This is a genomic window from Pseudomonas sp. H3_E04, from assembly GCF_054668915.1.
This window is the reverse complement of record NZ_CP162797.1, coordinates 4,818,358-5,049,043: the sequence shown is the minus strand read 5'-3', so window position 1 is coordinate 5,049,043 and position 230,686 is coordinate 4,818,358. Positions and strand designations below refer to the sequence as shown.

At 61.0% G+C, this 230,686-nt stretch carries 188 protein-coding genes, 2 tRNA genes, 3 pseudogenes and 1 riboswitch (1 of these 194 cut by a window edge); of the genes and pseudogenes, 91 read left to right on the top strand and 102 right to left on the bottom strand.

Going from position 1 to position 230,686, the window contains the following annotated elements; all coding sequences use genetic code 11:
* From AB4N53_RS22700 to AB4N53_RS22670, 7 genes are all read left to right on the top strand, one after another.
* Positions 1 to 476: the 3' portion of a hypothetical protein gene (locus tag AB4N53_RS22700; RefSeq protein WP_460123485.1), read on the top strand. The gene continues 73 nt to the left of window position 1, outside the view; 476 of the gene's 549 nt are visible here — the last part of the coding sequence; its start codon lies beyond the left edge, outside the window; it ends in the stop codon at positions 474 to 476.
* A gap of 154 nt (positions 477 to 630) precedes the next feature.
* Positions 631 to 1,263 (top strand): TetR family transcriptional regulator, encoded by a 633-nt coding sequence (locus tag AB4N53_RS22695; RefSeq protein ID WP_039756961.1) that lies wholly within the window; start codon positions 631 to 633, stop codon positions 1,261 to 1,263.
* A gap of 300 nt (positions 1,264 to 1,563) precedes the next feature.
* On the top strand, positions 1,564 to 2,064 hold the full coding sequence (gene ureE, locus AB4N53_RS22690) for an urease accessory protein UreE (protein WP_460123482.1): 501 nt from the start codon (positions 1,564 to 1,566) through the stop codon (positions 2,062 to 2,064).
* Positions 2,061 to 2,735, top strand: coding sequence for an urease accessory protein UreF (locus tag AB4N53_RS22685; protein ID WP_460123479.1), 675 nt, complete (start codon positions 2,061 to 2,063; stop codon positions 2,733 to 2,735). The genes ureE and AB4N53_RS22685 overlap by 4 nt, the downstream gene beginning before the upstream one ends.
* Positions 2,736 to 2,759: 24 nt before the next feature.
* Positions 2,760 to 3,374, top strand: coding sequence for an urease accessory protein UreG (gene ureG / locus AB4N53_RS22680; RefSeq protein ID WP_460123476.1), 615 nt, complete (start codon positions 2,760 to 2,762; stop codon positions 3,372 to 3,374).
* A gap of 27 nt (positions 3,375 to 3,401) precedes the next feature.
* Positions 3,402 to 3,974, top strand: a complete 573-nt coding sequence (locus AB4N53_RS22675) for a HupE/UreJ family protein (RefSeq protein ID WP_460123473.1) — start codon at positions 3,402 to 3,404, stop codon at positions 3,972 to 3,974.
* A gap of 180 nt (positions 3,975 to 4,154) precedes the next feature.
* Positions 4,155 to 5,288: an AGE family epimerase/isomerase gene (locus AB4N53_RS22670; RefSeq protein WP_460123470.1), complete on the top strand. Its 1,134-nt coding sequence runs from the start codon at positions 4,155 to 4,157 to the stop codon at positions 5,286 to 5,288.
* An 81-nt stretch (positions 5,289 to 5,369) separates the two neighbouring features.
* Here AB4N53_RS22670 and AB4N53_RS22665 read toward each other — a convergent pair whose 3' ends face one another.
* The 9 genes from AB4N53_RS22665 to amaB all read right to left on the bottom strand — a co-directional run bounded on the left by AB4N53_RS22665 (position 5,370) and on the right by amaB (position 16,626).
* Entirely contained in the window at positions 5,370 to 6,275 is a 906-nt protein-coding gene (locus AB4N53_RS22665) for a cation diffusion facilitator family transporter (RefSeq protein ID WP_460123467.1), read from the bottom strand.
* 270 nt (positions 6,276 to 6,545) lie between these two features.
* Complete coding sequence (locus AB4N53_RS22660) at positions 6,546 to 7,310, bottom strand: SDR family oxidoreductase (protein ID WP_460123464.1); 765 nt, start codon at positions 7,308 to 7,310, stop codon at positions 6,546 to 6,548.
* Positions 7,311 to 8,149: 839 nt separating this feature from the next.
* Positions 8,150 to 8,866, bottom strand: coding sequence for an ABC transporter ATP-binding protein (locus tag AB4N53_RS22655; RefSeq protein WP_016771915.1), 717 nt, complete (start codon positions 8,864 to 8,866; stop codon positions 8,150 to 8,152).
* The gene (locus tag AB4N53_RS22650) at positions 8,863 to 9,735 is read right to left on the bottom strand and encodes an ABC transporter ATP-binding protein (protein ID WP_460123461.1); all 873 of its coding nucleotides are present in this window, start codon (positions 9,733 to 9,735) and stop codon (positions 8,863 to 8,865) included. The genes AB4N53_RS22655 and AB4N53_RS22650 overlap by 4 nt, the downstream gene beginning before the upstream one ends.
* The gene (livM, locus tag AB4N53_RS22645; protein ID WP_024011385.1) at positions 9,732 to 11,033 is read right to left on the bottom strand and encodes a high-affinity branched-chain amino acid ABC transporter permease LivM; all 1,302 of its coding nucleotides are present in this window, start codon (positions 11,031 to 11,033) and stop codon (positions 9,732 to 9,734) included. Before livM ends, AB4N53_RS22650 begins: the two co-directional genes overlap by 4 nt.
* 3 nt (positions 11,034 to 11,036) lie before the next feature.
* Complete coding sequence (locus tag AB4N53_RS22640) at positions 11,037 to 11,951, bottom strand: ABC transporter permease subunit (RefSeq protein ID WP_016771918.1); 915 nt, start codon at positions 11,949 to 11,951, stop codon at positions 11,037 to 11,039.
* A 245-nt stretch (positions 11,952 to 12,196) separates the two neighbouring features.
* The gene (locus tag AB4N53_RS22635; protein WP_041480713.1) at positions 12,197 to 13,330 is read right to left on the bottom strand and encodes an ABC transporter substrate-binding protein; all 1,134 of its coding nucleotides are present in this window, start codon (positions 13,328 to 13,330) and stop codon (positions 12,197 to 12,199) included.
* Positions 13,331 to 13,698: 368 nt separating this feature from the next.
* The gene (gene amaA, locus AB4N53_RS22630) at positions 13,699 to 14,982 is read right to left on the bottom strand and encodes an L-pipecolate oxidase (RefSeq protein ID WP_460123456.1); all 1,284 of its coding nucleotides are present in this window, start codon (positions 14,980 to 14,982) and stop codon (positions 13,699 to 13,701) included.
* Between the two features lie 153 nt (positions 14,983 to 15,135).
* Complete coding sequence (gene amaB, locus AB4N53_RS22625) at positions 15,136 to 16,626, bottom strand: L-piperidine-6-carboxylate dehydrogenase (protein ID WP_024011383.1); 1,491 nt, start codon at positions 16,624 to 16,626, stop codon at positions 15,136 to 15,138.
* Positions 16,627 to 16,790: 164 nt separating this feature from the next.
* On the opposite strand from amaB, the gene AB4N53_RS22620 reads away from it, so the two are divergent.
* From AB4N53_RS22620 to nadE, 3 genes are all read left to right on the top strand, one after another.
* Entirely contained in the window at positions 16,791 to 17,690 is a 900-nt protein-coding gene (locus AB4N53_RS22620; protein ID WP_460123451.1) for a LysR family transcriptional regulator, read from the top strand.
* Positions 17,691 to 17,902: 212 nt separating this feature from the next.
* On the top strand, positions 17,903 to 19,126 hold the full coding sequence (gene pncB / locus AB4N53_RS22615) for a nicotinate phosphoribosyltransferase (protein WP_460123448.1): 1,224 nt from the start codon (positions 17,903 to 17,905) through the stop codon (positions 19,124 to 19,126).
* Between the two features lie 4 nt (positions 19,127 to 19,130).
* Positions 19,131 to 19,958: an ammonia-dependent NAD(+) synthetase gene (gene nadE / locus AB4N53_RS22610; RefSeq protein WP_460123445.1), complete on the top strand. Its 828-nt coding sequence runs from the start codon at positions 19,131 to 19,133 to the stop codon at positions 19,956 to 19,958.
* Between the two features lie 159 nt (positions 19,959 to 20,117).
* Here nadE and azu read toward each other — a convergent pair whose 3' ends face one another.
* Complete coding sequence (azu, locus tag AB4N53_RS22605; protein WP_016771925.1) at positions 20,118 to 20,561, bottom strand: azurin; 444 nt, start codon at positions 20,559 to 20,561, stop codon at positions 20,118 to 20,120.
* A 341-nt stretch (positions 20,562 to 20,902) separates the two neighbouring features.
* Between azu and AB4N53_RS22600 the strand changes: the two genes are divergently transcribed.
* A complete protein-coding gene (locus AB4N53_RS22600; RefSeq protein ID WP_024011379.1) occupies positions 20,903 to 21,490 on the top strand; it encodes an LOG family protein in 588 nt (195 codons plus the stop codon).
* A gap of 68 nt (positions 21,491 to 21,558) precedes the next feature.
* Positions 21,559 to 21,747: a hypothetical protein gene (locus AB4N53_RS22595; protein WP_130910695.1), complete on the top strand. Its 189-nt coding sequence runs from the start codon at positions 21,559 to 21,561 to the stop codon at positions 21,745 to 21,747.
* A 211-nt stretch (positions 21,748 to 21,958) separates the two neighbouring features.
* On the opposite strand, the gene AB4N53_RS22590 is transcribed toward AB4N53_RS22595, so the two are convergent.
* From AB4N53_RS22590 to AB4N53_RS22575, 4 genes are all read right to left on the bottom strand, one after another.
* On the bottom strand, positions 21,959 to 22,849 hold the full coding sequence (locus tag AB4N53_RS22590; RefSeq protein ID WP_460123442.1) for a transglutaminase family protein: 891 nt from the start codon (positions 22,847 to 22,849) through the stop codon (positions 21,959 to 21,961).
* Entirely contained in the window at positions 22,849 to 25,335 is a 2,487-nt protein-coding gene (locus AB4N53_RS22585; RefSeq protein ID WP_460123439.1) for a circularly permuted type 2 ATP-grasp protein, read from the bottom strand. Before AB4N53_RS22585 ends, AB4N53_RS22590 begins: the two co-directional genes overlap by 1 nt.
* 88 nt (positions 25,336 to 25,423) lie before the next feature.
* Positions 25,424 to 28,699, bottom strand: coding sequence for a transglutaminase family protein (locus tag AB4N53_RS22580; protein WP_460123436.1), 3,276 nt, complete (start codon positions 28,697 to 28,699; stop codon positions 25,424 to 25,426).
* A gap of 337 nt (positions 28,700 to 29,036) precedes the next feature.
* Positions 29,037 to 31,340 carry a YgiQ family radical SAM protein gene (locus AB4N53_RS22575; protein ID WP_460123434.1) on the bottom strand — a complete coding sequence of 768 codons (2,304 nt, stop codon included), beginning with the start codon at positions 31,338 to 31,340 and terminating at the stop codon, positions 29,037 to 29,039.
* A gap of 230 nt (positions 31,341 to 31,570) precedes the next feature.
* Between AB4N53_RS22575 and AB4N53_RS22570 the strand changes: the two genes are divergently transcribed.
* Both AB4N53_RS22570 and AB4N53_RS22565 read left to right on the top strand, forming a co-directional pair.
* Positions 31,571 to 34,231: a hypothetical protein gene (locus AB4N53_RS22570; protein ID WP_460123431.1), complete on the top strand. Its 2,661-nt coding sequence runs from the start codon at positions 31,571 to 31,573 to the stop codon at positions 34,229 to 34,231.
* Between the two features lie 117 nt (positions 34,232 to 34,348).
* The gene (locus AB4N53_RS22565; protein ID WP_460123428.1) at positions 34,349 to 38,998 is read left to right on the top strand and encodes an NEL-type E3 ubiquitin ligase domain-containing protein; all 4,650 of its coding nucleotides are present in this window, start codon (positions 34,349 to 34,351) and stop codon (positions 38,996 to 38,998) included.
* Positions 38,999 to 39,036: 38 nt separating this feature from the next.
* Here the strand turns inward: AB4N53_RS22565 and dnaB are convergent, their stop codons facing one another.
* The 7 genes from dnaB to rnr all read right to left on the bottom strand — a co-directional run bounded on the left by dnaB (position 39,037) and on the right by rnr (position 46,328).
* Positions 39,037 to 40,434: a replicative DNA helicase gene (gene dnaB, locus AB4N53_RS22560; protein WP_016771936.1), complete on the bottom strand. Its 1,398-nt coding sequence runs from the start codon at positions 40,432 to 40,434 to the stop codon at positions 39,037 to 39,039.
* A gap of 119 nt (positions 40,435 to 40,553) precedes the next feature.
* Positions 40,554 to 41,000, bottom strand: a complete 447-nt coding sequence (rplI, locus tag AB4N53_RS22555; RefSeq protein WP_003221136.1) for a 50S ribosomal protein L9 — start codon at positions 40,998 to 41,000, stop codon at positions 40,554 to 40,556.
* Between the two features lie 18 nt (positions 41,001 to 41,018).
* Positions 41,019 to 41,912: a hypothetical protein gene (locus tag AB4N53_RS22550; RefSeq protein WP_122508589.1), complete on the bottom strand. Its 894-nt coding sequence runs from the start codon at positions 41,910 to 41,912 to the stop codon at positions 41,019 to 41,021.
* 36 nt (positions 41,913 to 41,948) lie between these two features.
* Positions 41,949 to 42,179 (bottom strand): 30S ribosomal protein S18, encoded by a 231-nt coding sequence (gene rpsR, locus AB4N53_RS22545; protein ID WP_002551829.1) that lies wholly within the window; start codon positions 42,177 to 42,179, stop codon positions 41,949 to 41,951.
* A gap of 29 nt (positions 42,180 to 42,208) precedes the next feature.
* Positions 42,209 to 42,631 carry a 30S ribosomal protein S6 gene (gene rpsF / locus AB4N53_RS22540; protein ID WP_016771938.1) on the bottom strand — a complete coding sequence of 141 codons (423 nt, stop codon included), beginning with the start codon at positions 42,629 to 42,631 and terminating at the stop codon, positions 42,209 to 42,211.
* A gap of 305 nt (positions 42,632 to 42,936) precedes the next feature.
* Positions 42,937 to 43,701, bottom strand: coding sequence for a 23S rRNA (guanosine(2251)-2'-O)-methyltransferase RlmB (gene rlmB / locus AB4N53_RS22535; protein WP_024011372.1), 765 nt, complete (start codon positions 43,699 to 43,701; stop codon positions 42,937 to 42,939).
* Positions 43,698 to 46,328 (bottom strand): ribonuclease R, encoded by a 2,631-nt coding sequence (rnr, locus tag AB4N53_RS22530; RefSeq protein WP_460123424.1) that lies wholly within the window; start codon positions 46,326 to 46,328, stop codon positions 43,698 to 43,700. The genes rlmB and rnr overlap by 4 nt, the downstream gene beginning before the upstream one ends.
* Positions 46,329 to 46,553: 225 nt before the next feature.
* On the opposite strand from rnr, the gene AB4N53_RS22525 reads away from it, so the two are divergent.
* From AB4N53_RS22525 to AB4N53_RS22510, 4 genes are all read left to right on the top strand, one after another.
* Positions 46,554 to 46,640 (top strand) — tRNA-Leu (locus AB4N53_RS22525).
* 180 nt (positions 46,641 to 46,820) lie between these two features.
* Positions 46,821 to 46,907 (top strand) — tRNA-Leu (locus tag AB4N53_RS22520).
* Positions 46,908 to 47,221: 314 nt separating this feature from the next.
* A complete protein-coding gene (locus AB4N53_RS22515) occupies positions 47,222 to 48,232 on the top strand; it encodes an extracellular solute-binding protein (protein WP_460123421.1) in 1,011 nt (336 codons plus the stop codon).
* Complete coding sequence (locus tag AB4N53_RS22510) at positions 48,232 to 49,797, top strand: ABC transporter permease (protein ID WP_460123418.1); 1,566 nt, start codon at positions 48,232 to 48,234, stop codon at positions 49,795 to 49,797. Before AB4N53_RS22515 ends, AB4N53_RS22510 begins: the two co-directional genes overlap by 1 nt.
* Positions 49,798 to 49,888: 91 nt before the next feature.
* Here AB4N53_RS22510 and AB4N53_RS22505 read toward each other — a convergent pair whose 3' ends face one another.
* From AB4N53_RS22505 to AB4N53_RS22450, 12 genes are all read right to left on the bottom strand, one after another.
* Positions 49,889 to 51,823, bottom strand: a complete 1,935-nt coding sequence (locus AB4N53_RS22505) for a methyl-accepting chemotaxis protein (protein ID WP_460123415.1) — start codon at positions 51,821 to 51,823, stop codon at positions 49,889 to 49,891.
* Between the two features lie 139 nt (positions 51,824 to 51,962).
* Positions 51,963 to 53,252, bottom strand: a complete 1,290-nt coding sequence (locus AB4N53_RS22500) for an adenylosuccinate synthase (RefSeq protein ID WP_016771943.1) — start codon at positions 53,250 to 53,252, stop codon at positions 51,963 to 51,965.
* Positions 53,253 to 53,306: 54 nt separating this feature from the next.
* On the bottom strand, positions 53,307 to 54,494 hold the full coding sequence (locus tag AB4N53_RS22495; RefSeq protein WP_016771944.1) for an ATP phosphoribosyltransferase regulatory subunit: 1,188 nt from the start codon (positions 54,492 to 54,494) through the stop codon (positions 53,307 to 53,309).
* 313 nt (positions 54,495 to 54,807) lie between these two features.
* Positions 54,808 to 55,677 (bottom strand): protease modulator HflC, encoded by an 870-nt coding sequence (hflC, locus tag AB4N53_RS22490; protein WP_016771945.1) that lies wholly within the window; start codon positions 55,675 to 55,677, stop codon positions 54,808 to 54,810.
* A complete protein-coding gene (gene hflK / locus AB4N53_RS22485) occupies positions 55,677 to 56,843 on the bottom strand; it encodes an FtsH protease activity modulator HflK (protein WP_434767539.1) in 1,167 nt (388 codons plus the stop codon). The genes hflC and hflK overlap by 1 nt, the downstream gene beginning before the upstream one ends.
* 96 nt (positions 56,844 to 56,939) lie before the next feature.
* Complete coding sequence (gene hflX, locus AB4N53_RS22480) at positions 56,940 to 58,241, bottom strand: ribosome rescue GTPase HflX (protein WP_042607805.1); 1,302 nt, start codon at positions 58,239 to 58,241, stop codon at positions 56,940 to 56,942.
* Between the two features lie 12 nt (positions 58,242 to 58,253).
* On the bottom strand, positions 58,254 to 58,520 hold the full coding sequence (hfq, locus tag AB4N53_RS22475; protein WP_016771947.1) for an RNA chaperone Hfq: 267 nt from the start codon (positions 58,518 to 58,520) through the stop codon (positions 58,254 to 58,256).
* Between the two features lie 95 nt (positions 58,521 to 58,615).
* Entirely contained in the window at positions 58,616 to 59,587 is a 972-nt protein-coding gene (miaA, locus tag AB4N53_RS22470; protein ID WP_460123409.1) for a tRNA (adenosine(37)-N6)-dimethylallyltransferase MiaA, read from the bottom strand.
* Complete coding sequence (gene mutL / locus AB4N53_RS22465; RefSeq protein WP_460123406.1) at positions 59,587 to 61,494, bottom strand: DNA mismatch repair endonuclease MutL; 1,908 nt, start codon at positions 61,492 to 61,494, stop codon at positions 59,587 to 59,589. Before mutL ends, miaA begins: the two co-directional genes overlap by 1 nt.
* On the bottom strand, positions 61,491 to 62,870 hold the full coding sequence (locus tag AB4N53_RS22460; protein WP_370593506.1) for an N-acetylmuramoyl-L-alanine amidase: 1,380 nt from the start codon (positions 62,868 to 62,870) through the stop codon (positions 61,491 to 61,493). Before AB4N53_RS22460 ends, mutL begins: the two co-directional genes overlap by 4 nt.
* Positions 62,871 to 62,921: 51 nt before the next feature.
* On the bottom strand, positions 62,922 to 63,392 hold the full coding sequence (gene tsaE / locus AB4N53_RS22455; protein ID WP_460123403.1) for a tRNA (adenosine(37)-N6)-threonylcarbamoyltransferase complex ATPase subunit type 1 TsaE: 471 nt from the start codon (positions 63,390 to 63,392) through the stop codon (positions 62,922 to 62,924).
* Entirely contained in the window at positions 63,380 to 64,879 is a 1,500-nt protein-coding gene (locus AB4N53_RS22450) for an NAD(P)H-hydrate dehydratase (RefSeq protein WP_460123400.1), read from the bottom strand. Before AB4N53_RS22450 ends, tsaE begins: the two co-directional genes overlap by 13 nt.
* Before the next feature lie 63 nt (positions 64,880 to 64,942).
* On the opposite strand from AB4N53_RS22450, the gene queG reads away from it, so the two are divergent.
* Positions 64,943 to 66,007, top strand: coding sequence for a tRNA epoxyqueuosine(34) reductase QueG (gene queG / locus AB4N53_RS22445; RefSeq protein WP_460123397.1), 1,065 nt, complete (start codon positions 64,943 to 64,945; stop codon positions 66,005 to 66,007).
* Positions 66,008 to 66,040: 33 nt separating this feature from the next.
* Here the strand turns inward: queG and AB4N53_RS22440 are convergent, their stop codons facing one another.
* Complete coding sequence (locus AB4N53_RS22440; protein WP_186531741.1) at positions 66,041 to 66,652, bottom strand: trimeric intracellular cation channel family protein; 612 nt, start codon at positions 66,650 to 66,652, stop codon at positions 66,041 to 66,043.
* Between the two features lie 133 nt (positions 66,653 to 66,785).
* On the bottom strand, positions 66,786 to 67,328 hold the full coding sequence (orn, locus tag AB4N53_RS22435; protein ID WP_016771957.1) for an oligoribonuclease: 543 nt from the start codon (positions 67,326 to 67,328) through the stop codon (positions 66,786 to 66,788).
* Between the two features lie 107 nt (positions 67,329 to 67,435).
* Here orn and rsgA point away from each other — a divergent pair, with 107 nt between their 5' ends.
* The 3 genes and pseudogenes from rsgA to AB4N53_RS22420 all read left to right on the top strand — a co-directional run bounded on the left by rsgA (position 67,436) and on the right by AB4N53_RS22420 (position 70,225).
* The gene (gene rsgA, locus AB4N53_RS22430; RefSeq protein WP_024011360.1) at positions 67,436 to 68,467 is read left to right on the top strand and encodes a small ribosomal subunit biogenesis GTPase RsgA; all 1,032 of its coding nucleotides are present in this window, start codon (positions 67,436 to 67,438) and stop codon (positions 68,465 to 68,467) included.
* Between the two features lie 313 nt (positions 68,468 to 68,780).
* Complete coding sequence (locus AB4N53_RS22425) at positions 68,781 to 69,740, top strand: caspase family protein (RefSeq protein WP_460123394.1); 960 nt, start codon at positions 68,781 to 68,783, stop codon at positions 69,738 to 69,740.
* Positions 69,740 to 70,225: pseudogene (locus tag AB4N53_RS22420) on the top strand (toll/interleukin-1 receptor domain-containing protein). Before AB4N53_RS22425 ends, AB4N53_RS22420 begins: the two are co-directional and overlap by 1 nt.
* 107 nt (positions 70,226 to 70,332) lie before the next feature.
* Here AB4N53_RS22420 and motB read toward each other — a convergent pair.
* Entirely contained in the window at positions 70,333 to 71,379 is a 1,047-nt protein-coding gene (motB, locus tag AB4N53_RS22415) for a flagellar motor protein MotB (RefSeq protein WP_460123391.1), read from the bottom strand.
* A gap of 3 nt (positions 71,380 to 71,382) precedes the next feature.
* On the bottom strand, positions 71,383 to 72,234 hold the full coding sequence (gene motA, locus AB4N53_RS22410; RefSeq protein ID WP_024011357.1) for a flagellar motor stator protein MotA: 852 nt from the start codon (positions 72,232 to 72,234) through the stop codon (positions 71,383 to 71,385).
* Positions 72,235 to 72,399: 165 nt separating this feature from the next.
* Here motA and AB4N53_RS22405 point away from each other — a divergent pair, with 165 nt between their 5' ends.
* The 4 genes from AB4N53_RS22405 to AB4N53_RS22390 all read left to right on the top strand — a co-directional run bounded on the left by AB4N53_RS22405 (position 72,400) and on the right by AB4N53_RS22390 (position 77,489).
* On the top strand, positions 72,400 to 73,938 hold the full coding sequence (locus tag AB4N53_RS22405) for an HDOD domain-containing protein (RefSeq protein ID WP_460123388.1): 1,539 nt from the start codon (positions 72,400 to 72,402) through the stop codon (positions 73,936 to 73,938).
* Between the two features lie 42 nt (positions 73,939 to 73,980).
* Positions 73,981 to 74,814, top strand: coding sequence for a thiosulfate sulfurtransferase (gene rhdA / locus AB4N53_RS22400; protein WP_460123385.1), 834 nt, complete (start codon positions 73,981 to 73,983; stop codon positions 74,812 to 74,814).
* Positions 74,814 to 75,674, top strand: coding sequence for an archaetidylserine decarboxylase (gene asd, locus AB4N53_RS22395; RefSeq protein WP_024011354.1), 861 nt, complete (start codon positions 74,814 to 74,816; stop codon positions 75,672 to 75,674). The genes rhdA and asd overlap by 1 nt, the downstream gene beginning before the upstream one ends.
* A gap of 66 nt (positions 75,675 to 75,740) precedes the next feature.
* Positions 75,741 to 77,489 (top strand): molecular chaperone, encoded by a 1,749-nt coding sequence (locus AB4N53_RS22390; RefSeq protein ID WP_460123382.1) that lies wholly within the window; start codon positions 75,741 to 75,743, stop codon positions 77,487 to 77,489.
* Positions 77,490 to 77,592: 103 nt separating this feature from the next.
* On the opposite strand, the gene serB is transcribed toward AB4N53_RS22390, so the two are convergent.
* Positions 77,593 to 78,807 (bottom strand): phosphoserine phosphatase SerB, encoded by a 1,215-nt coding sequence (gene serB / locus AB4N53_RS22385; RefSeq protein WP_460123379.1) that lies wholly within the window; start codon positions 78,805 to 78,807, stop codon positions 77,593 to 77,595.
* 134 nt (positions 78,808 to 78,941) lie between these two features.
* Here serB and AB4N53_RS22380 point away from each other — a divergent pair, with 134 nt between their 5' ends.
* On the top strand, positions 78,942 to 80,453 hold the full coding sequence (locus AB4N53_RS22380) for an AhpA/YtjB family protein (RefSeq protein ID WP_460123376.1): 1,512 nt from the start codon (positions 78,942 to 78,944) through the stop codon (positions 80,451 to 80,453).
* 231 nt (positions 80,454 to 80,684) lie between these two features.
* Here the strand turns inward: AB4N53_RS22380 and AB4N53_RS22375 are convergent, their stop codons facing one another.
* The 9 genes from AB4N53_RS22375 to AB4N53_RS22335 all read right to left on the bottom strand — a co-directional run bounded on the left by AB4N53_RS22375 (position 80,685) and on the right by AB4N53_RS22335 (position 90,051).
* A complete protein-coding gene (locus AB4N53_RS22375; RefSeq protein ID WP_039756820.1) occupies positions 80,685 to 81,395 on the bottom strand; it encodes a PqiC family protein in 711 nt (236 codons plus the stop codon).
* Positions 81,396 to 81,580: 185 nt separating this feature from the next.
* Positions 81,581 to 83,845: a DNA topoisomerase IV subunit A gene (gene parC / locus AB4N53_RS22370; protein WP_460123372.1), complete on the bottom strand. Its 2,265-nt coding sequence runs from the start codon at positions 83,843 to 83,845 to the stop codon at positions 81,581 to 81,583.
* A gap of 7 nt (positions 83,846 to 83,852) precedes the next feature.
* On the bottom strand, positions 83,853 to 84,377 hold the full coding sequence (locus AB4N53_RS22365) for a retropepsin-like aspartic protease family protein (RefSeq protein ID WP_151552195.1): 525 nt from the start codon (positions 84,375 to 84,377) through the stop codon (positions 83,853 to 83,855).
* Entirely contained in the window at positions 84,374 to 85,363 is a 990-nt protein-coding gene (locus AB4N53_RS22360; protein ID WP_460123368.1) for an esterase-like activity of phytase family protein, read from the bottom strand. The genes AB4N53_RS22365 and AB4N53_RS22360 overlap by 4 nt, the downstream gene beginning before the upstream one ends.
* Positions 85,363 to 87,270, bottom strand: a complete 1,908-nt coding sequence (parE, locus tag AB4N53_RS22355; protein ID WP_024011346.1) for a DNA topoisomerase IV subunit B — start codon at positions 87,268 to 87,270, stop codon at positions 85,363 to 85,365. Before parE ends, AB4N53_RS22360 begins: the two co-directional genes overlap by 1 nt.
* Positions 87,271 to 87,311: 41 nt before the next feature.
* Positions 87,312 to 87,920 carry a YqiA/YcfP family alpha/beta fold hydrolase gene (locus AB4N53_RS22350; RefSeq protein ID WP_460123363.1) on the bottom strand — a complete coding sequence of 203 codons (609 nt, stop codon included), beginning with the start codon at positions 87,918 to 87,920 and terminating at the stop codon, positions 87,312 to 87,314.
* Between the two features lie 157 nt (positions 87,921 to 88,077).
* Positions 88,078 to 88,893: a 3',5'-cyclic-AMP phosphodiesterase gene (gene cpdA, locus AB4N53_RS22345; protein ID WP_460123359.1), complete on the bottom strand. Its 816-nt coding sequence runs from the start codon at positions 88,891 to 88,893 to the stop codon at positions 88,078 to 88,080.
* 97 nt (positions 88,894 to 88,990) lie between these two features.
* Positions 88,991 to 89,443, bottom strand: coding sequence for a DUF1249 domain-containing protein (locus tag AB4N53_RS22340; protein ID WP_039756811.1), 453 nt, complete (start codon positions 89,441 to 89,443; stop codon positions 88,991 to 88,993).
* On the bottom strand, positions 89,434 to 90,051 hold the full coding sequence (locus tag AB4N53_RS22335) for an NUDIX domain-containing protein (RefSeq protein ID WP_460123355.1): 618 nt from the start codon (positions 90,049 to 90,051) through the stop codon (positions 89,434 to 89,436). The genes AB4N53_RS22340 and AB4N53_RS22335 overlap by 10 nt, the downstream gene beginning before the upstream one ends.
* 227 nt (positions 90,052 to 90,278) lie before the next feature.
* Between AB4N53_RS22335 and AB4N53_RS22330 the strand changes: the two genes are divergently transcribed.
* Complete coding sequence (locus AB4N53_RS22330) at positions 90,279 to 91,025, top strand: RsiV family protein (protein WP_071174221.1); 747 nt, start codon at positions 90,279 to 90,281, stop codon at positions 91,023 to 91,025.
* Here the strand turns inward: AB4N53_RS22330 and cytX are convergent.
* Together cytX and thiC are read right to left on the bottom strand one after the other, a co-directional pair.
* Positions 90,994 to 92,286 (bottom strand): putative hydroxymethylpyrimidine transporter CytX, encoded by a 1,293-nt coding sequence (gene cytX, locus AB4N53_RS22325; protein WP_460123350.1) that lies wholly within the window; start codon positions 92,284 to 92,286, stop codon positions 90,994 to 90,996. The genes AB4N53_RS22330 and cytX overlap by 32 nt on opposite strands.
* A gap of 110 nt (positions 92,287 to 92,396) precedes the next feature.
* The gene (gene thiC / locus AB4N53_RS22320) at positions 92,397 to 94,286 is read right to left on the bottom strand and encodes a phosphomethylpyrimidine synthase ThiC (RefSeq protein WP_460123347.1); all 1,890 of its coding nucleotides are present in this window, start codon (positions 94,284 to 94,286) and stop codon (positions 92,397 to 92,399) included.
* Between the two features lie 145 nt (positions 94,287 to 94,431).
* Positions 94,432 to 94,537: riboswitch (TPP riboswitch) on the bottom strand.
* A gap of 204 nt (positions 94,538 to 94,741) precedes the next feature.
* Here thiC and AB4N53_RS22315 point away from each other — a divergent pair.
* Positions 94,742 to 96,175 (top strand): TolC family outer membrane protein, encoded by a 1,434-nt coding sequence (locus AB4N53_RS22315; RefSeq protein ID WP_016771977.1) that lies wholly within the window; start codon positions 94,742 to 94,744, stop codon positions 96,173 to 96,175.
* Between the two features lie 91 nt (positions 96,176 to 96,266).
* On the opposite strand, the gene waaA is transcribed toward AB4N53_RS22315, so the two are convergent.
* Together waaA and AB4N53_RS22305 are read right to left on the bottom strand one after the other, a co-directional pair.
* Entirely contained in the window at positions 96,267 to 97,541 is a 1,275-nt protein-coding gene (waaA, locus tag AB4N53_RS22310; protein ID WP_460123344.1) for a lipid IV(A) 3-deoxy-D-manno-octulosonic acid transferase, read from the bottom strand.
* 11 nt (positions 97,542 to 97,552) lie between these two features.
* Positions 97,553 to 98,449 (bottom strand): LysR family transcriptional regulator, encoded by an 897-nt coding sequence (locus tag AB4N53_RS22305; RefSeq protein ID WP_460123341.1) that lies wholly within the window; start codon positions 98,447 to 98,449, stop codon positions 97,553 to 97,555.
* 108 nt (positions 98,450 to 98,557) lie between these two features.
* On the opposite strand from AB4N53_RS22305, the gene AB4N53_RS22300 reads away from it, so the two are divergent.
* The 4 genes from AB4N53_RS22300 to AB4N53_RS22285 all read left to right on the top strand — a co-directional run bounded on the left by AB4N53_RS22300 (position 98,558) and on the right by AB4N53_RS22285 (position 101,989).
* A complete protein-coding gene (locus AB4N53_RS22300) occupies positions 98,558 to 98,890 on the top strand; it encodes a DMT family transporter (protein ID WP_460123338.1) in 333 nt (110 codons plus the stop codon).
* Between the two features lie 116 nt (positions 98,891 to 99,006).
* Positions 99,007 to 100,182 carry an NAD(P)/FAD-dependent oxidoreductase gene (locus tag AB4N53_RS22295; protein ID WP_460123335.1) on the top strand — a complete coding sequence of 392 codons (1,176 nt, stop codon included), beginning with the start codon at positions 99,007 to 99,009 and terminating at the stop codon, positions 100,180 to 100,182.
* On the top strand, positions 100,179 to 100,991 hold the full coding sequence (locus AB4N53_RS22290; protein WP_122601460.1) for an aldo/keto reductase: 813 nt from the start codon (positions 100,179 to 100,181) through the stop codon (positions 100,989 to 100,991). Before AB4N53_RS22295 ends, AB4N53_RS22290 begins: the two co-directional genes overlap by 4 nt.
* Positions 100,992 to 101,023: 32 nt before the next feature.
* Positions 101,024 to 101,989 carry a metal ABC transporter ATPase gene (locus AB4N53_RS22285; RefSeq protein ID WP_460123332.1) on the top strand — a complete coding sequence of 322 codons (966 nt, stop codon included), beginning with the start codon at positions 101,024 to 101,026 and terminating at the stop codon, positions 101,987 to 101,989.
* On the opposite strand, the gene AB4N53_RS22280 is transcribed toward AB4N53_RS22285, so the two are convergent.
* From AB4N53_RS22280 to msbA, 7 genes are all read right to left on the bottom strand, one after another.
* A complete protein-coding gene (locus AB4N53_RS22280; protein ID WP_460123329.1) occupies positions 101,986 to 102,786 on the bottom strand; it encodes a hypothetical protein in 801 nt (266 codons plus the stop codon). The genes AB4N53_RS22285 and AB4N53_RS22280 overlap by 4 nt on opposite strands.
* Positions 102,787 to 102,843: 57 nt before the next feature.
* Positions 102,844 to 103,530 (bottom strand): hypothetical protein, encoded by a 687-nt coding sequence (locus tag AB4N53_RS22275; RefSeq protein WP_460123326.1) that lies wholly within the window; start codon positions 103,528 to 103,530, stop codon positions 102,844 to 102,846.
* A complete protein-coding gene (locus tag AB4N53_RS22270) occupies positions 103,531 to 104,505 on the bottom strand; it encodes a glycosyltransferase family protein (RefSeq protein ID WP_460123322.1) in 975 nt (324 codons plus the stop codon).
* Positions 104,506 to 104,635: 130 nt separating this feature from the next.
* Positions 104,636 to 106,057, bottom strand: coding sequence for a bifunctional D-glycero-beta-D-manno-heptose-7-phosphate kinase/D-glycero-beta-D-manno-heptose 1-phosphate adenylyltransferase HldE (gene hldE / locus AB4N53_RS22265; RefSeq protein WP_039756793.1), 1,422 nt, complete (start codon positions 106,055 to 106,057; stop codon positions 104,636 to 104,638).
* Between the two features lie 64 nt (positions 106,058 to 106,121).
* Positions 106,122 to 107,522 (bottom strand): PIG-L deacetylase family protein, encoded by a 1,401-nt coding sequence (locus AB4N53_RS22260; protein WP_460123319.1) that lies wholly within the window; start codon positions 107,520 to 107,522, stop codon positions 106,122 to 106,124.
* Between the two features lie 4 nt (positions 107,523 to 107,526).
* Entirely contained in the window at positions 107,527 to 108,423 is an 897-nt protein-coding gene (locus AB4N53_RS22255) for a GNAT family N-acetyltransferase (RefSeq protein ID WP_460123316.1), read from the bottom strand.
* Complete coding sequence (gene msbA / locus AB4N53_RS22250) at positions 108,417 to 110,237, bottom strand: lipid A export permease/ATP-binding protein MsbA (RefSeq protein WP_460123313.1); 1,821 nt, start codon at positions 110,235 to 110,237, stop codon at positions 108,417 to 108,419. Before msbA ends, AB4N53_RS22255 begins: the two co-directional genes overlap by 7 nt.
* A 125-nt stretch (positions 110,238 to 110,362) precedes the next feature.
* Here msbA and AB4N53_RS22245 point away from each other — a divergent pair, with 125 nt between their 5' ends.
* The gene (locus AB4N53_RS22245; RefSeq protein ID WP_460123310.1) at positions 110,363 to 111,016 is read left to right on the top strand and encodes a lipopolysaccharide kinase InaA family protein; all 654 of its coding nucleotides are present in this window, start codon (positions 110,363 to 110,365) and stop codon (positions 111,014 to 111,016) included.
* 3 nt (positions 111,017 to 111,019) lie between these two features.
* Here AB4N53_RS22245 and AB4N53_RS22240 read toward each other — a convergent pair whose 3' ends face one another.
* The 13 genes from AB4N53_RS22240 to AB4N53_RS22180 form a co-directional block, all read right to left on the bottom strand.
* The gene (locus AB4N53_RS22240) at positions 111,020 to 112,480 is read right to left on the bottom strand and encodes a hypothetical protein (RefSeq protein ID WP_460123307.1); all 1,461 of its coding nucleotides are present in this window, start codon (positions 112,478 to 112,480) and stop codon (positions 111,020 to 111,022) included.
* A 52-nt stretch (positions 112,481 to 112,532) separates the two neighbouring features.
* Complete coding sequence (locus tag AB4N53_RS22235) at positions 112,533 to 113,441, bottom strand: glycosyltransferase family 2 protein (RefSeq protein ID WP_460123304.1); 909 nt, start codon at positions 113,439 to 113,441, stop codon at positions 112,533 to 112,535.
* Positions 113,434 to 115,188 carry a carbamoyltransferase family protein gene (locus tag AB4N53_RS22230; RefSeq protein WP_460123301.1) on the bottom strand — a complete coding sequence of 585 codons (1,755 nt, stop codon included), beginning with the start codon at positions 115,186 to 115,188 and terminating at the stop codon, positions 113,434 to 113,436. The genes AB4N53_RS22235 and AB4N53_RS22230 overlap by 8 nt, the downstream gene beginning before the upstream one ends.
* A gap of 172 nt (positions 115,189 to 115,360) precedes the next feature.
* Positions 115,361 to 115,663, bottom strand: a complete 303-nt coding sequence (locus AB4N53_RS22225) for a YceK/YidQ family lipoprotein (protein WP_460125234.1) — start codon at positions 115,661 to 115,663, stop codon at positions 115,361 to 115,363.
* 207 nt (positions 115,664 to 115,870) lie between these two features.
* Complete coding sequence (locus AB4N53_RS22220) at positions 115,871 to 117,322, bottom strand: lipopolysaccharide kinase InaA family protein (protein WP_460123298.1); 1,452 nt, start codon at positions 117,320 to 117,322, stop codon at positions 115,871 to 115,873.
* Entirely contained in the window at positions 117,322 to 118,074 is a 753-nt protein-coding gene (locus AB4N53_RS22215; protein ID WP_460123295.1) for a lipopolysaccharide kinase InaA family protein, read from the bottom strand. The genes AB4N53_RS22220 and AB4N53_RS22215 overlap by 1 nt, the downstream gene beginning before the upstream one ends.
* Complete coding sequence (locus AB4N53_RS22210) at positions 118,071 to 118,805, bottom strand: lipopolysaccharide kinase InaA family protein (protein WP_460123293.1); 735 nt, start codon at positions 118,803 to 118,805, stop codon at positions 118,071 to 118,073. The genes AB4N53_RS22215 and AB4N53_RS22210 overlap by 4 nt, the downstream gene beginning before the upstream one ends.
* Complete coding sequence (gene rfaP / locus AB4N53_RS22205) at positions 118,805 to 119,611, bottom strand: lipopolysaccharide core heptose(I) kinase RfaP (protein ID WP_460123291.1); 807 nt, start codon at positions 119,609 to 119,611, stop codon at positions 118,805 to 118,807. Before rfaP ends, AB4N53_RS22210 begins: the two co-directional genes overlap by 1 nt.
* Positions 119,611 to 120,732: a glycosyltransferase family 4 protein gene (locus AB4N53_RS22200; protein WP_460123289.1), complete on the bottom strand. Its 1,122-nt coding sequence runs from the start codon at positions 120,730 to 120,732 to the stop codon at positions 119,611 to 119,613. Before AB4N53_RS22200 ends, rfaP begins: the two co-directional genes overlap by 1 nt.
* Complete coding sequence (gene waaC / locus AB4N53_RS22195) at positions 120,732 to 121,793, bottom strand: lipopolysaccharide heptosyltransferase I (protein WP_460123287.1); 1,062 nt, start codon at positions 121,791 to 121,793, stop codon at positions 120,732 to 120,734. Before waaC ends, AB4N53_RS22200 begins: the two co-directional genes overlap by 1 nt.
* 1 nt (position 121,794) lies before the next feature.
* Positions 121,795 to 122,829 carry a lipopolysaccharide heptosyltransferase II gene (waaF, locus tag AB4N53_RS22190; protein ID WP_460123284.1) on the bottom strand — a complete coding sequence of 345 codons (1,035 nt, stop codon included), beginning with the start codon at positions 122,827 to 122,829 and terminating at the stop codon, positions 121,795 to 121,797.
* Between the two features lie 330 nt (positions 122,830 to 123,159).
* Positions 123,160 to 126,099, bottom strand: a complete 2,940-nt coding sequence (gene glnE, locus AB4N53_RS22185; protein WP_460123281.1) for a bifunctional [glutamate--ammonia ligase]-adenylyl-L-tyrosine phosphorylase/[glutamate--ammonia-ligase] adenylyltransferase — start codon at positions 126,097 to 126,099, stop codon at positions 123,160 to 123,162.
* The gene (locus AB4N53_RS22180; protein WP_301291621.1) at positions 126,096 to 126,221 is read right to left on the bottom strand and encodes a hypothetical protein; all 126 of its coding nucleotides are present in this window, start codon (positions 126,219 to 126,221) and stop codon (positions 126,096 to 126,098) included. Before AB4N53_RS22180 ends, glnE begins: the two co-directional genes overlap by 4 nt.
* 262 nt (positions 126,222 to 126,483) lie before the next feature.
* On the opposite strand from AB4N53_RS22180, the gene aceE reads away from it, so the two are divergent.
* The 5 genes from aceE to msrA all read left to right on the top strand — a co-directional run bounded on the left by aceE (position 126,484) and on the right by msrA (position 136,592).
* A complete protein-coding gene (aceE, locus tag AB4N53_RS22175) occupies positions 126,484 to 129,129 on the top strand; it encodes a pyruvate dehydrogenase (acetyl-transferring), homodimeric type (protein WP_460123278.1) in 2,646 nt (881 codons plus the stop codon).
* A gap of 11 nt (positions 129,130 to 129,140) precedes the next feature.
* Positions 129,141 to 131,105 carry a dihydrolipoyllysine-residue acetyltransferase gene (aceF, locus tag AB4N53_RS22170; RefSeq protein WP_460123275.1) on the top strand — a complete coding sequence of 655 codons (1,965 nt, stop codon included), beginning with the start codon at positions 129,141 to 129,143 and terminating at the stop codon, positions 131,103 to 131,105.
* Between the two features lie 277 nt (positions 131,106 to 131,382).
* The gene (locus AB4N53_RS22165) at positions 131,383 to 132,780 is read left to right on the top strand and encodes an alkaline phosphatase D family protein (RefSeq protein WP_460125230.1); all 1,398 of its coding nucleotides are present in this window, start codon (positions 131,383 to 131,385) and stop codon (positions 132,778 to 132,780) included.
* Positions 132,781 to 133,034: 254 nt separating this feature from the next.
* Positions 133,035 to 135,731 (top strand): putative bifunctional diguanylate cyclase/phosphodiesterase, encoded by a 2,697-nt coding sequence (locus AB4N53_RS22160; protein ID WP_460123272.1) that lies wholly within the window; start codon positions 133,035 to 133,037, stop codon positions 135,729 to 135,731.
* A 195-nt stretch (positions 135,732 to 135,926) separates the two neighbouring features.
* Entirely contained in the window at positions 135,927 to 136,592 is a 666-nt protein-coding gene (gene msrA, locus AB4N53_RS22155) for a peptide-methionine (S)-S-oxide reductase MsrA (protein ID WP_460123269.1), read from the top strand.
* 129 nt (positions 136,593 to 136,721) lie between these two features.
* Here the strand turns inward: msrA and AB4N53_RS22150 are convergent, their stop codons facing one another.
* The 5 genes from AB4N53_RS22150 to putP form a co-directional block, all read right to left on the bottom strand.
* Positions 136,722 to 137,561, bottom strand: coding sequence for a 23S rRNA (adenine(2030)-N(6))-methyltransferase RlmJ (locus AB4N53_RS22150; protein WP_460123267.1), 840 nt, complete (start codon positions 137,559 to 137,561; stop codon positions 136,722 to 136,724).
* Positions 137,562 to 137,716: 155 nt separating this feature from the next.
* Positions 137,717 to 138,037 (bottom strand): hypothetical protein, encoded by a 321-nt coding sequence (locus AB4N53_RS22145; protein ID WP_460123264.1) that lies wholly within the window; start codon positions 138,035 to 138,037, stop codon positions 137,717 to 137,719.
* Positions 138,038 to 138,368: 331 nt separating this feature from the next.
* Positions 138,369 to 139,082, bottom strand: a complete 714-nt coding sequence (locus AB4N53_RS22140; protein ID WP_460123261.1) for a DUF4123 domain-containing protein — start codon at positions 139,080 to 139,082, stop codon at positions 138,369 to 138,371.
* Positions 139,072 to 141,087, bottom strand: coding sequence for a type VI secretion system Vgr family protein (locus AB4N53_RS22135; RefSeq protein WP_460123258.1), 2,016 nt, complete (start codon positions 141,085 to 141,087; stop codon positions 139,072 to 139,074). The genes AB4N53_RS22140 and AB4N53_RS22135 overlap by 11 nt, the downstream gene beginning before the upstream one ends.
* Positions 141,088 to 141,439: 352 nt before the next feature.
* Complete coding sequence (gene putP, locus AB4N53_RS22130) at positions 141,440 to 142,924, bottom strand: sodium/proline symporter PutP (RefSeq protein WP_460123255.1); 1,485 nt, start codon at positions 142,922 to 142,924, stop codon at positions 141,440 to 141,442.
* 458 nt (positions 142,925 to 143,382) lie between these two features.
* On the opposite strand from putP, the gene putA reads away from it, so the two are divergent.
* Positions 143,383 to 147,336: a trifunctional transcriptional regulator/proline dehydrogenase/L-glutamate gamma-semialdehyde dehydrogenase gene (putA, locus tag AB4N53_RS22125; protein ID WP_460123252.1), complete on the top strand. Its 3,954-nt coding sequence runs from the start codon at positions 143,383 to 143,385 to the stop codon at positions 147,334 to 147,336.
* 312 nt (positions 147,337 to 147,648) lie between these two features.
* Complete coding sequence (locus AB4N53_RS22120) at positions 147,649 to 149,451, top strand: acyl-CoA dehydrogenase (RefSeq protein WP_460123249.1); 1,803 nt, start codon at positions 147,649 to 147,651, stop codon at positions 149,449 to 149,451.
* Positions 149,452 to 149,541: 90 nt separating this feature from the next.
* On the opposite strand, the gene AB4N53_RS22115 is transcribed toward AB4N53_RS22120, so the two are convergent.
* The 4 genes and pseudogenes from AB4N53_RS22115 to AB4N53_RS22100 all read right to left on the bottom strand — a co-directional run bounded on the left by AB4N53_RS22115 (position 149,542) and on the right by AB4N53_RS22100 (position 152,108).
* Positions 149,542 to 150,249: a methyl-accepting chemotaxis protein gene (locus AB4N53_RS22115; RefSeq protein WP_460145140.1), complete on the bottom strand. Its 708-nt coding sequence runs from the start codon at positions 150,247 to 150,249 to the stop codon at positions 149,542 to 149,544.
* A gap of 207 nt (positions 150,250 to 150,456) precedes the next feature.
* Positions 150,457 to 151,434 (bottom strand): annotated as a pseudogene (locus tag AB4N53_RS22110) (cache domain-containing protein); the annotation flags it as partial.
* A gap of 144 nt (positions 151,435 to 151,578) precedes the next feature.
* The gene (locus AB4N53_RS22105) at positions 151,579 to 151,881 is read right to left on the bottom strand and encodes a cell division protein ZapA (protein ID WP_039756738.1); all 303 of its coding nucleotides are present in this window, start codon (positions 151,879 to 151,881) and stop codon (positions 151,579 to 151,581) included.
* A complete protein-coding gene (locus AB4N53_RS22100) occupies positions 151,878 to 152,108 on the bottom strand; it encodes a hypothetical protein (RefSeq protein WP_016772015.1) in 231 nt (76 codons plus the stop codon). The genes AB4N53_RS22105 and AB4N53_RS22100 overlap by 4 nt, the downstream gene beginning before the upstream one ends.
* A gap of 277 nt (positions 152,109 to 152,385) precedes the next feature.
* On the opposite strand from AB4N53_RS22100, the pseudogene AB4N53_RS22095 reads away from it, so the two are divergent.
* From AB4N53_RS22095 to selO, 5 genes and pseudogenes are all read left to right on the top strand, one after another.
* Positions 152,386 to 153,108: pseudogene (locus tag AB4N53_RS22095) on the top strand (MCP four helix bundle domain-containing protein); the annotation flags it as partial.
* Between the two features lie 30 nt (positions 153,109 to 153,138).
* Complete coding sequence (locus tag AB4N53_RS22090) at positions 153,139 to 154,011, top strand: methyl-accepting chemotaxis protein (RefSeq protein ID WP_370695130.1); 873 nt, start codon at positions 153,139 to 153,141, stop codon at positions 154,009 to 154,011.
* Positions 154,012 to 154,164: 153 nt separating this feature from the next.
* Complete coding sequence (locus AB4N53_RS22085) at positions 154,165 to 155,907, top strand: potassium/proton antiporter (protein WP_024011302.1); 1,743 nt, start codon at positions 154,165 to 154,167, stop codon at positions 155,905 to 155,907.
* A gap of 34 nt (positions 155,908 to 155,941) precedes the next feature.
* Entirely contained in the window at positions 155,942 to 159,295 is a 3,354-nt protein-coding gene (gene mscK, locus AB4N53_RS22080) for a mechanosensitive channel MscK (protein ID WP_130899561.1), read from the top strand.
* A gap of 48 nt (positions 159,296 to 159,343) precedes the next feature.
* Positions 159,344 to 160,807 (top strand): protein adenylyltransferase SelO, encoded by a 1,464-nt coding sequence (gene selO / locus AB4N53_RS22075; protein WP_460123243.1) that lies wholly within the window; start codon positions 159,344 to 159,346, stop codon positions 160,805 to 160,807.
* 6 nt (positions 160,808 to 160,813) lie between these two features.
* Here the strand turns inward: selO and AB4N53_RS22070 are convergent, their stop codons facing one another.
* Both AB4N53_RS22070 and AB4N53_RS22065 read right to left on the bottom strand, forming a co-directional pair.
* Positions 160,814 to 161,215, bottom strand: coding sequence for a helix-turn-helix domain-containing protein (locus tag AB4N53_RS22070; protein WP_123419853.1), 402 nt, complete (start codon positions 161,213 to 161,215; stop codon positions 160,814 to 160,816).
* Positions 161,212 to 161,508 carry a type II toxin-antitoxin system HigB family toxin gene (locus tag AB4N53_RS22065; protein WP_460123239.1) on the bottom strand — a complete coding sequence of 99 codons (297 nt, stop codon included), beginning with the start codon at positions 161,506 to 161,508 and terminating at the stop codon, positions 161,212 to 161,214. The genes AB4N53_RS22070 and AB4N53_RS22065 overlap by 4 nt, the downstream gene beginning before the upstream one ends.
* Positions 161,509 to 161,701: 193 nt before the next feature.
* On the opposite strand from AB4N53_RS22065, the gene trxC reads away from it, so the two are divergent.
* Positions 161,702 to 162,136, top strand: coding sequence for a thioredoxin TrxC (trxC, locus tag AB4N53_RS22060; protein ID WP_460123235.1), 435 nt, complete (start codon positions 161,702 to 161,704; stop codon positions 162,134 to 162,136).
* A 132-nt stretch (positions 162,137 to 162,268) separates the two neighbouring features.
* Here trxC and AB4N53_RS22055 read toward each other — a convergent pair whose 3' ends face one another.
* Entirely contained in the window at positions 162,269 to 163,039 is a 771-nt protein-coding gene (locus AB4N53_RS22055; RefSeq protein WP_024011296.1) for a ParA family protein, read from the bottom strand.
* Between the two features lie 357 nt (positions 163,040 to 163,396).
* Between AB4N53_RS22055 and AB4N53_RS22050 the strand changes: the two genes are divergently transcribed.
* The 22 genes from AB4N53_RS22050 to AB4N53_RS21945 all read left to right on the top strand — a co-directional run bounded on the left by AB4N53_RS22050 (position 163,397) and on the right by AB4N53_RS21945 (position 183,074).
* A complete protein-coding gene (locus tag AB4N53_RS22050; protein WP_460123231.1) occupies positions 163,397 to 164,122 on the top strand; it encodes a beta-ketoacyl synthase chain length factor in 726 nt (241 codons plus the stop codon).
* On the top strand, positions 164,098 to 164,910 hold the full coding sequence (locus tag AB4N53_RS22045; RefSeq protein ID WP_041477597.1) for a lysophospholipid acyltransferase family protein: 813 nt from the start codon (positions 164,098 to 164,100) through the stop codon (positions 164,908 to 164,910). The genes AB4N53_RS22050 and AB4N53_RS22045 overlap by 25 nt, the downstream gene beginning before the upstream one ends.
* Complete coding sequence (locus AB4N53_RS22040; protein ID WP_460123226.1) at positions 164,888 to 165,163, top strand: phosphopantetheine-binding protein; 276 nt, start codon at positions 164,888 to 164,890, stop codon at positions 165,161 to 165,163. The genes AB4N53_RS22045 and AB4N53_RS22040 overlap by 23 nt, the downstream gene beginning before the upstream one ends.
* Positions 165,164 to 165,172: 9 nt before the next feature.
* On the top strand, positions 165,173 to 165,427 hold the full coding sequence (locus tag AB4N53_RS22035; protein WP_016772026.1) for an acyl carrier protein: 255 nt from the start codon (positions 165,173 to 165,175) through the stop codon (positions 165,425 to 165,427).
* Positions 165,424 to 165,969, top strand: a complete 546-nt coding sequence (locus AB4N53_RS22030; RefSeq protein ID WP_460123223.1) for a COG4648 family protein — start codon at positions 165,424 to 165,426, stop codon at positions 165,967 to 165,969. Before AB4N53_RS22035 ends, AB4N53_RS22030 begins: the two co-directional genes overlap by 4 nt.
* Complete coding sequence (locus AB4N53_RS22025; protein ID WP_460123221.1) at positions 165,966 to 167,645, top strand: AMP-binding protein; 1,680 nt, start codon at positions 165,966 to 165,968, stop codon at positions 167,643 to 167,645. Before AB4N53_RS22030 ends, AB4N53_RS22025 begins: the two co-directional genes overlap by 4 nt.
* A 119-nt stretch (positions 167,646 to 167,764) precedes the next feature.
* On the top strand, positions 167,765 to 168,499 hold the full coding sequence (locus AB4N53_RS22020) for a glycosyltransferase family 2 protein (RefSeq protein WP_460123218.1): 735 nt from the start codon (positions 167,765 to 167,767) through the stop codon (positions 168,497 to 168,499).
* Complete coding sequence (locus AB4N53_RS22015; protein WP_460123215.1) at positions 168,496 to 169,443, top strand: LpxL/LpxP family acyltransferase; 948 nt, start codon at positions 168,496 to 168,498, stop codon at positions 169,441 to 169,443. Before AB4N53_RS22020 ends, AB4N53_RS22015 begins: the two co-directional genes overlap by 4 nt.
* A complete protein-coding gene (locus tag AB4N53_RS22010; RefSeq protein WP_460123212.1) occupies positions 169,424 to 170,968 on the top strand; it encodes an HAL/PAL/TAL family ammonia-lyase in 1,545 nt (514 codons plus the stop codon). The genes AB4N53_RS22015 and AB4N53_RS22010 overlap by 20 nt, the downstream gene beginning before the upstream one ends.
* Positions 170,961 to 171,386, top strand: coding sequence for an acyl-CoA thioesterase (locus AB4N53_RS22005; protein WP_039756713.1), 426 nt, complete (start codon positions 170,961 to 170,963; stop codon positions 171,384 to 171,386). Before AB4N53_RS22010 ends, AB4N53_RS22005 begins: the two co-directional genes overlap by 8 nt.
* Positions 171,383 to 171,985, top strand: a complete 603-nt coding sequence (locus tag AB4N53_RS22000; RefSeq protein ID WP_460123209.1) for an outer membrane lipoprotein carrier protein LolA — start codon at positions 171,383 to 171,385, stop codon at positions 171,983 to 171,985. The genes AB4N53_RS22005 and AB4N53_RS22000 overlap by 4 nt, the downstream gene beginning before the upstream one ends.
* The gene (locus tag AB4N53_RS21995; protein WP_460123206.1) at positions 171,969 to 174,299 is read left to right on the top strand and encodes an MMPL family transporter; all 2,331 of its coding nucleotides are present in this window, start codon (positions 171,969 to 171,971) and stop codon (positions 174,297 to 174,299) included. Before AB4N53_RS22000 ends, AB4N53_RS21995 begins: the two co-directional genes overlap by 17 nt.
* Complete coding sequence (locus AB4N53_RS21990) at positions 174,296 to 175,459, top strand: cation:proton antiporter (protein WP_460123202.1); 1,164 nt, start codon at positions 174,296 to 174,298, stop codon at positions 175,457 to 175,459. Before AB4N53_RS21995 ends, AB4N53_RS21990 begins: the two co-directional genes overlap by 4 nt.
* Positions 175,446 to 176,693 (top strand): NAD(P)/FAD-dependent oxidoreductase, encoded by a 1,248-nt coding sequence (locus tag AB4N53_RS21985; protein ID WP_460123199.1) that lies wholly within the window; start codon positions 175,446 to 175,448, stop codon positions 176,691 to 176,693. Before AB4N53_RS21990 ends, AB4N53_RS21985 begins: the two co-directional genes overlap by 14 nt.
* Positions 176,690 to 177,415 (top strand): class I SAM-dependent methyltransferase, encoded by a 726-nt coding sequence (locus AB4N53_RS21980; RefSeq protein WP_460123196.1) that lies wholly within the window; start codon positions 176,690 to 176,692, stop codon positions 177,413 to 177,415. The genes AB4N53_RS21985 and AB4N53_RS21980 overlap by 4 nt, the downstream gene beginning before the upstream one ends.
* Positions 177,415 to 178,026, top strand: a complete 612-nt coding sequence (locus AB4N53_RS21975; RefSeq protein WP_460123193.1) for a hypothetical protein — start codon at positions 177,415 to 177,417, stop codon at positions 178,024 to 178,026. Before AB4N53_RS21980 ends, AB4N53_RS21975 begins: the two co-directional genes overlap by 1 nt.
* Positions 178,023 to 179,219 carry a beta-ketoacyl-[acyl-carrier-protein] synthase family protein gene (locus AB4N53_RS21970; RefSeq protein ID WP_460123190.1) on the top strand — a complete coding sequence of 399 codons (1,197 nt, stop codon included), beginning with the start codon at positions 178,023 to 178,025 and terminating at the stop codon, positions 179,217 to 179,219. Before AB4N53_RS21975 ends, AB4N53_RS21970 begins: the two co-directional genes overlap by 4 nt.
* Positions 179,216 to 179,680, top strand: coding sequence for a hotdog family protein (locus tag AB4N53_RS21965; protein ID WP_460123187.1), 465 nt, complete (start codon positions 179,216 to 179,218; stop codon positions 179,678 to 179,680). Before AB4N53_RS21970 ends, AB4N53_RS21965 begins: the two co-directional genes overlap by 4 nt.
* Positions 179,673 to 180,401 (top strand): 3-ketoacyl-ACP reductase FabG2, encoded by a 729-nt coding sequence (gene fabG / locus AB4N53_RS21960; protein ID WP_073471609.1) that lies wholly within the window; start codon positions 179,673 to 179,675, stop codon positions 180,399 to 180,401. Before AB4N53_RS21965 ends, fabG begins: the two co-directional genes overlap by 8 nt.
* Positions 180,401 to 181,627, top strand: a complete 1,227-nt coding sequence (locus AB4N53_RS21955) for a beta-ketoacyl-ACP synthase (protein ID WP_460123184.1) — start codon at positions 180,401 to 180,403, stop codon at positions 181,625 to 181,627. The genes fabG and AB4N53_RS21955 overlap by 1 nt, the downstream gene beginning before the upstream one ends.
* A 29-nt stretch (positions 181,628 to 181,656) precedes the next feature.
* The gene (locus AB4N53_RS21950; RefSeq protein ID WP_252883038.1) at positions 181,657 to 182,100 is read left to right on the top strand and encodes an excinuclease; all 444 of its coding nucleotides are present in this window, start codon (positions 181,657 to 181,659) and stop codon (positions 182,098 to 182,100) included.
* Between the two features lie 536 nt (positions 182,101 to 182,636).
* Complete coding sequence (locus AB4N53_RS21945) at positions 182,637 to 183,074, top strand: excinuclease (protein ID WP_460123181.1); 438 nt, start codon at positions 182,637 to 182,639, stop codon at positions 183,072 to 183,074.
* Between the two features lie 103 nt (positions 183,075 to 183,177).
* Here the strand turns inward: AB4N53_RS21945 and AB4N53_RS21940 are convergent, their stop codons facing one another.
* Positions 183,178 to 184,080 (bottom strand): LysR family transcriptional regulator, encoded by a 903-nt coding sequence (locus AB4N53_RS21940; RefSeq protein ID WP_056787362.1) that lies wholly within the window; start codon positions 184,078 to 184,080, stop codon positions 183,178 to 183,180.
* Positions 184,081 to 184,198: 118 nt separating this feature from the next.
* Here AB4N53_RS21940 and AB4N53_RS21935 point away from each other — a divergent pair, with 118 nt between their 5' ends.
* Positions 184,199 to 185,473, top strand: a complete 1,275-nt coding sequence (locus AB4N53_RS21935) for an MFS transporter (protein WP_095181025.1) — start codon at positions 184,199 to 184,201, stop codon at positions 185,471 to 185,473.
* A 176-nt stretch (positions 185,474 to 185,649) separates the two neighbouring features.
* Here the strand turns inward: AB4N53_RS21935 and hemE are convergent, their stop codons facing one another.
* From hemE to AB4N53_RS21880, 11 genes are all read right to left on the bottom strand, one after another.
* The gene (gene hemE, locus AB4N53_RS21930) at positions 185,650 to 186,717 is read right to left on the bottom strand and encodes a uroporphyrinogen decarboxylase (RefSeq protein ID WP_056787355.1); all 1,068 of its coding nucleotides are present in this window, start codon (positions 186,715 to 186,717) and stop codon (positions 185,650 to 185,652) included.
* Positions 186,718 to 186,964: 247 nt separating this feature from the next.
* Complete coding sequence (locus AB4N53_RS21925) at positions 186,965 to 188,383, bottom strand: FAD-dependent oxidoreductase (RefSeq protein WP_460123177.1); 1,419 nt, start codon at positions 188,381 to 188,383, stop codon at positions 186,965 to 186,967.
* A 115-nt stretch (positions 188,384 to 188,498) separates the two neighbouring features.
* The gene (gene gltB / locus AB4N53_RS21920; protein WP_460123174.1) at positions 188,499 to 192,944 is read right to left on the bottom strand and encodes a glutamate synthase large subunit; all 4,446 of its coding nucleotides are present in this window, start codon (positions 192,942 to 192,944) and stop codon (positions 188,499 to 188,501) included.
* A 350-nt stretch (positions 192,945 to 193,294) separates the two neighbouring features.
* A complete protein-coding gene (locus AB4N53_RS21915; RefSeq protein ID WP_041477574.1) occupies positions 193,295 to 194,881 on the bottom strand; it encodes an AAA family ATPase in 1,587 nt (528 codons plus the stop codon).
* A gap of 10 nt (positions 194,882 to 194,891) precedes the next feature.
* On the bottom strand, positions 194,892 to 195,992 hold the full coding sequence (gene aroB / locus AB4N53_RS21910; RefSeq protein WP_041477573.1) for a 3-dehydroquinate synthase: 1,101 nt from the start codon (positions 195,990 to 195,992) through the stop codon (positions 194,892 to 194,894).
* Between the two features lie 153 nt (positions 195,993 to 196,145).
* Positions 196,146 to 196,664 carry a shikimate kinase AroK gene (aroK, locus tag AB4N53_RS21905; RefSeq protein WP_024011270.1) on the bottom strand — a complete coding sequence of 173 codons (519 nt, stop codon included), beginning with the start codon at positions 196,662 to 196,664 and terminating at the stop codon, positions 196,146 to 196,148.
* Positions 196,665 to 196,668: 4 nt separating this feature from the next.
* Positions 196,669 to 198,747 carry a type IV pilus secretin PilQ gene (gene pilQ, locus AB4N53_RS21900; protein ID WP_460123170.1) on the bottom strand — a complete coding sequence of 693 codons (2,079 nt, stop codon included), beginning with the start codon at positions 198,745 to 198,747 and terminating at the stop codon, positions 196,669 to 196,671.
* Between the two features lie 13 nt (positions 198,748 to 198,760).
* Complete coding sequence (locus AB4N53_RS21895; protein ID WP_041477571.1) at positions 198,761 to 199,285, bottom strand: pilus assembly protein PilP; 525 nt, start codon at positions 199,283 to 199,285, stop codon at positions 198,761 to 198,763.
* A complete protein-coding gene (pilO, locus tag AB4N53_RS21890) occupies positions 199,282 to 199,905 on the bottom strand; it encodes a type 4a pilus biogenesis protein PilO (RefSeq protein WP_071174143.1) in 624 nt (207 codons plus the stop codon). Before pilO ends, AB4N53_RS21895 begins: the two co-directional genes overlap by 4 nt.
* Positions 199,902 to 200,468: a PilN domain-containing protein gene (locus AB4N53_RS21885; protein ID WP_056787334.1), complete on the bottom strand. Its 567-nt coding sequence runs from the start codon at positions 200,466 to 200,468 to the stop codon at positions 199,902 to 199,904. The genes pilO and AB4N53_RS21885 overlap by 4 nt, the downstream gene beginning before the upstream one ends.
* On the bottom strand, positions 200,468 to 201,532 hold the full coding sequence (locus AB4N53_RS21880; protein WP_460123166.1) for a pilus assembly protein PilM: 1,065 nt from the start codon (positions 201,530 to 201,532) through the stop codon (positions 200,468 to 200,470). Before AB4N53_RS21880 ends, AB4N53_RS21885 begins: the two co-directional genes overlap by 1 nt.
* Positions 201,533 to 201,751: 219 nt before the next feature.
* Here AB4N53_RS21880 and AB4N53_RS21875 point away from each other — a divergent pair, with 219 nt between their 5' ends.
* Positions 201,752 to 204,196, top strand: a complete 2,445-nt coding sequence (locus tag AB4N53_RS21875) for a penicillin-binding protein 1A (protein ID WP_460125224.1) — start codon at positions 201,752 to 201,754, stop codon at positions 204,194 to 204,196.
* 128 nt (positions 204,197 to 204,324) lie between these two features.
* Here the strand turns inward: AB4N53_RS21875 and AB4N53_RS21870 are convergent, their stop codons facing one another.
* From AB4N53_RS21870 to rpmE, 3 genes are all read right to left on the bottom strand, one after another.
* Positions 204,325 to 205,593 (bottom strand): malic enzyme-like NAD(P)-binding protein, encoded by a 1,269-nt coding sequence (locus AB4N53_RS21870; RefSeq protein WP_016772053.1) that lies wholly within the window; start codon positions 205,591 to 205,593, stop codon positions 204,325 to 204,327.
* 184 nt (positions 205,594 to 205,777) lie between these two features.
* Positions 205,778 to 206,560 carry a thermonuclease family protein gene (locus AB4N53_RS21865; protein WP_460125221.1) on the bottom strand — a complete coding sequence of 261 codons (783 nt, stop codon included), beginning with the start codon at positions 206,558 to 206,560 and terminating at the stop codon, positions 205,778 to 205,780.
* 41 nt (positions 206,561 to 206,601) lie between these two features.
* Complete coding sequence (gene rpmE, locus AB4N53_RS21860) at positions 206,602 to 206,823, bottom strand: 50S ribosomal protein L31 (RefSeq protein ID WP_041477565.1); 222 nt, start codon at positions 206,821 to 206,823, stop codon at positions 206,602 to 206,604.
* A gap of 284 nt (positions 206,824 to 207,107) precedes the next feature.
* On the opposite strand from rpmE, the gene AB4N53_RS21855 reads away from it, so the two are divergent.
* Complete coding sequence (locus AB4N53_RS21855; RefSeq protein ID WP_460123163.1) at positions 207,108 to 209,327, top strand: primosomal protein N'; 2,220 nt, start codon at positions 207,108 to 207,110, stop codon at positions 209,325 to 209,327.
* Positions 209,328 to 209,417: 90 nt separating this feature from the next.
* On the opposite strand, the gene AB4N53_RS21850 is transcribed toward AB4N53_RS21855, so the two are convergent.
* Positions 209,418 to 209,540, bottom strand: coding sequence for a hypothetical protein (locus AB4N53_RS21850; protein ID WP_256674698.1), 123 nt, complete (start codon positions 209,538 to 209,540; stop codon positions 209,418 to 209,420).
* On the opposite strand from AB4N53_RS21850, the gene argS reads away from it, so the two are divergent.
* The 9 genes from argS to AB4N53_RS21805 all read left to right on the top strand — a co-directional run bounded on the left by argS (position 209,539) and on the right by AB4N53_RS21805 (position 219,940).
* Positions 209,539 to 211,275 carry an arginine--tRNA ligase gene (gene argS / locus AB4N53_RS21845; RefSeq protein WP_041477563.1) on the top strand — a complete coding sequence of 579 codons (1,737 nt, stop codon included), beginning with the start codon at positions 209,539 to 209,541 and terminating at the stop codon, positions 211,273 to 211,275. The two genes, AB4N53_RS21850 and argS, sit on opposite strands and share 2 nt — an antisense overlap.
* A 1-nt stretch (position 211,276) precedes the next feature.
* Entirely contained in the window at positions 211,277 to 211,987 is a 711-nt protein-coding gene (locus AB4N53_RS21840) for an SPOR domain-containing protein (protein WP_460139004.1), read from the top strand.
* 220 nt (positions 211,988 to 212,207) lie between these two features.
* Positions 212,208 to 212,738: an ATP-dependent protease subunit HslV gene (gene hslV, locus AB4N53_RS21835; RefSeq protein ID WP_007968352.1), complete on the top strand. Its 531-nt coding sequence runs from the start codon at positions 212,208 to 212,210 to the stop codon at positions 212,736 to 212,738.
* A gap of 55 nt (positions 212,739 to 212,793) precedes the next feature.
* A complete protein-coding gene (hslU, locus tag AB4N53_RS21830) occupies positions 212,794 to 214,131 on the top strand; it encodes an ATP-dependent protease ATPase subunit HslU (RefSeq protein ID WP_016772060.1) in 1,338 nt (445 codons plus the stop codon).
* A gap of 77 nt (positions 214,132 to 214,208) precedes the next feature.
* A complete protein-coding gene (locus AB4N53_RS21825) occupies positions 214,209 to 214,580 on the top strand; it encodes a gamma-butyrobetaine hydroxylase family protein (RefSeq protein WP_460123159.1) in 372 nt (123 codons plus the stop codon).
* A 257-nt stretch (positions 214,581 to 214,837) separates the two neighbouring features.
* Positions 214,838 to 216,517: a class II poly(R)-hydroxyalkanoic acid synthase gene (gene phaC / locus AB4N53_RS21820; RefSeq protein WP_039756663.1), complete on the top strand. Its 1,680-nt coding sequence runs from the start codon at positions 214,838 to 214,840 to the stop codon at positions 216,515 to 216,517.
* 94 nt (positions 216,518 to 216,611) lie between these two features.
* Entirely contained in the window at positions 216,612 to 217,466 is an 855-nt protein-coding gene (gene phaZ, locus AB4N53_RS21815; RefSeq protein WP_016772063.1) for a poly(3-hydroxyalkanoate) depolymerase, read from the top strand.
* 139 nt (positions 217,467 to 217,605) lie between these two features.
* The gene (gene phaC / locus AB4N53_RS21810; RefSeq protein WP_460123156.1) at positions 217,606 to 219,288 is read left to right on the top strand and encodes a class II poly(R)-hydroxyalkanoic acid synthase; all 1,683 of its coding nucleotides are present in this window, start codon (positions 217,606 to 217,608) and stop codon (positions 219,286 to 219,288) included.
* Positions 219,289 to 219,319: 31 nt separating this feature from the next.
* Entirely contained in the window at positions 219,320 to 219,940 is a 621-nt protein-coding gene (locus tag AB4N53_RS21805) for a TetR/AcrR family transcriptional regulator (RefSeq protein WP_460123154.1), read from the top strand.
* Between the two features lie 143 nt (positions 219,941 to 220,083).
* On the opposite strand, the gene AB4N53_RS21800 is transcribed toward AB4N53_RS21805, so the two are convergent.
* The 3 genes from AB4N53_RS21800 to AB4N53_RS21790 form a co-directional block, all read right to left on the bottom strand.
* Positions 220,084 to 220,989: a phasin family protein gene (locus tag AB4N53_RS21800; protein ID WP_460123151.1), complete on the bottom strand. Its 906-nt coding sequence runs from the start codon at positions 220,987 to 220,989 to the stop codon at positions 220,084 to 220,086.
* Positions 220,990 to 220,999: 10 nt separating this feature from the next.
* A complete protein-coding gene (locus tag AB4N53_RS21795) occupies positions 221,000 to 221,422 on the bottom strand; it encodes a phasin family protein (RefSeq protein ID WP_076565216.1) in 423 nt (140 codons plus the stop codon).
* Between the two features lie 230 nt (positions 221,423 to 221,652).
* Positions 221,653 to 221,928, bottom strand: coding sequence for a polyhydroxyalkanoic acid system family protein (locus AB4N53_RS21790; RefSeq protein WP_056787308.1), 276 nt, complete (start codon positions 221,926 to 221,928; stop codon positions 221,653 to 221,655).
* 154 nt (positions 221,929 to 222,082) lie between these two features.
* Between AB4N53_RS21790 and ubiE the strand changes: the two genes are divergently transcribed.
* From ubiE to AB4N53_RS21740, 10 genes are all read left to right on the top strand, one after another.
* On the top strand, positions 222,083 to 222,853 hold the full coding sequence (gene ubiE / locus AB4N53_RS21785) for a bifunctional demethylmenaquinone methyltransferase/2-methoxy-6-polyprenyl-1,4-benzoquinol methylase UbiE (protein WP_016772069.1): 771 nt from the start codon (positions 222,083 to 222,085) through the stop codon (positions 222,851 to 222,853).
* Entirely contained in the window at positions 222,853 to 223,476 is a 624-nt protein-coding gene (locus tag AB4N53_RS21780) for a ubiquinone biosynthesis accessory factor UbiJ (protein WP_016772070.1), read from the top strand. The genes ubiE and AB4N53_RS21780 overlap by 1 nt, the downstream gene beginning before the upstream one ends.
* Positions 223,473 to 225,077 (top strand): ubiquinone biosynthesis regulatory protein kinase UbiB, encoded by a 1,605-nt coding sequence (gene ubiB, locus AB4N53_RS21775; protein ID WP_460123147.1) that lies wholly within the window; start codon positions 223,473 to 223,475, stop codon positions 225,075 to 225,077. Before AB4N53_RS21780 ends, ubiB begins: the two co-directional genes overlap by 4 nt.
* A 120-nt stretch (positions 225,078 to 225,197) precedes the next feature.
* Positions 225,198 to 225,599, top strand: coding sequence for a phosphoribosyl-AMP cyclohydrolase (hisI, locus tag AB4N53_RS21770; protein WP_007909357.1), 402 nt, complete (start codon positions 225,198 to 225,200; stop codon positions 225,597 to 225,599).
* Complete coding sequence (locus AB4N53_RS21765; RefSeq protein ID WP_007909355.1) at positions 225,592 to 225,924, top strand: phosphoribosyl-ATP diphosphatase; 333 nt, start codon at positions 225,592 to 225,594, stop codon at positions 225,922 to 225,924. The genes hisI and AB4N53_RS21765 overlap by 8 nt, the downstream gene beginning before the upstream one ends.
* Positions 225,925 to 225,949: 25 nt before the next feature.
* Positions 225,950 to 226,231: a twin-arginine translocase TatA/TatE family subunit gene (locus AB4N53_RS21760; protein ID WP_016772073.1), complete on the top strand. Its 282-nt coding sequence runs from the start codon at positions 225,950 to 225,952 to the stop codon at positions 226,229 to 226,231.
* Positions 226,232 to 226,241: 10 nt separating this feature from the next.
* Positions 226,242 to 226,706 carry a Sec-independent protein translocase protein TatB gene (gene tatB, locus AB4N53_RS21755; RefSeq protein ID WP_460123143.1) on the top strand — a complete coding sequence of 155 codons (465 nt, stop codon included), beginning with the start codon at positions 226,242 to 226,244 and terminating at the stop codon, positions 226,704 to 226,706.
* The gene (gene tatC / locus AB4N53_RS21750) at positions 226,703 to 227,494 is read left to right on the top strand and encodes a twin-arginine translocase subunit TatC (protein WP_016772075.1); all 792 of its coding nucleotides are present in this window, start codon (positions 226,703 to 226,705) and stop codon (positions 227,492 to 227,494) included. The genes tatB and tatC overlap by 4 nt, the downstream gene beginning before the upstream one ends.
* The gene (locus tag AB4N53_RS21745) at positions 227,491 to 228,198 is read left to right on the top strand and encodes a 16S rRNA (uracil(1498)-N(3))-methyltransferase (RefSeq protein WP_460123140.1); all 708 of its coding nucleotides are present in this window, start codon (positions 227,491 to 227,493) and stop codon (positions 228,196 to 228,198) included. Before tatC ends, AB4N53_RS21745 begins: the two co-directional genes overlap by 4 nt.
* Positions 228,199 to 228,415: 217 nt before the next feature.
* A complete protein-coding gene (locus AB4N53_RS21740; RefSeq protein ID WP_460123137.1) occupies positions 228,416 to 230,332 on the top strand; it encodes a methyl-accepting chemotaxis protein in 1,917 nt (638 codons plus the stop codon).
* Positions 230,333 to 230,686 lie beyond the last annotated feature (354 nt).

Sequence of the window (230,686 nt, the reverse complement as noted above, 5' to 3'; positions counted from 1 at the left end):
ATCAGGCTACTCCGCAACTCAAATCGAGCCACTCGGTGCTCAGTCAGACCGTAGCTTCCGACGGTTCCGAGCGCACTCCACAAGGTCAGACCCTGGCTGAAAACGGCCGCAACCGCCTCGAAGAAAAAGGTCTGGTTCAAGACGGCTCGGATCGCACCCCACAAGGCCAGGCCCTGGCTGAAAACGGTCGCAATCGCCTCGAAGAGAAAGGCCTGGTCCAGGACGGTTCGGATCGCACACCACAAGGTCAGATCCTCGCTTCCGACGGTACCGAGCGCACCCCACAGGGCCAAACTCTCGCATCCGACGGTACCGAGCGCACCCCACAAGGCCAGACCCTCGCATCCGATGGTTCCGATCGCACTCCACAGGGCCAGACCCTGGCTGATGACGGCTTCGATAAAACTCCACTGGGTCAAGCCCTCGCTGAAGGCGGTGGTGACCGTGTGATCGAACGCAACAGCAAATTGAGCTGAGCCCATGACGGCCCGGCAAAAAAGCCCAATCAGCGGATTGGGCTTTTGACTTTTCAGCTTCTGTAAAACCCTCGCTGCACGACTCCCCGTTCGACGCCGACAAAGCCGATTTGCTAGAGTGCGGCGCTTGTCCTGCCGAAGAACACACCCTGCGATGCTGCCCCGCGCCGAACAGAAACAACAGACCCGCAACGCCCTGATGGACGCTGCCCGCCACCTGATGGAAAGCGGCCGAGGATTCGGCAGCCTGAGCCTGCGCGAAGTGAGCAAGACCGCCGGCATCGTGCCCACCGGTTTCTACCGGCACTTCGCCGATATGGACGAGTTGGGTCTGGTGCTGGTCAGCGAAGTCGGCCAGACCTTCCGCGAGACCATCCGCCTGGTGCGTCACAATGAGTTCGTCATGGGCGGCATCATCGATGCCTCGGTGCGCATCTTCCTTGATGTGGTCAACGCCAACCGCTCGCAATTCCTGTTTCTCGCCCGCGAACAATACGGCGGCTCGCTGCCGGTGCGCCAAGCGATCGGACGCCTGCGCGAGAACATCAGCGCCGACCTCGCGGCGGACCTGGCGCTGATGCCCAAGCTGCAACATCTGGACATCGCCGGGCTCAGCGTGATGGCCGACCTGATCGTCAAATCGGTGTTCGCCACCCTCCCCGACATCATCGACCCGCCCGCCGAAGCCTTGCCGGAGCATCTGACCCCGCAGGCGAAGATCACCCAGCAACTGCGCTTCATCTTCATCGGCCTCAAGCACTGGCAAGGGCTGGGCAGTACCGAGTAACTCCCTCCTCTCTCTGCTACCCCACAAATCCCCTGTGGGAGCGAGCCTGCTCGCGAAAGCGCTGGGTCAGTTGAATACATCTGTCTGACACGGCGCATTCGCGAGCAGGCTCGCTCCCACATTGAACATCCGCCATGGCCTCGCTTTGGTGCATGACAAATCCTTCATGCACCAAAACCTTTCAGAATCCCCGCACCTGTTGAAAGATCAGGCACGCGCCGACAGCTATTTCCTACACATCGCCCGATTGGCGCGGCGCTTGCTCTAGCCCAATCAACGTTCATTGCTGGAAGCTTTCCGATGCTGGTGATTCATCGCAGAATCGAACCTCAACCCGTCTGGGCCGCTGAGTTGCACCTGACCTTCGAAGCGCGCAGCAAAAGCCGTTTGCGCTGTTTCAGTGCCGAAGGCGAAGACGTCGGGTTGTTTTTGGAGCGCGGCCAGCCACCGCTGTATGACGGCGAATGTCTGCAGGCTGAAGACGGCCGTGTGGTGCGCGTCTGCGCCCGTCCCGAACAACTGCTCCACGTCACGTGCGCCAATGCGTTCGAACTGACTCGCGCGGCCTACCATCTCGGCAACCGCCATGTCGCCCTGCAAGTCGGCGACGGCTGGCTGCGCCTGCTCGACGATTACGTGCTCAAAGCGATGCTCGAACAGCTCGGCGCCCGGGTCGAGGCTATCGAAGCGCCGTTCCAGCCGGAACACGGCGCTTACGGCGGCGGCCATCATCATTCCCGCCACGGTGACGAAGACTTCAACTACGCGCCGAAACTCCATCAGTTCGGCGTGCGCCTGTGAATCCGGCCTGGGCGCTGCTGCGTCTGGCCAGTCCGCAATTGCCGATTGGCGGCTACAGCTATTCCCAGGGTCTGGAAATGGCGGTGGATAACGGCCGGGTCCACAACCCTGACGCCGCCCGCCGCTGGATCAGCGATCAACTGCTGCTCAATCTCGCCCGCTTCGAAGCGCCGCTGCTGTTGGCGCATTGCCAAGCCGCAGCCGATGAAAACTGGGCCGAACTGCGGCAACTTTGCGAAAGTCATCGTGCCAGTCGTGAAACCCGTGAGCTGCATCTGGAGAGCCGGCAGATGGGCTACTCGTTGCAGCAACTGCTCAACGGTTTACCAGAACTCGATGCGCCCGCTCGCGACTTTCTTGAACAGATCACAGAACCGCATCTGGCCCTGTGCTGGGCACTGGCCGCGCGGGCCTGGGGCATCAGCCCGCAGGACGCCCTCGCCGCATGGCTGTGGAGCTGGCTGGAAAACCAGCTCGCCGTATTGATGAAAACCCTGCCGCTGGGCCAGCAAGCCGCCCAGCGCCTGACCAGCGAACTGCTGCCGCTGCTGCAACAGGCGCAGCACGATGCGATCCGCATAAATCCCGAACACATCGGCAGCGCCGCTTTCGGCCTGTCCCTGGCGTGCATGGCCCATGAGCGCCAGTACAGCCGTCTGTTCCGTTCCTAGGGCCCGTCTACTTTGGAGAATCACATGAACACACAACCTCTGCGCGTCGGCATCGGCGGCCCGGTCGGTTCCGGCAAGACCGCGTTGACCCTGGCCCTGTGCCTGGCCCTGCGCGAGCGTTACAACCTCGCCGTGGTTACCAACGATATCTACACCCGCGAAGACGCCGATTTTCTGGTGCGCAACGAAGCCCTTGCGCCGGAACGCATCATCGGCGTGGAAACCGGTGGTTGCCCGCACACGGCGATCCGCGAAGACGCCTCGATCAACCTTGAAGCGGTCGATCAACTGAACCGGCGCTTTGCGGGGCTGGATCTGATTCTGGTCGAGTCCGGCGGCGACAACCTTTCAGCGACCTTCAGCCCCGAGCTGTCCGACCTGACCATCTACGTGATCGACGTTTCCGCCGGCGACAAGCTGCCACGCAAGGGCGGGCCGGGGATCTGCAAGTCCGACCTGCTGGTGATCAACAAGATCGACCTTGCGCCACTGGTGGGCGCTTCGCTGGAAATGATGGACAGCGACACCAAACGCATGCGCAACGGCAAGCCGTTCGTGTTCAGCAACCAGAAAAACGGTCAGGGCCTCGAAGAAATCATTGCCTTCATCGAACGCCAGGGCCTGCTGACCGCCGCCTGATCCACTTATCAACAAGGAAGCTTATCCATGACACTCAAACGTATTCTTGGCGCTCTGGCGTTGCTGCTGACACCGGCACTGGCCTTCGCTCACCCGGGGCATGGCGACAGCGGCCTCGTCGCGGGCATCAGCCACCCGATCGGCGGGCTCGACCACTTGCTGGCAATGCTCGCCGTCGGCTTATGGGCGGCGCAGCAACAAGGCGCGGCGCGCTGGGCGCTGCCGTGCACCTTTGTCGGCACCATGTTGCTGGGCGGTTTGCTCGGTTTTGAAGGGCTGCAGTTGCCGGCGCTGGAAAGCGGGATTGCCGCCTCGGTCTTGGCGCTGGGCCTGGCCGTGGCACTGGCCGTGCGTCCGCCACTGGTGATGGCGGTGGCAGCGACGGCGCTGTTTGCGCTGTTCCATGGCGTGGCGCATGGGCTGGAGTTGCCGGAAATGAGCAGCCCGTGGGCGTATGCGACCGGGTTTGTCGCGGCGACAGCTGTTTTGCATGCGCTCGGTTATGGCGTGGTCCGCGTGTTGCCGCAGGCAGCGGCGCCGCTGGTGCGGTTGGCGGGTGCGGCTTCGGCGGCGACTGGGGTGTGGTTGTTGGCAGGCTGATTTTTTATTGCCTGAACCGGCCTCTTCGCGAGCAGGCTCGCTCCCACAGGTTTTGTGTACGCTGCAAATCCACTGTGGGAGCGAGCCTGCTCGCGAAGACGGCCTGACAGACACCGCCTCTCTCAAGCAGTGCTCTCTGCTACCATGTCGCGCAATCGCCCCAGCCCGTGACGCCCGCCCATGCCCCATGCTTCCCGCTCCACCGCCTCGCCCGAATTGACCGCCCTGTTTGGCCAAGTGCAGCAGCACTTCCTCGACGTGATCGTGCCGCTGTGGCAAGGCCCGGGCTGGAATGCCGACATGGCGTTGCCGTACGAGGCGCTGGACGCTGCGCATCAACCGCTGCCAGCGCAACGCTATCGGGCGATGGCCTGCGCACGACAGCTGTATCTGTTCTCCAGCCTGATCGGGGTTGTGGATGATGCCGACGTCCGCGCCGCCGCGCTGTTTCGTTCTCTGCAACGGCATTTCCATGATGCCGAGCATGGCGGCTGGTTCTACAGCATCGATGCACAGGGCAAGCCGCTGGACCAGCGCAAGGATCTCTACACTCACGCCTTCATTCTGTTTGCCTGCGCGCATTACTGGGGCAAGTCCCGGGATTCGCTGGCCGAATCGACACTCAACGCCGCGCTTGAAATCATCGGCCGCCGGTTCGCCACCGGTGACGGTTTGTACGAAGCCTGCCTCGAGCGCGACTGGCTCACCCTGCAAACCGGCCCGCTGCAGAACCCGCTGATGCATCTGGCCGAAGCCTTTCTCGCGACTCTCGCCGTACGCGAAGACGCGCACACGCAAAAAGCCCTGCTTGAGTTATGCACAGCCATGCACAAGCAATTCGTCGACCCGCAATATGGCGTGTTGATGGAGAAGCCGCTGGGTGCTGTGGATAACTGGTACGAGCCGGGGCACCAGTTCGAATGGTATTTCCTGCTCGAATCCTCGCCGCTGTTGCGCGATTCGAAACTGCACCGGGCGCTGGATCGGGCATTTGCCTTTACCGAGCAGTACGGCGTACTGGAGTCCTGCGGCGCGGTTCGGGCGATGCTTGATCTGGAAGGCAATGGCCGTCCAAGGGACTCGACCCAGCGCATCTGGGCTCAGGCCGAATACCTGCGCGCGTTGACGTTGCGGGCGGACAGCGAAGCGGTGGTGCTGCGCCAGTTGCAGGCGCTGCAGCAGCGGTTTCTGCATGCCGGCGGCTGGCATGAGTGTCGCGATGAGAATGGAGAGGTCAGCCGCAAGGACATGCCGTCGACCACGCCTTATCATTTGGCGACCTGCTATCACGGTTTGGCTGAATATCTGCGTTGACCGAACGATTGCCTTCGCGAGCAGGCTCGCTCCCACAGCTTGAAATGCATTCACCTGCTCGCGAATGCCGTTACGCGGTCATCAGGCAATCCACTTTTTGTCCCCGGTGAAGCTGATCGTCAACCAGCGCGCCGCATCCGGCTCGCCCAACTGCGCCGATATCTGCTCACGTAAGGCATCCAGCTGTGCGACATCGCGCAGCGGATAATCGGCCGGCAACACCACATGAATTTCGATGAACCGCGCCCGACCGTGCTTTTGCACGTAGGACACGTAATCGTCGAAACCATGCTCGACCTTCGCCAACTCCATCACCTGCCGTACCTGATCATCCAGCGTATCGGGGGCAATACCCAGCACATCACGCAAGGCCGGGCCGAGGATCTTCAACGCCGGGGGCAGCATGGTCAGCGCCAGCACGATCAGGATCAGCGAGTCGACATACACCGCCCACTCGCCATAGCCCTGGGACTTGAGCAGCAGCGCGGCGAGAAAACTGATCAACAAGCCCACCGAGAGCATCGCGTCGACCAGCCAACTGATGTTGTCGAACTGGATCAGGCTGGATTTGAGCGTGCGATTACGGCGGCGTACGTAGAAGAAGTAGGCGAACTCGACGACGCTGAACACCGCCGCGTAGACGATCACCAGACCCAGCTCGATATCGCGGCCACCATTGATGATGCCGAACACGCCGTTGAGAAATGCATAGATGGCAATCAGCAGCAGGAAGCTGCCTTCAATCAGCAGCACCATCGGTTCCAGATGCCAGAAGCCGAACTGGAAACGCTGATTGCTTTGCTTGGCAATCAGCCGGGCGGTGATCAGCATCAGGATTTTGATAAATGTCGCGATCAGCGAAAAAAAGCCATCGAACAGGATGGATTGCGAACCTGAAACAAACCCGGTGACGATCCCGGCAATCGACACCGCCAGCATCAGCAGCGTCGACTGTTTGAGCAGTGCCTGCTCACCTCGGTTACTCACTTGAACGCCTCATGAAACCTTGAGCGCCGCGGGGTGCGGCCTGGTGGTTGAGTGAGGAGTTTAGCTTATCGACTTGGTTTGCCTGTGCCGCCCTCTTCGCTGGCAAGCCAGCTCCCACAGAGACCGAGTCACTCACAAGATAAGTGTCCATCGGTGATCCTGTGGGAACTGGCTTGCCAGCGATTGGCCTCAACGAGCAGGCTCGCTCTCACAGGCACCGCACTTGAAAATGTGGGAGCGAGCCTGCTCGCGAATGGCGTCAACGCGGTATCAAGCCTTGTTACGCTCGATGGCAAACCCGGCCCAGGTCTGACTCACGGGCATCAGCTCCAGGCTGTTGATGTTGATGTGTGCCGGGGTGTTCATCACCCAGAAAATCGTCTCGGCGATGTCTTGCGGCTGGATCGGTTCGGCGCCGGCATAAGTGGCGTTGTAGCGTTCCTGATCACCGGCGAAACGTACCAGCGAGAACTCGCTTTCGCACAGGCCGGGTTCGATGTTGCTGACACGCACGCCAGTGCCTTGCAAGTCGCAACGCAGGTTCAGCGAGAACTGTTTGACGAAGGCTTTGCTCGCGCCGTACACGTGGCTGCCCGGGTACGGATAGTTGCCGGCGATGGAACCGAGGTTGACGATGCCGGCGCCACGGCCGTGGGCGATCAGCCGTGGCAGCAGCAAGCGAGTGGCGTACATCAGGCCTTTGACGTTGGTATCGACCATGGTGTCCCAATCATCCAGATCGCATTTCGGCGCAGGGTCAACGCCGAGCGCCAGGCCAGCGTTGTTGATCAGGCCACGAAGTTTGGCGAACGTCGGCGGCAGGTTGGCAATCGCCTCCTCCATCGCCTTGCGATCACGCACATCGAGCACCAGACCGTGCACTTCGGTCTGCTTCGACAGTTCGGCGCACAGGGCATTGAGGCGCTCTTCACGACGGCCGGTGAGAACAAGCTTCCAGCCAGCCTCGGCAAAACGCCGGGCACAGGCTTCACCAAAACCGGACGTCGCGCCGGTGATAAACAGGGTGTCGGACATCGTGTTCTCCTTGCTTCGGCCGCCACGGCAGCCCTTGGAATAGAAAATCAGCAGGCAGCATGCCCGCCCTCGCGGATACGGGCAACACTTGCCAGCTGTACAAAAATCAACCAGACATGCCAAGGCCATAGCCCGCGTGGCCTGTAGCCATGTGCACGCATGTTATCCACAGTCTGCTCCACAGTTTCCGGGGGCAAGTGCAAACGCGCAAAGCCGCGCCATACAAGGCTTTGCGGGCGAAATGGAAAGTTTTTTGCTTGACCGTGAAGCGGAGGATGTGCGGGACAGGGCATTTTGCACGACGGACGGTGCAACCGGGTGATTGCGCGAGGCCAGCAATTACGGCCCTCAGCGAGGTATTTCCAGAGTTTAGTCACAGACTTATCCACAGGATTGCCCACATAGATTTGCTACGTCTCTGCTCCCCAGAAAAAGGTTGACAACCACGCGGTCCACTCCTGCAAAAATGCCTGATCAAAAAACAACCACACCCATACAAGCCACGGTTTACAAGGCGTGCAGCCAGATACACCCACGTTATTCACAGCCAGCTCCACAGTAACCGGGGACAAGTCAAAACTGTGGAAAAACAGCCATTTGCAGCGTCTATATGTCGCGCTTTGGCAGCTTGGGGAATTTGTTTTCCACAATTCTGAATTCCGCTTGATGTCATGCCTTGATTCCATGTAGGAGCTGCCGAAGGCTGCGATCTTTTGATTTTGTTTCTCAAGATCAAAAGATCGCAGCCTCCGGCAGCTCCTACACAGACATATGGTGAGTTTGAGGGATAAAAAAGCCCCGGGACTCTCGTCGCCAGGGCTGTGTACAACCGCGAGAAATCAGTGCCCGCCCAGATAGGCGTTACGCACCTCCTCATTCACCAACAACTCTTTACCGGTGCCGGTCAGGCGAATCTCGCCGTTGACCATCACATACGCGCGGTCCGACAGCTTCAGCGCATGGTTGGCATTCTGCTCCACCAGGAAAATGGTCATCCCGGTTTTCGCCAGTTCACGCAGGGTGGCAAAAATCTGCTTCACCACAATCGGTGCCAGGCCCAGGCTCGGTTCATCGAGCAGCAACAGCTTCGGCCGACTCATCAACGCACGGGCGATGGCGAGCATCTGCTGCTCACCGCCCGACATGGTCATCGCCCGCTGATTGCGCCGTTCTTCAAGCCGTGGGAACAGCTCGAACATGCGCTGCATGTCCTCTTTGGCGTACTTGTCGCCAATCGGGATGGTGCCCATCAGCAGGTTTTCCTCGACGGTCATGTCCGGGAACACCCGGCGCCCTTCCGGCGACTGCGCAATGCCGTTGGAGGCGATGTAGTGCGAGGACTTCTGCGTGATATCGACGCCTTGATAGAGAATCTGCCCACCCGCCGCTCTCGGCTGGCCGAAGATCGACATCAGCAAGGTCGACTTGCCGGCACCGTTGGAGCCGATCAGGCTGACGGTCTCGCCTTCGTTGATCTGCAGGGAAACGCCTTTGAGCGCCTGAATGGGGCCGTAGAACACGTCCAGATTGCGCAGTTCGAGGATCGGTTGGCTCATACCAGCTCCTCTTCGTCGGCGCCCAGGTAGGCTGCGATCACTTTCGGATCGTTGCGGATCGCTTCCGGCCCGCCTTCGGCGATGACGATGCCGTGGTCGAGAACCACGATGTGATCGGAAATGCTCATGACCATGCCCATGTCGTGTTCGATCAGCACCACGGTCAGATCGTGCTCGTCGCGCAGCAGCCGGATCATCGCGCTGAGCGCTTCGGTTTCCTGAGGATTGAGGCCGGCGGCCGGTTCGTCGAGGCAGATGATCTGCGGCCGTGTGCACATGGCCCGAGCGATCTCCAGACGGCGTTGTTGGCCGTACGAAAGTTCACCGGCCAGACGGTTGGCGCAGTCGACCAGATCGACCACTTCCAGCCAGTAGAACGCGACATCCAGCGCATCGCTCTCGGCCTTGCGATAGCCCTTGGTGTTGAGAATACCGGCGAGCATGTTGCGGTTGACCCACATGTGCTGCGCGACCAGCAGGTTTTCCAGCACCGACATTTCCTTGAACAGGCGAATGTTCTGGAACGTACGGGCGAGGCCGGCACGGTTCACCAGGTGAGTACCACCGAACATTTTGTAGTACATGCGGCTGAGGAAGGATCTCGGCGAAACGAAATCCGTCGGTTTGAACGACTCGCCCAGCAACTGAATGACGTTGGTCTGCCGGCCGCGCACGTTGAGTTCGATCTTGCCGCCCGTGGCCTTGTAGAACCCGGTCAGGCAGTTGAACACCGTGGTCTTGCCGGCGCCGTTGGGGCCGATCAGGGCAAAGATCGAATTGCGTTTGACCTTCAGGCTGACATCACTCAAAGCCTTGATGCCACCGAAATGCATCATCAGTTTTTCAACAGAGAGTACGACTTCACTCACGGCGCAGTCCTCTCGTAGTGAATGGCACCTTTGCGTGGTTTGACCCCGGTGCGGCTGATGCGAATCAGCCCGCGTGGTCGCCAGATCATCATCAACACCATCAGGATGCCGAACAGCAGCACGCGGTATTCAGCAAAGCCGCGCAGCAGTTCCGGGGCGACGGTGAGCACGAATGCGGCGATGACTACGCCAATGGTCGAGCCCATGCCGCCGAGCACGACGATGGCGAGGATCAGCGCCGATTCGAAGAAGGTAAACGAGGTCGGGTTGACGAAGCCTTGATAGGTGGCGAAGAACACCCCGGCCAGACCCGCCGTCGACGCACCGATGGTGAACGCCGAGAGCTTGACCAGGACGTGGTTGAGACCCATCGAACGGCAGGCGATTTCATCTTCACGCAGGGCTTCCCAGGCGCGACCGACCGGCATCTTCACCAGCCGATGCTTGACGTACAGCACCGCCAGCACCACAAGGAACAACACCGCGTAGATGAAGTAATACTTCACGTCCGGGTTGTAGGTCAGGCCGAAGAACTCGTGAAACGGCACCCCGCCATCCTTCGCCCGCTTGCCGAACTCCAGGCCGAAGAACGTCGGCAGTGGCGCCGGCATGCCGTTCGGGCCGCCGGTCAGGGACAGCCAGTTGTTCAGCACCAGACGAATGATTTCACCGAAACCCAGGGTCACGATCGCCAGATAGTCACCGTGCAGACGCAACACCGGGAAACCGAGAATGCAGCCGGCCAGGCCTGCGGTGATCGCCGCCAGCGGCAGCACCGTCCAGAAACCCAGCCCGAGATATTGGTAACCCAGCGCCAGACCGTAGGCACCGATGGCGTAGAACGCCACGTAACCGAGATCGAGCAGCCCGGCCAGGCCGACCACGATGTTCAGCCCCAGCCCCAACAGCACGTAGATCAACCCGAGGATGACCACGCCCAGCAGATAGGAGTTGGAAACAAACGGCACGATGATCGCCAGCACAATGATCAGCGGGATGATCCAGCGCAGCCGCGATTTGTAGTCCGCCGGCAGCACGTGCACGCCGGAACCAGTGCTCTCGAATCCGTCGAGGATCTTCAGGCCCTTGGGGGTTTGCAGGAACAGGCTGAGGGCAAAGCGACCGGCCATGACGATGGCAATGATCCACGCCACGCGTGTCGCTTCGAGGTTGAAGCTGTAGCCGTCGAGGACCACGCCGACAATCGGGCCGAACACGATCAGCGCAATCAGGCCGGCAAGAATCGCCTCGACCAGACTTTTTTTGATATCGATGGATTTTTCAGTGGTTGCAGACATCGCTTACACCTTCGACACAAGAGGACGGCCCAACAGGCCCTGCGGCCGGAAGACCAGTACGAGGACGAGCAGCGAGAAACTGAACACGTCTTTGTAGTCGGAGTTGACCAGACCGGAGAACAGCGACTCGGAGATACCGAGGATGATCCCGCCGAGCATTGCACCGGGCAGTGAACCGATGCCGCCAAGCACCGCTGCGGTGAACGCCTTGATGCCGATGATGAAGCCGGCATAGAAGTCGAACGTGCCGTAGTTCATGGTGATCAGCACACCGGCCAGTGCCGCCATGGCTGCACCGATGATGAACACATAGGAAATCACCCGGTCGGTGTTGATCCCCAGGATCGAGGCCATCTTGCGGTCTTGCTGGGTCGCGCGGCACATGCGGCCGAGCTTGGTGTATTTGATGACGTAGGTCAGCAGCCCCATGCCGACGAACGCGGCGATCAGGATGAAGACTTTGGTGTAGGTCAGTTGCACGAAGCCGGTGCCGACTTCAACACGCCAGGCACCGGTCAGCAACGTAGGCACGCCCTGTTGTTTGGCGCCCTGAGCGATCTGTGCGTAGTTCTGCAGAATCAGCGAAATACCGATAGCGCTGATCAGCGGCGCCAGGCGGGTCGAGTTACGCAGGGGTTTGTAGGCAACACGCTCGATGACCCAGCCATACACCGCCGTGACGACGATGGTGAAGATCAGCGTGCCGAGCATCAGCAGCGGGAAGGATTCGATACCGAAGTAAGCCAGCAGAGCCAGACTGATTGCCGCCAGGTAAGCGGAAATCATGTAAACCTCGCCGTGGGCGAAGTTGATCATGCCGATGATGCCATAGACCATTGTGTAGCCGATGGCGATCAGGCCATAGACCGACCCGAGGGTCAGGCCATTGACCAGTTGCTGCAGGAAAATACCATCCATAACGCAATCTCACGCAGTGAGAACCTGCGCGCCCATGGCGCGCGGCTCTTCTAGGAAAAATACAGATGTACGTCGGAGCAATGTCGGAGCGTGATCAGCCCTGACCACACGGAACCCCTTTGTGGGAGCGAGCCTGCTCGCGAAAGCGGTTGAACATTCAACGCAGAGGTTGTTTGTCAGTGCGTCTTCGCGAGCAGGCTCGCTCCCACAGGGGATCGGTGGTAATCAGATGATCGCTTCAGCCCTTACTTCTGCTTTTCCAGCTGGTGGTATTTGCCGTCCTTGTCCCACTGGTAAACCACGTAGTCGGAGACTTTCAGGTCGCCCTTGGCATCCCAGGTCTTCTCGCCCATCACGGTTTTCACAGGGTTGGCCTTCAGCCACTTGGCAGCGGCTTCGCCGTCGTTTTTCTTCGCGCCGTTGAACGCTGCCGCCAGGGTCTGAACCGAGGCGTAGGCGTACAGGGTGTAGCCTTCAGGCTCGGTGCCGGCCTTGCGGAACGCGTCCACTACGGTCTTGCTTTCCGGCAACAGGCGCGGGTCGGCGCCAAAGGTCATCAGCACGCCATCGGTGAATTGCGGGCCGCCAGCGGTGGTCACCAGTTCGTCGGTCACAATGCCGTCGTCGGACATGAACTTGACGTCTTTCAGGCCTTGCTCACGCAGCTGACGAACCAGCGGACCGGCTTCCGGGTGCAGGCCGCCGAAGTAGACGACATCGGCGCCGGCGCCACGGATCTTGGTGACGATGGTGCTGAAGTCTTTCTCGCCACGGGTCAGGCCTTCGTACAGCACAGGCTTGACGCCGCGTTTTTCCAACTGAGCCTTGGTGGCGTCCGCCAGGCCTTGGCCGTAGGTGTCCTTGTCGTGCAGCACGACAACCTTCTTGCCCTTGAGCATGTCGACGATGTAGTCGCCGGCGACGATGCCTTGCTGGTCGTCACGTCCGCACATACGGAACATGGCGCTGAGGCCACGCTCGGTCACCTGCGGGTTGGTCGAGCCCGGAGTGATCGCGATGATCCCGGCTTCGTCGTAGATCTCGGACGCTGGAATGGTCGACGAGGAGCAGAAGTGCCCGACCACACCGGCGACCTTCTGGTTGGTGAGGTCCTTGGCGACCGTCACTGCCTGCTTCGGTTCGCAGGCATCATCGCCTTTGACCAGGACGATTTTCTCCCCATTGACGCCGCCCGCCGCGTTGACCGCATCGGCCGCCGCCTGTGCACCCTTCATGTACTGCTCGCCGAATGCCGCGTTGGCACCGGTCATAGGACCCGCTACACCGATCTTGATATCAGCTTGAGCAAACGCAGAAACACCCAGCGCAGTAGCGACTGCGAGGGCCAGAAAGCCTTTCTTGTAAAACGTCTGGGACATGAGGTGGTGCTCCAAGGTTTTTTTTAGTTGGCACTGCGACTTCACTTCACTCAAAGCTCAGAGCAAGGCCCGTGCCATCGGTTTTTTATTCTTCAAAAAGTCGCTGCGTTGTTGTTATTTCGACTGTTTCGGTCCCATTTTCATTGGGCGTGCAACCGTCTAAACCGCGGAAGGTGAAACCATTTGTTTTTTCAGGCGCAACCCGCACGCGCCATCATTGCAACCGCAGCGGCAAACGACGTGCAACCAGCCTGTAACAGCCCGCGTCACCGAACTGCACACTGCTGGTGCGGGACTGCTACAACCCGCACCATTACAGGCTAGTCGCTGGATGCAAAAGCGCCGCTTGCGGCAACAATTTTCAACACTCAAATGACGATGCGCAGGCACTGGCCCGCGTGATACAGGGAAAATCCGGCCTCGTACAGGCAACTGCGCAAGCCCACACCGGCCAGGGGCTGCATCGGTGCGAAGGGAATCGGCAGCGCCTGCGCATCGCCGTTGCACAGGTAATCGGCGAAGGCTTTGCCGACCACCGTGCCGGTGGTGACGCCGCGACCGTTATAACCGGTGACGGCCACCAGCCCCGGCGCCGGTTCGAACAGACGCATCAGGTGATCAGGTGTAAACGCAATGCGCCCGGTCCAGGTGCATTCCCACTCGACCGGCTTCAGATTGGGGAAATAATGCTGCTGCACCCGATCGGCCCAGGCTTTGAGAAACCAGGTCGGTTTCTGATTGCCATTGCCGAGGCTGCCGAGCAACAGGCGCCCATCCTTATCGCGACGGATGCTGCTCAATACCTGACGGGTATCCCACGAGCCCTGCCCGCCCGGGAGGATTTCTTGCGCAGCGTCTTCGCTGAGGGGCACCGAGGCGACCTGGTAGTAATAGCCGGGAAAGAAATTGCGCTTGAGCTCGGTCCAGTCGCCTTCGGTATAGGCATTGGAGGCGATGACCACTTGTTCAGCGAGTACCGAACCCTGCGCGGTCTGCACCGACCAGTTCTGCCCGATGCGCTCAAGGCGAGTCACTGGCGAATGATCGAACATCTGCCCGCCGAGCCCGCGCACGGCAGTGGCCAGCCCGGTGACATAGGCCATCGGATTGAGCGTGCCGGCGCGGCGGTCAAGCAACGCGGCGGCGATTTTCTGCGTGCCGGTGGCTTGCTCGCAGGACTTGCCGGTCAGCAGTTCGACCGGCGCGCCACGACGTTTCCATTGCTGCTCGCGACTGCGCAGATCCGCCTCGCCCTTGGCGTTGTGCGCCATGTGCAAAGTGCCTTCGCGGCGCAATTGGCAATCGATGTTGTATTTATCCACAAGGCTGAACACCAGCGCCGGCGCCGCACCGAGCATGCGGTTCAGCTGACTGCCGACCGCCTCGCCGAAACCGGCCTCGATCTCGTCCGGAGGAATCCACATGCCGGCGTTGACCAGCCCGACGTTGCGCCCGGAACCGCCATGACCTGCACGATGAGCCTCCAGCACGCAGACGCTTTTGCCTTTTTCCAACAGATGCAGCGCCGCCGACAACCCGGTGAACCCGGCGCCGATCACGCAGACATCGACCTTGACCTCGCCCTTGAGCGCGGTGTTATCCGGGCGTTGTGGCGTGAGCGTTTCCCACAGACATTCTTCGCGTAACGGCATTGCCAGACTCCAACAGAAACCCAACAAACACAGTGCAGATCCTGTGGGAGCGAGCCTGCTCGCGAAAGCGGTAAATCAGCCAACATCAGTGTCGACTGACCTGACGCATTCGCGAGCAGGCTCGCTCCCACAGGGCAATCGCATCAAGCTTCGTCAGTCGAATGTAATGCCCTGCGCCAACGGCAATTCCAGCGAGTAGTTGACGGTGTTGGTTTGCCGGCGCATGTACGCGCGCCAGGCATCGGAGCCGGATTCACGGCCGCCGCCGGTCTCTTTCTCGCCACCAAAGGCACCGCCGATTTCCGCACCGCTCGGGCCGATGTTGACGTTGGCAATGCCGCAGTCACTGCCGACCGCCGACATGAACCGCTCGGCCTCGCGCACGTCGGTGGTGAAGATGCACGATGACAGGCCTTGCGGCACGGCGTTGTTCAGGCGCAGCGCTTCCTCGAAATCGCTGTAGCCGACCACGTAGAGAATCGGCGCGAAGGTTTCGCTGCAGACCACGTCGCTCTGCTCGGGCATTTCCACGATGGCCGGCGACACGTAGTAGGCATTGGGGAATTGCTCTTCCAGTTGGCGCTTGCCACCAAACACCCGACCGCCTTCGCTCAGCGCTTGCTCCAGCGCATCCTGCATGTTTTCGAAGCTGTGCCTGTCGATCAGCGGGCCGACCAGATTGCCTTGCAGCGGATGGCCGATGCGTACCTTCGAATAGGCCGCCTTGAGGCGGGTGACGATTTCTTCCTTGACCGACTCATGAGCAATCAACCGACGCAATGTCGTGCAGCGTTGCCCGGCGGTACCGACGGCGCTGAACAGAATCGCCCGCACCGCCATGTCCAGGTCGGCGCTCGGGCCGAGGATCATCGCGTTGTTGCCGCCCAGTTCGAGAATGCTGCGGGCAAATCGCGCGGCTACTTTCGGCGCCACTTCGCGGCCCATGCGCGTGCTGCCGGTCGCGCTGATCAGCGCAACACGCGGATCATCAACCAGCGCTTCGCCGGCATCGCGACCGCCGATCACAACCTGGCACAGACTCGGTGGGGCATCACTGAAATTTTTCACTACGCGATCAAACAGCGCCTGACAGGCCAGCGCGGTCAGCGGGGTTTTCTCCGACGGTTTCCACACCACCGGGTTGCCGCAGACCAGCGCCAGGGTGGTGTTCCACGCCCACACTGCGACCGGGAAGTTGAACGCGCTGATCACCCCGACCACACCAAGCGGATGCCAGGTTTCACGCATGTGGTGGCCCGGGCGCTCGGAGGCGATGGTCAGACCGTACAACTGGCGCGACAGGCCGACGGCGAAGTCGCAGATGTCGATCATCTCCTGCACTTCACCCAGACCTTCCTGAGTAATCTTGCCGGCCTCCCACGACACCAGCTCACCGAGGTCAGCCTTGTACTCGCGCAACACTTCGCCGAACTGGCGCACCAGTTCACCGCGACGCGGCGCCGGCACCTTGCGCCAGTGCTCGAATGCATGATCTGCGCGACTGATGTGCTGCTCGACTTCGGCAGCGCCTTCCCAGTTCACCGAGGCAATTTCGCTCCCGTCGATGGGCGAATGCACCGGCACTTTGCCGTTCTGGTACAGGGCCGGGTTGACTCCCAGACGATCAAGCAATGCGGCTACCATCGGTCTCTCCTCAAGCAAAAACAGAATGTGTGCGACCGTCGTTTCAGCGGCCGGGCAGGCCTTTAGTTGTAGCGTCACTGCGGCGATGCAACAAACGACCTTTACGCCAGATATCATTCCGTTTATTCATGCTGCGTATAGAACGACAAGAAAAAGGACTGGCCATGCTGAACAAACGCCACTTGCCCTCAATCACCGCGCTGCAATGCTTTGAGGCCGTGACTCGGCACCTGAGTTTTACCCGCGCTGCCGAAGAGCTGAACCTGACCCAGAGTGCGGTGAGCAAACAGGTCGCACAGCTTGAAGAACTGTTGCAGCATTTGTTGTTCCGCCGCGTGCGACGGCGCTTGCAGATGACACCGGCCGGGGATTTGTATCTGGTCGAGGTCAGAAAAATCCTCAGCCAAGTGGAGATGTCGACGCATTACCTGCGTTCCTACGGCGGCGAAACCGAAGTCCTGCGCGTCTCCACTCCGTCGACCTTCGGCGCCCGTTGGCTGGTGCCGCGCCTGAAAGGCTGGCGCCTGCGCCATCCGTCGATTCATCTGGATCTGTGCAACGAGCAGGAAGCCGATGATCTGTTGCAGGGGCGCAGCGATCTGGCCTTCTATTTCGGCCAGGCTTCGCGACCGGGCACCGAATGCCTGAAATTGTTCGGCGAAGAACTGGTGCCAGTCTGCGCCCCGAGCAGCCTGCCGGACACGCCATTCACTGACCCGACGCAACTCACCGACCTGGTGCTGTTGCAGAATGCCTCGCGACCGCAGGCCTGGCACGACTGGTTCGACAGCCAGGGCTACCACACCGAGCACAGCTACCACGGGCCGCGTTTCGAAACCTTTTACATGTGCATCCGTGCCGCCCAGGTCGGCTGCGGCGTGGCCCTGCTGCCACGGTTTCTGGTGGAAGAGGAATTGGCCGAAGGCAAACTGGTCATACCCTGGCAGCATGCGATGCCCAGCAGCGATGCCTATTACCTGGCCTACCCCGAACACGCGGCGGAAGTGCCGAAGGTGCGAGATTTTGTGAAATGGATGCTTGAACAAATCGATAGCCCGCTGTGAGTTCAACCGGGATCCCTGTGGGAGCGAGCCTGCTCGCGAAAGCGTCGGGTCAGCCACATCATCTTTGACTGACACACCGCATTCGCGAGCAGGCTCGCTCCCACAGGGTTTGCCGTGGCGTGAAAAATTGCTGGCAATCCTTGCACCTGATATGCGCCACTAGCGCCATCGATTTAGACCGCGCCAGGCGCGGCGCAACTGGAGACCCGTTTATGAGCGAGAGTGTGTTTGCCGATCGCATCGTGCAGAACCTGCTCGACACCGACTTCTACAAGCTGACGATGATGCAGGCGGTGCTGCACAACTACCCCAACGTCGAAGTCGAATGGGAGTTCCGCTGCCGCAACGCCGAAGATCTGCGCCCGTATCTGGCCGAGATCCGCCATCAGGTCGAGCGTCTGGCCGAGCTGAGCCTGAGTGCCGATCAGTTGAGCTTTCTCGAGCGCATCAGCTTCCTCAAACCGGACTTCCTGCGCTTCCTCGGTCTGTTCCGCTTCAACCTGCGCTACCTGCACACCGGCATCGAAAACGGCGAGTTGTTCATCCGTCTGCGCGGGCCATGGCTGCACGTGATCCTTTACGAAGTGCCGCTGCTGGCGATCGTCAGCGAAGTGCGCAATCGCTATCGCTACCGGGAGACTTCGCTGGAGCAGGCACGCGAACAGCTGTATCGCAAGTTCGACTGGCTGACCGCCAACGCCTCGGCCGATGAGCTGTCGCAACTGCAGGTCGCCGATTTCGGCACGCGCCGGCGCTTTTCCTTTGGCGTGCAGGCCGAAGTGGTCAACGTGCTCAAGCACGATTTCCCAGGGCGCTTCGTCGGCACCAGCAACGTGCATCTATCCCGCGAGCTGGACATGAAACCGCTCGGTACCATGGCTCACGAATGGATCATGGCCCATCAGCAGCTCGGCCCGCGTCTGATTGACAGCCAGATCGCCGCGCTCGACTGCTGGGTTCGCGAGTACCGTGGCCTGCTCGGCATTGCCCTTACCGACTGCATCACTACCGATGCGTTTCTTGGCGATTTCGATCTGTTCTTCGCCAAACTCTTCGACGGGCTGCGCCATGATTCCGGGGACCCGGTGGCCTGGGGCGAAAAGTGCATCGCGCACTATCACAAGCTCGGCATCGACCCGATGAGCAAGACCCTGGTGTTTTCCGACAGTCTGACCCTGCCCAAATCGTTGGAGATTTTCCGCGCGCTGCACGGTCGCATCAATGTGAGCTTCGGCATCGGTACCAATCTCACCTGTGACATCCCGGGTGTCGAACCGATGAGCATCGTGCTTAAAATGACCGCCTGCAACGGCCAGCCGGTGGCGAAGATCTCCGACGAGCCTGGCAAGACCCACTGCAAAGATCCGAATTTCGTCGCCTATTTGCGACATGTGTTTCAGGTTCCTGCCGAATCCAGTCTATCTAGCAAGGAGTGAATTCATGCAAGCCGTACAGCGTGAGATTGCTGAGCAGCTCAAGGTGCAACCACCGTTCGCCGACGATCAGGCCCTGCAGGCCGAAGTCGCCCGGCGCCTGACGTTCATTCAGGATTGTCTGGTCAATTCCGGGCTCAAGACCCTGGTGCTGGGCATCAGCGGCGGCGTCGACTCACTGACCGCCGGCCTCCTGGCCCAGCGCGCGATACGTGAACTGCGCGAAAAAACCGGCGACGACCGCTACAAATTCATTGCCGTGCGCCTGCCCTACGAAACCCAGTTCGACGAGCACGACGCCAAGGCCTCGCTCGACTGCATCGGCCCTGATGAAATCCACACCGTGAACATCGGCCCGGCGGTCAAGGCACTGGCGGCTCAGGTGTCGGCGTTCGAAGGCAAACCGGCGGCGTCGGTGGATTTCGTGCTGGGCAATACCAAGGCGCGGATGCGCATGGTGGCGCAGTACACGATTGCCGGGGTGGCAGGCGGTCTGGTGATTGGCACCGACCACGCGGCGGAAGCGGTGATGGGTTTCTTCACCAAATTCGGCGACGGCGCCTGTGACCTCGCCCCGCTCAGCGGCCTGGTGAAAAATCAGGTGCGTGCGATTGCCCGTAGTTTTGGCGCGCCGGAATCGTTGGTCGAGAAAGTGCCGACTGCTGACCTGGAAGACCTGTCACCGGGCAAGCCGGACGAAGCGGCGCACGGCGTGACCTATGCCGAGATCGATGCGTTTCTGCACGGGGAAACGGTGCGGGACGAGGCGGCGAAGATCATCGTCGATACGTACAACAAGACTCATCACAAGCGCGTGATGCCGTTTGCGCCTTGAGGTATGGAAATGCCTGTAGGAGCCGGTAGGAGCTGACGAGTGCAACGAGGCTGCGATCTTTTGATCTTCCTTTATTAAGATCAAGATCAAAAAATCGCAGCCTTCGGCAGCTCCTGCACAAAAAAAGCGTCCCCGGGGGGACGCTTTTTTGTGCCTGGTTTATTTGACGACGATGGTGCCTTTCATCATCGAGATATGGCCAGGGAACGAGCAGAAGAAGCCGTAGCCACCGTCAGCTACCTTGGCCACATCGAAGGTCACCGAGTCGGTTTCCTTGGCGCCGATGATCTTGGTGTGGGCGATGATGCGGGCGTCGCCGTCCTTCAGGTAGTTCTTGTCGATACCGGCTGCCAGGCCGTCGGTAGCAATCGGCTGCATGTCAGCTTCTTTGCTGATCACCAGGTTATGGCCCATGACGTTCTTCGGCAGGCTGCCGGAGTGGGTCAGTTCGACGGTGAAGGTCTTGCAGCTCTTGTCGATCACGATTTCCTTGGTGTTGAAGGACATCTGATCGGTGGAATCAACGGTGGTTTTGCACTCGGCAGCCATCAATTGGCTGCTGGCCAGCGCCAGCAGGGATACCGCAACAACTTTGGAAAACATGGTGAATCTCCAAGGCAGGGTTAACAAAAACACTAGTGGTGGAAAGACTGCCTGAAATCATCGCAAGTTCATATGACTTGAGTCAAAAATTGTATACAACTTTCAGGCTATGACACTCATCGACACAATCTAACGGCCATTTCGTTCGGCCAGCCCTATGATCGGCCCACCTACGAAACGGAGTACCTGTCATGTTCTTTAACGGCCTGTTGTGCAGCTTGCTCGCCGCCTACGCCTGTGGCGCCAGCGGTACTTTTGAATCACCCGAACGCGAAGTCTAGTCCTTGGAGCGCGACGTGCCAGCCGTTACCCTGTGCGACTGATCGACCCAGGAGTAACCCATGTCGCTGAAATCCGTTTGTGTGTTTTGCGGTGCCAATGCCGGTACCGTGCCGGCTTATACCGAAGCTGCCGTCGCCCTTGGCCGGGCACTGGCCGAGCGTAATCTGACGCTGGTCTACGGCGGTGGCGCCGTCGGCTTGATGGGCATTGTTGCTGATGCCGCGCTGGCCGCTGGCGGCGAAGTGATCGGCATCATTCCGCAAAGCCTGATGGACAAAGAGATCGGCCACAAGAGCCTGACGCGCCTGGAAGTGGTCGACGGCATGCATGCGCGCAAGGCGCGGATGGCCGAACTCAGCGATGCATTCATCGCCCTGCCCGGCGGCCTTGGCACGCTGGAAGAGCTGTTCGAAGTCTGGACCTGGGGCCAGCTCGGATACCACGGCAAGCCTTTGGGCCTGCTGGAAGTGAACGGTTTCTACAGCAAACTCACGGCTTTTCTCGATCATATCGTCGGCGAAGGCTTCGTTCGCGCGCCACACCGTGACATGCTGCAAGTGAGCGAATCGCCAGATTCCCTGCTCGACGCCCTCGATCAGTGGCAGCCGACCGTCACGCCCAAGTGGGTCGACCAAAAACCCGGCTAACCCCCGGACACCGATACAGGGCAGAATACGCGCCGCTCAACCTCACCTTCGACCCAAGAGGATCGCCCATGGCCAAACCCAATTACTCCTTCGCCAAACGTCAACGAGACCTGGCAAAGGAACAGAAGAAAGAGGAAAAGCTTCAGCGCAAGAAGCAAACCGCTGAAGAAGCGGCACTGAACCCTGACGGTGAAGTGGCGACCGATGATGATGTTGATGCAACCGATGCACCGAAAGATCAGACGCCCGACGCCTGAGCCCCACCGGGTTTGATGATCGAATCAGACCCTGCGGATTTGTGACGGGGCTGGCACTTTTGCTGCCGGCCCTCACAGCCCTGCTTTCTCCATGACGCACCAAAATTCCCTGTGGGAGCGAGCCTGCTCGCGAAAGCGGTGTATCTGTTACAAATCTATTGGCTGACCTGACGCTTTCGCGAGCAGGCTCGCTCCCACATCTGAAAACTCATCAATTCTGAGGCATCACCGTAACCCGCACTTCCGGGTCGTGATTACCGCCACCGAGAATCACCCCACGCAGGGGCGACACATCGGAGAAATCCCTTCCCCACGCCAACGTGATGTGTTCCAGCGCTGGCTGCACATTGTTGGTCGGATCGAAATCCACCCATCCCGATACCGGGCAGAACACCGATACCCACGCATGCGAGGCGTCGGCGCCGATCAGGCGTGGTTGCCCCGGCGGCGGCTGCGTCAGTAGGTAGCCGCTGATATAACGCGCCGCCAGACCGCGCGAGCGCAGGCAGGCCAGCATCAGATGGGCAAAGTCCTGACAGACCCCACGGCGGCGCTCCAGCACCTCCACCAGCGGCGTCGCCACTTGGGTGGCTTCGGCATCGAAGGTGAATTCGCTGAATATCTTCTGCATCAGCGCTTGCACGCCGAGCAGCAATGGTCGCCCCGGCGCAAAGCAGCTTTGCGAGAACTCGACGAAGCTGCGCTTCAAATGCACATAGGGTGACTGGAACCGGTAGCGACAGGCTTCGAGCAAGTCGGCGGACAACGGCTGACTGCTGTAGGTCAGCGCATCGCGGGTCTGCTCCCACGGCGGCGACTGATTGAAATCCAGCGCCGGCCGCGCCAGCACCTCGACCGTCAGCCGGGCGTTGACCTGCAATTGGTCATGGGGCCGCTCAAAGGCCAAGCGCGTCAGCGGATTGCCGAACACGTCCAGTTCATCGCGGCGCATGGTCGGCTCGGGACTGATCAACAGTTGCTGCTCGGTGCAGCGCTGCCAGCTGCATTCGCGCGGCCACAGGTGCGCCAGTTGCTGTGCGAGGGAAACCGGGCTGTCGTAGTGATAACAGGTGTCGTGGAAGATCTGATATTGAGCGCTCATCACACGGACACCGTTCGCTGGCTGACATCATCGACATGAGCGAAATGGCGCAGGGCCAGACGATCCGAGACCTGGCCGCTGGCCTCGGCGATTTCCTGCAACAGATCGGCCAGACCATCCAGCGCGGCACGTACGCTGGATTTGCCGAACAGCGGATTCTCCAGACAACCGAGATCAAACCGCGACAGGCGCTCGACCAGTTGCGGCAGCGCGGTTTCGCGAGGCGCGGCGAAGTCGTCGTTCAGGCGTTTCAGCGTGCGTGTGACCAGTTTCAGTTGAAACAACACCGCGTGGGGGTTCTGCTCATCCAGCAAAAGCAGATCGAGCACCGGAATCAGTTGCGCCACCGCCAGATAGCGCGAGCGATAGGTGATGCTGCTGTTACCCAACTCCAGCAACCACTCAAGCCCGGCCTGATCGAACGCACCCGCACCGCGCAGAAACGCGGCGAGGCTGCTGCTGAGAAACTGCAAGCGTTCGATGCGTCGGCCGATCATCAGAAAACGCCAACCTTCGTCGCGGGTCATGTCATCCAGGGCAAACCCCGACAGCGCCGCCAGCGACATCACCAGACGGTTGAGGAAATCCAGCAGTTCGCCGAAGTCCGGCTCATCGACTTCCAGCTCCAGCGCCTCGCGCTGCAACTCGACCAGGGCCTGCCAGTTTTCCCGGGACAGCTTGCCGCGCACTTGTGACGCCGCCCACTGCAAGCGCTGCAAGTTGGAGCGCAGGCTGAACGACCAGTCCTCGCCCAGCAGCGCAGCGAGCAGGCGCTCCGGCAGTTCGCCTTCATCCGGCAACAGCGCCAGGCGCTCACCGAGATCGACTGCCGCCTGCAACGCTTGCGGATCATCGCCATCGACGTAACGCGTGAGCATGATGCGCAGCAGCCGCGCGCTGTCGTCGCAGCGCTCGCAGTAGCGGCCGAACCAGAACAGGTTTTCCACCACCCGCGACGGCAGATATGGATCGCGCCGCACCAGATCGTGCACGCCGACATTGCGCTGCGCCTTCCATTGCTCGCCGCTCGGCGCACGGTCGCTGAGCACCCAGGTGTCCTTGCTCGCCCCGCCGCGCTGCATCGACACGACTTCGGCATCGGCTTCGGCCGCCACTCGGGTCAGACCACCCGGCAACACGCGGTAGCCGTCGTGGCTGGCAACCGCATACATGCGCATACCGATCGCGCGGGGTTGCAGATGACCGTCTTCGGCTTGCCAGACCGGCGCCTGCGACAGTTGCGCCAGCTCTTGCGCGACATAGGCATAAGGCCGCGCCTGCATACGCTGCGCCAGTTCCAGGCGCTGACTGTCGCTCAAATCACGGCCAAACACCGGGGCGAAGCTTTGCGACGGAAACGCCGGTTTGATCAACAGGCCCGGAAGTTTTTCCAGCGCCTGCGCCAGCACTGGCGCTTCACCGCACCACCAAGTGGCGATCGACGGCAGGATAAGTTCTTCGCCGAACAGGAATTGATTGATCTTCGGCAGAAACCCCAGCAGGCCCGGCGATTCCAGCACCCCGCTGCCGAGCGCATTGGCCACCAGCACCCGTCCCTGACGCACCGCTTCAAGCAGGCCGGGGACGCCAAGCGCCGAGTCGGTTCGCAGTTCCAGCGGATCGCAGAAATCATCGTCGAGGCGGCGCATGATCGCGTGCACCCGGCGCAGGCCGCTGAGGGTTTTCAGGTACACCGTGGCATTGCGCACAGTCAGATCACCGCCCTCGACCAGCGGGTAGCCGAGCTGACGGGCCAGATACAGATGCTCGAAATAACTTTCGTTGAACCGCCCCGGCGTCAGCAGTACCACCAGCGGTGCGTCATCGCCATCAGGAGCCTGACGCGCCAAAGTTTCCTGCAAGGTGCGGAAGAATCCGGCCAGATGCTGCACCTTGAGATCACGGTACAAATCAGGAAAGGCACGGGAGACGATGGTGCGGTTTTCCAGCGCATAGCCGGCACCGGACGGCGCCTGTGTGCGATCGGCAGTGACCCACCAGCGACCGTCCGGCGTGCGCGCCAGATCCACGGCGTACAAATGCAAAAAAGCTGACTCGGGCGGAGCAATGCCCTGACAGGGCCAGAGAAAATTGTTGTGCCCGAAGACCAGCTCGGCGGGCAGCAGGCCTTGGCTGATCAACCGTTGCGGACCGTACAGATCCGCCAGCACTGCATTGAGCAAGCGCGCGCGCTGAGCGATGCCGGCGGACAAGTGCTGCCATTCATCTGCCGCGATCACATGGGGCAGCAGATCCAGTTCCCACGGCCGATCAGCGCCCTTGGGATCGGCATAGACATTGTAGGTGACGCCGTTTTCCTGAATCTGCCGCGCCAGCAAGGCCTGACGCTGCACCAGTTGCGCGGGGCTGCTGCGCTGCAACTGATCGAACAGCCGCTGCCAATGCGCACGCACTGCGCCGCTGCCGTCGAGCAGTTCGTGATAGGTGCCCGCAGTCAGCGGGTAGCGGTCTAACAGGTCAGGCATGGAAAGCTCGGCAGACAGCAGGGAACGGTCAGACTAACGCAGGCACATGACGCGCGGATATACACAAAATCCGCGTGTCATGCCGGTTTCAGAAACGTCGCAGATCAAGGGTCATCGGCAACTCGTCACTGACTTCAACTTTCGGTATCGGGAGTTTGCCCGGTGTATGTCCGAGGCGGAAAAACCGCGCCATGCGCCGGCTCTCTGCTTCGTTGGCATTGACCGGCAATGTTTCGTAATTGCGCCCGCCGGGATGGGCGACGTGGTACTGGCAACCGCCCAGCGAACGCCCCATCCAGGTATCGAGCAGGTCGAACACCAACGGCGCATGCACCGGTATGGTCGGATGCAGACAATTGGCTGGTTGCCAGGCCCGAAAGCGCACCCCAGCGACAAACTCACCCACCCGCCCGGTCGGGTGCAACGGTACCGCGACGCCATTGCAGGTCAGCAGATAACGTTGTGGCGGCAGGCCGTTGAGCTTGACCTGCAAGCGCTCCAGCGATGAATCGACGTAGCGCACCGTGCCGCCCGCCGCACCCTCCTCGCCCAGCACATGCCAGGGTTCGAGCGCCTGACGCAGCTCCAGCTCGATGCCATTGACGGCGTAGTCGCCGACCTTGGGAAAACGAAACTCCAGATGCGCCGCGAACCACTCCGCACGCAACGGATAACCGGCATTGTTGAGTTCGACGATGACGTCGGCGAAATCCTCTTCGATAAAGTGCGGCAGCAGAAAGCGATCGTGCAGCTCGGTACCCCAGCGTGCCAGTTTCGCCGGCGCATAAGGCTCGCGCCAAAAGCGCGCGACCAGCGCCCGTAGCAGCAACTGCTGAGCCAGACTCATGCGCGCATGGGGCGGCATTTCAAAAGCGCGCAGCTCCAGCAAGCCAAGACGCCCGGTGGCGCCGTCCGGTGAATACAGTTTGTCGATGCAGAATTCGGCGCGATGGGTATTGCCGGTGACATCGATCAGTAGATTGCGCAACAGCCGATCGACCAGCCACGGCGCACATTCCTCGCCCGGCTCCGGCATCTGCGCGAAAGCGATTTCCAGTTCGTACAAGGCGTCATTGCGCGCCTCATCAACCCGTGGCGCCTGGGACGTCGGGCCAATGAACAGCCCGGAAAACAGGTACGACAGCGAAGGATGGTTGTGCCAGTAGCTGATCAGACTGCGCAGCAGATCCGGCCGCCGCAGAAACGGTGAGTCCGCCGGTGTCGCGCCGCCGAGGACGAAATGGTTGCCACCGCCGGTGCCGGTGTGGCGCCCGTCGATCATGAACTTCTCGGTGGTCAGGCGGGTTTGCCGCGCCTGTTCGTAGAGAAACTCGGTGCGCTCGACCAACTCGTCCCAGGTCGCCGATGGCTGCACGTTGACCTCGATCACGCCCGGGTCCGGAGTGACACGGAAATTGCTCAGGCGCGGATCACTCGGCGGCTCATAGCCCTCCAGCAACACCGGACAACGTAACTCTTCGGCAGTGGCCTCGATGGCCGACACCAGCTGCAGATAATCCTCGACACGCTCCAGCGGCGGCATGAACAGGTACAGCCGCCCTTCGCGGGCCTCGGCACAGAATGCGGTGCGGGTCAGCCAGTCGGCGGACTCATCGATTTTCGGCACGCGGTCATCCAGCGCCGCAGGTTCGCCGTGAACACCAAGCTGCGCGGCATCCGGCAGCTCGGCTAAGTCCTGATTCGGATCGTTGGGATGGATGAACGGATATTCTGCCGCTGTCACCCACGGCTGCGAGGCCAGCGGCAAGCGATAACCCAGCGGCGAATCCCCCGGCACCAAGCGACAGTGCTCATCGCGCAGATACCAACGCCCGCTCTGCCATTGATCGCCCTTGGCCGTGCGTGCCAGCGGCAGCACCTGGCCGATCACCTTGTTCAGGCCCTGACTGAAGACCTTGTGCAATCGCGCGCGCTCCAATGGCTCTTCCAGGCGCGAATCTTCGGCGCTGACGTTGCCGGGCAACGCGCCCTCGCGCCAGAGGTAATAGAGATGATCCTCGTAAGCCGGGAACACAAAGCGTGCAGGCAACTTCAGGCGCTCGGCAACACTGGCCAGAAAGCGCCCGGCCAGTTCGCCGTCGGCGCCATAGTCCTGCTGTTCGTCGGCGATCAACGCGTCGTTGTGCCAGATCGGCTGACCATCGCGGCGCCAATAACAATTGAGCGACCAGCGCGGCAACTGCTCACCGGGATACCACTTGCCCTGGCCGAAATGCACCAGCCCCTGCGGAGCGTATTGCTTGCGCATGCGCTGGAACAGTTCGGCGGACAGCCGACGCTTGTCCGGCCCCAGCGCGGCGGTGTTCCATTCGGCGCCGTCCGGGTCGTCGATGGAGACGAAGGTCGGCTCGCCGCCCATGGTCAGGCGCACATCGCCTTCGAGCAGATCGGCATCGATCTGCCGGCCCAGTGCCTGGATCGCCCGCCACTGTTCATCGGTATAGGGCTTGGTGACTCGTGGCGCTTCCCAGATTCGCTCGACCGACATTTCATGGCTGAACTGCGTCTCGCAAGGTTCGACCAGACCACTGATCGGCGCCGCCGAGGACGGATCGGGACTGCAGGCCAACGGGATGTGCCCCTCCCCGGCGAACAGCCCGGATGTGGCGTCGAGGCCGATCCAGCCGGCGCCCGGCAGATACACCTCGCACCAGGCATGCAGGTCGGTGAAGTCGACGTCGGTACCGGACGGGCCGTCGAGGCTTTTCACATCGGCGGTCAGTTGAATCAGGTAACCGGAAACAAACCGCGCCGCCAGACCGAGATTGCGCAACAGCTGCACCAACAACCATGCCGAATCACGGCAGGAACCGGAGGCATGCTGAAGCGTGTGCTCCGGGGTCTGCACGCCGGGCTCCATGCGAATCAGGTAGCCGATGTCTTCGCTGAGGCGCTGATTGAGCGCCACCAGAAAATCCACCGCAGGCAGCGGCGTGCGGTCGATGCTGTCCAGGTAAGTCTTGAAGGTCGGGGTGAGCGGCAGTGTTTCGAGGTACGGCGCCAGCTCCTTGCGCTCGTCGGCGGCGTAGTTGAAAGGGATTTTTTCCGCATACGGTTCGAGGAAGAAGTCGAACGGATTGAACACCGCCATTTCCGCTACCAGATCGACTTCGATGCGCAGCTCGGAGGTTTTTTCGGGGAACACAAGACGCGCCAGGTAATTGCCTTGGGGGTCCTGCTGCCAGTTGATGAAATGCTGCTCGGGCGAGACTTTCAGCGCATAGGACAGAATCCGCGTGCGACTGTGAGGCGCCGGGCGCAGGCGGACGATCTGCGGGCCGAGTTCGACAGCGCGGTCGTAGCGATAATGCGTGACGTGATGCAATGCGACATGAATCGACACGGCGTGCCTCCTGCGAGCCTTGGGCGTATGGGAAAGCGCGCAAGACTTATGCCATGCACAGGCTTGCGCGCTTTCGCGAAGTGCTCAAGGCAGTACAGCACCAAAACCGGGCGATGCGAGGAAATGCTTGGACTCAGTTGCACGCAAATGTTGCGAACGCTGGTCATGCGGTGTTTGATCGGACGCTTTCGCGAGCAGGCTCGCTCCCACATATGGAATGCGTTCCTGAGGGAGCGAGCCTGCTCGCGAAGAGGCCAGCGGCAACAACTCATTTCCCGAGGCCGGAAATGCAAAACGCCAACCCGAAGGTTGGCGTTCTGCTCAGCTCAAACAGTGTTTAGCGCGGCACGACTGGCTTGCGCGTCGGCTTCGGCCCTTTGCCTTTGGCCGCATCCTTGCGCTCCTTGGCCGCCTGCTGGTTGCGGGCGAACGCCGCAGCCTTGGCCTGTTCACGCTTGTCCCACGGATTACCGCCATCACTGGCACGCGGCGGCAGACCGGTGTGCTGGGTGAGAATCTTGGTGGTCTTCTCTTTGGCGACCTTGTGGCTGCCGGCCGGCGTCGAGTTCTTGCGACGGGCGCTCTGGTAGCTGTCGGTGGCTGGCTGATGCGCCGGGATCAGTTGATCCTTGCCCGGCCCGATCAGATCGGCGCGGCCCATGCGGATCAGCGCTTCACGCAGCATCGGCCAGCCTTTCGGGTCGTGATAACGCAAGAACGCCTTGTGCAGGCGACGCTGATCTTCGCTCTTGACGATGGTCACGCCGTCGCTCTTGTACGTCACCTTGCGCAGCGGGTTCTTGCCCGAGTGGTACATCGCCGTGGCGGTGGCCATCGGCGACGGGTAGAACGCCTGCACCTGGTCGGCACGGAAGCCGTTACCCTTGAGCCACAGGGCGAGGTTCATCATGTCTTCGTCGGTAGTGCCCGGGTGGGCGGCGATGAAGTACGGAATCAGGTACTGCTCCTTGCCTGCTTCCTTGGTGTACTTCTCGAACATGCGCTTGAACTTGTCATAGCTGCCGATGCCCGGCTTCATCATCTGGTTGAGCGGACCTTCCTCGGTGTGCTCCGGGGCGATCTTCAGGTAGCCACCGACGTGGTGGGTCACCAGCTCCTTGACGTACTCCGGCGACTCGACGGCGAGGTCGTAGCGCAGGCCGGAAGCGATCAGAATCTTCTTCACACCCGGCAGCGCACGAGCGCTGCGGTACAGCTGAATCAACGACGAATGGTCGGTGTTCAGGTTCGGACAAATGCCCGGGAACACACAGGACGGCTTGCGGCATGCGGATTCGATTTCCGGACTCTTGCAGGCGATGCGGTACATGTTCGCAGTCGGGCCGCCGAGGTCGGAAATGACGCCGGTGAAGCCTGGGACCTTGTCGCGGATCTCTTCGATTTCGCGAATGATCGACTCTTCGGAACGGTTCTGGATGATGCGACCTTCGTGCTCGGTGATCGAGCAGAAGGTGCAGCCACCAAAGCAGCCACGCATGATGTTCACCGAGAAACGGATCATGTCGTAGGCCGGGATCTTCTCCTTGCCGTACGCCGGGTGCGGCACACGGGCGTAAGGCATGCCGAACACGTAGTCCATTTCTTCAGTGGTCATCGGAATCGGCGGCGGGTTGAACCAGACATCCACCTCGCCATGCTTCTGCACCAGCGCGCGGGCGTTGCCCGGGTTGGTTTCCAGGTGCAACACGCGGTTGGCGTGGGCGTACAGCACCGGGTCGTTACGCACCTTCTCCATCGACGGCAAGCGGATCACGGTCTTGTCGCGGGTCATGCGCGGGCTGGCCAGGATCTGCACAACCTTGGCTTCCTGCGGATCTTCGACCGGGCCCTTTTCCTGCTCAATGGCGCAGGCCTGGGTGTCCTGGGTGTTCACGTACGGATTGATGATCTTGTCGACCCTGCCCGGACGGTCGATGCGCGTGGAGTCGACTTCGTACCAGCCCTGCGGCGTGTCACGACGGATGAACGCGGTGCCGCGCACGTCGGTGATGTCTTCGATCTTGTGGCCCCACGACAGGCGCTGGGCGACTTCAACGATCGCCCGTTCAGCGTTGCCGTAAAGCAGAATGTCGGCGCTGGCGTCGATCAGGATCGAATTGCGCACGCGATCCTGCCAGTAGTCGTAGTGGGCGATGCGGCGCAAAGAGGCTTCGATGCCGCCGAGCACGATCGGCACGTGCTTGTAGGCTTCCTTGCAGCGCTGGCTGTAGACCAGGCTCGCGCGATCCGGACGCTTGCCGGCCATGCCGCCGGGGGTGTACGCGTCATCGGAACGGATTTTCTTGTCCGCGGTGTAGCGGTTGATCATCGAGTCCATGTTGCCCGCCGCGACGCCGAAGAACAGGTTCGGCTCGCCGAGCTTCATGAAGTCGTCTTTGGACTGCCAGTTCGGCTGCGCAATGATCCCGACGCGGAAGCCTTGCGACTCCAGCAGCCGGCCAATGATTGCCATGCCGAACGACGGATGATCGACGTAGGCATCTCCGGTAACAATGATGATGTCACACGAATCCCAGCCAAGCTGATCCATCTCCTCCCTGCTCATCGGCAGGAATGGCGCTGGCCCGAAACATTCGGCCCAATATTTTGGATAGTCAAATAACGGCTTGGCTGCTTGCATGTCGACGACCGGTGTTGAAGTGAAAAATCGCGGGCGCGGAATATAGCACAAATTTTGACCAATTCCGACGGCAATGGTCGGTTTCTCCATGAACCCGCCCGCCTCGTCATGCCGGGCTGACATTACGCTTTTGAATTGAACGCACGACACACGAAACGGCAAGGAAGCCGACCGCCTGTCGCCTCCATTTGGGGAATGGCGCAGCGTGAAACGTTAAAGGATGACATCCAATGCCCATCAAACCGCCCATCAGAGGCGCAACAACGGTCTCGGTGCATGTGCCGCGACTCAGCGAACCGACGCCCCTCTCCGTTTTTCGACTACCTTTCGATGGCGAGGTGGCGCACACGCCCACCAGCCGCCTGCCTTCAGCAGCGACGCATACGTCGCCCGATACGGTGCATACCAGCATTACCTCTGTGCCGCCGCTGATATCGGTCAACCCGATTGGCCGTTCAGCATCAGCAGCGGTCACGCAACCACGCTCGCTGAAGGATTACCGGATCACGTCGCTGGCCGTGCTCCCGGCCCCCGACGCCCAGGGTATTTCCCTGTTCAAGGGACGTCAGTATGTGGACCTGCCGGATGGCGGTACGGTACAGATCGCAGCAGACCCCGTCAGCGGCCTCTATCGCGCGAAATTACCCAGCGAATTAAACCCTTCGGGGCCGGTTTTACAGCCGGACGCCGACGGCTCGCTCTGGCGCCCGGTTGAACCCGTGGCGCCATTGATCTACCCGCTATCGACCACGCGTCTGCAGGCGTTTCGTACCGACCTGGATTTCAGCACGGTCGATCCGGGCAGGGATCGACTGTACCGCCTCAATGGCAAGCTCTACGTCGTCATCGAACAACGTGCCTATCAGGTCCTGCACGACCTGGACGCGTCGACGCCGCGCAGGACAGTGATGCGCATCGTTCGCGCCGAAGACCCGGTCGCCACCCACGAGAACAATATCTACGTGGCCTCTCGTCCCGGCCGGTCGGAACCCATTGTTTTCGATAAGCACCACGGATGGCGGGGCACCAATGTCTTCGGTGCTGCGGGTATGCCGCGAAGAGTCGCCCAACCTTCCGGTGCGGCATTTGAGTACATGGAAATGAAGGCTGAACTTGCCGGCATTCACTATCACATCAACCACGACCACGTCGAACGTCAGCGGCTGCTGGACGCGTGGACGGAGGTGAAGGACCTGGTGGGTGAAAATGGCAGGGTGGGTATTGGCGAGTTAAGCCTCCAATTGACTGCCATTGTGAACCGCGAATGGCACAGTCGCGAGGAGCTGATGCGACTGGACAGAGCCCTGAAATACTATGAGCGCAACAAATCAGCCATCAGATTGGTGAGGACGAAGGATGAGTATAAAAACGACGTGATCGCCCTGCACAAAGGGCAAATGTTCGCCCACCAGCAGCTCATAGAATTTGGCCTGACTCGCCGCTCACTGCAAGGACCATTGCTTGATCTGCACCCTCAGCGGCTGCCACGGACGGTCAGTTTCCTCGGCCGATTGCTGCACCGCATGAAGAAGCGCCAGGTCATTGCCGACAACCTGATGAAAAAATGGAAGGTCTCGGCAGACGATTTGGGCCAGGACATCATTTCACCGAAGGATATACATAACGTAGTTGCCTCGTGGATCCTGACGAAAAGCGTGCTCCTGGATAACCCCCAATCGAGTGGCGATGCCCCTCAGGCTTCTGATCTCGCCGTCCAGTTCGGTCAGGTGACGTACATCTACGCGGCGCTCGACAGCATTCCCCCCGCTTCACACGCTTCTGTGCTCAGTGGCCTGTCACAACAATGTGCAGCCATCCGCGACTGGTACGACCGGCTGGAACTGCCCGTCGGGCCTGTGCACGAGACCTCACGCAATGAGATCAATGTGGAAATCAACACATTCGAGCAAACGCTGGCCACTCGCCTGACCCGCGACTACAACGAACAGTCCGAAAGGCTGGCACAGCCCTTTCATGAGCAACCGATTGACTTCGACTTCGTCCCACAGCAAGACAGAAGCGGCCCTGATGCAAGACCCTGGCGACTTTTTCGCGCGAAAAAAAACGGCATCTCCAGGATCAATGTCGGCCACCCTCGACGTACCGACCGGGGAGAAGAAGTCATTGACGTGCGCGACCCCTTCGATCCGACCCGGCCGGCACAGACTTATGAGCGCAAAGACGGAGAGTGGCGCCAGGCACCAACGGTTCAGCACAAACGCGGGGCTGCTCTCAGCGCCGAGGCCAGGCATCTTTTGCGGCAGTGCGACTCGTACGTGGATGCTGCCCTCAAGCAGGAGCGCAACAAAAACAATCCGGACAACATCGTCGAAGCGCTTGAGGCCAAAGCCAGAGTACTCGAAGGCACCGCGCTCCAGCTAAGGCAGCTTGAAACGGCCGATGCCAATGTTGCGCCGCTGATCCGGAATCTCGAGCTGCAGAGTCAGCGCCTGCAAGACGTCGGCGAAGAGATTCGCCTGCGGATCTACAAGGACAAGGATTTCCTGAGCATCGACAGGCTGATTTACCTGATCGACAAAGGGCAGATAAAAGTGCGCAAGCATGGCGATCGAAAGAAAGACGGCGAACAAGACTTTCTGGACGTCTATTCGCTCATCGACGCCATGAGTAACAAAGATCTCTGGCATGCACATTTCCATTATCCGGCCAAGGACACGGAAGATCTGAGCTTCAATGTGCGAGGCGCCCATCTGAAAACCCTTGAGCAAAGCCGCATGGGCAGCTCATCACAGCGCGCAGAAGAACGGGCGGGGCGCGAACACGTCCGCATCTGGCGCGAATATTTCGATGGACGTACTGCGCAGAGAATTTTTGCCTTGGCGAAAAATTCTCTGCGCGTCGATGCCGGGCAGTCACCCCGCTCGACGTAGCCGCCGGGCCTATACAACTGTGGCAATCAGCGACACCTCCCAGGCAATGATGCCGAACAGCGCGGGAGCACCGGCTATCGAGTGCTGCCGGGCAACCTCTACAAGGAATGTAAAGACATGCCAATCAAATCACCACCCAAAGGCACTACCACCGTGGATGTCCACCTGCGACCGGACACGTCAGTGGATTCGCCCGCGCTACACTCCGATCTGACGCTGCGACCGGGTTTTGAAATCGCAACCTCGATTGGCGCGCAGCCACGGCCAGGCAGGCTGACCGACCGCGCCGATCCTGATGTGATCGTTCCAGCGCCGAGCGTTACGGTGCACACCATTCGAACAGTAACGGACGAGGCGGATATCGTCGTCCGGCCGCTGGCGGACTATCGCCTCGCTTCGACGGACAACTTGCCCGCGGCCAATGCCGAGGGCTTGAGGCTGTTCAAGGGACGTCAGTACATCGAGGTGGCCGACGGCGGCTTCGTGCAGGTCGGCAAAGATGCGCAAAGCGGCCTGTGGCGAGCCAGACTGGCGAGCGAATCGACGCCCTCCGGCCCCGAGATGCTGCGCGACCCAGAAGGCGGACTGTGGCACGCATTGAAGGATTTGCAACCCAATACCTTCGCACTGTCAGCGACGCGTCTGGAGGCCTTTCGCACATCGCTGGATTTGAGCAACGCCCTGCGCGACAGCGATGGGCTGCATCGTCATGACGGCAAGCTTTACGCGGTGATCGACAAGCACAGCTATCAAGTGCTGCACGATCATGAAGCCTCGACACCGTGGACGCAGGTGATGCGCATCGTTCGACCCGATGATCCGGTTGCCGTTGATAGTGACAATGCCTATGTCGCAACCAGACCCGGCAGGTCGGAGCCGATTGTCTTTGATTCCGGCGCCGGCTGGCGGGGCGCCGAAGTGGGTGGCCCGGGCGGTATGAATCGCGGCGACAATGAAAGCCCGGAACAAAGAAGCCTGCGCAGCCGACTGTCGGCGCTGTTCAACCCGCGTCCCACTGCGCAATCGCGCGCGCGAAAACTTTTCCCGGGCCTTAATGACGAAGGCCTCGGCACGCTTCTGCGGCCCCAGGGTGATGACGTTCTCGCCTACCTGGCGCGGCGTGAAAGCGAATACAAAACGCTCAAGGAAGATCTGGCAGCCTGGGTCAGAACATCCACCGTGGACGGCACTGACAAAACCCGGGCGGTCGCAGCAGAACGCAGCGCTGCGGCAATCAGGCGCAGCTGGAAACGGCAGAGTGGCGACGTGCTCAGACTCGAACTGGGCAACGGTGTACTTCCTGCGTTGAGTGCTGATTTCAGTCACGTGCACGTGCTGGAGTTGGGCGCGGTGGGCTGGTCGGCTGCGGCCGACGACTTCCTCAACGGTTTTACTTCGCTCGAGCGCCTGACAGTCGCTCGCTCTACCCTGGATACGCTGCCCGCCAGCATCGTGGAAATGCAGGGGCTGACCGAGCTTACCCTGACCACCAACCGGCTGCAGCTCACGGAGCACACAGCGGCGCAGTTGAGCGGACTGAGCCAATTGCAACTCCTGAACCTGTCGCACAATCCACTGGGCAAAGCGCCGGACTTCAGCGCCATGCGCCTGCTCAGATCGGTGAGCCTGCGCGACACCCGACTCGAGCAATGGCCAAACGGGCTGCAGAATCTGCAAGCCGCGGTAAGCGTGGACTTGCGCGATAACCTTCTGCGTGAAATACCGCAGACCATCCTCTTCCCTGCAAGCGCGCAATCGCTGGCCAGCGCCCGAGTCAACAGCGTTACGCACATTGAAGGCAATCCATTCCCGGCAGGCTACTGGCGAACCCTTGAGAAGTATTGGCAGCGGGTGAGCATCGAGCATCCACAGGCGCACGTTGGCAAACAACCGAAGACCTTCAGACTCGACGGAGCCGTCGAGGACATCGCCATGGTGCAACGCATGTATCCCGATAAAGATGCAAGGGCAGCCAGGGATTATCTGCTCGGTCTGGAGGAAGGCGCGCATGGCGAGATGTCCCGGCGCTTTACGCAATTCAACGTGCTCGAGACGCAACTCGAAGCCTATATAACCGACAGTCAGAACGGATCATCCACTGCCACCGGATCGGAGGCCATCAAGGCCCGCCGAATTGCCAGACTGATTCGCGGCTGTTGGCTGCAAGAGTCGGGGGGCGTACTGAAACTGTCTGAAGTGTACGGACATCTTCCCGCTCTGACGGCGGACTTCAGCCACGTCAAATCGCTCAGTCTCGATGCTGTAACCTGGTCCGATGCTGCCGACGCATTTCTTGGCCGGTTTGCCAATCTGGAACAACTGACCCTGACGTCGTGCAATATCGGCAAGCTGCCTGCGGTCGTCGCCAGCCTGTCGCGACTTACCGAACTGCATCTGCGTGCAAACAAAATAAAACTCGATCAGCAAGATGCCGACGCGCTGAGCAAACTGCACTCACTCAAGCACATCGACCTGGGCAACAACCCGCTGGAAATCCTGCCTGATTTCGGTGCCATGCCCGGCCTGCAAACACTGAATCTGCAGAACACCGGGATCACCGAATGGCCCAAGGGACTGCTCGACAAGACGGCTTTGACCACACTTGATTTACGCGACAATCGTTTACGTGAAGTGCCGCAGGCCAATCTCGACCCGTTACCGGATGACCTGCCGCGCGTTGCCCGGATCAATAACGTCACGCGCCTGGAAGGCAATGACTTCCCTTCCAACTACTGGAGAAAATTCGATGGTTACTGGCGTCGCCTGAAAGCCGCGCACCCTGAACTGATGACCCCCGCCCACCCCGCTGCGTTCGACAGCGAAAACTCGCGAGCACAGCGTTATCACAGTCTATACCCGCACAAAACCATCGAGACCTGCCGCGAATTCATCTGGAGTCACGACAAGGCTACGGTGGCGCACCGGCTGGCGGCGCTGGAGGAGGAATTTGCCGTCCTCAAAGGCCAGCTCGATGACTGGGTTTTCTCGGGCGGTAACAACCGTCAGCGTTACATTCGAGCCAATCAGCTGCAGCACAACGTTCATACCCGAAATGACCGCAATGAAGCGCGGGATCGCATCCTCAGTTGCTGGCGCCGGGACACGCCGCAACAACACGCGAACGACGGTAGCGAAATAGGCGTTGAACTGGACCTCAGCGGCCTGACGTTGCCGACGCTGCCTGACCTGAGCATCGACTTCAGCCACGTAGGTTCGCTCAAACTGAACAACATGAACCTGACCGAGTCGCCGGAAGGCTTTCTCACGCGTTTTCGTCATGTGCGCTGGCTGAACATGGCCAACAATCGGCTCAGGGATTTGCCGCCGGCGGTTGGAGAGATGCATGGCATGACCCGCTTGTTCCTGCAGGGCAATCAACTTGAACTCAGCGCTGAAACGGCGCAGATACTGGCCGGGCGCACGACCCTCAGAGCCTTGTGGCTGCAGAACAATCCGCACCTGGGCGTGGTGCCGGATTTCAGCCTGATCACGGACATTCGCGAGGTCGATCTGGCGAACACAGGAATCGACAGCTGGCCGACAGGCCTTTTCGACCAACCGCAGCTCGCCAAGATCACCCTGAGCAACAATCAGATCAGCACGCTCCCGGACTTTGTCATTGCCCCACCAGCAGACCGGCTGGCGCACTCGGTGCAGGTCAACAGCGGCACGCGAATAACCAATAATCCCTTGAGCGATGCGACTCATGAACGCCTGCGTCTTTACAGTGAGCAGTTGGCCGCCGCCGGGACCCCGCTTCGCCACCGATTGAATCTGCTGACAACGGCTCGTCCCGTCTTTCGCATTCAAGTGCCTGTCGCCAGCCCGGTGGCGCTGAACCCGCAGTGGGTTGCCGGGATGTCGGCACAACAGGCCGCAACGAAAATCACGCAGTTGAACAACCTGAGAGCCCAGGACGGCTCGGATGGATTTTTCAACATCATCACCGGCCTTGCCCATCATCAGGATTTCCGCCGGCAGGTCTGGGATGTGATTGATGTCATCAGCGAAAACGATCCGCAATCACGTGCCCTGCGCAGGGAACTCTTCGACCGCGCCTGCGAAGCAGGTTGCACGGATCTGGCCGCCGCGACCTTCACCGACCTGCAAGTGCTTGCCATGACCCACAAGGCTCGCGCGAAAGCCCGAGAGGACGGCAACGGCGCGCCCCTGGTGGAATTGTCCAAAGGTCTGTTTCGACTCAGGCAAGTGGATGACATCGCCGCCGCGCAGGTCGCCGCAAGCAGGGCCATTGCCGATGATCCACAGGTGGCGGGGGGCGAGCGGAACCGCCATCGCTTGCGCATCCGCGACCCGCACGAGATGACCATGGCGTATCGCTTCGGTCTCAAGGATCGGTTGCAATTACCCTTTCAACCGCAGTCGCTGTCGTACATCGGCATGGCTGACGTCACAACAGAAATGCTTGAGGTGGCGTTTCGCAAAGTGATCGCGCTGAACGGCTCGCCGGAGGAGGTTCAGGCATTGGTTGCGACGGACTTCTGGCAGGATTTCATCACGCACAAATACTCATCGCAGTTCGATGCTGCCCGCCAGCCCTTTCAGGAAAAGCAGGCAGTGCTGGACGAGCAGTTTTCGAACAAGACATTGAACCAGGCCCGGTATGACACGCAAACCGATAACGTCACCGCACAGTTGGCAATCAGCGAAGCGACGCTGATTCAGGCGCTGACACACCAGGAACTGCAAGCGGAACATCCTGGCGCAGTGCCTGCTGAAGGCGAAACGGCTACACAGGCCGATTGAGGCAAGAGCTATGGCAGGCCGGGCTGACCGGTCTGCTGTCACTCGTCGTCGTCGAAGTTGTAGCTGCCCGGTGCGAGGTTTTCGAAACGCGTGTACTTGCCGATGAACGCCAGCCGAATGAAACCGATCGGGCCGTTACGCTGTTTGCCGATGATGATTTCGGCGATGCCCTTGTGCTCGGTTTCCGGGTGATACACCTCGTCGCGATAAACGAACATGATCACGTCGGCGTCCTGCTCGATCGCTCCGGATTCGCGCAAGTCGGAGTTCACCGGGCGTTTGTTCGGACGTTGCTCAAGGGAGCGGTTGAGCTGCGACAGGGCGACCACCGGGCAGTTGAATTCCTTGGCCAAGGCTTTCAGGGAGCGCGAAATCTCGGAAATTTCGTTAGTACGGTTATCACCACTGGAACCAGGGATCTGCATCAACTGCAGGTAGTCGATCATGATCAGGCCGACGTCGCCGTGCTCACGCACCAGACGCCGGGTCCGCGCGCGCATTTCCGACGGGCTGATACCGGCGGTGTCATCGATGAACAGTTTGCGATCGTTGAGCAGGTTGACCGCCGACGTCAGACGCGGCCAGTCATCGTCTTCGAGCTGGCCGGAACGCACCTTGGTCTGGTCGATCCGGCCGAGCGAGGACAGCATACGCATGATCAGCGATTCGCCTGGCATCTCGAGGGAGTAAACCAGCACCGCTTTCTCGCTGCGCAACACGGCGTTTTCCACCAGGTTCATCGCGAAGGTGGTTTTACCCATCGACGGACGGCCGGCGACGATGATCAGGTCGGACGGCTGCAAGCCACTGGTCTTCTCGTCGAGGTCGGTGTAGCCGGTGGACAGGCCGGTGATCGCGTCGGCGGTGTTGAACAGGGTATCGATGCGGTCGATGGCCTTGGTCAGCAATTCGTTGACGCCGACCGGGCCACCGGTCTTCGGCCGCGCTTCGGCGATCTGGAAGATCTGCCGTTCGGCTTCGTCGAGGATCTCTTCGGCGGTACGGCCTTCGGGGTTGAAGGCGCTGTCGGCGATCTCGGTGCTGATGCCGATAAGTTGGCGCAACGTCGCACGCTGGCGGACGATCTGCGCATAGGCCTTGATGTTGGCGACGGAAGGCGTGTTTTTCGCCAGTTCGCCAAGATAACCGAGGCCGCCCACCTGCGACGTCTGACCCTCCTTGTCCAATTGCTCGGCAAGGGTCACGACGTCGATCGGCGAGTTCTGATCGGCCAGTTTGGCGATCGCGCGGAAGATCAGGCGGTGGTCATGTCGATAGAAATCGCCGTCGGAGACTTGATCGAGCACGCGTTCCCAGGCGTTGTTGTCCAGCATCAGACCACCGAGTACGGCCTGTTCGGCCTCGATGGAATGCGGCGGCACCTTCAGGGCAGCGGTTTGCAGATCGTATTGCTCGGGAGCGGAGATATCGTTCATGGCCACTTGAGTATTAGTGAAAAGCAGGGAATTCAGAAAGACAAAGGGCACGACCTGTAAACAGGATCGTGCCCGATGTTAACCGCCTGGCGGACAAGCCGCCAGCCGATCCGTGTTGCTTAAGCTGCTACCACGACAACGCGTACGGTGGCTTCAACTTCGGCGTGCAGGTGCACGGCCACGTCGAATTCACCCACGTTGCGGATGGTGCCGTTCGGCAGACGAACTTCGCTCTTCTGCACTTCAACGCCGGAAGCGGTCAGTGCGTCAGCGATGTCGTGAGTACCGATCGAACCGAACAGCTTGCCTTCGTCGCCAGCGGTGGCAGTGATGGTCACTTCCAGCTCGGCCAGTTGGGCAGCACGGCTTTCAGCCGATGCTTTACGGTCTGCGGCAGCTTTTTCCAGCTCGGCGCGACGCTCTTCGAACGCAGCCAGGTTGGCAGCGGTCGCAGCGGTAGCCTTACCGAAAGGCAGCAGGTAGTTACGACCGTAACCGGCCTTAACGTTTACTTTGTCGCCCAGGTTGCCCAGGTTGGCGATTTTTTCCAGAAGGATCAGTTGCATGTGAAAATCCTCTAACTTTTAACCTTCACCGTTCGCGCTGTCGGTGTCTTTCGACACGTGACGACCGCGAAAATCAATCAGGCTGTCGACAATGGCCAGAACCACGAGCAACGGATAGATCAGCTGCATGAACAACAGCAGCGTGACGTACAACCCCACCAGCCAGAAACCGGCCAGTCGCTTCTGCCCGACCAGCCCGTGAATCAGGGCCAGCCCGGCGAACACCAGCGGTACACTGCACAACGGCGTCAACATGGCCATCTGTGCACCGAGATTCGGGCCCAGAAGCATCAACGCCAGCAGTAACATCGCCGGCCCCAGCGGGATGCGGATGGCGCGAAACTCGCGACCGAAACCACCCGGGTTGTACAACAACGCCTGCCAATGCCGCCCGACAATCAGGCTCAGCACGCTGACGATCTGCAACAAGGCCGCAATCAGTCCGGTCAGGACCGGTGCAATCAGGGACGCGAAACGCGCTTGCTCATCGACCGACAATTGCTTGTAGGTCTCACCGAGAAGTGCCGGCATGACCTTTATGAGGGCCTGTGCAAGCATCTCGATCTGGGCCGCAAACGCGACCCCGAGCACCACTGAAAACACCACTCCGATCACTACGCTGACCAGCAGCGTGCGGACCCAGGATTCGCTTGCGCGCAAAACCAACGCAAGCACCGCAGAGCCCAGCAGCACCAGAAGTGCCCGTGGGTCGTCGGCATACAGCCACCAGATCAATGCCGGCAGCAGTCCCAGCGACAGAACGCCAAGGGCGTCCGTCAATCCGCGCCGCAGCAGCACAAGGCTCCCGGCGGCAGCACCCAACCAATACAACAACGGCAATGTTGCACATCCGGCCACCACGAGAGTGGCCTGCATTCGGCCTCGCATGATGAACTCAGCTAAGGCGCGCATGCATTCAATCCTTTGCTACTTGTCGACTGCCCGGTCTCAGCGGCCGTGGCTGTCGGTGTAGGCCAGCAGGGCCAGGAAGCGGGCGCGCTTGATAGCGGTGGCCAGCTGACGCTGATAACGAGCTTTGGTACCGGTGATGCGGCTTGGAACGATTTTGCCGGTCTCGGATACGTAGGCTTTCAGAGTGTTGAGATCTTTGTAGTCGATCTCTTTCACGTCTTCAGCGGTGAAGCGGCAGAATTTACGACGACGGAAGAAACGTGCCATTTGATAGGCTCCTTAATAAGGTCCGTGGATTACTCGTCAGCGTTATCGCTGTTGTCGCTGTCATCACTGTCGGTGCCTTCGGCGCCTTCGTGCTCAGGACGGTCGCGACGCTCACGGCGCTCACTGCGGTTTTCTTCAGCCTTGAGCATCTCGGACTGGCCGGTAACGGCTTCGTCGCGACGGATGACCAGGTTACGGATCACTGCATCGTTGTAGCGGAAGTTGTCTTCCAGCTCGGCCAGGGCCTTGCCAGTGCACTCAACGTTCAGCATCACGTAGTGAGCCTTGTGAACATTGTTGATTGCGTAGGCCAGTTGACGACGGCCCCAGTCTTCCAGACGGTGGATTTTGCCGCCGTCTTCTTCGATCAGCTTGGTGTAACGCTCAACCATGCCGCCGACTTGCTCGCTCTGATCCGGGTGGACCAGAAAGATGATTTCGTAATGACGCATGAATGCTCCTTACGGGTTGTAGCCTGCCGCTCAAAAACGGTCAGACAAGGAGTGAATGACACTTATGGACTTGCTGGCGCGGGGCACATGCGTGCCTGCCGTCACAGCAAGGGGCGCAATTGTAGAGAAGGGACTGCGGGGGCGCAAGGCAATTGGTGATTATTTGAACAACCACCGATCTTCCAGACACCGTAAGCGAATGTGGGAGCGAGCCTGCTCGCGAATGCGGCCTGTCAGGCAACAATGACGTCGACTGACACTCCTCTTCGCGAGCAGGCTCGCTCCCACAGTTGATTGCGTGAAGCTTATTTCTTCGCGGCAGCCTTGGCTTTCGCACCGCGCTGGCGCTGGGCTTCGAACAGGCACACGCCAGTGGCGACCGAGACGTTGAGGCTGCTGACGCTACCGGCCATCGGCAGGTTCACCAGATAGTCGCAATGCTCGCGGGTCAGGCGACGCATGCCTTTGCCTTCGGCGCCCATGATCAGGATGGTCGGGCCGGTCAGGTCCTGGTCATAAATGCTGACTTCGGCTTCGCCGGCCGTGCCGACGACCCAGAGGCCGCGCTGCTGGAGTTTTTCCAGAGTGCGCGCCAGGTTGGTCACGGCCACCAGCGGAATCACTTCCGCCGCGCCGCAGGCGACTTTACGCACCACCGGAGTCAGCGTGGCCGACTTGTCCTTCGGCACGATCACCGCCAGCGCACCGGCCGCATCGGCCGAACGCAGGCAGGCGCCGAGGTTGTGCGGATCGGTCACGCCATCGAGCACCAGCAGCAACGGCGCGCCTTCGGTGCGATCGAGCAGCTCGTCAAGCATCGCCTCGCCCCAGACCTGGCTCGGGCTGACTTCAGCGACTACGCCCTGATGCACGCCTTCAACCCAGGCGTCCATTTCGCGGCGCTCGGCCTGGCCGACCTGAACACGGTTTTCGTTGGCCAGTTCGACCAGCGTCTGTACGCGCGGATCGTTGCGGCTTTCCGCCAGCCAGATCTGCTTGACGCGCTTGGGGTGATGACGCAGCAACGCTTCTACCGCGTGAACGCCGTAGATTTTTTCCAACTGACTCATGACTTCGCCTTCGGTTTACGCGCCCCGCCACTCTTGGCTGGAGCGGAACCCGCTTTTGGCGGGCCCTTACGGTGTTTGCTCGGTTTGGCTGGCTTGCCGTCGGTCGCCCTGTCAGGCGCCGACCGCCCGGTCTTTCCCCCGGACGCCGCTTTACCACCGTTTTTCGCATCGGCCAGCAAGGCCTTCTTCAATTCACGGCTTTTGCGCAGCTCGGCGTTTTTCGCCACGGCGTCGCTCGGGCGATAGGCTTCGGCAACCTTTTCCTTGGCTGGACGACGGCTGGCGGTTTTCGCTGGAGCCTTTTCTTGCGCTTCCTTGGCAGCAGGCGCAGCGGTTTCGGCGCCACGTTTCTTGCGACCGATCGGCGCGCTGATGGTTTTTTCCGCCATCTCGAAGTCGATCTTGCGTTCGTCGAGGTCGACACGCATGACCCGTACTTCAACGGTGTCGCCAAGCCGGAAGCTGCGACCAGTGCGCTCACCCGCAAGACGGTGATGCACAGGGTCGAAGTGGTAGTAATCGCCCGGCAGCGCGGTGACGTGCACCAGGCCTTCAACATAGATATCGGTCAGCTCGACGAACAGACCAAACCCGGTCACAGCGGTGATCACGCCCGGGAACGACTCGCCGACGCGATCCTTCATGAACTCGCACTTGAGCCAGTTCACCACGTCGCGGGTCGCTTCGTCGGCACGGCGCTCGCTCATCGAGCACTGCTCGCCGAGCTGCTCCAGCGCCGCTTCGTCGTACGGATAAATGCGCGCCTTCGGAATGGTCATCGCACCGGCACGACGAACGTGCGGGGTGTCTTGTTTGGAATGGATCACGCTGCGGATCGCGCGGTGCGTGAGCAGGTCCGGGTAACGACGGATCGGCGAGGTGAAGTGGGTATAGGCTTCGTAATTCAGGCCGAAGTGGCCGTCATTTTCAGCGCTGTACACCGCCTGACTCAACGAACGCAGCATGACGGTCTGGATCAGGTGGAAATCCGGACGATCCTTGATGCTCGCGAGCAACGCCTGATAATCCTTCGGCGACGGACCATCCTTGCCTTTGTGCAGGGACAGGCCGAGCTCACCAAGGAATGCGCGCAGTTTTTCCAGACGCTCTGGCGGCGGACCAGCGTGAACGCGATACAGCGCAGGGATTTCGTGCTTCTTGAGGAATTCGGCAGTGGCCACGTTGGCCGCCAGCATGCATTCCTCGATCAGCTTGTGCGCATCGTTGCGCACAGTCGGACGGATTTCGGCGATTTTGCGCTCGGAACCGAAGATGATCCGGGTTTCCTGAGTTTCGAAATCGATCGCGCCACGCACATGACGGGCAGCCAGCAATACTTTGTACAAAGCGTAGAGCTGCTTGAGGTGCGGCACGACGTCGGTGTACTCGCCGCGCAATTTGCGCGCTTCGGTAGCCTTCGGCGTTTCCAGCATCGCGCTGACCTTGTTGTAGGTCAGACGGGCGTGGGAATGGATCACCGCCTCATAGAAGCAGTAGTCGGTCATTTCGCCGGACTTGGAGATGGTCATCTCGCAAACCATGGCCAGACGATCGACTTGCGGGTTCAGCGAGCACAGGCCGTTGGACAGTTGCTCCGGCAGCATCGGAATCACGCGTTCGGGGAAGTACACCGAGTTGCCGCGAACCTGAGCTTCGTTATCCAGCGCCGAACCGATCTTCACGTAGCTGGAAACGTCGGCAATCGCCACGTAAAGCTTCCAGCCACCGGAGAACAGACGCAGCTTGCCCGGCTTGGCTTCGCAGTAGACCGCGTCGTCGAAGTCGCGGGCATCTTCGCCATCGATGGTAACGAACGGCAGATGGCGCAGGTCGATGCGCTTCTCTTTGTCTTTTTCTTCAACTTCCGGCTTGAGCTTGGCTGCTTCTTTCACAACCGCCTCAGGCCAGACGTGCGGAATATCATACGTGCGCAGGGCAACATCGATTTCCATGCCCGGCGCCATGTAGTTGCCGACCACTTCGACCACATCGCCTTGCGGCTGAAAGCGCGGCGTCGGCCAGTGAGTGATTTTCACCTCGACGAACTGCCCGATCTGCGCATTGGCGTTGCGGCCCGGCGTGACCAGCACTTCCTGCTGGATCTTCGGATTGTCGGCAACGACGAAACCGATACCGCCTTCTTCGAAGTAGCGGCCAACGATGGTTTCGTGAGCGCGGGAGACCACTTCGACGATCACGCCTTCGCGGCGACCACGACGGTCGAGACCGGACACTCGTGCCAGCGCGCGGTCGCCGTCGAACACCAGACGCATTTGCGCCGGGCTCATGAACAGGTCATCGCTGCCGTCGTCCGGCACCAGGAAGCCGAAGCCGTCGCGGTGACCGCTGATGCGGCCGAGGATCAGGTCGAGCTTGTCCACCGGCGCGTAAGTGCCACGGCGGGTGTAGATCAGTTGAGCGTCGCGCTCCATGGCGCGCAAGCGGCGGCGCAGGGCCTCGATCTGGTCTTCTGTGGTCAGACCAAACTCTTCGACCAGTTGCTCGCGGGCAGCAGGCGAACCCCGATCGGCGAGGTGCGCCAGGATCAGTTCGCGGCTGGGAATAGGGTTTTCGTATTTTTCCGCTTCACGAGCGGCCTCGGGATCGAGGGACTGCCAATCGGCCATTAGAGAGTTTTCACCTTGTCTATATGCGGGTTAGTTTGGCATAGGCGCCGGGAAACGGGAAATTTCCGCTTCTATAAGGCTTTGCATGGCCCTGTATCGACGCTCCGATACCGTTTTGAACGCCACTGGTAAAAAAATTCAGTTTTTTCTGCGGCAGGGGTTTACAGTTAAAAAGGCGCTCCGTATAGTGCGCGCCATCGACGACGCACAAGCGCTTTCGATGATGCCCAGGTGGTGAAATTGGTAGACACGCCAGCTTCAGGTGCTGGTGACCTTACGGTCGTGGAAGTTCGAGTCTTCTCCTGGGCACCAATTTCGAGTTTGAGACTAGATCAGTTTCAAGACTCACACAAAACCCGCGAAAGCGGGTTTTTTGCATTTGCGGGAAAGCTTTTGTTCACACTGATTTATTAAAACCAAATCAGGGGTTTACAGATCAAAAAGGCCTCCGTATAGTGCGCCACATCAACAGCGGCAACGCTTGCGATGATTGCCCAGATGGTGAAATTGGTAGACACGCCAGCTTCAGGTGCTGGTGACCTTACGGTCGTGGAAGTTCGAGTCTTCTTCTGGGCACCAATTCAAATTCAAGGTTCAGGCCTTGGATTTCACAAAAACCCGCGAAAGCGGGTTTTTGCGTTTCTGGCTTCCTGAATTTCCGCAGGTCTTGTAGGAGCGTGTAGGAGCTGACGAGTGCAACGAGGCTGCGATCTTTTGATCTTGCTTTTGACCCCCTACCGTTTAACAGCAAGATCAAAAAGATCGTCCGAACGCGGCCCGAGCCTTCGGCAGCTCCTACACAATCACCAGTCGCCCCATAAGGCGCACTTGAGAAACAATATCGTTTATCATTGTTGCAAGTTTTTGCAATGCGACAGTGAGGAACCCTGCGAATGACGTTTCGAAATACCCTGCGCCGAGGCCTGACCTTCACCCTCCTCGGCCTGGCGCTCGCCACTCCCCTCACCCAGGCTGCCGATGCGGTTTCCCTGACTCTCTACAACGGCCAGCACAAGGAAGTCGGCGACGCGATTGCCAAGGCCTTTGAAGCCAAGACCGGCATCCACGTCAACGTGCGCAAAGGTAGCAGCAACCAGCTCGCCAGCCAGATCATCGAAGAAGGCGATCGCTCCCCCGCCGACGTGATCTACACCGAAGAGTCGCCGCCGCTGAACAACCTCGGCGAACAGGGCCTGCTGGCCAAGGCCGATGACGCCATACTGGCGGTTCTGCCGGAAAAATACGTCGCCGCCAATGGCACGTGGATCGGCGTTACCGCCCGCGTACGCGTGGTCGCGTTCAACCCCAAACTGATCGACGAAAAAGATCTGCCGAAATCGGTGATGGAATTCTCCGAGCCGCAATGGCAAGGCAAAGTCGGTTTCGTCCCGACCAGCGGCGCCTTCCAGGAACAGGCCGTAGCGATCATCAAACTGCACGGTCGTGACGCTGCCGAAGAATGGCTCACCGGTCTGCGCGCGTTCGGCAAGACCTACAGCAACAACATGGTCGCCCTCAAAGCCGTGGAGAACGGCGAAGTCGCCACGGTGCTGGTGAACAATTACTACTGGTTTGCCCTGCAGCGCGAGAAAGGCAAGCTCGACTCCAAGTTGCATTATTTCACCGGCGGCGACGCTGGCGGCCTGATCACCGTATCCAGCGCTGCCGTGCTCAAATCCAGCAAACATCCAAAAGAAGCCCAGCAATTCCTCGCCTTCATGGCCAGCGAAGAAGGTCAGCGCGTGATCACTCAGACCACCGCCGAATACCCGCTGCACAAAGGCATGGAATCGGATCGTGGCCTCAAGCCGTTCAGCGAACTGGAAGCGCCGAATGTCACTCCGGCGGATCTGGGCAATGCTGAAGAAGCGCTGGAACTGGAACGCGAAGTTGGCCTGAACTGATGGCAGCATCGTTATCGGCCCCCGCCGCGCGCGGGGGCTATGTACCAAGGCGCAAACGTCCGTCGATCTGGCTGGTGCTGCCGGTATTGTTACTGGTGGTCATGAGCCTGCTGCCATTGGCCTATGTCGGGGTGAAAGCCTGGCAGGCGGGATGGGCCGAGGCGCTGCACCTGTTGTGGCGCCCGTATGTGTTTGGCCTACTGCGCAACACCTTGGCACTGATGGTCGGCGTGACGATCACCTGTGGCGTGATCGGCCTGTCGCTGGCGTGGTTGCTGGAACGCAGTAATCTGCCGGGCCGACGCCTGTGGGGCGTAATCCTGTGCCTGCCGTTTGCGGTGCCGGCGTTTGTCAGCAGCTTTACCTGGGTGTCGCTGAGTGCGCAATTCGAAGGCCTCGGCGGGGCGATTCTGGTGATGAGCCTGTCGAAATATCCGCTGATCTTCCTGCCGGTTGCTGCCACCCTGCGCAATCTCGATCCGTCCCTCGAAGAATCCGCCCGCACACTGGGACAGAATCGCTGGGGCGTATTTTTCCGCGTCGCCCTGCCACTGCTGTGGCCCTCGCTGCTGGCCGGTTCGCTGCTGATTGCCCTGCACATGCTGGTGGAGTTTGGTGCGCTGTCGATCATCGGCCTGCAAACCTTCACCACGGCGATTTACCAGCAATTCGAATTGGAATTCAGCAACGCCAATGCCGCGATGCTTTCGGCGGTGTTGCTGGCGCTGTGCCTGCTGTTGTTGTGGCTGGAGTTGCGCGTGCGCGGCAAGGGCCGGCATGTGCGCACCGGCCAGGGCGCGGCGCGACAGGCTGAACAGGTAAAGCTTGGACCGTGGGCGGCGTTTGGTCAGTTGTATTGCCTGTTGCTGGCGATTATTGGTAGCGGCATCCCACTGGGGATGTTGGCTTATTGGCTGGCGGTCGGCTCATCAGCAGCCTTTCCGATCGCGGCGATCAGCGAGGCGCTGCTGTCATCGCTGGCATTGTCGTTGGGCGGCGCGGCGTTGTGCCTGGTTTTGGCAGTGCCGGTCGGGCTACTGGTGGTGCGCTATAAAGGCCGGTTGGCAATCTGGGCCGAACGCTTGCCTTATCTACTGCACGCGCTACCGGGGCTGGTGATTGCGTTGACGCTGGTGTATTTCGCCCTGCATTACGTGCCGGCGCTGTATCAGACGTCGGGCTTGCTGCTGATCGCCTATGCGCTGCTGTTTCTGCCACTGGCGCAAGCGCCGATCCGTACCGCGCTGAACAAGGCTGCGCCGCAGTTGGAAGAAGCGGCGCGGACCTTGGGCGCATCGTCGTTCACGGCGTTTTGCCGGGTGACCTTGCCGATCATTTTCCCGGCATTGGGCGCGGCGTTTGCGCTGGTGTTTCTCGATGCGATGAAGGAATTGACGGCGACGTTGCTGCTCAGTCCGACTGGACTTAATACATTGGCGACCGAGGTCTGGGCGCACACGGCGAATGTCGAGTTTGCGGCAGCGGCACCTTATGCGGCGTTGTTGATCGTGGTCTCGGGTTTGCCGGTTTATCTGCTGACGACACGGATGTATCTGAGCCGCTGATACCGTTTTCGCGAGCAGGCTCGCTCCCACATTGAATCGGGTTTTCCATGTGGGAGCGAGCCTGCTCGCGAAGAGGCCAGCCCGGATAACATCAAGCCCGGAACTGCCCCAGGCTGGCTTTCAATTGCGCAGCCAGACCATCCAGCACCTTGCCACTGGCCGTGGTCTCCACCACCGCCTGAGCCGCTTTCTCGGCCTGCGCATGAATCGTCTCGACCCGCCCACGCACCGCCTGCGCGCCCTGCGCCTGATGCGCTGCTGCTTGCGTGGCCAGACCGATCGCCGCGTGCACCTGCTCAACCGAAGCCTGCACCGACTGCTGCAACCGCGCACTGTCGCGCAACACCAGCAAACCTTCGCTGGCCTGCCGTCCGGCCTGACCAATCGCTTCGACCGCCTCACGTGCGCCCTGTTGCAGCGCAACAATGTGCGCCTGAATATCGCCGGTGGAGCTTTGCGTTTTGCTTGCCAGGGCACGCACTTCATCCGCCACCACGGCGAATCCGCGCCCGGTCTCACCGGCCCGCGCCGCCTCGATCGCTGCGTTCAATGCCAGCAGGTTGGTTTGTTCGGCGATGCCGTGAATCACCGTCAGCACCACCTCAATCTGTTCGCTCTGCTGCGCCAGTCGCTCGATGACTTTCGCTCCGGTATCGACCTGCCCGGCCAGCGCTTCGATCAGCCCGCCAACCTTGGCTGAAGTACGCGTGTTTTCATCGGTGGCCTGCCGGATTTCCACGACTTGTTTGAGTGCCGCTTGCATGGCATGACTTTCCGATTGAGCTTCGTCAGCCATTTGCGAGAGCGCACGCAGGCTTTCTGCGACCTCATCACGCTGCATCCCGGCGGCCGCATCGGCGCCGGCATTGCGCAAAGTCATCGCGCCAATTTCCACGCCCGTGCGCTGAGCGACATCGCCCGCCTCGCGCACGATCGGCTGCAACTTGTCGACGAAGCGATTGACCGCCGAGGCCATGTCGCCGATTTCATCCTTGCTGTTGATCTGCACACGCTTGGTCAGATCGCCCTCGCCCGCTGCCAGATCGTCCATCGCCGCATTGAGCATTTTCAGGCGATTGACCACCCGATGACCGAGCACCACAGCCAGCAACAGCAGCACGCCGCAACCGACCAGCGCCAAGCCGAGGCCGATGCGCCAGCGCAGTGTCGCAGCCGCCTCTTGGACGGTTTGTGCGGTGTTGGCTTTCATCTCGCCAGCGGTGCCCTGCGCCGATTGCAGACGCGCCTGCATCGCTTTGGCACTGTCCGCCGCCGCGCCTTTGAGGCTGTCGCCGACCAGTTGATCGCTGCTGGCAATCAGCGCCAGAAAGCGCTTGTCGAGCTCGGCCAGATCGGTTTCCACCGAGGCCGTTGACACGCCCATCAGCACCTTGCCGATTTCCACGCCGTTAGGATTGATCGAGGCTTCAAGGTAGTAAACCGAAGGATCGTTTTTCGCCGCATCCAGCACCTTGTCCAGCGCACGCTCGCCCTGACCTTTTTCCAGCAAGGCCTTGTTGATCGGGTTTTCACGGTTGAGATAACGGGTCAGATGCTGGCCAGTGGCGTCGTCATACACCACGAACAGCACATTGGGATTGCGCTGGGCGCGACGAGCGAACTCCGAGAGCGTCGGCACGTCGCTGTCCCACATGGCACGCGGCGCTACCGAGGCAAGCAACTGCGCCATGTCGTTGGCGGAATCTTTGAGATCCTTTTCCAGCGTGGCGCGCAATTGCGCCTGCTCATCCTTAAGGCGCGCAGAAAGGCCGGTCGTCAGGCGCTGACGAGTGCTAGCGGAAAGCGCATCCAGACTGGAAGTGACTTCACGTCCGGCCTGCTCCAGTTCACCGGAGAGCTTCTGGCTGTCGGCACCCAGGCGCACAGCCAGATCGGCTTCCAGCGCCGTGACCGTGCTCCGCGTCAGGGCAACCGCCACCAACACCTGCACCAAAAGGGCGATACCAAGGGTAACGAACACCGGCCGCAACAAACGGCTTTGTAACAGTGAGAGAACGGCTGACACTTTAAATCCCTCTACTTCTGACGCCATTAATTTGTTGGCACTCTTGTAGACAGATTCACAGCAAAGGTCATGCCGTCCAACAGGCATAAACGACAAAGGCCCCGATTAAGGGGCCTTTGTTTTTTACATCAACGACTTATCAGGCAAACGGATGACGCAGAACGATGGTTTCGTTGCGGTCCGGGCCCGTCGAAATAATGTCGATCGGCGCACCGATCAATTCTTCAACGCGCTTGATGTAGGCACGAGCATTGGCCGGCAGTTCTTCCAGGGTCTTGGCACCCACGGTCGATTCGCTCCAGCCCGGCACTTCTTCGTACACCGGCTGCAGGCCGACGTAGCTATCAGCATCAGTCGGAGCAACGGCATTGCCCTGCGCGTCTTTGTAGCCAACGCAGATGTTGATGGTTTCCAGACCGTCGAGTACGTCCAGCTTGGTCAGGCAGATACCCGAGATGCTGTTCACATCGATAGCGCGACGCAGGATGACGGCGTCGAACCAGCCGCAACGACGGGCACGGCCGGTAGTAGCGCCGAACTCGTGACCCTGTTTGGCCAGGTGGGCGCCGACTTCGTCAAACAGCTCGGTCGGGAACGGGCCGGAACCCACGCGCGTGGTGTAGGCCTTGGTGATGCCCAGGATGTAATCGAGGAACATCGGGCCAACGCCCGAACCGGTCGCCACACCACCAGCGGTGGTGTTGGAGCTGGTCACGTACGGGTAGGTGCCGTGGTCGATGTCCAGCAACGAACCTTGCGCGCCTTCGAACATGATGTCTTTGCCGGCGCGACGCAGGTCGTGCAGCTCGGCAGTCACGTCGAGCATCAGCGGCTTGAGCAGCTCAGCGTATTCCTTGCACTCGGCCAGGGTCTTTTCGAATTCGATGGCTGGCTCTTTGTAGTAACCGACCAGCATGAAGTTGTGGTAATCCACCAGTTCACGCAGTTTGTCTTCGAAGCGCGGCATGTTCAGCAGGTCGCCGACACGCAGGCCACGACGGGCAACCTTGTCTTCGTAAGCCGGGCCGATGCCGCGACCGGTAGTACCGATCTTCAGCTCGCCACGGGCCTTTTCACGGGCCTGGTCCAGCGCAACGTGGAAGGACAGGATCAGCGGGCAGGACGGGCTGATACGCAGGCGCTCGCGCACCGGTACGCCTTTCTCTTCCAGCTTGGTGATCTCGCGCAGCAGGGCGTCAGGTGCAACCACCACGCCGTTGCCGATCAGGCATTGCACGCCTTCGCGCAGCACGCCCGACGGAATCAGGTGCAAGACGGTTTTCTCGCCGTCGATCACCAGTGTGTGACCCGCGTTGTGGCCACCCTGGTAGCGCACTACGGCGGCAGCATGTTCGGTCAGCAGATCAACGATCTTGCCTTTGCCCTCATCACCCCACTGGGTGCCCAGGACTACGACATTCTTACCCATAACACTTGTCCTCATTCGCGCAAACTTGGTGCCGGCGAAGGCCGGCAGGAAAACTCAAGAAGCCAGTGGCGATACTTGCCAAAGCCCGTTCTGCTGAATCAATTGCCGGTCGCAGTCCGCATCACGGGCGGCGGCCAAAGGTTGTCCAGGCAAGGCCTGAACGACACGCTGACCCTCACTGCGCAACTGGCAAACCTGCTGCCAGAGTGCCGCATCCGTACTGTCAGGCATCCAGATACCGCCAGACGGTAGCTCGATCTCAGCACGCCCCAGGGTCACCAGGGTTTTCAAATCGGTAGAGAAACCAGTCGCCGGACGGGCGCGACCGAAATCGGCGCCGATGTCGTCGTAACGACCACCCTGAGCGATGGACTGGCCAACGCCGGGCACGAACACCGCGAACACCACACCGGTGTGGTAGTGGTAGCCGCGCAGCTCGCCAAGATCGAAATACAGCGGCAACTGCGGGAAACGCACGGAAAGACGCTCGGCAATCGCCAGCAGATCTTCCAGCGCTGCCAGAACCGGCGCCGGCGCATTGGCCAGTCGCTCGCGGGCAGCACTCAACACTTCACGGCCGCCGCACAGATCAACCAGTGCGCGCAGCATGCCGGAAAGATCAGCCGGCAGGCCTTCGGTCAAAGTAATTACTTCATCGATGGCCTTGCGCTGCAGGGCATCGAACAACTGTTGCTCGACTTCACCGGACAGACCGGCGGCACGGGCCAGACCACGGTAGATGCCGACATGCCCGAGGTCCATGTGCACATCCGGCACATCGGCCAGTTGCAGCATGGCCAGCATCAGACTGATGACTTCGACGTCGCTGCTCGGGCTGGCATCGCCGTACAGCTCGGCGCCCAGCTGGATCGGACTGCGCGAGGACGACAATGCACGCGGCTGGGCGTGCAGAACACTGCCGGCGTAGCACAGACGACTCGGGCCTTCGCGACGCAGGGTGTGTGCGTCGATGCGCGCAACCTGCGGCGTGATATCGGCACGGAACCCCATCTGCCGGCCCGATTGCGGGTCGATGACCTTGAAGGTACGCAGATCCAGGTCCTGGCCCGCGCCGGTCAGCAGGGATTCCAGGTACTCGATATGGGGAGTCACGACAAACTCGTAACCCCAGCTCTGGAACAGATCCAACACCTGGCGACGCGCAACTTCAATGCGCGCAGCCTCCGGTGGCAGTACTTCTTCGATGCCATCTGGCAGCAGCCAGCGGTCTACCGTTGCCATTACGCCATTCCCCTTTGATCCGGGCGGCCAGCACGAGGGCGAGCCTTGAGTGAAGCAGAAAATGACCGAGGCGTTCAAAACGCACGCGCATGAACGACGCAGCGAAAGGCCGGCTGGCGGCTTCGCCCATCACTTTCCTCGAAAAACGCTCGGGCCGTTCAAACCCGATGCCTGCAACAAAAACAGCAATCAAACGTGCAGACGCAAAAAAGCCGGGAATTTCCCGGCTGCCGCATCATACACACGTTTTCCGAAAGGATCACCCCGCCCGAGGTTTTAGCCGCCGGGCGGAATGATTCAGGTCAACGTCGTATCAAGGTTTGGCTTTTTCCAGGTAACGGAAGAAGTCGCTGCTTGGGTCGAGGACCAGGACGTCGGATTTATTCGCGAAGCTTTCACGGTAGGCACGCAGGCTACGGTAGAAACCGTAGAACTCCTGATCCTGACCGTAGGCCTTGGAGTAGATCGCAGCAGCCTGGGCGTCACCGTCACCGCGAACCTCTTCGGATTCACGATAGGCTTCGGCCAGCAGCACGCGGCGTTGACGGTCGGCATCGGCACGGATGCCTTCGGCCAGCTCGTTACCCTTGGCGCGGTGCTCGCGAGCTTCACGCTCACGCTCGGTGCTCATACGCTCGAACACACTGCGGTTCACTTCTTTCGGCAGATCGATCGCCTTGACCCGGACATCGACCACTTCGATACCCAGCTCTTTTTCCGCCATCTTGTTCAGCGATGCAGTGATGTCAGCCATCAGCGCATCACGTTCACCCGACACCACTTCGTGCAGGGTGCGCTTGCCGAACTGGTCACGCAGACCGGATTCCAGACGACGGGACAGACGCTCGTCGGCGATCTGCTTCAGACCCGAAGTCGCGGTGTAGAAGCGCTCGGCATCTTTCACCCGCCACTTGGCGTAGGCATCGACCATCACGGCTTTCTTTTCCAGGGTCAGGAAGCGCTGCGTCGGTGCATCCAGCGTCAACAGACGCGCATCGAATTTGCGCACCTGGTTGACGTAAGGCACTTTCACATGCAAACCCGGCTGGACATCGGCCTGAACCACACGACCGAATTGCAGCAGCACCGCGCGCTCGGTCTGAGCGACGATGTAGAAGCAATTCCAGCCCACCAGTACCACGACGACGCCAACGATCAGGGCGATCAGCGATTTATTGCTCATCAGCGGGTCTCCCTTGTACGCGTCTGCGGCACGTCAGTGACATGCGGCGTGACGTCCGTGTTGTTGCTGGCGGCCGAACCGGTCACCGGTGCATTACCCGAACTGTTCTGGATCATTTTGTCCAACGGCAGGTAGAGCAGATTGCTCTGGCCGTTCTTGTTGCCGGTCACGAGAACCTTGCTGGTGTTGCTGAAGACTTCCTGCATGGTGTCTAGGTACAGACGCTCGCGGGTGACTTCAGGTGCCTTGCGATACTCGGCGACCAGCTTGGTGAAGCGATCGGCCTCACCCTTGGCGCGCGAGATGGTCTCGTCGCGGTAACCATTGGCATCTTCGATGATGCGCTGGGCCTGACCACGGGCTTCCGGCACCACGCCATTGGCGTAGGTCTCGGCCTGGTTGCGCGAACGCTGCTCGTCTTCACGTGCGCGGATCACGTCATCGAAGGCTTCCTGTACTTCACGCGGTGCCGCAGCGCTCTGTACGTTGACCTGGGTGACGGTGATACCGGTGCGATAGGTATCGAGGAAACGTTGCAGACGCTCCTTGATTTCGCTGGCCATCAATTCACGACCTTCGGTCAGCACCTGGTCCATGGCGGTGGAACCGACCACGTGACGCAGCGCACTTTCGGTCGCGTGCTGCAGGCTGATTTCCGGCTGATCGACGTTCAGCACGAAGTCCTGCAGGTTGCTGATCTTGTACTGCACGGTCAGCGGCACTTCGACGATGTTCTCGTCTTCAGTCAGCATCTGGCCCTGCTTGGTGTACGCACGCTCACGCGTCACGTTCTCCATGTACTTCTTGTCGATCGGCGGGAAGTAGATGTTCAGGCCCGGGCCGACTGTCTCGTAGTACTTGCCGAAGCGCAGCACCACGGCTTGCTCCTGCTCATCCACAACATAGACCGCGCTGTACAGCCAGACGGCCGCCAGCACCACCAGGCCGATGCCGAGCAGACCGCCGAAGCCGCCACTGCTCCTGCCCGGACCGCTGCCGTCATCACCGCGTTTCTTACCACCACCGAACAACCCGTTCAGGCTTTCCTGCAGCTTTCGGAAGGCCTCGTCGAGATCCGGTGGGCCCTTGCGGTCGCCGTTATTGCGGCGCTTGCCACCCCAGGGATCCTGATTATTCGAGTTGCCACCCGGCTCATTCCAAGCCATAGCGCTCTCCATCTGATAAAGCAAAGACGCACCCACGGCGCGCCGACCAATGCTACAGAATGCCTGCCGTTGCGGCACAACCGCTTTGTCAGGCTTTTATTGCAAAGTGTGTTGCTCGATGAATTCCATCGGCTGCAATCCTTCGCGGCTTACCAATCGATTCAGCTCGATCCGGGGCAAACGAACGGCCAGCAGGCTGACACCTTCTTCATCGTATTCTTCTTTCTGCACCGCACCGAGTTCGAAGAACTGCGCACGCAGTCGAGCGAATCGTTGCGGCAAGCGCAAGGTGCCGACGAACAGATCACTGCCGAGCAACTCGGCGATGGCCTGTTCAAGCAGTTCCAGACCGCTGCCATCACGTGCCGAGAGCCAGACCCGTTGCGGCTTGCCATCGGCATCGCGCTGGATCTGCGGCTCGACACCTTCGAGCAAATCGAGTTTGTTATAGACCTCGAGGATCGGCAAGTCCTGGGCACCAATCTCGCCCAGCACCACCATCACCTGCTCGATCTGCAACATGCGATCCGGTTCGGCCGCATCGATCACGTGCAACAACAGGTCGGAATTGCTCGACTCTTCGAGCGTAGACCGAAATGCCTCGACCAGCTTGTGTGGCAGGTGACGAATGAAGCCCACGGTGTCGGCCAGGACGATCGGACCGAGGTCGTCAAGCTCCAGCCGGCGCAGGGTCGGGTCGAGCGTGGCGAACAGTTGGTCGGCCGCATACACGTCGGATTTCGTCACGTTGTTGAAGAGTGTCGATTTGCCGGCGTTGGTGTAGCCGACCAGCGAAACGGTAGGAATGTCCGCACGGGACCGGCCGCGGCGCGACTGCTCGCGCTGACTGCGCACCTTCTCCAGCCGCCCCTTGATCTGGCGCAGGCGGACCCGCAGCAGACGGCGGTCGGTTTCCAGCTGGGTTTCACCCGGACCGCGCATACCGATACCGCCACCCTGACGCTCAAGGTGAGTCCAGCCGCGAACCAGCCGCGTGCTCATGTGGTCAAGCTGGGCCAGTTCGACCTGTAGCTTGCCCTCATGGGTACGTGCGCGCTGAGCGAAAATATCGAGAATCAGCCCTGTGCGGTCGATCACGCGACACTCGAAAACACGTTCGAGGTTGCGCTCCTGACTGGGCGTGAGGATGTGATTGAAAATCACCAGATCGGCTTCTTCAGCCTTGACCAGGTCGCGCAGTTCCTCGACCTTGCCGCTGCCGATCAGATATTTGGCGGTTGGCCGATGACGCGGCACGTTAAAAAACGCAACGGTCTCGGCGCCAGCCGAATTTGCCAACTCCTGAAACTCCTGCGGATCTTCGCGCGCCTCAGGGTCCTGTCCATCCAAGTGAACGAGGATGACTCGTTCACCACCACCGTGGCGCTCAAAGAACAAAGGAGACTCCTATCAGGCGTTACCCGGCGCTGCATCGGCATCGCCCTGTTCGTTTTCGGTTGCGCTAGGCAGACGAATTGGACGAACCGGCACGACGGTCGAGATAGCGTGTTTGTAGACCATCTGGCTTACGGTGTTTTTCAGCAGGATCACGAACTGGTCGAACGACTCGATCGTCCCTTGCAGCTTGATACCGTTGACCAGGTAGATGGAAACCCCGACTTTCTCTTTACGTAAAGTGTTCAGGTAAGGGTCTTGTAGCGAATGCCCTTTTGACATGTGCCGCACTCCTTTAAGGATTCAATAATAAAAACAGATAAATTCAGATGGCTTCGGCCGTCACACCCCCAAGGATAGACGGCAATTGCAAGGACTCAGCTCAATATGGAGATGGTCCCAAGGTATTTCAAGGCGCGTGGCAGATTGTCGCAATCAAGACTGTCCAGCCAGTGCAAATCGTCCCAGCTGCGCAGCCAGGTAAACTGGCGTTTGGCCAATTGGCGCGTGGCGATGATGCCGCGCTCCTGCATCTGGGCCAATGTCAGCTTGCCGTCCAGATAATCCCAGACTTGGCGGTAGCCTACCGCACGTATAGACGGCAACCCCGAATGCAGGTCACTTCTTTTACGCAGGGCTACGACCTCGTCGATGAACCCCTGTTCCACCATATTTGTGAATCTTTGTTCAATTCGCTGGTGCAGAACCTGCCGATTCGCCGGAGCAATGGCCAGGTTCGCGACAGTATAGGGTAATTGTTGGCGTCCCGAAGCGGCTGCTTCAGTACTTTGCGCAGATTGTTGCTCACGCAGGGCGGTCATGCTCTGTCCGCTGACTCGATAGACTTCCAGTGCCCGACTCAAGCGCTGCGGATCATTGGGATGAATGCGCGCCGCCGACACCGGATCGATCTGCGCCAACTGCTCGTGCAGCGCTTGCCAACCCAGGCGTGCAGCTTCTGCCTCGATCTGCGCACGGACCTCGGGATCGGCTGCCGGCATGTCCGCCAGACCTTCGACCAAAGCCTTGTAATACAGCATCGTGCCGCCGACCAGCAGCGGGATTTTTCCCCGCGCAGTGATTTCGGCCATGGCCTGCAGGGCGTCGCGGCGGAAATCTGCAGCGGAATACGCCTCAGCAGGATCGAGAATGTCGATCAGACGGTGCGGATATTCGGCGAGCAGTTCTTTCGAGGGTTTGGCCGTGCCGATGTCCATGCCGCGATAGACCAGCGCCGAATCGACACTGATCAATTCGCACGGCAGCACCTTGGTCAGCTCAATGGCCAGGTCGGTCTTGCCCGCAGCGGTCGGGCCCATCAGGAAAATCGCTGGTGGAAGCTGGCTCATCAACGACCGCGCAGGAACAGTTTGTCCAGATCGTCCAGGCCCAATTGGGTCCAGGTCGGTCGGCCATGGTTGCATTGACCGCTGCGCTCGGTGTTTTCCATATCACGCAGCAGGCCGTTCATTTCCGGCAGAGCCAGACGCCGGTTGGCGCGGATCGCGCCGTGGCAGGCCATGGTGCCGAGCAGTTCGTTGAGGTGCGCCTGGATACGGTCGCTAGTGCCGTATTCCATCAAATCCGAAAGCACGTCGCCGACCAGTCGATTGGCTTCGGCCTGCTTGAGCAATGCGGGAATCTGCCGGATCGCCAGGGTTTCCGGGCCAAGGCGCTGCAATTCGAAACCGAGACGCTGAAACCACGCCGCATGTTCTTCAGCGCAATCGGCCTCGCGCTGACTGACCGCCAGCGACTCCGGCACCAGCAACGGCTGGCCGCTGAGACCTTCGCTGGCCATGGCGATCTTCAGGCGCTCGTACATGATCCGCTCGTGGGCGGCATGCATGTCCACCAGCACCAGGCCATGGGCGTTCTCGGACAAGATATAGATGCCCTTGAGCTGCGCCAGTGCATAGCCGAGCGGCGGAATATCTTCCTGACCGGTCGGCAGCGCGCTGGCATTGGCTTCTGGCAGTGGCGCGAAGAACTCTTTGTAAGCAGCTTGGGCCTCGGCAGCGGGCACCGTCGATTGCGGACGCGGCGTGTATTGATACTGATAAGCGCCGCCAGCGCTGGCGCCGGATGACGTGTTGAACGCCGGTTGCGCCTGCGACTGCTCCAGCAGCGCATTGGCGGCCAGACGCATCTCCCCCTGTGGGCCGAATTCGCCCGCCTCGATCCCGCTCGGCCGAACGATCGCCGTGGTGACCGAGCCGGCCAGTTGATCTTCCGGGCGCACATCGCCCAGCGCACGGTGCAGCGTGCCATACAGGAAGTCGTGGACCATGCGCCCGTCACGGAAACGCACTTCGTGTTTGGTCGGGTGCACGTTAACGTCTACCGCTGCCGGATCGACCTCGAAAAACAGCGCGAAGGTCGGGTGCCGACCGTTGAACAGCACATCGCGGTAAGCCTGGCGTACCGCGTGGGCGACCAGTTTGTCGCGCACCGCTCGGCCGTTTACAAAGAAATACTGCAAGTCCGCCTGACTGCGGTTAAAGGTCGGCAAACCGACCCAGCCCCACAGGTGCAAGCCATTGCGTTCGATCTCGATCGGCAGAGCCTGTTCGAGGAACCCCGAACCACAGATCGCCGCCACACGCCGCGCACGAGCCGCATCATCGTGGGCCTCGTGCAGGCTGAGGATGGTCTTGCCGTTGTGGCGCAAATGAAAAGCCACATCGAAACGCGCCAGCGCCAGACGCTTGATCACTTCCTGGAGGTGATCGAACTCGGTTTTTTCAGTCTTGAGAAATTTGCGCCGGGCCGGAGTGTTGAAAAACAGGTCGCGGACTTCCACCGAAGTGCCGACCGGATGCGCCGCCGGCTGCACGCGCGGCGCCATGTCCCGGCCTTCAGTCTCGACCTGCCAGGCCTGATCGGCATCGCGGGTGCGCGAGGTCAGGGTCAATCGTGCCACGGAGCTGATCGACGCCAGCGCCTCACCACGGAAACCCAGGCTCATCACCTGCTCGAGGTCTTCGAGGTTGCGAATCTTGCTGGTGGCGTGCCGGGCCAGGGCCAGCGGCAGGTCATCGGCAGAAATACCGCTGCCGTCATCGCGCACGCGCAGCAACTTGACGCCGCCTTGCTCGACATCGACGTCGATACGCTTGGCGCCGGAGTCGAGGCTGTTTTCCAGCAGTTCCTTGATCACCGAAGCCGGGCGCTCGACCACCTCACCAGCGGCGATCTGGTTGGCCAGCCGTGGGCTGAGCAGCTCGATGCGCGCAGCGTTCAATACCTGGTTCATTCTTTCGACGCCAGTTCGGTGCCGGGAATGGTCAGGTGCTGACCGACTTTCAGCTCATCGCTTTTCAGGTTGTTGGCGGCACGCAGAGTGGCCGGCGAAACCTGATAGCGCACGCCGATCATTGCGAGGGTTTCCCCCGGACCGACACGGTGATCGCGCGGGCCTTGAGCAATCTTGCCGGAATCACGCAGCCAGGCGATGTAGGTGCCCGGTGGTGGATTCTGCTGGAAGAACTGACGCACGCCGCTGCTGATCGAACGGGCCAGCGCCTGCTGGTGGCTCGACGCAGACAGCTTGTTCGCTTCGTTGGCGTTGGAAATGAAGCCGGTTTCGACCAGGATCGACGGAATGTCCGGCGACTTCAGCACCATGAAACCGGCCTGTTCCACGCGCTGCTTGTGCAGCGGCGTGACGCGACCGATGTTGGTCAGGACCTTCTGGCCGACGTTGAGGCTGGAGGTCAGCGACGCGGTCATCGACAGGTCGAGCAACACACCGGCGAGCATGCGGTCCTTGTCGTCGAGGCTGACGTTGCCGGCACCGCCGATCAGGTCGGAACGGTTTTCACTGTCGGCCAGCCAACGGGCGGTCTCGGACGTAGCGCCACGATCGGACAGAGCGAACACCGACGCACCGAACGCGGCTGCGGACGGCGCGGCGTCGGCGTGGATCGAGACGAACAGGTCGGCGCCTTTCTTGCGGGCGATTTCGGTTCGCCCGCGCAATGGAATGAAGTAGTCGCCGGTACGGGTCAGCTCGGCGCGGAAGCCTTTCATGCCGTTGACCTGACGCTGCAATTCGCGAGCGATCTGCAGCACCACGTCTTTCTCACGCTGGCCGCGCGAGCCGGACGCGCCCGGATCTTCACCACCGTGGCCGGCGTCGATCACGACGATAATGTCACGCTTGCCGGCCGGGGCTGGCGGCAGCTTGATCGCCGGTTCGGTCGGGGTCACCGGCACTGCCGGCACGGTAGCCACCGACGGCGTCGGTGCTGGCGGCGGCGCGGCATCGGCCGGGTTGTCGAACAGATCAACCACCAGGCGGTTGCCGTACTGCGCGTTCGGCGCCAGCGAGAAGCTTTTCGGGGTGACGGCTTTTTTCAGGTCGATGACCACCCGCAGGTCGGTCGGCGTGCGCTGGGCTGAGCGCATCGCGGTGATCGGCGTGTTCGCGGTCTGCACATTCAAGGGCGCGCCGAGGGTGGCGCCATTGATGTCGATCACCAGCCGATCCGGCGCGGTCAGGGTGAAAACGCTGTGTTGCACCGGGCCGCTCAGGTCGAAAACCAGTCGCGTGTTGTCCGGCGCCCGCCACAGGCGCACGCTGTTGACCTTTGAATCGGCCACAGCGTTGACGGTTACTGCCATCAACATCAGTCCAGCGGCAGCCACCAACGCGCGAAAGCGCATACCAAACCCCATCATTTAATTGGATTCCAATGCCAAAGCGGCACACCAGGCCTCGCCACGCGAGCCCTGGGACAAAATTTTCAGCGAACGCCCGCTGTCTTGCGGGCCAATGGTAATGGTCAGGTCAGGCTTTGGCAAAAAGCCTGCACCTTTATCGGGCCACTCGATCAGGCACAGGGCATCATCTTCGAAGTAGTCGCGGATGCCGAGAAACTCCAGTTCCTCCGGATCGACCAGGCGATACAGGTCGAAGTGAAAGGCGCGAATGTCACCGATCTCGTAGGGCTCGACCAATGTGAAGGTCGGACTTTTTACCGCGCCGACATGGCCCAAACCGCGAATGATGCCCCGCGACAGGGTGGTTTTGCCCATGCCCAGGTTGCCTTCGAGAAAAATCAGGCCATGACCCTGGGTGACGCGGGCGATCCGTGCGCCAAAGTCGCTCATCGCCTGTTCATCGGCCAGGTACAGGGTTACTTCAGACACGGTGCTTGCTCCTCCAACAACTGACGAATGGCTGGAATCAGATCACTGGCCGCCAGCCCACGGCCGAATTTGCCTTGTTGCATACCCGCGTTGGCGTGCAGCCAGACGGCCAGGCATGCCGCGCCGAATGCGTCCATGCCTTGGGCCAGCAATGCGCCGATCAGACCGGCCAGCACATCACCCAACCCGCCCGTGGCCATCGCCGGATGGCCCTGATGACACAGGGCCAGACGTGCATCGGGATGGGCGATCAAACTACCGGCGCCTTTCAGAACCACTACCGCTGAATACTTTTTACTCAACGCTAATGCAGCGGCCGGGCGATCGGCCTGCACTTCGACAGTGCTGATGCCGAGCAAGCGTGCCGCTTCACCCGGATGCGGGGTAATCACGCAATCCTTGGGCAACTGGACAAAATCGCTGGCCAGCAGGTTCAACGCGTCAGCGTCCCACACCTGTGGCAACGGTGCATTGGCGGCGGCCGACAACAAGGCGCGCCCCCAACTGGCCTGACCGAGGCCCGGCCCGACCACCAGCACTGAAACCTTTTCCAGCAGCCCCATCAGTTGATTGGCTGAAGAAGTGCCGAGCGCCATCGCCTCTGGGACCCGAGTCAGCGCCGCCGGCACATGCTCTGGGCGAGTCGCCAGCGAAACCATGCCCGCTCCGCCGCGCAAGGCCATTTCCGTGCTGAGCAGAATCGCTCCGCCGAAACCATGATCGCCGCCGATCAACAGCACATGGCCAAAGCGGCCCTTGTGCGAAGTCGGCGCACGCGGCGCAAGCGCTGGAAGATTGGCGGCGCTCAAGCGGCGAGCGCAGAAGGGAATGTCAGTGAAGGTTTCGGCAGTGGCTTGCAGATCGTTGAAGACCAGCTCACCGATATGATCTGCCGCATCGCCGGTCAACAGCCCGACTTTCATACCAATGAATGTCACCGTGAGATCGGCGCGTACCGCGACACCCAGTTCACGCCCGGTATCGGCGCACAGCCCGGAAGGAATATCGACCGCCGCTACCGGCCAACCGCAGGCGTTGATAGCCTTGATCGCCGACGCATACGGCTCACGCACTTCGCCGCTCAGGCCAGTGCCGAGCAATGCATCGAGGACGACACCGCGCAGCTCGTTCTGCGCCTGCCAGCCTTGCACCACAACACCTGCGGCCACCGATTCGGCATGGGCCAATGCGGCATCACCCTGCAAACGCTGCGGATCGCCGACGGCGAGCACGCGCACCGTCCAACCGGCCCGCAGCGCCAGCCCGGCCACCAGATAACCGTCGCCGGCATTGTTGCCGTGCCCGGCGAGCACGGTCAGCTCGTTCGCGCCCGGCCATTTGCGCACCACGGCGCGCCACGTGGCGCGGGCGGCGCGCTGCATCAATTCGAAGCCCGGCGTACCGGCGGCGATCAGCCGCGCGTCGAGCTCGCGCACCTGCGCGGCGCGATACAGCGCGTCGGGTAATTCATCTTTCGTCTGCGGCATGCGTCTTCGGGCTCCGATGTCTGGCAGAATTATACGCACCTCAGCTCCGGTTTCTCTCGCCTCATGTCCGCCATCACCACAGACCTGCCCGCCCTCGCCCAATCGATCAAGGATTGGGGCCGCGAGCTGGGCTTCCAGCAAGTCGGCATCAGCGGCCTGGACCTGGCCGAGCACGAGCAGCATCTGCAACGCTGGCTTGAGGCGGGCTATCACGGCGACATGGACTACATGGGCGCCCATGGCAGCAAACGTTCACACCCGGAAGAACTGGTGCCGGGCACTTTGCGCGTGGTTTCCCTGCGCATGGACTACCTGCCGGGCGATACCGAAATGGCCAAACGCCTGGCTGAACCGGAAAAGGCTTACGTGTCGCGTTATGCCTTGGGCCGCGATTACCACAAATTGATCCGTAAACGTGTTCAACAATTGGCCGACAGGATCCAGGCGCAGATCGGACCCTTCGGTTTCCGCGCCTTCGTCGACAGCGCGCCGGTGCTGGAAAAAGCCATCGCCGAACAGGCCGGGCTGGGCTGGATCGGCAAAAACACTCTGGTGCTCAATCGCAAGGCTGGAAGTTATTTCTTCCTCAGCGAACTGTTCGTCGACCTGCCGCTGCCGGTGGACGAGCCGCACAGCACCGAACATTGCGGGCGTTGCACCGCATGCCTCGACATCTGCCCGACCAACGCCTTTGTCGGCCCATACGTGCTGGACGCTCGGCGCTGCATTTCCTATTTGACCATTGAGCTGAAAACCGCGATTCCCGAAGAGTTGCGGCCGTTGATTGGCAATCGGGTATTCGGCTGCGATGACTGCCAGATCGTCTGCCCGTGGAACCGTTTCGCCCGTCCGACCGGGGAAAGCGACTTCAAGCCTCGGCACAATCTGGATAACGCCGAACTGGCCGAGCTGTTTTTGTGGAATGAAGAAAAATTCCTCAGCAGCACCGAAGGCTCGCCGCTACGCCGGGCCGGTTATGAGCGCTGGCTGCGGAATCTGGCGGTGGGACTGGGTAACGCACCGTCGAGCATTCCCGTGCTGGAAGCCTTGAAGGCGCGCCGGGACTATCCATCAGAGTTGGTGAAAGAACACGTCGAGTGGGCTTTGAAACAACACGAAATCGGATAACCGCCCTTCGGCGGCTCCTGTACAGGGATCGCGTCAGGGCTGATCGTTATAGACAAACTTGGGCATTTCCCAATGAAAACGGATCGCCAGCAGGCGTAGCAGGAAGCCACCGAACAGCGTAATCAGAATCGCCTGCTCGCCTGGCACATTCAGATACAGGCAAAGCATGTAGCACCATGCAGCGGCAAACGAGACGCTGGCGTAAAGCTCACGACGGAAGATCAGCGGAATGTCGTTGCAGAAGATGTCTCGCAGAATTCCGCCGAACACTCCGGTAATGACGCCGCTGACCGAGGCCACCAGCATGCCGTGGCCCATTTCCAGCGCCGTCATGCAGCCAATCAAGGTGAATGCAACCAGTCCCACTGCGTCGAGCACCAGAAACAGCGAACGCAGATGGCGCATCCAGCGGGCCGTGAACACGGTAAACATCGCCGCCACAGAGGTCAGCACCAGATATTCCGGGTGTTTGACCCAGGTCAGCGGGTAGTGCCCGAGCAAGACGTCGCGCACCGAACCACCGCCCAGCGCGGTGATGCAGGCGATCAGCACCACGCCGAACCAGTCCATGCCACGTCGTCCGGCGGACAGCGCGCCAGTCATGGCTTCGGCAGTGATGGCGATCAGATAGAGCATCAGCAACATGGTGGCAGTCCAGGCAGGAAGGCGCGCAGTCTAGCCATTTCAGCGCCGCACCAGAAGAGGGCGGACTTTCGCGAGCAGGCTCGCTCTCACATGAGGTGCACTCTGTGTGGGAGCGAGCCGGCTCGCGAAACCATCAGAACTTGATGAAGTGCTTGCGGTAGTGCTGCAGCTCGGCAATCGATTCGCGGATGTCATCCAGTGCCAGGTGGGTGCTGCCCTTCTTGAAGCTGTCGCGCACGTCCGGCGCCCATCGCGCGGCCAGTTCCTTGAGCGTCGAGACGTCGAGGTTGCGATAGTGGAAGTAGCTTTCCAGCGCCTTCATGTGGGTATAAAGGAAGCGACGGTCCTGGCAGATGCTGTTGCCGCAGATCGGCGACTTGCCCTTCGGCACCCACTTTTCCAAGAAGGCGATGGTTTCAGCCTCGGCTTCGGCCATGCTGATGCGGCTGTCACGCACCCGCTGGGTCAGGCCGGAATTGCCGTGGGTGCGGGTGTTCCACTCGTCCATGCGCGCGAGCACTTCGTCGCTGTGGTGGATGGCAATCACCGGGCCTTCGGCCAAGGTGTTCAGTTCACTGTCGGTGACGATGGTGGCCATTTCGATGATCACGTCGTTGTCCGGGTCCAGACCGGTCATTTCCAGGTCGATCCAGATCAGGTTCTGCGGGTTTTGCATATTCGGGCTCCTAGGCAATGCTGCGCAGTTTAGCCTAGGCCGGTGGCCGGGCGTGCTAAACTCGCGGCCGTTTTACCTAATCGCTGCATTCTTCAGACGGAACACCCATGGCCAAACGCCAACTCAATCGTCGTCAAAACTGGCGCATCGAAAAGATTCAGGGCGAGCGCGCCGCACGCGCCGCCAAACGCGAGTCCTCGGCGGTCGAGGCCCTCGAGGGCGGCGACCTCGGCCCTGAGCAACACGGCCTGGTGATCGCCCACTTCGGTGTGCAGGTCGAAGTCGAGGCCGTTGACGGCGAACTCGCCGGTCAAGTGTTCCGCTGCCACTTGCGCGCCAACCTGCCGGCGCTGGTCACCGGCGATAAAGTCGTCTGGCGCGCCGGCAACCAAGGCATTGGCGTGATCGTCGCGCAACTGCCGCGCAGCACCGAACTGTGCCGTCCCGACAGTCGTGGCCAGCTCAAGCCGGTTGCCGCCAACGTCGACATGATCGTCATCGTGTTCGCGCCGCTGCCCGAGCCGCATGCCAACCTGATCGACCGCTACCTGGTCGCCGCCGAACACGCCGGCATCCGTCCGCTTCTGCTGCTGAACAAATTCGACCTGATCGACGAGCAGAACGCCCCGGCGCTGAACGCGTTGCTGGCGGTGTACCGCACGCTCGGTTATCCGGTACTGGAAGTCTCGGCGCATCACGGCGACGGCATGGAGCAACTGCAAAAGCAGCTCGACGGGCGCATCAGCGTATTCGTCGGCCAGTCCGGCGTCGGCAAGTCGTCGCTGGTCAACAGCTTGTTGCCGGAAGTCGAAACCCGTGTCGGGCCGTTGTCCGAGCTGTCCGGTCAGGGCACGCACACCACCACCACTGCGCGGCTGTTCCATTTCCCCGGTGGCGGTGAACTGATCGACTCCCCGGGCATCCGCGAATTCGGTCTGGGCCACGTCAGCCGCGCCGACGTCGAAGCCGGTTTCATCGAGTTCGACGATCTCCTCGGCACTTGCCGTTTCCGCGACTGCAAGCACGACCGCGAACCGGGCTGCGCCCTGCTCAAGGCGCTCGAAGATGGCCGCATCCAGCAGCAACGGATGAACAGTTACCGTTCGATCATCGCCAGCCTGCCTGAAAACGGCTATTAAACAGCCACGCCGGCAGCCCTGCGCGATGGGCTGCCGGTTGTCGGACTGCATCTGACGCACGCCTCTCCCTCTTAAACATCAGCCTTGTCTGTAGGCTTTTGCGCGCCTGCTTGCAGGACCTTTCTGTTTTATTGCGCAGAGCTTGTAGGCCTGCGCCAGCGGCCTACATTCCTTTCCTCCTTCGCTCACAGCGACCTTCGAGGAAAGCCATGCCAACCTGTGTTTTATACATCAGCCATTCGTCTCGCTACGCCCACTTGTGCAACGCCCCCAGCATCGTCGGCGCGATCCGCCTGCAAACGGCGGTGTGACCATGCGCAAGGGACTGTTCATCGGCATCAACGATTACACGCATATCGGCGGGCTGAGCGGCTGTTGCAACGACGCCATGGCCATGGCGTCGGTGCTGAAAACCAACGCCAACGGCGACCCCAACTTCAAGAATGTCCTGTTGACGTCCGCCGAGGATTATCTGAGCCGGCAAAAACTCGAAGACCAGATTCGCGAGTTGTTTTCCGGTGACTGCAACGTCGCCCTGCTGTATTTCGCCGGTCATGGTGGTTTCGACGCCGATACTGACGAAGGCATGTTGATCGCGCAGGACTACCGCAACGCCAAGGACGGCATCCGCATCAGCGACATCCTCAACTGGGCGGACAAGGCCACGCGGATCAAAAACAAAGTGATCATCCTCGACTGCTGCGAAAGCGGTGCGGCCGGCGAAGTGCGCGCCTTGCGCAGCGAGAGCAGCATGGTCGGCGAGGGCATGACCATCCTCACGGCGTGTAAAAAAGCCGAGCCGGCGCTGGAGGGCGCGCAGCATGGCGTGTTCACCGGCCTGCTCCTGCAAGCGCTGCATGGCGGCGCGGCGAATATTCTCGGCAGGATCACCCCCGGCAGCCTGTATTCCTTCGTCGACAACGCGCTCGGCGCCTGGGAGCAGCGCCCGGTGTTCAAGACCAATGTGTCGCAGTTCATTTCCCTGCGCGAAGTCTCGCCACTGATTCCCAAGGAGATCCTGCGCAAATTGCCGGACTGGTTCGCCGAAGCCGAATCGGTCCTGCCGCTCGACCCCAGCTATGAACCCACCGAAAAGGCGTTCGTGCCTGAGCACGGCGAGGTCTTCGCCCAGTTGCAGAAGTGCAATCGTCACAGCCTGATCGAACCGGTCGACGCCGAGCACATGTACTACGCCGCCATTCACTCGACCGGCTGCCGCTTGACGGCACTCGGTGCCTATTACCGCGAACTCGCCCTCAAAGGACATTTCTGATGCCAGTCTTTATCAGCTATCGCCACATGGATCGCGCCCATGCGATCGCCATCAACACCCGCCTGACCCAGGCGAAGATCAGGACTTACCTCGACGTGCTGGATCCGGAATCGCAGACCACCGACGACATCACCGGGGTCATTACCCGCAACATCACCGAGTGCACGCATCTGCTGGCGGTAGTGTCGGAGAAGACTGCACTGTCGTGGTGAGTGCCATTCGAAATTGGCGAGGCAACAATCAGCAATCGGCGGATCTGTACGTTCAAGACCGGGCCGGCGCAATTGCCGATCTACCTGGACAAGTGGCCGAAGCTGAGCACGGCCAGCGATCTGGATTTCTTTATCGATGCGTATCGTGATGAGGTGTCGAACCAGCGCTCGATCACCCTGGATTCGTTCAGCGACTCGGTGAAAGGCGCGTACAAGCGCGATGCAGAGATGTTTCATGAACAGCTGAAGAACCGGATTCGTCGGGGATTCTGAGCCCTCACAGTCCCGCCCCCGATCATTGTCGTAGCGCTACGAAAAAATCCGCGACATGAAAGCGACAGCCACAAAAAAGCCGACATCACTGTCGGCTTTTTTGTCACTTACTGCTTCGGCGCAGGCGCTGGCGTCGCCCCACCCGGCTCAGCCGGTTTCGGCGCCGCATCGTCAAACAGATTCAAGCGCTCGCGCAGCTCATGGGCCGGCACTGGCTGTTTGTCCGCCGGCAACGCATTCGGATCAACCGGGGCTACCGGAGCAGCACCGTTCTGACCCTGATCCGCCGGTTTCGCTGCCTCAGGACCCTGCGCACCTTCAATAGCGGCCTGGGCCTTTTTGGTCAGCACGACAATGTCGATCCGGCGGTTGACCGGGTTGAACGGGTTTTCCCGATCGAACAGGGCCGACGAGGCATAACCGACCACTCGCGCGACCTGCGCATCCGGGTAGCTGCCGGCGACCAGGGCCCGACGCGCGGCATTGGCGCGGTTGGCCGAGAGTTCCCAGTTGCCATAGTCGCCAGTGCCGATGTAAGGCTTGGCGTCGGTGTGGCCGCTGATGCTGATCTTGTTCGGCACCGCTTTGATGGTGTCGGCCATGGCCAGCAGGATGTCTTCGAAGTACGGCTTCAGGCGTGCGGAACCGGAGTCGAACATCGGCCGGTTCTCGGCGTCCATGATCTGGATGCGCAAGCCGTTCGGCGTGATCTCGAAAAGGATCTGATCCTTGAATTTCTGCAGTTGCGGGTTCTCGTCGACCTTGTTCTGCAATTCTTGCAGCAACAGCTCGAGACGTTCTTTCTCGACCTGCTCGGCCATGCCTTCAACCTGATCGGTATCGACCGTAACCTTGTCCGGTTGCGGCTGTGACTTCACTTCCGGGTTGAGGGTGTTCTCCGGCGCCAGGGTCGGCGTACCACCGAGATCGATGATGTACGGCGTGCCGCTTTCGGAGAAGCCGACCGGGTCCTTGAAATAACCGGCGATGGCGATCTTCTGTTCCGGTGTGGCGGTGGACAGCAGCCACAGCACCAGAAAGAACGCCATCATTGCCGTGGCGAAGTCGGCGAAAGCGATTTTCCACGCCCCGCCGTGGTGCCCGGCGGCAATGCGCTTGACGCGCTTGACGATGATCGGCTGATTATTTTCCATTTCTTAACGACCGCGAACCGCTTGTTCCAGCTCGGCGAAGCTCGGACGGTGCGCCGGGTACAGAACCTTGCGCCCGAACTCGACCGCCAGCGACGGCGGCATGCCGGACGCCGAAGCCACCAGCGAGGCCTTGATGGCTTCGTAGACGTTCAGTTCTTCCTTGGCATCGTGGGCCAGGGAGTGCGCCAGCGGACCGAAGAAACCGTACGCCGCGAGGATACCGAAGAAGGTCCCGACCAGTGCCGCACCCACGTGCAGACCGATCGACGCCTGGTCACCCTCGCCCAGCGAGGCCATGGTCACCACGATACCGAGTACCGCCGCAACGATACCGAAACCGGGCATGCCGTCGGCGATGCCGTTGACTGCGTGCGATGGGTGCTCGAGGTCTTCCTTGAGGCTGTACAGCTCCATGTCGAAGAGGCCTTCGAGTTCGTGCGGAGCCATGTTGCCGGAGGACATGATGCGCAGGTAATCACAGACGAACGCGGTCATGCGTTCATCCTTGAGCACCGCCGGGTACTTGGCGAAAATCGGGCTCGCGGCCGCATCTTCGATGTCGCCTTCAATCGCCATCATGCCTTCGCGGCGGCTCTTGTTGAGGATCTCGTAGATCAGCCCGAGCACCTCCAGATAGAAGGTGTGGGTGAAGCGCGAACCGAACATGCTCAGGGATTTCTTGAGCACGTGCATCGTCATATAACCAGGGTTGGCCTGGAGGAATGCGCCGAGGGCCGCACCGCCGATGATCATCACCTCGAAAGGCTGGATCAGGGCGGCAATCTTGCCGTGGGAGAGCACGTATCCGCCGAGCACGCTCGCGAATACGACGATGATGCCGATAATTTTAGCCATAGGTAGAAGGTACTTACTGAGTCGGGTTCAAGGTCATATTCGGAAGTTAAAAAATCTCTTCTTCTACTTATCGGCAAAACTGCGCCAGACTATAGCCAGTTCAGGCGAAAAGCCAATTTAGCCCATGCCGGGCGCGTCTACAGTCAGTGAAGATCTTGTCCAGACATGGCTAATGAAACGAACATTGCGTCGGTAAAACCGACCACCCTCCAGGCGTGGGTCAAGCTGCTCGACAGCGTCCGTCTGCCCGTGCCGCAAGAGGCTCACGACAAAGTCTGCCGGGCGATCCGCGACAATCGCAGCTCGCTGCGCGACATTGCCGATCTGATGCAGGACAGCCCGGCGCTGGCCTTGAGCATCATCCGTGAGGCGAATCGTCACACCCACGGCACCATGGCCGCGCCAGCGGAAAATCTCGAGGTTGCAATCAATCGCCTGGGCCTTGCGCGCACCGAAGAATTGCTCGCGCGCCTGCCCGCCGAACCGCACCGGCAGATCCCCAAGGCTTTGCGCCAATTGCAGTTGATCAGCCAACACGCGACACAGCAGGCCAACGGTTTTTTTGCCAGTCGCCTGGCGCGACTGTGGCAGGACATCCATTGGGGCAGCTTGCTGTTTTTGTCGCCGCTGTGGCCACTGGCACTGACCTACCCGCAACTGCTCGAAGAGTGGGAATTGCGCGTGATCCACAAGGGCGAATCGGCGCGTGTGGTCGAAAAGCAGTTGTTCGGCGTGCGCCTGTTGAGGATTGCCGAGGCACTGGTCCAGGCCTGGCACCTGCCGATCTGGGTCGAGCAAGGCTACAAATTGCTGCTCAGCGAACAACGCGAACTGGTCAAAGTGCTGCGCATCGCCCGCGACAGTGAACACCCGCTGCGCCAGCAGAATCGCCTTGACGAAGACCCGACGCTACGCCGCTGGCTCAACCAGCCGGCGAATACCGTGCTGCTCGCCAACGGCCTGGCGCTGTCGGCGCAACAGGCCTGGGACAGTCCGCACAGCAAGCGCTGGCAGTACCTGACCAGCCTCTATCTGCAGATCTCCATGGACGAAGTGCAGCAACAGTTGCACCAGCAAGCGGCGAACAGCGCGCGTCAGCATGCGATGCCTGATTTGTGGCACCCGGCGGTTTCGCTGATCTGGCCGTGGGGCACTCGCCGGTTGCCGGCCGGCATGCTCCCGGCCGCAGCGCCAAATGCGGATGATCTGAGCCAGTGGCGTCGGCAATGCGCTGAACTGCTCGCCGAGCCCAGCCGCTTCACCAACGCCATGAGCCTGACCGTCGCCGCCCGCGAGGCACTGGTGGCCAGCGGCATGCGCCGGGTGATGATTCTGATGGCCGACCGCACGCACTCGACCCTGCGTGCACACCAGACCGCCGGCTTGCCGAAGGAGGCAGCGGCGCTGAGTCTGGTCGTCAGCCAGAGCAAAGTCCTGCAGCGTCTGCTCGCTCAACAGGCGCAGGTGCGGATCACGCCGGAGAACAACGCGCAATTTTCTGCCTTGTTACCGGCGAGCCTGCGCACGCTGTTTCGTGGTGAGCATCTGTTCCTGCGTTCATTGGTCAACAACGGCCGGGTGATCATGATCGTCGTGGCCGATCAGGGCGGCGGGCCGTTCGCCGACATCACCGTGCAAGCCTTCGGCAAAACCGCGCAGTGCATTGAAAAAGCCCTGCACAGCTTTAGCAGCCGTGGCCAATGAGCCTGCGCTACAATCCTCCCCTTTGTGCTCTGGAGACCTCACATGTCTGACTTCTCTGGCTTGCCGCTTGTCATCGAGCCGAGCGACCTGCTGCCGCGTCTGGAGTCCCCGGAACTGATTCTGGTGGACCTGACCAGCCCTGCCCGGTATGCCGAAGGTCACTTGCCCGGCGCACGTTTTGTCGACCCGAAACGCACCCAGCTCGGCCAGCCACCGGCGCCGGGGCTGATGCCGGCGAAAGCCGATCTGGAGGCGTTGTTTGGTGAGCTCGGTCATCGCAAAGACGCGGTCTATGTGGTGTATGACGACGAGGGCGGTGGATGGGCCGGGCGTTTCATCTGGCTGCTCGACGTCATTGGCCACGACAAGTACCACTATATAGACGGTGGTTTGCCGGCCTGGCTGGCGGACGGTATGCCGATGTCGATCCAGGTACCACCCGTTGTCGGTGCCCCCCTTTCGCTGAGCCTGCACGACGAACCGACCGCCACCCGCGAATACCTGCAAAGCCGCCTCGGTGCAGCGGATCTGGCGATCTGGGATGCGCGCGGGCCGCTGGAATATTCCGGCGAAAAAGTCCTCGCTGCCAAGGGTGGACACATCCCCGGCGCGGTCAATTTCGAATGGACCGCCGGCATGGACCATACGCGTCAGTTGCGCATCCGCAGCGACATGCCGCAGATCCTCGAACAGCTCGGGATCACCAAGGACAAGGAAATCATTACCCACTGCCAGACCCATCACCGGTCGGGCTTCACTTATCTGGTGGCCAAAGCCCTCGGTTATCCGCGGGTCAAGGGCTACGCCGGTTCCTGGGGCGAATGGGGCAACCACCCTGACACGCCTGTCGAGATTCAAGGTTTTAAGGACAACTAATGAAAGAGCGTCTGTTTATCCTCAGTCAGTACCTGCTGCCGCATCACCTGCTGTCGCGCCTGGCCGGCTGCATCGCCGAATGCCGCGTGCGCTGGTTCAAGAATGCCTTCACCCAATGGTTCGCCAAGCGTTATCAAGTGGACATGTCGCAAGCACTGGTCGAAGACCTGACCGCTTACGAGCACTTCAACGCATTCTTCACGCGCGCCCTGAAAGACGGCGCGCGTCCACTGGACGAAACTCCGGGCGCAATCCTCAGCCCGGCCGACGGTGCGGTCAGCCAGCTCGGCCCGATCGAGCACGGTCGCGTGTTCCAGGCCAAGGGCCACAGTTTCAGTGTGCTCGAATTGCTCGGCGGTGATGCGGCCAACGCAGCGCCGTTCATGGGCGGCGACTTTGCCACCATTTACCTGTCGCCGAAGGACTACCACCGCGTGCACATGCCGCTGGCCGGCACCCTGCGCGAAATGGTCTACATCCCGGGGCGGATTTTCTCGGTGAACCAGACCACCGCCGAAAACGTCCCGGAGCTGTTCGCCCGCAACGAGCGTGTGGCGTGCATTTTCGATACAGAACGCGGGCCGATGGCCGTGGTGCTGGTGGGCGCGATGATCGTGGCTTCGATCGAAACCGTGTGGGCCGGCTTGGTCACACCACCGAAGCGCGAGCTGAAAACCTTCCGCTACGACGAAGCCGCACGCGCACCGATTCATCTGGAAAAAGGCGCGGAACTGGGACGCTTCAAGCTCGGTTCGACCGCAATCGTGCTGTTTGGCCCGGATCAGGTGAAGTGGGCCGAAGAACTGGTGGCCGGTTCGCCAGTGCAGATGGGCCAAGGGCTGGCACTGCCGAAAGCGTGACCCTGTTCGCGGAAGCAGCCGAGGCTGCTTCCGCAAACCGCGGCATTTGCTGCTATGGTTTTGCTCATGAGCCAGACCAACTTTTCTCCCACGCTGCGCGTGCCGATTCCCACGCAAACGCGTCTGTCGTTCTGCGACGCCAGCCCGCGCGACCTCAAGCGCTGGATCGCCGGCCTGCCCAAGGCCAACATCGGCGAAACCGCCCGCCTGCTCTATCAAGGCCTGGGCGAACTGAACCTGTTGCTCACCCCCAGCGATAATCGCCTGCAACTCTTGGAACTGCTGCGGCCCGAGGTGTATTTCGTCTGCCAGCATCTGGAGCGGCACTTTCTGCATCAGGCGATCATGCTCGACGAGCGTTCGCGCAAAGTCAGCAATCTGTGTCAGGCGCTGCAAGGTCAGTTGGCCATCGGCTATCAACAGATCGTTCTGCGCATCCTGCCCAAATACAGCAAGGATCGGGCGACGCTGGTCAGCACAGCAGTGCAACGCGCGGCGCATGCCCTCAAGGCGCAACTGGTGCGCGCCACGCAGCTGTACAGTTCACCGCCGGAGTACCTGTGGTTCGCATTGCATCAGCTGTATCGCAGCGCTGCGCAATTGCAGCTGCAACAACGACGGCTGCGCGATGATCTGGCCTTTTTGACCAGCGAACTGAGCGTCGAACAGACCTACATCGCCGCACTGCTATTGGGCAGCGCCCGTTGCAATCAATTGCGTCAGAGCCAGATTGCCAGACTGGCGGAGGTAATCGAGCCGTGGAGCGCCCTGCTCAAGCTGCATCCCGGAAGCGCCGACGACGGCCTGTTTGCGGTCAGCCCGGAACTCGATGTCGGCCCACGCTATCGCAAGATGTTTCGCAGCGAACAACAGAGCGGACTGCTGGGCTTCGATCCGCAACCGCTGGTCAAACAGCTCGAAACGCACTTGCTGCACCAGCCGACTTCGACACCTTTGCCCGTCTCTGCCGGTCTCAGCGTCGACACCCTGCAACATCTCCATGCCACTTGGGGCCAAGCGGCGGAACGCAGCTTTCAGCGCATCGCCGGCCAAGGCACCTTGACTGTGTGCGTCGGCATGAGCGCCCTGCACTTCTACCTCGGCGGCGAGCGCACCTTCAGCGAGTTGCTCAAACATCCCGGTGCCCGCGCGGCAAATTTCAGCAGCGTGGTGGCCAACGGCGAAAAGGACAGCTGGAGCCAAGCGTTCGACGCCGCCCCGCAAAGCAACGATGAGCTGTTGCCGTACGAGGAAATCCAGTACGACCAGTTGAGCGAGGACGACGGCCCCGGCAATGCGCCGAATTATCCGACGTACGCCTTGCCGGTGATCAATCACAGCCCCGGCGGCTATTGCCTGGCCTGGCCGAGCGAGGTGCCGGCCGAATTGCAGGCCGGGGAAATGCTCGGCATTCAGGACAGCGAGAACACAGGCTGGAGCATTGCGGTGATTCGCTGGATCCGCCAGGTGCGGGGCAGCGGCACGCAGATGGGCATCGAACTGGTCGCGCCCCACGCGCAGCCGTGCGGTCTGCAACTGGTACGGACGAAAGACGATCACAGCCAGTATTTGCGCGGCTTGCTGCTGCCGGAAATCAGTGCGATCGATGTGCCGGCCACCTTACTCGCGCCGCGTCTGCCGTTTCAGGAAGGCAACAAGGTGTTGATCAACACTCAGGGCGAGGAACACCGCGCCGGGCTGGATCGGCGGGTGGCGAGTACGCACAGCTTCAACCAGTTCGCCTATCGCTCGCTGGATCCTGCGCAGAATGGCGGGGGCGAAGAGGATTTTGATTCGTTGTGGAATTCGTTGTAGACCGAGGCGCGGCCTTCGCGAGCAGGCTCGCTCCCACACTGGAATGAGATTTCCTGTGGGAGCGAGCCTGCTCGCGAAGAGGCCAGATCAGCTTATGGAGATCTCAGAGCTGCCCGTCGCGATCCCGGAAGCCCAGCAGATACAACACACCATCGAGCCCCAGCGTCGAAATCGCCTGCTTCGCCGACTGTTTGACCAGCGGTTTGGCGCGGAACGCCACGCCCAGCCCGGCAATCGCCAGCATCGGCAAATCGTTGGCGCCGTCGCCGACGGCAATGGTCTGCTCCAGACGCAAGCCTTCCTTGTGTGCCAGTTCCTTGAGCAAGTCAGCCTTGCGCTGCGCATCGACAATCGGCTCGATCGCCACGCCGGTGCACTTGCCGTCGACCACTTCCAGCTCGTTGGCGAATACGTAATCGATGCCAAGCCTGGCCTGCAGTTGCTTGGCGAAATAAGTGAAGCCGCCAGACAGAATCGCGGTCTTGTAGCCGAGACGCTTGAGCTCGGCGAACAGGGTTTCGGCGCCTTCGGTCAAACGCAGCGAAGCGCCGATCGAGTCGAGCACGCTGACGTCGAGGCCCTTGAGCAGCGCCAGACGCTCCTTGAAGCTGGCGCGGAAATCCAGCTCGCCGGCCATGGCGCGCTCGGTGATTTCGGACACTAGATCACCCACGCCTGCTGCCTTGGCCAGCTCATCGATGACTTCTGCTTCGATGAGGGTCGAGTCCATGTCGAATACGGCCAGACGCCGATTGCGTCGGAACAGCGAGTCTTCCTGGAAGGCGATATCGACGTTCAATTCCTGGGCAACGCTGAGGAATTCGGCGCGCAGCGCCTGCGGATCGGCCGCTTCGCCGCGTACGGAAAATTCGATGCAGCCCTTGCCCTTGTCGGCCGGTGTGTCCAGCGGCATGCGCCCCGACAGACGGTCGATATGGTCGATGTTCAGCCCATATTTGGCGGTGATCGCGCTGACCGCCTGCAACTGGCCGGCAGTGACCTTGCGCGTCAGCAGGGTAACGATATGGCGTTTCTTGCCCTGATTGCCTACCCACTGCTGGTAGTCCTCTTCGGACACCGGGGTGAAACGCACCTGCTGATCCAGTTCGTAGCCCTTGAACAGGATGTCCTTGAGCACCGATTTGCCTTGTTCGGAATCGGGAATTTCAACCAGGATGCCGAACGACAGGGTGTCGTGGATCACCGCCTGACCGATGTCGAGAATGTTCACCCCACCTTGTGCCAGAACACCGGTGATGGCCGCCGTCAGACCCGGACGGTCGACTCCCGTGATGTTAATCAGGACGATTTCGCGCAACGCGCACCCCCGCAACTGGAAAAAAACCGCATTCTACCCACTTTCAGTGACCATCGGGCACCGCGAGCGCTTTGCCGGTCTGGGGCCTGTCGCTATACTGCGCGTCAACTTCACGGACAAAGAGCCGAGCTCAAGTGAACCGGCCCACGCCAGTCAAAACCGATAACTTCTTCCTGCTGATCTTCCGTGCACTGCGCCACCGCCGTGTACCGATTGCATTGCGCATTGCCAGCCACAACGTGATCCTGGTCGCTCTGGCCCTGGTGATCTATGCCGGGGTGATGGGGCTGCAATTCAAGCAGGCCATGCACGAGCAGGCCGATGCGCTGGGCGAAAGCCTGACCACGCAGACCGCCACGTCAGCCACCGAGCTGCTGGTGTCCAACGACATCCTCAGCCTCAATGTGCTGCTCAACAACCTGACCAAGAACAAACTGGTCGCCCATGCGGCGATCTACAGCGTGGACAACCGCATCCTCGCCGAGTCCGGTCAGCGTCCCAAGCACAGCCTGCTGGGCGAAGCCGAGGGCATGTACGAGAGCAAGATCACTTTCCAGGACGTGACCGCCGGGCAACTGCGCATCAGCCTCGATATGGATCAGTTCCAGCAGCCGATGACGATCAGCCTGCAGAGCATGGGCATTTTGAGCGCGATTCTGTTGGCGCTGTCGCTGGCCCTGAGCCTGCGCATGGGCCGTTATCTGTCGACGCCATTGCTGCAATTGCGCGTGTGGCTGCGCCGGATCGACGCGCACACTCCGGGCATTGATCGTCAGGATGAAATCGGCGATCTGGCGCGCCAGCTGCACGCCAGCTATGCCCCGGAGCCCGAGCCAGAGCCTGAACCCGAGCCGGAATTCGCCGAGGAGGAAGACGAGCCTGAATTCGAGGTGCGTAACCTGCGCGATCCAAGCTTCGATGAAAGCCGCCCGCTGGCCGCGAAGAAACCGGCACCGCGTCATTTGGTCAGCACCGTCGAAGACGATGATGACGATGACGCTTTCGCCGACCTGCGCGACGAATCGCTCAACGGCGCCGCCCAATCGCTCACGCGCAAACCGAGCCCGGACGTTGCGCAGCACACCGCCGTACTGGCCGTGCAACTGGGTTCGCAGGAACAACTGCGCCGCTTGCCGCGCGCACGTCTGGAAGAATTGCAGGAACGCTATCGCGACTGCCTCGAGCAGGCCGCTTCGCTGTATCAGGGCGAAATCGAAACCCTCAACGATGGCAGCACGCTGTTGCTGTTCCACACCGAAGATTGCGGCGACGATTACCTGACCAATGCCATCTGCTGCGGCGAACTGCTGCGTGCTCTGGGCCATCAGTTGCAGATCGAGGTCGCGGACAGCGGCATCACCCTGCAATTGCAGTTGGGCCTGACCTTGGGCGACGAACTGTTCGGTCTGAGCCAGATTGATCTGCTGCTGACCGATTCAGCCCAGGATGCACTGGCCTTGTCGCAACACAGCCGCAATCTGCTGCTGGTCGAGCGCAAGATCAGCGATGACGCGCTGATTCGCCAGCGTGCGCGGATCCGGCCGATCGCCAGCCCCGAGGGTGCTTGCTGTGTGGAGCGGTTGATGGAGCCTTATCCGTCGATGCTGGAGCGGCAACTGGCGCGGATGCATGAGCGCCGGGCGTAAGGCTTAGGCCAGATACGCAAAAGCCCGCAGACGAGTGATTGTCTGCGGGCTTTTTGTTGCCTGCGCTGGCCCCTTCGCGAGCAGGCTCGCTCCCACATTTGATCGGCGACGTGCAGGCCCTGTGGGAGCGAGCCTGCTCGCGAAGGGGCCAGCGCTGAAGACGAATAATCTCTGCCCCCCAGATACAACAAAGCCCGCACAAGGCGGGCTCTGTTCTGACTCGTTCCAGCCTCAGAAGCGGAACACTTCCATATCGGTACGGATCGGCGAGGCCATTGGAATCTTCGGTTGCTTCTCAGCATCCGCCGCCGGCGCTGCGGGTTTCGGCGCGGCTTTACGCGGTGCCTCGGCCACTGGCGGCTGGTTGGCCAGAGGCTTGAGCGCCACCGACAACTGCTCGGCCAGACGCTGCAACAGGATACCTTGTGCCTGCACCTGGGAAGCGGTGCTGCCGGCGTGCAACTCCTGCAGATGAATGATGCGGTTATCGCGCACCTTGCCTCGACGGTCGATCAAACGCCATTGCGCATCGAGAATAGCCGGTTGCTTCGCTCCGGAATCCAGACGAGTGATGGTCAGCAACACCTGCACATCCGGCGTGAACCCGGCCGTGGCAGGCGCCAGCACCACACGCTGGCTGTCCAAATGACCGGCGACCTGACGCATCAGCAGCTGATCGATATCCGACGAAAGGCTGCCAGCCCAACGACCGTCGGTCGCCGCTTGCAGGCTGCCGTCGGGTTGACGTTGCAGCAGGGTTTCGCGTTGCAGGTAATCGGCAACAACTACCGGCCCCAGCAAAACCGCCATGCCCGCGCTTTGCGCAGGCTGAACCGGACTTCCGCTGTCCAGTTGATACAGCGATACCGGCTGGTGAACGCTGCAACCCGCCAGGCCAAGAACGCCGGCGAGCAACAAAATAAGGGGGCGTAGAGCAGTCATCATCCCGTCCAGGTGGCCGCCACAAGGCTGACCACAGTGAAAATACTCAATAAATATGAAGAACGCTCGGCCACGCCGGCGCTTGAAAGGCCATATCATCCGTGAATATGCGTTCCGACTCCAGCGCCAAAGCGTCGATCTACGCGTTTAATCGCAGATCGAACGCTCTAGGAAGGCGTTCTTGCCTAATTGAGGTTTTCGACGAGCAGCGCATCGACCCGCTGAAAGCCGCGCGGAAGTTTGTTTCCGCGCCGGCCACGCTCACCTTTGTAGTGCTCGAGGTCGTCGGCTTTCAGTGACAGGGTCCGTTTGCCAGCCTGCAACACCAGGGTGGCGCCTTCCGGCAGGACGGCGATGTCCGTGACATATTCTTCGCGACTGGCCACGCGTTCACCGGAGATACCGATGATCTTGTTGCCTTTGCCCTTACCTAATTGTGGCAGATCGCTGATTTTGAAGATCAGCAGGCGACCTTCGGTCGTGACCGAGGCCAGCCAGTTCTGCTCACGATCGGCCACAGGGCGCGGCGCGATGACCTTGGCGTTGTTCGGCAAGCTCAACAGCGCTTTGCCGGCCTTGTTCTTCGCTTGCAGATCTTCGCCTTTGACCACGAAGCCGTAACCGGCATCGGAGGCAATCACGTACAGCGCATCGTCTTCGGGCATCAGCACGCATTCGAACGATGCGCCCGGTGGCGGCGTCAGACGGCCGGTCAGCGGTTCGCCCTGTCCACGGGCCGACGGCAAGGTGTGCGCGGCGACCGAATAGCTGCGGCCGGTGGAGTCGATGAACACCGCAAACTGGTTGGAGCGTCCCGCCGCCGAGGTCTTGAAGCCATCGCCAGCCTTGTACGACAGACCGGTGGCGTCGATGTCATGGCCCTTGGCCGAACGCACCCAGCCTTTTTCCGACAGCACGACAGTGACTTTCTCGTTCGGCAGCAGATCGTGTTCGCTCAACGCCTTGGCTTCCGCGCGCTCGACGATAGGCGAGCGGCGGTCGTCGCCGTAGGTTTCGGCGTCTTTGAGCAGCTCGGTGCGCACCAGTTTCTTGAGCTTCGCTTCGCTGCCCAGCAGGGCTTGCAGCTTGGCTTGTTCCTTGAGCAGTTCGTCCTGCTCGTCGCGCAGCTTCATCTCTTCCAGTCGCGCCAACTGACGCAAACGGGTGTCGAGGATGTAGTCGGCCTGAATTTCACTGAGGGCGAAACGCTCGATGAGCTTGGCTTTCGGATGCTCCTCGGTACGGATGATGTGAATCACTTCATCCAGATTGAGGTAGGCGATCAGCAAACCATCCAACAGGTGCAGACGACGTTCGACCTTGTCGAGGCGGAATTGCAGGCGGCGACGTACCGTCAGCACGCGGAACTGCAGCCATTCGACCAGCAGCGCACGCAGGTTTTTCAGTTGCGGCTTGCCGTCCAGACCGATGATGTTGACGTTGACCCGGTAGGTCGACTCCAGCTCGGTGCTGGCGAACAGGTGCTGCATCAGCGCTTCGTGATCGACGCGGCTGTTGACCGGGATGATCACGATACGGCATGGGTTTTCGTGGTCGGATTCGTCACGCAGATCGGCGATCTGCGGCGCTTTCGACGGTTTGGCCTGCATCAGCGCGGCGATCTGCTCCAGCACCTTGGCGCCGGAGACCTGATGCGGCAGCGCGGTGACGATGATGTCGCCATCCTCGACGTGGTACACGGCGCGCATACGCACCGAGCCCTTGCCGGTTTCGTACATCTTCAGCAGGTCGGCGCGCGGGGTGATGATTTCCGCTTCGGTCGGATAGTCCGGGCCCTGAATGTGCTCGCAGAGCTGCTCGACCGTGGCTTTCGGCTCATCGAGCAGACGCACGCAGGCGGTGGCGACTTCACGCAGGTTGTGCGGCGGCACGTCAGTGGCCATGCCCACGGCGATACCCGTGGTGCCGTTGAGCAGAATGTTCGGCAGGCGCGCCGGCAACACCAGCGGTTCCTGCAGGGTGCCGTCGAAGTTTGGCCCCCAGTCGGCGGTGCCCTGGCCCAGTTCGCTGAGCAGCACTTCGGAATAGCGCGACAGCCGCGCTTCGGTGTAACGCATGGCGGCGAAGGACTTCGGATCGTCCGGCGCACCCCAGTTGCCCTGGCCGTCGACCAGCGTGTAGCGATAGCTGAACGGCTGCGCCATCAGCACCATCGCTTCGTAGCACGCCGAGTCGCCGTGGGGGTGGAACTTGCCGAGCACGTCACCGACGGTACGCGCCGATTTCTTGTGCTTGGAATCGGCGTCCAGCCCCAGCTCGCTCATGGCGTAGACGATACGCCGCTGTACCGGTTTCAGGCCGTCGCCGATATGCGGCAAGGCGCGGTCCATGATCACGTACATGGAGTAGTTGAGGTAGGCATTTTCGGTGAAGTCAGCCAGCGAGCGGCGTTCTACACCGTCCAGGCTGAGATCAAGGGAGTCGCTCATGCGGGCCTCATCGGTTCGTTGTCTGGCGCAGCAGCATGGTGCCACCGCGCTGGGTAAATTCAAGTTTGTTCAGGGCGCTCATGCCGAGCAGCACCTGGTCGCCATGCAGCCCCGGCGCCACCAATGCACGGACATCCCGCAGCACGATGTCGCCCAATTGCAGGCGGGCAATCTTCGTTCGATAGCCCTGGCTCAGGCCGTTGGCCGTGCTCAGGGTCACGCCGAAACCTTCTTGCAGCTTCAAACGCTTGGCCAGATCCGCCGGGATCGCCACATCGGTCGCGCCGGTGTCGAGCATGAACTCCACCGGCTCGCCGTTGATCTGGCCGCTGGCGACAAAATGCCCTTGGGCATTGCTCACCAGTTTCACTTCGATAAAACCTTCGCCCTGCTCCGACGTCACGACAATGTTCGGATTCTGCTGGCGCTGCTCCCACTGACCGAAAAACCTTGTCGCGAGAAACAGCGCCGCGCACCAGGCGAGGATCATCAGCACCCGACCGGCACGCTTGCCCGGCGGTTGCTGGCTCATGGCCTGGCACTCCAGCCACCGTCCGGCGCGGCAAAGCGCCAGACCACCGGGCGGACTTCGCCGTCGGCACGCGGGCCAAAATTGTTGTCGACGCCGATCCACGCACCTTCGGCATCAATGATCAGCGCTTCTTCCAGTCCGTAGTTCTGCGAGTAGCGGCGATTTTCCCGCAACAGTTCGCCGGCGTACGACCAGCATTGTTCGACCTTGGCCGTCTGTGCATCGCGCCGGCAGATCTCGAAAGCGTTGCGCTCAAGGGTAAACAGCTTGCCGTTGAACAATGAAATGTCGGAAAAGTCGCGATGAACCGCTTTCGCTTTCGGAAACTGTGGCGGCTGCATCTCCTTGCCGCCTTCACTGAGCAGCACGCAGCGACCGTCACAATCCCACACCGTCTGCTGGCGCTTGATCAGCAGCAAACCGCGCTTTTGCCGTTCGGCGGCCAGCCACATCTGATCACCGGCCGGGTTGATCGCCAGGCCTTCGAAGATCGAATTGAACTTGAGCAGCATGCCGCTCGCCCGCGCTTCGCGAACCAGCAGCGGCGATATTTTCAGCCAGTTCGGCGGGCCACTGACCGGCACTTGCAGTACCGCCGCATGGGCTTCACTGACGATGTAGCGATTGCCAGCGCTGTCGCAACTGATGCCTTCGAAATCCAGATCGCCCCCGCGAATGAACGACGCCGCCCAGGTGCGCGAACTCAAGCCCCACGGCAAGCCGCTCTCCGGCACGGGCGGCACATCGATGTGCACGGTTTGCGCCTGCCAGACCGGATCGCGGGTATCGAGCCGGTAGATCTGCTCGTCATCGCGATCGGAAACCGTCCACAGCTCATTGCCGCACAGGGCCAGACCCGACAGGTTGCCGCCGCGCATGCCCTCGACCGGGTGTTCGGAGAGCAGCCGCAATTCTTGCAGCGGCTCGGCCGACACACTCAGCGCACTCAGCAGCAACGCACCCGCCAAGGCCCAGCCAAACTGCATCAGGCCAGCACCTCGGCGAGGTTGCCTTTGGATTCCAGCCAGGATTTGCGGTCGCCGGCGCGTTTCTTCGCCAGCAACATGTCCATCATTTCCGAGGTTTCGGCGAAGTCTTCGCCCAGCGTCAACTGCACCAGACGCCGGGTGTTCGGGTCCATGGTGGTTTCACGCAGTTGCGGCGGGTTCATCTCGCCCAGACCCTTGAATCGGGTGACCTGCGGCTTGCCGCGTTTCTTCTCGGCGACCAGGCGATCGAGAATGCCGTCGCGCTCGGCTTCATCGAGCGCGTAGTAGATCTCTTTGCCGAGGTCGATGCGGTACAGCGGCGGCATCGCCACGTACACATGACCGGCATCCACCAGCGGGCGGAAATGCTGGACGAACAGCGCGCACAGCAAGGTCGCAATGTGCAGACCGTCGGAGTCGGCGTCGGCGAGGATGCAGATCTTGCCGTAACGCAGCTGGCTCATGTCCGCCGCACCCGGATCGACGCCAATGGCCACGGCAATGTTGTGCACTTCCTGGCTGGCGAGCACTTCGCTGCCGTCGACTTCCCAAGTGTTGAGGATCTTGCCGCGCAACGGCAGGATCGCCTGGAACTCCTTGTCCCGCGCTTGCTTGGCCGAACCGCCGGCGGAGTCACCCTCGACCAGGAACAGTTCGGAACGCATCGGGTCCTGCCCGGCGCAGTCAGCCAGTTTGCCCGGCAGCGCCGGACCTTGGGTGACGCGTTTGCGCTCGACTTTCTTGCTGGCCTTGAGACGGCGGCCAGCGTTATTGATCGCCAGTTCGGCCAGGGCCAGCCCGGTTTCCGGGTTGGCGTTGAGCCACAGGCTGAAAGCGTCCTTGACCACACCGGAGACGAACGCCGCCGCTTCACGGGACGACAGACGCTCTTTGGTCTGACCGGAGAATTGCGGTTCCTGCATTTTCATCGACAGGACGAACGCGATGCGCTCCCAGACGTCTTCCGGCGCCAGCTTCACGCCGCGCGGCAGCAGGCTGCGGAATTCGCAGAACTCGCGCATCGCGTCGAGCAGGCCCTGACGCAGACCGTTGACGTGGGTACCGCCCTGCGCGGTCGGGATCAGGTTGACGTAGCTTTCCTGCACCGCGTCGCCACCTTCCGGCAGCCACAGCAGCGCCCAGTCGACCGCTTCCTTGTTACCGGCAAAGGCGCCGCAGAACGGCTCGTTCGGCAGACGTTCGAATTCGCTGACCGCATCGACCAGATAAGAGCGCAGGCCGTCTTCGTAATGCCACTCGACTTTCTCGCCGGTACCTTTGTCTTCGAAGCTGACCAGCAGCCCCGGGCACAGCACAGCCTTGGCCTTGAGCACGTGCTTGAGGCGGCTGATGGAGAATTTCGGGGAGTCGAAGTATTTCGGGTCCGGCGCGAAGTACACGCTGGTGCCGGTGTTGCGCTTGCCGACGGTGCCGACGATTTCCAGCTCGGAGGCCTTGAAGCCGTCCTTGAAGGTCATCTGGTATTCGTTGCCGTCCCGTTTGACCCGTACGCGCACTTCGGTCGACAGCGCGTTGACCACGGAAATACCCACCCCGTGCAGACCGCCGGAGAACTGGTAGTTCTTGTTGGAGAACTTGCCGCCCGCGTGCAGCTTGGTGAGGATCAGTTCGACGCCGGACACACCCTCTTCCGGGTGAATGTCGACCGGCATGCCACGGCCGTCGTCGCTGACTTCCAGCGAATGGTCGGCGTGCAGGATGACCTGCACCGATTTGGCGTGGCCGGCCAGGGCTTCGTCGACGCTGTTGTCGATGACTTCCTGGGCGAGGTGGTTCGGCCGACTGGTGTCGGTGTACATGCCGGGGCGTTTGCGCACCGGGTCGAGGCCCGAGAGGACTTCGATGGCGTCGGCGTTATAAGAACTAGCGCTGGGAGTGGCCATAAGGTCTCGTCGTCAGTCATTCATGAAAGAGGGGCAAGACTTCACAGCGTGGTGAAATCGATTGCCTGATACATATCGGCAGCCATGCCGGCAAAACTCAGCAACGCCGGCAATTGCCCGGCAAAGCCCTGGAAACTGTGGTCGCCGCCGGCCTGGATGCGCAAGGCACAGGCGCGGTAATACTGTTGGGCGAGGCGATAATCCAGCGTTTCGTCGCCAGTTTGCAACCAGACCTGATAACGCTGAGAGTCCTGCGGTGGTGGCACTTCCAGTTCGGCCAGCGCCGTGACGTGGTCGTGGGTCAATTCCCAGGTTTCATCGGTGTAGAGGTTTTTCTGCGTGCCCAGATAACCATCGAACATCCGGTGCGGGCTGACCGCCGGGTTGACCAGCAGGGCTTTCAGGCCATGGCGCTCGGCCAGGTGAGTCGCATAGTAGCCGCCGAGCGAACTTCCCACCAGCAACGGCCGGCCCAGCTCGGCGATTGCCTGCTCGAGCTGACCGATGGCTTCGCGCGGATGGTAATGCAGCGCCGGCACGCGCAATTGCTCGCTCAACCCCAGCCGCTCCATGACCGCGACCAGCTGACAGGCCTTCTTCGAGGCCGGCGCGCTGTTGAAACCGTGGATATAGAGGATCGAACCGGACATTTGAGCTCCCTGGCTGTCGGCGAAAGATAGCGGAGTTTACAGGGAGTCAGGGGAATCGTGGGTGTTTGTGCGGCCGCCTTCGCGAGCAAGCCCGCTCCCACAGGAGAACGCATTCCAATGTGGGAGCGAGCCTGCTCGCCAAGAAGCCCGTATGGTCTCAGTAACCGTTGGAACCGTAATCAACTTGAAAGTCGAATCCAGCCACGCGCTCAACCCCGGTTTCCAGCCGCCCATCCGGCAACAGCCTTAACCAGCGATACCCCGGCGCCTGCTCGCCCACTTTGAAATCCGCACTGCCCGGCTCGAACTGAATGCACGTCGAAGGCGAGGCCATCAAGCGCACGCCATTGCGCTCGCGATCGATTTGCTGATGCACATGGCCCCACAACACCGCGCGAACTTGGGGAAAGCGATCCAGCACTTCAAAGAACGCTTCCGGGTTGCGCAGGCCGATCGGCTCCATCCACGCGCAGCCGATCGACACCGGATGATGATGCAGACACACCAGATGATGACGTTCGGGCGCTTCGCTCAGTGCGCGGGCCAGCAACTGCAATTGATCATCCTGCAGATAGCCCGGCACCGAACCCGGCACCGCCGAATCCAGCATCGTCACCCGCCAATTGCCGATGTCGACTACCGACTCGAGCAAGGTGCTCTGCACCGCCGCCTCGGCCATGACCATCGGCTCGTCGTGATTGCCGGGAATCCAGCGCGCCGGTGCACTGATCTGCGCGCTCAGTTGGCGGAAGGCCTGATACGACTGCAGCGTGCCGTCCTGGGAAATGTCGCCGGTGGCCAGCACCAGATCGATCTGCGCCTGTTGCGCCAACACCAGGTCGATGACCTGTTGCAGGCTCTCGCGGGTCTTCATGCCCAGCAGCTTGCCGTCCGCTTCGGCGAACAGGTGGCTGTCGGACAACTGCACCAGCAGCGCCGGGTCGGCGCTGGTCAATGTCGATACGCTGGGCAAGGCGCTCTCCCGGGGCTAGGCACGCAATGGATAGGTGCGGCAATTATGCTGGGGGATGACACAAAGGGGAAACCGCCGAAGCGGACGCAGTTCACAACTAGCGAACGACTTCGTACTCGTGCCCCAACGCCAGGCAATGGCTCAGCCATTCGCCCAGAAACACATTGAGCTGGGCCTTTTCATCGGGCTGGTGCATGGCGGCGTTCGGGTAAGGATAGATGCCGCGAAAGCGTCGTGCATGTTCGGCGCTGATGACTTCGGCCATGCGCGCGTCGTGGTAGACCTGCACTTCCAGCTGCGGCACCGGCAACCATGGCAGGCTGTGTTCCTGGCGTACCTGCAAGGTCGTGGTGTACGGGCAGGTCTGCAGCACTTCGAGGGCGAGCACGCCGAGCATCTGTTCGCCCTGGGTCACGGCGATACGCCGCGCCTCGGGTTCGTTGCGCATGTCCGGCAGCAGTCGCATCAGGCGCGCGTAGTTGGCCTCGCAGGCGGCTTGCAGCCCCACGAGGTCAACCCGATAACGATCGCGCAGCTTGTTTACGACCATAGCCCCCTCACTTCGGCGCGGTTGAGCGCCAGCCACTGCAAGGCGATGATGCTCGCCGCGTTGGCAATCCGTCCGTCACGCACGGCCTGCAAGGCATCTTCGAATGCCCAGACCGTTACGCGAATGTCTTCGGCCTCTTCCTCCAGCCCGTGCAGCCCGCCGACGCCGTCGGTGTTGCAACGCCCCAGATACAAATGCACGAATTCGTTGCTGCCACCCGGCGATGGAAAGTACTTGGTCATCGGCCACAGCGCCTTGATGTCCAGCCCAGCTTCCTCCTGCGCCTCGCGGTGAGCAACTTCTTCCGGTTGCTCATCCTTGTCGATCAGACCGGCGACCAGCTCGACCAGCCACGGGTTGTCGGCCTTGCCCATGGCGCCGACGCGAAACTGCTCGATCAGCACCACTTCATCGCGCTGCGGATCGTAAGGCAGGACGCACACGGCATCGTGGCGCACGAAGATTTCACGATTGATCTCGCGGCTCATGCCACCGGCGAACAACTCATGGCGCAGGTGCACACGGTCGAGCTTATAGAAGCCCTCGTAGCATTTTTCGCGCCGCACGATATCGACGGCGGTCGGAATAGCGTTGGCAAAGTCAGTCATGATCTTCCTCTTTACTGCACATCCATTACGAGGTTGCTGTGTACAACCGGCAACCTCGACTTCGCGCCATCCTAACGCGCCCGCACCGTTTGATGCAGCCCCTTTACCGTCAGCGGGATGGACGGTGACGGTGAAACACACTCTAATCAGCTTAGTGGCGAACTGACTGCTTCGTTGAGAGTCGAAGCGGTATCTTTTTGCCTTCCCCTGCTTTCGAAAGGACGCCCATGTCGCTTTTCAAAATTGCCTCTGTGGCCGCTATTGCCCTGACTCTGGGCGCTTGTGCCAGCCTGTTCCAGCCCAACTATCGCACGCCGCTGGAAACCACCCGCGACGCCTCGGAACAACTCAAACCCGGCTGTTCCAACCCCGATTGCCCGCTGGTGAACATCGACACCCTGCGCTTCCCGGATGAGCCGGCACTGGACGGCATCATCGAAAAACGCCTGCTGCAAATGACCCGCACCGAAAAGAACGCACCGGTCGCGCCAACCCTGGCCGCCTACCGCGAGCAGTTCCTCGCCAGCGCCGGCCCGCGCCACAGCAGCTATCTGCAAGCGAAAGTACGCGAGCAGCATGACGGACTGGTGATCATCGAGCTGTCGAGCTACCTCGACACCGGCGGCGCCCACGGCACTCCGGGTCGCGGTTTCATCAACTATTCGCGCCAGCAGCACAAGGTGCTGAACCTGTCCGACATGTTGCTGCCGGGTCAGGAAGAGGCGTTCTGGAAAGCCGCGCAAGTGGCGCACAACAGTTGGCTGATCAGCACCAAGCTCGATCAGGAGGCGGAATTCGTCGCGAACTGGCCGTTCGTGAAAACCCCGCACGTGGCGCTGACCTACGGTGGCGTGATCCTCAAGTACGACGTGACCACCATCGCGCCTTATGCGTTGGGCCACGTCGAACTGAAGATTCCTTACCCGCGCCTGAACGGCATTCTCAAGCCTGAGCTGTTTCCCGGCCGTAACTGAAGGCCCGGCCCAGCACCAACTGCAACAGCCCTGCCAGCACCAGCGCCGGCAGGGTTGCGCCGACATCCGGATACAGATTCGCCAGCAAGTGGTAGGTGCTCACGCCACCCAGCCACGCCAGCAACGCCGGCCAGCGCAATGCGGCTGAGGCAACCTGAGCACTGCGCTTGCGCAGGATGAAGTGATCCACCAGCACCACGCCGAACAGCGGCGCAAACACCGAGCCGATCAACAGCAGGAAATTCTGGTACTGCGCCAACGGCGCCAGCAGTGCGATCAGCGTGCAGATCACGCCGATGGCCAAGGCCAGATGCTCGACTTTCAGGCGCAACAGAATCCCGCTCGAGACCGCCGCCGAATGAATATCGGCGAAGGCGTTTTCCGACTCGTCGAGCAGAATCAGCAACAGCGGAATGCCCAGACCGGCGCCTGCCAAGGCCAACAGCAGCGCATTGACTTCACCGCTTGGCGCGAACGCCAGGGTGTAGGCCACGCCAAGGCTCATCAGCCAGAAATTACCGATGAAAAAACCCACAGCCGTGCCACCGAAGACATTCTTCGCGCGCTTGCCGAAACGCGAGTAGTCGGCAATCAGCGGCAGCCACGATAGCGGCATGGCGATGGCAATGTCGAAGCCCACCGCGAATGGCATCGAACCGTCACCGGCGCGCGCCCACAACGCCGCGAGGTCGGCTTTGGCGAACAGGTTCCAGGTCAGCCACAGGCACGCGGCGAGCAACAGCCAGATGCCCCACTTGCGCAGAATCTGCCGCACGAACGTCAACGGCCCGCTCACCGCAAGCAAGGTCGCCAGCGCGCCGAAGAACAGCGTCCACAGCATCGGACTGGCCCACAGCGAGCCGTCGCTGAAGGCGCGAGTGCCGAGCAGGCTGGCGGCATCGCGCATGACGATGATTTCGAACGAGCCCCAGCCGATCAGTTGCAGCAGATTGAGCAGCGCCGGCAGGCTCGCGCCTTTGCTGCCGAGGCTGAGCTTCAGCGCGGCCATCGATGACAGGCCGGTGTCGCTGCCGATCACGCCGACAGCAGCGAGCAGCAGCACGCCCACCAGCGTGCCCAGAAATATCGCCAGCAACGAACCGGACAGGCCCAGACCTGGCGCGAGCAATGCGCCGGTCTGCAAAACCATCAGGCCGATGCCGAGGGAGAACCACAGGGAAAACAGATCGCGACCGCCGAAGACACGCTTTTCAGCGGGTACGGCGAGATCGGGGGAATAGGTGCCGGGTTGAATGCTCAAGGGTGTGATCTCAAAAAGGAGCAGAGAAAAAGCTGCAAGCTGCGAGCTACAAGTTAGAAGCAGTGCGCGGACTGCTTCTAATCTTGCAGCTTGTAGCTTGCCGCTCGGGGCTAGACTTTCTTGTACAGCTGACTGCCTTCCTGCTTGAACCGCTCGGCCTGTTCGGCCAGGCCTTTGGCGACGTCCACGTCGACCGCGTCGATGCGTTGGTTGGCCGCGTACTCGCGGACTTCCTGGGTGATCTTCATCGAGCAGAATTTCGGCCCGCACATCGAGCAGAAATGCGCGACCTTGGCCGAGTCCTTCGGCAGGGTTTCGTCGTGATAGGAACGTGCGGTGTCCGGGTCCAGGCCGAGATTGAACTGGTCTTCCCAGCGGAATTCGAAACGCGCCTTGCTCAGTGCGTTGTCGCGGATCTGCGCGCCCGGGTGTCCCTTGGCCAGGTCCGCTGCGTGCGCGGCGATCTTGTAGGTGATGATCCCGGTTTTCACGTCATCCTTGTTCGGCAGGCCCAAGTGCTCCTTCGGCGTGACGTAGCAGAGCATCGCGCAACCGAACCAGCCGATCATCGCCGCGCCGATACCCGAGGTGATGTGGTCGTAGCCCGGCGCAATGTCGGTAGTCAACGGGCCGAGGGTGTAGAACGGCGCCTCGTCGCAGCATTCGAGCTGCTTGTCCATGTTCTCTTTGATCAACTGCATCGGCACGTGGCCCGGACCTTCGATCATGCATTGCACGTCGTGCTTCCAGGCAATCTTGGTCAGTTCGCCGAGGGTTTCCAGTTCGCCGAACTGCGCTTCGTCGTTGGCGTCGGCAATCGAGCCCGGACGCAGGCCATCGCCCAGCGAGAAGCTGACGTCGTAGGCCTTCATGATTTCGCAGATTTCGTCGAAGTGGGTGTAGAGGAAGTTCTCTTTGTGGTGCGCCAGGCACCACTTGGCCATGATCGAACCACCACGGGAGACGATGCCGGTGACGCGTTTGGCAGTCAGCGGCACGTAACGCAGGAGCACGCCGGCGTGAATGGTGAAGTAGTCGACACCCTGCTCGGCCTGTTCGATCAGGGTGTCGCGGAACAGCTCCCAGGTCAGGTCTTCCGCGACGCCGTTGACCTTCTCCAGCGCCTGATAGATCGGCACAGTACCGATCGGCACCGGCGAGTTGCGGATGATCCACTCGCGGGTTTCGTGAATGTGTTTGCCGGTGGACAGGTCCATCACGGTGTCCGAGCCCCAGCGAATGCCCCAGGTCAGTTTCGCCACTTCTTCTTCGATCGAAGAGCCCAGGGCACTGTTGCCGATGTTGCCGTTGATCTTCACCAGGAAGTTACGGCCGATGATCATCGGTTCCAGTTCGACGTGGTTGATGTTGGCCGGAATGATTGCGCGGCCACGGGCGATTTCTTCGCGGACGAATTCAGCGGTGATTTCTTGCGGAATGCTTGCGCCGAAGCTGTGGCCGGCGTGTTGCTGCTTGAGCAGGCCGGCCGCGCGGGCTTCTTGCAGCTTCATGTTTTCGCGGATGGCAACGTATTCCATCTCGGCGGTGATGATGCCTTTGCGCGCGTAGTGCATCTGGCTGACGTTGGCCCCGGCCTTGGCGCGGCGCGGGTTGTTGACGTGGGCAAAGCGCAGTTTGGTCAGTTCGGCATCGGCCAGACGCTGTTGGCCGAAGTTCGAGCTCAGGCCCGGCAGGCGCTCGGTATCGCCACGGTCATCGATCCACGCTGAACGCACATCGGCCAGACCTTTGCGCACATCGATGACCACGTTCGGATCGGTGTAAGGGCCGGAGGTGTCGTAGACCGTGACCGGGGCGTTGATCTCGCCGCCGAAATCGGTCGGGGTTACATCGAGGCTGATTTCGCGCATCGGTACGCGAATGTCCGGGCGCGAGCCCTGAACGTAGACTTTTTGCGAACGGGTGAACGGCTTGACCGATTGCTCGTCGACCTTGGCCGAGTCACTCAGGTTGATCGCGCTTTTTTCTTTTGTTGTCATCACGGGCTCTCCAGACAGCATCCAGCAGTGGATTGTCGGAGCAGAACCTGAATGGCACGGACGCACCAGGACCGGTGCTGTGCATTCGTCATGAGCGTTCGATTGTCGAACAATATCCCGGACGAAGCACAAGAGGACTCGCCGGGTGACGAGAAATCTTGTTCCCTACGCAGGCGCTAACCTGATCAGGTTCAACGGGATCCGAAATTATTCGATCTCAGCCTCACAGCAAGGCACCCCGACAAGAACCCGGCCAGTCTAGACACAACCATCGAGGAACGCCAACACCGCAGCAAACGCCATGATGAATGGCGTAAATACACTGGCAGCCCGATTGTTGCCGGAGCAATGCGCAACTACACTCGCTGGGCCTGCTCAGCCTTGACGCTGTGCGGGCTGCGCCTTACCTTTGGCGCCCGGATTACTTCCATAATATTCATGCTAGGGATCGCCTCATGCTGCGCAAACTTTCATTGGCTGTTGCCGTGTCCTGTGCGTCCAACACAATGGCCTGGGCAGCGGAAGCACCCTTGTCGACCAAAACCGATCTGGTCAGCGTCTATCAGGAAGCGGTCGACAACAACGCCGACCTCGCGGCGGCCCGCGCCCAGTATGGCGCGCAGAAAGAAGTGGTGCCCCAGGCCCGCGCCGGTCTGCTGCCGAACCTGTCCGGTGGCGCCGAAGTCGCCGACGTGCGCACCTCGATCGACCAGCCTTCGGCCATCGCCAACCGCAGCGCGCATTCCTATCAGGCGACCCTCGCGCAGCCGCTGTTCCGCGCCGATCGCTGGTTCCAGTATCAAGCAGCCAAGGACGTCAACGAACAGGCCGCGCTGCAACTGTCGGCGACCGAACAGAACCTGATCCTGCAATCGGCCGAGAGCTACTTCAACGTGCTGCGCAGCCAGGACAATCTGGCCTCGACCAAGGCTGAAGAAGCGGCGTTCAAACGTCAGCTCGACCAGTCCAACGAGCGCTTCGATGTCGGCCTCTCGGACAAGACCGACGTGCTGCAATCGCAAGCCAGTTACGACACCGCGCGAGCCAACCGCATCGTCGCCCAGCGTCAGGTCGATGATGCGTTCCAGGCGTTGATTACCCTGACCAACCGTCAGTACAACTCGATTCAGGGCATCGTACATACGCTGCCGATCCTGCCGCCGGCGCCCAACGATGCAAAATCCTGGGTCGACACGGCGGCGCGGCAGAACCTCAATCTGCTCGCCAGCAACTACGCGGTCAGCTCCGCCGAGCAGACGCTCAAGCAGCGCAAGGCCGGCCACTTGCCCACCCTCGACGCCGTGGCGAAATACGAGAAAGGCGACAACGACGCCCTCGGCTTCGCCAACCCCAACTCGTTCGGCGCGCCCTACGGCGGCAACGTCGAGCAGAGCACGCTGGGCCTGCAACTGAACATCCCGATCTACAGCGGCGGCCTGACCAGTTCGCAAGTGCGCCAGTCCTATGCACAACTGGATCAGAGCGAACAACAGCGCGAATCCCTGCGCCGGCAAGTGGTGGAAAACACCCGCAATCTGCACCGCGCGGTGAACACCGACGTCGAGCAGGTGCAGGCGCGTCGCCAGTCGATCATCTCCAACCAGAGCGCCGTGGAAGCCACGGAAATCGGTTATCAGGTCGGCACACGCAACATCGTTGACGTGCTCGACGCGCAGCGCCAGCTGTACACCTCGGTGCGCAACTACAACAACACCCGCTACGACTACATCCTCGACAACCTGCGCCTGAAGCAGGCAGCGGGAACGCTCAACCCGGGTGATCTGGAAGATCTGCGGCGCTATCTGAAAGCCGACTACAACCCGGACAAGGACTTCCTGCCGCCGGATCTGGCATCGGCGGCTGAAGCGCAGCTCAAGGCCCGGCCTTAAGCGTTAAAAACAAAAGATCGCAGCCTTCGGCAGCTCCTACAGGGAAATGCATTCCAACTGTAGGAGCTGCCGAAGGCTGCGATCTTTTTGCTTACTTGATCAATCTGCCCAAGCTATCCAGCAGCCGCTGCAACGCGCCCTGATTACGGCGCATCACCGCCAGCCCGGCCTCGGCCATGCGCTGCGCATCACGTGGCAGTTCGAACAAGCGCTGCACCTCGACTGCGAGGCCTTCGGCATCATCCACTTCGGCCAACGCCCCGGCTTCGCGCAATTGCGCGGCGATGTCGAGGAAGTTGAACAGGTGCGGGCCGCTGAGCACCGGTTTCGCCAGGGCGGCGGGTTCGAGCAGGTTGTGCCCGCCGTTCGGCACCAGACTGCCGCCGACAAAAGCGCTGTCGGCCAAGGCATAGAGAAACAGCAGTTCGCCCATGGTGTCGCCGAGCAGCACGCTCGTCTGCGCATCGACATTAGCCCCGGTCGAGCGACGTACCGTGGCGAAACCTTCGCGCTGGCACAAGTCGAACACCGAATTGAAGCGCTCGGGATGACGCGGTACCAGAATCAGCAGCGCATCGGGATGACGGCCCAGCAAACGCCGATGGGCGTCGAGCACCACTTCGTCTTCGCCTTCGTGAGTGCTCGCGGCGATCCATACCGGGCGATCCTGCGCCTGCCACTGGCTGCGCAGTTCCGTTGCGCGTTGCAGCAGTTGCGGGTCGATCGTCAGGTCGAACTTGATCGAACCGGTGACGTCGACAGTTTCAGCCCGCGCGCCGAGATCACGAAAGCGCTGGGCCTCGGCTTCGGTCTGTACGGCCAGCAAACTCATTTCGGCGAGCATCGGCGCAGTGAGTTTGCTGAAGCGGCCATAGCCTTTGGCCGAACGCTGCGACAACCGTCCATTGGCCAGCGCCACCGGAATCCCGCGCTTGGCACATTGATGAATATGGTTGGGCCACAACTCGGTTTCCATGATCACCGCAAGCCTGGGCTGCACGCGATCAAGAAAGCGTGCCGCTGCGCAAGGCAAGTCGTACGGCAAATAGCAATGCTGGATGCGCGGCTCGTTGGCGAAAAGCGCCTGAATCCGCTCCGAACCGGTCGGGGTCATGCAGGTCACGGTGATCGGCAGCGCCGGATAGCGTTCCAGCAGCGCGCGGATCATCGGCGCAGCGGCAATGCTTTCGCCCACCGACACCGCGTGCACCCAAATGCCGCCGGGCTGCAACGCCGGCATGCCATAAGTGAAGCGCTCGCCAATGCGTCTGGCATACGCCGGCGCCTTGCGCGCGCGCAGCCACAGCCGAATCGCCACCAATGGCAGCCCCAGGTAAAACAGCGCGGTGTAGAGAGTTCTATTCATGGCGGCGGAGTTTATCGGCTTTTGTCGCCGATCGCCCGCAAGTGCACGGCAAAACGTTCTGCCAGCCAGCGCGCGGCGGGGCCGAGCGGTTCGTCGCGACGCCAGACCAGTTCCACCACCAGCGCCGGCGGCGTCCATTCACTGTCGAGCTCAATCATCTGGCCCTGATACGCCGAGTACTGCACAACGTGACGCGGCAACCAGGCCCAGCCGAGATCGCGCACCAGCCATTCGGACATCACGTAAAAGCTGTCGGCGCGCCACACCTGCGGGCTGGCCGGCTCGTTGCCGGGATAGACGCTGGTCTGCGTCGACATCAGCAGTTGCCGGTGTTGCGCCAGTTGCTGGCAGGTCACGTAAGGCTGCTGCGCCAGCGGATGATTGACGCCGCAAACCGTAACCATTTCGACCCGGCCCAGTACACGCCGCTCAAGGGCTTCGGGGATTTCATCGTGATAGAACAGCAGGCCGAGATCGGCACGCCGCTCCACCAGTTTGCGCGCGACTTCGCCTTGGGCGGCGCTGGTCAGTTGCACTTCCAGGCTGGGAAACTGCTCGGCCAGCTCGCCGAAACTTTCCACCAGTGCCTGATACGGCATCGCCTCGTCCTGGGCCACCCGCAACTGCGCCTCCTGGCCGCGCAGCATGGCCATCGCGCGGCCGTTGAGGCGCTCGCACTGGCGCAAAACTTCCCGCGCTTCCTCCAGCAACGCCGCGCCCGCCTCGGTGAGCATCGGCTGCCGACCGCTGCTGCGCTCGAACAGGCTTACGCCCAAATCCTCTTCGAGCATCGCAACAGCACTGCTGATCGCCGATTGCGCCTTGCGTTGTCGGCGCGCCACGGCGGAGAAAGACCGCTGTTCAGCGACGTCGACAAATACCCGCAGCTGCTCGAGATTCCATTGCATGCTTGCTTCCAACCCATCTTCAGAACAGATAGGTAATGACTTTACCCCATCTGAGCAATCCCTAGAATGTGGCCCCAGCAAGCAACGATTTATTTGAGGGTCGAAACCATGAACGCTTACGTCTATCTGGCCATCGCCATCTGCGCCGAAGTGATCGCCACCGTTTCGATGAAAGCGGTCAAGGGCTTCAGCACGCCGCTGCCGCTGATCCTGGTGATTGTCGGCTACGCAATCGCATTCTGGATGCTGACGCTGGTGGTGCGCACCGTACCGGTGGGCATTGCCTACGCCGTCTGGGCGGGGATGGGCATTGTCATGGTCAGCGTCGCCGCTCTGTTCATTTACGGGCAGAAGCTCGATGTGCCGGCGATGCTGGGGATGGCGTTGATCGTGCTGGGGGTCGTCGTGATTCAGCTGTTTTCGAAAACTGCCGGGCATTAAAAAGCAGCGGCAAGCTTCAAGCGGCAAGCCGCAAGCATTGCTGATTTGCTGGTCCGGGTTGCAGCTTGCAGCTTGAAGCTTGAAACTTGCGGCTTCTTCAACTCTGAGGTCGCTGCATGCCATCCGTTATTTCCACCGACGTTCTGATTGTCGGCGCTGGTGTCGCCGGCCTCTGGCTGAATGCGCGCCTGCGCGGTCAGGGTTTTTCGACCGTGCTGGTGGAAAGCGCCAGCCTCGGTGGCGGGCAGAGCGTGAAGTCCCAGGGCATCATCCATGGCGGCGCCAAGTACGCGCTGCACGGCGCGCTGACCGGCGCCTCGGAAGCCATCGCCGACATGCCGCGCCGCTGGCGCGAGGCGCTGGCCGGTAGTGGCGAGCTGGACTTGTCCGGCGTGCGCCTGTTGTCCGAAGCCCATTACCTGTGGTCGCCAGGCACTTTGGCCGGCAACCTCACCAGTTTCTTCGCCAGTAAAGCTGTGCGTGGCCGGGTCGATCAGGTCAAGGGCGACGAACTGCCGCTGGCCCTGCAAGACAAGCGCTTCAAGGGCAAGGTCTATCGCCTCGCCGAACTGGTGGTGGATGTCCCGAGCCTGATCCAGCGTTTGGCCGAGCTGGCCGGTGACGGTCTGCTCGCCGGGCAGGTCATCGAGCCACTGCTGGAAGCCGGCGTGCTGGTCGGCCTGAAAGTCGATGACCGTGAGATCCGCGCCCAGCGCATCGTCCTCAGCGCCGGCGCCGGCACGGCCGAACTGCTTGAAGCGTTGGGCCTCAGTCGTCCCGCCATGCAGCGCCGCCCCCTGCACATGATCCTCGCCAAAGGTCCCGGCTTGAAACCGCTGTACGCGCACTGCCTGGGCGGCGGCACCAAGCCGCGCATCACCGTGACCACGCATCCGGCGGCTGATGGCCAGTGGGTCTGGTACATGGGCGGCGACATTGCCGAAAGCGAAGGCGTGGCCCGCGAGCCGGCCGAACAGATCGCCACCGCGCAAAAGGAAATCGCCCAGCTGCTGCCGTGGATCGACCTCAGCACCACGCAATGGGCGACCCTGCGCGTCGATCGCGCCGAGCCGCTGCAAACCGGCCTGACCCGCCCGGACAACGCGTTCCTCGCCGAGGAAGGTCGCTTGCTCGTCGGCTGGCCGACCAAACTGGCACTGGCGCCAGACTTCGCCGACCGCGTTATCGCCTCGCTGCAACGCGACGGCATCCAGCCGCAGGCGACTGAACCGCTGCCGCCATTGCCGAAACCGCCGCTCGGCGTACCCGCGTGGGAGCAACTGCTGCCATGACCATCGCCACTCTGCACGAACTGCATCGCCCACTGGGCAGTACCGGCCTGTCGGTTTCGCCGCTGGGCCTGGGTACGGTCAAACTCGGCCGCGATCAAGGGGTGAAATACCCCAACGGCTTTCAGATTCCCGGCGATGACGAGGCGCGCATGCTGCTGCGCCAGGCGCGGGATCTGGGCATCAACCTGATCGACACGGCACCGGCCTATGGTCGCAGCGAAGAACGCCTCGGCCCGCTGCTGCGCGGCCAGCGACAGGATTGGGTGATTGTCAGCAAGGTCGGCGAAGAGTTTGCCGATGGCGTGTCGCGCCACGACTTCAGCGCTGCGCACACGCGAATGTCGGTCGAGCGCAGCCTGCAACGTCTGGAAACGGATTTTATCGATCTGGTTCTGGTGCACTCGGACGGCAACGACATGGCCATCCTCGAGCACCAAGAGGTCTACGCCACCCTCGCGGCGCTGAAGGCCGAGGGCAAGATTCGCGGCTTCGGTTTTTCCGGCAAAACCGTCGAAGGCGGCTTGAAAGCGCTGGAGCAAGGCGACTGCGCGATGGTCACCTACAATCTGAACGAACAAAACGAAAAGGCAGTCATTGACTATGCTGCTGCCCACGGCAAAGCCATTCTGGTGAAAAAAGCCCTGGCCAGCGGTCATGTCTGCCTGAGTCCTGGAGTCGATCCGGTGCGCGCCAGCTTCGAGTTGCTGTTCACTCAACCCGGCGTCGCCAGTGCTATTGTCGGCACGATCAATCCGCTGCACCTCGCCCATAACGTAGCGACCGTTGCCCAGGTCCTGCGTAGTCACTGACGCCGCCCCGCGGCCTTAAGCCAGGAGCCGATATGCCGCGCACGCTCATCCGCAAGAACCCGAGCAACTTCAAGACACTGCCACTGTTCGTCGAAGCGACGCCCGAAGGCCTGAGCTATCAGAGCGTCGGCATGCCGCTGAACTTCGCCCAGACCCTGCAACGGCGCAAGCCTGTCAGCGTTGCCGACAGCGAACGCTTTGCCGTGGAGCTGGCCAACCTCGGCGTCTCCGTGCGCCTGACCCTGCATTGGCAGAACCGCGATTACTGGGTGCTGGTGCGCCAGCGTCGCCAGGATCGCGGTGACGTGGTACTGAAGCTGATTTCCGGCTACGTGCCGGCCCATGAGTTGAACATTCCGCTGCACACGGCGATTCAGGAAATTGCCGAAGAGTGCCTGCTGGAAACCCCGGAAGGCTGGCTCGGCGGGCGCTTCAACGACACCTGGTTGCCAGCGCCCTACTCTGCCGCGCTGCATTATCGCGAGGCGCTGCCGTTTCGCCTGACACCGCTGTCCGGTTCGGCACGGCCGGTGCGCTGCGCCAATCTGCAACTGCTGGAGCGGCCACGGGCATACGTGCATCTACCGACCGCGTCGCTGCAATTGATCTACGATTTGCGCTTGGAAGTGCCCAAGGAAGCCAAATCGCTGAGCCTGTTTCATGTCGATGAACGCTTGGAAGGAGATCAGTTGGTCGCGCGTCTCGACCGCAAACGTCCTGACCTGTATTTGATGCCGCTCAAGGACGGCGCGCCAACCGCCGAGCTGTTCACCCTCAAACGCGACAAGCTGATACCGGCCAGCACTCGCGGCATTCACCTGGCGGAGAGCTTCGCTACGCAACAAGGCTGGGTCGTGCACGACGAACGCATTCGCTGGAAGGACTGGCTGGTGCAACAGGGTCTGACACCGGCGAAAGCGCCACGTACCGGCCTCAAGCAGTTGAGCATCAAGGCACTGCGCCTGGTCGGACTGGGCAGGAAACGCGCGAGCCGCTAGCGGCGGCGATCCCACCAGGTGCGCAACTTCGCGAAGAAATGGAAGTAACGGTTTTCGCGCTTGCCCATGCCACGCTTGGGGGAGAAAGACTCTTCGGCAAATGCGCCGGTGATGCGCACGCGCGACGCCTGGATCGGCAATGTGCAGACCTTGGCGCCTGCCTCGAGCAGGGCGTATTTGAGCAAGCGCTCGGAGTGCAGCTTGCGGCCGGTCGCCTTGCAGAAATCGAAGATGCGTTCGATGCGTTTGCCGTACGCAACGTAGGTGTCGCGCCCGCATACGGCGAAACGGTCATTCAGACCGCCCCACCACTGCCAGTCCGGAATATAGACGTTGTGCCGTCGCGCTTCTGCGTGGTTGAACAGGTAGCCTGGCAGCGCGGTGTGAAAGAAATTGTCCGGCCGCACAAACACCACGAAGTCGGGATCGAACGATTCGATCTCGCTGGTGACCGTATGCAAGGAGTTCAACTGATAGATCAGGTTGCGCAGCGATGCATAGTCATCGGCCCAGGTGTCACCCTGTGCCTTGACCCGCTCGAAATCCCAGCGCTCCAGCACGCCTTCGGTCGAGGTCAGCGCGCCGGTCATGGATTCGAAGGGTTGATAGTTGTCAGCAGCCAGTTCGCCTCTCTCTCCCGAGCGCGAGTTTTGCACTTCGTCGACTTTATACAGATGATAAAAGCACTTCACCTCGCTGTCCGCAGGCAACTGCGCCAGTACGTTCTGTTCGATTGAAGGGAAGCAGATCGGCGAATTTCTCGGAATCCCGAAAAACGCCACGGCAATTTTCACCACTCGATTGCACCTATGAAGAAATGATTCGGCCCGGCAGGCACCTGATTGCGGCGTCGCTTATTGGCGCTTGAACAGTTTCTGCCACCAGCGCCGAGGCCGCAGCGCTACGACTATCACATCGGACTTTTGCAACCAGTCCCGCTCGTAATCCCAGGCATGACCGCCCCACAGCTTCCCGGCCTCGTTGGAGAAGCCCAAAGTCATCAACTGATAGGTGTAACCGACATGCCCGCGCAGCCAGTCGAACAGCACCAGCGTGTTGAAGCCGGTGGAGGGGCCGACGTAGTGCTTGCCGCCCGGGCGGTCGACCGGGTAATTCCATAGCGGCGGCAACGGAATGCGATCCCAGTACATCGCAACGCGCGGCAATGGGCACATCGGTGCCGCGCAGCCCACCAGCATGGTGAAGCAGCGATCACCCGCGCGGTCGAACAGTCGCTGTACGTCCTGGCTGCAAGGCAGCCCGAAAAAATAGGCGTCCGGCGCGTTGTAGCCGTGCACGAAGACATTGACGCTTTGCTCATTGAGCAGCGTCGCCTTGATGCAGTGATTAAAACTGACGACGACGTCGTCAGCGCCGATATTCAGCGCCGCGAAGTCGGCTGCGCTAATGGCTGGGTTATTGGCGATCAGCACCACTCGGGCGGCGCGGCTCAGGCATTCGCGCAGTGCGTCGGGCAAGGCCTGCACCACCGACTGATCGCCACCGGGCAGCGCATCCAGCGCCATGTATTCGTCCGTCATTCAGGCCGGCACCTTCATGCCATAACGCAATTTCACCCAGAACCGAGTGAACGCCGACGGTGGCTGCCATGGACGCATCTCGCGCTGTATGGCTTCGGCGAGCGCCTGGCCGACCCGGGCAAACGAATAGCGACTTTCGGCGAACGCCTGGCCGTTGCTGGCGATACGTTGCGCCAGCTCGGGGTCGTCCTGCAGCATCTTGATTTTCGCCACCGCCTCGTCTTCGCTGCGATAAAACACGGTGTTGTGCATGTCTTCGAAACCGAGCAAGCGGTCTTCTTCGCCCTGGCTCCAGGCCAGCAGCACACAGCCGCACGCCATGGCCTCGAAGTTCTTGATCATGAACTCGTTCATGCCGATATCGGCGCTGACGAAGACTTTGATGCGATTGAGCGTTTCGAGATATTCCGCTCCGGACTTGGTGCGGGTCACGAGCATGCCGGTGCGCCGGGAGAGGGACTCGAGCATGGCCTTGCGCTCGGCGTACTCGGTGCTTTTCAGGCTGCCGAGAAAACCAATCGGGATGTCGCGCTCGACGCCGGTGTTGTGCAGCATCTGCTCGTCGTAGCCTTTGGAGACGAACACCGTATCGATGCCTTCAGCGAGCATCTTGCGCGCAACTACCGCGCCGGAAACCAGCGCCCGGCAGCTCGGCAATCGGCTATACAAGCGCGAGTAAACACCACGATATTTACTGGCGGGCATGTAGTTCTGGTAGGCGTCATGCTCCAGAAAGACCAGGCCGGGAATGCATTTGAGCACGCGTAATTGAGGCGCCAGACGTTTGACCCGGGAGAAAATCACCACACGGTCAAAGGTCTGGTAATCGACCGAAGCCAGAAACGCTCCGAGGTTCATCTGCTGCTGTTTGCTCAAACGGTAGATGAAACATTCATCGCAGTTCTGCTGAACGATGTCATAGAGCCGGTCGAGAATGACCCGCTGCTCGTCCATCACCAGAAGCATGACTTTCATAGATTAATCGACCACGTAACGTAGGCAGGCAAGCGCAGCGGATCCAAACCTGCCTACATCAGCGGAAACGATGAAATCCCCAAGGCAAAATCCGTTCACACGCGGTACACAACGGCAAAAACTCATCTGATCAGCGACTGCGTATTTTTTCGACAATCGCGGTCGTTGAGCTGTTTTCCACCAGCCCCAACACTTTCACGGTACCGCCGTAAGCGGTGACGATATCAGCGCCGACAACCTGATCGATGCCGTAATCGCCGCCCTTGACCAGCACATCAGGCTTGACCTCACGTAGCAGGTTCTCAGGCGTGCCTTCCGGGAAACTGATGACCCAGTCCACGGCACCGAGACCAGCGAGAACGGCCATGCGGCGGTCGACGCTGTTGATCGGCCGGCCTGGACCTTTCAGGCGACTGACCGAGGCATCGTCGTTGACCGCGACAATCAGTCGATCGCCTTGCGCTCGTGCCTGTTCAAGATAAGTCACATGACCGGCGTGGAGGATATCGAAGCAGCCGTTGGTGAAGACAATTCGTTCGTTATGCGCACGGGCGTCGGCGACAGCCAGCACCAACTGCTCAAGGCCCAGCACACCACGCTCGGAGCCTTCCTCGCGCTGAATCGCGCGACGCAGTTCCGGGGCGCTGATCGCTGCGGTACCGAGCTTGCCGACGACAATGCCCGCCGCCAGATTGGCCAGCGCCACCGCGTGCGGCAGTTCTTCGCCCGCCGCTATGGCCGCTGCCAAAGTGGAAATCACCGTATCGCCCGCACCGGTCACGTCGAAGACTTCCCGTGCACGGGCAGGCAAGTGCAGTGCTGGATGATCGGGCCGCAACAGCGTCATGCCGTGTTCGCCACGGGTGACGAGCAGCGCCCCGAGATCGAGATCATGCATCAGCGCTGCACCCTTGCTGACGAGCTCGTGCTCGTCAACGCAACCACCAACGATGGCTTCGAATTCGCTCAGGTTCGGCGTGATCAGGCTGGCGCCACGATAGATGGAAAAGTCCTTGCCCTTCGGATCAGCCAGTACCGGGATGTTTTTCGCCCGTGCCGCCTGAATCAGCGCCTGATGGTTTTTCAGCGCGCCTTTGCCGTAATCGGAAAGGACCAGCACCTTGATGCCCTCAAGCAGGTCGTCGACCTGGGAGCCAAGCGCCAAAGCGTCGGTGGCAAAGGGCTCTTCGAAGTCGATACGCAGCAATTGCTGGTGCCGACTCATGACCCGCAGCTTGACGATGGTCGGCTGGTGCGCAATGCGCTGGAACAATGCGCGTACGCCGGCGCCCTTGAGACTGTTGCTCAGGCTGTCGGCGGCTTCGTCATCACCTGTCACACCGACCAACGAAGCCGGTGCACCCAGCGCGGCAATGTTCAAGGCAACGTTCGCGGCACCGCCTGGACGATCTTCGATCTGCTCGACCTTGACCACCGGCACTGGCGCCTCAGGGGAAATCCGTGAGGTTCCGCCATGCCAGTAACGGTCGAGCATGACATCGCCGACCACCAAGACAGGGGCTTGATCGAAACGCGGCATGGACAACTTCATGGAGCAACCCACATACAAAATGAACAGGGGCGCGATATTAACACAGGGTAAAGCGCCGTCCGCCTCAATCTGAAAGGTCGCGGACCCAGAACAGTTCGTGGCGGCGAACAGCCTTGCGGAAAAACTCGTTACTGCCTGTGACAGGCCAGCGACGTCCGGCAAGCACCTGTTGAATGACGCGACGCAACTGCCGCTTGATTCCGAGCGGGCCCTGCAGGTCATGCTCCATGGCCAGCGCCATGGCCTTGTCCAACTGCACGTCCGCTGACAGCAGCGGACTCCACAAACGGTCGGACGGCAACGGTTCGATCGCCGGCGGCAGCGCAATCCCCCCTCCAGCCGGGCCCATTGGCCAACGATCATTGTCATGCAGGTGGTTAGCGTACATCAGCAAGGTCGACGGCTTCCACGTACTGGCGGCGATGGCTTCGAGCAGGGCACGGGTGGAAGCGACGTGGTCGCTGTGCGGATCCAGTTCGGGATGCGGAGTGACGACGACTTCGGGGCGAAAGTGCTCGAGCAATTGCCGTATATCGCCGACCAGATTGATCCAGGTCGGCGCGCCATCGCCATCGCCCGGCAGGTCGAACGGATTGTGCTGACGGACAGTGCGCACATCATTTTCGCCGGATTCCCGCGAGCAGAATGAGGTGTTCGGCTCTTCGGCCATCGCTGGCAATTGCAGGCAGTAGTAGCCCAGCTGTACACAACGACTGGCCGGAACCCCGCCCCACAACGGAATGCTCAGGCTGTCCCAACTACGCAGGCGACCTTTCAAACGAGCAGCCTGAGCCTTGTCCAGCCCGAGGCGCTGAAAATCTTCGGCTTCGATTTCGCCCTGGGTCAGGGTGACGATGCTTGCCTCTGCGCAGCGACTGTAGAGCCCGAACGCTGCCAGCTCGGCATCATCGGCGTGGGGCGCGATGACCATCACCCGTTGCTGCGCGTAATCGGGATTGCTCATGACCCACAGCGTGCCACTGGAACTCAGCGTGCAATGCCGACCACGCAATGTCAGCGCGTTTTCGCCAAGCGCCGCGGCTTGCCCGGACAGATTGAGAAAGCGCCGCCCGCCGACGCCACGCTCGAAATCCTGGCGATCGTTACCCAGCTCGACATAAGGATCCCGCCAGCGGCCGAGCCACGTGGCTTTGATCTGAAGCTCCAGCAGCAGCGTTTCTCCCGGCGCCAGCGGCTCGCTCAGATGCACGATACCGCCATCCAGTTTCACGGCGTGACGCGCCGTATCGCTGGGAAACTGGTACTGATAGTCGTCGCTTGCGCGATAGAACAGATGGTCGGCAAACCATGCTTCGTGCGCCACCCACGCCAACACCAGCAGCACCGGCACCAGCCACCAGCCCAACAGGAAGCCGGCCGCCAACAGCACGAGCAGGAACGCGACGAGGAACAAGCGCTTGCTGCGTCGATGGGCCTTGAGGAGCTGTTGCTTGCGAGCAGTCATGGTTTCAGACCTTGTAGACGGGCACCGTGTGGCACCAGCGATCCTTGTATTCGCGGTCGGCACGGCCGAACGAATAGCGCAGCGTCTTGCCCAGTGCCTGAGCATCCGCCCAGGCCTGCTGGGTGTTGACGAAACTCAATACACTGCCGGGGCTGAACTCGCGGCTTTGCGGATCGACGCCGCCATTGACGTATTCCAGCGATACCCACTGCGGCGCTTCGACACGGTAGAGAATCTGAATGGCGACCGGCGCCGACTCGAGCATCACAACCGAACCGGTCATGAACTCGCGCAGCAGCGTGAAGACTTCGACAAGTCCGGCCTTGCCGGGCACTTCGAAGCCCCAGCGCCGCTGGAACAGATCGCCATAAGCGGTGGCCTGCTCCTGTGGTGTCAAGTCGGACATCGGCACCAGCGAACCGCCCGCCTCTTCCAGCAGACGCTGTTCGCGACGCTGGTTGTAACGAAACTTCTTCGAGTAATCCTCAGGCAGCCGCGCAAGTGCCAGCCCTTCGGGCTGGGTTCGGAGGGTGCTGATCTGCCCGGCGTTGAGTTGCGACACGTAAGCCATGCGCTGGCGAACCGGAACCACGACATCCGCAGCAATCGGCAGAATCAGCTCAGCGTTGCCCATGTCCAGCAGCCCGCGCTTGCCCTCGCGCTTGAGCACTTCTTTGGACAGCGCGGCATGTTTTCCCCAGCAAGCAACAGCCGCGACGACTTCGCCGTCAACGATCCAGCCCAGGTAATGCAGCTTGATGCCGACAAACGTCGACAACCGCTCCACCACTTCGGGATGAGTTGCAAAACTGCCACCGAAGCGCTGCCAGGCCTGTGCGTAGGCCGCGTGATCAATCTCGCTCCAGCCGCGCTCTCGCCAGGCGCGAAATGCCGTCAGCATAGGTCGGTCACGTGGGTCGGTTGCGGCTCATCGCCTTCTTCGAATTCCTTCGCATGCAAGCGTGCGTAATAGCCATTCTGCGCCAGAAGCTGGGTATGAGTGCCGCGTTCGACAATCTTGCCTTCGTCCATGACCAGAATCAGATCAGCCTTTTCGATCGTGCTCAGGCGGTGAGCGATCACCAGCGTTGTGCGGTTTTGCACAACATGGTCGAGAGCCGCCTGGATATGCCGTTCCGATTCGGTATCGAGGGCCGAGGTGGCCTCATCGAGAATCAGCAGCGGCGCGTCCTTGAGCAATGCCCGCGCAATGGCAATGCGCTGCCGCTGGCCGCCGGACAGCAACACGCCATTCTCGCCGACCAGCGTCTCGTAGCCCTGCGGCATTTTGATGATGAACTCATCGGCGTAGGCTTCGGTGGCCGCGCGCTTGACCTCTTCGAACGGCGCCCCCGCCAGATCGCCGTAAGCGATGTTATTGGTCACCGTGTCGTTGAACAGCGTGACCTGCTGGGTCACCAGGGCGATCTGCCGACGCAGGCTGCGCATGGTGAAGTCCTGGACTTGCACGTCATCGAGCAGAATCTGTCCGTGCTCGTGCTGATAAAAGCGCGGTATCAGACCGGCCAGGGTGGATTTGCCACTGCCGGAACGCCCCACCAACGCAACCATCTGGCCTGGCTCGACAACGAAACTGATATCGTCGAGAACTTTCTTTTCACTGTCGGGATAACTGAAGCTGAGGTTGCGAACTTCCAGCCGCCCCTCGAGACGGTCGCGCTCGACCGTGCCGTGATCGACTTCTGCCGGCTCGTCCAGCTGCTCAAAAATACTCTCCGCACCGGCCACACCCTTCTGGATTGTCGAGCTGACTTCGGAGAGCTGACGAATCGGTTTCGGCAGCAGGCCGGCCATGGTGATGTAGGCCACCAGATCACCAGGCGATGCATCGCCACGAAGGTACAGGACCAGAAACATCACCACCGCCATGGCGCTATACGTCACCAATTGCAGCATCGGCGTATACACCGCGCCGGTCTTGGTCATCGTCAGTTGCTTGTCGGTGTTGCTCTGGCTGGCGTCGCGGAAGCGGACCTTTTCGTAAGTTTCGCCACCAAAGCTGCGCACTACGCGGTAACCATGAATCGTCTCGGACGCCACATGCGTGACGTTGCCCATCGACACCTGAATCTTTTTGCTCTGCTTGCGGAATTTCTTGCTGGTGCTGCTCACCATCAGACCAATCACCGGCAGGATGGCGACCATCACCAGAGTCAGCTTCCAGTTCATCCACAACAGGGTGCAGAACAGGAAAATCACGGTCATGCCTTCGCGGATCACCACTTTGATCGCGTCGGTGGCAGCGCCGGTGACCATCGTCACGTTGAAGGTGATACGGGAAATCAGGTGGCCGGAGTTATTCTTGTCGAAATAGCTGTTGGGCAGATCCAGCAGCTTGTTGAAAAGTACCACGCGCAGGTCATGCACCAGGCCCAGAGAGACCCGCGCCAGAAAGTAGTTGCCCAGATACGAACCGACGCCTTGCCACACGGCAATCAGCACGATCAACAACGGCACGCTCTCGAGCAATTGCAACTTGCCAAGGTAGGGATTGCCGGGGAACAGACTGGCCTCAGGATTGGCCAGGCCATCGACGAAATACTTGAGGATGTAAGCGAGCATCGGTTGGGTCGATGCGAAGATCAGGAAGCCGACGATACTCAGGATGAACAGGCCGGCGTAGGGACGCACGTAAGCCAAAAGGCGGAAATAGATCGCCAGCGTTGACTGGGCTTTCGGTTCAGGACTGCTCATGGGAATCCGCGTAAATCAGTGAGGCGGCGATGATATCACAGGCCCTTTTGCGCCGATAAACATCACCGGACGCCAGCCTTTGGCCAAGTCGGTTAAGATAGCCGGCTCACGATGGGGAGTCAGGCATGCAATCGATTGATCACAGCACTTACGAGGCACTGCGCAAGGGTGCTCAGGTACTCGAAGCCGACGGTTCCGGCGACAAGGTGCTCAGGTTGGCCGACGGTCGCATGCTCAAACTGTTTCGCCGCAAACGCCTGCTGAGTTCGGCGCTGTTCTTTCCCTACGCCCAGCGCTTCGCCAACAACACCAGAGCGTTACAGCAGCGCGGCATCCTCTGCCCAGACGTCATCGCGGTTTACCGTATTCCGAGCATTCAGCGCGATGGCGTGTATTACGCTCCGCTGGCGGGCGAAACCGTACGGCAATTGCAGGGCACGCCCGAAGGGGCCGAGACGTTGCGCGCTCAGTTGGGCGCGTTCATTGCGCAACTGCACGAAAAAGGCGTGTATTTCCGGTCCCTGCACTTCGGCAATGTCGTGCAGACGCCGCAGAATCAGCTCGGATTGATCGACATCGCCGACCTGCGCTGCCAGAGGCGCGCTCTGAGCGACAGCAAGCGACTGCGCAACTTCGCCCACTTGCTCCGCTACAAACAAGACCGGCAATGGCTGCTCGGCGCCGACGCCGGGCAGGCTTTCCTGGAAGGTTATCGCCAGGCGCTGCCGAGCAAGCGACAAGCTGCGCTGATCGAACGCCTGCGCCTGCTGCTGGGCTGACGTCTAACGGCCGATCACCAGAATCGTTGCGCCCTTGCGGTTGGCGAAGCGCTCGATGATGCGCATCTTGTGCGCCACCAGCCACTCGCTCAGCCACGGCTCATCACCCTTCCCCTCGATCAGGAAATAGCGATACTCATCGGCGTGCTCCGGCGACATCGCCTGTTCACGCGTGAGCGTAGGCAGGACATAACCGCGCCCCGCGTAATAGCTGATCCGACCGTCTTCGAACCAGGCGCTGGCCTCAGGCTCAACGTGCGCGGACATCCAGCGCCCGGCTGCCACGTAATGGGTCTTGCCTGCGCCAGTCGAAATCACATTCGACAGCATCACCAGTAACGCTGCCACGACCAGTACTTTGGTCCAGCGCGGAAACTGCCGGGCAAATGCCGCCAGCCCCATCGCCAGTACCGGTACGAAGAGCAAATTAAGGAAACTCAGATACCGGGCGTTCATGAACTGCTGCTTGATGAAAAACAGCATCAGCACGACGAGATACAGCAGTGCTGCCCAGGCGAACGGACGATAGTCTCGCCAGTAAACCCCCAAGACACCCCAGTTGCGACGCAGGACAAATGGCGCAGCGAACGGCCCCATCAGCTTGACGAATGTGATCATCATCGTCGCCAGCAGCCCGAAAAACACGATACGCCCGGCTTCATCCTGGGAGTACTTGTTGATCAGCGAGTTGCCAAACTGTTCAGACAGCATCTGAAACGACTGGTAGACGCCCTGCGGTGCAATCATGTCCAGATACAGGAGGAAGCGCGCCGACATGAAAAACCCGAAGGCCGATGCAACCAGCAGCCCCACCACCGGCAACAGAGCAAACTGCAGCAAACGCGTGCGCTGACCGGAGCGCCACAGCCCCGGCAATTGCCACAGACCCAGCGCTGGCAATAACAGCAATGCTTCCAGCCGGAACAGCGCCGCAGCCACAATAGCCAGGTGAATCAGGCCGGCTCTGAGCCAACCGCCCAGGGCCTGCCAACGCAGCGCCTGCCACAATGCCAGCGTGCAGAAAAACCAGAAACCGCATTCACGGATGATGTCATTTCGAAAGGCGTTGACCGCGGGCATTGCCAGCACAACCAGGCATGCCCAGCCAGCAAGCTGTGGCGAGCGTCGGCGAATACAATCGACCATCAGGGCACTGGTGCCGGCGAAAAACAGGCCGCACCAGAGATAGGCGCTCAACTCCAGCGGCAACAAAAGAAAGCGATGGGTCAAAGCCAGAAGAATGGAGAACCACGGCCAGTCGAAATGCACCCAGGCCACGTCGGCCCCGTGCAAGACAACCTGATGGGCAATATCGATATACAGCGCGGCATCGCGACCGACCGTTGCGGTACCCCACACGGCGATCAATGAAAGGAGAATGCTTGCCCAGAACGCGACACTGACCGGTCGCTCATTGATTAGCCGAGCTGCCTTGACCGCCCATTTACTATCCGTACCTTTCACCCAGCCCCCTCAACATCACGCGCCACAGGTACGCAAATAACAACAGACAGATTTATCGAAACAGCAGGCGCAAGGCTTTGCGCATGTAAGACCAACGCCCGAGAGTGCGCCAGTCGGCACGTAGCGCCTGCATGTAAAATGTTTTCGCCAATGCGTATTCGCCATGCGAATAGCAATCTCGAAACAATGACAGGCATCGTTGAGCGAGATATGCCTGACGCAAATCGTGAAACTCTCGCGGCATCCGCTGACTGGAAAAAACCTCAGCTACCACCTGCTCGGCACCCGCCGCCAGGCTCTGGCGCAAATCATGGCGCATGCTGTCGGCGTGCTTGTAAATGAGCGCCAGTGGCTGCTCGATCACCGTGCAAGGAAAGCGCGCCAGCACTTGGGCGAATACCGGCAAATCCTCAACGTTGCGCAGATGCTCGGGATAGTTGCCCGGCGCGAATACATCACGATGCATTGCGCAAGCCCCGTTGGAGATCGACACCGTCTTGTCCAGCAGATAGCCCCTGACCCGCTGGCGCAACGTTGCCGGCAGTGGTTTGACAGCCTGCAGGCTGCGCTTGCCACCGGAGAAGACCGACCAATGAGCGCCGATGATCATCCGCGTTTCAGGGTGACTGGCGATGTGTTGCGATAACGCCGCCAGAGCCCCGGGAGCCATCTCGTCATCTGCGTCAAGAAAGACTAGAAACTGCCCGGTGGCTTCCTCTATCCCGCGATTGCGCACGCAAGACAATCCGCCGTTGCTTTGGCGTATGGCACGAAAACGCCCGGCATGTTCGGCCAGCAACGCTTGCACCACTTCAGGCGTCGCGTCAGTGGACCCGTCATCAATTACCAGCAGATCCGCCTTCGCTTCATGCAACTGCGCCAGCACCGACTCCACCGCACGCGGCAGCGATCTGGCGTAGTTGTATGCGGGGATCACGACGCTGATCAATGTTTCAGTCAAGACCGTTTCCTTGCACGCCGTCTTTGACGACAAGAATATCTTCCATGATCAGATACTGCAGGTCAGAACCGAAAAACATGTTCAGCGCATCGGTCGGCGAACAGATCATTGGCTCGCCACGACGGTTGAGCGACGTGTTCAGCGATACGCCATTGCCGGTCAGGTCTTCCAGCGCCTTCATCATGTCGTAGTAGCGCGGATTGTATTCACGCTTGAGGACCTGGGCCCGGGACGTACCGTCCTCATGGACGACTTCCGGCACACGGGCCTTCCATTCTTCGGCCACTTCGAAAGTGAAGGTCATGAACGGCGCCGGATGATCGATCTTGATCATCTGTGGCGCAACAGTGTCGAGCATCGACGGGCAGAAAGGCCTCCAGCGCTCGCGGAACTTGATCTGATGGTTGATGCGGTCCGCTACACCGGGAATGCTCGGGCAACCGATGATCGAACGTCCACCCAATGCGCGCGGGCCGAATTCCATGCGCCCCTGGAACCAGGCCACCGGGTTGCCTTCGACCATGATTTTGGCAATTTCTTGCGGCATGTTGTCGAGCTTGCGCCAGGTCGGCTTGTTCTCGTGACGGGCACACGCGGCAATCACGTCTTCGTTGCTGTAAGACGGACCGAGGTAGACGTGTTCCATCTTCTCGACCGGCACGCCACGGGCGTGCGACACGTAGGCTGCTGCGCCGACTGCGGTGCCGGCATCGCCAGACGCAGGCTGCACGAACAACTCCTTGATGTCGTCGCGGGCGATGATTTTCTGGTTCAGCTTGACGTTCAGCGCACAGCCACCGGCGAAAGCCAGTTTGCCGGTTTCCTTGAGCACATCGCCCAGGTAGTGGTCGATCATTTGCAACGCGAGTTTTTCGAACAGCGCCTGCATGCTGGCGGCGTAATGAATGTACGGCTCGTCGGCGATATCACCTTCGCGTTTGGGCCCCAGCCACTCGATCAGCTTCGGCGAGAAATAAAAACCCTTGCCCTTTTCTTTATAACGACGCAGGCCGATGACGTTGGCGTAGTCGGTGTTGATCACCAGTTCGCCATTCTCGAACGAGGCCAGACGCGAGAAATCGTACTTGCTGGCATCGCCGTACGGCGCCATGCCCATGACCTTGAACTCGCCGTCGAGCATTTCAAAACCGAGGAATTCGGTGATCGCACCGTACAGTCCACCGAGGGAATCGGGGTCGAAGAATTCCTTGATCTTGTGGATCTTGCCGTTTTCGCCATAGCCGAAGAAGGTCGTGGCGTATTCGCCCTTGCCATCGATGCCGAGAATCGCGGTTTTCTCTTTGAAACCCGAGCAGTGATAGGCACTGGAAGCGTGTGCCAGGTGGTGCTCGACCGGCTCGATCTTGATTTTCTTCGGATCGAAGCCCAACTGCTCGAGGCACCAGACGATCTTGTTGCGATAGCGTTTGTAGCGACGGTTGCCCATCAGGATTGCATCGAGGGCGCGATCCGGGGCGTACCAATAGCGCTTGGCGTAATGCCAGCGGGCCTTGCCGAACAGGCTGATCGGGGCGAATGGAATCGCCACCACGTCAACATCGGACGGTTTGATGCCGGCTTGCTCGAGGCAGAATTTCGCCGATTCGTAGGGCATGCGGTTCTTTGCATGTTTATCGCGTACGAAGCGCTCTTCTTCAGCCGCCGCGACCAGCTTGCCGTCGATGTACAAGGCTGCGGAAGGATCATGGCTAAGGGCGCCGGACAGGCCAAGAATCGTCAATGCCACAGGGGTCTAGCCTCTTTAGTCTGCATGCAGGCGCGATGCGCCTTGAAAATTGATGTGCCCTCGCGCGGAGCGAGTGACAGCTAAAGGGCGGGATTATAGCGTAAACATGACGGGAATTACCTTGTGCGAATTGCCACCTGCACGATTGGTCCGAATCAGCAGGTTGAACGACTCAATAGCCGTCCCTGCGCCAGTAAATACTCAGATTTGAATCGGTAATCTGCCGATAGACCGTGTAAGGCAGCGAAAGCGTATCGAACACGGCGGACAGCGGTAGATCGAGCAACACGAAGGGCGCCAGCATACCGGTAGGATCGGGCGGCGCATTCAAAGTGCAAAAATCAAAGGCCAGGCCACTGTAGATGCGCGGAATCGACTGGCAGTAGGTCTTCTTTCTGCGCAAGTCACGGGCAGCATCGGCGTCGTCCTGTAAAACGGTCGAGACACTGCCACAGCCTGAGAGAATCGAAGACATTAAACCCAGCGTCAGAATTTTTTTCAGGCTCAAGATTCGCCCTCCAAGATCGTCAGGCAAATTAGCATCGAGTCCGCGCAGGGCACAGTTCATGGCTTCTGGAGAAACTGTAGGACACGTCGCTGCGTTTTGTCCGTTACTGCCCGCAGACTCGGATCCGCAGGGGATCGAGTCCATCGCAGGAAGCGGCCTGCTCGCGAACAGGCGTCACCCCGCGCTCGAGATCTCTTTCGGCAGACGCTGATCAATGACCCGATACAACGCACTGCCCGGCGGCCAGTTGCGCATGAACCGCGCGCGATCCCGGGCGTAGGCCGGGGCAAAGCTGCTGACAGAGCCGTGCTGGCACATCGAGTCGAGATCGATCAACGCCCAGCGATCCGTTTGCCAGAACAGGTTGTGGCCCTTGAAATCGCCATGACTGATGCGCTCGGCGATCAACCGGGCAAACAGTTGGTCCAGTGCCTGCAACTCGGCTTCCGGTGCCTCGCCATTCGCCACGTAAGGCGTGAAGCGCTCGATGATGTCCGGCCCGGGCAGGTACTCGGTGATCAGATAGGCGCTGCGACGCAGCCACAAAAAACGCTTTTCCAACACCGCCAGCGGTTTCGGCGTGGCGATCCCGAGGAAGGCCAGACGATTGCCTTCGCGCCACGAATGCCAGGCCCGACTCGGGCGCCAGAAGCGCTTGAGCCAGTGGGCGAAGCCCTTGATGTTGTAGCGCTTGATTACCAGCGTGCGCCCTGCGGCCTGAACCCGGCCGACACTCGCGGCACCGCCGGTCTTGTACAGATGCCCTTGGTCAAGCAAGGCGTCGGCCTGTTCGAGCACCGGCAGCATGGCGGCTTCTTCTTCGCGCCGAACGGCGCGCAAGGCGAATGCGCCGCGCTGAACAGCAAACAAGGTGCAGTCGCGGCCGACCTTGATCAGATAATCCCTGAGTCGCCAGCTACGGACCTTGTCGATCTGCTTCTGCAAGGCCTCCAGAGGCAGCGCATGCTCGCTATTGCTCAACAGGTAATACACCAGCAATTCTTCGGTGAATGGCTCGAGTGACTTGGGCAACTGGGCGAAAAACACGCCGAGATTTTCCAGCACTTTCTGCCGGGACAATGGCTGCCCAGCCGTTTCCGCACGCACCCCGGCACCATCGATCAGATACAGCTGGCCGCCGTGACGCAGCAGATTGTCCAGGTGCAAGTCTTCCTGCCAGAGCCCTTTGCCGTGCAGCCTGCCAATGGCGTCGAGCGCTGCGGCCAGCACGGCAGTCTGCTCATCGGCCAACGCTGGCAGCGACTCGACTCTCGCCCAGGCATCACCAAGGCTTTCGGCATCTTCGAGAAATTCAAAGAGCAGCCAGCCGCCCTCGCCCTCTTCCAGCCCGTCAACCAACAGCAGCGGCGTGGTCAGGCCCTGCGCAGCGAGTAGCCGCACGCCATCCAGCTCACGCTGAAAATGCCGGGCAGCCTTGCTGCCGACCAACAACTTGGCCAGCACCGGCCGACCGCGCCAGACCCCGGCGCCGACGTAGCGCTGCCCAGGCAGCACACGCAGCAGGCTCAGCAACTGCAAATCCGCAGCCCCGGCTGCATCCGCCAGAGTCACAGTCAGCGGCAACGAGGGTGAGCGCCCGGATCGGGCCAGTTCGGACAAGCGCATCAGCGGGTCTCCTTGTGGCTGCGCCGTGCCGTTAGCCGATCGAGCCAGCGGTCGAGCAGCGAACTGTCAGTCGGCTGATCAAGATAGGCCGCGAGCAACTGGCGCAAGTCCGCCTCGCTCCACTGCGGCGAGCGGCGCTGCAACGGCTCCAGATCCTTGACCCGATCACGCGCGCCGAACAGCAACGGCCGGGTCTTCTCCAGATCAATCAGTTGCGCCTCGAAACCGTCGCCGGTGGCGCGCAAAAAAATGTGTTTGGGATAAAAACAGCCATGCACCTGACGCATGCCGTGCAGACGCCGCGCCAGCAATCCGCAAGCCTTGAGAATCGCCGAATGTTGCGCGGCACTGAGTTGAGCCCAGCATTCAAGCAACGAATCCAGATCGCTCCAGCCGTCCAGTGCGCGGGTCAGCAAAATCGCGCGCACTTCCCCATCAACCTTGCGCTCACCAAAAAACGCGGCCTGCAATGCCGGGATGCCAAGTTTGCGATAGCGGCTGATATTGCGAAATTCCCGGGCAAAGCTCGGCTCGCCGAGCGGTGCATGCAAGGTGCGGGTCAGATAGTTGCTCTGGCGCTTGAGGTAATAGCCCTGGCCTTCCAGGTTCAGACGAAACACGCTGCTCCAGCCGCCGCCAGAAGTGTTGGGCTCATCCACTGCTTCCAGCTGTTTGGCCCACAGCGCGTCGAAAGTACCGAGACCGTGGCGTTCCAGCAGCGCACGGTCCTGCTCGGCAATGAAATCAGTCATTCACGTCCCTCAAAAAATCTCACCACGTGCCGAATCCGTTTCTTGTCGGCGACATCGAGCCGATCGCACTGGCGGTATTGCTTATAGAAACGCAGGCGCTGGGTATTGGACAGGTGATATTTGGCCAGCTTGTCGAGACAGGCCAGGTCCTTGGTGATCCGGTACTTCAGCCAGAAGCCGCGCCAGAACTCGCCGTTAGGGCAATCGATGAGAAAGATACGCGCCTGATCGTCAATCAACAGATTGCGCCATTTCAGGTCGTTATGGGTAAAGCGGTGATCATGCATTGTCCGGGTATAACCGGCCAACTGCCGGCTGACACCGTCGATCCAGGCGCGATCCTTGAGTTTGGGATCCTTGCGCTCGGCCAGCGCCGACAGGTCTTCGGTGTTGGGCAATTCGCGGGTGATCATTGCACCACGGTCGTAAGCCGCGCCGCGCCGCTCCAGTCCCCAGGCGACCACCTCGGCGGTAGGGATGCCCCACTTGGCGAAGCGCTTGAGGTTCTGCCACTCCATTTTCACCCGCGGCTTGCCGAGGTAGCGGCGCAGGCCCTTACCGGCGCCGACGTAGCGCTTGACGTAATAGTTGACGCCGTCGCGCTGCACGCGAATTACCTCAGAGAGCGGGTCGCGGGTCAGGCGTTCGCCCTGCAAGGCAAATACGGCTTCGAGGCTGCCGAAATCTTCGGCGAGGCTGCTGTACTGCGGTTCAAGTGTCCAACCCGCCATCAGAGCGCATCCCCGTAACGCTGTTTACGTTCGTAGAGCTTGTCGGCCTTGCCTTGCAGCCAGCTCAGCAGCGGCGCCTCTTCTGTCAGAATCTGCCGCAGCGGTTGCTGGAAATAGCCCTTGAGGAAACGCAGTTTGTCGCGGCGGGTCAGGCCGATGTCCAGCGCGGAGAAATACAGCGCCGCCAGATCCTTGTTGCGCCAGCGTTGAGTGATCTTTGCGCGGGTCTGGGCTCGGTGCAGATCGATTACCGAGAGTTTGAAATCCTGCGGCGTGACCGGTTTGTCGGTGTGCAGCAGGAAGTGGCAAATGTAGCAGTCACGGTGATTGACCCCGGCGCGGTGCATCATGCCGGTCATCCGCGCGACCTCGGCAATCAGCGCGCGCTTGAGTGCTGGCTCCGGTGGCTGCCTGACCCAGTCAATGCTGAAGTCTTCGAGGCTGATGGTCGGCGCCAGCTCTTCGGTGACAATGAAAGAATGCTGATCCGCGGGATTGCTGCCCTTCTCACCATAGGCGACGGCAGTCATGGTCGGCACGCCGACTTCTTGCAGGCGCTGGATGGCTTTCCACTCTTGCCCGGCGCCGAGCACCGGCAGCTTGGCGGTCAGCAGGTTCTTGAAGATTTCGCCCCAGCCGATGCCACGGTGGATCTTGACGAAAAAGCCATGCCCGTCGACTTCCGTACGCAATGTCCGGCGCGCTTCCAGCTCGCGGTATACCTCGCCCTGCAAGCCTTCGACTGCGGCGAACGGGTCGCGTCCGGCCCAAAGGCTTTTGAACGGTTCAGCCAGCATCAACTTCATTAAGCGTGCTCCGCCAGAATCACATCCGCCGCGTGCTGCGGCATGCTGTAGAGGTCGGCCGTCTCGGCGAAGGCCAGACCGTTGCGGCTCCAGGCCGCACGTGCAGCGTCGTTGCTCAACATCTCGGTCAGGTATTGCGTCAGCTGCGCCTGCTCGAACGGCTCGTCCAGCACTCGCCCGGCATCGGCCTCGGCAATGTAATGGGCGTAACCGCAGACCGCGCTGACCAACACCGGCAAACCGGCCACCAGCGCTTCAAGCAGCACGGTGCCGGTGTTTTCGTTGTAGGCCGGGTGGATCAACAGATCGGCACCGAGCAGGAAACGCGGTATGTCGCTGCGCCCTTTGAGAAAGGTCACATTGTCGCCCAGGCCCAGTGTCGCACTCTGCATCTGGAACAATTTGGGGTCATCCTGGCCGATTACAAACAGCCGGGTGCGTTTGCGCAATTCGGCGGGCAACCCGGCTAGCGCTTTGAGGCTGCGATCGACACCCTTGGTCTTGAAGCCGGAGCCGATCTGCACCAGCAGCAGTTCGTCGTCCTTGAGATTGAATTCAGCGCGGAAACCGGCGCGGATCTCATCGGCATTCGCCGGACGCCGACGATCCTGGGCAATGCCCGGCGGCAGCAGGTGGAAACGCTCAAGCGGCGTGTCGTAGTACTTGATGAACAGTGGCTGCTGCACTTCGGAAATCATCAGCACTTCGGTCTTCGCGTCCTTGGCGAACACCGCACGCTCGTACTCGGCGAAATGGCGATAGCGGCCCCAGCGGCGATACAGCGAGTTGCGCAGGTTCTGCGCCTTGTCTTCGAAGCAGCCATCAGCCGCGTAGTACACGTCCAGGCCCGGCATCTTGTTGAAACCGATCAGGCGATCGACCGGACGTTTGGCCAGATCCGCTGCCATCCACGCGCTGAGTTTCTCGTTGCGACGGTGATTGAAGAACGCCTTGACCGGCGCCACCAGCACTTCGAAACCCGGCGGCACGTCGCCTTCCCAGATCAGCGTGTAGACGCGAATCCGATGGCCGCGCTTCTGGCATTCGAGGGCGATGCGCATGAAATCGCGCTGCAAGCCGCCGAACGGGAAATATTTGTACAGGACGAATGCCAATTGCATCAGCGCAGCTCCTCAGCCATTAACAACGTGCTCAGTCGGCTCGCGACACGCTCGGGGTTCACACGCGTGAAGCACAAAGGCTGCTCGCGTTTCAGGTCAAACTGACGGGCATCCTGCTCGGTCGGTTGATAGGTACATTTTTTCTGCATGCAGGGCGCGCACGGGAAGTCGCTGGCCAGATGAATCTGCAACTTGCCGTAGGCGCCGGTGAGGCCCGGATTGGTCGGGCCGAACAGCGAGATGGTCGGCACGTCCAGCGCAGCGGCGAGATGGCCGAGTCCGGTATCCACCGCCACGCAAGCCTGCGCGCCGGCGAGAACTTTGCCAACGCCAGCCAGATTGAGTTTCGGCAGCACTTCGGCGTGTTTGAAGCCGGCCGCGATGCGTTCGGCGCGGGCCTTTTCCTGTGGGTTGCCCCACGGCAACTTCACGCCAACACCCAGGTAGCCGACCCGCTCGGTCAGCTCGCGCCAGTAGATTTCCGGCCAGTGCTTGGTGTCCCAGGTGGTGCCGTGGAGGAATACCACGTAGGCGTTCTTGCGCGGCAACTCGACCAGTCGCTCGACGTTGAGGCCGTAATCGCCAAGGCCTTTGGGCAGGTCGTAACCCAGGGCGATGGCGAATAACTGTCGTACGCGCTCGACGGCGTGTTGACCACGAGCGACGGCGAGTTTGCGATCGTAGAAGCGTGCAGCCATCGGCTCGCGAGCCGAGGTTTTATCGAGGCCGGCCACCGGGGCTTTGACGTAGCGAGTCAGCCAGGCACTTTTCAGCAGGCCTTGAGCGTCGATCACCAGATCGTATTTATTGGCGCGCACACTTTGCTTGAAGCGTTTCCACTCGCCGCTGGTGATGGTTTTCCACAGACTCTTGCGCCAGCGGCGGACCGCGACCGGAATCACTTTATCGACCGCCGGGTGCCAGCTCGGAATCTCGGCGAAACCCTCTTCCACCACCCAGTCGAACTTGATGCCCGGGATCGCGCGCGCAGCGTCGGTCAGCGCCGGCAACGCGTGAATCACGTCGCCCAGCGATGAAGTCTTGATCAGCAGTACCCGCAAGTTAATGAACCTCGACCACGGAGCCCTGCAACTTCTGCAAGGCATCGTTGACCGCGTCCGGCATCAACTGGCGCAGGCAGTTGTAATGGCCGAACCGGCAAGTACGATCGAAACACGGACTGCATTCGATGCCCAGACGCACGATCTCGACCTGCTCGGCCAGCGGCGGGGTGAAGCCCGGCGAGGTCGAGCCGTACACAGCGACCAGCGGACGATTCAGCGCCGCAGCGACATGCATCAGGCCGGAATCGTTGGACACCACGGAATCGGCACAGGACAGCAGGTCGATGGCCTCGGCCAGCGAGGTACCGCCGCTGAGGTTGACCGATTCTTCGCGCAGGCCCGGGATCAGCCGGGCGCGAATGTCCTCGCCGACCGCGTGATCGTTTTTCGAGCCGAACAGCCACACCTGCCAGCCTTCGCGAATGCGCGCTTCGGCGACCTTGGCGTAGTGCTCGGACGGCCAGCGCTTGGATTCGCCAAACTCGGCGCCGGGGCACAGGGCCAGGACCGGGCGGTCGAGGGGCAAACCGAATTTGGCCAGTGCCGCTTCGCGGGTGACCGGGTCGATTTGCAGACTCGGGCGCGGGTACGGCTTCGGCAATTCAGCGTTCGCTTCATAGGCCAACGCCATGAAGCGCTCGATCATCAGCGGATAGCGTTCTTTGTCGAGGGTGCGCACGTCGTTGAGCAGACCGTAGCGGAATTCGCCGCGCCAGCCGGTGCGCTTGGGGATGCCGGCGAAAAACGGCACCAGTGCCGATTTCAGCGAATTGGGCAACAGGATCGCCTGATCGTACTGGCCGCGCAGGGACTTGCCGATGCGCCGGCGCGTCGCCAGTTCCAGCGCGCCATGGCCGAGCGGGAAGCTCAAGGCCTTGCGCACTTCGGGCATGCGCTCGAGGATCGGCCGGCTCCATTCGGGCGCCAGCACGTCGATTGTGCATTGCGGGTGGCGCTGTTTGAGACACTGAAACAGTGTCTGCGCCATCACCATGTCACCGACCCAACTGGGCCCAACGATCAGAATATTCATGTGGTTTCCAAAAACGAACCGGGGAGGCATTTACGCCTCCCCGCCTCGATAATTCTACAAACACTGTAGATCTACTGTGGGAGCGGGCTTGCCCGCGATGAGGTCTTCACATTCAACATTGTTGTCGTCTGATACTCCGCTATCGCTGGCAAGCCAGCTCCCACAGGGTTTTGCATCTGTTTCAACATCTGCATTTCAGCGCAGATCACTGTGGGAGCGAGCCTGCTCGCGAATGGGCCAGTACATTCAAAACAAATGCCGACTGACACTCCACCTTCGCGAGCAGGCTCGCTCCCACCTGTTGAATCTCACTGCCTTCATTGGCGCCTTTCAGCTTAGCCCCAACTCCTTCCAGATCCGCAACACCTGTTGCCGCTCTTCGACAAACTGATCCCCGGTTATCACGCCTGCGTCTTTCTGCAAGGCCTGCCGGTGGGCGGCGGAGCGGTAGGCCTTGTAGGCCTCGCGCAACAGACTGGCATCTTCGGCGGGCATCAGCCCTTCGTGCTCCAGCTCTTCCAGAATGCGGATGTTATCGGTCCAGCGCAGCAGTGGCGGATGGCTGTGCGACCACGCCAGGGCCGCGTATTGCACCATAAATTCAATATCGACGATACCTCCGGCGTCCTGCTTGAGGTCAAACGGCACGCCCGCGTCGAACGCATTCGCCGCCGTGCCGGCTGCAGTGCTGCGAGTGCCGAGGTTGTCGCGCATCTTCGTGCGCATCTCGCTGACTTCCTGTTGCAGTTTGGCCAGATCCCTCGGTTTGCCCAACACCTGCGCGCGGACTTTTTCGAAGGCCTGGCCAACATCCTGACTGCCCACCAGCACCCGCGCGCGCACCAGCGCCTGATGCTCCCACGTCCAGGCTTCATTTTCCTGATAGCGCGCGAATGCGCCGAGGGAACTCACCAGCAGCCCGGAAGCGCCGGAAGGACGCAGGCGCATATCCACTTCATACAGCTGGCCGGAGTTGGTCTGCGCCGTGAGCAGGTGAATGATCCGCTGCCCCAGGCGCGTGAAGAACTGCGCGCCATCGATGGATTTCGGCCCATCGGTTTCCGCCTGCGGATCGCCGTCATGGATGAACACCAGATCCAGGTCCGAACCATGCCCCAATTCGATACCACCGACTTTGCCATAACCGACAATGATGAAACCGGGATCGCACAGCGTGCCGTCGGTGCGCAGCGGCGTGCCGTACTTGGCCACAGTCTGCCGCCAGGCCAGGGCCAGCACTTGTTCGAGAATCGCCTCGGCCAGCCAGGTCAGATAATCGCTGACCTTCATCAGCGGCAGGCTGCCGGCGATTTCCGAAGCGGCGACACGCAAGCGGTGCGCCAGTTTGAAATGACGCAAGGCTTCCATTTGCTGCTCGAGGTCGTCCTCGGGAATGCGTGTCAGCCGCTCGCGCAACTCGGCCGCCAGTTCCGGCGCCAGCGGTGGCTTGAACAGCCGGCCTTCGTTGAGCAATTCGTCGAGCAGCAGCGGGAAACGCGTGATCTGCTCGGCAATCCACGGGCTCGCCGCACACAGGGTCAACAGGCGGCGCAGCGCACCGGGGTTTTCCGTGAGCAAAACCAGATACGCCGAGCGCCGCGCCACCGCTTCCACCAGCGGCAGCACGCGCTCGAGCACCAGATCAGGATTGTCATGCTCCACCGCCTGCGCGAGCAGTCGCGGAATAAATGCATCGAGACGCTCGCGCCCCAGCCGTTGCATCGCGCGCAATTGCGGACTGCCGCGCAAACCGGCCAGCGCCTTCAGCGCTTTGCCGGCATCGACGAAACCGCCCTCCTGCAACTGCCGGCACGCGGCCTCTTCGTCCTGTTCTTCCTCCCACAGCGGCAGCCATTCACCGCCAACCACCACTTCGCTTTCGCTGCCCTCATCCTCGTCGGGATCGGCGATCACCTGGGCGAAATGCCAGGCCACGCGCCCGCGCCAGTACATCAACTGTTCATGGAAGGCCGGCCAATCGGAGTAGCCAAGCATGAAAGCGATGCGCGCCTGATCCTGGGCGCTGTCCGGCAGCATTTGCGTCTGACGGTCGGCAATCGCCTGGATAGCATGTTCGGTGTAACGCAGAAACTCGTACCCTTCGCGCAACTCGCTGACCACCGCCGGCGGCAGATAGCCCTGCCCTTCCAGCGTGCTCAGCACCTTTAATAGAGGACGCTGTTGAAGGCTCAGGTCGCGGCCACCGTGGATCAACTGAAAGGCCTGAGCGATGAACTCGACCTCGCGGATGCCGCCGGAGCCGAGCTTGATGTTGTCGGCCATGCCCTTGCGCCGCACTTCCTGCTGGATCAGCTGCTTCATGGTGCGCAGTGCTTCGATCGCCGAAAAATCCAGGTAACGGCGGTAGACGAACGGCCGCAGCATGTCGAGCAACTGCGCGCCGGCGACCTGATCGCCAGCCACTTCTCGCGCCTTGATCATCGCGTAGCGTTCCCAGTCGCGGCCCTGATCCTGGTAATACTGCTCCAGCGCGTTGAAGCTGAGCACCAGCGCACCGGACGATCCGTATGGGCGCAGGCGCATGTCAACGCGGAAAACGAAGCCGTCGACGGTCATCGGGTCGAGTGCCTTGATCAGACGCTGGCCGAGGCGAATGAAGAACTCCTGATTGTCCAGCGAGCGTTTCACGCCGACGGTTTCGCCGCCTTCGGGGTAGGCGAAGATCAGATCGATGTCGGAAGACAGATTCAGCTCGACCGCACCGAGCTTGCCCATGCCGAGGATGACCATCTGCTGCGGCTCACCGCTGCGCCGACCGGTCGGCGTGCCGAACTGCTCGCAATGACGGCTGTACAGCCATTGATAAGCCTGATCGATGGTCGCGTCAGCCATGTCCGAGAGGTCGCGGCAGGTCTGCACCAGATCGGCCTGGCGGGTCAGATCGCGCCAGATGATCCGCACCTGATGGCGTGCGCGCTGGCGGCGCAGGGCACGGCCAAGTTCGTCTTCGCTCTGCGCGCTGTTCGCGGCGGCGGCGATCTGTGCGCACAGTTCGCCGGGCGCAAACGCCCGGTCAAGTTCGCCGGATGCCACCAGCGCCAGCAACATCAAAGGGTCACGAATGCTCTGTTCAATGACAAATTCGCTGGCGGCAGTGACGCGGGCGAATTGCGCCCAGCGCTCCGGCGTCCAGCTCGACAGGCCGTGATCGTCCTCGAGGGCGGCGACGGACGTACGGAACGACTGCTCGGATCGGCTGACCAACGGCAGGAGAATGGCGGGCAGTTCGGCAAGCACGGGCAGGGTCATGGTCTATCCTTGATCGGCGTATAAAGGGCCGCTTGTAGTGAATGATGAAAACCCGCTACGTGAAGGACTGTCGAACAAAAGTTAGAAATAGCTGAAATTTCTTCTTCTTTGGCATCCAGCATCAAACTTTCACCTTATTCGGATGGAAATCGACCCGCCTTAACGATTATTCTCACAACGCAGTCGGAGGCCACAAGCCTTTCATCTGTAGTTTTACTACTCGTCTATACATTCGAAAGGCTGAAATGCCGGAAGATTTGTAGTAAAACTACACGCCGCCGGAACAACCTGTCGGCAATCCAAGAATTTTAAATCGTCTGCCCACAAGGCCAGTCGCAAACTCAGGCAACCGATTCTGGAAGCCTTTCCGCCCTGGAGCAAGCCATGCAAGACCTCGATCCCGTCGAAACCCAGGAATGGCTGGACGCCCTGGAATCGGTTCTCGACAAAGAAGGCGAAGACCGTGCTCACTATCTGATGACCCGTATGGGCGAACTCGCGACCCGCAGCGGCTCGCAGCTCCCTTACGCGATCACCACGCCTTACCGCAACACGATCCCCGTTACCCACGAAGCACGCATGCCTGGCGACCTGTTCATGGAACGCCGCATTCGCTCGCTGGTACGCTGGAACGCGATGGCCATGGTAATGCGCACGAACCTGCGAGATTCGGACCTGGGTGGTCACATCTCCAGCTTCGCTTCCAGTGCGACCCTGTATGACATCGGCTTCAACTATTTCTTCCAGGCCCCGACCGACGAACACGGCGGCGACCTGATCTACTTCCAGGGCCACACCTCGCCAGGCGTTTACGCCCGTGCATTCATGGAAGGCCGCATCACCGAAGACCAGATGAACAACTTCCGTCAGGAAGTCGATGGTCAAGGCCTGTCTTCCTATCCGCACCCTTGGCTGATGCCTGACTTCTGGCAGTTCCCGACCGTATCGATGGGTCTGGGTCCGATCCAGGCGATCTACCAGGCGCGCTTCATGAAGTACCTGGAGCATCGCGGTTTCATCCAGCCGGGCAAACAGAAAGTCTGGTGCTTCCTGGGCGACGGCGAGTGCGACGAGCCGGAATCCCTGGGCGCGATCTCCCTGGCCGGCCGCGAGAAGCTGGACAACCTGATCTTCGTCATCAACTGCAACCTGCAGCGCCTCGACGGCCCGGTTCGCGGCAACGGCAAGATCATCCAGGAACTCGAAGGCGTGTTCCGTGGTGCTCAGTGGAACGTGACCAAAGTCATCTGGGGCCGTTTCTGGGACCCGCTGCTGGCCAAGGATGTCGACGGCATCCTGCAACGCCGCATGGACGAAGTCATCGACGGCGAGTACCAGAACTACAAAGCCAAAGACGGCGCGTTCGTTCGCGAGCACTTCTTCAACACGCCTGAACTCAAGGCAATGGTTGCCGATCTGTCCGACGACGAGATCTGGAAACTCAACCGTGGCGGCCACGACCCGTACAAGGTCTACGCGGCGTACCACGAAGCGGTCAACCACAAGGAACAACCGACCGTCATCCTCGCCAAGACCATCAAGGGTTATGGCACCGGTGCCGGCGAAGCGAAAAACACTGCGCACAACACCAAGAAAGTCGATGTCGACAGCCTGAAGTTGTTCCGCGACCGCTTCGACATCCCGGTGAAGGACGAAGAGCTGGAGAACCTGCCGTTCTTCAAGCCAGAGCCAAACAGCGCCGAAGGCCGCTACCTGGCCGAGCGTCGTGCCGCACTGGGCGGTTTCGTGCCACAGCGCCGCGCGCAGAGCTTCAGCGTACCGACTCCGGATCTGGACACCCTCAAAGCCATCCTCGATGGCTCGGGCGACCGTGAAATTTCTACCACCATGGCTTTCGTGCGGATCCTCGCGCAACTGGTCAAGGACAAGGAAATCGGCCCGCGCATCGTCCCGATCATCCCGGACGAAGCCCGTACCTTCGGTATGGAAGGCATGTTCCGTCAGCTGGGTATCTACTCCTCCGTCGGCCAGCTCTACGAGCCAGTCGATAAAGACCAGGTGATGTTCTACAAGGAAGACCAGAAAGGTCAGATCCTTGAAGAAGGCATCAACGAAGCAGGCGCCATGAGCTCGTTCATCGCTGCCGGTACTTCGTACTCCAGCCACAACCAGCCGATGCTGCCGTTCTACATCTTCTACTCGATGTTCGGCTTCCAGCGTATCGGCGACCTGGCCTGGGCCGCTGGCGACAGCCGTACCCGTGGCTTCCTGATCGGCGGCACCGCCGGCCGTACCACCCTGAACGGTGAAGGCCTGCAGCACGAAGACGGTCACAGCCACCTGCTGGCCGCGACTATCCCGAACTGCCGCACCTACGATCCGACCTACGGCTACGAGCTGGCGGTGATCATTCAGGACGGCATGAAGAAGATGACCGAAGAGCAACAGGACATCTTCTACTACATCACCGTGATGAACGAGTCGTACCAGCAGCCAGCCATGCCGGCCGGTGCCGAAGAAGGCATCAAGAAAGGCATGTACCTGCTCGAGGAAGACACTCGCGATGCGGCGCACCACGTTCAGCTGATGGGCTCCGGCACCATCCTGCGGGAAGTGCGTGAAGCGGCGAAGATCCTGCGTGAAGAGTTCAACATCGGCGCTGACGTGTGGAGCGTTACCAGCTTCAACGAACTGCGTCGCGACGGCCTCGCTGTAGAACGCAGCAACCGTCTCAAGCCTGGCCAGAAGCCGAAGCTGAGCTACGTCGAAGAGTGCCTGAACGGCCGCAAAGGTCCGGTCATTGCTTCTACCGACTACATGAAGCTGTTCGCCGAGCAGATCCGTCAGTGGGTACCGTCCAAGGAATTCAAGGTCCTGGGCACCGACGGTTTCGGCCGCAGCGACAGCCGCAAGAAACTGCGTCATTTCTTCGAAGTCGACCGTCATTTCGTGGTGTTGGCAGCCCTGGAAGCACTGGCTGACCGTGGTGATATCGAACCTAAAGTGGTGGCTGAAGCCATCACCAAGTTCGGCATCGACCCGGAAAAACGCAACCCACTGGACTGCTGAGGAGACATTTTGTGAGCGAACTCATTCGCGTACCTGACATCGGCAGCGGTGAAGGTGAAGTAATTGAACTGTTTGTGAAGGTCGGCGACCGCATCGAAGCCGACCAGAGCATCCTGACCCTGGAATCGGACAAGGCCAGCATGGAAGTGCCGGCCCCGAAAGCCGGCGTCATCAAAAGTCTGAAAGTGAAGCTGGGCGACCGTCTGAAAGAAGGCGACGAACTGCTCGAGCTGGAAGTCGAGGGCGCTGCTGAAGCGGCCCCTGCGCCGGCCGCTGCTCCTGCGAAAGCCGAAGAGAAACCGGCTGCCGCCCCTGCTGCTGCCGCGCCTGCCGCTGCCCCTGCTGCCGCTTCGGTTCAGCAAGTGCACGTGCCGGACATCGGTTCGTCGGGCAAGGCACAGATCATCGAAATCCAGGTCAAGGTCGGCGATAGCGTCGAAGCCGATCAATCGCTGATCACCCTGGAATCCGACAAGGCGAGCATGGAAATCCCGTCGCCTGCCGCTGGCGTGGTCAAGGCCATCAGCGTCAAGCTCAACGACGAAGTCGGCACTGGCGACCTGATTCTGGATCTGGAAGTGGCGGGTGCTGCGGCCCCGGCTGCCGCCGCTCCGGCTCAGGCTGCTGCGCCTGCTGCTGCCGCTGCGCCAGCCCCGGCTGCTGCTCCGGCTGCACCGGCCGCTGACAGCGTTCAGGACATCCATGTCCCGGACATCGGTTCGGCCGGCAAGGCGAAGATCATCGAAGTACTGGTCAAGGCCGGCGATACCGTCGAAGCCGATCAGTCGCTGATCACTCTGGAATCCGACAAGGCCAGCATGGAAATTCCATCGCCTGCCGCCGGCGTGGTCGAAAGCGTTTCGATCAAGCTGGATGACGAAGTCGGCACCGGCGACCTGATTCTCAAGCTCAAAGTCAAAGGCGCGACACCTGCTGCTGCCCCGGCTCCGGCTGCTGCACCAAGCGCGCCGGCACCTGCTGCTGCTGCTCCAGCCGCCGCTGCACCTGCTGCCGCTCCAGCCGCAGCGCCGGCTGCTACACCAGCGAAACCGGGCGCCAAAGTTCACGCCGGCCCTGCCGTGCGTCAACTGGCTCGTGAGTTCGGCGTCGAGCTGAGCGCCGTTGGCGCCAGCGGTCCGCACGGTCGCATCCTCAAGGAAGACGTGCAGGTTTACGTCAAGGCGATGATGCAGAAGGCCAAGGAAGCACCGGCCGCTGCTGGCGGCGCTACCGGTGGCGCGGGCATCCCGCCGATCCCGGTGGTCGATTTCAGCCGTTTCGGCGAAATCGAAGAAGTGCCAATGACCCGCCTGATGCAGGTCGGCGCTGCCAACCTGCACCGCAGCTGGCTGAACGTGCCACACGTAACGCAATTCGACTCGGCGGACATCACCGAGCTGGAGGCCTTCCGCGTTGCACAGAAAGCCGTGGCCGAGAAGGCTGGCGTCAAGTTGACCATCCTGCCGCTGCTGCTCAAGACCTGCGCGCATTTGCTCAAGGAGCTGCCGGACTTCAACAGTTCGCTGGCGCCAAGCGGCAAGGCAATTATCCGCAAGAAGTATGTGAACATCGGCTTCGCCGTCGACACTCCGGATGGCCTGCTGGTGCCGGTCATCAAGAACGTCGACCAGAAGAGCCTGCTGCAACTCGCTGCCGAAGCGGCTTCGCTGGCTGAAAAAGCCCGCACCAAGAAGCTGTCCTCGGACGAGATGCAAGGTGCCTGCTTCACCATTTCCAGCCTCGGCCACATTGGCGGCACCGGCTTCACGCCGATCGTCAACGCGCCGGAAGTGGCGATCCTCGGTGTGTCCAAGGCAACCATCCAGCCAGTCTGGGACGGCAAAGCGTTCCAGCCGAAGCTGATGTTGCCATTGTCGCTGTCCTACGATCACCGCGTGATCAACGGCGCGGCAGCCGCACGCTTTACCCAGCGTCTGGGCAGCCTGTTGGGCGACATCCGCACCATCCTGCTGTAACCCAAAAGGCCCTCCGGCAACGGAGGGCCTTTTGCTGCACCCTTTCGAGCGCCACACGCTCGTACCTCAACCCCGTCAATTGACGGGGCTTTTTTTTGCCTGAAATAAACTGGGCCGCGCCCCTTTCCTACAACCCGTGCTGACATCGGCCACAGGCCTGGTCAACTTAACGCCAATATTTTCCGCCGCCGGCCAACTAACCTCTGCTCAGGAAAGTTGCATCAACGCGCCCCGCTTATTTAATTCTTGTTTATTCAAATCTCGAACGGAATCGATCATGTTCAAACCGACTATCGGCCCCATTGTGGGGCACACCACAACTAACGAAGTACGCATTTTCATTCGCGGCGAACAACAGGACAAAAAACGTGTATTCGCCGGAGTTCGCGCTCGTAAAGCCGGCGCGGAAAAATGGTCCAACAGCGTATTTGCACTTTTGAATCCGGCCAATGACATGTCGGGTGTACTGGTATTGCAGGATCTCGAAGCCGATTGTAAATACGAATACCAGGCCGGTTGCTTAAGCCCGATGAATCCGGTGCATACCATCGACACGGTGGTCGAGTTTCCATTGCAATGGCCGCGTCAGCTCTACCGCTTTCGCACCCGAACTGCGCATGGTAACCAGCCCCGAGGCTTCATCGTCGGTTCGTGCCGTTATCTGCGGATCACCGCAGGCATTGTTTCCCTGCCGCAACTGGGCGATCGGATCTTTGGCTCGATCAGTCAACTGATCGAAAACAGTCAGGTACCGGTCAGTGCGGTAATCATGACCGGCGATCAAGTTTATGTAGACGACTTGAATATCATTGCACCGGACCGCGAAGCCAAAGACATTCTGAAGAAGTATCGAACAGCATTCTCGCAACCGAATATTCAAAAACTGATGTCCAATACATCGACTTATATGATGCTGGACGATCATGAGATCGAAGATAACTGGCCCGCCAATGCCAAAGCTGCGGACAAGGACTTATATCGCAACGCCATGGCGGCTTATGAACTTTATCAAGCCAGCCACAGCCCGGTTTATGCATGTAATGAGGAGGGCCAGATAGACCGGGATACCTTGAAGCATTACTGGTATCAGTTTGGCGACAGCGATATCGCCTGGTTCGTTACCGACAGTCGCACCCGGCGCAACCTGTCGAAGGATGACCGCCGCATTCTCGACATCGAGCAGGAACAGGCGCTGCTGGAATGGCTGCTCCACACCCCGGCACGGGTGAAGTTCGTGGTGACCAGTGTGATGTTCTATCCCGATCGCAAACTCAATGGCGACGACGCCTGGAAGGCGTTCCCCGAACAGCGCCTGCGTCTGCTCGAAACCATTCGCACCCATCGGATCAAAAACGTCGTGTTCGTCTCCGGCGACGTCCATGGCTCGCTGACCAGTCGCTTGACTCACAGCGCAGATGCCGATTTCGAAGTGCATACCATCGTGTCGTCACCGCTGCACAACAGCAAACTGTTGCCGTATGCCAAAGCCTCGACATTCATCCTCGATCAACCGTTGGCGCGAACTGCGGCCGGGGATTATCGGCACGAGCTGACCAGTGCCGTGGTGAGTCAGGACAATTTTGCTCATGTGGTCGTGGAGGCAGATCAGATATTGGTCAATTACCATGACCGCGATGGCAGGAAGCTGCAGTCGATCAGTATGAAGTTGCGCTGAAACACCCGAGGATCGCAGCCTTCGGCAGCTCCTACACCAGGCGCATTACCCTGTCGGGGCGGCGTGAAGCTGCGATCTTTTGCTCATTTCAGTCATGCACTGGAGAAATGTTCACTGCAGCCGACATATTCTTATAGCACTTGGCCTTCATCTCTCTTGTCAGTCGGTGCCGCAATGATGCAACCTTGCCGCAGCCAACAGACAAGAGGGCGAGAGCCCGGCGCATTCAGCATATTTCCAAGCGAGTTCCCTTCATGAAGAGCCAACCCGATGCCGCCAGCCGTATGGCGGCCGAGGTAGTGACGCAGTTGCCTGTGCCCTCGCGGCTCGGCATGCTGCGTTTCGAGCGCTTGAATGAAGCCAGTTGGGCGATGCTGTTTCTCGATCCCAACTGCGAGCGCCAGTTCGGCCAGCCGGCCGTCGAGCTCTGCGCTCTGGTCGGCTCGCCCTACGCCAGCCTGATGGAGCCCGAAGCGCGCTATCAATTGCACGACGCGATCCAGCAGCAGTTGAGCAAAGGCGCGCATTACGTGGTGCGCTACACCCTGCACACCGCCGCCGGCGCGTTGAACATCCTCGAGCTCGGCGAAGCCTACAAACAGCACAACCGGCATTTGCTGCGCGGCTACCTGCTGGCGGTCGACGAGGTGTTCGACGAAACCCAGGCGCTGCCATCGGTCGACCTGGAAACCCAGAACTCGCGCCTGCAAATCGCCCTTGAGCTGAACCAGCGTGCCCAGCAGGAACAACTGCAGCATCTGGAACGCGTGCGCGCCCAGCAGGATCTGATTCTGCTGCTCGCACGCCAGCGCTACAGCACGCACAACTCGCTGCAGGAAGCCGCCGAGCTGATCACCCGCTGCGCCTGCGACATCTACGAGATCGACTGCGCCAGCCTGTGGAACCTCGAAGGCCAGCGCTTGCTGCCGATCTCCGCCTATCATCGTGCGACCCAGGAATACCTGCTGCCGGAGCCGATCGATATCAGCGGCTTCCCCGATTACATGGAAGCGCTGCACAGCAGCCGCGCCATCGATGCGCACAATGCCATGCACGACCCGCGCACCCGCGAGATGGCCGAGGCGATGCGTCCGCGTGACGTTAACGCCATGCTCGACGCCAGCATTCGCGTCGACGGGCAAGTGGTCGGCGTGTTGTGTCTGGAACAGACCGGCGTGACCCGCGCCTGGCAGTCCGACGAAATCGCCTTTGCCGGTGAACTGGCCGACCAGTTCGCGCAAGTGATCAACAACCACAACCGTCGCACCGCCACCAGCGCCCTGCACCTGTTTCAGCGCGCGGTCGAGCAAAGCGCCAACGCCTTTTTGCTGGTCAACTGCGACGGTGTGGTCGAGTACGTCAACCCGAGCTTCACCGCGATCACTCAATACACCACCGAGGAAGTCCACGGTCAGCGCCTGTCGGAATTGCCAGCGCTGGAAAACCTCAGCGAGCTGCTATTCGACGCGCCCTCGGCGCTGGCCCAGAGCAACAGCTGGCAGGGTGAATTCAAGAGCCGCCGGAAAAACCTCGAACCCTACTGGGGGCAGTTGTCGATTTCCAAGGTCTATGGCGACAACCGTGAGCTGACGCATTACATCGGCATCTACGAAGACATCACCCAGACCAAACTGGCGCAGCAACGTATCGAGCGCCTGGCCTATACCGACAACCTGACCAACCTCGGCAATCGTCCGGCATTCATCCGCAATCTCGATGAGCGTTTTGCCCGTGACAGCGATGCGCCGATCAGTCTGTTGCTGGTCGACATCGACAACTTCAAGCGGATCAACGACAGCCTCGGCCACCAGACCGGCGACAAACTGTTGATCAGCCTCGCCCGGCGCCTGCGCAACAGCCTCAGCCCGAGTGGCAGCCTGGCACGTTTTGCCAGTAACGAATTCGCCGTGTTGCTCGACGACACCGATCTTGAAGCCGGGCAGCAGATTGCCAGTCAGTTGCTGATGACCCTCGACAAGCCGATGTTCGTCGACAACCAACTGATCAGCGTCACCGGCTCCGTGGGCCTGGCCTGCGCGCCGCTGCACGGGCGCGACCCGCAGACTCTGATGCGCAACGCCGGCCTGGCGCTGCACAAGGCCAAGGCCAACGGCAAACACCAGTTGCAGGTGTTCACCGAAGCGCTGAACGCCGAAGCCAGCTACAAACTGTTTGTCGAGAACAACCTGCGCCGCGCCCTCACGCAGAACGAACTGGACGTGTTCTACCAGCCGAAACTGTGCCTGCGCAGTGGACGCCTGCTGGGTATGGAAGCGCTGTTGCGCTGGAACCACCCGGAGCGCGGCATGATCCGCCCAGACCAGTTCATCAGCGTCGCCGAAGAGACCGGCCTGATCATTCCGATCGGCAAGTGGATTGCCCGACAGGCGTGCCGCATGAGCAAGTCCCTGACCGCCGCCGGCCTGGGCAATCTGCAAGTGGCAATCAATCTGTCGCCGAAACAGTTCTCCGATCCGGATCTGGTCGCCTCGATCGCCAACATCCTCACGGAAGAAGCGCTGCCGGCCAATCTGCTCGAACTGGAGCTGACCGAAGGCCTATTGCTGGAAGCCACCGAAGACACGCATTTGCAGCTCGACCAGCTCAAGCGCCTCGGCCTGACCCTGGCCATGGATGACTTCGGCACCGGTTATTCATCGCTGAGCTATCTGAAGAAATTCCCGATCGACATCATCAAGATCGATCGCAGCTTCATCCATGAAATTCCGGACAACCAGGACGACATGGAAATCACCTCTGCGGTCATCGCCATGGCCCACAACCTCAAACTCAAGGTCGTCGCCGAAGGCATCGAAACCGCCGAGCAACTGGCGTTCCTGCGCCGGCATCGTTGCGACGTCGGCCAGGGTTATCTGTTCGACCGACCGATTCCGGGCGATGAGCTGATCAAAGCGCTCAAGCGCTACCCGCGCGGCCCGCTCTGTCTCTAAAGCCTGCCGCTATGAAGATCCCTTGTGGGAGCGAGCCTGCTCGCGAAGGCGATAAGACCGTCGACATCTTCGTCGTCTGACACCCCGCTTTCGCGAGCAGGCTCGCTCCCACAGTTTTGATAGTGCGAATTCCGGCATCATTCGGCACACTGGCGGTCTGACTTTTTACCTCCAACCTGACTGAGAGGAACGCTCATGGTTCTGCGCTCGGAAATTCTGGTGAACAAAAACGTGCTTCCAACCAAAGAACAAGCCCTGCCCGGCCGCGAAACCCCGATGACCCTGCCGGAAAAACACTTCGTCTTCGAAGACACCCCGCTGCTCGGTCCATTCTTTCAGGACGTCGACTTCGCGATTTTCGGTCTGGGTTGTTTCTGGGGCGCGGAACGACGCTTCTGGCAGCGCGAAGGCGTGGTCAGCACAGTCGTCGGTTACGCCGGCGGTTTCACCCCGAACCCCACGTATGAAGAAGTCTGCTCGGGCCTGACCGGCCACGCCGAAGTGGTATTGGTGGTGTATGACAAGGCCCAACTCAGTTACGAAGAACTGCTGGCGATGTTCTGGGAACTGCACAACCCGACTCAGGGCATGCGTCAGGGCAACGACATCGGCACCCAGTACCGCTCGGTGATCTACGCGACCACCCCGGAGCAACTGGATGCGGCACTGAAGAGCAAAGACGTGTATCAGGCTGAACTGGCCAAGGCCGGTCTGGGTGAAATCAGCACCGAGATCGACCAAGCGTCAACCGTGTACTTTGCCGAGGCGTATCACCAGCAGTATCTGGCGAAGAACCCTGAAGGTTACTGCGGGATTGGCGGCACCGGCGTGTGCATGCCAGCGAGCCTGGCGGGTAACTGACCCTTTAAAGCAAAAGATCGCAGCCTTCGGCAGCTCCTACAGGAGATCAGTGATCGTCCGCACATTGGTGGACGACGCCGAACTGGGTAGGAGCTGCCGCAGGCTGCGATCTTTTGATCTTGCCGTTGATCAACTCTCGGCAATCAACCAGTCCATCTGCCACCCGCCCTGGGTCTGCCCCAGCTTCTTCGACAACCACGGCAGCAACTCACGCAATTCTTCTTCCAGCCCCCACGGCGGATTGGCGATCGCCAGCCCGGAACCGTTCAGGCTGTTCGGCGTGTCCAGCGGATGCACCAGCAGCTCCACACGCAGCAACTTCGGTGCACCCGTGCCTGCCAGGTCCTGATAGAAACGCCGCAGTGCACGCTGATCCTTGACCGGATACCAGATCGCAGCCACGGTCTGGCGCATCCGGCCGATGGCTTCTTTCATAGATGCCGCACAACGTTGCATCTCATCGAGTTGCTCGAACGGCGGATCGATCAGCATAACCGCGCGCTTCTCCTGCACCGGCAACATTGCCCGCGCCACATGCCAGCCCTCGCCCAGATGCACTTTCACCCGCCGATCGCCAGCCATGTTGTCCTTGAGCAGCACGCCGTCTTCCGGGTGTTTCTCGTTGAGCATCACGCGATCCTGCGGCCGCGTCAGACGCCGCGCCAGCTCCGGCGAACCCGGGTAGTAGTGCAACTGGCCATCCGGGTTCATCTCGTGCAGCACCTTCATGTAGTCGGCAGTCAGCGCCGGCAGGTCCGGCTGATCCCACAACCGTGCAATGCCTTCCAGGTACTCGCCGGTACGATTGGCCTGATCGCCCTGCAAGTCATACAGGCCAATGCCGGCGTGTGTGTCGAGATAGGCAAACGGCTGCTCCTTGCGCGACATCAGGGCGATGAGGCGGGTCAAGGTCAGGTGTTTGAACACATCGGCGTGATTGCCGGCATGGAAGGCGTGACGATAATTCATGGCTGCTCCTGCGAGGGCCGCAAAGTTTACCTTTTACCGGGCGGCAAGTCAGGGGTTCGCAGCCGAGCGGGCCTCAACATCAAAAGATCGCAGCCTTCGGCAGCTCCTACACGGGATAGGCGCTCACTCTGCCGAAGGCTGCGATCTTTTGATCTTCAGGCGGGCAAGCTGCGCAGGCGCTTGCCGATGACGTCCAGCACATCACACCCATCGCGCAGTGGAATCGCGCACAGCAATGCAAAGTCGCTGAGGATCACGGAGTCGCATTCGATCGAGCCGCGCATGCACATGTTTTCCAGGACCTGGACCACGGCGCGGATGCGATAGTTGGCAGCGTCCATGAGGATGTCGAGGGGCACGTGGGTGTCGATGAACAGGCTGGGCATGTCGCTGCAATTGCCGGTGAGGGCCATGAAGCGGTTGTCGGGGTGAGGGGTGATTTTTTCGTAAGGTGGATCAGTATGCATATTGGTCATTTTCCGGGTCCCATGATTGATAAATGTGAGCCGCCATCACACCTTCCTACGGGTTAGGGTGGCAGCTGTGCGCAGGAGTAGGAACCGAGCAATCATGGACCTCGGCCACGCCGAAGCGTGCCCCACGCACAGCCGCCGCGAACGATCTTACGGACTTGAACCAAGTGCCGCAAAAAGCCAACGAACTGTAACGTCATGATTGCGGGAATCCTTCACCCTGCCACCGCTCTCGTAGTGACAACGAAAAGACTATCCCTGCAACCCACCGCGCACCAGTTCATGAAAACCGCCGCAATTCGAAGGAAACGTCCGAAGCGGTTGCCCCGAAATTTCACTCTGCCTCTGCCAGCAAAAACTCCAGAAGCGCCGATCGTGACGAATCTTCCGACATCGATAATTTGAAAAACTGCCCGACCTTGCAGCGCAGGACCGTCTCGGGAAACGCCTCGAACACGGCCGGCTGCTCCTCGCTCAGCCACTGCAGAACATTGGCGATGCGTACGCTCGCATCAGTCTGCGCCAACAGCGATTGCGGCACGCTCCACCACGGAAAGACTCGCCCCGAAACCAGCGCACGGCCCCCGATTTCAATGGCTTGGCCATTGATCAGGGCTCGCGAAACGACCGGCAGCAATTGCGCGGAAATGACCTCGTCAGACTGCAAAATAGGCAGCAAAAAACGACCATCCCAAAAGCGCAAAAACACCGCTTTACCGTCCGGCATCAACACCTGAGTGAGGCTGCGGAAATGCTCGACCAGCACTTCCAGATCCGCCGAAGACACCACCAACCATCCCCAATCCCGGGATTCTGTTTCCGCCACCCAATGTAAAAACTCACTGCCTGCAGCGACAATTCCCACATAGGGCATCACCGCGTCCCACTCGGCATAAATGGTCTCGGCCCAGACCGGATGAGCTGTGCCCCGCCAGGCCTGGAAAGCATCGGCGTCACTGGCGCGGCTGAAGATTGCGAACAGTTGCTCCGACACATGCAGCGGCTGCCGCGCCAGCCATTGTTCGGGCGTCAATTGTTCAGGCTGCACAGACACCGTCCTTGCACCGCTCACACTCTTCGCAGAAAGGCGCATCACCTTTGAGACTCATGATCTGTGCGGCGGTGAGAACCGCCGCCGGCGCAGCGACCAGTTTCTCTGGCAAGCCCGGCACCACCGGCGCCGCGCTCATCGCCGCCATCGGCGCGCCGCCCACGACGATCGGCACGCTGCTGAAAATTCCGCCGGGGCCGATGTTGATCCACTGCCCGCCGGCCTGAATCGTCGCGCTCGCGCCGCCGTCGATGACCACTTGCTGACCAGCACTGATATGGATCTGCGCCGAGGCGCTGGTGGCTTGATTGTTTACCCGGACCTGCTGGTCGCCGAGCACGGACAAATGGTCATCCTGCCTGACTTCGGTCTGGCGCTGGCCGTAGGTGATGCGTTGCTCGTCGGCCTTGAGTTCATGCCGGGCGGTGCCGGTGACCACCACACTGCGCTGGTTGTCGACCTGCAACTGCTGGTCGTTGAGCACATGCTGGGTCCAGTTGCGCTGGGCACGCAGGTAGATTTCCTCGGCGCCCTTTTTGTCCTCGATGCGCAGTTCGTTATAACCGCCACCGCCGGGACTGCTCTGGCTGCGGAAAACGCTCCGAGTCTTGTCCGCCGGCAGATCCAGCGGCACCGGGGTCGCCGCATTTGGCAGGCATCCCATGACCAGCGGCTTGTCGGCATCGCCATCAATGAAGCCAACCAGCACTTCCATGCCGACGCGCGGAATCAATACGCTGCCGTAGTGATCGTGAGCCCAGCCGGTCGCGACACGCAGCCAGCAACTGGAGTGCTCGTTGAGTTCGCCATCGCGATCCCAGGCCAGTTGCACTTTGACCCGGCCATATTCATCACAATGGATCTCCAGATCTTTCGGTCCGGTGACCACGGCGGGTTGATAACCGGAGATGCGCGGCTTTTCCGGCGCCAGCGCCGGACGGAAGATCACGTCCCACGGCGTGGCCACGAAAGTATTGCGGTAGCCCTGGAAGGATTCGCCATCGCTGGTCACCGACTCTTCCAGCACCTGCGGCTGGCGGCCGCGATGTTCGACGGTGGTGAGCAACCACAGATCATTCCAGTCGCTGCGCGGATGCCCGGTGAGTTGCAGGAAATGTCCGCAGACCAGCGAGGATTCGTCGCTGGTGCCTTCGGCTTGTCGGTAATCGGCGACATGGCGTTCAAGCGCGCGGCGCGTCAGGCCTTTGCCGGTTTCGCGATCATTGAATTGGCCGGGAAAGTGATAGTCCTCCAGCACTGGACGCTGCTCGCCGTCACTGCGACTTTCCAGAGACAGGCGCGGTTTTTCGAAGTTGTAGTCGCGCCGCGTGACGACGCTGGTGCGGGTTTCCACGCGCACGTTGAAGCGTTGAATCGCCGGCGCGCCAGCCGACATGCCGCTGCCCGGCAGATACAGCGTCGGCTCGGGCAGCTTGGGGAACACGGTCTGGTCATCGCCGAAGACCAACAGGTGACCCTGGGGGCTGTGCTGAAAGTGGTAATGAATGCCGACTTCGGCGCACAGGCGGTGGATGAAGGCCAGATCGCTTTCCGCGTATTGCACGCAGTATTCGCGCTCGGGGTATTCGCTGCCCAAGCGAAATTCAAAGGCATCGCGCAGGATCGAATGGTCCTTGAGAACCTGAGTGACAATTTGCGGCACGCTCTGATGCTGGAAAATCCGCTGGTTGATGCGATGCCCCAGATACGTCAGACGCGGGACGAGGCTGAGGTGATAGCGTGTCAGACGTTTCCCGGAATCGCCCTGCCCGACCTGATAAATCTGGCCATGAATACCGCAACCCTGAGCATCGAAACTCAGAAACGCCTGCCCATGCAGCAGGCTTTCCAGATCCAGGTCCGGCCGCTCGCTGACCAGTTCCAGCTCGAAGCGAAATGGCTGGCTGATGGCTTCCCGGCCCGTGAACTCAAGAACTTTGAGGTCATGCTGGGCGCCTTCGAGGGTCAACGTGAAACGCGGTTGATTGGCAGGCGCGAACATCCGATGTCTCTCTGCAGTGTGAGGGCGGGCGATTCTGCATGAGGGACAAGGGGTGCTGAGCAGGTGACGGGAAATTCAGATTTGCCCTACGTGGTTTGCTGAAAGCGCCTTTGTAATTCGGCCGTTCAACTACAGACAATTCAATCAAACCTGCCACCCACCCTGTGGGAGCGAGCCTGCTCGCGAAGGCGGTGTACCGGTCGAGGCATTTGTTGGTCGAGCAACCGCCTTCGCGAGCAGGCTCGCTCCCACATTGGATCTGCACAGTCTTAAGGGAAAACCACAGGCAATAAAAAACGGCCCGCTTCCTCTAGGAAACGGGCCGTTTTCATGTGAGCCGAAGCTCAGTCCATCACTTGTTCAGATGGAAGTCTTTTTCCGCTGCCTCGAAGCGCTCAACCATGCCGCGAGTCGGCTCACCCGCCTTGCTGACAAAGTAGATGGCCAGGCTGGCGAAGATGAAGCCCGGAATGATTTCGTACAGACCCAGCAGTTCGAAATGCTTCCAGACCACCACGGTGATCGCGCCGACCAGAATACCGGCCAGTGCGCCGTTGCGGGTCATGTCTTTCCAGACTACCGAGATCAGCACCACCGGACCGAATGCAGCACCGAAACCAGCCCAGGCGTAGGACACCAGGCCCAATACGCGGTTTTCCGGGTTGGCAGCCAGCGCGATAGCAATCAGCGCTACCAGCAGCACCATGGCACGACCGACCCAGACCAGCTCCAGTTGCGAAGCGGACTTGCGCAGGAAGGCTTTATAGAAGTCTTCGGTCAGGGCGCTCGAGCACACCAGCAACTGGCAGCTCAGGGTGCTCATTACCGCAGCCAGAATGGCCGACAGCAGCACACCGGCAACCCATGGGTTGAAGAGAATTTTCGCAAGTTCAATGAACACGCGTTCCGGGTTCTCGGTGACCGGGCCGGCCACTTCCGGGTGCGCCGAGAAGTAAGCGATACCGAAGAAGCCCACCGCCACGGTGCCGCCCAGGCACAGGATCATCCAGGCCATGGAAATGCGACGCGCCTTGGCGATCGACTTCACCGAATCCGCCGCCATGAAACGCGCGAGGATATGCGGCTGACCGAAGTAGCCCAAGCCCCAACCCATCAGCGAAATGATGCCGATGAAGGTGGTGCCTTTGAGCATGTCGAAGTTGCTCGGATCTTGCGCTTCGATGGCCAGGAACGTGGTGTCGACGCCGCCGGTCGCCAGCAGAACGATGATCGGCGTAAGGATCAGCGCGAAGATCATCAGCGTGGCTTGTACGGTGTCGGTCCAGCTCACCGCGAGGAAACCGCCGATGAAGGTGTAGGCAATCGTTGCCGCCGCACCGGCCCACAGCGCCGTTTCGTAGGTCATGCCGAACGTGCTTTCGAACAGGCGGGCACCGGCGACGATGCCGGAAGCGCAGTAGATGGTAAAGAACACCAGAATCACGATCGCCGAGATGATCCGCAGCAAGCCGCTTTTATCTTCGAAACGGCTGGAAAAGTAATCCGGCAGAGTCAGGGCATCGCCGTTGTGCTCGGTCTGCACGCGCAGACGACCGGCAACGAACAGCCAGTTCAGGTAGGCGCCGATAACCAGACCAATGGCGATCCAGCTTTCGGAAAGGCCGGACATGTAGATGGCGCCCGGCAGGCCCATCAGCAACCAGCCGCTCATGTCGGAGGCACCGGCAGATAGCGCGGTGACGACGCTGCCGAGGCTGCGACCGCCGAGAATATAGTCAGAAAGGTTGTTGGTGGAGCGATAGGCCATCAAGCCGATCAGCACCATTGCTGCGATGTAGATCACGAATGTGATCAGGGTTGGATTGCTTACGCTCATTGAGTTACGCCCTGGCTTTGTTTTTATGTAGCGGCGGTGGTGAACCGCTCGCAAACGACGACGTTTGGCAGACGATCCGGGATCCCGCGCATTTAAGACTGATGTTTCCCCAGGAAAGCCATCAGCCGATGCACCGGGTTATTCCCGGTTGCACCTTGGCGGCGAATGCTATGCAACAAAGCAAATAAGGTGCAACCAGTTTCGCGAGAATTAGTTGCACCCAGTCGGATAAATCGACGATCACCCCGTTTTTGCTCCCTTTTGTGGCAGTCATGGCTCTTTGCTAGAAGCAAAAGCACCAAGCAGGAGCAGCACTTTCGTACCAGAAATTATTTCCTGACGAGCTGCGTACTATTCCGGCAAAAAAAGGGTTGCACCCGGTTGCACCTCATTCAGCGCACGGCTAATCTTGCGGCCAGCTGATGCCACGCAACTGTGGCAACCATGAGGATAAAAATATGGCTACCACCACCCTTGGGGTCAAACTCGATGACCCGACCCGCGAGCGCCTGAAGGCTGCCGCAACCTCGATTGATCGCACGCCGCACTGGCTGATCAAGCAGGCAATTTTCAATTACCTGGAAAAACTCGAGGGTGGTGCAACCCTGACCGAGTTGAACGGTTTGACCGCCAAAGACGCCGATGACGCGGGCGAAGTGCAGACCGATCACGCTCACCAATGCTTCCTCGAATTCGCTGAAAGCATTCTGCCGCAATCGGTTCTGCGCGCTTCGATCACCGCCGCTTACCGCCGTCCTGAGCCGGAAGTGGTGCCGATGCTGATCGAGCAGGCACGCCTGCCGGCACCGATGGCCGAAGCCACCAACAAACTCGCCGCGACCATCGCCGAAAAACTGCGTAACCAGAAAAGTGCCGGCGGTCGTGCGGGCATTGTTCAGGGCCTGCTGCAGGAATTTTCCCTGTCGTCCCAGGAAGGCGTGGCGCTGATGTGCCTGGCCGAAGCGCTGCTGCGCATCCCGGACAAAGGCACCCGCGATGCGCTGATCCGCGACAAGATCAGCACCGGCAACTGGCATCCGCACCTGGGCAACAGCCCATCGCTGTTCGTCAACGCTGCGACCTGGGGCCTGCTGCTGACTGGCAAACTGGTTTCCACCCACAACGAAGCCGGCCTGACCTCGTCGCTGAGCCGCATCATCGGCAAGAGCGGCGAGCCGATGATCCGCAAGGGCGTCGACATGGCCATGCGCCTGATGGGCGAGCAGTTCGTGACCGGCGAAACCATCGCCGAAGCGCTGGCCAACGCGAGCAAGTTCGAAGCCAAGGGCTTCCGTTACTCCTACGACATGCTCGGTGAAGCGGCACTCACCGAAGTTGACGCGCAGAAATACCTGGCCTCGTACGAACAAGCGATTCACTCGATCGGCAAAGCCTCCCACGGCCGTGGGATTTATGAAGGCCCGGGCATTTCCATCAAGCTCTCGGCACTGCACCCGCGTTACAGCCGTGCGCAATACGAGCGTGTGATGGACGAGCTGTACCCGCGCCTGCTGTCGCTGACTCTGCTGGCCAAGCAATACGACATCGGCCTGAACATCGACGCCGAAGAAGCCGACCGCCTCGAGCTGTCGCTGGACCTGCTTGAGCGCCTGTGCTTCGAGCCGCAGCTGACTGGCTGGAACGGCATCGGTTTCGTTATCCAGGCTTACCAGAAGCGTTGCCCGTACGTGATCGACTACGTGATCGATCTCGCCCGCCGCAGCCGTCATCGCCTGATGATCCGCCTGGTGAAAGGCGCGTACTGGGACAGCGAAATCAAGCGCGCCCAGGTCGAAGGCCTGGAAGGCTATCCGGTCTACACCCGCAAGGTTTACACCGACGTTTCCTACATTGCTTGCGCACGCAAACTGCTGTCGGTGCCGGAAGTCATCTATCCGCAGTTCGCCACCCACAACGCCCATACCCTGTCGGCCATTTACCACATCGCCGGTCAGAACTATTACCCGGGCCAGTACGAATTCCAGTGCCTGCACGGCATGGGCGAACCGCTCTACGAGCAGGTTGTCGGCAAGGTTGCCGAAGGCAAGCTGAACCGTCCGTGCCGCGTGTACGCTCCGGTCGGCACTCACGAAACCCTGCTGGCTTACCTCGTACGTCGCTTGCTGGAAAACGGCGCGAACACTTCGTTCGTCAACCGTATCGCCGACCAGTCGATTTCGATTCAGGAACTGGTGGCCGATCCGGTTGCGCAGATCGAGCAGATGGCCACCGTCGAAGGCGGTTTTGGCCTGCCGCACCCGCGCATTCCGCTGCCGCGTGATCTGTACGGTGCCGAGCGCGCCAACTCCAGCGGCATCGACATGGCCAACGAACATCGTCTGGCCTCGCTGTCCTGCGCTTTGCTCGCCACTGCACACAACGACTGGAAAGCCGCGCCGATGCTCGGTTGCGCCTCCAGCAACGAAACGCCAGCAGCCGTTCTGAACCCATCCGATCACCGCGATGTGGTCGGTCACGTTCAAGAAGCTACCGTCGAAGACGTCGACAACGCCATTCAATGCGCGCTGAACGCTGCGCCGATCTGGCAGGCCACGCCGCCGGCCGAACGCGCTGCAATTCTGGAACGTGCCGCTGACTTGATGGAAGGCGAGATCCAGCCGCTGATGGGCCTGCTGGCTCGCGAAGCCGGCAAGACCTACGCCAACGCCATCGCCGAAGTCCGCGAAGCCGTCGACTTCCTGCGTTATTACGCAGTGCAGGCGCGCAACGATTTCAGCAACGACGCCCACCGCCCCCTCGGTCCGGTGGTGTGCATCAGCCCGTGGAACTTCCCGCTGGCGATCTTCAGCGGTCAGGTGGCTGCGGCATTGGCCGCCGGTAACCCGGTATTGGCCAAACCGGCCGAACAGACTCCACTGGTCGCCGCTCAAGCCGTGCGTCTGATGCTCGAAGCCGGCATCCCGGAAGGCGTGCTGCAACTGCTGCCGGGTCGCGGTGAAACCGTCGGTGCCGGTCTGGTCGGTGACGAACGCGTCAAAGGCGTGATGTTCACTGGCTCCACCGAAGTTGCCCGTCTGCTGCAACGCAACATCGCCGGTCGCCTCGACAGCCAGGGTCGTCCAATTCCGCTGATCGCCGAAACCGGGGGTCAGAACGCGATGATCGTCGACTCCTCGGCACTGACCGAACAAGTGGTGATCGACGTGGTGTCGTCGGCCTTCGACAGCGCCGGTCAGCGTTGCTCGGCACTGCGCGTGCTGTGCCTGCAGGAAGATTCCGCCGATCGCGTCATCGAAATGCTCAAGGGTGCGATGGCCGAAAGCCGTCTCGGCAACCCCGAGCGTCTGTCCGTAGACATCGGCCCGGTGATCGACGCCGAAGCCAAGGCCGGCATCGACAAGCACATCCAGGGCATGCGCGATAAAGGTCGCAATGTTTACCAGGTGGCGATTGCCGACAGCGAAGAGGTCAAGCGCGGCACCTTCGTCATGCCGACCCTGATCGAGCTGGAAAGCTTCGACGAACTGCAACGCGAAATCTTCGGCCCGGTACTGCACGTGGTGCGCTACAAGCGCAAAGAGCTGGATCAACTGATCGGTCAGATCAACGCCTCCGGTTACGGCCTGACGCTGGGCGTGCACACGCGCATCGACGAGACCATCGCCAAGGTGATCGACAACGTCAACGCCGGTAACGTCTACGTCAACCGCAACATCGTCGGTGCCGTGGTCGGCGTGCAGCCATTCGGCGGCGAAGGCCTGTCGGGTACCGGCCCGAAAGCCGGTGGCCCGCTGTATCTGTACCGCTTGCTGTCGACGCGTCCTGCCGACGCCATCGAACAATCCTTCGCTCGCGGTGACGCCATTGTCGCCCCGGACGTGCGCTTGCGCGATGCCATGAGCCAATCGTTGAACGCCCTGAAAGCCTGGGCCGACAACAACAAGTTCGCCGACCTGAGCACTCTGTGCGTCCAATACGCGGCGCAATCGCAGAGCGGCATCACCCGCGTGCTGGCTGGCCCGACCGGCGAGAAAAACAGTTACGCGATCCTGCCACGCGAGCACGTGCTGTGCCTGGCGGAAGTTGAAGGTGATCTGCTGACGCAACTGGCCGCAGTACTGGCGGTCGGTGGTTCGGCGGTGTGGCCGGAAACCGAGCTGACCAAGGCCTTGTTTGCCCGTCTGCCGAAGGAAGTCCAGGCGCGGATCAAGCGCGTTGCCGACTGGAACAAGGACGAAGTCGTGTTCGATGCCGTGCTGCATCACGGCCACTCCGACCAGTTGCGCGGCGTCTGCCAGCAGATCGCCCAGCGTGGCGGCGCGATCGTTGGCGTTCAGGGCCTGTCCCAGGGCGAAACCAACATTGCGCTGGAGCGTCTGGTGATCGAGCGGGCACTGAGCGTCAACACCGCTGCGGCGGGGGGTAATGCCAGTCTGATGACCATCGGTTAAACCGCTGTAAATCCAGGCGACCGCGATAGTCGCCTGGTACGCAATACCCTGTGGGAGCGAGCCTGCTCGCGAAGACGGCGTTTCAGTCGACATTAATGTTGCCTGACCCACCGCTTTCGCGAGCAGGCTCGCTCCCACAGAAGATCAAAAGATCGCAGCCTTCGGCAGCTCCTACATGGAAACGCATTCCAAATGTTGGAGCTGCCGAAGGCTGCGATCTTTTGCTTCTGCATCACTCTCATCAATCATCCTATCCAGCCTCTATTCCCCCACCTTAGACTCGGCCCAACCCCAATTTCCAGGTAGGCCGCCATGTCCGAGACGCTGCTCAGTTCCCGCAATCTGGCTTTCGAGCTGTACGAAGTCCTCGATGCCGAGGGCCTGACCCGGCGCGAGCGCTTTGCCGAGCACAATCGCGAGACCTTCGACGCCGCCATCGGCACCGCGCGCAACATCGCCGAAAAGTTTTTCGCCCCGCACAACCGCAAGGGCGATGAAAACGAGCCGCGCTATGAAGATGGCCAGGCCATTCTGATCCCCGAAGTGAAACCGGCGGTGGATGCCTTTCTCGAGGCAGGATTTCTTAACGCCGCACGCAGTTTCGAGGCCGGCGGCATGCAATTGCCGACCCTGCTGTCGCAAGCCTGCTTCGCGCACTTTCAGTCCGCCAACGCCGCATCGACCTCGTACCCGTTCCTGACCATGGGCGCGGCGAACCTGATCGAGAGCTTCGGCAGCGAAGAGCAGAAACAGCGCTTCCTGCAACCAATGATCGACGGACGCTTCTTCGGCACCATGGCCCTGACCGAGCCGCATGCCGGTTCGTCGCTGTCGGATATCCGCACCCGCGCCGAGCCCGCATCCGACGGCACCTATCGCCTGAAGGGCAACAAGATCTTCATTTCCGGCGGCGACCATCCGTTGTCGGAAAACATCGTGCACATGGTCCTCGCCAAACTGCCGGACGCACCGCCGGGGGTGAAAGGTATTTCGCTGTTTATCGTGCCGAAGTTTCTGGTCAACGACGACGGCAGCCTCGGCCAGCGCAACGACGTGCTGCTCGCCGGCTTGTTCCACAAGATGGGCTGGCGCGGCACGACATCGACGGCGCTGAACTTCGGCGATAACGGTGAGTGTGTCGGCTATCTGGTGGGTAAACCGCACCACGGCTTGAGCTATATGTTCCAGATGATGAACGAGGCGCGGATCGGCGTCGGCATGGGCGCGGTGATGCTCGGCTATGCCGGTTACCTGTATTCGCTGGAGTACGCCCGCGAACGTCCGCAAGGCCGGGTGCCGGACAGCAAGGATCCGACGACGGCGCCGGTGGCGATCATTCAGCACGCGGATGTCAGACGCATGCTGCTGACGCAGAAATCCTACGTCGAAGGGGCATTTGACCTCGGCCTATATGCCGCGCGGTTGTTCGATGACACCACCACGCTGGAAACCGAAGCCGAGCGCAAGCAGGCGCATGAGCTGCTGGACCTGCTGACGCCAATCGTCAAATCCTGGCCTTCGGAGTTCTGCCTGAAGGCCAACGAACTGGCGATCCAGATCCTTGGCGGCCACGGCTACACCCGTGAGTACCCGGTGGAGCAGTACTACCGCGACAACCGTCTGAACCCGATCCACGAAGGCACCCACGGCATCCAGTCGCTGGATTTGCTCGGGCGCAAACTGGCGCAGAACGGTGGCGCCGGTCTCAAGCAGCTGATTCGATTGATCGCCAACACGGCCCAACGTGCCACTGCGTACGACTCGCTGGATGCACTGCGTGAACCGCTGGAAAAACTCGTTGCCCGCCTGCAGACCGTGACCATCGGCCTGCTCACCGATCTGGCCCAAGGCAAGGTCAACAGCAGCCTGGCGAACTCGGCGCTGTACCTGAAAGTGTTCGGCCACGCGGTGATCGGCTGGCGCTGGCTGGAACAGGCGATTCGCGCCGAAGAAGGCCTGGCCGAAGGCAATGCGGCGGATATCGACTTCTATAAGGGCAAGTTGCAGGCGGCGCGGTATTTCCTGACATGGGAAGTGCCGGGTTGCCAGCATGAGCTGGACTTGCTGGAGGCGCGGGATGATACGTGTCTGGCGATGCAGGACGCGTGGTTCTAAAAGCAAAAGATCGCAGCCTTCGGCAGCTCCTACAGAAACGCATTGCAATGTAGGAGCTGCCGAAGGCTGCGATCTTTTGATCTTGATCCTTTAGCTCAACTTGAACCCACCCATCTGCCGCGCCAGATCATCCGCCAGCCGCTGCAACATCTGACAATCCTCACGACACGCACGAACCTCCCCCGCCGTTGCCCGCGCCAGATCGGAAATCCCCTGCACGTTGCGGTTGATTTCTTCGGTCACCGCCGACTGCTCTTCGGTCGCTGTCGCCACCTGATGGTTCATATCGCTGATGCGCTCGACCTGGCCGGTGATTGCCGTCAGCGAGGCGCCAGTCCGCTGGCTCGATTCAACCCCGGTGCCGGTCGCGGCCTGGCCGGTGCGCATCGAAGCCACGGCGTTCTCCGCACCTTGCTTGAGGCTGCCGATCATCAGTTGAATTTCGTCGGTCGAGGCCTGGGTTCGGCGCGCGAGGGTGCGCACTTCATCGGCGACCACCGCGAAGCCGCGGCCCATATCGCCAGCGCGGGCAGCTTCGATCGCGGCGTTGAGTGCCAGCAGATTGGTCTGCTCGGAAACGCCACGGATCACCGCCAGCACCGAATCGATCGAGGCCACTTGCTGCGCAAGCTCAGCCACCGCCCCCGCCGCCACGCCGATGTCATCGGACATGCTTTCGATATGACGGATCGAGCCGCCGACCACTTCCCGTGCCTGCAACGCCTCATCGCGCGCGGTTTGCGAGGCAAGCGCGGCATTGCCGGCGTTCTGCGCAATTTCCTGCACGGTCAGGCCCATTTCGTGGACGGCCGTGGCAACCATATCGGTCATTTCCTGCTGTCGGCCCGAACGCTCGGCGGTGTTGTCCACTACCTTCGCCACTTGCCCTACGGCAGTGCGCAGGCGTTCGCTGGTGGTCAGCACTTCGCCGATCATCGCGCGCTGGCTGTCGAGGAAACGGTTGAAGCCGCGCGCCAGGTCACCCAACTCATCGGCACGGCTGGAATCTAACCGGTGAGTCAAATCTCCACCACCGCTACCGATGGCCACCAGCGCCCGTGTTACTTGTCGAATCGGTCGCACCAGCCCCTGCGCCAGCCACACCACCAACGCCAGGCAGACCAAAGACACCACCAGACCGATGGCGCCACTCATCCACATCGCTTTCCGTGCTTCGGCGTAAATCTGCGACTGCGGCACTTCGGCCACCAGCGTCCAGCCGAGATCGCGCAACGGCAGGCTGAAGGCGAGGAAATCTTCACCGTCGCGTTCGAAGCTGCTGTTCACCGCATCCTTGTGCCCCATCAGCGCTTGCGCCGCGTTGGCGCCGATCTGCTCGGTCAAGGTGCGTTTGCCGCTGAACTGCGCCTCAGGATGGACCTGAATCAAACCGTCGGAACGCACGAGATAGACCTTGCCGCGTTCACCGAAACTGAAATTGTGGATCAGCTCCGACAGCTCTTTCATGCTCAGCCCGAGCCCGGCGACACCGACAACTTTGCCGGCCTGCTCGACCTTCAGATCGATGAACAGGGCCAGCTCACCCGTGGCGCCGTCGTTGTCGATATTGAGGGTGCGCGGCTGATTGCTGTCGAGAAAGGAATAGAACCAAGCGTCGGCCGGTTTCGCGCGACTGAGGGTGCGGTCCAGGCCTTTCTCGGTGATGTAGTGGTTGGATTCGGTGCCGATGATCAGCGCGGTGAAGGCTCTGTGTTCGGCGCGAATGCTTTCCAGATATTGCGCGAAGAGCGCGGTTTTGCTGCTGTCTTCGCCGGATGCCAGCCAGTCACGCACCATGGTGTTGCTGGCGATGTCCTTGGCGGCGGTGAGCGGTTGTACGAGGATCCGCTCGATGTCGTTGCGCGTCGCTTCAATGCTCGACGGCAGCGCTTGTTCGACCAGATAGCTCTGGGCAAGGCGGTTGACCACCAGGGTATAAATGCCAACCACAATCACGATGCTGATCAGCAGGGCCGCGCCCATGCCGAGAATCAACTGCCACTGAATACTGCGTCGCCACCATTGCATGGAGCACCCCCAAGGAATAAGTGGCCGAAACACTGCAACAGCCGTGCCGATTGTATACAAGCCAACCGACAATCTATTCCCTGGTTGTGCGCAACCCCATCAGCCCTGACTGATGGTCTTGGCAATCGTCTCGACCGTGGCGCTGACTTGCTCTTGATAACGCTCGAGTTCTTCTTTGTGCTGCTTCTTCATTTCGATCTGCTGCGAGCACAGATTCATCGCCGCCAGCACCAGCAAACGGTCACCGATCAGCGTCGGGTATTTGCGCTTGGTGTCTTCCAGCGCTGCCTTGAGCATCATCGCCGCGTCCAGCAGGGTCTGTTCTTCCCCGGCCGGTGCCTTGATCGAATAGTCCTCGCCGAGAATGGAGATGACTTTTACCCCTGCTGTGCCGTGGTTCATGCGCTGACAGGACCGGCATTGACGCGATCAACCAGCGCCTGGATGCGCGCGGCGGTGGCGCCGTGTTTTTCTTCCTGCTCCATCAGGTTCAGTTGCAGGTTTTCGTTTTCATCCTTGGCCTGGGCCAGTTCCGTGGACAGGGTCTGGTTGGTCTGCAGCAGGGTCTGGTTCTGTTGCACCAGGTCGCTGACGAGCTGTTCCAATTGGCTGAGGGATGCTTCCAACATTTTGATCTTCCAAGCGTTTTTCAAAGGGCGCGTACGATAAAGAAAAGTCACCACGGATGCCAGGGTTAAACCGGCGCAAGGCCTTGATTTTCCTGGGTGGCGAAGCTTCTCGCGAGTTTAAAAGACTGTGATTGGTCGATCTGGTTCCTGCACTTCGTCGCTCAAGCCTGTCTGCGACAAATACGCACACCACCTCAAGACTTTAGTCGTATGACCGATAAGTCACCCATACAGCAGTCTCAGCCCGCATGGATGCGGCCCTTTTCGGTATCCGCCCATGTCCCTTCGCAATATGAATATCGCCCCACGGGCGTTCACCGGCTTCGCCCTGATCGGCGGCCTGATGTTGATTCTCGGCGTGTTTGCGCTGAACCAGATGAGCAAGATCCGCGCGGCCGGCGAAGACATCGCCACCGCCAGCGTGCCATCGATCAAGGCCCTCGACGAATTCACCCAACTGACCCTGCGCCTGCGCGTGCTTTCTTACCGCCTGCTGATCAACCGCGAACCCGACGTGCAGCAGAAAACCATCGAACTGTTCGACCTGCGCAACCGCCAGATCGCCGATGCGCAGCGCACGTACGAGCCGCTGATCGAAGGCCCGCAGGAACGCGCGGCGTACGAGCAGTATGTGCAATTGCTGGCCCAGTACCGCCAGCTCGAAGAGCGCATGAAAACCCTGTCGCGCAACAATCAGATCGACGAGTTGCGGCAGATGCTCAACAGCGACTTGCTGAGCAATTCCGAAGCGGTGAACACCGCGCTGGCGCGCTTGCTGGAGATCAACACCCAACAGATCGCCGAAACCGATCAGGACGCCAAGGATCAGTATTCGCTGTCGTTCAATCTGGTGGTGACTCTGCTGGTGATCGCCAGCGGCCTGACCCTGCTGTTCGCCTGGTTGCTCACCGTGAGCATTACCAAGCCGATTTCCAAGGCACTGGACGCTGCGGAAACCATCGCCGAAGGCAATCTGACCCAGCCAATCCATGTCGATGGCGAAGATGAAGCCGGGCGCTTGTTGGCGGCAATGGCCAAAATGCAATCGAAGCTGCGCGACACCCTGCAGCGCATCTCTGGTTCGGCCACGCAACTGGCCTCCGCCGCTGAAGAACTCAACAGTGTCACCGACGAAAGTGCTCGCGGCCTGACCCAGCAGAACAACGAAATCGAGCAGGCCGCCACTGCGGTCAATGAGATGACCAGCGCCGTCGAAGAAGTCGCGCGCAACGCGGTCAGCACTTCGGAAGCCTCGAAAAACGCCACCACTTCGGCGGGCGACGGTCGTGATCTGGTCCAGGAAACCGTCAGCGCCATCGAACGCATGAGCGCCGATGTGCAGAGCACCGCGTCCTTGATCGGCGATCTGGCCAATGAATCCCGTGACATCGGCAAGGTGCTCGACGTGATCCGTGGGCTGGCCGACCAGACCAACCTGCTGGCATTGAACGCAGCGATCGAAGCGGCCCGTGCCGGTGAGGCCGGTCGTGGTTTCGCGGTGGTGGCCGACGAAGTTCGTGCCCTGGCCCATCGCACCCAGCAGTCGACCAGCGAAATCGAACGGATGATCGGCAGCATCCAGAGCGGCACCGAACACGCCGTGGATTCGATGCGCAACAGCACCGAGCGCGCCGAATCGACCTTGAATATTGCCCGTGGCGCCGGGATGTCGCTGGACACGATCAACAGCGCCATCGTCGAAATCAACGAGCGCAACCTGGTCATCGCCAGCGCCGCCGAAGAGCAGGCGCAGGTGGCGCGGGAAGTCGATCGCAATCTGGTGAACATCCGCGATCTGTCGGTGCAATCGGCGACCGGGGCGAATCAGACCAGCGCAGCGAGCAATGAGCTGTCGCGCCTGGCGCTGGATCTGAACAACATGGTCGGGCGGTTCAGCCTCTGACCTGATCCTTGATCATTCCCACGCTCTGCGTGGGAATGATCACCAAGCGCAAAAGCTTTTTGACAGCATCACATTTCAACAGGTTAGAATCGCTGGCACGCAGACTGCATGGTCAGTTTGCGCCCCCGTCTTTACGCTTCTGGAGTACTGCCTTTGAATGCGACGACCATCAACAGCCTGTTCTTGATCGGCGCGTTGCTGGTAGGCGCAAGCATTCTTGTCAGCTCGCTTTCTTCACGTCTCGGCATTCCGATTCTGGTCATCATTCTCGCGGTCGGCATGGCGGCGGGGGTCGATGGTGGCGGGATCATTTTCGATAACTACCCCACGGCCTATCTGGTCGGCAACCTCGCTCTGGCGGTGATCCTGCTCGACGGCGGTTTGCGCACGCGGGTGTCGAGTTTCCGCGTGGCGTTATGGCCGGCGCTGTCGCTGGCCACGGTCGGGGTGTTGATCACCACCGGGCTGACCGGCATGGCCGCGGCGTGGTTGTTCGACCTCAATCTGATTCAGGGCCTGCTGATCGGCGCCATCGTCGGTTCGACCGACGCCGCTGCGGTGTTCTCGCTGCTCGGCGGTAAAGGCCTCAACGAACGGGTCAGCGCCAGTCTGGAAATCGAATCGGGCAGCAACGACCCGATGGCGGTGTTCCTCACCGTGACCCTGATCGACATGCTCGCCAGCGGCGAAACCGGCCTGCACTGGAGCCTGCTGACCCACCTGATCCGCGAATTCGGCATCGGTGGTGTGATTGGTCTGGGCGGCGGCTGGGTGATGCTGCAACTGGTCAACCGCATCAATCTCGCCGCCGGCCTCTATCCAATCCTGATCATCGCCGGTGGTCTGGTGGTGTTCGCGCTGACCAACGCCTTGCATGGCAGCGGCTTCCTCGCCGTTTATCTGTGCGGTCTGGTGATCGGCAACCGCCCGGTGCGCAGCCGCCACGGCATTCTGCACATGCTCGACGGCATGGCGTGGCTGGCGCAGATCGGCATGTTCCTGGTGCTGGGCCTGCTGGTCACGCCACACGATCTGCTGCCGATCGCCCTGCCCGCCCTCGGTCTGGCACTGTGGATGATCCTGTTCGCGCGGCCGCTGTCGGTGATGGTCGGCCTACTGCCGTTCAAGGCTTTCCATGGTCGTGAAAAAGCCTTTATTTCCTGGGTCGGTCTGCGCGGCGCGGTGCCGATCATTCTCGCGGTATTCCCGCTGATGGCCGGCCTGCCGCAAGCACAGCTGTACTTCAATCTGGCCTTCTTCATCGTGTTGGTGTCGCTGCTGGTGCAAGGCACGAGCCTGCCGTGGGTGGCCAAGCTGCTCAAGGTGACGGTGCCGCCGGAACCCGCGCCGATATCCCGGGCGGCACTGGAAGTGCACGTGACCAGCGAGTGGGAGCTGTTCGTTTACAAGCTCGGCGCCGAGAAATGGTGCATCGGCTCGCCTCTGCGCGAATTGAAAATGCCCGAAGGCACACGCATCGCGGCGCTGTTTCGGGGCCAGCAACTGCTCCATCCGTCGGGTAGTACGGTGCTGGAAGTCGATGATTTGCTGTGTGTTATTGGCCACGAACACAACCTGCCGGCCCTCGGCAAACTGTTCAGCCAGGCACCGCAACGCGGCCTCGATCTGCGTTTCTTCGGCGACTTCGTGCTCGAAGGAGACGCCCAGCTTAAAGCGGTTGCAGCGCTGTATGGCTTGCCGGCCGAAGGCATCGATCCGGACATGACCTTGGGCGCGTTCATTGCGCAAAAAGTCGGGGGTGCTCCCATCGTCGGTGACCAGGTGGAATGGAACAACACCCACTGGACGGTGGCGGTCATGGACGGGAACAAGATCGGCAAAGTGGGCGTCAGATTCCCCGAAGGAAGTCGCCCGGGCCCCGGACTCTTCCTCTAAACTGCCTCCACTCTCACTTGCTTGACCGGTCTCTATGCCTACCCTGCGCTCCTTTTTCGCCGCGGCCCTGCTGGGCCTCAGTCTTGTCGTCGGCCCGCTGCATGCTGCCGAACCACCGTCCAGCGATGCCGTACAGGCCAGCCTCGACAAGCTGGCCGACAGCAAACTGCCGGACGCCGACAAGAAGACCCTGCAGACCGTCCTGCAGAACACCCTCAATCAGCTCAACAACCAGCGTGATTACGAACAGAAGCTGATCGACCTCAAGCGTCAGCTGGCCAACGCGCCCAAGCAGACGATTGAAAACACCCGCGAACTCAGCCGCCTCAAGGCCACCGCACCGGTACCGGTAGCGCAGCGCTTTCCGAAAGAGTCGATCCAGCAACTGGAGCAGATCCTTACCGATCGTTCGACCCAGCAAAGCGATCTGCAAAAAGCCCTGGCCGAAGCCAACAGCCTGATCATCACCGCGCAGACTCGCCCCGAGCGCGCTCAGGCGGAGATTTCCGCCAGCCAGACGCGCATCCAGCAGATCAACACCATTCTCAAATCCGGCAAAGACACCGGCAAGACGGTCACCGCCGAACAGCGCGACCAGCTGAATGCCGAACTGGCCGCACTCAATGCGCTGATTCCGCTGCGCCGCCAGGAACTGGCCGGCAACACCCAGTTGCAGGATCTGGGCAACGCTCAACACGACCTGCTCTCGGAGAAATCCGACCGCCTCGACCGCGAGATCCAGGAACTGCAAACCCTGATCAACCAGAAACGTCTGGCGCAGTCGCAGGAAACCGTTACCCAGCAATCGATCGAAGCGCAGAAGGCCGGCGGCAGCAGCCTGCTGGCGAGCGAGAGCGCGACCAACCTCAAGCTTTCCGACTATTTACTCAAGAGCACCGACCGCCTCAACGAAGTCACGCAGCAGAACCTGCAGACCAAACAGCAACTCGACACCCTGACCCAGAGCGATTCGGCGCTGGATGAGCAAATCAACGTGCTCAAGGGCAGCCTGCTGCTATCAAAAATTCTCTATAAACAGAAGCAGGCACTGCCGCACTTGAAGGTCGACCGCGACCTCGCCGACCAGATTGCCGATATTCGCCTGTATCAGTTCGATGTCAGCCAGCAGCGGGAGCTGCTGAGCAATCCGGCGACCTACGTCGACAATTTGCTCGCCACCCAGCCGCCGGAGCAGGTCACGCCGCAATTGCGCAAAAGCCTGCTGGATCTGGCCAACACCCGCGCTGATCTGCTCGAGCGGCTGAACCGCGAATTGAGCGCGATGCTCAACGAATCGATCACCCTGCAGCTCAACCAGAAACAACTGCTGAGCACCGCGCAAAGCCTGCGCGCGACCCTCGACGAGCAGATGTTCTGGATCCCCAGCAACAAGCCGCTGGACGTGGAATGGATGCGCGGCGTGCCCGAGCGCCTCGAACGGCAGGTCAACACCTTGCCTTGGGCGTCGAGCCTGAGCGAGCTGACTGACGGCCTGACCCAGCGCCCGCTGCTGTTCCTGCCTCTGGCGCTGCTGATCGGCGCCCTGTTGTGGCGACGCAAGGCCCTGTACGGACGACTCAACAAGGTTCACCAGGACATCGGCCACTTCAAGCGCGACAGCCAATGGCACACACCGCAGGCAATTCTGATCAATATCCTGTTAGCCATGCCGGTGGCGTTGGGTCTGGCGCTGTGCGGTCTGGCCTTGCAGATCGACGCACGCGGGCAGAACGCCAACATGGGCGCGGCGCTGTTGCAGATGGGTCAGGCCTGGCTGGTGTTCTACACCGCATACCGGATTCTTGCGCCGGGTGGCGTGGCGGAATTGCATTTCCGCTGGGAGAAACCGCAGGTCGAGTTCCTTCAGGGCTGGGTGCGCCGACTCGGCCTGGTAGTAATGGCGCTGGTCGCCGTGGTGGCCGTCGCCGAGTTGCAACCGGCGGCGCTCGCCGATGACGTGCTCGGCATGCCGGTGGTGCTGACCTGCTACGCCTTGATGGCGTGGCTGCTCAGTCGCCTGCTGATCAGCAGCCCGACGCACCAGAATGCCTCGCTGTTCCGCAAAGCCGTCGGTGTGATGTTCACCCTGCTGCCGATCGCCCTGTTTGTTGCGGTGTGCTTCGGCTACTACTACACCGCGCTGAAGCTCAGCGACCGCTTGATCAATACCCTGTACCTGCTGATGTTCTGGCTGGTGATCGAGGCCACCTTCGTACGAGGCCTGAGCGTCGCGGCGCGGCGCCTGGCTTACCAGCGCGCACTGGCCAAACGGCAGGCGGCGAAAGAGGCCGGCGACGGCGAAGCGGTGATCGAAGAGCCGACGCTGGATATCGAAAAAGTCAACGAACAGTCCCTGCGCCTGATCCGTCTGGCCCTGCTCGGCGGCTTCATCGCGGCGCTGTACTGGGTCTGGTCGGACCTGATTTCGGTGTTCTCGTATCTGGACAACATCACCCTCTACGAATACACCAGCGGCACCGGCGCCAACATGAGCATGGTGCCGATCAGCATCGGCGACATGCTCGGCGCGCTGATCATCATCGGCATCACCTTCGCGCTGGCGCGCAACTTGCCCGGTCTGCTCGAAGTGTTCGTGCTGTCAAAGCTCAATCTGGCCCAGGGCAGCGCTTATGCGACAACGACGCTGCTGTCCTACGTGATTGCCGGCGTCGGTTTCGTCACCACGCTATCGACCCTCGGCGTCAGTTGGGACAAGTTGCAGTGGCTGGTGGCGGCGCTGTCGGTAGGCCTGGGGTTCGGTATGCAGGAGATCTTCGCCAACTTCATCTCCGGCATCATGATCCTCTTCGAACGCCCGGTGCGGATCGGCGACACCATCACCATCGGCAACCTCTCGGGCACGGTAAGCAAGATCCGCATTCGCGCCACAACCATCACCGACTTCGACCGCAAGGACATCATTGTCCCGAACAAGACATTCATCACCGGGCAACTGATCAACTGGTCGCTGACCGACACCATCACCCGCGTCACGCTGAAACTGGGCGTCGATTACGGCTCGGATCTGGATCTGGTCAAGGAACTGCTGCTCAAAGCGGCCCGGGAAAATCCGCGTGTGCTCAAAGAACCAGAGCCGCACGTGTACTTCCTCAACTTCGGCGAAAGTACCCTCGACCACGAACTGCGCATGCATGTGCGCGATCTTGGCGACCGCAACCCGGTGCTGGATGAGGTCAACCGCTTCATCAATCGCGAGTTCAAGAAGCAGCACATCAACATCTCGTTCCGGCAGATGGAGGTTTATCTGAAGAACCTTCACGGCCAGGAATACAAGATGGTGCCGGTGGAACCCGAGAACAAAACCATCGTGCCGATCGTCGACGGGCAGAAACCGTCGCAGGAACCGCCACCGAGCAAACTCGACTAACCGACATGGTCCCAGCAGAATGCTCGGACATTCTGCTGGAGCCGGCCCGTGAAAGCCCTCGACGAACTGACTTTCGACAACCGCTTCGCCCGCCTGGGCGACGCGTTCTCCGCGCACGTGCTGCCCGAGCCGATCGACAATCCGCGTCTGGTGGTCGCCAGCCCGGCCGCCCTGGCCCTGCTCGATCTCGATGCGGCCAGCGCCGACACCGAAGAGTTCGCGCAACTGTTTGGCGGCCACAAACTGTGGGCCGACGCCGAGCCACGGGCGATGGTGTATTCCGGCCATCAGTTCGGCGGTTATACCCCGCAACTGGGCGACGGTCGCGGTCTGCTGCTGGGCGAGGTGTACAACAACGCCGGCGAGCATTGGGACTTGCACCTCAAGGGCGCCGGGCAGACGCCGTTTTCACGCATGGGCGATGGCCGCGCCGTGTTGCGTTCCTCGATCCGTGAGTTTCTCGCTTCCGAAGCGCTATACGCGCTGAACATCCCGTCTTCGCGGGCCGCCTGCGTGATTGGCTCCGACACGCCCGTCTGGCGGGAAAAGCAGGAACGCGCGGCGATGGTGTTGCGTCTGGCGCCGAGCCATATCCGCTTCGGCCATTTCGAATACTTCTACTACACCAAGCGCCCCGAGCAGCAGAAACAGCTTGGCGAGCATGTGCTGGCGATGCACTTTCCCGAGTGTCTGGAACAACCGGAACCGTATCTGGCGATGTTTCGCGAGATCGTCGAGCGCAACGCCGAGCTGATCGCCAAGTGGCAGGCCTACGGCTTCTGTCACGGCGTGATGAACACCGATAACATGTCGATCCTCGGCATCACCTTCGACTTCGGCCCTTTTGCCTTCCTCGATGACTTCGACGCGCATTTCATTTGCAACCACTCCGATGATCAGGGCCGCTACTCGTTCAGCAATCAGGTGCCGGTGGGCCAGTGGAACCTCAGCGCGCTCGCCCAAGCGCTGACGCCGTTCATCAGCGTCGAGGCCCTGCGTGAAACCCTCGACTTGTACCTGCCGCTGTTCCAGGCGCACTACCTCGACCTGATGCGCCGCCGCTTCGGCTTCACCACCGCCGAGGACGACGATCAGCAACTGCTGGAAAACCTGCTGCAACTGATGCAGAACAGCGGCGTCGACTACACGCTGTTCTTCCGCCGCCTCGGTGAAGAGTCAGCCGAACAGGCCATCGCCCACCTGCGCGATGACTTTGTCGATATCAAAGGGTTCGATGCCTGGGGCGAACGCTACGTCGCCCGGGTCGGCCGCGACGGCAATGCCGATCAGGCACAACGCCGCGCACGGATGCATGCGGTCAATCCGCTGTACATCCTGCGCAATTACCTTGCGCAAAAAGCCATCGTCGCGGCCGAGCAAGGCGATTATTCCGAGGTGCGCCGGTTGCATGCGGTGCTGAGCAGACCGTTCGACGAGCAGCCGGGAATGGAAAGTTACGCCGAGCGACCACCGGAGTGGGGCAAGCATTTGGAGATCAGTTGTTCGTCGTGAGTCGATTCAGATAAACACTTCGATCGGTACATTGAAACGTTCAGCGAGCCAGCGGATCTGCCGCAGGTTGAGCTTTCGCTTGCCGCTCAAAATTTCTGACACGACGGATTGAGTACCCACGCCAGGGAGGTCGCTCTGAGTGAGGCCGTGTTCGCGCATCATATAGCCGAGCACTTCTTCACCGCTCGCTTCAGCCATCGGATGATGGGTGCGATCCCATTCCTCGATCCAGTCACCGATGATGTCCAAAAGGCTCATCAATGGATGCGACTCATCTTCCCCGGTTATTTCGAGTATTTCATCGACCGCCCGCACCAAGGCGTCATAATCCTCTTCGCTCTTCGGCTTTCGAACCAGCGGAGCGACATATTCCCAGTGCTCGGCCACTGTCTTGATCAAAATGCTCATACCTTCCCTTCCTTCCATTTGCCCCGATCATATTCGCGATGATCCAGAACATATTTTATGTACAACCTCTGCGATCGATAACTGACGAAAGCTATCAGTCGCAGCTTGTTGCCGCCCAGGTCAAAGACATGAAACTGGCCCACCTTGTCGATCGCAGGAAATATCGATTTCATCGCCGAGAAGTCCTTGGGACAGCTTCTCTTTGCCAGTCGAAACCACTGCGCCAGTGCGCTCGAGGATTGTGGCCATTTTTCCTTGGCCTCTCTGATGGGTTTTTCGCTAAACACATGCATGCAACATCCTTATCGCATTCTGCTATGGGAAGTTAATCGAACGGCGCGATTATCGCAATGTGCGATAGAAGCAGACAGACCGACGGTGCGTCCGGTAAATCTCAGCCTAGGTCTAACCCCGAATGGTGCACGATTGAAAATATGAGCAAACGTCTCCACCTACCTGTCATCAGCTCTCTTTTGGATTCCGCTCATGACCACCCCACTCCTCATCCCCTGCCCCACCTGCAACGGCCTCAATCGCATCCCCGCCGAGCGCCTGGCTGACCAGCCCAAATGCGGGCGCTGCAAGTCTGCGGTGCTGTTGAGCAAACCCTTCGAACTCAAACAAGGCGATTACGCCAGTCAGATCAAGGGCGATCTGCCGTTGCTGGTGGATGTCTGGGCGGACTGGTGCGGGCCGTGCAAGTCGTTTGCGCCGGTGTTCGAACAGGCTGCGGCGCAATTGGCGGGCAAGTGTCGGCTGGCCAAGCTCGACAGCGAGGCGAACCAGCAGTTGTCGGCGCAGTTGGGGATTCGCTCGATTCCGAGTCTGATTCTGTTTAAAAACGGCAGGGAAGTGGCGCGGCAGAGCGGTGCGTTGCCATTGCCACAGCTGATGGCGTGGCTACATAGCCAAGGCATCTGACCCAACACAGACCACCCTGTGGGAGCGAGCTTGCTCGCGAAGGCGGTCGATCATTCAACGCTGATGTTGAATGTGCCGGCCTCTTCGCGAGCAGGCTCGCTCCCACAGGAGATTTGCGTGTGAGTCGGGGAGTCAGTGGTCTTCCAGCAGATTGTGCAGTTCCACAAACTGCTGCGTCAGCTTATGCCGTGGATCGAGGTGAATCAGTGGCATGCTGGCCTGGTGCGACTCGCGCATGCGCACCGAACTGCTCAGATACACCGGCAGCACCGGCAAGCCTTCGGCAATCAGCTCATCGAGCATCTGCTGTGGCAGGCTGGCCCGCGCCTGAAACTGATTGACCACAATGCCTTCGACTTCCAGGCCTTCGTTGTGGTCGTCCTTCAATTCCTCGATCTCGGCGATCAGCCCGTACAGCGCCTGACGCGAGAAGCTGTCGCAGTCGAAGGGAATCAACACGCGATCCGCCGCGATCAGCGCCGATACCGCATAGAAATTCAATGCCGGCGGGGTATCCAGATAAATCCGGTCGTAGTCTTCGGACAACTCATCCAGCAACTTCCGCAGCTTGTTGATCTTGTGCTTGGCCTCAAGCTTGGGCTGCAGGTCAGCCAGTTCGGCGGTGGCGGTGATGATGTGCAGGTTGTCGAAAGGGGTTTCGTAGATGTCCGCCTGATTCTTTTTCGAGAACGGCCCGGACGACAGCGTCTGTTTGAAGAAGTCGGCGATGCCCATCGGAATGTCATCGCCGGTGAGCCCGGTCAGATACTGAGTGGAATTGGCCTGAGCATCGAGGTCGACCAACAACGTGCGATAGCCCTCGCTGGCGCTGACCGCCGCCAGATTGCAGGCAATGCTCGATTTGCCCACGCCACCTTTCTGATTGAACACCACGCGCCGCATGACCAAACCTCCGTGTATCAAAGAATGACCGAGTGTAGTTGCCGGTGACCGCGCTTCGCTACCTTCACCGACATGGACTACGTCGTCAGGTGTAAATATCGGCGCCCACGCATGGAAAAAACCGCCAGCCATTACAGAGGCACCTGACAGACTCACCGCGTCAAACCGGGATAATGGCCAAGTGATAGCCACTCCAGCGAACCGCTCGGTACATTTTGTTGGGCAAAATGTAACCAACATTTGCTACACACCCGTCGCACCGGGATAATGCGCGCCACCCGGCGCCCTGCGCCAAGCCAAGCCTGCTGCGGCGCTGGCGACTCAACGCGTCAACGAAAGCCCGCAGGGGCGGGATGAATGTCCGTGATCAACTTCAACATCGCCCAATGGCGCGCGTGGGCCCCAGGGCTCGACAGCGTGGACGCCTGGCAGGCCTGGAGCCGACAACCGGTCGTGCTGCAGAGCAGTGATGCCGCGCCCGATGTGTCGTTTCTGCCGGCCATGCAACGCCGGCGCCTCAGCCGCCTGGCGCGGATGGCGTTCAGTGTTGGCTGGCCGCTGGCCGACGGACGGGACCATCTGCCGCTGGTGTTCGTCTCCCGGCACGGCGAAACCCCACGCACCTTTGAAATCCTCCGCGATCTGGCCACCGAACAGCCGTTGTCACCGACCCAATTCAGCCTATCGGTGCATAACGCAATCATCGGCCTGTGGTCGATCATGCGCGGCGAAACCAGCGAAATGACTGCCCTCGCCGCCGCTGGCGACGGTCTGGAGCACGGCATGCTTGAAGCAGCCGCACTGCTCAAAGAAGGCGCCCCGGCGGTGCTGCTGGTGATCACCGAAGAACAACCGCCCGAGGCCTATTCGCAGTGGGTCGACGACGTGCCATTCCCCTACGCGCTGGGTCTGTTGCTCACGCCCGGTACCGACTGGCGGCTGACCCTGAACAGCAGCACCGAAACCCGGTCCAAGGCGCACTGGCCGCACGCACTCAACCTGCTGCGAACCCTGCTCGGCCAACAACCTGATTGCCAACATGCGTGGAAAAATCGTGTATGGACCTGGCATCGCAACCCGTGACCGCCAAACACCGCGACGCCTACTACTGGCGCCTGCTGGCCACTGCTGCGAGCTTCGCTTTGTTCGGGCTCGGCGGGCTGTGTCTGCGCCTGCTGGTATTTCCGCTGCTCGGCTGCCTGCCCGGTGACGCGCTGGTCCATCGCCTGCGCGCGCGACGTACGGTCAGTCGGTTGTTCTGGTTCTTCGTGCGGTTCATGGCCCGCACTGGCGTGCTGACCTATGACATCGAGGGCGCCGAACGCCTCGGTCGACCGGGGCAGATGATCATCGCCAACCACCCGTCGCTGATCGATGTGGTGTTTCTCATCGGCCTGGTGCGCCACGCCAACTGCGTGGTGAAGAAAACCCTTTGGGAAAACCCGTTCACCCGTGGCCCGCTGCGCCGCACCGAGTACATCAGCAACGACGGCAGCATGGACATGCTCGACGCCGCCGCGCAGTCGTTGCAGGACGGCCAGACCCTGATCATCTTTCCCGAAGGTACCCGCACCCAGCCGGGGCAGGCGCCGGCCTTTCATCGGGGGGCGGCGGCGATTGCCCTGCGCGGTGCGAAAATCGTTACCCCGGTGATCATCAAGGTCAGCCCGACCACGCTGACCAAAGCCGAGCCGTGGTATCGCATCCCCCATCGCCGCGTGCACTTCAGTTTTCGCGTCGGGGCCGATATAGACCCACAGACCTTCGCCGCGCAAGGCCCCGCACCGCAGGCCTCGCGCAAGCTCAACGATTATTTGCATGACTATTTCATTAAGGAGCTCGCCGCAGATGAGCGAACTGAACACCGCTAGCCTGGTGCGTGACATCAAACTGCTGATCATCGACGCCTTGGGCCTCGAAGACATCAGACCCGAGGACATCGGCGACGAGCAGACATTGTTCGGCGAAGGCCTCGGCCTGGATTCCGTGGACGCACTGGAACTGGGCCTGGCGATCCAGAAAAAGTACGGCATCAAGATCGACGCCGATGCCAAAGACACCCGCAACCATTTCACCAACGTGGCCAGCCTTGCGGCGTTCGTCACGGCAAAACAGGCAGCTTGAGACCGGACCATGCAAACTCGTGACGATATTTTCAACACCCTGCGCGATGCCCTGGTCGAGCTGTTCGAACTGGATCCGGCCCGCGTAAGCATGGACGCCAATCTGTATCAGGATCTGGAAATCGACAGCATCGACGCCGTCGACCTGATCGATCACATCAAACGCCAGACCGGCAAGAAAATCGCCGCCGAAGAATTCAAATCGGTGCGCACCGTCGGTGACGTGGTCGAGGCGGTGTTCCGTCTGGTTCAACCGGCCGCATGAGCCGACTGATCGGCCTGGGCCTGCTGCTGGCCGGTCTGCTGTACCCCTTTGCGGTGTATTTCGGCATGGAGCATTTCGCCCCGTGGCAATTTGCGCTGCTGCTGGGCAGCCTGTGGCTGGCGCGGGTCCTGACCGGCGAGCGCAAGCCTGGCAGCCTGTGGATGGCGTGCGTGGCGATCGGGTTCTGCCTGCTGCTGGCGGTCTTCGACAGCCCGCAGCTGCTGCGCTGGTACCCGGTGCTGATCAGCGCGTTCATGCTGGTGCTGTTCGGCGCAAGCCTGAAATACGGCCCGCCAATGGTCGAGCGCCTGGCGCGCTTGCGCGAGCCGGAACTGCCGGAGGTTGCCGTTCGCTACACGCGCAAGGTGACGCTGGCATGGAGCGTGTTTTTCTTTTGCAACGGTTTGTGCGCCGCCCTCCTCACTCTGTGGGCGCCGCTGGATTGGTGGATGTTGTACACCGGCCTGATCTCCTACGGATTGATCGGCCTGATGTTTGCCATTGAATGGCTGATACGACAACGGGTAAGAGGCCGTACATGAATTGGATAAAACTTGAGCAGCTGTTGCTCAAGGCGTTGCCGGCACGGGCGATCTGCCAGGCGCCGGCACTCGATCACACGCAACTGCGAGCGCAGGCCTTGAGCGTCGCCGCCGGTCTGCAAAGCCGAGGCGTGAACAGGCTGGCCGTGCATCTGGAAGATGCCGCCGACCTCGCCATCGCCCTGCTCGGTGCCTGGCGTGCCGGCGTCAGCGTATTGCTGCCGGCGGATCTGCAAGCGCAGACGCGTCAGCGCTGGTCGCAGGAAGTCGATCTATGGCTGACCGATCAACCCGGCGATGCCCGGTTGCACGACTTCACTCAGCCCGGCCTGCCCGGTGCAGAACTGGATCTTGATCAGTGTCGACTGAGCCTGTGCACTTCCGGCTCCAGCGGCGAACCCAAGCGCATCGACAAGACCCTGCGCCAATTGGCCAACGAGGTCGAAGCGCTGGAGCAGTTGTGGGGCGCAGACCTCGGTGAAGCCTGCATCATCGGCAGTGTCGCCACGCAACACATCTACGGTCTGCTGTTTCGCGTGTTGTGGCCATTGTGCGCCGGGCGCCCGTTCGTACGCCAGCAACTGGCTTTTTCCGAAGACCTGCAGCGCGCCAGCCGCGAACACCCGGCCTTTGCCTGGGTCGCCAGCCCGGCGCTGCTCAAGCGCATGGGTGACAACCTCGACTGGCCGGCCCTGAGCGCGGTGCGCCGGGTGTTTTCCTCCGGAGGCGCGTTGCCGCCCGAAGCGGCGCAAAGCCTGCAACAACGCTTGCAGCAATGGCCGACGGAAATCCTCGGCAGCTCGGAAACCGGCGGCATCGCTTGGCGCCAGGGCGAGTCGTTGTGGCAACCGTTCGCTGGCGTTGAGCTGAGCCAGGACAGCGACGGAGCCCTGCTGATCGCCTCGCCTTACCTGCCTGCCGGCCATGTCGAACACAGTGCCGACGCCGCGCGCATTGCCGCCGATGGTCGCTTCGAACTGCTGGGGCGACTGGACCGCATCGTCAAACTGGAAGAAAAACGCATCTCGCTGCCGATGCTTGAGCAGGCCTTGGCAGCCCATGACTGGGTCGCCGAAGCGCGCCTCGGTGTGGTCCAGGAAAACCGCGCCTCGCTCGGTGCGCTGCTGGTGCTCAGCGAGTCGGGCCTGTTCGCCCTGCGCGAGCACGGCCGGCGTAGCCTGACCGAAACCCTGCGCAAACATCTGAGCCAACATTGCGAAGCCCTCGCCCTGCCCCGGCGCTGGCGCCTGCTGCGGCAAATGCCGTTGAACAGCCAGGGCAAACTGGCGCAAGCCGACGTTGAAGCGTTGCTGCTCGCCGCACGGCCGAAAGCTCCCGAAGTGCTGGAGCAAAGCGCAAGCGACGGCGAATGGAGCCTGCAACTCAGCGTGCCGCCGGATCTGGCCTATTTCAGCGGGCACTTTCCCAAGGCGCCGGTTTTGCCCGGCGTGGTGCAGGTGGAGTGGGCGCTGAATCTGGGTCGGCAGTTGCTGAAGCTGGACGGCGCGTTTGCCGGAATGGAGGTATTGAAGTTCCAGCAACTGGTGCGCCCGGGTGATGAAATCCAGCTGCATCTGCGTTTCGATGCCGAGCGCGGCAAGTTGTATTTCGCTTATCGCAATGACCTGGCGACCTGTTCCAGTGGACGCATTTTGCTGGATGTTGGTCATGGTTGATTTCGGTGAGTGCTGCGCACTCAATCGCGAGCAGGCTCACTCCTACAGGGAGCGCGATTTCATGTGGGAGCGAGCCTGCTCGCGAAGCAGTCACTGCGGTCTTCCAGTGGAGAAACGGTATGCATAACCCCTGCGCCGTAATCCCGGTGTACAACCACGAAACCGCGATCACCACCGTGGTCGATGCCCTGCTCACACAAGGTCTGCCGTGCATTCTGGTAGACGATGCCAGCGAGCCGTCCTGCGCGCGGGTGCTCGACACCCTGGCCGAGCGCGACGGGGTTTTCCTGGTGCGTCTCACAGTCAATCAGGGCAAGGGCGGTGCGGTGATGACCGGCCTGCGCGAAGCCTCGCGTCTGGGCTACAGCCATGCCTTGCAGGTCGATGCCGACGGCCAGCACGATCTGCACGACGTCGCGCGCTTCGTCGGCGAATCCCGCGCCCATCCCGAGGCGATGATCTGCGGCTATCCGCTGTTCGACGAGAGCGTGCCCAAAGGGCGTTTGTACGCGCGCTACCTGACCCACGTGATGGTGTGGATCAACACCCTGTCGTTGCAGATTCGCGATTCGATGTGCGGCTTCCGCGTTTATCCACTGGCGCCGACTCTGGCCGTGATCGACTCGGCCAAAGTCGGCAAGCGCATGGATTTCGACTCGGACATTCTCGTCCGTCTGGCCTGGCGCAATCAGCCGATGCGCTGGCTGCAGACCAGCGTGCATTACCCGCTGGACGGCGTGTCGCACTTTCGCCTGTTCCACGACAACGCGCTGATCTCCAGCATGCACACGCGGCTGTTCTTCGGCATGTTGCTGCGTTGGCCGCTGATCCTCTGGCGGCGGTGGAAACCATGAGCGAAGAAGTCGACAAGAAGCACTGGGCCGACCGCGAAGAGCGCGGCAGTTTCCTGCTGATGAAATTCACCGCGTTCGCCGCCAAAGTCCTCGGCCGCCGCCTGCTCAGTCCGTTGCTGTACGGCATCGTGCTGTATTTCTTCCTGTTCGGCCGCATCGCCCGGCGCAGTGCCTGGCAGTACCAGCAGCGGCTGGCCGAGTGGAGCCGGCGCGACGACTTGCGCCCGAGCCACTGGCGGGTGTTCGGCCAGTTCATGACCTTTGCCGATTCGCTGCTCGACAAGCTCGACGTGTGGAACGGCAAGCTGAGCATCGAGCAGATCGAAATCATCGACCCGGCGCTGCTGCGCAAGCAGTTACGCGGCAGTCGCGGGCAACTGCTGGTCGGCGCGCATCTGGGCAATCTCGAAGTCTGCCGCGCGCTGGCGGAAATCGGCGAAAAGGTCACCATGAACGTTCTGGTGCACACCAAGCACGCCGAGCAATTCAACCGCCTGCTCGGCGAGGCCGGGGCGACCAATCTGCGCCTGATCCAGGTCAGCGAACTCGACCCGGTGATCATGCTGCAACTGCACGAACGGCTGGAACGCGGCGAGTGGCTGGCGATTGCCGGTGACCGCGTGCCGCTGCACGGCGGGCGCAGCGTGACGGTGGATTTTCTCGGCCATCCGGCGCCATTTCCGCAAGGCCCGTGGTTGCTGGCCGGCCTGCTCAAGTGCCCGGTCAATCTGCTGATGTGCCTCAAGCAAGCCGACGGCCACTATCGTCTGACCCTCGAACCGTTCGCCGACGCGGTGGTGTGGACACGCCGCGAGCGCGAGCAGGTCATTCATCAGTGGGCCACTCGCTACGCGCAGCGCCTGAGTCACTATTGCCTCGAAGCCCCGCAGCAATGGTTCAACTTTTACCCTTTCTGGAAGACCGATGACAACGCCAACCCATGAGCCGGTAATTTTCGGCGAACGCCCTTTGCGCATCGAAGACGTGCTGGCCCTGGCCAACCGTCAGGCACCCGTGCAGTTGCAGGCTGACGCCGACTATCGCGAGCGCATCGCCAAGGGCGCGCGGTTTCTCGATTCGCTGCTGGACAAGGAAGGCGTGATCTACGGCGTCACCACCGGTTACGGCGATTCCTGCGTGGTCGCGGTGCCGCTGCATCATGTCGAAGCCTTGCCGCGTCATCTCTACACCTTTCACGGTTGCGGCCTTGGCAAGCTGCTCGACGCGCAGGCGACCCGCGCGGTGCTGGCGGCGCGTTTGCAGTCGTTGTGTCACGGCGTTTCCGGGGTGCGCGTCGAACTGCTCGAGCGTCTGCACGCGTTTCTCGAATACGACATCCTGCCGCTGATTCCCGAAGAGGGTTCGGTGGGTGCCAGCGGCGATCTGACGCCGCTGTCCTATGTCGCCGCAACCCTGTCCGGCGAGCGCGAAGTGATGTTCCGTGGCGAACGCCGTCAGGCTGCCGACGTGCATCGCGAGCTGGGCTGGACGCCGCTGGTGCTGCGTCCGAAAGAAGCGCTGGCGCTGATGAACGGCACAGCGGTGATGACCGGCCTCGCCTGCCTCGCCTTCGCTCGCGCCGATTATCTGCTGCAACTGGCCACGCGCATCACCGCGCTCAATGTCGTCGCGCTGCAAGGCAATCCGGAGCACTTCGACGAACGCCTGTTCGCCGCCAAACCGCACCCAGGGCAGATGCAAGTCGCCGCGTGGCTGCGCAAGGATCTGGCGATCGACGCGCCGACTGCACCGCTGCATCGCCTGCAGGATCGTTATTCGCTGCGTTGCGCGCCGCATGTGCTCGGTGTGCTGGCCGACAGCCTGAACTGGCTGCGCGGTTTCATCGAAACCGAACTGAACAGCGCCAACGACAACCCGATCATCGACGCCGAAGCCGAGCGCGTTCTGCATGGCGGGCACTTCTACGGCGGGCACATTGCCTTTGCCATGGACAGCCTGAAAAACCTCGTGGCCAACGTCGCCGATCTGCTCGATCGGCAACTGGCGTTGCTGGTCGACGAGCGCTACAACCACGGCTTGCCGAGCAACCTCTCCGGCGCACCCGCCGATCGGGCAATGATCAATCACGGCTTCAAGGCGGTGCAGATCGGCACCAGCGCCTGGACCGCTGAAGCGCTGAAAAACACCATGCCGGCCAGCGTGTTCTCGCGCTCCACCGAGTGCCACAACCAGGACAAGGTGAGCATGGGCACCATCGCCGCCCGTGATGCGATTCGCGTGCTGGAGCTGACCGAACAGGTCGCCGCCGCCACGCTGCTCGCCGCCAACCAAGGCGTGTGGCTGCGCGCTCAAGCCGCCGATGCGCGCCCGCTGCCGCCGGCACTGGCGGCGATGCACGAGGAACTCGGCAAAGACTTCCCGCCGGTCATCGAAGACCGGGCGCTGGAAGGCGAACTGCGCCTGTGCCTGCAACGCATCGCCGCGCAACACTGGAGGCTGCATGCGTAGTGCCGGAGTGCTTCACGCCGATACCGAGATTCTGGTGCCGTTTTTCGACGTCGACACCATGCACGTGGTCTGGCACGGCCATTACGTCAAATACCTCGAAGTGGCGCGCTGTGCGCTGCTGGACAAGATCGGCCATAACTACACACATATGGTCGAGTCAGGTTACGCCTGGCCGATCATCGATCTGCAACTTCGCTACGTGCGCGGTGCGGTGTTCGGCCAGCGGCTGAACGTGCGAGCCAGTCTGGTCGAGTGGGAAAACCGTCTGAAGATCAATTATCTGATCACCGACCTGCAGACCGGCGAACGCCTGACCCGCGCCAGCTCAGTGCAGGTCGCTGTCGAAGTCAGCAGCCGCGAGATGCAACTGGCTTCACCAAAAGTCTTCACCGATGCCGTGGAAAGGATGCTGCGATGAATGTGTTTTTCAGAAGCCTCGGCGCACTGACGCTGCTGGCCGTGTCGTCATGGGCCAATGCCTTCGACCTGCAACAACTCAGTGAACAACTGGCGAAACCGGACGTTATCCACGGCCAGTTCATTCAGGAAAAACACCTGCGCGCCCTGCCGCAGCCGCTGATCAGCAGGGGCAGCTTCGTTCTCGCCAAAAATCACGGCCTGCTGTGGCTGTTGAAAACCCCGCTGCAGCAGGACTACCGCATCACCGCCAAGGGCATCGCCCGCCGTGATACCAACGGCTGGCAACTGCTGCCGAACAAGAGCGCCGGCGCCGAGCAGAACCGTTTGTTCCTCGCCGTGCTGCAAGGTGACAGCAGCGGTTTGCAGCGCGATTTCGAACTGGCCCTGAGCGGCACGGCCCAGCAGTGGCAACTGACCCTGACGCCGCGTTCGGTGCTGCTCAAGCAAGTGTTCAAGCAAATCAACATCGATGGCGGCGCCCTTGTGCAAAGCATCGAACTGCTGGAAACCCAGGGCGACAGCACCCTGCTGCGCATGCAGGACAGCACGGCCGAGCAACCCCTGAGCGAAGCGGAGCAACATGACTTTGCCGAGTGAACGCAGGCTGCCCTGGCTGTTTCTGAGCCTGCTGCTGGCCGTCGTCGCGCTGGCCGCCTGGCAATGGCGCGACGGTGCGCCGCTGTCGGCCAATCTCATGGAACTGGTGCCCGGCACCAATCCCGACGCGCTGGAGTCGCGCGCCGAGCAGCGCATGCAGGAGCCGCTCAACCGCGAAATGCTGGTGCTGGTCGGCCACGCCGATCGCCAGCAAGCGCTGACCATGGCCCAGCAACTGGGCGAACAATGGCAGGCCAGCGGTCTGTTCGAAACCGTGCAGTGGAACCTGCAAGCCGACTTGCCGGCGCTGCGCAAGCAATTGCTGCAAGGGCGTTTGGCGATGCTCTCGGCGGATGACCGGCAACTGCTCAGCGAACATCCCGAGGTTTTCATCCAGCAGCGGGTGCAAGCGCTGTTCGACCCGTTCAACGGCTTTACCCTGGTGCCGAGCCAGGACGACTGGCTGGGCCTGACCGGACGCATCCAGAACGGCCAGCCGAAACACGGCGCGGTGCAACTGGACATCGGCAGCGGCGCATTGGTCGCCGATGCCGACGGCAAGAGCTGGGTGATGCTGCGTGCGCGTACCACCGGCAACGCCTTCGACATGAACCTGCCGCTGCAGGTGGCAGAGTTGCTCCAGCGCAGCCGCGAGCAAGCGGCGCAAAGCGACGTGCAGTTGCTCGCCGCCAGTGGCCTGCTCTACGCCGCCAACGGTCAGCAACAGGCCACCCGCGAAATGACCTGGGTCGGCGGCGGCGCCACGGTCGGGATTTTGCTGTTGCTGCTGTTGGCGTTTCGCCGCTGGCGCGTGCTGCTGGCGTTTGTTCCGGTGCTGGTGGGCATGCTGTTCGGCGCGGTGGCCTGTGTGGCACTGTTCGGCCACATGCATGTGATGACGCTGGTGCTCGGCTCAAGCCTGATCGGCGTCGCCGTGGATTACCCACTGCACTATCTGTCCAAAAGCTGGAGCCTCAAGCCCTGGCGCAGCTGGCCGGCCCTGCGCCTGACCTTGCCGGGGCTGACCCTGAGCCTGATCACCAGCGTTATCGGCTACCTGGCGCTGGCCTGGACACCGTTCCCGGCGCTGACGCAGATCGCCGTGTTCTCCGCTGCCGGCTTGCTCGGTGCGTATCTATCTGCGGTCTGCCTGCTGCCGGCACTGCTGAGCAATGTCGAACTGCGCCCGGCGCAATGGCCGCTGCGTCTGGCCGAACGCCTGATTCATCTGCGCGAGGCGCTGCTCGGTCGCATGCGCACGCCCATGCTGCTGGCCGTGCTGATCGCCTTCTGCGTCGGCGGCCTGATGCAGCTGCAGAGCAAAAATGACATCCGCCAATGGGTCGGCGCGCCGCAGCATCTGACCGACGAAGCGCAGACCATCGCGCGCATCACCGGGTATCAACCGACCAGCCAGTTCTTCCTCGTCCGTGCGGCCAATCAGGAGCAACTGCTCGAGCGCCAGGCGGCGCTGAGCGAGCGACTGCAACAACTGGTCAACCTCGACAAACTGCAAGGTTTTCTGGCCCTCGATCAACTGGTCAGCGCGCCGAGCCAGCAACAGCAAGTGCGCGAGTCACTGAACAAGCTGCCGTCGTTCTGGCAACCGCTGCTCGATCTCGGCGTGCCGGTGACGGCGTTGCAAAACGAATTGCAGCAATTGCAGACCCTGCCCGCCGAAGACATCGACGCCGCGCTGGCTGGCCCGCTCGGTGAGCCGTATCGCACGCTATGGCTTGGCCCGACTGAAGACGGCGTTGCAGCAATCACCAGCCTGCAGGGCTTGAACAATCCGTCATTGCTGCGCGTGCAGGCACTGGACTTGCCGGGAGTGGTGCTGGTTGATCGCCTCGGTGATCTGAACAGGGTGTTTGCCGCCACACAGGTCAGCGCCGCCGAACTGAAACTGGCCTCCTGCGTGCTGATCGTGCTGGTGTTGATCTTGCCTTTCGGCCTGACTGGCGCGTTGCGTATCGTCGCCCTGCCACTGCTGGCGGCGCTGTGCAGTCTGGCCAGCCTCGGCTGGCTCGGTCAGCCGCTGACCCTGTTCAGCCTGTTCGGCCTGCTGCTGGTGACGGCGATCAGCGTCGATTACGCAATTCTCATGCGTGAACAGGTCGGCGGCGCGGCGGTGAGCCTGCTCGGTACCTTGCTCGCCGCTGTGACGACGTGGCTGTCGTTCGGTCTGCTGGCGGTTTCCAGCACGCCGGCGGTGAGCAACTTCGGCCTGTCGGTCAGTCTCGGTCTGGCGTTCAGCTTCATGCTCGCGCCGTGGGCCGGGCGCCATGAACCGGCTGCGGAGACAAGCGCATGATGGTCTTCGGCTTCTGGTTGCTGGCCTTGGCGCTGTTTGCGCTGGCGACCCGGGTCGGCCGGCATTTCGGCCTGATTCCGATCGTCAGTCAGTTGCTGCTGGCGAGCTTCGGTTTGCCGTTGCTGATGTATTTCTGGATCGAACCGGGCTGGCAGCTCAGCGGCGCACAACTGATCGCTCCGCACTGGCTGAAAAACCTCTATAGCCTGAGCTTCGCCTTGCTGCTCGGGCACATCCTCAGCGATGTCATCGATCTGCGTCTGGATCGCCAGAGCGTAAAAATCGCTGTGCCGAGTTTCGCTGTGCCGTTCGCTTGCGGGCTGGCGGTCGCGTATTGGTTGCTGCCGTCGCAGCCGTGGCTCAACGCACTGGCCATCGGACTGGTCTTCGCGATTACGGCGATCCCGGTGTTGTACCTGTACTTGCGTCACATCGATTACCCACCCGCCGCCACACGGCGTCTGGTGCAGACCGCAATTCTCATCGACCTGACCTGCTGGACGCTGTTCGGCCTCGCTCAAGGCAGCCTGCACCTGAGCAGCCTGTTGCTGCCCGTGGCCATGGCCGGCGTGCCGCTGCTTTTGCACCTGCTGCGCGTTCGTCGCCCACTGACTTACAGCCTCGGCTTCTTCGCCCTGCTGGTCATGGCCGAACATTACACACTCAACGCGCTGATTTTCGGCATCGGCTATCTGCTGTGCATGGCGCTGCTGAAGGTGCCGTTGGTGCTGCCGTTGCCGGCGCGCTGGATGAGCCGCTTGCAAACGTGGATCGCAATCCCGCTGATCCTCACGTTCGGCATCGTCCAGATCGACGTGCACAGCGCCCTCGCCAGCCTCGACGCCGGGCAATGGGCGGCGCTGCTGCTGTTGCCGATTGCCAGTAAACTGCTCGGTAACTGGCTCGGCCTCGGTTGGGCGGGCGCCTCGTTCGCTGGCGCCAGTCGCTGGCGCGAAAGCGTGCTGTTGAACATTCGCGGCCTCAGCGAAATCGTCTTTCTCAATCTGTTGTTGCAACAACAGCTCATCACCCCGGCGCTGTATTTCGCGCTGATGCTGATGGGCCTGATCGCGACGCTGCTGCCGGCCCTGACCGGCCTGCATCGCGCGCCTCTGAATCTGAACAATCCCTTGCCCCGGAGCTCACGTGCCAATCGTTGAAATGGAATCCCGTCAGGTCGTGATCATCGGTGCCGGCCCGTCCGGCGCTATCGCCGCCGCCCTGCTCAAGCGCAAGGGCCACGATGTGCTGGTGCTCGAGCGCCAGCACTTCCCGCGCTTCTCCATTGGCGAAAGCCTGCTCAGCCACTGCCTCGATTTCGTCGAAGAAGCCGGCATGCTCGACGCCGTCAACGCCGCCGGGTTCCAGCGCAAGACCGGCGCGGCGTTTGCCTGGGGCGAGCGCTACAGCGCTTTCGATTTTGGCGACACCTTCACCGCCGGCAAGCCGACCACGTTCCAGGTGCAGCGCGCCGATTTCGACAAGTTGCTGGCCGATCAAGCGGCATTGCAAGGTGCGGAAATCCGCTATGGCGATGCGATCGTCAGCGTCGATTTCGATCAGGCGAAACCATTCCTTGATGTGCGTCGCGAAGACGGCAGCGAGTACCGCGTCGAAGCCGATTTCGTCCTCGATGCCAGCGGCTATGGCCGCGTGTTGTCGCGCCTGCTCGACCTCGAAGCGCCTTCGAATTTCCCGGTGCGTCAGGCCGTGTTCACCCACGTCGAAGATCACATCGACAATCCGGCGTTCGACCGCGAAAAAATCCTCGTCACCACCCATCCCGAGCATCGCGATGTGTGGTTCTGGACCATCCCGTTCAGCAACGGCCGCTGCTCGGTGGGCGTGGTGGCGGCTGAGGAACATTTCTCAGGACGCGACAGCGACCTCGATGCCTGCCTGCGCAGTTTTATCGCCGAGACGCCAAGCCTCGCCGGGGTTCTCGATAACGCGGTCTGGGACACCCCGGCGCGCACCCTCGGCGGCTACGCGGCCAATGTGAAAACCCTGCACGGCCCGGGCTTCGCGCTGCTGGGCAACGCCGCAGAATTCCTCGACCCGGTGTTCTCCTCCGGCGTGACCATTGCCATGCGTTCGGCGAGCATGGCTGCCGGCGTGCTGCATCGTCAGTTGCAGGGGGAAGCGGTCGACTGGCAACGTGAATTTGCCGAGCCGTTGAAACGCGGTGTCGACACCTTCCGCTGCTATGTCGAAGGCTGGTACGCCGGGACCTTCCAGGACGTGATTTTCTATGAGGACAGCCAGGCGGAAATTCGCCGGATGATCTGCTCGATCCTCGCCGGTTACGCCTGGGACGAGCGCAACCCGTTCGTCAGTGAAGCGCGGCGCCGGCTGAAGATGATTTCCCAACTCTGCGCGCAGGACGCCTCATGAATTACTTGAGCGACAGTTACGTCGAGGAAACCCGCTTCGGCCTCTGGTTCCTGCGCAGCCACACCTGGCAGCACCATGTGCTGCGGGTGGCGATCAACGATCTGCGTGGATTATTCAGTGAGCCGCTGCCGGAACACCCGGTGCTGCTGGACGCCGGTTGCGGTCAGGGCAAGTCGTTCGGCCACCTGCGCCAGACCTTTGCCCCGCAGCGCCTGATCGGCGTCGACGCCGACCCGCACAGTTTGCAACTCAGCGCCGAAGAGGCCACGCGCCTGGACATGCCAGTCGAGTTGATCGGCAGCGATTGCGCCACGCTCAACGTCGCCGATGCCAGCGTCGATCTGCTGTTCTGTCACCAGACTTTCCATCATCTGGTCGAGCAGGAAAAGGCCTTGGCCGAGTTCTATCGCGTGCTCAAGCCGGGCGGCTATCTGCTGTTCGCCGAGTCCACCGAGGCTTACATTGATACCTGGGTGATTCGCTGGCTGTTCCGCCATCCGATGCAAGTGCAGAAGAGCGCCGCCGGCTATCTGCAGATGATCCGCGAGCAGGGTTTCGAGTTTGCCGAGCGCAATGTTTCCTACCCCTATCTGTGGTGGAGCCGGTCGAAGGATTTTGGTTTGCTGGAACGGTTGAGGTTGAGCAAACCCAAGCCATTCGGTGAGCGCGAAGAGACGCTGGTGAATGTCGTCGCGCGCAAGCCATTGCAGGAACCTGTCTGATGTACGGCTATCGATCTGAACACCTGAAACTCTGTGGGAGCGAGCCTGCTCGCGAAAGCGGTGTATCAGTCAGCCAAAGTGGCGAATGTCAGATGGCATTCGCGAGCAGGCTCGCTCCCACAGGGATTGCTGCGTGGCTGGTGATCGTTTTGTCAGCCTTGCTGCTCAGCGCCTGCGCCAGCCAGCCGCCACTACCAGCTGCCAACCCGACGCTGCCCCTGCCGCTACAACTGCACATCGAGCGCGAGCAGGCCGGGCAGCGTCAGGACTGGCTGCTGGTGATCCAGCGCGAAGGCGCCGGCACGCGCTGGTCGATGATGGATCCGCTGGGCATTCCCCAGGCCCGCCAGCAACTGATCAACGGGCACTGGCAGGCCGACGGTCTGCTGCCGCCCAATCCCGAGGCACGGGAGCTGTTCGGCGCATTGCTGTTCGCTTTGACGCCTTCCGCCGAGCTGCTGCGCAACTATCCCGACGCCCGGCAAACAACCGATCAGCGCTCACTGCCGGCACGCTGGAACGTCCGCTATTCACAACCGTTGAGCTTCCAATTGAATCTGCCCCAAGGCCCGCACTATCGCGTTTCCCAGTTAGGTGAATCGACGCCATGACCGCTTACCTGAATGCCCTCGGCGTGATCTGCGCCCTGGGCCGCGACAAGTCTGAAGTCGCGCGCAATCTGTTTGCCGGCGACTGTTCGGGCATGCGCCGCGAGTCTGGCTGGGTCGCTGAACGTGAGCTGCCTGTCGCCGGCGTGCACGGTGAATTGGCGGCGATCCCGGCCGAATTGATCGAGCACAGCAGTCGCAACAACCAACTGCTGCTGGAAGCCGCGCTGCAGATTCGTGACGACATCAACCGCGCGATCCAGACCTATGGCCGTGAGCGCATTGGCGTGGTGCTAGGCACCAGCACCTCGGGCATCGACGAGGCCAGCCGGGGTCTGGCGCATTACATCCGCGAGCAGCAGTTTCCCCGCGAATACGACTATCGCCAGCAGGAACTCGGTGCCCCGGCGAACTTCCTCGCTGAGTGGCTGCAACTGAGCGGCCCGGCCTACGTGATTTCCACCGCCTGCACCTCCAGCGCCCGCGCGCTGATGAGCGCTCAGCGCCTGCTCGATCTGGGCCTGTGCGACGCGGTGCTGTGCGGCGGCGTCGACAGTTTGTGCAAGCTCACGTTGAACGGTTTTTCTTCGCTGGAAGCCGTTTCAGATGAACGCTGCAATCCGTTTTCCGCCAACCGCGACGGCATCAATATCGGCGAAGCAGCGGTGCTGTTCGTGATGAGCAAACAGCGCGGCGAAGGCCCGGGAATCGCCTTGCTGGGTGCGGGCGCCAGCTCGGATGCGCACCATATTTCCGCGCCGGAGCCGAGCGGTCGCGGCGCCCTGCAAGCGATGCAAAAAGCCCTTGGCCGCGCTCATCTGCAAGCCGGGCAAATCAACTACCTGAACCTGCACGGCACCGCCACTGCGCACAACGACGCCATGGAAAGCCTGGCGGTCGCGGCGCTGTTTCCCGAAGGCGTCGCCTGCTCGTCAACCAAGCCGCTGACCGGTCACACCCTCGGCGCGGCCGGCGCGCTGGAAGCGGCGTTCTGCTGGCTGAGCCTGAGTGCCGAAAACCCTGAACAGGCGTTGCCGCCGCACATCTGGGATGGCCAGGCCGATCCCGCGCTGCCGCCGCTCAACTGGGTGACCGCGAGCGAACGCTTGACGTCCATTGCACCGCGCTACCTGATGAGCAACTCGTTTGCCTTCGGCGGCAACAACGTCAGCCTGATAATCGGAGACGCCCCATGAGCCACTGGCCGCTCGCCGAACTGCTGCCGCACGCCGGCGACATGATTCTGATCGACGCCATCGAGCGCTTCGATGACGAGCAGATCTTCACCCGCCTGACGGTCAAGCCGGACGGCCTGTTCAACCTGCCCGACGGCAGCCTGCCGGCGTGGGTCGGCGTCGAACTGATGGCGCAGAGCGTCGCCGCTTTCGCCGGTTGTCACGCGCGGCAAAAAGGCAATCCGGTGGAGCTGGGCTTTCTCCTCGGCACGCGCAAATTCGAGTGCAATGTCCAAGCCTTTGCGGCCGGCAGCGAGCTGAGCATCCATGGCCTGCGCTCACTGGAAGACGACAACGGCATGGGCGTATTCGAATGCCATATCCACGGCGACGGCGTACATGCCAGCGCGCGGCTGAACGTGTTCCGTCCGCCGCAAGCCAACCAATATCTGCAGCAGACGAAGGAGTCGCACGATGACTGAATCCGTACTGGTCACCGGCTCCAGCCGTGGCATCGGCCGCGCCATTGCCTTGCGTCTGGCGCAGGCCGGGCATGACATCGTCCTGCATTGCCGCAGCGGCATGACTGAAGCCCAAGCGGTGCAGGCCGAAATCGAAGCACTGGGGCGCCGCGCACGCATCCTGCAATTCGACGTCGCCGACCGCGAATCCTGCAGAAGCATTCTCGAAGCCGACGTTGAAAACCATGGCGCCTATTACGGCGTGGTGCTCAACGCCGGGCTGACCCGCGACGGCGCGTTTCCGGCGCTGAGCGATGACGATTGGGACGTGGTCCTGCGCACCAACCTCGACGGTTTCTACAACGTCCTGCACCCGGTGATGATGCCGATGATCCGTCGTCGCGCCGCCGGGCGCATCGTCTGCATCACCTCGGTGTCGGGCCTGATCGGCAACCGTGGCCAAGTCAATTACAGCGCCTCGAAGGCCGGCGTGATCGGTGCGGCAAAGGCATTGGCGATCGAGCTGGGCAAGCGCAAAATCACCGTTAACTGCGTCGCCCCTGGCCTGATCGACACGGCCATGCTCGACGAAAACGTGCCGGTGGAGGAACTGATGAAAATGATCCCCGCGCAACGCATGGGCACCCCTGAAGAAGTGGCCGCTGCGGTGAATTTCCTGATGTCGGCGGAAGCCTCGTACATCACCCGCCAGGTGCTGGCGGTCAACGGAGGCCTGTGCTGATGAAACGCGTCGTCGTCACCGGCATGGCCGGCATCACCTCTCTGGGCAGCGACTGGCCGACCATTGCCGGCAATTTCGCGGCCAATCGCAGCGGCATTCGCCGGATGGACGAGTGGGATCGCTTCACTGAACTCAACACACGTCTGGCCGGGCCTATCGATGATTTTCTCGTACCGTCGCACTGGACCCGCAAGCAGTTGCGCAGCATGGGCCGGGTTTCGCGACTGGCGGTCGGCGCAGCAGAAAAGGCTCTGGCCGATGCTGGCCTGCTCGGTGACGAATCGATCAAGGACGGGCGCATGGGCGTCGCTTGTGGTTCATCTACCGGTAGCACTGACGAGATCAAAGCCTTCGGCAACATGCTGCTCAACTCGGTGGCCGAGGGGCTCAACGCCAACTCCTACGTGCGGATGATGCCGCACACCACCGCCGCCAATATCAGCATTTTCTTCAGCCTCACCGGCCGCCTGATCCCGACCTCCAGCGCCTGCACCAGCGGCAGCCAGGGCATCGGCTACGCCTACGAAGCAATCAAGTTCGGCCGCCTGCCGTTGATGCTCGCCGGCGGTGCCGAAGAACTGTGCCCAACCGAAGCCATGGTGTTTGACGCGCTCTACGCCACCAGCTTGAAAAACGATGCACCCCAGACCAGCCCACGCCCGTACGACAAGGGCCGCGACGGTCTGGTGATTGGTGAAGGTGGCGGCATGCTCGTGCTTGAGGAGCTGGAACACGCCCTCGCCCGTGGCGCGCACATTCACGCGGAAATCGTCGGTTTCGGCAGCAACGCCGACGGCCAGCACACAACCCGCCCGGAACAGGTCACCATGCGCCGCGCCATGGAGCTGGCCTTGGAAGATGCCGGCCTCAGTCCGGACGCCATTGGCTATGTGAACGGCCACGGCACCGCGACCGAACAGGGCGACATCGCCGAAACGCTGGCCACCAGCAGCTTGTTCGGCGAACACATGCCGATCAGCTCGCAGAAGAGCTTTCTCGGCCATACCCTCGGTGCCTGCGGTGCGCTGGAGTCATGGTTCAGCATCGAGATGCTCAACAGCGACCGTTACGTGCACACCTTCAACCTCGACGAGGTCGACCCGCACTGCGGCAAGCTCGATTACCTGCGCGGCGAATTTCGTCAGATGCACCACGACTACGTGATGAACAACAACTTCGCTTTCGGTGGCGTCAACACCTCGTTGATCTTCCGCCGCTGGGCATAACCGAATCAATCCAGGTCAAGGAGACCTACATGCACTTCACCAAACTCGCCGCTGTCACCCTGCTGCTCTGCGCCCTGCCAGCGGTCAGCCAGGCCCGCGACACGGCGGTGTACCTGCCATTCGACAAAGCCGTCGCCGAAGCCACCCGCTCCGGCAAGATCGATGGCAGCGTGAAATTCTATCTGGCCGGCAACACCCCGGCCGGCAAAGTCACCGTGGTCAGCCCCGACGCCGTGACCAACAAGAAAACCAACGCTTTCAACAAATCCGATGAAGTCGCCTGCGAGTGGGTCGCCCAATCGGCAATCATCAGCCTGCACCAGGCCGCGAAAAACGCCGGCGCCAACGCCGTGACCAACATCGTCAGCTTCTACAAGCGCAACGAACGCAAGGACGCGCAAACCTACGAATGCCACGCCGGCGCGATCATGGCGGGCGTTGCGCTGAAGGGTGATCTGGCGAAGGTTCAATAAACGCCGGAAACGACAAAGGGCGCCGTTTGGCGCCCTTTCACAGACAGGTTGGCTTGTCATCGCCGATTACCTGCCTGGCTCTGCGATGGCTGGTTGCCCAGGATCCTCAGAGTCTCACAAGCCCCTTTCGGGAACGCAGGCAGTATTGCTTGAAATGCATCGGCAGACAACGGCTGGCGTTTCGCCTCTCGGCGCGATATCCAGCGCCATCACAGCCCCACCAACAGAATATTGCTGCGGTGTGTACGCAGAACGACAACGGGCCTGACTTTCACCATCTCAGGCACTTCATAGCCTCTGAAATCGCAAATCAGCACGCTGCCCTCCTTGGGCTGGTATCGAAGAGGCTTCCGTGGCACTCACTGAAAAAGAGGCGATTTTGCGCAAAAATCGAGCGCTATCCTAAGGCAGATCCGTTACGGGAAATGTAGCTCTCTGCAATCCCCTTACTTCCTTGCACCATCTACACTCGCTTAAGCAGGTCCCGGCTCAGTACCTGCCCTCGCAGTTCTCTTTCACCGTCAAAGGAGATGACCATGCAAGTGAAAGCCCTGATCGCCGCTGCGCTTATCGCCCTGCTGCCCAGTGCCAGCCATGCCACCAACCTCATGTACATGCCTTTCGAAACCGTGCTGTCGGACGCCATGAGCGCCGGTCGGCTGGATGGCAGTGTGAAGTTCTACCTGATCGGCAACGGGCCGCAGGGCACTCAGCAGTTGCTGCGCCAAGGGGTGGTCAGTGATTTGAAAACCAACGGCTTCAACAAGAGCGATCAGGCTTCGTGTGAATGGGTGTTGCAGTCGAATCTGATCAAATTGCAGGCTGATGCCAAGCGGGTCGGGGCGAATGCGGTGGTCAACATCGTCAGTTACTACGACCAACGTGTACGCAAGGATTTGAATACCTACGAGTGCCGGGCAGGAGTTTTTGTTACCCGGGTGGCTTTGAAGGGGGATTTGGTGCGGTTGCCCTGAAATCTGTGATGTTTGGGCCGACGCCTTCGCGAGCAGGCTCGCTCCCACCTTGGAATGCGTTTCCCTGTGGGAGCGAGCCTGCTCGCGAAAGCGCCAGCCGCCTTCACACCGTCAGAGGCTCAACCTTGCGCGTCAGCAGTTCGACAAATGCCTTGGCCATCGGCGATTTCTGGTCTTTGCGCTGCACCAGCCACACCGCCGAAATCGCTTCGGGATCGAGCAGCGGGCGGTAGACCACGCCGTCGATGCGCATGCGTTGGTAGGACGCTGGCAGCACTGACACACCGAGGCCCGCTGCGACCAGGCCGATGATGGTCATCGCCTCACCAGCCTCTTGAGCGAAGTGCGGGCTGAAGCCGGCGTCACGGGCCAGGTTTAGCAGTTGCGCATAGAGCCCGCTGCCATAGCTGCGCGGGAAAAATACGAACGGTTCCAGCGCCAGCGCCGAGAGAAACAGGCCTTCATCGCTACTTTGGGCCAGTGGATGCTTGGAACTGAGCACCGCCACCAATGGCTCGCGCATCAACTCCACAACACTCAGTGAATCCGGCAATCCGAGCGGGCGCATGATGCCGACTTCGATCGACTCGTCCACCAGAGCATCGGCGACCATGGTGCTGCTCATTTCGCGCAAATTCAGATGCACCGCCGGAAAGCGCTGACGAAAGGAAAAAATCGCCTGCGGAATGGTCGAGTTGAACGGCGCCGACGAAGTGAAACCAATCTTCAACTCACCCAGCTCACCAAGTTGCGCACGCCGGGCAACATCCGCGGCCTTGTCGACCTGCGCCAGCACCAGCCGCGCCTCCTGCAGAAACAGCCTGCCCGCTTCACTCAACTCGACCCGACGATTGGTGCGCTCGAACAAGCGCGCGCCGAGCTGTTGCTCCAGCGCCTGAATCTGTTGGCTCAGCGGTGGCTGGGAGATGCCCAGCACCTGTGCGGCGCGGCCAAAATGCAGTTCTTCGGCGACGGCGATGAAGTAACGCAGATGACGCAATTCCATAGGATTTCCATTAGGTCGCTGAAGCTATCAAACAGGTCGAACAATATATTGGATAGAAACATTAGCCAGCTATATGATTTTTTCATTGCCTGCCCGGCTGTGCTTTCCGAGGTCTGAAGTGAAAACTGCTGTCGCGCCCCTTGCCCACGAAGTCCCGCCCGCTGCCGGCGACGATACCCTCGCCGAGCTGCAAGAGATCTACATCGAAAAAGGCACACCGGCGTTCATGCGCACCGTGCTGGCGCTGTTCTGTGGCGGCTTTGCGACGTTTGCCCTGCTCTACTGCGTACAACCGATGATGCCGCTGCTGTCCCACGAATACGGGATCAACGCGGCGCAGAGCAGTCTGATCCTCTCGGTGGCGACCGGCATGTTGGCCTTCGGTCTGCTGATCACCGGGCCGATTTCCGACCGCATCGGCCGTAAACCGGTGATGGTCGCGGCATTGTTCGCTGCCGCGTTATGCACCATCGCCAGTTCGATGATGCCGAGCTGGCACGGCGTGCTGATCATGCGCGCATTGATCGGCCTGTCATTGAGCGGTCTGGCAGCGGTGGCGATGACCTATCTGAGCGAAGAAATCCATCCTCAACACATCGGCCTGGCGATGGGTTTATACATCGGCGGCAACGCGATCGGCGGGATGAGCGGACGCTTGATCACCGGCGTGCTGATCGACTTCGTCAGCTGGCACACGGCGATGCTGGTGATTGGCGGTCTGGCGCTGGTCGCGGCGGCGGTGTTCTGGAAGATCCTCCCGGAGTCGCGCAACTTCCGCGCCCGCTCGCTGCACCCGCGCAGCCTGCTCGACGGCTTCACCATGCACTTTCGCGACGCCGGTCTGCCGCTGCTGTTTCTTGAAGCGTTTGTGCTGATGGGCGCGTTTGTCACGCTGTTCAACTACATCGGCTACCGCTTGCTGGCTGCGCCGTACAACCTCGATCAGGTATTTGTCGGATTGCTCTCGGTGGTCTACCTGTCGGGGATCTACAGCTCGGCGAAGATCGGTTCGCTGGCGGACAAACTGGGGCGGCGCAAAGTGCTCTGGGCGACGATTGCGCTGATGTTCGCCGGGCTCGCGCTGACGATGTTCACGCCGCTGTTGCTGGTCATCATCGGCATGCTGGTGTTCACCTTCGGCTTCTTCGCCGCGCACTCGGTGGCGAGCAGCTGGATCGGCCGGCGCGCATTGACGGCCAAGGGTCAGGCGTCGTCGCTGTATCTGTTCAGTTATTACGCCGGGTCGAGCATTGCCGGGACGGCGGGCGGGGTGTTCTGGCATCTGGGCGGGTGGAACGGCATCGGCCTGTTTATTGGTGCGCTGTTGCTGATTGCCCTGCTGGTGGCGTTGAAGCTGGCGAAGTTGCCGCCGTTGCAGGGTGTCAAAGCCTGACATAAAACCCTGTGGGAGCGAGCCTGCTCGCGAATGCACTGTGTCAGGCAACATCAGTGTTGAATGACACACCGCTTTCGCGAGCAGGCTCGCTCCCACAGTTGATTTGGGTACGACATTAGATCGTGCAAAAGAAAACGCCCGGCATTGGCCGGGCGTTTTTTATTGGGCGCTGATCACTCGTGATACTGCGCCGACAGCTCATGCACCGCACGCAGGAATGCGCCGGCATGTTCCGGATCGACTTCCGGGGTGATGCCATGACCAAGGTTGAACACGTGGCCGCTGCCCTTGCCGTAGCTGGCCAGAATGCGCCCGACTTCAGTGCGGATCGCTTCCGGTTTGGCGTAGAGCACGGTCGGGTCCATGTTGCCTTGCAGCGCGACCTTGTCGCCGACACGGGCACGGGCGTTGCCGATGTCGCAGGTCCAGTCCAGGCCGAGGGCGTCGGCGCCGGCTTCGGCGATGCTTTCCAGCCACAGGCCGCCGTTCTTGGTGAACAGAATCACCGGCACTTTGCGTCCGTCGTTCTCGCGGATCAGGCCGCTGACGATTTTCTTCATGTAGGCCAGGGAGAATTCCTGATACGCGGCTGCCGACAGGTTGCCGCCCCAGGTATCGAAGATCTGTACCGCTTGCGCACCCGCCATGATCTGGCCGTTGAGGTACGACGTCACCGACTGCGCCAGTTTGTCGAGCAGCAGGTGCATGGCTTGCGGGTTGTCGTAAAGCATCGCCTTGGTCTTGCGGAAGTCTTTCGACGAGCCGCCTTCAACCATGTAAGTCGCGAGGGTCCACGGACTGCCGGAGAAACCGATCAACGGCACGCGACCGTTGAGTTCGCGACGGATGGTGCTGACCGCGTCCATGACGTAACCGAGGTCTTTGTGCGGATCCGGGATCGGCAACGCTTCGATGTCGGCCATCGTGCTGACGACTTTTTTGAAGCGCGGACCTTCACCGGTCTCGAAGTACAGGCCCTGGCCCATGGCATCGGGAATGGTGAGGATGTCGGAAAACAGGATCGCCGCATCCAGTTGCGGGTAGCGGTCGAGCGGTTGCAGGGTGACTTCGCAGGCGAATTGCGGATTCATGCACAGGCTCATGAAGTCGCCGGCATGCGCGCGGCTGGCGCGGTACTCCGGCAGGTAGCGACCGGCCTGGCGCATCATCCACACAGGGGTGACGTCAACGGGTTGCTTGAGCAGGGCGCGGAGGAAACGGTCGTTCTTCAGGGCAGTCATGTCGGCATCCGGAAAAAAAGTGCGGGCATTTTCTCAGAGCGCGAGGCAAAAGGCACGGATGTGGGTCAGCCTTTTGTCTATCGGGTCAATTTATTGCGCTGGAATACAGAATTTGCAGCACCACAAAACAACTGTGGGAGCTGGCTTGCCAGCGATGCAGACAACTCGGTTTGTCAGGTAAACCAAGGAGATGCTATCGCTGGCAAGCCAGCTCCCACAGGTATCGCATTGCAGTTTCGAGCGGCGTTTACACACCCAGGTAATCGAGGATGCCTTCAGCCGCATTGCGCCCTTCAAAGATCGCCGTCACCACCAGGTCGGAACCGCGCACCATGTCGCCGCCGGCGAAGATTTTCGGGTTGCTGGTCTGGTGCTTGTACTGACCTTGCTCAGGCGCAACAACGCGGCCCTGGCTGTCGGTCTGGATCTCGAACTGTTCGAACCACGGCGCCGGGCTCGGGCGGAAGCCGAAGGCGATGACCACGGCATCGGCCGGGATGATCTCTTCGGAACCCGGGATCGGCTCGGGGCTACGACGGCCACGGGCGTCCGGTTCGCCGAGACGGGTCTCGACCACTTTCACGCCTTCGACCTTGTCTTCACCGACGATGGCGATCGGCTGGCGGTTGTAGAGGAATTTCACGCCTTCTTCCTTGGCGTTCTTCACCTCTTTGCGCGAGCCGGGCATGTTCGCTTCGTCGCGACGATAGGCACAGGTCACCGACTTGGCGCCCTGACGGATCGAGGTGCGGTTGCAGTCCATCGCCGTGTCGCCGCCGCCGAGTACCACGACCTTCTTGCCTTTCATGTCGACGAAATCTTCCGGCGACTTTTCAAAGCCCAGGTTGCGGTTGACGTTGGCGATGAGGAAATCCAGCGCGTCATAAACGCCCGGCAGGTCCTCACCGGCAAAGCCGCCCTTCATGTAGGTGTAGGTGCCCATGCCCATGAACACCGCGTCGTATTCGGCGAGCAGTTGTTCCATGGTCACGTCTTTACCGACTTCGGTGTTGAGACGGAACTCGATGCCCATGCCGGTGAAGACTTCGCGACGATTGCTCAGCACGGTCTTTTCCAGCTTGAACTCGGGGATGCCGAAGGTCAGCAGGCCACCGATTTCCGGGTTCTTGTCGAACACCACCGGAGTTACACCGCCACGCACCAGCACGTCGGCGCAACCCAGACCCGCCGGGCCTGCGCCGATGATCGCGACACGTTTGCCGGTCGATTTGACCTTGGACATGTCCGGGCGCCAGCCCATGGCGAACGCGGTGTCGGTGATGTACTTCTCGACCGAACCGATGGTCACCGCGCCGAAGCCGTCGTTGAGGGTGCAGGCACCCTCGCACAGACGATCCTGCGGGCACACCCGGCCGCAGACTTCCGGCAGGGTATTGGTCTGGTGCGACAACTCGGCGGCCTGAAGGATGTTGCCCTCGGCGACCAATTTGAGCCAGTTGGGAATGAAGTTGTGCACCGGGCACTTCCATTCGCAATACGGGTTGCCGCAACCCAGGCAGCGGTGGGCCTGATCGGCCGACTGCTGGGGTTTGAACGGTTCGTAGATTTCAACGAACTCTTTCTTGCGTTGACGCAACAGTTTCTTCTTCGGATCCTTGCGCCCGACATCGATGAATTGAAAGTCGTTACTGAGACGTTCGGCCATCTTCAAAACCTCGTACACGACAGCTTCAAGCTACAAGCTTCAAGCTGCAAGAAAATCAAATTAATCCGCCTCACCGCGCAAGCTTCTAGCTTGTCGCTTGAAGCTTGCAGCTGCTTCACTGTGGGCTTGCCCGCGTACTGGAGAGCAGAGATTTCAGACTCGCTGCCTTCGGTTTGACCAACCAGAAACGACGCACGTAATCGTCGAGGTTCTCGGCGAGTTCACGCCCCCACTCGCTGTCGGTTTCGGCGACGTACTCGTTCAGCACGTTCTGCAGATGGCTGCGATAGGCTTCCATGGCCTCGCCGCTGATCCGCTGGATCTCCACCAGTTCGTGATTGACCCGGTCAACGAAGGTGTTGTCCTGATCAAGCACGTAGGCGAAACCACCGGTCATGCCAGAGCCGAAGTTGTAACCGGTCTTGCCCAGCACGCAGACGAAACCACCGGTCATGTACTCGCAGCAGTGATCGCCAGTGCCTTCCACGACGGTGTGGGCACCGGAATTACGCACGGCGAAACGCTCGCCTGCGGTGCCGGCGGCGAACAACTTGCCGCCAGTGGCGCCGTACAGGCAGGTGTTGCCGATAATGGCGCTTTCCTGAGTTTTGTAGACGCTGCCCTTCGGCGGCACGATGGTCAGCTTGCCACCGGTCATGCCTTTGCCGACGTAGTCGTTGGCGTCGCCTTCCAGGTACATGTTCAGACCGCCGGCGTTCCACACACCGAAGCTCTGACCGGCAGTGCCCTTGAAGCGGAAGGTGATCGGCGCTTTGGCCATGCCTTGGTTGCCGTGCTTGCGCGCAATTTCGCCGGAGATCCGGGCGCCGATCGAACGGTCGCAGTTGCAGATGTCCAGCTCGAACTCGGCACCGCTGAGGTCGTTGATTGCCGACGAGGCCAGCTCGACCATCTTCTCCGCCAGCAGACCTTTGTCGAACGGCGGGTTACGCTCAACACCGCAGAACTGCGGTTTGTCTGCCGGGATGTGATCGCTACCCAGCAGCGGCGTCAGGTCCAGGTGATGTTGCTTGGCGGTCTGGCCTTCGAGGATTTCCAGCAGATCGGTGCGACCGATCAGCTCTTCGAGGGAGCGCACACCGAGTTTGGCCAGCCACTCGCGGGTTTCTTCGGCGACGTAGGTGAAGAAATTCACCACCATGTCGACGGTGCCGATGTAGTGATCCTTGCGCAGTTTCTCGTTCTGCGTCGCGACGCCAGTGGCGCAGTTGTTCAGATGGCAGATGCGCAGGTATTTGCAGCCCAGTGCGATCATCGGTGCGGTACCGAAGCCGAAGCTCTCAGCACCGAGAATGGCTGCCTTGATCACGTCGAGGCCGGTTTTCAGGCCGCCGTCGGTCTGCACCCGGACTTTGCCGCGCAGGTCGTTGCCGCGCAGGGTCTGGTGGGTTTCAGCCAGGCCGAGTTCCCAAGGTGCGCCCGCGTATTTGATCGAAGTCAGCGGCGAAGCACCGGTACCGCCGTCGTAACCGGAAATGGTGATCAGGTCGGCATAGGCCTTGGCCACACCGGCGGCGATGGTGCCGACGCCCGCTTCAGCTACGAGTTTCACCGAAACCAGCGCCTGCGGGTTGACCTGCTTGAGGTCAAAGATCAGTTGCGACAAGTCTTCGATCGAGTAGATATCGTGGTGCGGCGGTGGCGAAATCAGGGTCACGCCCGGCACTGCGTAACGCAGTTTGGCGATCAGCCCGTTGACCTTGCCGCCCGGCAGTTGCCCGCCCTCGCCCGGCTTGGCGCCTTGGGCGACCTTGATCTGCAGCACTTCGGCATTGACCAGGTATTCCGGGGTTACACCGAAACGGCCAGTCGCGACCTGCTTGATTTTCGAACTCTTGATGGTGCCGTAACGCGCCGGATCTTCACCACCTTCGCCGGAGTTGGAACGCGCACCGAGGCGGTTCATGGCTTCGGCCAGGGCTTCGTGAGCTTCCGGCGACAGTGCGCCCAGCGAGATGCCGGCGGAGTCGAAGCGCTTGAGCACCGATTCCAGCGGCTCGACTTCACTGATGTCCAGCGGCGTGTCGAGGGTCTTGACCTTGAACAGGTCGCGAATCATCGACACCGGACGGTTGTCCACCAGTGAGGTGTATTCCTTGAACTTGGCGTAGTCGCCCTGCTGCACAGCGGCTTGCAGAGTGTTGACCACGTCCGGGTTGTACGCGTGATATTCGCCACCGTGGACGAACTTCAGCAGACCGCCCTGCTGGATCGGCTTGCGCGGGCTCCAGGCTTCGACGGCGAGGGCTTTCTGCTCGGCTTCGATGTCAACGAAGCGCGCACCCTTGATCCGGCTTGGCACACCACGGAAGCTCAGCTCGCAGACTTCTTCGGACAGACCAATCGCCTCGAACAGCTGCGCACCACGGTACGAAGCGATGGTCGAGATGCCCATCTTCGACAGAATCTTGAGCAGGCCTTTGGTGATGCCCTTGCGGTAGTTCTTGAACACCTCATAGAGGTCGCCCAGTACTTCACCGGTACGGATCAGGTCACCCAGCACTTCGTAGGCCAGGAACGGATAGACCGCCGAGGCACCGAAACCGATCAGCACCGCGAAGTGATGCGGGTCACGGGCGGTCGCGGTTTCAACGAGGATGTTGGAATCGCAACGCAAGCCTTTTTCGGTCAGACGGTGGTGCACGGCACCGGTCGCCAGCGAAGCGTGGATCGGCAGCTTGCCCGGGGCGATATGACGGTCGCTCAGGACGATCTGGGTACGCCCGGCGCGCACGGCTTCTTCAGCCTGATCGGCAACGTTGCGGATCGCCGCTTCGAGGCCGAGGCTTTCGTCGTAGTTGAGGTCGATGATCGCCCGTTCGAAACCCGGACGGTCGAGGTTCATCAGCGAGCGCCACTTGGCCGGAGAGATCACTGGCGAGCTGAGGATCACGCGCGAGGCGTGTTCCGGCGACTCCTGGAAAATGTTGCGCTCGGCACCGAGGCAGATTTCCAGCGACATCACGATCGCTTCACGCAGCGGGTCGATCGGCGGGTTGGTCACCTGCGCGAACTGCTGGCGGAAATAGTCGTACGGCGTGCGCACACGCTGGGACAGCACGGCCATCGGCGTGTCGTCGCCCATCGAGCCCACGGCTTCGTAACCTTGCTCGCCGAGCGGACGCAGCACCTGATCACGCTCTTCGAACGTGACCTGATACATCTTCATGTACTGCTTGAGCTGGTCGACGTCGTAGAAAGCCGAACCGTGGTCGTTGTCTTCCATGGTCGCCTGAATGCGCAGGGCATTCTTGCGCAGCCATTGCTTGTACGGATGACGGGATTTAAGACGGTTGTCGATCGCATCGGTGTCGAGGATCTGCCCAGTTTCGGTATCCACGGCGAAAATCTGGCCCGGGCCGACGCGACCCTTGGCGAGCACGTCTTCAGGCTGGTAGTTCCACACGCCGATTTCCGAGGCGAGGGTGATGAAGCCATTCTTGGTGGTCACCCAGCGCGCCGGACGCAGACCGTTACGGTCGAGCAGGCACACCGCGTAGCGACCATCGGTCATCACCACGCCGGCCGGGCCGTCCCACGGTTCCATGTGCATCGAGTTGTACTCGTAGAACGCACGCAGATCCGGGTCCATGGTTTCGACGTTCTGCCACGCTGGCGGAATGATCATCCGCACGCCACGGAACAGGTCGATGCCACCGGTGACCATCAGTTCGAGCATGTTGTCCATGCTCGAGGAGTCGGAACCGACGCGGTTGACCAGCGGGCCGAGCTCTTCCAGATCCATCAGATCATTGGTGAACTTGGTCCGACGGGCCTGTGCCCAGTTGCGGTTACCGGTGATGGTGTTGATTTCGCCGTTGTGGGCGAGGAAGCGGAATGGCTGCGCCAGCGGCCATTTCGGCAGGGTGTTGGTAGAGAAGCGCTGGTGGAACACGCAGATCGCGGTTTGCAGGCGCTCGTCACTCAGGTCCGGATAGAACGCGGCCAGGTCGGCCGGCATCATCAGGCCTTTATAGATGATGGTCTTGTGCGAAAAGCTGCAGATGTAGTGGTCGGTGTCAGCGGCGTTTGCCACCGACGAACGGCGACGGGCGCTGAACAGCTTCACGGCCATGTCCTGATCGCTCAGGCCTTCGCCGCCGATGTAGACCTGCTCGATCTGCGGCAGGCGCTCAAGGGCCAGGCGGCCGAGGACGCTGGTGTCGATCGGCACTTGGCGCCAGCCGATCAGTTGCAGGCCTTCGGCGAGGATCTCGCGGTTCATGTTCTCGCGAGCGGCTTCGGCCTTGGCCGGATCCTGATTGAAGAACACCATGCCCACGGCATATTGCTTGGGCATTTCGACGCCGAAGCTTTCCTGGGCAATGGCTCGCAGGAAGGCGTCGGGTTTTTGAATCAGCAGACCGCAACCGTCACCGGTCTTGCCGTCGGCATTAATCCCACCGCGGTGGGTCATGCAGGTCAGGGCCTCGATGGCCGTTTGCAAAAGGGTATGACTAGGCTCGCCCTGCATATGAGCTATCAGGCCGAAACCGCAGTTATCCTTGAATTCATCTGGTTGGTACAGACCTGCTTTCATAGACACTTTCTCACCAGGCTGCCTCTATTCGAGGCAAATTTCTTTTCAATTCAACCACTTGCGTTCCGCGCCGAACGTACGCCGGCTTAGCGGGGGCAAAAGGGTGGTCATTGTACACAGCGACACAGAGGCTCACAAATTTGACGACGAACTGTCGCAAATTCATGTCGCATTTGTGAAAGGTTTAAAGCGATCTGCTGTGCTAGTCAAAACTTTTTTAATTTTGACCGCAACGACTCAAAGACTACTGTGACGCAGACACCACAAGGCACGCGACCTGTGAAGGCGGCGCGCACTCGTAGAAATTTTGAGGTGCTTGGAGAGGCGGCCTGGGTAAGGCCGCCGAATCTTCAGCGAGTTGTTGCCAGTTCCTGTTGGACGCTGGCGACAGTGCGAGGCCAAGGTTTACCAGCCTGAACCTTCGCTGGCAAGGCCTTGATGGCAGAAACGGCCGCATCACGATTGGCAAAGTTGCCATAGGTGATCACGTAAAGCGGCTTGCCGTTGAGGACTTTCTTGAAATAACGGTACTCGCCGCCCTGCTCCTTTACGAAGTTCTGCGCAGCGGTTTCCGAGCTGGTGCCGAGGATCTGCACGACATAGTTGCTGGTCGGCTGACCGGCGTACCAGCTGCCACCGGCGGCTTTGGCAACCGTGACCGGCTTGTCGGCAGGCTTGGACGGAGCGGGGGCCGGTTTCGCGGCTGGCGCTGGCGTGGCCGGAGCAGGCTTGGCCGTGGCGATCTGCGTCGGTGCCGGTGTTGGTGCCGGTTTGGCGGCAGGGGTCGGAGCCGGTGTCGGCGCAGGACCGGCCGGAACGCCCGCAGGCGGTGCAGAGGTGGTTACGGTCGGCGGAGTATCGCTGGAGCCTTCCAGCGGCACGCCGTCGTCGCCTTCGGTAATGCCACCGGCGGCTTCCGCCAGCGGGCCACGCATGACCGGCTGCGAGTTGCCGACCAATGGCAGCGGCATCGGCTGGGTATTGCCGGCGAATTCGACGGACGGGTTGGCGCCGTTCGCTGCGCCCTGACCCAATGGCAGTTGCGCCTGTTCGTTGGCCGGAGCACCGGTGGTCGGTGCCTTGCTGCGACCCGGCATCAGCCAGGCGGCGGCAACCGCGACCACAACGACGGCGGAAATCGCCAATACGTGTTTCTTCGGCATGTTGAACCCCATACTTGGACGCTTGACCGCGGAGCGGCTGGCAATCATGACTTCGATCAGTGCATCGCGAGCGACCTGGTTGATGTTGCCCGGCCAGCCCTCGGAGCTTTCGTGAATATCAGAGATCTGATCTGCGGTGAAAAGTTCGACACCCCGGCCCGCGCCTTCCAGCCGCTGGTCGAGATATTCGCGGGTCTCTTCTTCGGTGTACGGCTGCAATTCGATGACATGGAAACGCTCTTCTTCGAGCTGCAACGCCTCGAGCTGAGCGATCAGCGACGACTCGCCGAACAGGAACACATGCGGACGACCTTCCGGCGTGCCGGCGCCGAGCGCCATCAACGCTTCCAGCGCGGACTCGTCGAGTTGCTCGGCATCGTCCACCAGCAGATAGACTTCCTGCCCGGTCAGACCCAGTTGCACCACCTGCTCGAGAATCGCGCCGACTTCGGCCTGCGCGACATCCAGCGCCTGCGCCACCTGGCGCAGCACGCCGGCCGCATCACCGGCGCCACGGGCGGAAACCACCACGCTCTGCACCGATTGCTTATTGGTGCTGGCCACCAGCGCCTGCCGCAGCAGGGTCTTGCCGCTGCCTTGCGGGCCGGTGACCACCAGCAGCAACTGGCTGTAACGCGCCAGGTGATGCAGTTGACCCAGCACCGGTTTGCGCTGGGCCGGGAAGAATTTGAAGCCCGGCACCCGTGGCGCGAACGGGTCGTGACTTAACTGGAAATGGCCGAGAAACGCCTCGTCGGCATGCAAACTAGTCATCGGAATCGTTTTAACCTTTAAGCTGAGCCAGGGCGCGGTAATCCGCTCCCAGCGTGGCCTGTAGAACCTCTTTCGGATAATCGTCGGTCACTACCGCTTCGCCCATCCGGCGCAGCAGCACCAGGCGCAGACGACCGTCGATCACTTTTTTATCAATTGCCATGTGTTGGAGAAAATCGGCTTCGCTCATCTCTTCAGGCGGAATGACCGGCAGACCGGCCCGCTGGAACAGACGAATGCCGCGATCACGCTCCTGTTCGCTGATCCAGCCCAGGCGCGCGGACATTTCCAGCGCCATCACCGTGCCCGCCGCCACCGCCTCGCCATGCAGCCAGACACCATAGCCCATGTGGGTTTCGATGGCGTGGCCGAAGGTGTGGCCGAGGTTGAGCGTAGCGCGGACGCCGGTTTCCTTTTCATCGGCGCCGACCACCGCAGCCTTGGCCGCGCAGGAACGCTCGATCGCATAGGTCAGCGCGGTTTGATCCAGCGCGCGCAGGGCGTCGACGTTTTCTTCGAGCCAGGTCAGGAATGGTTCGTCGCAGATCAGGCCGTACTTGATGACTTCCGCCAGGCCCGCCGACAGCTCGCGCTGCGGCAGGGTTTTCAGCGATGCGGTATCGATCAGCACCACGTTCGGCTGATAGAACGCGCCGACCATGTTCTTGCCCAGCGGATGGTTGATGCCGGTCTTGCCGCCGACCGACGAATCGACCTGCGACAGCAGCGTGGTAGGAATCTGGATGAAATCGACACCGCGCTGATAGCAAGCGGCAGCGAAACCGGCCATGTCGCCGATCACCCCGCCGCCCAGGGCGATCACGGTGGTGCGGCGGTCATGACGGGCGGTCAGCAGACCGTCGAAAATCAGTTGCAGGGTTTCCCAGTTCTTGAAGGCTTCGCCGTCAGGCAACACCACCGAGATAACCGAAAACTGCGCAAGGCTGCGGGTCAGACGTTCGAGATAGAGCGGCGCGACGGTTTCGTTGGAGATGATTGCCACCTGCCGCCCGTGGATATGCGGCGCCAGCAGTTCCGGCTGATCCAACAGACCTTCGCCAATATGAATCGGGTAGCTGCGCTCGCCTAGATCGACCTTGAGTGTCTGCATGTGTCCCCACAGTGAAGATGGAAGCAGGCATCCTGCCCTGAAATTATTGGTGTTCTGCGGCCTGTAGCGGTATGACGCCGCTCGCCCAGGCATCCGTTACACCCTCGGCGGGCGCTGACAGGACGCCGAGGATAGCGCATTTCGGACGATGCTTTAACGGGGCGGCAACTGCGCGAGGCGGTCGAGAATGTCGAGCACCACCATGCGTGGCGGCCGCTCGTCGGTTTCCACCACCAGATCGGCAATTTCCCGATAAAGCGGGTCACGGATCTCGAGCAGGTCGCGCAGGGTTTTCGCCGGATCGGCGGTACGCAGCAGCGGCCGATTGCGATCACGGGAGGTGCGGCCGACCTGCTGCTCGACGGAGGCGTGCAGATACACCACGCGCCCGCCTTCATGCAGGGCCTTGCGATTGGCATCACGCATCACCGCACCGCCGCCGGTCGCCAGCACCACGCCATCGAACGCGCACAGCTCGGCGATCATCGCCTGCTCACGGTCACGAAAGCCGGGCTCGCCTTCCTTGTCGAAGATCCATGGGATATTGGCACCCGTGCGCAGCTCAATTTCCTTGTCGGAATCCTTGAACGGCAGGCGCAGCTCTTTGGCCAGCAATCGGCCGATGGTGCTTTTGCCAGCACCCATCGGTCCTACAAGTATCAAATTTCGCACAGAATCAACGACTCACAGCAATCGCCTGGTTATTCATGATACGCGGAGTGAGAAATACCAGCAGCTCGGATTTTTTCTCCGAAACCACATCACGCCGGAAAAGGCGGCCAAGATACGGCACATCGCCAAGAAATGGCACCTTATCTACGACCTTGCTTTGAGTATTTGAAAAAACACCGCCGATTACGATGGTCTCGCCGTCATTTACAAGCACTTTGGCGTTGACCTCGTTTTTCTTGATCGGCGGCACATCCTGCACTTTGTTCAGGTAATCCGGCTCATCCTTGGTGACCTTGACCTCCATGATGATGCGGTTGTCCGGGGTGATCTGCGGGGTGACTTCCAGTGACAGCGAGGCCTCCTTGAACGACACCGACGTGGCGCCGCTGGAGCTGGCCTCCTGATAGGGAATCTCGGTGCCTTTGAGGATTTTTGCGGTTTCCTTGTCCGAGGTGACCACCTTCGGCTGCGAGACGATTTCGCCGTTGCCGGTCTTTTCCATCGCCGTCAGTTCCAGATCCAGCAACACGTTGTCGGTGATGAATGCGATGCCGATCCCCGAGGTGTTGTTGACCGTGCCCATGTCGACGAACGGCGAGTTGGTGCCGGAGCTGCCCGGCGTACCGATGGTGCTCGACGAACCGTTGACCCCGGAGGCGTTCCAGTTGCCCTTGTTCTGCACCGAACCGCCCCAGCGCACGCCCAGGCTCTTGTCGTAATCGACGTTGGCCTCAACGATGCGCGCCTCGATCATCACCTGGCGCACCGGAATATCCAGCTGGGCGACGATCCGCCGGAGTTCGTCGAGGCGATCCTGGGTCTGGTAGGCAATGATGTTGTTGGTTCGCTCATCGACGGTAATCGAACCGCGCTCGTCGACCTTGGCCTCGGCGCTCGTCACCGACTGGAACAGCTTGGCGATGTCCGCTGCCTTGGCGTAATTGACTTGCAGCAGCTCACGACGCAGGGGCGCCAACTCGGCGATCTGCTTCTGCGATTCCAGTTCCTGACGCTCGCGAGCGGCAATTTCATCGGCCGGCGCGACCAGCAGCACGTTGCCGATCTTGCGCTTGTCCAGCCCCTTGGTTTTCAGCACCAGATCCAGTGCCTGATCCCACGGCACGTTTTGCAGGCGCAAGGTGATACCGCCCTGCACCGTATCGCTCGCCACCAGATTGAGATTGGTGAAGTCCGCGATCAGTTGCAGCACCGAGCGCACGTCGATGTCCTGAAAATTCAGCGAGAGCTTGTCGCCGACATAGGCCTGACGGTCGGCGTTGCGCTTTTGCAGGTCGTCGATGCTCATCGGACGAACGCTCACGGTGAGCTTGTTGTCGGTCTGGAATGTGGAATAGTCGAAGGTGCCGCTGGGCTCGACACTGATCACCGTACGATCGCCGGTGAGCGCTGCGTTGACGAACTGCACCGGGGTGGCGAAGTCCTTGACGTCGAGGCGCACGCGCAGTTTTTCCGGCAGTTGCGTACGGGCGAAGCTGAGGATGATCTTGCCGTCGTGCTCCTGGATATCCGGGGCGATGGTCGGATCAGAGAGATCGATGACCACATTGCCCTCGCCCTCGGTGCCGCGCTGGAAATCGACGCCGCGAATCGCCCTGCTGCGTTGCGCGGCCGGTCTGGCCGGTGCTGCGGCGGCCGTGGCGGCACGCGGTGCAGCGACGGCCGGGCGCGGCGCAGTCGCGGAAGCGCCCTGACCGACCACCACAAACAGATTATTGCCCTCGACCCGCGTGCTGTAAGGCGCCAACTGCGTCAGGCTGACAATCAGCCGCGTGCGATCCTTGGCTTCGGCCACCGTGGCCGTGCGCGCGTTGCCGCTGCCCAGATCAAGATTCTTGTTGGTCAGCTGGCTGGTCACGCCCGGCAGATCCAGTGCAATGCGTGCCGGTGACTCGGTTGTGTAGCCCTTGGGCTGTGGTGGCGGGCCGTCGAACGACAGCTTCAATTCGACGCGGTCACCCGGCAGCGCGGCGACATCCAGCGCTTTCAGACTGGCCGCCATTACCATCGGTGACACCAGCGCTATCCATAGCGAAAAACCGAGGGTGGAGAAAATCCTGTTCATTATTCGACTTCCACTATGAGTGCTCTTTCAAAGGAATGGTGCGCGGCCGCTCCAGCCAGGCGCCGGCGCCGTCGGGCACGATCTCGACGACATCGACCTGGGTAGGGCTGATGGCGACGATGCGGCCGTCGTTGCGGCCCAGGTAGTCGCCGACTTTCAGGCGATGCACCCCGCCTGCGCCGCGCAACAGCGCAAACGAGCCCGAGGCATTGGCGATCGTGCCGACCATTTCGAACTGCTCGATATTGAATCCTTCAAGATATTGCTTGACCCGGTTAGGGTCGGGTTTGACGTTGCGCGAGCCGTGTTTCTGCCCGGCCAGATCGACCCGCGCCTGCCGCGAGAACGGACTGCGCAGGTTGGCGGCGCTGTATGTGAATGTGGGGTAAGACCGGAATGTCGGCGTTGGTTCAATCCTGCCCGCCGGACGCAGGCGCACTTCGTTGAGGTACGCGTCGAGGTCGCTGAAGTCATCGCCGCCACCGCAGCCGCTTAACGCCAGCATCATGGGCAGGACGAGATAACGAATCGGGGTCATTTTTCCAGCCCCTTGTCGTTATAGCGGTACGTCTTGGCAAGAATACTCATGCGCAGCTTCGTCCCGCCCTCGGGATTGGCCGGCGCCAGTTCAAAATCGTGCAGAGTGACAATTCGCGGCAGCCCGGCGACGCCGCTGACGAAGGTCGCGAGGTCGTGATAGGCGCCTGTCACGGTGATCTGGATCGGCAGCTCGATGTAGAACGGCTGGGTCACTTCCGGCAGCAGCTTGATTTCCTCGAATTCCAGGCCGCTGCCCAGACCGGTGCGGGTGATGTCTTCGAGCAGTCCCGGCACTTCGGTGTCGCTGGGCAATTGCCGCAGCAACACGCCAAAGGTGTTTTCCATTTCCTTCATTTGCTGGGTATAGAGCTCAAGGTTCGCCGACAGCCGCGCCTTGCTGGCGAATTGCTCCTTAAGGGTGATTTCTTCTTCGCGCTTGAGGTCGAGCTGATTTTCCATATCGCTGATAAAGAAGTAATAGCCAAGCGCGAGGATCAACACCATCACCAGCGCACCGCACAGGGTTTTTACCGCCGGGGGCCAGGAGCCGATGTTGCTGGTGTCGAGGTCGTTGAAATCGATATTGCGCAGGCTTTGCAGCCATTCGGAGGCGTTCATTGCTCGTCCTCCACAACCTTGGGCTGGGTCTGACGAACGGTCAGCTGGAAGACGTTGGCCTGTTCGACCTGATCGGCGCTGGTGGCCTTGACCTCATTCAGGCTTGGCGCGTCGAACCAGTCGGACGCGTCGAGATTGCGCATCAGCTCGGAGACCCGGTTGTTCGACTCCGCCGCGCCACTGATGGACAGGGTCTTGCCGGCCATTTTCACATCGGTGAAATACACGCCGTCCGGCAGGGTACGCGCCAGTTGGTCGAAGACCCGCCCGCTGATCTGCCGATTGCCCTGCAGGTCCTGGATGATGCGCATGCGCTCGACCAGTTGCTGGCGGCGCGCCTTGAGTTCGCTGATCTGTTTGATGCGTTCGTCGACCACGGCAATCTGTTTGCCGATGTAATCGTTGCGCGCCATCTGCCGCTCGATCGCTGCGGTGATGATCTGGTCGGCAATCAGCACCGCGCCGATCGAGCCGGCCAGCACGCCGATAAGTACCAGCAGAAAGCGTTTGCGCCGTTCTTCGCGGCGTTCCTCGCGCCAGGGGAGAAGGTTGATCCGCGCCATCAGTCGAAACTCCTGAGCGCGAGCCCGCAGGCAATCATCAAGGCTGGCGCGTCGCTGGCCAGCGCTCCTGCGTTGACCTTACTGCCCAAGGCCATGTCGGCGAATGGGTTGGCGACCTGCGTCGGCGTGTCCAGCCGCTGTTCGATCAGACGGTCCAGGCCGGGCACCGAGGCGGTGCCGCCGGCCAACAGGATATGGTCGACCGCGTTGTACTGGCCGGAGGCGAAGAAGAACTGCAGCGAACGCGAGACTTGCTGCACCAGTGCCTCGCGAAATGGCTGCAAAACCTCGCTGACGTAATCGTCAGGCAGCCCGCCCTGTTTTTTCGCCAGGCCCGCCTGTTCGACCGTGAGGCCGTAGCGGCGCTGGATCTCCTCGGTGAGCTGGCGTCCGCCGAACAATTGCTCTCGGGTATAGATGATCTTGCCGTTGTGCAGGACGCTGAGAGTGGTCATGGTCGCGCCAATATCGACCACCGCCACGGTCAGGCGCTCCTGGGAGGCCGCCAGATGCGTCGCCAGCAGACCGAACGAGCGCTCGAGGGCGTAGGCCTCGACGTCCACCACCCGCGCGGTCAGGCCGGCGAGCGCCAGCGCCGCTTCACGCACCTCGACGTTTTCCTTGCGACAGGCGGCAAGCAGCACGTTGACCCGATCCGGGTTGCGCGGCGAGACGCCCTGGACTTCAAAATCGATGGCGACTTCGTCCAGCGGATAGGGAATGTATTGGTCGGCCTCGATCTTGAGCTGGTTTTCCAGTTCGTCGTCGGACAGCCCGGCGTCCATCTCGATGACCTTGGTGATCACCGCAGAACCGGCCACTGCCACCGCCACGCTCTTGACCCCGGTTCGCGCTTTCACCAGCAACCGGCTCAGCGCCTGGCCGACGCCTTCGAGGTCGGCGATGTTCTTTTCGACCACGGCATTCGCCGGCAAGGGCTCCACCGCGTAGGCCTCGACCCGGTAGCGCTCGCCCTGACGGCTCAGTTCCAGCAGCTTCACCGACGTGGAGCTGATGTCGATCCCCAGCAACGGATTGGTCTTTTTATTGAAGAGTCCCAGCACTACCAATTCCCTATGACTTTCCGTGAGTTACGGACTCTGTAATACGCATTGCGTTCCTTCACCCCCGTCTTGACAGAAGCGCCAATGACGCCCCCGACGGAAAAGTGCTTATAATGCCCAGCGATTTTTTCCGCTTTTTACTGCCAGCGCGGATGGCTCTGTGTGTAACCGCAGCCCCGTGCCAAATTCATTCTTTGCCCTGGATGTCCAAAAGCCTTGATTCGTCTGCTGAAATTTTTCGGTTGGTCCATCGTCGCCGTTTTCTGCGGACTGCTCTTAGGTCTCAGCGGCGCCTTTCTTTACCTTAGTCCGGGTTTGCCGTCTGTGGAGGCGCTGAGAAGCATTCAGTTGCAGATTCCTCTGCGCGTCTACAGCAGCGACAACAAGTTGATCGCAGAATTTGGCGAAATGCGCCGTACACCGATTCGTTTCGCCGACATTCCGCCCAACTTCATCAATGCGTTACTAAGTGCTGAAGACGACAATTTCGCCAACCACTATGGCGTCGACCCGAGCAGCCTGATGCGCGCGGCGACGCAACTGGTCAAGAGCGGACATATTCAGTCCGGCGGCAGCACCATCACCATGCAGGTGGCGAAGAACTTCTTCCTCACCAGCGAGCGCAGCTTCTCGCGCAAAACCACCGAAATTCTTCTGGCCCTGCAGATCGAGCGACAACTGACCAAGGACGAGATCCTTGAGCTGTACGTCAACAAGATCTACCTGGGCAACCGCGCCTACGGCATCGAGGCGGCGGCGCAGGTGTATTACGGCAAATCGATCCGTGACATCAGCCTGGCGCAGATGGCGATGATCGCCGGTCTGCCAAAAGCACCGTCGCGTTTCAACCCGCTGGCCAACCCGGCGCGCAGTAAAGAACGCCGCGACTGGATCCTCGGGCGCATGTACAAGCTGGGCAAGATCAGCGAAGCCGACTACACCGCCGCGATCAACGAGCCACTGAACGCCAGCTATCACGTACCGACCCCGGAAGTGAACGCACCGTACATCGCCGAAATGGCCCGTGCCGAAATGGTCGGTCGTTATGGCAGCGACGCCTACACCGAAGGTTTCCGCGTCACCACCACAGTGCCGAGCAATCTGCAGGAAATGGCCAACACCGCGCTGCACGAAGGCTTGATGACCTACGACCAGCGCCACGGCTACCGTGGCCCCGAGTCGCGCCTGCCGGGCAAGACCCGCGAAGCCTGGGCCAGCGAGCTGACCAAGCAGCGCACCATCAGCAGCCTCGAACCTGCGATCGTTACCCAAGTCGATAAAAACGGCCTGCAAGTGTTGACCCGCACCGGAGAAGAGCACGTTGCCTGGGACACGATGAAATGGGCGCGACCGTTCCTCAATACCAACAGCATGGGCGCCAACCCGCGCCAGCCGTCGGATGTCGCGCAGGTCGGTGATCTGATCCGCGTACAACGCCAGACCGACAATTCGTTGAAATTCAGCCAGATTCCCCAGGCTCAGGGCGCACTGGTGTCGCTGGATCCGCAGAACGGTGCGATCCGTTCGCTGGTGGGTGGCTTCGCCTTCGAGCAGAGCAACTACAACCGCGCCATGCAGGCCAAGCGTCAGCCTGGTTCGAGCTTCAAGCCATTCGTTTACAGCGCTGCGCTGGATAATGGCTACACCGCAGCAAGCCTGGTCAACGATGCGCCGATCGTGTTCGTCGACGAGTACCTGGACAAGGTCTGGCGACCGAAGAACGACACCAACACCTTCCTCGGCCCGATCCGCCTGCGTGAAGCGCTGTACAAGTCGCGCAACCTGGTGTCGATCCGCCTGCTGCAGGCCATGGGCGTGGGCAAGACCATCGATTACATCACTCGCTTCGGCTTCAACAAGCAGGACCTGCCGCCGAACCTGTCGCTGGCACTCGGCACCGCAACGCTGACGCCGATGGAAATCGCCACTGGCTGGAGCACCTTTGCCAACGGTGGCTACAAGATCACTCCGTATATCATCGACAAGATCGAAAGCCGTAACGGTGACACTTTGTTCGTCGCCAACCCGCCGACCGTGCCACAGGGTGGTGCGGCGACCGACGGTATCGCTGCGCCGGCTACCGAGTCGTTCACGGTCAATGCCGCTCCGGTTGCCGGTGAAGCGTCGGCCAATCCGGCAGTGCCGCAAGCGCCGGCCGTGGCCGAGCGGATTGTCGATGGGCGTACCACCTACATCCTCAACAGCATGCTGCAGGACGTAATCAAACTCGGCACCGGCCGCCGTGCACTGGCCATGGGCCGCAGCGATATCGCCGGCAAGACCGGTACCACCAACGAATCGAAAGATGCCTGGTTCTCCGGCTACAACGCCGACTACGTGACCACGGTATGGACCGGTTTCGACCAGCCGGAAAGCCTCGGCCGCCGTGAGTTCGGCGGCACCGTGGCGCTGCCGATCTGGATGAATTACATGTCCGCCGCGCTGAAAGACAAGCCGCCGCATGTGCAGCCTGAGCCAGAAGGTCTGCTCAGCCTGCGGGTGGATCCGGTCAGTGGCCGCGCCGCGACGCCGAGCACGCCGGGCGCGTATTTCGAACTGTTCAAGGCTGAAGACACGCCGCCTTCGGTGAACGAGCTGGGCAACGGCGCCGTGCCAGGCAGCCCGCTGCCGGCAGACGAGCAGGCGCCGATCGATCTGTTCTAGGGGAGCAGCTGCAAGCGCCAAGCTACAAGCGGCAAGCAAAAGCGCGAACGATGCACGCTTGTAGCTTGCAGCTTGCAGCCCATAAAAAAACCCAGCACCAGGCTGGGTTTTTTTATGGGCGGCTGCTTTTAACCGTTGAACACGTCATCCACGCTTTTCAGCGGGTAGTTCTTCGGATACGGCAGAGTAGCAACGCCGGTCTCGATCGCGGCCTTGGCCACGGCGTCGGAGATCAGGGTGATCAGGCGCTTGTCCATTGGCTTCGGAATGATGTACTCACGGCCGAACTCCAGCGGAGCACCGCCGTAGGCATCGCACACGTCCTGTGGAACAGGCAGTTTGGCCAGTTCGCGCAGGGCGTTGGCGGCGGCGACTTTCATTTCTTCGTTGATGCGCTTGGCGCGAACGTCCAGGGCACCACGGAAGATGAACGGGAAGCCCAGTACGTTGTTGACCTGATTCGGGTAGTCCGAACGGCCGGTTGCCATGATCACATCGCTACGGGTGGCGTGCGCCAGTTCCGGGGAGATTTCCGGATCCGGGTTGGAGCAGGCGAACACGATCGGGTTGGCCGCCATCGACAGCAGGCCTTCGGCGCTCAGCAGGTTCGGACCGGACAGACCGACGAATACGTCAGCGCCTGCCAGTGCGTCTGCCAGGGTGCGCTTCTCGGTAGCGTGGGCGAACACGGCTTTGTACTGGTTCAGGTCGTCACGGCCGGAGTGGATCACGCCGGTACGGTCAACCATGAAGATGTTTTCGATGCGAGCGCCCATGCTCACCAGCAGTTTCATGCAGGAGATGGCGGCAGCGCCGGCGCCGAGGCAGACGATTTTTGCTTCCGGCAGGGTTTTGCCAGCGATTTCCAGGGCGTTGATCATGCCGGCAGCGGTCACGATCGCGGTGCCGTGCTGGTCATCGTGGAACACCGGAATGTCGCACTGCTCGATCAGAGCGCGTTCGATCTCAAAGCACTCTGGCGCCTTGATGTCTTCCAGGTTGATGCCACCGAAGGTGATGGAGATGCGCTTGACGGTGTCGATGAAGGCTTGCGGGCTTTCCGAGTCGACTTCGATGTCGAATACGTCGATGCCGGCGAAGCGCTTGAACAGCACGCCCTTGCCTTCCATCACAGGCTTGGAAGCCAACGGGCCGAGGTTGCCCAGGCCCAGAATCGCGGTGCCATCGGAAATGACTGCCACCAGGTTGCCCTTGCCGGTGTATTTGTAGGCCAGTTCAGGATCGCGAGCGATCTCGCGTACTGGTTCAGCTACGCCGGGGCTGTAGGCCAGCGACAGGTCGCGGGCGGTAGCAGTGGCCTTGGTGAGCTCGACACTCAGCTTCCCCGGACGAGGATTGGCGTGGTATTCGAGAGCGGCAGTTTTCAGATCAGACATTTTGGCATTCCGCTTTTTTACTGTTGGACAGACTGGTCAGCGAGGATACGCGCCTCGCAAAGTCCCCACAAGACTGGGCAGTCACCGCTGTCAAGCGCCCTGCCCTACGACTTTGGGCCAAGAGCCACGGCGCACAAGGGCTGGACTGTTCACAATCAGCTGTAAAAATGTCTACAATTTTTCTTCAATGCGGTACGTGCAGCATCGAAGGATCGGTCAACGGCAACAACCAGCGCGCCTGACCTTTTTGCAATCCACCGCGCCGGGTTCGGTCAACCACCCAGCCACGCGCCTCGATCTGCCTGCCTTTCAGTGCTTCCAGACCAGCACTGTCAAATCGTCCGAGCAGATTGGGTGCAACCCGCAATACAACCCTGTCCTGCAACTCGATCCAGATTCCGCCGCGATTGCGCTGCACCTTGCTCACCCGACCGCTGACTACGGCAAAGCCTGAACGCTGGATCTCCTGCGCTTTCTGCACCGGCGATTGCCGCCAGAGACCAAGCCCGGCCTGTCGCGCGCTGCGTTCGGCGGCCTGCTGGCAGGGGACCAGGTCGACATTCGGCGCGACCGCAACGTGAAAACCCAGGCCATCGGCAAGCATTTGCGCTTCGAGATTCACTCCGCTGGCGCTGTAAACATGCGCGAGCGTACGCCCGTAATGGTCTTTCGCCTGCTTGCCGGGCCGCAAGCCGACCCGGCCGCCGCTCTCATCCACCAGCGCTTGCAGGCGTTTACGCGCCGCCACGGCGAAGGGTTCGTCGCTGCGGCCCTGCTTGCCCAGCTCCGGCGTATTGAGGCCGATCATGCGCACATTGCGCCCGTCGCTCAGGCGCAGGGTGTCGCCATCGACCACCCGCTGCACGCTGACGCTGGTCAGCCCTGCGGGTGTCGGGCAGAACGCCTGGGCGGCGGACAGCCAAATCGCAGACACAAAAAAGGCGCCCGCAAGGGACGCCTTTTTCATCAGTCTGGAGAAGTCGAAACGACCATCCAAAATGATCAGCCTCAGGCTTTTTTGCCGACGCCGAAAGTAGCGAAACGGTCTGCGAACTTCTGCACACGGCCGCCGGTGTCCAGAGTCTTCTGCTTACCGGTGTAGAACGGGTGGCATTCGTTGCAAACGTCGATCGCCAGGGCTTTGCCGTAGGTCGAACGAGTTTCGAACTTGTTACCGCAGCTGCAGGTAACAGCAATTTCCGGGTAGTTCGGATGGATATCGGCTTTCATGGTGTCTTCCTCAGGCTAGCGTGCCGCCACCCAACACTATTGTTGAATACCGCACGTAATTAGGCCGCGGATTCTACCAGACCTTTTCAATCGCGCAAGCTGTCACCGAGACCGACCGTCTGCTAGGCTCCCGGCCTTGAACGCACTTCCCTGTGGGAGCGAGCCTGCTCGCGAAGGCGCCATGGCAGTCGACACATGTGTTGCCTGACCCACCGCCTTCGCGAGCAGGCTCGCTCCCACAGGTCATGCATATCCGATCATTTTGCGTATCGAGATCCCCCCGCGTGCCCGACGCCATTTTGCGCCTTGCCCTGCCTTCGCCTCTGCGCCGCCTGTTCGATTACCGGGCGCCGGCCGGGGTGCGGCGTGAGCAATTGCAGCCGGGCATGCGCTTGCGGGTGCCGTTCGGTCGGCGCGAGATGATCGGGATTCTGGTCGAGGTCACCGACACCAGCGAGGTGCCGGCAGAAAAACTCAAACCGGCACTGGCCCTCCTCGACTCGACTTCACCGCTGCCGCCAGCGCTGTTCAAGCTGTGCCTGTGGACGGCGCAGTACTACCAGCACAGCCTCGGCGACACCTTGAACTGGGCCCTGCCGGTGCTGCTGCGCCAGGGCGAGCTGGCCGAGGCCAGACAGGAGCGCTTTTGGTCGATTGCCCCGGGCGCCAGCGTCGACGACCCTCGGGTCGCCCGTGCGCCACGCCAGCGCGAGGCGCTGACCACGCTGGCCCAGCATCCCCACGGCGTGGCGCATCAGTTGCTGAGCAAACTGATGCTGAGCAAGGACAGCCTCGATCTGCTGCTGGCCAAAGGGCTGGTGCAGGTCGAGATCCGCCGCCACGCCCCCGGCGTTCGCCATGAGCACTGGCTGGCGCAACCGGAGCTGCCGCTCAACAGCGAACAACGCGCGGCGTATGAAGCGATTCGCGCCGGTTTCGACAGTTATCACGCGTTTCTGTTGGCCGGCGTCACCGGCAGCGGCAAGACCGAAGTCTATCTGCAGCTGATCCGCGAAACCCTCGAGGCCGGCAAACAGGCCCTGGTGCTGATTCCGGAAATCAACCTCGGCCCGCAAACCCTGGCGCGTTTCGAACAGCGCTTCAATGCGCGTATCGCCCTGCTGCATTCGGCAGTGAACGATCGCGAACGCCTCGACGCGTGGCTCGCCGCCCGTGATGGCGAGGCCGACATTATTATCGGCACCCGTTCGGCGCTGTTCACGCCGATGAAAAATCCCGGGCTGATCATCATCGATGAAGAGCACGACGGCTCCTATAAACAGCAGGAAGGTCTGCGCTACCACGCTCGCGATCTGGCGCTGGTACGCGCACGGCAGGAAAACATCCCGATCGTGCTCGGCTCCGCCACGCCGTCGCTGGAAAGTCTGCATAACGCTTACACCGGTCGCTATGGCCTGTTGCGCCTGAACGAACGCGCCGGCGGCGCCAAGCAACCGCGCTTCCTGCGGCTGGACGTGAAAAGCCGGCCGCTCGACAGCGGTATTTCCGGACCGATGCAGCAAGCCATCGGCCAGACCCTCGCCAACGGCCAGCAGGTGCTGGTGTTCCTCAATCGTCGCGGCTTTGCCCCGACCCTGCTCTGTCACGATTGCGGCTGGATGTCCGAGTGTTCGCGCTGCGATGCGCGCATGACCGTGCATCAACGTTACGGCGAATTGCGTTGCCACCATTGCGGCAACGTCGAGCGCACGCCGCGCCAGTGCCCGAAGTGCAGCAAGGTCGATCTGCGCCCCGTCGGCGCCGGCACCGAACGCGCCGAAGAACGCCTGGCGATTCTGTTCCCGGATTACCCGGTACTGCGCGTCGATCGCGACAGCACCTCGCGCAAGGACGCAATGAATCAGCTGTTTGCGACGATTCAAAAGGGTCAGCCGTGCATTCTGGTCGGCACGCAGATGTTGGCCAAAGGGCACCATTTCCCCCGGGTGACGCTGGTATCGATTCTGGATGCCGACGGTGGCCTGTTTTCCGGCGACTTCCGCGCCAGCGAGCGCATGGCGCAGTTGATCGTCCAGGTCGCCGGGCGTGCCGGACGGGCTGAAGAGCCGGGCAAGGTGATCATCCAGACGCATTTGGCCGACCATCCTTTATTGGTGCAACTGACCGAGCAGGGTTATTTCGCCTTCGCCGAACAAGCCTTGAGCGAGCGCCGCGCGGCCGGGCTGCCGCCGTTTGCCCATCTGGCGCTGCTGCGCGCCGAAGCGCACAAGCCGGGGCAGGCGGAAGGTTTTCTCGATGAAGCGTGCAGCGAAGCCGAACGCCTGCTGGCCGAGTTGAATCTGAGCGGCATCGAATTGCTCGGGCCGGTGCCGGCACCGATGGAGCGCCGTGCCGGGCGTTATCGCGCCCAACTGTTGTTACAGGCGACCGCGCGGGCACCGCTGCACCGCTTGCTGGCGAGCTGGATGCTGGTGCTGGAGCAGATGCCGAGCGGGCGGGCGGTGCGCTGGTCGCTGGATGTTGATCCCGTCGACTTGTACTGATTAATCGATTGCTATCGCTGGCAAGCCAGCTCCCACAGGGACTGCGCCGCTCTTGTGGGAGCTGGCTTGCCAGCGATAACGGTCGAATTTTCACCACAAATCCATAAGCTGCCTGCTAAGGTTGGCAAGCCCGTCTTCGCAACGGATAATGCCCAGTTTTTCCACCCGCGCATCGATGCGCCCGCCGCGCTTGCGGTCGAAAGAGAAGACCATGAAAGACACCATTCGCCAGCTGATCCAGCAAGCCCTCACCCAACTCGTCAACGAAGGTGTGTTGCCTGAAGGCCTGACGCCGGCGATCCAGGTGGAGAACGCCCGCGACAAGACCCACGGCGACTTCGCCAGCAACATCGCCATGATGCTGGCCAAACCTGCCGGCATGAAGCCGCGCGATCTGGCGGAGAAAATCATCGCCGCACTGCCCGCTGACGAGAACGTCACCAAGGCCGAAATCGCCGGCCCGGGCTTCATCAATTTCTTCCAGAACACCCAGGCACTGGCCTCGCGCCTCGACGCCGCGCTGGCCGACGCCCATGTCGGCGTGCGCAAGGCCGGCCCGGCGCAACGCACCGTGGTTGACCTGTCGGCGCCGAACCTGGCCAAGGAGATGCACGTCGGCCACTTGCGCTCGACCATCATCGGCGACGGCGTGGCCCGCGTGCTTGAGTTCCTCGGCGACGAAGTGATCCGCCAGAACCACGTCGGCGACTGGGGCACCCAGTTCGGCATGTTGATGGCGTACCTGCAGGAAAACCCGATCACCAGCGACGAATTGTCCGATCTGGAAAACTTCTACCGTGCGGCCAAGCAGCGTTTCGACGAGTCCGAAGAATTTGCCGACCGCGCCCGTGGCCTGGTGGTCAAGTTGCAGGCTGGCGATGCCGAATGCCTGGCACTGTGGACCAAGTTCAAGGACATCTCGCTGTCGCACTGCCAGAAGATCTACGAACTGCTCAACGTCAAACTGACCATGGCCGACGTAATGGGCGAAAGTGCCTATAACGACGATCTGATCAATGTGGTCAACGACCTGAAAGCAGCGGGCATGCTGGTCGAGAGCAACGGCGCCCAGTGCGTGTTCCTCGACGAGTTCAAGAACGCCGATGGCGACCCGCTGCCGGTGATCATCGTCAAGGCTGACGGCGGCTACCTGTACGCCACCACTGACCTCGCCGCCGTGCGCTACCGCAGCGGCAAGCTCAAGGCTGATCGTGCGCTGTACTTCGTCGATCAGCGTCAGGCCCTGCACTTCCAGCAAGTGTTCGCCGTGGCGCGCAAGGCCGGTTTCGTCACCCATCCGATGGAAATGGAGCACATGGGTTTCGGCACCATGAACGGCGCCGATGGCCGTCCATTCAAGACCCGTGACGGCGGCACCGTGAAGCTGATCGATCTGCTCACTGAAGCCCAGGAACGCGCCTACAACCTGGTGAAAGAGAAGAACCCGACCCTGGCCGAAGACGAGTTACGCAACATCGCCAAGGTCGTCGGCATCGGCGCGGTGAAATACGCCGACCTGTCCAAGCATCGCACCAGCGACTACAGCTTCAACTTCGACCTGATGCTCAACTTTGAAGGCAACACCGCGCCATACCTGCTGTACGCCTACACCCGCGTGGCCGGTGTGTTCCGCAAACTGGGCAAGGACTTCAGCGAAGTCGACGGCCAGATCGTCCTCGAAGCGGCGCACGAGCAAGAGCTGGCGGCGAAACTGGCGCAGTTCGGCGAAGTGCTGAACAACGTCGCTGAAAAAGGCACGCCGCACATTCTCTGCACCTACCTGTACGACGTCGCCGGCCTGTTTTCCAGCTTCTACGAAAACTGCCCGATCCTCGCCGCCGACACCCCGGCGCAGATGCAGAGTCGTCTGCGTCTGGCCGCACTGACCGGTCGCACCCTCAAGCAAGGCCTGGAGCTGTTGGGTCTGGAAACTCTGGAGCGTATGTAAGTTGGCTGCCAAGAAAAAACCTGCACCCAAGCGCGGCGCCAGCCGCTATCAGGCCCCGGCGAAGCAACCGATTCCGGGCTGGCTGTGGATGGCCATCGGCCTGACCGTCGGCGCCTTCATCGTGTTTCTGATGAAACTGGAACCGGGCAAGGGCAGCGACACGGTCAAGCGCGAGAAGGTCGAACAGCAGCAGAAAGCGTCGAAGATCGCTGAGGCGAACAAGAGCCCGCCGAGCCCGACGCAACCGGTGAAACCGAAGTACGACTTCTACACCTTGCTGCCGGAATCGGAAGTGATCGTGCCGCCGGACGCGGTGCCGGAGAAGACTTTGCCGACGCCGCAAGTGCCGGCCATCCCGACCACGCCGGTGACCCCGGCCGAAGCGGCGAAGATCGACACGGCGCGGGCGCAGGCGGCCCTGGCCGGGATTACGCCGCCGCCAGCACCACCGGTGAGCAAGGCCGCGCCAGTGACCAAGTTCTTCTTGCAGGCCGGTTCGTTCCGCAAGGAAACCGATGCTGACAAGGTACGTGCGCAGATCATTCTGCTCGGCCAAGCCGTGGCGGTGGAGTCCGGCACGGTCAAGGATGAAACCTGGTATCGCGTGCTGGTCGGCCCGTTCAGCAACCGTGAACAACTGACCACTGCGCAGAAACAACTGGCTGGCGCCGGCTTCAGCAACCTGCTGTTACAACAACGCCAAAGCCGCTGATTCCCTCCCACACGGGCGCCACAAATCCCCTGTAGGAGCTGCCGAAGGCTGCGATCTTTTGATTTTGTTTCAGATCAAGATCAAAAGATCGCAGCCTTCGGCAGCTCCTACAGGAGGTCGCCGTTCGTCCCTCCGCACCCTCCCCGGTTGAAATCCTCCCCGGCACCCCCATATGAATGGGCATAAGGCATTTTCGCCCCGCTGCGTGGAGACTCTTCCCTTGACCACCATCGTTTCAGTCCGCCGCCACGGCAAAGTCGTCATGGGCGGCGACGGCCAGGTTTCTCTCGGCAACACCGTGATGAAAGGCAACGCCAAAAAGGTTCGTCGCCTGTACCACGGCCAGGTCATCGCCGGTTTCGCCGGTGCCACCGCCGACGCCTTCACCCTGTTCGAACGTTTCGAAGGCCAGCTCGAAAAACATCAGGGCCACCTGATCCGCGCCGCCGTCGAACTCGCCAAAGAATGGCGCACCGACCGTTCCCTGAGCCGCCTCGAAGCGATGCTCGCGGTTGCCAACAAGGATGCCTCGCTGATCATCACCGGCAACGGTGACGTGGTTGAACCCGAAGATGGCCTGATTGCCATGGGTTCCGGCGGCGCCTACGCGCAAGCCGCCGCCAGCGCCCTGCTGAAAAAGACCGACCTGTCGGCGCGCGAGATCGTCGAAACCGCTCTCGGCATCGCCGGCGACATCTGCGTATTCACCAACCACACCCAGACCATTGAGGAGCAGGATCTCGCTGAATAAGCCTGTTGCGGCCCGCGTGCCACGGCTTGTTTCTGCTTGAGGACCGTCAATTATTATGTCCATGACTCCCCGCGAAATCGTCCACGAACTCAACCGCCATATCATCGGCCAGGACGATGCCAAGCGCGCCGTCGCGATTGCCCTGCGCAACCGCTGGCGCCGCATGCAGCTGCCTGAAGAGCTGCGCGTTGAGGTGACCCCGAAGAATATCCTGATGATCGGCCCGACCGGTGTCGGCAAAACCGAGATCGCCCGTCGTCTGGCGAAACTGGCCAATGCGCCGTTCATCAAGGTCGAAGCGACCAAATTCACCGAAGTCGGTTATGTCGGTCGTGACGTCGAGTCGATCATTCGTGATCTCGCCGACGCCGCGATCAAGATGCTCCGCGAGCAGGAAATGACCCGCGTACGCCACCGCGCCGAAGACGCTGCCGAGGACCGCATCCTCGACGCGTTGCTGCCGCCGGCACGCATGGGCTTCAGCAACGAAGAAGCGCCGAGCTCCGATTCCAATACTCGTCAGCTGTTCCGCAAGCGCCTGCGCGAAGGTCAGTTGGACGACAAGGAAATCGAGATCGAAGTCGCCGAAGTCTCCGGCATCGAGATTGCCACGCCGCCGGGCATGGAAGAGATGACCAACCAGCTGCAATCGCTGTTTGCCAACATGGGCAAGGGCAAGAAGAAGTCGCGCAAGCTCAAGGTCAAGGAAGCGCTGAAACTGGTGCGTGATGAAGAAGCCGGGCGTCTGGTCAACGAAGAAGAGCTGAAGGCAAAGGCGCTGGAAGCGGTCGAGCAGCACGGCATCGTCTTCATCGACGAAATCGACAAGGTCGCCAAGCGCGGCAATGTCGGCGGCGCCGATGTCTCCCGTGAAGGCGTACAGCGCGACCTGCTGCCGCTGATCGAAGGCTGCACCGTCAACACCAAGCTGGGCATGGTCAAGACCGACCACATCCTGTTCATCGCATCCGGCGCCTTCCACCTGAGCAAGCCGAGCGATCTGGTGCCGGAGCTGCAAGGCCGTCTGCCGATCCGCGTAGAACTCAAGGCGCTGAGCCCGGAAGACTTCGAGCGCATCCTCAGCGAACCGCATGCTTCGCTCACCGAGCAATATTGCGCGCTGCTGAAGACCGAAGGCCTGAACATCCAGTTCCAGCCCGAGGGCATCAAGCGTCTGGCGGAGATCGCCTGGCAGGTCAACGAGAAAACCGAGAACATCGGCGCCCGTCGCCTGCATACTCTGCTTGAGCGCCTGCTCGAAGAGGTGTCGTTCAGCGCCGGCGACCTGGCCAGCGCCCACGATGACAAGGCGATTCTGATCGACGCCGACTACGTCAACAGCCACCTCGGCGAATTGGCGCAGAACGAAGATCTGTCCCGCTACATTCTGTAGAGCGGCAAGCTACAAGCTACAAGCGGCAAGCTGAGTTAAGCTTGCAACTTGTAGCTTGCAGCTAAAGGCTGTTTTTCATGATTCCCACCGACATCAAACTGCACAAAGCCTCGAAAACCCTGACGCTCACTTACGCGTCCGGCGAGGAGTTCACTCTGTCCGCCGAGTTTCTGCGCGTGCACTCTCCCTCCGCCGAGGTCCAGGGCCACGGCAAACCGATCCTGCAATTCGGCAAGCTCAACGTGGGTCTGAGCAAGCTGGAACCCGCCGGTCACTACGCACTGAAACTGACCTTCGACGACGGTCATGACAGCGGCCTGTTCACCTGGCAATACCTCTACGAACTCGGCAAGCGCCAGAACGAACTCTGGGACGATTATCTTGCCGAGCTGCGCGCTGCCGGAAAATCCCGCGATCCGAACGAGTCGTTCGTCAAGCTGATGCTCTAGGCCGTGGCTCTTGCTCTTTAGAGGGCATTTTCTAACTTCATCTGTTTGAATGCTCCGCTCACGCAGCCCAGGATGGGCCGCTTGCGAAAAAAATTAAACTCGGGTAACCAATGGAGCTGGCAAGTTCCCTGCAGTGCTCTACGACTGTAAAGCAGCTATGCAGAATCAACGGTCACCCGAGCAGTAGTACCCGGCATTGGCTGTGGAAGCGACAGCGTGAAACCGGGTACTCGTCTCAGGACAATGGAGCGTCGTAGATGAGTGACAAGAATAACGATGACCTGAAGTACCAAGCCTCGGAAAACACTCTGGGACTTAACCCCGTCGTCGGGCTGCGCGGAAAGGATCTGCTGGCCTCTGCTCGAATGGTGCTGAAACAGGCCATCAGACAACCGATTCACAGCGTCAGGCACGTGACCCATTTCGGCCTCGAGCTGAAGAATGTGCTGCTGGGTAAATCGGCGCTGCAACCGGCCGGCGACGATCGTCGTTTTGCCGATCCGGCGTGGAGCCAGAACCCGCTGTACAAACGTTATCTGCAAACCTATCTGGCCTGGCGCAAGGAACTGCATGCCTGGATCGACGATAGCAGCCTGTCCCCCAAAGACATCGCTCGCGGCCACTTCGTCATCAACCTGATGACCGAAGCCATGGCGCCGACCAATACGGCGGCCAATCCGGCGGCGGTCAAACGCTTCTTCGAAACCGGCGGCAAAAGCCTGCTCGATGGTCTCTCGCATCTGGCCAAGGATCTGGTGCACAACGGCGGCATGCCGAGCCAGGTCAACATGGGCGCATTCGAGGTCGGCAAGAGCCTGGGCGTCACCGAAGGTGCGGTGGTGTTCCGCAACGACGTACTAGAGCTGATCCAGTACCGGCCGATCACCGAGCAGGTCCACGAGCGCCCGCTGCTGGTAGTGCCGCCGCAGATCAACAAGTTCTACGTTTTCGATTTGAGCCCGGACAAGAGCCTGGCGCGCTTCTGCCTGCGCAACAACGTGCCGACCTTCATCATCAGTTGGCGCAACCCGACCAAGGCCCAGCGTGAATGGGGGCTGTCGACCTACATCGAAGCGCTGAAAGAAGCCGTCGACGTGGTCACCGCTATTACCGGCAGCAAAGATGTGAACATGCTCGGCGCCTGCTCCGGCGGCATCACCTGCACCGCCCTGCTCGGCCACTACGCCGCGCTCGGCCAGAACAAGGTCAACGCCCTCACCCTGCTGGTCAGCGTGCTCGACACCACCCTGGACAGCGACGTCGCCCTGTTCGTCGATGAGCAGACTCTGGAGACCGCCAAGCGCCACTCCTACCAGGCCGGGGTGCTCGAAGGCAAAGACATGGCCAAGGTCTTCGCCTGGATGCGCCCCAACGATCTGATCTGGAACTACTGGGTCAACAACTACCTGCTCGGCAACGAGCCGCCGGTGTTCGACATCCTGTTCTGGAACAACGACACCACTCGCCTGCCCGCTGCGTTCCACGGCGACCTGATCGAGATGTTCAAAAACAATCCACTGATCCGCCCCAATGCACTGGAAGTGTGCGGCACGCCGATCGACCTCAAGCAGGTCACCGCCGACATCTTCTCGCTGGCCGGCACCAACGATCACATCACGCCATGGAAGTCCTGCTACAAGTCGGCGCAACTGTTCGGCGGCAAAGTCGAATTCGTGCTGTCGAGCAGCGGCCATATCCAGAGCATCCTCAACCCGCCGGGCAATCCGAAGTCGCGCTACATGACCGGTGAAGAGATGGCCGCCACTGCTGATGACTGGCAGGAAAACTCGACCAAGCACACCGATTCCTGGTGGCTGTACTGGCAGGCATGGCTGGCCGAGCGCTCGGGCAACCTGAAAAAGGCCCCGACGAAACTGGGCAACAAAGCGTACCCGGCAGGCGAGGCTTCGCCGGGCACTTATGTACATGAGAGATAGCGGCAAGTTTCAAGCTGCGAGCGACAAGCTGAGCGGGTTCTGCTTGAAGCTTGCGGCTTGCAGCTGCTCCCAACTGACCCGAAGGGTTTGACCCATGCCGCAACCGTTCATATTCCGCACCGTCGACCTGGATGGCCAGACCCTCCGCACGGCGGTGCGTCCCGGCAAGCCTCATTTGACGCCTCTGCTGATTTTCAACGGCATCGGCGCCAACCTGGAGCTGGTGTTTCCGTTTGTCGCGGCGCTCGACCCGGATCTGGAAGTGATCGCCTTCGACGTGCCCGGTGTGGGCGGCTCGTCGACGCCGAACCGGCCGTATCGCTTCCCCGGCCTGGCCAAACTGACGGCGCGGATGCTCGACTATCTCGACTACGGTCAGGTCAATGTGATCGGCGTGTCGTGGGGCGGCGCCCTGGCGCAGCAGTTCGCCTACGACTACCCCGAGCGCTGCAAGAAACTGGTACTGGCGGCCACTGCGGCCGGTGCGGTGATGGTCCCGGGCAAACCGAAAGTGCTGTGGATGATGGCCAGCCCGCGCCGCTACATTCAGCCATCCCATGTGATTCGCATCGCGCCGATGATCTACGGCGGCTCGTTCCGCCGCGACCCGACGCTGGCTGCCAGCCATGCGGCGAAAGTGCGCTCGGCGGGCAAGCTCGGTTACTACTGGCAGCTGTTCGCAGGCCTCGGCTGGACCAGCATCCACTGGCTGCACAAGATCCATCAGCCAACGCTGGTGCTGGCCGGCGATGACGACCCACTGATCCCGCTGATCAACATGCGCATGCTCGCCTGGCGCATTCCCAACGCGCAGCTGCACATCATCGATGACGGCCATCTGTTCCTGATTACCCGCGCCGAAGCAGTGGCGCCGATCATCATGAAGTTTCTCGAAGAGGAGCGTCTGCGCGCAGTCATGCACCCGCATCCGACCCCGCTCGGCGGCTGATCGCGGCGGCCTGCTTTATGCAGCACTTTTCAAATCAAGCGCGCGGCAGGACGCCGCGCAGGCAGCAACCGGTAACAGCGTCTATGGTGTTCTGGTTCGGTGAGTGTGTTTTTGCCCTGAGACGAAGGAGTGTTGAGTCATGCGCGAAAAACCAGCGACGGGCGTGGTGCCCAGCCCCGCCGTGTTTATCAACGCCCAGAGTGCGATCGCCGGTCTGCGTGGCAGGGATCTGCTGTCGACACTGCGCAGCGTCGCCGCCCACGGCTTGCGCAATCCGTTGCACAGCGCAAAGCATGCGCTGAAGCTTGGCGGACAGTTGGGCCGCGTGCTGCTCGGCGAAACCCTGCACCCGACCAACCCGCACGACAGCCGCTTCGCCGATCCGGCGTGGAGCCTCAACCCGTTCTACCGGCGCAGCCTGCAGGCGTATCTGGCCTGGCAGAAACAGGTCAAGAGCTGGATCGATGAAGGCGACATGAGCCCTGAAGATCGTGCCCGTGCGCACTTCGCTTTCACCCTGCTCAATGACGCCGTAGCGCCATCCAACACGCTGCTCAATCCGCTGGCGGTCAAGGAGTTGTTCAATTCCGGCGGGCAGAGTCTGGTGCGTGGCCTGAGCCATTTGTTTGATGATCTGCTGCACAACGACGGCCTGCCCCGGCAAGTGACCAGGCAGGCGTTCGAGGTCGGCAAGACCGTGGCGACCACCAGCGGATCGGTGGTGTTTCGCAATGAAATGTTCGAGCTGATCCAGTACAAATCGATGAGCGAAAAGCAGTACGCCAAACCGCTGCTGGTGGTGCCGCCGCAAATCAACAAGTACTACATCTTCGACCTGAGCCCGCAGAACAGCTTCGTCCAGTACGCCCTGAAAAACAGCCTGCAGACCTTCATGATCAGTTGGCGCAATCCTGATGTGCGCCATCGCGAGTGGGGCCTGTCGAGTTACGTCGAAGCGGTCGAAGAAGCGATGAACATCTGCCGGGCGATTACCGGCGCGCGTGAAGTGAACCTGATGGGCGCCTGCGCCGGCGGCCTGACCATCGCCGCCCTGCAAGGGCATTTGCAGGCCAAACGGCAACTGCGCCGGGTCGCCAGCGCGACGTACCTGGTCAGCCTGCTCGACAGCCAGATCGAAACCCCGGCCACGCTGTTCGCCGATGAGCAAACACTGGAAGCGGCCAAGCGGCGCTCGTACCAGCGGGGCGTACTCGACGGTCGCGACATGGCCAAGGTCTTCGCCTGGATGCGCCCCAACGATTTGATCTGGAGTTACTTCGTCAACAACTACCTGCTGGGCAAAGAGCCGCCAGCCTTCGACATCCTCTACTGGAACAACGACAACACACGCCTGCCGGCGGCGCTGCACGGCGATCTGCTGGATTTCTTCAAGCACAACCCGCTGACCCACGCTGGCGGCCTCGAAGTCTGCGGCACGCCGATCGACCTGCAGAAGGTCAACGTCGACAGCTTCAGCGTCGCCGGCATGAACGACCACATCACGCCGTGGGACGCGGTGTATCGCTCGACCCTGTTGCTCGGTGGCGAGCGACGTTTCGTGCTGTCCAACAGCGGCCACGTGCAGAGCATCCTCAATCCGCCGAGCAACCCGAAAGCCGCCTATGTCGAAAACGCCAAGCTGAGCAGCGACCCGCGTGCCTGGTACTACGATGCAAAACATGTCGACGGCAGTTGGTGGCCGCAGTGGCTGGAGTGGGTCGCGCAGCGCTCCGGCGCCCTGCACGAAACACGCACCACCCTCGGCAATCCGAACTATCCACCGATGGAAGCGGCACCCGGCACCTATGTGCATGTGCGCTGAAGCTCAACCGATTTTTTGCTAAGAAGACTGGATGAAAACCCGCGACCGGATTCTCGAATGTGCACTGCAACTGTTCAATGAAAAGGGCGAGCCGAACGTGTCCACCATGGAGGTGGCCAACGAAATGGGGATCAGCCCGGGCAATCTCTACTACCACTTTCACGGCAAGGAACCGCTGATTCTCGGTCTGTTCGAACGCTTCCAGCACGAACTCGCCCCCCTGCTCGACCCGCCGCCGGACGTTGAACTGGCGCCGGAGGATTACTGGCTGTTTCTGCATTTGATCGTTGAGCGACTGGCGCAATACCGGTTCCTGTTCCAGGACCTGTCGAACCTCGCCGGACGCCTGCCGAAACTGGCCAAGGGGATTCGCAATCTGCTCAATGCGCTGAAGCGCACGCTGGCGTCGCTGCTGGCAGGACTGAAGGCTTCGGGGCAACTGGTCAGCGATACCCAGGCATTGGGTCAACTGGTGGAGCAGGTGACCATGACGTTGCTGTTCTCGCTGGATTACCAGCGGATTCTCGATCGTGAGGGCGAGGTTCGCTTGGTGGTTTATCAGATCATGATGCTGGTGGCGCCGCATTTGTTACCGCCAGTGAAGGTGGCGACAGAGCGGATGGCCCTGCAATACCTTGAGGATCACGACTGACCCAAAATCAAAAGATCGCAGCCTTCGGCAGCTCCTACATTTGAAATGCGTTCCCCTGTAGGAGCTGCCGAAGGCTGCGATCTTTTAATCTTCAAAAAAAAGCCCGACCTTCACAGGCCGGGCGTTTTTGATTTGCCCTGAAATCAGGACTGACTGGATGGCGTCGACGGTGTCGATGCCGCAGTCGGGGTAGCGGCTGCCGTAGGTGCCGCAGCGGAGTTTGCCGCGTTGGCCGGAGCTGTTGGAGCCGTTGATGGCGCGGCGGCCGGTTTCGGCGCAGCGGCTTTCGGCGCGGCCGGTTTTTTCACTGCCGGCTTTTTCGCCGCAGCCGGTTTGGCCGCAGGCTTCGCAGCAGGTTTGGCGGCAGCGGTTTTCGCCGCTGGCTTGGCCGCTGGTTTCGCTGCAGTTTTGGTTGCAGGTTTTGCTGCTGACTTGGCCGCCGGTTTCGCAGCGGCTTTGGCGGCAACCGGTTTGGCGGTAGCTTTGGTCGCAGGCTTGGCGGCTGCAGTTTTGGTCGCAGCTTTCGCAGCAGGTTTTGCCGCCGCTTTGGCCAGTGGCTTGGCTGCGGTTTTCGCCGCTGGTTTGGCCGCTGCAGTTTTAGTGGCAGGCTTCGCCGCAGCGGTTTTCGCCGCTACGGGCTGAGCTTTCAGACCGGTGAGTTTTTCGATCTGTTTGGTCAGCGTGTCGACCTTGGCGTTGAGTGCCTTGACCTCGTTGCGGCTCGGTACACCCAGGCGCGAAATCGCGCTGTTCAGACGCTTGTCGAACGCGCCTTCCAGCTCATCCCACTTGCCCATGGCGCGGTCTTTCACGCCGCTGATGCGCGACTTGGCCGAAGAGGTCGAGTCCTCGACTTTCTTGCCGACGGCAGTCTTGGTGAGCTTCTCGGCTTTCTCGCCGTCTTTGACCAATGCATCGAAGAGTTTGCTGCCGTCAGTGTCGATCTTCGAGTACACGCCTAAACCAGCCAGCCAGATTTTGCGGGAGTAGGACTCGACCTTCCCGACCCACGAGCTGCTTTCTTTATCGGTGTTCTTTTTGCCAGCCATCCCGTTCTCCTTAAGATTTTCGCGCGACGCGTTCGAGCAATGCCGTCAGCTCATCGAGCTTAGCAGAGAGTGCCTCAACGTCATGTTTAGACGGAATGCCGATCCGATTCAAGGCGCTGGCCACACGGTTGTCGAAGGCCTTCTCGACCTTGTCGAGCTGAACTTCAACGCGACCCTTGAACGAGCTGACCTGAGTGGCCGCGTCATCGATCTCGGCGTTGGCCGCATGGAGTTTTTCACTGACGGCTTTTTTGCCTTTCTTTTCAACAGTTTGACCGGCGGCGACGAGCTCTTGAAAGTACTCGCTGCCCTCCTGGCCGACCTTGGTGTAGGCGCCCAGGCCTGCCAGCCAGATCTTGCGGGCATAGGATTTGACGTCGCTCAGAGTGGAAGTCGGAGCGTCGATTTTTTTCTTCAAAATGACTTTGGCCATGGTGCACCTCACGCGCAGAAGGTTTGAGGAACTGCCGGACGAGTGTCGGGCTCAGGCACAAAGTAGGCAGAAAAATTAGAAAGGGCACCCTAACCAGCGGGAGCAACTCTAAACAAATGTGGGAGCGAGCCTGCTCGCGAAAGCGGTTTGTCAGTCACTGATAATTTGACTGAAAGACCGCTTTCGCGAGCAGGCTCGCTCCCACAGGGGATTGGATTTCAACCTGAAAATCAGGCCAGGGCTTTGTCGAGGGCTTTCTCGATCTCGGCTTTGATCATGCCGCTCATGGCCGACATCATCAGGCCCAGTTCGACGTCGACCCGGATCGAGTCGTCCGCCACATGCACTTCGCCTTTCACGCCGGAGCGCTTGAGGTTCAGGGTATCGCCCGACCATTGCGGCTCCAGGCCGTATTGTTCATTGAGCTTTTTGGCCAGTTTGTCGGCCTTCTCGCGGGCGGCTTCCTTGCCCAGGGTGTGGGCGCGCTCAACACTGATTTTGGCCATGGAATGACTCCTGATGATTGAATGGCTGACGTTGAATCTTGACCGCATCTGCGGCAAATCGTCCCGAAGGTTGCCCATCTTACCTTTAGCCATTCCAAGACAAAGCATGGCTTGGGGATTAGAATGTCGCGCATTCTCTTTTGGTGACAGCGATATGACTGATCAGCGCAAAGGCAGCGATGCCGAACCCACCACTCACTTCGGCTTCAAAAACGTTCCGGAAAGCCAGAAAGCGGAAAAAGTCGCTGAGGTTTTCCATTCCGTAGCCGCAAAATACGACCTGATGAACGACCTTCTGTCGGGCGGCATGCACCGTCTGTGGAAGCGTTTCGCGATCGAGCTTTCCGGCGTGCGCAGCGGCAACCGCGTGCTCGACATCGCCGGTGGCACCGGCGACCTGACCCGCAAGTTCTCGAACCTCGTCGGCCCGACCGGCCAGGTCGTGCTGGCCGACATCAACGAATCGATGCTCAAGGTCGGCCGTGATCGCCTGCTCGATCTCGGCGTTGCCGGCAACGTCGAATTCGTCCAGGCCGACGCGGAAAAACTGCCGTTCCCGGACAACCATTTCGACTGCGTGACCATCGCTTTCGGTCTGCGCAACGTCACGCACAAGGAAGACGCGTTGCGTTCGATGCTGCGCGTGCTCAAGCCCGGCGGACGCCTGCTGGTGCTGGAGTTTTCCAAGCCGACCAACGCGCTGATGTCGAAAGCCTACGACGCCTACTCGTTCGCCTTCATGCCGCTGATGGGCAAGCTGATCACCAACGATTCGGAAAGCTATCGTTACCTGGCCGAATCGATCCGCATGCACCCGAATCAGGAAACCCTGAAGTCGATGATGGTCGAGGCCGGTTTCGACCGCGTGACCTATCACAACATGACCGCAGGCATCGTCGCCCTGCACCGCGGCATCAAGCCCTGATGTTGCTCACCGGGCTGCTCGCCAGCGTCGAACTCGGTCTTAACCGGGTGCTGCGTCTCGACAGCACGGCGCTGCCGCGCCTGGCGCATTTGACCGGCAAGGTGATTGCCGTCGACTGCCGCAGCCCGGCGCTGCAATTGTTCATACTGCCCAGTGACGAAGGCCTGATGCTGGCTTCGCAGTGGGCAGCGGATGTCGATTGCACGTTGCGCGCACCGGCCTCGAGCCTGGTGAAACTGGCCCTGAGCAAAGACAAGACCGCGGTGCTGCACGCACCCGAAGTCGAGCTCGATGGCGACAGCGGCGTGTTGCTGGAACTGGCCGGCGTGCTGCAAGACCTCGAGCTGGACTGGGAGTATGAGCTCTCGCGCTGGCTCGGCCCGGTCGCCACGCAGCTGCTCGGTGGCCATCTGCGCAGCCGCGCGCGCTGGTATCAACAAGGATTTGCCAGCCTCAACCAGAATCTTGCCGAATACCTCGCCGAAGAATCGCGCACCCTCGTCGGGCAACGCGAAGCCGAAGCGCGATTCAGCGAACTGGACCGGATCAAACTCGATCTGGAACGACTCGAGGCGCGTTTCGAGCGCCTTTCCCGATCCCTCGACCCAAGCGATAACGCATGAAGCTGCTTGCCGTCCGCCGTCTGTTGCGCATCCAGCGCGTCGTGATCCGCTACCGCCTCGATGACCTGCTGTTCGATCTGCCGCTGCCCTGGTTTCTCCTGGCCGTGCGCTTTTTGCTGCCGTGGCGCTGGCTGCCGCGCAAGCCGCTGGAACTCAACCGTGGCGCGCGCTTGCGCCTGGCGTTGCAGGATCTGGGGCCGATCTTCATCAAGTTCGGGCAGATTCTTTCGACCCGCCGCGACCTGCTGCCGGAAGACATCGCCGATGAGCTGATGCTGCTGCAGGACCGCGTGCCACCGTTCGATTCGCAGGTGTCGATCAAGCTGATCGAAGAACAGCTTGGCAAGAAAATCAGCGAAGTGTTCAGCCGTTTCGACGTCGCCCCGCTGGCCTCGGCCTCGGTGGCGCAAGTGCATGCGGCGCAGCTGAAAAGCGGCGAAGAAGTCGTGGTCAAGGTCATTCGCCCGGGTCTGAAGCCGGTCATCGCGCAGGATCTGGCGTGGCTGTTCATCCTTGCTCGCGCCGCCGAAAAATTCTCCGCTGATGCGCGCCTGCTGCACCCGGTGGACGTGGTGCAGGATTACGAAAAGACCATTTACGACGAACTCGATCTGTTGCGCGAGGCGGCCAACGCCAGCCAGTTGCGCCGCAACTTCGAGGGCTCGCAACTGCTTTATGTACCGCAAGTCTATTGGGACTGGTGCCGGCCGAAAGTGCTGGTGATGGAGCGCATCTACGGCATCCAGGTCACCGATCTGGCGACCCTTGCCGACCAGCGCACCGACATGAAAATGCTCGCCGAACGCGGCGTGGAGATTTTCTTCACTCAGGTGTTCCGCGACAGTTTCTTCCACGCCGACATGCACCCGGGCAACATCTTTGTCAGCACGGTCAATCCGTGGAGCCCGCAGTACATCGCGATCGACTGCGGCATCGTCGGCAGCCTGACCCCGGAAGACCAGGATTATCTGGCGCGCAACCTGTTCGCCTTCTTCAAGCGTGACTACCGCCGGGTCGCGCAGTTGCACATCGATTCGGGCTGGGTGCCGGCGGAAACCAAACTCAACGAATTCGAAGCGGCGATCCGTACGGTGTGCGAACCGATCTTCGAAAAACCGTTAAAAGATATTTCATTTGGCCAGGTGCTGATGCGCCTGTTCCAGACCGCACGGCGCTTCAACATGGAAGTGCAGCCGCAGCTTGTTCTGCTGCAAAAGACTCTGCTGAATATCGAAGGCCTCGGCCGTCAGCTGTATCCGGATCTGGATCTGTGGAACACCGCGCAGCCGTTTCTCGAACGCTGGATGCGCGAACGCGTCAGCCCGAAAGCCCTGCTGGGCAACGTGCAGAGCCAGCTGGAGCAGATTCCGCACTTGTCGAACATGGCCCGCGATCTGCTCGAACGCATGTCGCAACCCCATGCCAAAGACCCACCGCCGCCGTGGCGCAAACGCAAGGACGACTGGTTCCTGCGCCTGCTCGGCTGCGCGCATCTGGCCGGCGGCGCGATCCTCGCAGCGGGTGGTCCGTTGACCGATTGGTCGCACTGGCCCGCCGGAATCATGATCGCGGTCGGTTTGTATCTGGTCGTTCGCCGATAGCACGAATCAGCTGCAAGTTATAAGCTGCCCGCTGCAAGCTTGACGACACAGCAACACCGCAACCTGCTTTTACTTGCAGCTTGAAGCTTGAAACTCGAAGCTGCTTTTCAGGAATTGAAGATGAAAAACTGGCTGGACGAGATCAAGTGGGACGCTGACGGCCTGGTGCCGGCGATTGCCCAGGATCACAAGACCGGGCGCGTATTGATGATGGCCTGGATGAACCGCGAAGCGCTGGAACTGACCGCTGCGGAAAATCGTGCAATCTACTGGTCACGTTCCCGTGGCAAGCTGTGGCGCAAGGGCGAAGAGTCCGGCCATGTGCAGACCCTGCATGAAATGCGTCTGGACTGTGACGCCGACGTGATCATCCTGATGGTTGAACAGATCGGCGACATCGCCTGCCATACCGGCCGTCAAAGCTGCTTTTACCGGGTCTTCGAAAACGGTGACTGGAAAACGGTCGACCCGGTTCTGAAAGACCCGCACGCTATCTATTCCGCAGGACACAAACATGAGTGACACACTCACCCGTCTGGCCGAAGTGCTCGAAGAGCGCAAAGGCGCAGCCGCCGACAGTTCGTATGTCGCCAGCCTGTATCACAAGGGGCTGAACAAGATTCTGGAGAAAGTCGGCGAAGAGTCGGTCGAAACCATTATTGCCGCCAAGGATGCCGCCATCAGCGGCGATTGCAGTGATGTGATCTACGAGACCGCCGACCTGTGGTTCCACAGCATGGTCATGCTCGCCCAACTGGGACAGCATCCGCAGGCCGTGCTGGATGAACTGGATCGTCGCTTCGGCCTGTCCGGACACGTCGAGAAAGCCTCGCGTCCGTCCGCCTGAACAACTTTTAGAGAGGAATCGCCACATGGGCATTTTTGACTGGAAACACTGGGTCGTCATTCTGATTGTCGTGGTGCTGGTGTTCGGTACCAAGAAACTGAAAAACCTCGGCACCGACGTTGGCGAATCGATCAAGGGCTTCCGCAAAGCCATGAACGACGACGAAAAACCGGCCGAGCCGAGCGTGACCCCGCCGGCCCAGCCAGTGCCGCCGGTGCAGCCGCAAACCACCGCTCAGGCCAACCCGCCGCACACCATTGACGTGCAGGCGCAGAAAGTCGAAGAGCCGATCCGCAAAGACGTGTGAGCACTGACTAATGTTTGGTATCAGCTTCTCTGAACTGCTGCTCGTCGGCCTCGTAGCCCTGCTGGTGCTCGGCCCCGAGCGTCTGCCGGGCGCTGCGCGCACCGCCGGTCTGTGGGTCGGCCGTCTGAAGCGCAGCTTCAACGCGATCAAACAGGAAGTTGAACGTGAGATCGGTGCCGACGAGATCCGTCGGCAACTGCACAACGAACATATTCTGTCGCTGGAGCAAGAGGCGCGGAAGATTTTCAATCCGAACCAGCAGGAGCCGACGCCGCCTGAGCATGTGGGCGAGCAGACGATTCACAGCGCTGCCGCTCCGACTGCACCTGCACCTGCACCTGCACCTGCACCAGCTGTAACACCGCCAGGACCGGCGCCGGTTACTGCGAACACATCGGTTGAACACGTAGCGCCCTCCGCCGCGCCGGCTACACCAGCGCCTCAAGACCCTACACTGCCGCCGCGAGCCCCATGAGCGATCTCCCCGAAAACGACCAGCACATGCCGCTGGTATCGCACCTCACCGAGTTGCGCACCCGTCTGCTGCGTTGCGTGGCGGCGATCTTCATTATCTTTGCCGGGCTGTTCGCGTTTACCCAGCAGATCTACACCTTCGTCTCGACGCCGCTGCGCCAGTACCTGCCGGTCGGCGCGACGATGATCGCCACAGACGTGTCGTCGCCGTTCCTGACGCCGCTGAAGCTGACCATGATGGTTTCGCTGTTCCTCGCGATTCCAGTGATCCTGCATCAGATCTGGGGCTTTATCGCGCCGGGCCTGTACAAGCATGAAAAACGCGTCGCGGTGCCGCTGCTGATCTCCAGCATCCTGCTGTTCTACATCGGCATGGCGTTCGCCTATTACTTCGTCTTTCCGCTGATCTTCAAGTTCTTCGCCGCCGCTACACCGGCCGGCGTGGAGATGATGACCGACATCGCCAGCTACCTCGATTTCGTCATGACGCTGTTCTTCGCCTTCGGCGTGGCGTTCGAGATTCCGGTGGCGGTAGTGCTGCTGGTGTGGATCGGCGTAGTCGACGTCAAATACCTGAAGAAGATCCGCCCGTACGTGATCATCGGCTGCTTCGTGGTCGGCATGATCCTCACTCCGCCGGACATCTTTTCGCAGACCCTGCTGGCCGTGCCGATGTGGATGCTGTTCGAAATCGGCATCCTCTTCGGCGCGCTGGTCAGCAAGCGCGAACGCCCGGACGAAACACCAGCCGACGACCACAACGACCAGCCGCCAGCGACCCAGGCATGAACCTGCTGCTGCTCGAAGAGGCCGATTTCATTGCGGCGGACCGCGTGATCCTGCGTGATCGCCGTCTGACCCACATGCAGGAAGTGCATCGCTCGGAAGTCGGCGACAGCCTGCGCGTCGGGCGCATCAACGGGTTGATGGGTTCGGCCGAGTTGCTGCGTCTGGAAGCGGGCGAAGCGGAGCTGCGTGTCAGCCTCGACCAGCCACCGCCGGCCAAGTTGCCGCTGACTCTAGTGCTGGCATTGCCCCGGCCGAAAATGCTCCGCCGAGTGTTCCAGACTGTCGCGACCATGGGTGTGGCCAAGGTGGTTCTGGTCAACAGCTATCGCGTCGAAAAAAGCTTCTGGCAGACGCCATTTCTGGAGCCGGAAGCGATTCGTGAGCAGTTGATCCTCGGGCTCGAACAGGCTCGCGATACGGTGTTGCCGCAAATCGTCATCGAGAAGCGCTTCAAGCCTTTCGTTGAAGATCGACTGCCAGCGATCAGCGAGGGCACCCTCGGCCTGGTCGGCCATCCTGGCAACTTCCCGCCCTGCCCTCGTGCGCTGAACGAGCCAGTGACGCTGGCCATCGGCCCCGAGGGTGGTTGGATTCCTTACGAAATCGATCTGCTGGCCAAATCCGGCCTGCAACCGGTGCAACTGGGCGAGCGCATCCTGCGCGTCGAAACCGCCGTCACCGCCCTGCTCGCACGCCTTTTCTAACCCGACACAGGTTCCGTGTAGGAGCTGCCGAAGGCTGCGATCTTTTGATTTTGTTTTAGAAGCAAGATCAAAGGATCGCGCAGCCTCGTTGCACTCGTCAGCTCCTACAGGCTCCTACAAGCTCCTACGGGCGCGGACAAGTGGCGTTACAGATTGCCATCACCCAGCCGATACAACTCCTATAAGTCCAATTAAGTGGTCCGAAGGGAGTGGTCGCATGTACCGTTGGTTAGCCGAGAGTCTTGGAAACGTCAGCGTCAAACGCAAGCTGGGCATCGGTTTCGGCCTGGTGCTATTGCTGACGCTGTTGATCACTTTCACCGGCTGGACCGGCATGAGCGGCATCATCAGCCGTGGCGACAAGCTCGGCTTCATTTCCAGCCTCAACGAGTTGACCAAGGACCTGCGCCTGGCGCGCATGGACTACGACATGCGCCGTGGCGAACAGGGCCCGGGCGCGGTCAATGGATACCTCAACCAACTCGAGAGCGGCCTGCAATCGGCACGCGGCATGATCGAGCAGCCGTCCGATGTGGCGATGGTGGACCAACAGCTTGCTGCGGTCGCCGAATACAAACGCGCTTTCGGCGAAATGACCCAGGCCACCGTCCAGCGTGAAGATGCGCGCAGCAAGCTTGGCGCCAACGCTGACAATGCTGTGGCCAAGGTCGGCGAAGTCGAAAGTGCGCTGCTGCAAGGCGACAGCGTTGCGCAGTACAACGCTGTCATCGAGCTGAGCAAACTGTTGCAGCAGGCGCGCTATCAGGTGCGCGGTTACACCTACAGCGGCAAGGCCGATGCCGAGCAACCGGCGCTGACCGCCATCGACAACGCCCTGAAAAATCTCGAGAGCCTGCCGACCCGAGTGCCAGAGCAGCACATCGCCAACCTGCAGCAGGCCACCGACTCGCTCAAGGCCTATCGCGCCGCCGTCGCTCAGTTCCGTGATTCACAGGTCAAGAACACCGCCGCACTGGCCAACATGTCGGCTCAGGGCGACATCCTGATCGCGGCCAGCAAGAAGCTCACTGAATCGCAAACCGTGGTGCGCGACACCGATGCTGCCCATGCCAAGAACATGCTGCTGGTCGCCACTGCGCTGGCACTGGCCTTCGGTCTGATTGCCGCTTGGGCGATCACCCGGCAAATCATCATTCCGCTGACCCAGACCCTGAAAGTCGCCGAACGCGTGGCCGCCGGCGACCTGACCCACAACCTGGTGTCCCTGCGTCGCGACGAACTTGGCCAGTTGCAGCGCTCGATGCAAAGCATGACCCAAGGCCTGCGCGAATTGATCGGCGGCATCAGCGACGGCGTCACGCAGATCGCCAGCGCCGCCGAAGAACTCTCGGCGGTGACCGAGCAGACCAGCGCCGGGGTCAACAATCAGAAGGTCGAGACTGATCAGGTCGCCACCGCCATGAATGAGATGGCCGCCACCGTGCAGGAAGTCGCACGCAACGCTGAAGAAGCTTCGGAAGCCGCCGTCGCCGCCGACCAACAGGCCCGTGAAGGCGACAAGGTCGTCGGCGAAGCCATCGCGCAGATCGAACGTCTGGCGCTTGAGGTCAGCCACTCCACCGAAGCCATGGGCGAGCTCAAGCGTGAAAGCGACAAGATCGGCAGCGTCCTCGATGTGATCAAGTCGGTGGCCCAGCAAACCAACCTGCTGGCTCTCAACGCCGCCATCGAAGCGGCCCGCGCCGGGGAAGCCGGACGTGGGTTCGCCGTGGTTGCCGACGAAGTCCGCAGCCTCGCCCAGCGCACGCAGAAATCCACGGAAGAGATCGAAGAGCTGATCGTCGGCCTGCAAAACGGCACCCAGCAAGTGGCGACCATCATGGACAACAGCCGCAGCCTGACCGACAGCAGCGTCGAGCTGACCCGGCGCGCCGGTGGCTCACTGGAGAGCATTACCCGCACCGTCTCGGCGATCCAGGCGATGAACCAGCAGATTGCCGCTGCTGCCGAGCAGCAGAGCGCCGTGGCCGAAGAGATCAACCGCAGCGTGCTCAACGTGCGCGATGTGTCCGATCAGACCTCGGCGGCGAGTGAAGAGACCGCTGCGTCCAGCGTTGAACTGGCGCGACTGGGCACGCATTTGCAGATGCTGGTGGGCCGGTTCAAAGTCTGAGTCGATGCACAACCTCGGTTCGCCTGGAACCGAGGTCATGCCATTCGCGAGCAGGCTCGCTCCCACCTTGGAATGCGTTTCCCTCTGGGAGACCGCTGCGTCCAGCGTTGAACTGGCGCGACTGGGCACGCATCTGCAGATGCTGGTAGGCCGTTTCAAAGTCTGAGTTGATGCACAACCTCGGTTCGCCTGTAACCGAGGTGATGCCATTCGCGAGCAGGCTCGCTCCCACCTTGGAATGCGTTTCCCTCTGGGAGACCGCTGCGTCCAGCGTGAACTGGCGCGACTGGGCACGCATTTGCAGATGCTGGTAGGCCGGTTCAAAGTCTGAGTCGATGCACAACCTCGGTTCGC

Coding starts and splice junctions, on each gene's coding strand:
- AB4N53_RS22575 (WP_460123434.1), bottom strand. CDS start 31,340: ATGCAAGCAGCCAAGCCGTTATTTGACTATCCAAAATATTGGGCCGAA.
- AB4N53_RS22295 (WP_460123335.1), top strand. CDS start 99,007: ATGCCATCCGTTATTTCCACCGACGTTCTGATTGTCGGCGCTGGTGTC.
- AB4N53_RS22450 (WP_460123400.1), bottom strand. CDS start 64,879: ATGCCGCAGACGAAAGATGAATTACCCGACGCGCTGTATCGCGCCGCG.
- AB4N53_RS22655 (WP_016771915.1), bottom strand. CDS start 8,866: ATGAGCCAACCGATCCTCGAACTGCGCAATCTGGACGTGTTCTACGGC.
- fabG (WP_073471609.1), top strand. CDS start 179,673: ATGACTGAATCCGTACTGGTCACCGGCTCCAGCCGTGGCATCGGCCGC.
- AB4N53_RS22550 (WP_122508589.1), bottom strand. CDS start 41,912: ATGCGCGCCTTAGCTGAGTTCATCATGCGAGGCCGAATGCAGGCCACT.
- amaB (WP_024011383.1), bottom strand. CDS start 16,626: ATGGTAGCCGCATTGCTTGATCGTCTGGGAGTCAACCCGGCCCTGTAC.
- AB4N53_RS22020 (WP_460123218.1), top strand. CDS start 167,765: ATGCATAACCCCTGCGCCGTAATCCCGGTGTACAACCACGAAACCGCG.
- AB4N53_RS22220 (WP_460123298.1), bottom strand. CDS start 117,322: ATGCGCTTGTCCGAACTGGCCCGATCCGGGCGCTCACCCTCGTTGCCG.
- AB4N53_RS22005 (WP_039756713.1), top strand. CDS start 170,961: ATGCGTAGTGCCGGAGTGCTTCACGCCGATACCGAGATTCTGGTGCCG.
- miaA (WP_460123409.1), bottom strand. CDS start 59,587: ATGAGCCAGCTTCCACCAGCGATTTTCCTGATGGGCCCGACCGCTGCG.
- AB4N53_RS21740 (WP_460123137.1), top strand. CDS start 228,416: ATGTACCGTTGGTTAGCCGAGAGTCTTGGAAACGTCAGCGTCAAACGC.
- AB4N53_RS22070 (WP_123419853.1), bottom strand. CDS start 161,215: ATGAGCATTTTGATCAAGACAGTGGCCGAGCACTGGGAATATGTCGCT.
- AB4N53_RS21975 (WP_460123193.1), top strand. CDS start 177,415: ATGTACGGCTATCGATCTGAACACCTGAAACTCTGTGGGAGCGAGCCT.
- AB4N53_RS22390 (WP_460123382.1), top strand. CDS start 75,741: ATGAGCCAGACCAACTTTTCTCCCACGCTGCGCGTGCCGATTCCCACG.
- phaC (WP_460123156.1), top strand. CDS start 217,606: ATGCGCGAAAAACCAGCGACGGGCGTGGTGCCCAGCCCCGCCGTGTTT.
- AB4N53_RS22670 (WP_460123470.1), top strand. CDS start 4,155: ATGCCCCATGCTTCCCGCTCCACCGCCTCGCCCGAATTGACCGCCCTG.
- rpsF (WP_016771938.1), bottom strand. CDS start 42,631: ATGCGTCATTACGAAATCATCTTTCTGGTCCACCCGGATCAGAGCGAG.
- AB4N53_RS21825 (WP_460123159.1), top strand. CDS start 214,209: ATGATTCCCACCGACATCAAACTGCACAAAGCCTCGAAAACCCTGACG.
- gltB (WP_460123174.1), bottom strand. CDS start 192,944: ATGAAAGCAGGTCTGTACCAACCAGATGAATTCAAGGATAACTGCGGT.
- dnaB (WP_016771936.1), bottom strand. CDS start 40,434: ATGAACGATATCTCCGCTCCCGAGCAATACGATCTGCAAACCGCTGCC.
- putA (WP_460123252.1), top strand. CDS start 143,383: ATGGCTACCACCACCCTTGGGGTCAAACTCGATGACCCGACCCGCGAG.
- ubiB (WP_460123147.1), top strand. CDS start 223,473: ATGAAGCTGCTTGCCGTCCGCCGTCTGTTGCGCATCCAGCGCGTCGTG.
- AB4N53_RS22210 (WP_460123293.1), bottom strand. CDS start 118,805: ATGGCGGGTTGGACACTTGAACCGCAGTACAGCAGCCTCGCCGAAGAT.
- AB4N53_RS21980 (WP_460123196.1), top strand. CDS start 176,690: ATGAATTACTTGAGCGACAGTTACGTCGAGGAAACCCGCTTCGGCCTC.
- AB4N53_RS21800 (WP_460123151.1), bottom strand. CDS start 220,989: ATGGCTGGCAAAAAGAACACCGATAAAGAAAGCAGCTCGTGGGTCGGG.
- AB4N53_RS21895 (WP_041477571.1), bottom strand. CDS start 199,285: ATGACCCCGATTCGTTATCTCGTCCTGCCCATGATGCTGGCGTTAAGC.
- livM (WP_024011385.1), bottom strand. CDS start 11,033: ATGTCTGCAACCACTGAAAAATCCATCGATATCAAAAAAAGTCTGGTC.
- AB4N53_RS22245 (WP_460123310.1), top strand. CDS start 110,363: ATGCAATCGATTGATCACAGCACTTACGAGGCACTGCGCAAGGGTGCT.
- AB4N53_RS21945 (WP_460123181.1), top strand. CDS start 182,637: ATGCAAGTGAAAGCCCTGATCGCCGCTGCGCTTATCGCCCTGCTGCCC.
- AB4N53_RS22050 (WP_460123231.1), top strand. CDS start 163,397: ATGTCCGTGATCAACTTCAACATCGCCCAATGGCGCGCGTGGGCCCCA.
- tatC (WP_016772075.1), top strand. CDS start 226,703: ATGAGCGATCTCCCCGAAAACGACCAGCACATGCCGCTGGTATCGCAC.
- asd (WP_024011354.1), top strand. CDS start 74,814: ATGAAAGAGCGTCTGTTTATCCTCAGTCAGTACCTGCTGCCGCATCAC.
- AB4N53_RS22145 (WP_460123264.1), bottom strand. CDS start 138,037: ATGACCAATATGCATACTGATCCACCTTACGAAAAAATCACCCCTCAC.
- aroB (WP_041477573.1), bottom strand. CDS start 195,992: ATGCAGACACTCAAGGTCGATCTAGGCGAGCGCAGCTACCCGATTCAT.
- nadE (WP_460123445.1), top strand. CDS start 19,131: ATGCAAGCCGTACAGCGTGAGATTGCTGAGCAGCTCAAGGTGCAACCA.
- rpsR (WP_002551829.1), bottom strand. CDS start 42,179: ATGGCACGTTTCTTCCGTCGTCGTAAATTCTGCCGCTTCACCGCTGAA.
- hldE (WP_039756793.1), bottom strand. CDS start 106,057: ATGAAGTTGTCCATGCCGCGTTTCGATCAAGCCCCTGTCTTGGTGGTC.
- AB4N53_RS22180 (WP_301291621.1), bottom strand. CDS start 126,221: ATGCTGGATGCCAAAGAAGAAGAAATTTCAGCTATTTCTAACTTTTGT.
- AB4N53_RS22440 (WP_186531741.1), bottom strand. CDS start 66,652: ATGTTGCTGATGCTCTATCTGATCGCCATCACTGCCGAAGCCATGACT.
- AB4N53_RS21965 (WP_460123187.1), top strand. CDS start 179,216: ATGAGCCACTGGCCGCTCGCCGAACTGCTGCCGCACGCCGGCGACATG.
- AB4N53_RS22425 (WP_460123394.1), top strand. CDS start 68,781: ATGCGCAAGGGACTGTTCATCGGCATCAACGATTACACGCATATCGGC.
- AB4N53_RS22225 (WP_460125234.1), bottom strand. CDS start 115,663: ATGTCTTCGATTCTCTCAGGCTGTGGCAGTGTCTCGACCGTTTTACAG.
- orn (WP_016771957.1), bottom strand. CDS start 67,328: ATGCAAAACCCGCAGAACCTGATCTGGATCGACCTGGAAATGACCGGT.
- AB4N53_RS22055 (WP_024011296.1), bottom strand. CDS start 163,039: ATGCGGCGCGTGGTGTTCAATCAGAAAGGTGGCGTGGGCAAATCGAGC.
- AB4N53_RS22150 (WP_460123267.1), bottom strand. CDS start 137,561: ATGAATTATCGTCACGCCTTCCATGCCGGCAATCACGCCGATGTGTTC.
- AB4N53_RS22600 (WP_024011379.1), top strand. CDS start 20,903: ATGTCGCTGAAATCCGTTTGTGTGTTTTGCGGTGCCAATGCCGGTACC.
- rsgA (WP_024011360.1), top strand. CDS start 67,436: ATGGCCAAACGCCAACTCAATCGTCGTCAAAACTGGCGCATCGAAAAG.
- msrA (WP_460123269.1), top strand. CDS start 135,927: ATGGTTCTGCGCTCGGAAATTCTGGTGAACAAAAACGTGCTTCCAACC.
- AB4N53_RS21995 (WP_460123206.1), top strand. CDS start 171,969: ATGACTTTGCCGAGTGAACGCAGGCTGCCCTGGCTGTTTCTGAGCCTG.
- AB4N53_RS22105 (WP_039756738.1), bottom strand. CDS start 151,881: ATGAACCACGGCACAGCAGGGGTAAAAGTCATCTCCATTCTCGGCGAG.
- ubiE (WP_016772069.1), top strand. CDS start 222,083: ATGACTGATCAGCGCAAAGGCAGCGATGCCGAACCCACCACTCACTTC.
- AB4N53_RS21745 (WP_460123140.1), top strand. CDS start 227,491: ATGAACCTGCTGCTGCTCGAAGAGGCCGATTTCATTGCGGCGGACCGC.
- AB4N53_RS22090 (WP_370695130.1), top strand. CDS start 153,139: ATGGCCAAAATGCAATCGAAGCTGCGCGACACCCTGCAGCGCATCTCT.
- AB4N53_RS22515 (WP_460123421.1), top strand. CDS start 47,222: ATGACGTTTCGAAATACCCTGCGCCGAGGCCTGACCTTCACCCTCCTC.
- hflC (WP_016771945.1), bottom strand. CDS start 55,677: ATGAGCAATAAATCGCTGATCGCCCTGATCGTTGGCGTCGTCGTGGTA.
- AB4N53_RS21790 (WP_056787308.1), bottom strand. CDS start 221,928: ATGGCCAAAATCAGTGTTGAGCGCGCCCACACCCTGGGCAAGGAAGCC.
- AB4N53_RS21915 (WP_041477574.1), bottom strand. CDS start 194,881: ATGACTAGTTTGCATGCCGACGAGGCGTTTCTCGGCCATTTCCAGTTA.
- AB4N53_RS22275 (WP_460123326.1), bottom strand. CDS start 103,530: ATGACGGACGAATACATGGCGCTGGATGCGCTGCCCGGTGGCGATCAG.
- AB4N53_RS22260 (WP_460123319.1), bottom strand. CDS start 107,522: ATGACTGCTCGCAAGCAACAGCTCCTCAAGGCCCATCGACGCAGCAAG.
- AB4N53_RS22065 (WP_460123239.1), bottom strand. CDS start 161,508: ATGCATGTGTTTAGCGAAAAACCCATCAGAGAGGCCAAGGAAAAATGG.
- tatB (WP_460123143.1), top strand. CDS start 226,242: ATGTTTGGTATCAGCTTCTCTGAACTGCTGCTCGTCGGCCTCGTAGCC.
- hslU (WP_016772060.1), top strand. CDS start 212,794: ATGTCCATGACTCCCCGCGAAATCGTCCACGAACTCAACCGCCATATC.
- hemE (WP_056787355.1), bottom strand. CDS start 186,717: ATGACTGCCCTGAAGAACGACCGTTTCCTCCGCGCCCTGCTCAAGCAA.
- rhdA (WP_460123385.1), top strand. CDS start 73,981: ATGTCTGACTTCTCTGGCTTGCCGCTTGTCATCGAGCCGAGCGACCTG.
- AB4N53_RS22305 (WP_460123341.1), bottom strand. CDS start 98,449: ATGCAATGGAATCTCGAGCAGCTGCGGGTATTTGTCGACGTCGCTGAA.
- AB4N53_RS22010 (WP_460123212.1), top strand. CDS start 169,424: ATGACAACGCCAACCCATGAGCCGGTAATTTTCGGCGAACGCCCTTTG.
- hisI (WP_007909357.1), top strand. CDS start 225,198: ATGAAAAACTGGCTGGACGAGATCAAGTGGGACGCTGACGGCCTGGTG.
- ureG (WP_460123476.1), top strand. CDS start 2,760: ATGAACACACAACCTCTGCGCGTCGGCATCGGCGGCCCGGTCGGTTCC.
- AB4N53_RS22510 (WP_460123418.1), top strand. CDS start 48,232: ATGGCAGCATCGTTATCGGCCCCCGCCGCGCGCGGGGGCTATGTACCA.
- AB4N53_RS22585 (WP_460123439.1), bottom strand. CDS start 25,335: ATGCCTGACCTGTTAGACCGCTACCCGCTGACTGCGGGCACCTATCAC.
- AB4N53_RS22290 (WP_122601460.1), top strand. CDS start 100,179: ATGACCATCGCCACTCTGCACGAACTGCATCGCCCACTGGGCAGTACC.
- AB4N53_RS22160 (WP_460123272.1), top strand. CDS start 133,035: ATGAAGAGCCAACCCGATGCCGCCAGCCGTATGGCGGCCGAGGTAGTG.
- AB4N53_RS22590 (WP_460123442.1), bottom strand. CDS start 22,849: ATGAGCGCTCAATATCAGATCTTCCACGACACCTGTTATCACTACGAC.
- AB4N53_RS22660 (WP_460123464.1), bottom strand. CDS start 7,310: ATGTCCGACACCCTGTTTATCACCGGCGCGACGTCCGGTTTTGGTGAA.
- AB4N53_RS22285 (WP_460123332.1), top strand. CDS start 101,024: ATGCCGCGCACGCTCATCCGCAAGAACCCGAGCAACTTCAAGACACTG.
- AB4N53_RS22335 (WP_460123355.1), bottom strand. CDS start 90,051: ATGACTGACTTTGCCAACGCTATTCCGACCGCCGTCGATATCGTGCGG.
- parC (WP_460123372.1), bottom strand. CDS start 83,845: ATGAGCGACTCCCTTGATCTCAGCCTGGACGGTGTAGAACGCCGCTCG.
- motA (WP_024011357.1), bottom strand. CDS start 72,234: ATGGCTAAAATTATCGGCATCATCGTCGTATTCGCGAGCGTGCTCGGC.
- AB4N53_RS22500 (WP_016771943.1), bottom strand. CDS start 53,252: ATGGGTAAGAATGTCGTAGTCCTGGGCACCCAGTGGGGTGATGAGGGC.
- queG (WP_460123397.1), top strand. CDS start 64,943: ATGTCCGCCATCACCACAGACCTGCCCGCCCTCGCCCAATCGATCAAG.
- hflK (WP_434767539.1), bottom strand. CDS start 56,843: ATGGCTTGGAATGAGCCGGGTGGCAACTCGAATAATCAGGATCCCTGG.
- rplI (WP_003221136.1), bottom strand. CDS start 41,000: ATGCAACTGATCCTTCTGGAAAAAATCGCCAACCTGGGCAACCTGGGC.
- AB4N53_RS21850 (WP_256674698.1), bottom strand. CDS start 209,540: ATGGTCTTCTCTTTCGACCGCAAGCGCGGCGGGCGCATCGATGCGCGG.
- phaZ (WP_016772063.1), top strand. CDS start 216,612: ATGCCGCAACCGTTCATATTCCGCACCGTCGACCTGGATGGCCAGACC.
- AB4N53_RS21885 (WP_056787334.1), bottom strand. CDS start 200,468: ATGGCGCGGATCAACCTTCTCCCCTGGCGCGAGGAACGCCGCGAAGAA.
- azu (WP_016771925.1), bottom strand. CDS start 20,561: ATGTTTTCCAAAGTTGTTGCGGTATCCCTGCTGGCGCTGGCCAGCAGC.
- AB4N53_RS22120 (WP_460123249.1), top strand. CDS start 147,649: ATGTCCGAGACGCTGCTCAGTTCCCGCAATCTGGCTTTCGAGCTGTAC.
- phaC (WP_039756663.1), top strand. CDS start 214,838: ATGAGTGACAAGAATAACGATGACCTGAAGTACCAAGCCTCGGAAAAC.
- argS (WP_041477563.1), top strand. CDS start 209,539: ATGAAAGACACCATTCGCCAGCTGATCCAGCAAGCCCTCACCCAACTC.
- pilO (WP_071174143.1), bottom strand. CDS start 199,905: ATGAACGCCTCCGAATGGCTGCAAAGCCTGCGCAATATCGATTTCAAC.
- AB4N53_RS22025 (WP_460123221.1), top strand. CDS start 165,966: ATGAATTGGATAAAACTTGAGCAGCTGTTGCTCAAGGCGTTGCCGGCA.
- pilQ (WP_460123170.1), bottom strand. CDS start 198,747: ATGAACAGGATTTTCTCCACCCTCGGTTTTTCGCTATGGATAGCGCTG.
- parE (WP_024011346.1), bottom strand. CDS start 87,270: ATGGCCACTCCCAGCGCTAGTTCTTATAACGCCGACGCCATCGAAGTC.
- AB4N53_RS22030 (WP_460123223.1), top strand. CDS start 165,424: ATGAGCCGACTGATCGGCCTGGGCCTGCTGCTGGCCGGTCTGCTGTAC.
- AB4N53_RS22045 (WP_041477597.1), top strand. CDS start 164,098: ATGGACCTGGCATCGCAACCCGTGACCGCCAAACACCGCGACGCCTAC.
- AB4N53_RS22100 (WP_016772015.1), bottom strand. CDS start 152,108: ATGTTGGAAGCATCCCTCAGCCAATTGGAACAGCTCGTCAGCGACCTG.
- AB4N53_RS21870 (WP_016772053.1), bottom strand. CDS start 205,593: ATGTCTGATCTGAAAACTGCCGCTCTCGAATACCACGCCAATCCTCGT.
- AB4N53_RS22595 (WP_130910695.1), top strand. CDS start 21,559: ATGGCCAAACCCAATTACTCCTTCGCCAAACGTCAACGAGACCTGGCA.
- waaF (WP_460123284.1), bottom strand. CDS start 122,829: ATGAATATTCTGATCGTTGGGCCCAGTTGGGTCGGTGACATGGTGATG.
- AB4N53_RS22405 (WP_460123388.1), top strand. CDS start 72,400: ATGGCTAATGAAACGAACATTGCGTCGGTAAAACCGACCACCCTCCAG.
- AB4N53_RS21925 (WP_460123177.1), bottom strand. CDS start 188,383: ATGGCCGAACGTCTCAGTAACGACTTTCAATTCATCGATGTCGGGCGC.
- motB (WP_460123391.1), bottom strand. CDS start 71,379: ATGGAAAATAATCAGCCGATCATCGTCAAGCGCGTCAAGCGCATTGCC.
- AB4N53_RS22330 (WP_071174221.1), top strand. CDS start 90,279: ATGTCGCTTTTCAAAATTGCCTCTGTGGCCGCTATTGCCCTGACTCTG.
- AB4N53_RS22565 (WP_460123428.1), top strand. CDS start 34,349: ATGCCAATCAAATCACCACCCAAAGGCACTACCACCGTGGATGTCCAC.
- AB4N53_RS21955 (WP_460123184.1), top strand. CDS start 180,401: ATGAAACGCGTCGTCGTCACCGGCATGGCCGGCATCACCTCTCTGGGC.
- AB4N53_RS22040 (WP_460123226.1), top strand. CDS start 164,888: ATGAGCGAACTGAACACCGCTAGCCTGGTGCGTGACATCAAACTGCTG.
- AB4N53_RS22015 (WP_460123215.1), top strand. CDS start 168,496: ATGAGCGAAGAAGTCGACAAGAAGCACTGGGCCGACCGCGAAGAGCGC.
- AB4N53_RS21765 (WP_007909355.1), top strand. CDS start 225,592: ATGAGTGACACACTCACCCGTCTGGCCGAAGTGCTCGAAGAGCGCAAA.
- AB4N53_RS21760 (WP_016772073.1), top strand. CDS start 225,950: ATGGGCATTTTTGACTGGAAACACTGGGTCGTCATTCTGATTGTCGTG.
- AB4N53_RS21970 (WP_460123190.1), top strand. CDS start 178,023: ATGACCGCTTACCTGAATGCCCTCGGCGTGATCTGCGCCCTGGGCCGC.
- trxC (WP_460123235.1), top strand. CDS start 161,702: ATGACCACCCCACTCCTCATCCCCTGCCCCACCTGCAACGGCCTCAAT.
- AB4N53_RS22620 (WP_460123451.1), top strand. CDS start 16,791: ATGCTGAACAAACGCCACTTGCCCTCAATCACCGCGCTGCAATGCTTT.
- rpmE (WP_041477565.1), bottom strand. CDS start 206,823: ATGAAAGCCGATATCCATCCGAACTACCCGGAAATTGCTGTTACCTGC.
- AB4N53_RS21865 (WP_460125221.1), bottom strand. CDS start 206,560: ATGAAAAAGGCGTCCCTTGCGGGCGCCTTTTTTGTGTCTGCGATTTGG.
- AB4N53_RS22360 (WP_460123368.1), bottom strand. CDS start 85,363: ATGCAGTTTGGCTGGGCCTTGGCGGGTGCGTTGCTGCTGAGTGCGCTG.
- glnE (WP_460123281.1), bottom strand. CDS start 126,099: ATGACCCTGCCCGTGCTTGCCGAACTGCCCGCCATTCTCCTGCCGTTG.
- rnr (WP_460123424.1), bottom strand. CDS start 46,328: ATGGCCGATTGGCAGTCCCTCGATCCCGAGGCCGCTCGTGAAGCGGAA.
- rlmB (WP_024011372.1), bottom strand. CDS start 43,701: ATGAGTCAGTTGGAAAAAATCTACGGCGTTCACGCGGTAGAAGCGTTG.
- AB4N53_RS22635 (WP_041480713.1), bottom strand. CDS start 13,330: ATGTCCCAGACGTTTTACAAGAAAGGCTTTCTGGCCCTCGCAGTCGCT.
- AB4N53_RS22300 (WP_460123338.1), top strand. CDS start 98,558: ATGAACGCTTACGTCTATCTGGCCATCGCCATCTGCGCCGAAGTGATC.
- waaA (WP_460123344.1), bottom strand. CDS start 97,541: ATGAATAGAACTCTCTACACCGCGCTGTTTTACCTGGGGCTGCCATTG.
- mscK (WP_130899561.1), top strand. CDS start 155,942: ATGCCTACCCTGCGCTCCTTTTTCGCCGCGGCCCTGCTGGGCCTCAGT.
- AB4N53_RS22675 (WP_460123473.1), top strand. CDS start 3,402: ATGACACTCAAACGTATTCTTGGCGCTCTGGCGTTGCTGCTGACACCG.
- AB4N53_RS22350 (WP_460123363.1), bottom strand. CDS start 87,920: ATGTCCGGTTCGATCCTCTATATCCACGGTTTCAACAGCGCGCCGGCC.
- AB4N53_RS22495 (WP_016771944.1), bottom strand. CDS start 54,494: ATGGCAACGGTAGACCGCTGGCTGCTGCCAGATGGCATCGAAGAAGTA.
- AB4N53_RS22695 (WP_039756961.1), top strand. CDS start 631: ATGCTGCCCCGCGCCGAACAGAAACAACAGACCCGCAACGCCCTGATG.
- hfq (WP_016771947.1), bottom strand. CDS start 58,520: ATGTCAAAAGGGCATTCGCTACAAGACCCTTACCTGAACACTTTACGT.
- AB4N53_RS22255 (WP_460123316.1), bottom strand. CDS start 108,423: ATGCTGACGGCATTTCGCGCCTGGCGAGAGCGCGGCTGGAGCGAGATT.
- putP (WP_460123255.1), bottom strand. CDS start 142,924: ATGAGCGTAAGCAATCCAACCCTGATCACATTCGTGATCTACATCGCA.
- AB4N53_RS22115 (WP_460145140.1), bottom strand. CDS start 150,249: ATGGGCCTGACCGTGCAGGAAATTGCGCAGAACGCCGGCAATGCCGCG.
- AB4N53_RS22340 (WP_039756811.1), bottom strand. CDS start 89,443: ATGGTCGTAAACAAGCTGCGCGATCGTTATCGGGTTGACCTCGTGGGG.
- AB4N53_RS22035 (WP_016772026.1), top strand. CDS start 165,173: ATGCAAACTCGTGACGATATTTTCAACACCCTGCGCGATGCCCTGGTC.
- pncB (WP_460123448.1), top strand. CDS start 17,903: ATGAGCGAGAGTGTGTTTGCCGATCGCATCGTGCAGAACCTGCTCGAC.
- AB4N53_RS22165 (WP_460125230.1), top strand. CDS start 131,383: ATGTTCAAACCGACTATCGGCCCCATTGTGGGGCACACCACAACTAAC.
- AB4N53_RS22200 (WP_460123289.1), bottom strand. CDS start 120,732: ATGCAATTGGCATTCGTCCTGTACAAATATTTCCCGTTCGGCGGCTTG.
- AB4N53_RS22000 (WP_460123209.1), top strand. CDS start 171,383: ATGAATGTGTTTTTCAGAAGCCTCGGCGCACTGACGCTGCTGGCCGTG.
- thiC (WP_460123347.1), bottom strand. CDS start 94,286: ATGACAACAAAAGAAAAAAGCGCGATCAACCTGAGTGACTCGGCCAAG.
- mutL (WP_460123406.1), bottom strand. CDS start 61,494: ATGAACCAGGTATTGAACGCTGCGCGCATCGAGCTGCTCAGCCCACGG.
- AB4N53_RS22460 (WP_370593506.1), bottom strand. CDS start 62,870: ATGTTGATGGCAGTAACCGTCAACGCTGTGGCCGATTCAAAGGTCAAC.
- AB4N53_RS22135 (WP_460123258.1), bottom strand. CDS start 141,087: ATGTTCGCGCCTGCCAATCAACCGCGTTTCACGTTGACCCTCGAAGGC.
- AB4N53_RS21795 (WP_076565216.1), bottom strand. CDS start 221,422: ATGGCCAAAGTCATTTTGAAGAAAAAAATCGACGCTCCGACTTCCACT.
- amaA (WP_460123456.1), bottom strand. CDS start 14,982: ATGCCGTTACGCGAAGAATGTCTGTGGGAAACGCTCACGCCACAACGC.
- AB4N53_RS22365 (WP_151552195.1), bottom strand. CDS start 84,377: ATGAGCCAGCAACCGCCGGGCAAGCGTGCCGGTCGGGTGCTGATGATC.
- AB4N53_RS22570 (WP_460123431.1), top strand. CDS start 31,571: ATGCCCATCAAACCGCCCATCAGAGGCGCAACAACGGTCTCGGTGCAT.
- aceE (WP_460123278.1), top strand. CDS start 126,484: ATGCAAGACCTCGATCCCGTCGAAACCCAGGAATGGCTGGACGCCCTG.
- AB4N53_RS22315 (WP_016771977.1), top strand. CDS start 94,742: ATGCTGCGCAAACTTTCATTGGCTGTTGCCGTGTCCTGTGCGTCCAAC.
- msbA (WP_460123313.1), bottom strand. CDS start 110,237: ATGAGCAGTCCTGAACCGAAAGCCCAGTCAACGCTGGCGATCTATTTC.
- ureE (WP_460123482.1), top strand. CDS start 1,564: ATGCTGGTGATTCATCGCAGAATCGAACCTCAACCCGTCTGGGCCGCT.
- AB4N53_RS21780 (WP_016772070.1), top strand. CDS start 222,853: ATGTTGCTCACCGGGCTGCTCGCCAGCGTCGAACTCGGTCTTAACCGG.
- AB4N53_RS21950 (WP_252883038.1), top strand. CDS start 181,657: ATGCACTTCACCAAACTCGCCGCTGTCACCCTGCTGCTCTGCGCCCTG.
- AB4N53_RS21990 (WP_460123202.1), top strand. CDS start 174,296: ATGATGGTCTTCGGCTTCTGGTTGCTGGCCTTGGCGCTGTTTGCGCTG.
- AB4N53_RS21940 (WP_056787362.1), bottom strand. CDS start 184,080: ATGGAATTGCGTCATCTGCGTTACTTCATCGCCGTCGCCGAAGAACTG.
- AB4N53_RS22640 (WP_016771918.1), bottom strand. CDS start 11,951: ATGGATGGTATTTTCCTGCAGCAACTGGTCAATGGCCTGACCCTCGGG.
- AB4N53_RS22270 (WP_460123322.1), bottom strand. CDS start 104,505: ATGAAAGTCATGCTTCTGGTGATGGACGAGCAGCGGGTCATTCTCGAC.
- AB4N53_RS22375 (WP_039756820.1), bottom strand. CDS start 81,395: ATGACTGCTCTACGCCCCCTTATTTTGTTGCTCGCCGGCGTTCTTGGC.
- AB4N53_RS21805 (WP_460123154.1), top strand. CDS start 219,320: ATGAAAACCCGCGACCGGATTCTCGAATGTGCACTGCAACTGTTCAAT.
- AB4N53_RS22215 (WP_460123295.1), bottom strand. CDS start 118,074: ATGACTGATTTCATTGCCGAGCAGGACCGTGCGCTGCTGGAACGCCAC.
- rfaP (WP_460123291.1), bottom strand. CDS start 119,611: ATGAAGTTGATGCTGGCTGAACCGTTCAAAAGCCTTTGGGCCGGACGC.